227 protein-coding genes, 1 tRNA gene, 1 other RNA gene, 3 pseudogenes and 2 riboswitches (2 of these 234 only partly in view) are annotated in these 230,686 nt (G+C 41.0%); of the genes and pseudogenes, 185 read left to right on the top strand and 47 right to left on the bottom strand.

Features of this window, described 5'->3' with window-relative positions:
- The 4 genes from ACQKFG_RS15675 to ACQKFG_RS15660 form a co-directional block, all read left to right on the top strand.
- A protein-coding gene (locus ACQKFG_RS15675; protein ID WP_427560466.1) for a flagellar hook-basal body protein crosses the window boundary here: on the top strand, nt 1–389 show its 3' portion. Its footprint begins 454 nt before the window's first position; the window shows 389 of its 843 coding nt (coding positions 455–843); its start codon lies off the left edge, out of view; it ends in the stop codon at nt 387–389.
- 163 nt (nt 390–552) lie between these two features.
- Entirely contained in the window at nt 553–807 is a 255-nt protein-coding gene (locus ACQKFG_RS15670) for a DNA-directed RNA polymerase subunit beta (protein WP_137016469.1), read from the top strand.
- A 128-nt stretch (nt 808–935) separates the two neighbouring features.
- Nucleotides 936–1,364, top strand: coding sequence for a 3-hydroxyacyl-ACP dehydratase FabZ (fabZ, locus tag ACQKFG_RS15665; protein ID WP_034315755.1), 429 nt, complete (start codon nt 936–938; stop codon nt 1,362–1,364).
- Between the two features lie 288 nt (nt 1,365–1,652).
- Nucleotides 1,653–1,949 carry a hypothetical protein gene (locus tag ACQKFG_RS15660; protein ID WP_427560462.1) on the top strand — a complete coding sequence of 99 codons (297 nt, stop codon included), beginning with the start codon at nt 1,653–1,655 and terminating at the stop codon, nt 1,947–1,949.
- 116 nt (nt 1,950–2,065) lie between these two features.
- Here ACQKFG_RS15660 and ACQKFG_RS15655 read toward each other — a convergent pair whose 3' ends face one another.
- Nucleotides 2,066–2,500 (bottom strand): YwpF family protein, encoded by a 435-nt coding sequence (locus ACQKFG_RS15655; RefSeq protein WP_192207234.1) that lies wholly within the window; start codon nt 2,498–2,500, stop codon nt 2,066–2,068.
- Nucleotides 2,501–2,860: 360 nt separating this feature from the next.
- Here ACQKFG_RS15655 and ssb point away from each other — a divergent pair, with 360 nt between their 5' ends.
- The 8 genes from ssb (at nt 2,861) to ACQKFG_RS15615 (ending at nt 13,989) form a co-directional block, all read left to right on the top strand.
- The gene (gene ssb, locus ACQKFG_RS15650; RefSeq protein ID WP_349728679.1) at nt 2,861–3,223 is read left to right on the top strand and encodes a single-stranded DNA-binding protein; all 363 of its coding nucleotides are present in this window, start codon (nt 2,861–2,863) and stop codon (nt 3,221–3,223) included.
- Nucleotides 3,224–3,753: 530 nt separating this feature from the next.
- On the top strand, nt 3,754–4,758 hold the full coding sequence (locus tag ACQKFG_RS15645) for an ABC transporter ATP-binding protein (RefSeq protein ID WP_192207232.1): 1,005 nt from the start codon (nt 3,754–3,756) through the stop codon (nt 4,756–4,758).
- Entirely contained in the window at nt 4,739–5,707 is a 969-nt protein-coding gene (locus tag ACQKFG_RS15640; RefSeq protein ID WP_192207231.1) for an ABC transporter ATP-binding protein, read from the top strand. Before ACQKFG_RS15645 ends, ACQKFG_RS15640 begins: the two co-directional genes overlap by 20 nt.
- Nucleotides 5,708–5,749: 42 nt before the next feature.
- Nucleotides 5,750–7,366, top strand: a complete 1,617-nt coding sequence (locus tag ACQKFG_RS15635; RefSeq protein ID WP_427560456.1) for an ABC transporter substrate-binding protein — start codon at nt 5,750–5,752, stop codon at nt 7,364–7,366.
- 115 nt (nt 7,367–7,481) lie between these two features.
- A complete protein-coding gene (locus tag ACQKFG_RS15630) occupies nt 7,482–8,486 on the top strand; it encodes an ABC transporter permease (RefSeq protein WP_192207229.1) in 1,005 nt (334 codons plus the stop codon).
- 12 nt (nt 8,487–8,498) lie between these two features.
- Nucleotides 8,499–9,401: an ABC transporter permease gene (locus tag ACQKFG_RS15625; RefSeq protein ID WP_260286831.1), complete on the top strand. Its 903-nt coding sequence runs from the start codon at nt 8,499–8,501 to the stop codon at nt 9,399–9,401.
- 207 nt (nt 9,402–9,608) lie between these two features.
- Complete coding sequence (locus ACQKFG_RS15620; RefSeq protein WP_427560452.1) at nt 9,609–13,346, top strand: S8 family serine peptidase; 3,738 nt, start codon at nt 9,609–9,611, stop codon at nt 13,344–13,346.
- A 226-nt stretch (nt 13,347–13,572) separates the two neighbouring features.
- Entirely contained in the window at nt 13,573–13,989 is a 417-nt protein-coding gene (locus ACQKFG_RS15615; RefSeq protein WP_427560449.1) for a hypothetical protein, read from the top strand.
- A 108-nt stretch (nt 13,990–14,097) separates the two neighbouring features.
- On the opposite strand, the gene ACQKFG_RS15610 is transcribed toward ACQKFG_RS15615, so the two are convergent.
- Complete coding sequence (locus ACQKFG_RS15610; RefSeq protein WP_427560446.1) at nt 14,098–15,543, bottom strand: PLP-dependent aminotransferase family protein; 1,446 nt, start codon at nt 15,541–15,543, stop codon at nt 14,098–14,100.
- Nucleotides 15,544–15,667: 124 nt separating this feature from the next.
- Between ACQKFG_RS15610 and ACQKFG_RS15605 the strand changes: the two are divergent.
- A pseudogene (locus ACQKFG_RS15605) lies at nt 15,668–16,280 on the top strand (LysE/ArgO family amino acid transporter).
- Between the two features lie 145 nt (nt 16,281–16,425).
- Here the strand turns inward: ACQKFG_RS15605 and ACQKFG_RS15600 are convergent.
- The 3 genes from ACQKFG_RS15600 to ACQKFG_RS15590 form a co-directional block, all read right to left on the bottom strand.
- Entirely contained in the window at nt 16,426–19,398 is a 2,973-nt protein-coding gene (locus ACQKFG_RS15600; RefSeq protein ID WP_427560443.1) for a DEAD/DEAH box helicase, read from the bottom strand.
- Nucleotides 19,391–21,016, bottom strand: a complete 1,626-nt coding sequence (locus ACQKFG_RS15595) for an SWIM zinc finger family protein (protein ID WP_427560441.1) — start codon at nt 21,014–21,016, stop codon at nt 19,391–19,393. The genes ACQKFG_RS15600 and ACQKFG_RS15595 overlap by 8 nt, the downstream gene beginning before the upstream one ends.
- Before the next feature lie 672 nt (nt 21,017–21,688).
- Entirely contained in the window at nt 21,689–22,582 is an 894-nt protein-coding gene (locus ACQKFG_RS15590; protein WP_427560438.1) for a helix-turn-helix domain-containing protein, read from the bottom strand.
- Nucleotides 22,583–23,127: 545 nt separating this feature from the next.
- On the opposite strand from ACQKFG_RS15590, the gene ACQKFG_RS15585 reads away from it, so the two are divergent.
- On the top strand, nt 23,128–23,445 hold the full coding sequence (locus tag ACQKFG_RS15585) for a hypothetical protein (RefSeq protein ID WP_427560435.1): 318 nt from the start codon (nt 23,128–23,130) through the stop codon (nt 23,443–23,445).
- 28 nt (nt 23,446–23,473) lie between these two features.
- Here ACQKFG_RS15585 and ACQKFG_RS15580 read toward each other — a convergent pair whose 3' ends face one another.
- Nucleotides 23,474–23,617 (bottom strand): hypothetical protein, encoded by a 144-nt coding sequence (locus tag ACQKFG_RS15580; protein ID WP_427560432.1) that lies wholly within the window; start codon nt 23,615–23,617, stop codon nt 23,474–23,476.
- Between the two features lie 465 nt (nt 23,618–24,082).
- On the opposite strand from ACQKFG_RS15580, the gene ACQKFG_RS15575 reads away from it, so the two are divergent.
- The 3 genes from ACQKFG_RS15575 (at nt 24,083) to ACQKFG_RS15565 (ending at nt 30,009) form a co-directional block, all read left to right on the top strand.
- On the top strand, nt 24,083–25,519 hold the full coding sequence (locus tag ACQKFG_RS15575; RefSeq protein WP_427560429.1) for a hypothetical protein: 1,437 nt from the start codon (nt 24,083–24,085) through the stop codon (nt 25,517–25,519).
- A 155-nt stretch (nt 25,520–25,674) separates the two neighbouring features.
- Nucleotides 25,675–27,681 carry a penicillin-binding transpeptidase domain-containing protein gene (locus ACQKFG_RS15570; protein WP_192207219.1) on the top strand — a complete coding sequence of 669 codons (2,007 nt, stop codon included), beginning with the start codon at nt 25,675–25,677 and terminating at the stop codon, nt 27,679–27,681.
- Between the two features lie 258 nt (nt 27,682–27,939).
- On the top strand, nt 27,940–30,009 hold the full coding sequence (locus ACQKFG_RS15565; protein WP_427560426.1) for a SpoIID/LytB domain-containing protein: 2,070 nt from the start codon (nt 27,940–27,942) through the stop codon (nt 30,007–30,009).
- A 31-nt stretch (nt 30,010–30,040) separates the two neighbouring features.
- Here ACQKFG_RS15565 and ACQKFG_RS15560 read toward each other — a convergent pair whose 3' ends face one another.
- The 3 genes from ACQKFG_RS15560 to ACQKFG_RS15550 all read right to left on the bottom strand — a co-directional run bounded on the left by ACQKFG_RS15560 (nt 30,041) and on the right by ACQKFG_RS15550 (nt 32,184).
- Nucleotides 30,041–30,241 carry a hypothetical protein gene (locus tag ACQKFG_RS15560; protein ID WP_427560423.1) on the bottom strand — a complete coding sequence of 67 codons (201 nt, stop codon included), beginning with the start codon at nt 30,239–30,241 and terminating at the stop codon, nt 30,041–30,043.
- A 78-nt stretch (nt 30,242–30,319) separates the two neighbouring features.
- The gene (locus ACQKFG_RS15555) at nt 30,320–30,487 is read right to left on the bottom strand and encodes a hypothetical protein (RefSeq protein WP_427560420.1); all 168 of its coding nucleotides are present in this window, start codon (nt 30,485–30,487) and stop codon (nt 30,320–30,322) included.
- A 263-nt stretch (nt 30,488–30,750) separates the two neighbouring features.
- Complete coding sequence (locus tag ACQKFG_RS15550) at nt 30,751–32,184, bottom strand: alkaline phosphatase (protein WP_427560418.1); 1,434 nt, start codon at nt 32,182–32,184, stop codon at nt 30,751–30,753.
- Nucleotides 32,185–32,445: 261 nt separating this feature from the next.
- On the opposite strand from ACQKFG_RS15550, the gene secA (ACQKFG_RS15545) reads away from it, so the two are divergent.
- The 3 genes from secA (ACQKFG_RS15545) to ACQKFG_RS15535 all read left to right on the top strand — a co-directional run bounded on the left by secA (ACQKFG_RS15545) (nt 32,446) and on the right by ACQKFG_RS15535 (nt 37,319).
- Entirely contained in the window at nt 32,446–34,824 is a 2,379-nt protein-coding gene (secA, locus tag ACQKFG_RS15545; protein ID WP_427560415.1) for a preprotein translocase subunit SecA, read from the top strand.
- Nucleotides 34,821–35,282, top strand: coding sequence for an SLAP domain-containing protein (locus ACQKFG_RS15540; RefSeq protein WP_342614815.1), 462 nt, complete (start codon nt 34,821–34,823; stop codon nt 35,280–35,282). The genes secA (ACQKFG_RS15545) and ACQKFG_RS15540 overlap by 4 nt, the downstream gene beginning before the upstream one ends.
- Nucleotides 35,283–35,531: 249 nt before the next feature.
- The gene (locus ACQKFG_RS15535) at nt 35,532–37,319 is read left to right on the top strand and encodes an LTA synthase family protein (RefSeq protein ID WP_427560411.1); all 1,788 of its coding nucleotides are present in this window, start codon (nt 35,532–35,534) and stop codon (nt 37,317–37,319) included.
- Between the two features lie 20 nt (nt 37,320–37,339).
- On the opposite strand, the gene ACQKFG_RS15530 is transcribed toward ACQKFG_RS15535, so the two are convergent.
- The 4 genes from ACQKFG_RS15530 to tagD all read right to left on the bottom strand — a co-directional run bounded on the left by ACQKFG_RS15530 (nt 37,340) and on the right by tagD (nt 41,419).
- Nucleotides 37,340–38,266 (bottom strand): LCP family protein, encoded by a 927-nt coding sequence (locus ACQKFG_RS15530; RefSeq protein ID WP_192207208.1) that lies wholly within the window; start codon nt 38,264–38,266, stop codon nt 37,340–37,342.
- 288 nt (nt 38,267–38,554) lie between these two features.
- Nucleotides 38,555–39,589 (bottom strand): LysM peptidoglycan-binding domain-containing protein, encoded by a 1,035-nt coding sequence (locus tag ACQKFG_RS15525; protein ID WP_192207206.1) that lies wholly within the window; start codon nt 39,587–39,589, stop codon nt 38,555–38,557.
- Between the two features lie 275 nt (nt 39,590–39,864).
- A complete protein-coding gene (locus tag ACQKFG_RS15520) occupies nt 39,865–41,028 on the bottom strand; it encodes a CDP-glycerol glycerophosphotransferase family protein (protein ID WP_349728700.1) in 1,164 nt (387 codons plus the stop codon).
- The gene (gene tagD, locus ACQKFG_RS15515; RefSeq protein WP_057278149.1) at nt 41,021–41,419 is read right to left on the bottom strand and encodes a glycerol-3-phosphate cytidylyltransferase; all 399 of its coding nucleotides are present in this window, start codon (nt 41,417–41,419) and stop codon (nt 41,021–41,023) included. Before tagD ends, ACQKFG_RS15520 begins: the two co-directional genes overlap by 8 nt.
- An 873-nt stretch (nt 41,420–42,292) precedes the next feature.
- Here tagD and ACQKFG_RS15510 point away from each other — a divergent pair.
- From ACQKFG_RS15510 to tagH, 5 genes and pseudogenes are all read left to right on the top strand, one after another.
- Nucleotides 42,293–45,622: a CDP-glycerol glycerophosphotransferase family protein gene (locus ACQKFG_RS15510; RefSeq protein ID WP_427560405.1), complete on the top strand. Its 3,330-nt coding sequence runs from the start codon at nt 42,293–42,295 to the stop codon at nt 45,620–45,622.
- Nucleotides 45,623–45,724: 102 nt separating this feature from the next.
- A complete protein-coding gene (locus ACQKFG_RS15505; RefSeq protein ID WP_427560402.1) occupies nt 45,725–47,263 on the top strand; it encodes a glycosyltransferase family 2 protein in 1,539 nt (512 codons plus the stop codon).
- Nucleotides 47,264–47,402: 139 nt separating this feature from the next.
- A pseudogene (locus tag ACQKFG_RS15500) lies at nt 47,403–48,608 on the top strand (CDP-glycerol glycerophosphotransferase family protein); the annotation flags it as partial.
- A gap of 3 nt (nt 48,609–48,611) precedes the next feature.
- Nucleotides 48,612–49,409 carry an ABC transporter permease gene (locus ACQKFG_RS15495; RefSeq protein WP_260286795.1) on the top strand — a complete coding sequence of 266 codons (798 nt, stop codon included), beginning with the start codon at nt 48,612–48,614 and terminating at the stop codon, nt 49,407–49,409.
- 17 nt (nt 49,410–49,426) lie between these two features.
- Nucleotides 49,427–50,224 carry a teichoic acids export ABC transporter ATP-binding subunit TagH gene (gene tagH, locus ACQKFG_RS15490; RefSeq protein ID WP_192207194.1) on the top strand — a complete coding sequence of 266 codons (798 nt, stop codon included), beginning with the start codon at nt 49,427–49,429 and terminating at the stop codon, nt 50,222–50,224.
- Between the two features lie 37 nt (nt 50,225–50,261).
- Here tagH and ACQKFG_RS15485 read toward each other — a convergent pair whose 3' ends face one another.
- The 3 genes from ACQKFG_RS15485 to ACQKFG_RS15475 are packed head-to-tail and all read right to left on the bottom strand — an operon-like array spanning nt 50,262 to nt 54,414.
- Entirely contained in the window at nt 50,262–51,428 is a 1,167-nt protein-coding gene (locus ACQKFG_RS15485; protein ID WP_427560398.1) for a glycosyltransferase family 4 protein, read from the bottom strand.
- A 24-nt stretch (nt 51,429–51,452) separates the two neighbouring features.
- Complete coding sequence (gene murJ, locus ACQKFG_RS15480; RefSeq protein WP_427560395.1) at nt 51,453–52,979, bottom strand: murein biosynthesis integral membrane protein MurJ; 1,527 nt, start codon at nt 52,977–52,979, stop codon at nt 51,453–51,455.
- Nucleotides 52,980–52,983: 4 nt separating this feature from the next.
- Nucleotides 52,984–54,414 (bottom strand): O-antigen ligase family protein, encoded by a 1,431-nt coding sequence (locus tag ACQKFG_RS15475; RefSeq protein ID WP_427560392.1) that lies wholly within the window; start codon nt 54,412–54,414, stop codon nt 52,984–52,986.
- Between the two features lie 111 nt (nt 54,415–54,525).
- Between ACQKFG_RS15475 and ACQKFG_RS15470 the strand changes: the two genes are divergently transcribed.
- From ACQKFG_RS15470 to ACQKFG_RS15460, 3 genes are all read left to right on the top strand, one after another.
- Nucleotides 54,526–55,269: a WecB/TagA/CpsF family glycosyltransferase gene (locus tag ACQKFG_RS15470; RefSeq protein WP_427560389.1), complete on the top strand. Its 744-nt coding sequence runs from the start codon at nt 54,526–54,528 to the stop codon at nt 55,267–55,269.
- A gap of 18 nt (nt 55,270–55,287) precedes the next feature.
- A complete protein-coding gene (locus ACQKFG_RS15465; protein ID WP_427560386.1) occupies nt 55,288–56,391 on the top strand; it encodes a glycosyltransferase family 4 protein in 1,104 nt (367 codons plus the stop codon).
- Between the two features lie 76 nt (nt 56,392–56,467).
- Nucleotides 56,468–57,526, top strand: a complete 1,059-nt coding sequence (locus ACQKFG_RS15460; protein ID WP_427560384.1) for a glycosyltransferase family 4 protein — start codon at nt 56,468–56,470, stop codon at nt 57,524–57,526.
- A 172-nt stretch (nt 57,527–57,698) separates the two neighbouring features.
- Here ACQKFG_RS15460 and ACQKFG_RS15455 read toward each other — a convergent pair whose 3' ends face one another.
- Both ACQKFG_RS15455 and ACQKFG_RS15450 read right to left on the bottom strand, forming a co-directional pair.
- Nucleotides 57,699–58,721 carry an LCP family protein gene (locus ACQKFG_RS15455; protein WP_192207180.1) on the bottom strand — a complete coding sequence of 341 codons (1,023 nt, stop codon included), beginning with the start codon at nt 58,719–58,721 and terminating at the stop codon, nt 57,699–57,701.
- 178 nt (nt 58,722–58,899) lie between these two features.
- A complete protein-coding gene (locus ACQKFG_RS15450; protein WP_192207178.1) occupies nt 58,900–59,535 on the bottom strand; it encodes a YigZ family protein in 636 nt (211 codons plus the stop codon).
- Nucleotides 59,536–60,151: 616 nt separating this feature from the next.
- Here ACQKFG_RS15450 and ACQKFG_RS15445 point away from each other — a divergent pair.
- The 7 genes and pseudogenes from ACQKFG_RS15445 (at nt 60,152) to ACQKFG_RS15415 (ending at nt 64,741) form a co-directional block, all read left to right on the top strand.
- Nucleotides 60,152–61,300 carry a sensor histidine kinase gene (locus ACQKFG_RS15445; protein WP_192207176.1) on the top strand — a complete coding sequence of 383 codons (1,149 nt, stop codon included), beginning with the start codon at nt 60,152–60,154 and terminating at the stop codon, nt 61,298–61,300.
- A 40-nt stretch (nt 61,301–61,340) separates the two neighbouring features.
- Nucleotides 61,341–62,024 (top strand): response regulator, encoded by a 684-nt coding sequence (locus ACQKFG_RS15440; protein ID WP_076368292.1) that lies wholly within the window; start codon nt 61,341–61,343, stop codon nt 62,022–62,024.
- A gap of 188 nt (nt 62,025–62,212) precedes the next feature.
- Nucleotides 62,213–63,055 carry a DegV family protein gene (locus tag ACQKFG_RS15435; RefSeq protein ID WP_427560378.1) on the top strand — a complete coding sequence of 281 codons (843 nt, stop codon included), beginning with the start codon at nt 62,213–62,215 and terminating at the stop codon, nt 63,053–63,055.
- Nucleotides 63,056–63,361: 306 nt separating this feature from the next.
- On the top strand, nt 63,362–63,613 hold the full coding sequence (locus tag ACQKFG_RS15430; protein WP_427560808.1) for a hypothetical protein: 252 nt from the start codon (nt 63,362–63,364) through the stop codon (nt 63,611–63,613).
- Nucleotides 63,543–63,965, top strand: coding sequence for a DUF4944 domain-containing protein (locus ACQKFG_RS15425; protein ID WP_427560375.1), 423 nt, complete (start codon nt 63,543–63,545; stop codon nt 63,963–63,965). The genes ACQKFG_RS15430 and ACQKFG_RS15425 overlap by 71 nt, the downstream gene beginning before the upstream one ends.
- A 116-nt stretch (nt 63,966–64,081) precedes the next feature.
- A pseudogene (locus ACQKFG_RS15420) lies at nt 64,082–64,177 on the top strand (DegV family protein); the annotation flags it as partial.
- Nucleotides 64,178–64,291: 114 nt separating this feature from the next.
- Complete coding sequence (locus tag ACQKFG_RS15415) at nt 64,292–64,741, top strand: hypothetical protein (RefSeq protein ID WP_427560372.1); 450 nt, start codon at nt 64,292–64,294, stop codon at nt 64,739–64,741.
- 34 nt (nt 64,742–64,775) lie between these two features.
- On the opposite strand, the gene ACQKFG_RS15410 is transcribed toward ACQKFG_RS15415, so the two are convergent.
- Entirely contained in the window at nt 64,776–66,128 is a 1,353-nt protein-coding gene (locus ACQKFG_RS15410) for a recombinase family protein (RefSeq protein ID WP_427560369.1), read from the bottom strand.
- Between the two features lie 17 nt (nt 66,129–66,145).
- Entirely contained in the window at nt 66,146–66,805 is a 660-nt protein-coding gene (locus ACQKFG_RS15405) for a LexA family protein (protein WP_427560366.1), read from the bottom strand.
- A 208-nt stretch (nt 66,806–67,013) separates the two neighbouring features.
- On the opposite strand from ACQKFG_RS15405, the gene ACQKFG_RS15400 reads away from it, so the two are divergent.
- The 17 genes from ACQKFG_RS15400 to ACQKFG_RS15320 all read left to right on the top strand — a co-directional run bounded on the left by ACQKFG_RS15400 (nt 67,014) and on the right by ACQKFG_RS15320 (nt 76,113).
- Nucleotides 67,014–67,223, top strand: coding sequence for a helix-turn-helix transcriptional regulator (locus ACQKFG_RS15400; RefSeq protein WP_427560363.1), 210 nt, complete (start codon nt 67,014–67,016; stop codon nt 67,221–67,223).
- Nucleotides 67,224–67,266: 43 nt separating this feature from the next.
- On the top strand, nt 67,267–67,518 hold the full coding sequence (locus ACQKFG_RS15395) for a hypothetical protein (protein ID WP_427560360.1): 252 nt from the start codon (nt 67,267–67,269) through the stop codon (nt 67,516–67,518).
- A gap of 13 nt (nt 67,519–67,531) precedes the next feature.
- Complete coding sequence (locus ACQKFG_RS15390; protein WP_427560358.1) at nt 67,532–67,675, top strand: hypothetical protein; 144 nt, start codon at nt 67,532–67,534, stop codon at nt 67,673–67,675.
- A gap of 69 nt (nt 67,676–67,744) precedes the next feature.
- Nucleotides 67,745–67,966 (top strand): hypothetical protein, encoded by a 222-nt coding sequence (locus ACQKFG_RS15385; protein WP_427560355.1) that lies wholly within the window; start codon nt 67,745–67,747, stop codon nt 67,964–67,966.
- 12 nt (nt 67,967–67,978) lie between these two features.
- Nucleotides 67,979–68,137, top strand: coding sequence for a DUF6906 family protein (locus ACQKFG_RS15380; RefSeq protein ID WP_427560353.1), 159 nt, complete (start codon nt 67,979–67,981; stop codon nt 68,135–68,137).
- Nucleotides 68,130–68,351, top strand: a complete 222-nt coding sequence (locus ACQKFG_RS15375; protein WP_427560350.1) for a YqaI family protein — start codon at nt 68,130–68,132, stop codon at nt 68,349–68,351. Before ACQKFG_RS15380 ends, ACQKFG_RS15375 begins: the two co-directional genes overlap by 8 nt.
- Nucleotides 68,352–68,446: 95 nt before the next feature.
- Nucleotides 68,447–68,698, top strand: a complete 252-nt coding sequence (locus tag ACQKFG_RS15370) for a hypothetical protein (protein ID WP_427560347.1) — start codon at nt 68,447–68,449, stop codon at nt 68,696–68,698.
- Nucleotides 68,699–68,809: 111 nt separating this feature from the next.
- Nucleotides 68,810–69,226 carry a hypothetical protein gene (locus ACQKFG_RS15365; protein ID WP_427560344.1) on the top strand — a complete coding sequence of 139 codons (417 nt, stop codon included), beginning with the start codon at nt 68,810–68,812 and terminating at the stop codon, nt 69,224–69,226.
- A complete protein-coding gene (locus tag ACQKFG_RS15360) occupies nt 69,227–69,919 on the top strand; it encodes an AAA family ATPase (protein ID WP_427560341.1) in 693 nt (230 codons plus the stop codon).
- Nucleotides 69,919–70,395 (top strand): DUF669 domain-containing protein, encoded by a 477-nt coding sequence (locus ACQKFG_RS15355; RefSeq protein ID WP_427560338.1) that lies wholly within the window; start codon nt 69,919–69,921, stop codon nt 70,393–70,395. The genes ACQKFG_RS15360 and ACQKFG_RS15355 overlap by 1 nt, the downstream gene beginning before the upstream one ends.
- Nucleotides 70,396–70,703: 308 nt before the next feature.
- On the top strand, nt 70,704–73,040 hold the full coding sequence (locus tag ACQKFG_RS15350; protein WP_427560335.1) for a phage/plasmid primase, P4 family: 2,337 nt from the start codon (nt 70,704–70,706) through the stop codon (nt 73,038–73,040).
- A gap of 279 nt (nt 73,041–73,319) precedes the next feature.
- Nucleotides 73,320–73,769: a hypothetical protein gene (locus tag ACQKFG_RS15345; RefSeq protein ID WP_427560332.1), complete on the top strand. Its 450-nt coding sequence runs from the start codon at nt 73,320–73,322 to the stop codon at nt 73,767–73,769.
- 2 nt (nt 73,770–73,771) lie between these two features.
- On the top strand, nt 73,772–74,311 hold the full coding sequence (locus ACQKFG_RS15340) for an ERCC4 domain-containing protein (protein WP_427560329.1): 540 nt from the start codon (nt 73,772–73,774) through the stop codon (nt 74,309–74,311).
- Between the two features lie 158 nt (nt 74,312–74,469).
- On the top strand, nt 74,470–74,637 hold the full coding sequence (locus ACQKFG_RS15335; RefSeq protein ID WP_427560326.1) for a Fur-regulated basic protein FbpA: 168 nt from the start codon (nt 74,470–74,472) through the stop codon (nt 74,635–74,637).
- Nucleotides 74,638–74,870: 233 nt separating this feature from the next.
- A complete protein-coding gene (locus ACQKFG_RS15330; protein ID WP_427560324.1) occupies nt 74,871–75,140 on the top strand; it encodes a hypothetical protein in 270 nt (89 codons plus the stop codon).
- Complete coding sequence (locus ACQKFG_RS15325) at nt 75,140–75,364, top strand: hypothetical protein (RefSeq protein ID WP_427560321.1); 225 nt, start codon at nt 75,140–75,142, stop codon at nt 75,362–75,364. The genes ACQKFG_RS15330 and ACQKFG_RS15325 overlap by 1 nt, the downstream gene beginning before the upstream one ends.
- A gap of 14 nt (nt 75,365–75,378) precedes the next feature.
- Nucleotides 75,379–76,113, top strand: a complete 735-nt coding sequence (locus tag ACQKFG_RS15320; RefSeq protein ID WP_427560318.1) for an NUMOD4 domain-containing protein — start codon at nt 75,379–75,381, stop codon at nt 76,111–76,113.
- A gap of 101 nt (nt 76,114–76,214) precedes the next feature.
- Here ACQKFG_RS15320 and ACQKFG_RS15315 read toward each other — a convergent pair whose 3' ends face one another.
- Nucleotides 76,215–76,373 (bottom strand): Spo0E family sporulation regulatory protein-aspartic acid phosphatase, encoded by a 159-nt coding sequence (locus tag ACQKFG_RS15315; protein ID WP_427560805.1) that lies wholly within the window; start codon nt 76,371–76,373, stop codon nt 76,215–76,217.
- Between the two features lie 267 nt (nt 76,374–76,640).
- Here ACQKFG_RS15315 and ACQKFG_RS15310 point away from each other — a divergent pair, with 267 nt between their 5' ends.
- From ACQKFG_RS15310 to ACQKFG_RS15290, 5 genes are all read left to right on the top strand, one after another.
- Nucleotides 76,641–76,910 (top strand): hypothetical protein, encoded by a 270-nt coding sequence (locus ACQKFG_RS15310; RefSeq protein WP_427560315.1) that lies wholly within the window; start codon nt 76,641–76,643, stop codon nt 76,908–76,910.
- Nucleotides 76,911–77,005: 95 nt separating this feature from the next.
- Nucleotides 77,006–77,350 (top strand): organic solvent tolerance protein OstA, encoded by a 345-nt coding sequence (locus ACQKFG_RS15305; protein ID WP_427560313.1) that lies wholly within the window; start codon nt 77,006–77,008, stop codon nt 77,348–77,350.
- 57 nt (nt 77,351–77,407) lie between these two features.
- Nucleotides 77,408–77,854, top strand: coding sequence for an ArpU family phage packaging/lysis transcriptional regulator (locus tag ACQKFG_RS15300; protein ID WP_427560310.1), 447 nt, complete (start codon nt 77,408–77,410; stop codon nt 77,852–77,854).
- A gap of 221 nt (nt 77,855–78,075) precedes the next feature.
- Complete coding sequence (locus ACQKFG_RS15295; protein ID WP_427560307.1) at nt 78,076–78,717, top strand: hypothetical protein; 642 nt, start codon at nt 78,076–78,078, stop codon at nt 78,715–78,717.
- Nucleotides 78,718–78,815: 98 nt separating this feature from the next.
- A complete protein-coding gene (locus tag ACQKFG_RS15290) occupies nt 78,816–79,022 on the top strand; it encodes a hypothetical protein (RefSeq protein ID WP_427560304.1) in 207 nt (68 codons plus the stop codon).
- A gap of 74 nt (nt 79,023–79,096) precedes the next feature.
- Here the strand turns inward: ACQKFG_RS15290 and ACQKFG_RS15285 are convergent, their stop codons facing one another.
- Nucleotides 79,097–79,273 (bottom strand): hypothetical protein, encoded by a 177-nt coding sequence (locus ACQKFG_RS15285; protein ID WP_427560301.1) that lies wholly within the window; start codon nt 79,271–79,273, stop codon nt 79,097–79,099.
- A gap of 113 nt (nt 79,274–79,386) precedes the next feature.
- Between ACQKFG_RS15285 and ACQKFG_RS15280 the strand changes: the two genes are divergently transcribed.
- The 27 genes from ACQKFG_RS15280 (at nt 79,387) to ACQKFG_RS15150 (ending at nt 104,007) form a co-directional block, all read left to right on the top strand.
- Nucleotides 79,387–80,196 (top strand): hypothetical protein, encoded by an 810-nt coding sequence (locus tag ACQKFG_RS15280; RefSeq protein WP_427560298.1) that lies wholly within the window; start codon nt 79,387–79,389, stop codon nt 80,194–80,196.
- 61 nt (nt 80,197–80,257) lie between these two features.
- Entirely contained in the window at nt 80,258–80,587 is a 330-nt protein-coding gene (locus ACQKFG_RS15275) for an HNH endonuclease (protein WP_427560295.1), read from the top strand.
- Nucleotides 80,588–80,898: 311 nt separating this feature from the next.
- Nucleotides 80,899–81,240 carry a P27 family phage terminase small subunit gene (locus ACQKFG_RS15270; protein ID WP_427560292.1) on the top strand — a complete coding sequence of 114 codons (342 nt, stop codon included), beginning with the start codon at nt 80,899–80,901 and terminating at the stop codon, nt 81,238–81,240.
- A complete protein-coding gene (locus tag ACQKFG_RS15265; protein ID WP_427560289.1) occupies nt 81,237–82,913 on the top strand; it encodes a terminase TerL endonuclease subunit in 1,677 nt (558 codons plus the stop codon). Before ACQKFG_RS15270 ends, ACQKFG_RS15265 begins: the two co-directional genes overlap by 4 nt.
- Before the next feature lie 65 nt (nt 82,914–82,978).
- Nucleotides 82,979–84,085 carry a phage portal protein gene (locus tag ACQKFG_RS15260; protein WP_427560802.1) on the top strand — a complete coding sequence of 369 codons (1,107 nt, stop codon included), beginning with the start codon at nt 82,979–82,981 and terminating at the stop codon, nt 84,083–84,085.
- The gene (locus ACQKFG_RS15255; RefSeq protein WP_427560800.1) at nt 84,069–84,857 is read left to right on the top strand and encodes a head maturation protease, ClpP-related; all 789 of its coding nucleotides are present in this window, start codon (nt 84,069–84,071) and stop codon (nt 84,855–84,857) included. Before ACQKFG_RS15260 ends, ACQKFG_RS15255 begins: the two co-directional genes overlap by 17 nt.
- Before the next feature lie 19 nt (nt 84,858–84,876).
- Complete coding sequence (locus ACQKFG_RS15250) at nt 84,877–86,049, top strand: phage major capsid protein (RefSeq protein ID WP_427560286.1); 1,173 nt, start codon at nt 84,877–84,879, stop codon at nt 86,047–86,049.
- Nucleotides 86,050–86,063: 14 nt separating this feature from the next.
- On the top strand, nt 86,064–86,360 hold the full coding sequence (locus ACQKFG_RS15245) for a phage gp6-like head-tail connector protein (RefSeq protein ID WP_427560283.1): 297 nt from the start codon (nt 86,064–86,066) through the stop codon (nt 86,358–86,360).
- On the top strand, nt 86,347–86,715 hold the full coding sequence (locus tag ACQKFG_RS15240) for a phage head completion protein (protein WP_427560280.1): 369 nt from the start codon (nt 86,347–86,349) through the stop codon (nt 86,713–86,715). Before ACQKFG_RS15245 ends, ACQKFG_RS15240 begins: the two co-directional genes overlap by 14 nt.
- Nucleotides 86,712–87,104 carry an HK97-gp10 family putative phage morphogenesis protein gene (locus tag ACQKFG_RS15235; RefSeq protein ID WP_427560277.1) on the top strand — a complete coding sequence of 131 codons (393 nt, stop codon included), beginning with the start codon at nt 86,712–86,714 and terminating at the stop codon, nt 87,102–87,104. The genes ACQKFG_RS15240 and ACQKFG_RS15235 overlap by 4 nt, the downstream gene beginning before the upstream one ends.
- Nucleotides 87,104–87,493 (top strand): hypothetical protein, encoded by a 390-nt coding sequence (locus ACQKFG_RS15230; RefSeq protein ID WP_427560274.1) that lies wholly within the window; start codon nt 87,104–87,106, stop codon nt 87,491–87,493. The genes ACQKFG_RS15235 and ACQKFG_RS15230 overlap by 1 nt, the downstream gene beginning before the upstream one ends.
- Nucleotides 87,494–87,529: 36 nt before the next feature.
- Nucleotides 87,530–88,141, top strand: a complete 612-nt coding sequence (locus ACQKFG_RS15225; RefSeq protein WP_427560271.1) for a major tail protein — start codon at nt 87,530–87,532, stop codon at nt 88,139–88,141.
- Between the two features lie 3 nt (nt 88,142–88,144).
- Nucleotides 88,145–88,327: a hypothetical protein gene (locus tag ACQKFG_RS15220; protein ID WP_427560269.1), complete on the top strand. Its 183-nt coding sequence runs from the start codon at nt 88,145–88,147 to the stop codon at nt 88,325–88,327.
- A 51-nt stretch (nt 88,328–88,378) separates the two neighbouring features.
- Entirely contained in the window at nt 88,379–88,726 is a 348-nt protein-coding gene (gene gpG, locus ACQKFG_RS15215) for a phage tail assembly chaperone G (RefSeq protein ID WP_353871436.1), read from the top strand.
- Nucleotides 88,727–88,764: 38 nt separating this feature from the next.
- Nucleotides 88,765–88,911: a phage tail assembly chaperone GT gene (gene gpGT, locus ACQKFG_RS15210; RefSeq protein WP_427560265.1), complete on the top strand. Its 147-nt coding sequence runs from the start codon at nt 88,765–88,767 to the stop codon at nt 88,909–88,911.
- Nucleotides 88,912–88,945: 34 nt separating this feature from the next.
- Nucleotides 88,946–93,334, top strand: coding sequence for a phage tail tape measure protein (locus ACQKFG_RS15205; RefSeq protein ID WP_427560262.1), 4,389 nt, complete (start codon nt 88,946–88,948; stop codon nt 93,332–93,334).
- Entirely contained in the window at nt 93,331–95,004 is a 1,674-nt protein-coding gene (locus tag ACQKFG_RS15200; protein ID WP_427560259.1) for a distal tail protein Dit, read from the top strand. Before ACQKFG_RS15205 ends, ACQKFG_RS15200 begins: the two co-directional genes overlap by 4 nt.
- An 11-nt stretch (nt 95,005–95,015) precedes the next feature.
- The gene (locus tag ACQKFG_RS15195) at nt 95,016–97,319 is read left to right on the top strand and encodes a phage tail spike protein (RefSeq protein WP_427560256.1); all 2,304 of its coding nucleotides are present in this window, start codon (nt 95,016–95,018) and stop codon (nt 97,317–97,319) included.
- Entirely contained in the window at nt 97,316–97,726 is a 411-nt protein-coding gene (locus tag ACQKFG_RS15190) for a hypothetical protein (protein ID WP_427560253.1), read from the top strand. The genes ACQKFG_RS15195 and ACQKFG_RS15190 overlap by 4 nt, the downstream gene beginning before the upstream one ends.
- A 135-nt stretch (nt 97,727–97,861) precedes the next feature.
- Nucleotides 97,862–98,848, top strand: coding sequence for a hypothetical protein (locus ACQKFG_RS15185; protein ID WP_427560251.1), 987 nt, complete (start codon nt 97,862–97,864; stop codon nt 98,846–98,848).
- Between the two features lie 17 nt (nt 98,849–98,865).
- Nucleotides 98,866–100,653, top strand: coding sequence for a hypothetical protein (locus ACQKFG_RS15180; protein WP_427560248.1), 1,788 nt, complete (start codon nt 98,866–98,868; stop codon nt 100,651–100,653).
- 29 nt (nt 100,654–100,682) lie between these two features.
- Nucleotides 100,683–101,015 carry a hypothetical protein gene (locus ACQKFG_RS15175; RefSeq protein ID WP_258833390.1) on the top strand — a complete coding sequence of 111 codons (333 nt, stop codon included), beginning with the start codon at nt 100,683–100,685 and terminating at the stop codon, nt 101,013–101,015.
- 13 nt (nt 101,016–101,028) lie between these two features.
- Nucleotides 101,029–101,274 (top strand): phage holin, encoded by a 246-nt coding sequence (locus ACQKFG_RS15170; RefSeq protein ID WP_098175300.1) that lies wholly within the window; start codon nt 101,029–101,031, stop codon nt 101,272–101,274.
- A 56-nt stretch (nt 101,275–101,330) separates the two neighbouring features.
- Nucleotides 101,331–102,305: a peptidoglycan-binding protein gene (locus ACQKFG_RS15165; protein WP_427560243.1), complete on the top strand. Its 975-nt coding sequence runs from the start codon at nt 101,331–101,333 to the stop codon at nt 102,303–102,305.
- Between the two features lie 144 nt (nt 102,306–102,449).
- Nucleotides 102,450–102,794, top strand: a complete 345-nt coding sequence (locus ACQKFG_RS15160; RefSeq protein ID WP_427560240.1) for a YolD-like family protein — start codon at nt 102,450–102,452, stop codon at nt 102,792–102,794.
- Nucleotides 102,795–102,887: 93 nt separating this feature from the next.
- The gene (locus ACQKFG_RS15155; protein WP_427560237.1) at nt 102,888–103,466 is read left to right on the top strand and encodes a DUF6944 family repetitive protein; all 579 of its coding nucleotides are present in this window, start codon (nt 102,888–102,890) and stop codon (nt 103,464–103,466) included.
- A gap of 235 nt (nt 103,467–103,701) precedes the next feature.
- Entirely contained in the window at nt 103,702–104,007 is a 306-nt protein-coding gene (locus ACQKFG_RS15150) for a YolD-like family protein (RefSeq protein ID WP_427560235.1), read from the top strand.
- Between the two features lie 36 nt (nt 104,008–104,043).
- Here ACQKFG_RS15150 and ACQKFG_RS15145 read toward each other — a convergent pair whose 3' ends face one another.
- The 5 genes from ACQKFG_RS15145 to ACQKFG_RS15125 all read right to left on the bottom strand — a co-directional run bounded on the left by ACQKFG_RS15145 (nt 104,044) and on the right by ACQKFG_RS15125 (nt 106,315).
- Nucleotides 104,044–104,481, bottom strand: coding sequence for a hypothetical protein (locus tag ACQKFG_RS15145; RefSeq protein WP_427560232.1), 438 nt, complete (start codon nt 104,479–104,481; stop codon nt 104,044–104,046).
- A gap of 2 nt (nt 104,482–104,483) precedes the next feature.
- Nucleotides 104,484–104,951, bottom strand: coding sequence for a Panacea domain-containing protein (locus ACQKFG_RS15140; protein WP_427560797.1), 468 nt, complete (start codon nt 104,949–104,951; stop codon nt 104,484–104,486).
- A 205-nt stretch (nt 104,952–105,156) separates the two neighbouring features.
- Nucleotides 105,157–105,405: a hypothetical protein gene (locus ACQKFG_RS15135; RefSeq protein WP_427560229.1), complete on the bottom strand. Its 249-nt coding sequence runs from the start codon at nt 105,403–105,405 to the stop codon at nt 105,157–105,159.
- A 5-nt stretch (nt 105,406–105,410) separates the two neighbouring features.
- Nucleotides 105,411–106,115, bottom strand: a complete 705-nt coding sequence (locus tag ACQKFG_RS15130; protein WP_427560226.1) for a hypothetical protein — start codon at nt 106,113–106,115, stop codon at nt 105,411–105,413.
- A complete protein-coding gene (locus ACQKFG_RS15125; RefSeq protein WP_427560223.1) occupies nt 106,112–106,315 on the bottom strand; it encodes a helix-turn-helix transcriptional regulator in 204 nt (67 codons plus the stop codon). Before ACQKFG_RS15125 ends, ACQKFG_RS15130 begins: the two co-directional genes overlap by 4 nt.
- A 264-nt stretch (nt 106,316–106,579) precedes the next feature.
- Between ACQKFG_RS15125 and ACQKFG_RS15120 the strand changes: the two genes are divergently transcribed.
- Genes ACQKFG_RS15120 through ACQKFG_RS15105 form a run of 4 tightly spaced genes read left to right on the top strand, consistent with a single transcriptional unit; the run spans nt 106,580 to nt 108,989 of the window.
- Nucleotides 106,580–107,875 carry an FtsK/SpoIIIE domain-containing protein gene (locus ACQKFG_RS15120; protein ID WP_427560220.1) on the top strand — a complete coding sequence of 432 codons (1,296 nt, stop codon included), beginning with the start codon at nt 106,580–106,582 and terminating at the stop codon, nt 107,873–107,875.
- The gene (locus tag ACQKFG_RS15115) at nt 107,811–108,395 is read left to right on the top strand and encodes a replication-relaxation family protein (RefSeq protein WP_427560218.1); all 585 of its coding nucleotides are present in this window, start codon (nt 107,811–107,813) and stop codon (nt 108,393–108,395) included. The genes ACQKFG_RS15120 and ACQKFG_RS15115 overlap by 65 nt, the downstream gene beginning before the upstream one ends.
- The gene (locus ACQKFG_RS15110; protein ID WP_427560215.1) at nt 108,392–108,541 is read left to right on the top strand and encodes a hypothetical protein; all 150 of its coding nucleotides are present in this window, start codon (nt 108,392–108,394) and stop codon (nt 108,539–108,541) included. The genes ACQKFG_RS15115 and ACQKFG_RS15110 overlap by 4 nt, the downstream gene beginning before the upstream one ends.
- Before the next feature lie 13 nt (nt 108,542–108,554).
- Complete coding sequence (locus ACQKFG_RS15105) at nt 108,555–108,989, top strand: hypothetical protein (RefSeq protein WP_427560212.1); 435 nt, start codon at nt 108,555–108,557, stop codon at nt 108,987–108,989.
- Here ACQKFG_RS15105 and ACQKFG_RS15100 read toward each other — a convergent pair.
- The gene (locus tag ACQKFG_RS15100; RefSeq protein ID WP_427560209.1) at nt 108,986–109,822 is read right to left on the bottom strand and encodes a helix-turn-helix domain-containing protein; all 837 of its coding nucleotides are present in this window, start codon (nt 109,820–109,822) and stop codon (nt 108,986–108,988) included. The two genes, ACQKFG_RS15105 and ACQKFG_RS15100, sit on opposite strands and share 4 nt — an antisense overlap.
- A 222-nt stretch (nt 109,823–110,044) precedes the next feature.
- On the opposite strand from ACQKFG_RS15100, the gene ACQKFG_RS15095 reads away from it, so the two are divergent.
- From ACQKFG_RS15095 to ACQKFG_RS15040, 12 genes are all read left to right on the top strand, one after another.
- Entirely contained in the window at nt 110,045–111,001 is a 957-nt protein-coding gene (locus ACQKFG_RS15095) for a DEAD/DEAH box helicase family protein (protein WP_427560794.1), read from the top strand.
- A complete protein-coding gene (locus tag ACQKFG_RS15090; RefSeq protein ID WP_427560206.1) occupies nt 110,994–111,686 on the top strand; it encodes a ComF family protein in 693 nt (230 codons plus the stop codon). Before ACQKFG_RS15095 ends, ACQKFG_RS15090 begins: the two co-directional genes overlap by 8 nt.
- A gap of 96 nt (nt 111,687–111,782) precedes the next feature.
- On the top strand, nt 111,783–112,202 hold the full coding sequence (locus ACQKFG_RS15085) for a TIGR03826 family flagellar region protein (RefSeq protein WP_192207170.1): 420 nt from the start codon (nt 111,783–111,785) through the stop codon (nt 112,200–112,202).
- 216 nt (nt 112,203–112,418) lie between these two features.
- Entirely contained in the window at nt 112,419–112,682 is a 264-nt protein-coding gene (flgM, locus tag ACQKFG_RS15080; RefSeq protein ID WP_427560202.1) for a flagellar biosynthesis anti-sigma factor FlgM, read from the top strand.
- A 77-nt stretch (nt 112,683–112,759) separates the two neighbouring features.
- Nucleotides 112,760–113,248 (top strand): flagellar protein FlgN, encoded by a 489-nt coding sequence (locus ACQKFG_RS15075; protein ID WP_427560199.1) that lies wholly within the window; start codon nt 112,760–112,762, stop codon nt 113,246–113,248.
- Nucleotides 113,249–113,277: 29 nt separating this feature from the next.
- A complete protein-coding gene (gene flgK / locus ACQKFG_RS15070) occupies nt 113,278–114,837 on the top strand; it encodes a flagellar hook-associated protein FlgK (RefSeq protein ID WP_427560197.1) in 1,560 nt (519 codons plus the stop codon).
- Between the two features lie 16 nt (nt 114,838–114,853).
- On the top strand, nt 114,854–115,732 hold the full coding sequence (gene flgL, locus ACQKFG_RS15065; protein ID WP_427560194.1) for a flagellar hook-associated protein FlgL: 879 nt from the start codon (nt 114,854–114,856) through the stop codon (nt 115,730–115,732).
- 45 nt (nt 115,733–115,777) lie between these two features.
- Nucleotides 115,778–116,356, top strand: a complete 579-nt coding sequence (locus ACQKFG_RS15060) for a DUF6470 family protein (protein WP_427560191.1) — start codon at nt 115,778–115,780, stop codon at nt 116,354–116,356.
- Between the two features lie 7 nt (nt 116,357–116,363).
- Nucleotides 116,364–116,807 carry a flagellar assembly protein FliW gene (gene fliW / locus ACQKFG_RS15055; RefSeq protein ID WP_427560791.1) on the top strand — a complete coding sequence of 148 codons (444 nt, stop codon included), beginning with the start codon at nt 116,364–116,366 and terminating at the stop codon, nt 116,805–116,807.
- Nucleotides 116,807–117,040 (top strand): carbon storage regulator CsrA, encoded by a 234-nt coding sequence (gene csrA, locus ACQKFG_RS15050; RefSeq protein WP_427560188.1) that lies wholly within the window; start codon nt 116,807–116,809, stop codon nt 117,038–117,040. Before fliW ends, csrA begins: the two co-directional genes overlap by 1 nt.
- A 138-nt stretch (nt 117,041–117,178) precedes the next feature.
- Complete coding sequence (locus tag ACQKFG_RS15045; protein WP_427560184.1) at nt 117,179–118,171, top strand: flagellin; 993 nt, start codon at nt 117,179–117,181, stop codon at nt 118,169–118,171.
- 326 nt (nt 118,172–118,497) lie between these two features.
- Nucleotides 118,498–118,632 carry a flagellin gene (locus ACQKFG_RS15040; RefSeq protein WP_427560181.1) on the top strand — a complete coding sequence of 45 codons (135 nt, stop codon included), beginning with the start codon at nt 118,498–118,500 and terminating at the stop codon, nt 118,630–118,632.
- Nucleotides 118,633–119,260: 628 nt separating this feature from the next.
- On the opposite strand, the gene ACQKFG_RS15035 is transcribed toward ACQKFG_RS15040, so the two are convergent.
- Nucleotides 119,261–120,190: an endonuclease gene (locus ACQKFG_RS15035; RefSeq protein ID WP_427560178.1), complete on the bottom strand. Its 930-nt coding sequence runs from the start codon at nt 120,188–120,190 to the stop codon at nt 119,261–119,263.
- 125 nt (nt 120,191–120,315) lie between these two features.
- On the opposite strand from ACQKFG_RS15035, the gene flaG reads away from it, so the two are divergent.
- From flaG to ACQKFG_RS15005, 6 genes are all read left to right on the top strand, one after another.
- On the top strand, nt 120,316–120,675 hold the full coding sequence (gene flaG / locus ACQKFG_RS15030; RefSeq protein ID WP_427560175.1) for a flagellar protein FlaG: 360 nt from the start codon (nt 120,316–120,318) through the stop codon (nt 120,673–120,675).
- 14 nt (nt 120,676–120,689) lie between these two features.
- Nucleotides 120,690–122,201 (top strand): flagellar hook-associated protein 2, encoded by a 1,512-nt coding sequence (locus tag ACQKFG_RS15025; RefSeq protein ID WP_427560172.1) that lies wholly within the window; start codon nt 120,690–120,692, stop codon nt 122,199–122,201.
- A 24-nt stretch (nt 122,202–122,225) separates the two neighbouring features.
- Complete coding sequence (gene fliS, locus ACQKFG_RS15020; protein WP_192207148.1) at nt 122,226–122,627, top strand: flagellar export chaperone FliS; 402 nt, start codon at nt 122,226–122,228, stop codon at nt 122,625–122,627.
- The gene (locus tag ACQKFG_RS15015; protein ID WP_349728722.1) at nt 122,627–122,971 is read left to right on the top strand and encodes a flagellar protein FliT; all 345 of its coding nucleotides are present in this window, start codon (nt 122,627–122,629) and stop codon (nt 122,969–122,971) included. Before fliS ends, ACQKFG_RS15015 begins: the two co-directional genes overlap by 1 nt.
- Nucleotides 122,972–123,223: 252 nt before the next feature.
- Nucleotides 123,224–123,781, top strand: a complete 558-nt coding sequence (hpf, locus tag ACQKFG_RS15010) for a ribosome hibernation-promoting factor, HPF/YfiA family (protein ID WP_098371577.1) — start codon at nt 123,224–123,226, stop codon at nt 123,779–123,781.
- Nucleotides 123,782–124,421: 640 nt separating this feature from the next.
- Nucleotides 124,422–124,507: riboswitch (cyclic di-GMP riboswitch) on the top strand.
- A 30-nt stretch (nt 124,508–124,537) separates the two neighbouring features.
- Nucleotides 124,538–124,678, top strand: a complete 141-nt coding sequence (locus ACQKFG_RS15005) for an anti-repressor SinI family protein (protein WP_228467569.1) — start codon at nt 124,538–124,540, stop codon at nt 124,676–124,678.
- Between the two features lie 149 nt (nt 124,679–124,827).
- Here ACQKFG_RS15005 and ACQKFG_RS15000 read toward each other — a convergent pair whose 3' ends face one another.
- On the bottom strand, nt 124,828–125,151 hold the full coding sequence (locus tag ACQKFG_RS15000) for a helix-turn-helix domain-containing protein (RefSeq protein ID WP_061141195.1): 324 nt from the start codon (nt 125,149–125,151) through the stop codon (nt 124,828–124,830).
- A gap of 419 nt (nt 125,152–125,570) precedes the next feature.
- On the opposite strand from ACQKFG_RS15000, the gene secA (ACQKFG_RS14995) reads away from it, so the two are divergent.
- The 9 genes from secA (ACQKFG_RS14995) (at nt 125,571) to ACQKFG_RS14955 (ending at nt 137,099) form a co-directional block, all read left to right on the top strand.
- Nucleotides 125,571–128,084: a preprotein translocase subunit SecA gene (gene secA, locus ACQKFG_RS14995; RefSeq protein WP_427560166.1), complete on the top strand. Its 2,514-nt coding sequence runs from the start codon at nt 125,571–125,573 to the stop codon at nt 128,082–128,084.
- A 170-nt stretch (nt 128,085–128,254) separates the two neighbouring features.
- A protein-coding gene (gene prfB / locus ACQKFG_RS14990; protein WP_228467568.1) for a peptide chain release factor 2 occupies nt 128,255–129,353 on the top strand; the annotation gives its coding sequence in 2 pieces (ribosomal slippage) (nt 128,255–128,317 and nt 128,319–129,353; 1,098 coding nt in all).
- 203 nt (nt 129,354–129,556) lie between these two features.
- A complete protein-coding gene (locus tag ACQKFG_RS14985) occupies nt 129,557–130,372 on the top strand; it encodes a YitT family protein (RefSeq protein WP_427560788.1) in 816 nt (271 codons plus the stop codon).
- Nucleotides 130,373–130,421: 49 nt separating this feature from the next.
- Complete coding sequence (gene cccB / locus ACQKFG_RS14980; protein WP_192207138.1) at nt 130,422–130,763, top strand: cytochrome c551; 342 nt, start codon at nt 130,422–130,424, stop codon at nt 130,761–130,763.
- Nucleotides 130,764–131,057: 294 nt separating this feature from the next.
- A complete protein-coding gene (gene ftsE / locus ACQKFG_RS14975) occupies nt 131,058–131,744 on the top strand; it encodes a cell division ATP-binding protein FtsE (protein ID WP_089361962.1) in 687 nt (228 codons plus the stop codon).
- Nucleotides 131,734–132,627: a permease-like cell division protein FtsX gene (gene ftsX, locus ACQKFG_RS14970; protein ID WP_192207136.1), complete on the top strand. Its 894-nt coding sequence runs from the start codon at nt 131,734–131,736 to the stop codon at nt 132,625–132,627. Before ftsE ends, ftsX begins: the two co-directional genes overlap by 11 nt.
- A 95-nt stretch (nt 132,628–132,722) precedes the next feature.
- On the top strand, nt 132,723–134,126 hold the full coding sequence (locus ACQKFG_RS14965) for a murein hydrolase activator EnvC family protein (RefSeq protein WP_427560161.1): 1,404 nt from the start codon (nt 132,723–132,725) through the stop codon (nt 134,124–134,126).
- Nucleotides 134,127–134,266: 140 nt separating this feature from the next.
- Nucleotides 134,267–135,691: a S41 family peptidase gene (locus ACQKFG_RS14960; protein WP_369619673.1), complete on the top strand. Its 1,425-nt coding sequence runs from the start codon at nt 134,267–134,269 to the stop codon at nt 135,689–135,691.
- A gap of 184 nt (nt 135,692–135,875) precedes the next feature.
- The gene (locus tag ACQKFG_RS14955; RefSeq protein WP_228467567.1) at nt 135,876–137,099 is read left to right on the top strand and encodes a PDZ domain-containing protein; all 1,224 of its coding nucleotides are present in this window, start codon (nt 135,876–135,878) and stop codon (nt 137,097–137,099) included.
- 66 nt (nt 137,100–137,165) lie between these two features.
- On the opposite strand, the gene ACQKFG_RS14950 is transcribed toward ACQKFG_RS14955, so the two are convergent.
- Nucleotides 137,166–138,155, bottom strand: a complete 990-nt coding sequence (locus ACQKFG_RS14950) for an ABC transporter substrate-binding protein (RefSeq protein ID WP_349728733.1) — start codon at nt 138,153–138,155, stop codon at nt 137,166–137,168.
- A gap of 180 nt (nt 138,156–138,335) precedes the next feature.
- Here ACQKFG_RS14950 and ACQKFG_RS14945 point away from each other — a divergent pair, with 180 nt between their 5' ends.
- The gene (locus ACQKFG_RS14945) at nt 138,336–139,340 is read left to right on the top strand and encodes a FecCD family ABC transporter permease (protein ID WP_427560155.1); all 1,005 of its coding nucleotides are present in this window, start codon (nt 138,336–138,338) and stop codon (nt 139,338–139,340) included.
- Nucleotides 139,337–140,392, top strand: coding sequence for a FecCD family ABC transporter permease (locus ACQKFG_RS14940; protein ID WP_427560152.1), 1,056 nt, complete (start codon nt 139,337–139,339; stop codon nt 140,390–140,392). The genes ACQKFG_RS14945 and ACQKFG_RS14940 overlap by 4 nt, the downstream gene beginning before the upstream one ends.
- 179 nt (nt 140,393–140,571) lie before the next feature.
- On the opposite strand, the gene ACQKFG_RS14935 is transcribed toward ACQKFG_RS14940, so the two are convergent.
- Nucleotides 140,572–141,105 (bottom strand): YceI family protein, encoded by a 534-nt coding sequence (locus ACQKFG_RS14935; RefSeq protein WP_427560150.1) that lies wholly within the window; start codon nt 141,103–141,105, stop codon nt 140,572–140,574.
- Between the two features lie 192 nt (nt 141,106–141,297).
- On the bottom strand, nt 141,298–143,523 hold the full coding sequence (locus ACQKFG_RS14930) for an MMPL family transporter (RefSeq protein WP_427560147.1): 2,226 nt from the start codon (nt 143,521–143,523) through the stop codon (nt 141,298–141,300).
- Nucleotides 143,524–143,780: 257 nt separating this feature from the next.
- Here ACQKFG_RS14930 and ACQKFG_RS14925 point away from each other — a divergent pair, with 257 nt between their 5' ends.
- The 10 genes from ACQKFG_RS14925 to ACQKFG_RS14880 all read left to right on the top strand — a co-directional run bounded on the left by ACQKFG_RS14925 (nt 143,781) and on the right by ACQKFG_RS14880 (nt 156,661).
- Nucleotides 143,781–145,388, top strand: a complete 1,608-nt coding sequence (locus ACQKFG_RS14925) for a catalase (protein WP_427560144.1) — start codon at nt 143,781–143,783, stop codon at nt 145,386–145,388.
- Between the two features lie 188 nt (nt 145,389–145,576).
- Nucleotides 145,577–145,807 carry a CsbA family protein gene (locus ACQKFG_RS14920; RefSeq protein WP_192207123.1) on the top strand — a complete coding sequence of 77 codons (231 nt, stop codon included), beginning with the start codon at nt 145,577–145,579 and terminating at the stop codon, nt 145,805–145,807.
- Between the two features lie 218 nt (nt 145,808–146,025).
- Nucleotides 146,026–148,011, top strand: a complete 1,986-nt coding sequence (gene uvrB / locus ACQKFG_RS14915; protein ID WP_192207121.1) for an excinuclease ABC subunit UvrB — start codon at nt 146,026–146,028, stop codon at nt 148,009–148,011.
- A gap of 6 nt (nt 148,012–148,017) precedes the next feature.
- Nucleotides 148,018–150,897 carry an excinuclease ABC subunit UvrA gene (gene uvrA, locus ACQKFG_RS14910; protein ID WP_141992807.1) on the top strand — a complete coding sequence of 960 codons (2,880 nt, stop codon included), beginning with the start codon at nt 148,018–148,020 and terminating at the stop codon, nt 150,895–150,897.
- Between the two features lie 230 nt (nt 150,898–151,127).
- A complete protein-coding gene (locus tag ACQKFG_RS14905) occupies nt 151,128–152,228 on the top strand; it encodes a DUF4097 family beta strand repeat-containing protein (RefSeq protein ID WP_353872706.1) in 1,101 nt (366 codons plus the stop codon).
- Nucleotides 152,229–152,740: 512 nt separating this feature from the next.
- The gene (gene hprK, locus ACQKFG_RS14900; protein WP_192207115.1) at nt 152,741–153,676 is read left to right on the top strand and encodes an HPr(Ser) kinase/phosphatase; all 936 of its coding nucleotides are present in this window, start codon (nt 152,741–152,743) and stop codon (nt 153,674–153,676) included.
- A gap of 26 nt (nt 153,677–153,702) precedes the next feature.
- On the top strand, nt 153,703–154,515 hold the full coding sequence (lgt, locus tag ACQKFG_RS14895) for a prolipoprotein diacylglyceryl transferase (RefSeq protein ID WP_427560137.1): 813 nt from the start codon (nt 153,703–153,705) through the stop codon (nt 154,513–154,515).
- Nucleotides 154,516–154,542: 27 nt separating this feature from the next.
- A complete protein-coding gene (locus tag ACQKFG_RS14890) occupies nt 154,543–155,481 on the top strand; it encodes a nucleoside recognition domain-containing protein (RefSeq protein WP_427560134.1) in 939 nt (312 codons plus the stop codon).
- On the top strand, nt 155,478–156,146 hold the full coding sequence (gene ppaX, locus ACQKFG_RS14885) for a pyrophosphatase PpaX (RefSeq protein WP_427560131.1): 669 nt from the start codon (nt 155,478–155,480) through the stop codon (nt 156,144–156,146). The genes ACQKFG_RS14890 and ppaX overlap by 4 nt, the downstream gene beginning before the upstream one ends.
- Nucleotides 156,143–156,661 (top strand): acyltransferase, encoded by a 519-nt coding sequence (locus ACQKFG_RS14880; protein ID WP_192207107.1) that lies wholly within the window; start codon nt 156,143–156,145, stop codon nt 156,659–156,661. Before ppaX ends, ACQKFG_RS14880 begins: the two co-directional genes overlap by 4 nt.
- 36 nt (nt 156,662–156,697) lie before the next feature.
- On the opposite strand, the gene ACQKFG_RS14875 is transcribed toward ACQKFG_RS14880, so the two are convergent.
- The 3 genes from ACQKFG_RS14875 to ACQKFG_RS14865 form a co-directional block, all read right to left on the bottom strand.
- Nucleotides 156,698–156,841 carry a hypothetical protein gene (locus ACQKFG_RS14875; protein WP_260286303.1) on the bottom strand — a complete coding sequence of 48 codons (144 nt, stop codon included), beginning with the start codon at nt 156,839–156,841 and terminating at the stop codon, nt 156,698–156,700.
- A gap of 71 nt (nt 156,842–156,912) precedes the next feature.
- Nucleotides 156,913–157,554, bottom strand: a complete 642-nt coding sequence (locus ACQKFG_RS14870; RefSeq protein WP_427560127.1) for a class D sortase — start codon at nt 157,552–157,554, stop codon at nt 156,913–156,915.
- A 1-nt stretch (nt 157,555) separates the two neighbouring features.
- A complete protein-coding gene (locus tag ACQKFG_RS14865) occupies nt 157,556–158,614 on the bottom strand; it encodes a processed acidic surface protein (RefSeq protein ID WP_427560124.1) in 1,059 nt (352 codons plus the stop codon).
- Between the two features lie 492 nt (nt 158,615–159,106).
- Here ACQKFG_RS14865 and ACQKFG_RS14860 point away from each other — a divergent pair, with 492 nt between their 5' ends.
- From ACQKFG_RS14860 to ACQKFG_RS14790, 15 genes are all read left to right on the top strand, one after another.
- Nucleotides 159,107–160,291, top strand: coding sequence for an ATP phosphoribosyltransferase regulatory subunit (locus ACQKFG_RS14860; protein ID WP_192207099.1), 1,185 nt, complete (start codon nt 159,107–159,109; stop codon nt 160,289–160,291).
- Nucleotides 160,284–160,913 carry an ATP phosphoribosyltransferase gene (hisG, locus tag ACQKFG_RS14855; protein ID WP_034311625.1) on the top strand — a complete coding sequence of 210 codons (630 nt, stop codon included), beginning with the start codon at nt 160,284–160,286 and terminating at the stop codon, nt 160,911–160,913. Before ACQKFG_RS14860 ends, hisG begins: the two co-directional genes overlap by 8 nt.
- A gap of 26 nt (nt 160,914–160,939) precedes the next feature.
- Nucleotides 160,940–162,226 (top strand): histidinol dehydrogenase, encoded by a 1,287-nt coding sequence (hisD, locus tag ACQKFG_RS14850; RefSeq protein WP_427560120.1) that lies wholly within the window; start codon nt 160,940–160,942, stop codon nt 162,224–162,226.
- A gap of 94 nt (nt 162,227–162,320) precedes the next feature.
- A complete protein-coding gene (gene hisB, locus ACQKFG_RS14845; RefSeq protein WP_192207095.1) occupies nt 162,321–162,908 on the top strand; it encodes an imidazoleglycerol-phosphate dehydratase HisB in 588 nt (195 codons plus the stop codon).
- Nucleotides 162,909–163,541 carry an imidazole glycerol phosphate synthase subunit HisH gene (gene hisH / locus ACQKFG_RS14840; RefSeq protein WP_427560116.1) on the top strand — a complete coding sequence of 211 codons (633 nt, stop codon included), beginning with the start codon at nt 162,909–162,911 and terminating at the stop codon, nt 163,539–163,541.
- Nucleotides 163,538–164,272 (top strand): 1-(5-phosphoribosyl)-5-[(5-phosphoribosylamino)methylideneamino]imidazole-4-carboxamide isomerase, encoded by a 735-nt coding sequence (gene hisA, locus ACQKFG_RS14835; RefSeq protein WP_427560113.1) that lies wholly within the window; start codon nt 163,538–163,540, stop codon nt 164,270–164,272. Before hisH ends, hisA begins: the two co-directional genes overlap by 4 nt.
- Entirely contained in the window at nt 164,273–165,031 is a 759-nt protein-coding gene (gene hisF, locus ACQKFG_RS14830) for an imidazole glycerol phosphate synthase subunit HisF (RefSeq protein WP_427560110.1), read from the top strand.
- Complete coding sequence (gene hisIE / locus ACQKFG_RS14825; protein WP_427560107.1) at nt 165,028–165,684, top strand: bifunctional phosphoribosyl-AMP cyclohydrolase/phosphoribosyl-ATP diphosphatase HisIE; 657 nt, start codon at nt 165,028–165,030, stop codon at nt 165,682–165,684. Before hisF ends, hisIE begins: the two co-directional genes overlap by 4 nt.
- A gap of 446 nt (nt 165,685–166,130) precedes the next feature.
- Nucleotides 166,131–167,633, top strand: coding sequence for a tetratricopeptide repeat protein (locus tag ACQKFG_RS14820; RefSeq protein ID WP_427560104.1), 1,503 nt, complete (start codon nt 166,131–166,133; stop codon nt 167,631–167,633).
- Nucleotides 167,634–167,737: 104 nt separating this feature from the next.
- The gene (gene trxB, locus ACQKFG_RS14815; protein ID WP_369619665.1) at nt 167,738–168,685 is read left to right on the top strand and encodes a thioredoxin-disulfide reductase; all 948 of its coding nucleotides are present in this window, start codon (nt 167,738–167,740) and stop codon (nt 168,683–168,685) included.
- A 538-nt stretch (nt 168,686–169,223) separates the two neighbouring features.
- On the top strand, nt 169,224–169,682 hold the full coding sequence (locus tag ACQKFG_RS14810) for an NUDIX hydrolase (RefSeq protein WP_063233957.1): 459 nt from the start codon (nt 169,224–169,226) through the stop codon (nt 169,680–169,682).
- Between the two features lie 42 nt (nt 169,683–169,724).
- Nucleotides 169,725–170,624 carry an RNase adapter RapZ gene (gene rapZ, locus ACQKFG_RS14805; protein ID WP_427560099.1) on the top strand — a complete coding sequence of 300 codons (900 nt, stop codon included), beginning with the start codon at nt 169,725–169,727 and terminating at the stop codon, nt 170,622–170,624.
- The gene (locus ACQKFG_RS14800; RefSeq protein ID WP_427560096.1) at nt 170,614–171,600 is read left to right on the top strand and encodes a gluconeogenesis factor YvcK family protein; all 987 of its coding nucleotides are present in this window, start codon (nt 170,614–170,616) and stop codon (nt 171,598–171,600) included. Before rapZ ends, ACQKFG_RS14800 begins: the two co-directional genes overlap by 11 nt.
- A 67-nt stretch (nt 171,601–171,667) precedes the next feature.
- Entirely contained in the window at nt 171,668–172,621 is a 954-nt protein-coding gene (gene whiA / locus ACQKFG_RS14795; protein WP_034309971.1) for a DNA-binding protein WhiA, read from the top strand.
- A 20-nt stretch (nt 172,622–172,641) separates the two neighbouring features.
- A complete protein-coding gene (locus tag ACQKFG_RS14790) occupies nt 172,642–172,899 on the top strand; it encodes an HPr family phosphocarrier protein (protein ID WP_048688029.1) in 258 nt (85 codons plus the stop codon).
- A 97-nt stretch (nt 172,900–172,996) separates the two neighbouring features.
- Here the strand turns inward: ACQKFG_RS14790 and clpP are convergent, their stop codons facing one another.
- Nucleotides 172,997–173,605: an ATP-dependent Clp endopeptidase proteolytic subunit ClpP gene (clpP, locus tag ACQKFG_RS14785; protein ID WP_063233960.1), complete on the bottom strand. Its 609-nt coding sequence runs from the start codon at nt 173,603–173,605 to the stop codon at nt 172,997–172,999.
- Nucleotides 173,606–173,895: 290 nt separating this feature from the next.
- Here clpP and ACQKFG_RS14780 point away from each other — a divergent pair.
- From ACQKFG_RS14780 to eno, 9 genes are all read left to right on the top strand, one after another.
- Nucleotides 173,896–173,967: transfer RNA gene (locus ACQKFG_RS14780), tRNA-Arg, on the top strand.
- Nucleotides 173,968–174,284: 317 nt separating this feature from the next.
- A complete protein-coding gene (gene rpoN / locus ACQKFG_RS14775) occupies nt 174,285–175,622 on the top strand; it encodes an RNA polymerase factor sigma-54 (RefSeq protein ID WP_311202557.1) in 1,338 nt (445 codons plus the stop codon).
- 14 nt (nt 175,623–175,636) lie between these two features.
- Complete coding sequence (locus ACQKFG_RS14770) at nt 175,637–175,879, top strand: glutaredoxin family protein (RefSeq protein WP_427560091.1); 243 nt, start codon at nt 175,637–175,639, stop codon at nt 175,877–175,879.
- Between the two features lie 139 nt (nt 175,880–176,018).
- Complete coding sequence (locus ACQKFG_RS14765) at nt 176,019–177,053, top strand: sugar-binding transcriptional regulator (protein ID WP_427560088.1); 1,035 nt, start codon at nt 176,019–176,021, stop codon at nt 177,051–177,053.
- 32 nt (nt 177,054–177,085) lie between these two features.
- Entirely contained in the window at nt 177,086–178,093 is a 1,008-nt protein-coding gene (gap, locus tag ACQKFG_RS14760; RefSeq protein WP_076368241.1) for a type I glyceraldehyde-3-phosphate dehydrogenase, read from the top strand.
- A 247-nt stretch (nt 178,094–178,340) separates the two neighbouring features.
- A complete protein-coding gene (locus ACQKFG_RS14755; protein ID WP_369619663.1) occupies nt 178,341–179,525 on the top strand; it encodes a phosphoglycerate kinase in 1,185 nt (394 codons plus the stop codon).
- Nucleotides 179,526–179,571: 46 nt separating this feature from the next.
- Complete coding sequence (tpiA, locus tag ACQKFG_RS14750) at nt 179,572–180,333, top strand: triose-phosphate isomerase (RefSeq protein ID WP_106027029.1); 762 nt, start codon at nt 179,572–179,574, stop codon at nt 180,331–180,333.
- Nucleotides 180,326–181,861, top strand: a complete 1,536-nt coding sequence (gene gpmI, locus ACQKFG_RS14745; RefSeq protein ID WP_192207074.1) for a 2,3-bisphosphoglycerate-independent phosphoglycerate mutase — start codon at nt 180,326–180,328, stop codon at nt 181,859–181,861. Before tpiA ends, gpmI begins: the two co-directional genes overlap by 8 nt.
- A 42-nt stretch (nt 181,862–181,903) precedes the next feature.
- Nucleotides 181,904–183,199 (top strand): phosphopyruvate hydratase, encoded by a 1,296-nt coding sequence (gene eno, locus ACQKFG_RS14740; protein WP_063574712.1) that lies wholly within the window; start codon nt 181,904–181,906, stop codon nt 183,197–183,199.
- A gap of 217 nt (nt 183,200–183,416) precedes the next feature.
- Here eno and ACQKFG_RS14735 read toward each other — a convergent pair whose 3' ends face one another.
- Both ACQKFG_RS14735 and ACQKFG_RS14730 read right to left on the bottom strand, forming a co-directional pair.
- The gene (locus ACQKFG_RS14735; RefSeq protein ID WP_349728750.1) at nt 183,417–184,241 is read right to left on the bottom strand and encodes a M15 family metallopeptidase; all 825 of its coding nucleotides are present in this window, start codon (nt 184,239–184,241) and stop codon (nt 183,417–183,419) included.
- 55 nt (nt 184,242–184,296) lie between these two features.
- On the bottom strand, nt 184,297–184,839 hold the full coding sequence (locus ACQKFG_RS14730) for a hypothetical protein (RefSeq protein ID WP_192207070.1): 543 nt from the start codon (nt 184,837–184,839) through the stop codon (nt 184,297–184,299).
- A gap of 175 nt (nt 184,840–185,014) precedes the next feature.
- On the opposite strand from ACQKFG_RS14730, the gene secG reads away from it, so the two are divergent.
- The 5 genes from secG (at nt 185,015) to ssrA (ending at nt 189,550) form a co-directional block, all read left to right on the top strand.
- Nucleotides 185,015–185,248, top strand: a complete 234-nt coding sequence (gene secG / locus ACQKFG_RS14725; RefSeq protein WP_057912046.1) for a preprotein translocase subunit SecG — start codon at nt 185,015–185,017, stop codon at nt 185,246–185,248.
- Nucleotides 185,249–185,392: 144 nt separating this feature from the next.
- Nucleotides 185,393–186,139, top strand: a complete 747-nt coding sequence (locus tag ACQKFG_RS14720; protein ID WP_192207068.1) for an alpha/beta hydrolase — start codon at nt 185,393–185,395, stop codon at nt 186,137–186,139.
- A 33-nt stretch (nt 186,140–186,172) separates the two neighbouring features.
- Nucleotides 186,173–188,530: a ribonuclease R gene (gene rnr / locus ACQKFG_RS14715; RefSeq protein WP_353872691.1), complete on the top strand. Its 2,358-nt coding sequence runs from the start codon at nt 186,173–186,175 to the stop codon at nt 188,528–188,530.
- A gap of 67 nt (nt 188,531–188,597) precedes the next feature.
- Nucleotides 188,598–189,065 carry an SsrA-binding protein SmpB gene (gene smpB / locus ACQKFG_RS14710; RefSeq protein WP_192207064.1) on the top strand — a complete coding sequence of 156 codons (468 nt, stop codon included), beginning with the start codon at nt 188,598–188,600 and terminating at the stop codon, nt 189,063–189,065.
- A gap of 123 nt (nt 189,066–189,188) precedes the next feature.
- Nucleotides 189,189–189,550: a transfer-messenger RNA gene (gene ssrA, locus ACQKFG_RS14705) on the top strand.
- Between the two features lie 422 nt (nt 189,551–189,972).
- Here ssrA and ACQKFG_RS14700 read toward each other — a convergent pair.
- On the bottom strand, nt 189,973–191,103 hold the full coding sequence (locus ACQKFG_RS14700) for a DUF2515 family protein (RefSeq protein ID WP_427560078.1): 1,131 nt from the start codon (nt 191,101–191,103) through the stop codon (nt 189,973–189,975).
- 122 nt (nt 191,104–191,225) lie between these two features.
- On the opposite strand from ACQKFG_RS14700, the gene shc (ACQKFG_RS14695) reads away from it, so the two are divergent.
- The 3 genes from shc (ACQKFG_RS14695) to ACQKFG_RS14685 all read left to right on the top strand — a co-directional run bounded on the left by shc (ACQKFG_RS14695) (nt 191,226) and on the right by ACQKFG_RS14685 (nt 194,676).
- On the top strand, nt 191,226–193,094 hold the full coding sequence (gene shc / locus ACQKFG_RS14695; protein WP_427560075.1) for a squalene--hopene cyclase: 1,869 nt from the start codon (nt 191,226–191,228) through the stop codon (nt 193,092–193,094).
- A gap of 100 nt (nt 193,095–193,194) precedes the next feature.
- Nucleotides 193,195–193,740, top strand: coding sequence for an HXXEE domain-containing protein (locus tag ACQKFG_RS14690; RefSeq protein WP_427560072.1), 546 nt, complete (start codon nt 193,195–193,197; stop codon nt 193,738–193,740).
- Nucleotides 193,741–193,773: 33 nt separating this feature from the next.
- The gene (locus ACQKFG_RS14685) at nt 193,774–194,676 is read left to right on the top strand and encodes a TIGR01777 family oxidoreductase (RefSeq protein ID WP_427560069.1); all 903 of its coding nucleotides are present in this window, start codon (nt 193,774–193,776) and stop codon (nt 194,674–194,676) included.
- Nucleotides 194,677–194,861: 185 nt separating this feature from the next.
- On the opposite strand, the gene ACQKFG_RS14680 is transcribed toward ACQKFG_RS14685, so the two are convergent.
- Together ACQKFG_RS14680 and fdhF are read right to left on the bottom strand one after the other, a co-directional pair.
- Entirely contained in the window at nt 194,862–195,338 is a 477-nt protein-coding gene (locus tag ACQKFG_RS14680) for a DUF1641 domain-containing protein (protein WP_192207054.1), read from the bottom strand.
- Between the two features lie 18 nt (nt 195,339–195,356).
- Nucleotides 195,357–198,296, bottom strand: coding sequence for a formate dehydrogenase subunit alpha (fdhF, locus tag ACQKFG_RS14675; protein ID WP_427560065.1), 2,940 nt, complete (start codon nt 198,294–198,296; stop codon nt 195,357–195,359).
- Between the two features lie 334 nt (nt 198,297–198,630).
- Between fdhF and ACQKFG_RS14670 the strand changes: the two genes are divergently transcribed.
- The 16 genes from ACQKFG_RS14670 (at nt 198,631) to ACQKFG_RS14595 (ending at nt 213,753) form a co-directional block, all read left to right on the top strand.
- A complete protein-coding gene (locus ACQKFG_RS14670; protein WP_076368224.1) occupies nt 198,631–198,993 on the top strand; it encodes a DUF2294 domain-containing protein in 363 nt (120 codons plus the stop codon).
- A 55-nt stretch (nt 198,994–199,048) separates the two neighbouring features.
- Nucleotides 199,049–199,846 carry a formate dehydrogenase accessory sulfurtransferase FdhD gene (fdhD, locus tag ACQKFG_RS14665; RefSeq protein WP_427560061.1) on the top strand — a complete coding sequence of 266 codons (798 nt, stop codon included), beginning with the start codon at nt 199,049–199,051 and terminating at the stop codon, nt 199,844–199,846.
- A gap of 145 nt (nt 199,847–199,991) precedes the next feature.
- Entirely contained in the window at nt 199,992–200,864 is an 873-nt protein-coding gene (locus ACQKFG_RS14660; protein WP_427560058.1) for a LysR family transcriptional regulator, read from the top strand.
- A 155-nt stretch (nt 200,865–201,019) separates the two neighbouring features.
- The gene (locus tag ACQKFG_RS14655) at nt 201,020–201,946 is read left to right on the top strand and encodes an AEC family transporter (protein WP_192208079.1); all 927 of its coding nucleotides are present in this window, start codon (nt 201,020–201,022) and stop codon (nt 201,944–201,946) included.
- A gap of 159 nt (nt 201,947–202,105) precedes the next feature.
- Nucleotides 202,106–203,128, top strand: coding sequence for a Bug family tripartite tricarboxylate transporter substrate binding protein (locus ACQKFG_RS14650; RefSeq protein WP_192207049.1), 1,023 nt, complete (start codon nt 202,106–202,108; stop codon nt 203,126–203,128).
- 57 nt (nt 203,129–203,185) lie between these two features.
- Nucleotides 203,186–203,641, top strand: a complete 456-nt coding sequence (locus ACQKFG_RS14645) for a tripartite tricarboxylate transporter TctB family protein (protein WP_192207047.1) — start codon at nt 203,186–203,188, stop codon at nt 203,639–203,641.
- A gap of 18 nt (nt 203,642–203,659) precedes the next feature.
- Entirely contained in the window at nt 203,660–205,186 is a 1,527-nt protein-coding gene (locus tag ACQKFG_RS14640) for a tripartite tricarboxylate transporter permease (protein ID WP_192207045.1), read from the top strand.
- A gap of 79 nt (nt 205,187–205,265) precedes the next feature.
- The gene (locus ACQKFG_RS14635; protein WP_427560053.1) at nt 205,266–206,855 is read left to right on the top strand and encodes an ATP-binding protein; all 1,590 of its coding nucleotides are present in this window, start codon (nt 205,266–205,268) and stop codon (nt 206,853–206,855) included.
- Between the two features lie 2 nt (nt 206,856–206,857).
- A complete protein-coding gene (locus ACQKFG_RS14630; RefSeq protein ID WP_192207041.1) occupies nt 206,858–207,562 on the top strand; it encodes a response regulator in 705 nt (234 codons plus the stop codon).
- A 261-nt stretch (nt 207,563–207,823) separates the two neighbouring features.
- Nucleotides 207,824–208,945: a sensor histidine kinase gene (locus ACQKFG_RS14625; RefSeq protein ID WP_192207039.1), complete on the top strand. Its 1,122-nt coding sequence runs from the start codon at nt 207,824–207,826 to the stop codon at nt 208,943–208,945.
- Between the two features lie 12 nt (nt 208,946–208,957).
- Nucleotides 208,958–209,566 (top strand): response regulator transcription factor, encoded by a 609-nt coding sequence (locus tag ACQKFG_RS14620; RefSeq protein ID WP_076368214.1) that lies wholly within the window; start codon nt 208,958–208,960, stop codon nt 209,564–209,566.
- Nucleotides 209,567–209,685: 119 nt separating this feature from the next.
- Nucleotides 209,686–210,207, top strand: coding sequence for a peptide-methionine (S)-S-oxide reductase MsrA (gene msrA, locus ACQKFG_RS14615; RefSeq protein ID WP_192207038.1), 522 nt, complete (start codon nt 209,686–209,688; stop codon nt 210,205–210,207).
- Nucleotides 210,208–210,344: 137 nt separating this feature from the next.
- Nucleotides 210,345–211,040, top strand: coding sequence for a response regulator transcription factor (locus ACQKFG_RS14610; protein ID WP_427560047.1), 696 nt, complete (start codon nt 210,345–210,347; stop codon nt 211,038–211,040).
- Complete coding sequence (locus ACQKFG_RS14605) at nt 211,037–212,392, top strand: sensor histidine kinase (protein WP_427560044.1); 1,356 nt, start codon at nt 211,037–211,039, stop codon at nt 212,390–212,392. The genes ACQKFG_RS14610 and ACQKFG_RS14605 overlap by 4 nt, the downstream gene beginning before the upstream one ends.
- Before the next feature lie 65 nt (nt 212,393–212,457).
- A complete protein-coding gene (locus ACQKFG_RS14600; protein WP_427560041.1) occupies nt 212,458–213,006 on the top strand; it encodes a PepSY domain-containing protein in 549 nt (182 codons plus the stop codon).
- Nucleotides 213,007–213,270: 264 nt separating this feature from the next.
- Nucleotides 213,271–213,753 carry a tetratricopeptide repeat protein gene (locus ACQKFG_RS14595; RefSeq protein WP_427560038.1) on the top strand — a complete coding sequence of 161 codons (483 nt, stop codon included), beginning with the start codon at nt 213,271–213,273 and terminating at the stop codon, nt 213,751–213,753.
- 224 nt (nt 213,754–213,977) lie between these two features.
- Here the strand turns inward: ACQKFG_RS14595 and shc (ACQKFG_RS14590) are convergent, their stop codons facing one another.
- The 3 genes from shc (ACQKFG_RS14590) to ACQKFG_RS14580 all read right to left on the bottom strand — a co-directional run bounded on the left by shc (ACQKFG_RS14590) (nt 213,978) and on the right by ACQKFG_RS14580 (nt 218,253).
- Nucleotides 213,978–215,873 carry a squalene--hopene cyclase gene (gene shc / locus ACQKFG_RS14590; RefSeq protein WP_427560035.1) on the bottom strand — a complete coding sequence of 632 codons (1,896 nt, stop codon included), beginning with the start codon at nt 215,871–215,873 and terminating at the stop codon, nt 213,978–213,980.
- Nucleotides 215,874–216,042: 169 nt separating this feature from the next.
- Nucleotides 216,043–217,692 carry a M14 family metallopeptidase gene (locus tag ACQKFG_RS14585; RefSeq protein WP_427560032.1) on the bottom strand — a complete coding sequence of 550 codons (1,650 nt, stop codon included), beginning with the start codon at nt 217,690–217,692 and terminating at the stop codon, nt 216,043–216,045.
- Between the two features lie 219 nt (nt 217,693–217,911).
- A complete protein-coding gene (locus tag ACQKFG_RS14580; RefSeq protein WP_427560029.1) occupies nt 217,912–218,253 on the bottom strand; it encodes a DUF1450 domain-containing protein in 342 nt (113 codons plus the stop codon).
- 265 nt (nt 218,254–218,518) lie between these two features.
- Between ACQKFG_RS14580 and ACQKFG_RS14575 the strand changes: the two genes are divergently transcribed.
- The 5 genes from ACQKFG_RS14575 (at nt 218,519) to ACQKFG_RS14555 (ending at nt 225,347) form a co-directional block, all read left to right on the top strand.
- A complete protein-coding gene (locus ACQKFG_RS14575; protein ID WP_192207023.1) occupies nt 218,519–219,469 on the top strand; it encodes an ABC transporter permease in 951 nt (316 codons plus the stop codon).
- On the top strand, nt 219,462–220,409 hold the full coding sequence (locus ACQKFG_RS14570; protein WP_427560026.1) for an iron chelate uptake ABC transporter family permease subunit: 948 nt from the start codon (nt 219,462–219,464) through the stop codon (nt 220,407–220,409). The genes ACQKFG_RS14575 and ACQKFG_RS14570 overlap by 8 nt, the downstream gene beginning before the upstream one ends.
- The gene (locus tag ACQKFG_RS14565) at nt 220,403–221,161 is read left to right on the top strand and encodes an ABC transporter ATP-binding protein (RefSeq protein ID WP_342614788.1); all 759 of its coding nucleotides are present in this window, start codon (nt 220,403–220,405) and stop codon (nt 221,159–221,161) included. The genes ACQKFG_RS14570 and ACQKFG_RS14565 overlap by 7 nt, the downstream gene beginning before the upstream one ends.
- A gap of 208 nt (nt 221,162–221,369) precedes the next feature.
- A complete protein-coding gene (locus ACQKFG_RS14560; RefSeq protein ID WP_427560785.1) occupies nt 221,370–222,314 on the top strand; it encodes a siderophore ABC transporter substrate-binding protein in 945 nt (314 codons plus the stop codon).
- A 1,065-nt stretch (nt 222,315–223,379) separates the two neighbouring features.
- The gene (locus ACQKFG_RS14555; RefSeq protein ID WP_427560023.1) at nt 223,380–225,347 is read left to right on the top strand and encodes an LTA synthase family protein; all 1,968 of its coding nucleotides are present in this window, start codon (nt 223,380–223,382) and stop codon (nt 225,345–225,347) included.
- 57 nt (nt 225,348–225,404) lie between these two features.
- Here ACQKFG_RS14555 and ACQKFG_RS14550 read toward each other — a convergent pair whose 3' ends face one another.
- Both ACQKFG_RS14550 and ACQKFG_RS14545 read right to left on the bottom strand, forming a co-directional pair.
- Nucleotides 225,405–226,025, bottom strand: a complete 621-nt coding sequence (locus tag ACQKFG_RS14550; RefSeq protein ID WP_427560020.1) for an RraA family protein — start codon at nt 226,023–226,025, stop codon at nt 225,405–225,407.
- A 471-nt stretch (nt 226,026–226,496) separates the two neighbouring features.
- The gene (locus tag ACQKFG_RS14545; protein ID WP_192207014.1) at nt 226,497–226,676 is read right to left on the bottom strand and encodes a hypothetical protein; all 180 of its coding nucleotides are present in this window, start codon (nt 226,674–226,676) and stop codon (nt 226,497–226,499) included.
- Between the two features lie 118 nt (nt 226,677–226,794).
- On the opposite strand from ACQKFG_RS14545, the gene ACQKFG_RS14540 reads away from it, so the two are divergent.
- The 5 genes from ACQKFG_RS14540 to ACQKFG_RS14520 form a co-directional block, all read left to right on the top strand.
- Nucleotides 226,795–227,124: a DUF948 domain-containing protein gene (locus tag ACQKFG_RS14540; protein ID WP_192207012.1), complete on the top strand. Its 330-nt coding sequence runs from the start codon at nt 226,795–226,797 to the stop codon at nt 227,122–227,124.
- 38 nt (nt 227,125–227,162) lie between these two features.
- Nucleotides 227,163–227,261, top strand: a riboswitch (guanidine-I (ykkC/yxkD leader).
- A gap of 48 nt (nt 227,262–227,309) precedes the next feature.
- Nucleotides 227,310–227,630 (top strand): quaternary ammonium compound efflux SMR transporter SugE, encoded by a 321-nt coding sequence (gene sugE / locus ACQKFG_RS14535; RefSeq protein ID WP_192207010.1) that lies wholly within the window; start codon nt 227,310–227,312, stop codon nt 227,628–227,630.
- A 53-nt stretch (nt 227,631–227,683) separates the two neighbouring features.
- Nucleotides 227,684–228,226: a YhcN/YlaJ family sporulation lipoprotein gene (locus ACQKFG_RS14530; protein ID WP_192207008.1), complete on the top strand. Its 543-nt coding sequence runs from the start codon at nt 227,684–227,686 to the stop codon at nt 228,224–228,226.
- 159 nt (nt 228,227–228,385) lie between these two features.
- A complete protein-coding gene (locus tag ACQKFG_RS14525) occupies nt 228,386–229,897 on the top strand; it encodes a spore germination protein (protein WP_342614786.1) in 1,512 nt (503 codons plus the stop codon).
- 23 nt (nt 229,898–229,920) lie between these two features.
- A protein-coding gene (locus tag ACQKFG_RS14520; protein WP_342614785.1) for a GerAB/ArcD/ProY family transporter crosses the window boundary here: on the top strand, nt 229,921–230,686 show its 5' portion. The gene runs 335 nt beyond the window's last position; only the first 766 of its 1,101 coding nucleotides appear in the window; the start codon lies at nt 229,921–229,923; its stop codon lies beyond the right edge, outside the window.

Below are 230,686 nucleotides of genomic sequence, written 5' to 3'. Positions count from 1 at the left end.
CGATCCTCATTGAGGGAAACATTAAGGACATTAAGATTTCGGAAAATGGCTTATTGATAGTGGATACAGAAGAATATGGAAAAAAGAGTTTTGGACTCGGAATCGTCTCGGTAAAGAAACCGCAATTTCTTGACCGGCTAGGCGGAAATTTACTTGGCCTGCCCAAAAACTTCAATGCCTTGGGTGTTAACGAAGACGAGATCATGATTGCATTAACAGGGAATTCCCGCAACAGGGCAGCAGTCCGTCAAGGTTCTCTGGAGTCATCAAATGTCGATCTTTCCAAAGAAATGACGGATTTAATCAATGTTCAACGGTCCTACCAATTTCAATCCCGGGCTGTAACGATGGCTGATCAAATGAGCGGATTGGTCAATGGAATCCGTTAAGGTTTCTGGTAAATAAAATGTCTCCCTGCGGAATTAGAGCAAATCGGTTATAATGAATTCATAACAAAAGGAATCATTCGTGCCGATCATTTTGCATAGCTGCTGAATTTCTGGTGGGAAAATCAGTCGGCGAGTTTTCTTAAAAGGAGCTTTCACATTCTATATGGAACAAAATCGTGTAATGAGACAACAAATTGAAGAAGAGATAAAGGAAGTCGAGGCGAAACCGAATCGTAGGATCAAGGTCCGTCTTTTGCCAATTTGGCTTCGTTTACTCATTGTTATTGGATTGATTTTCATTGCTGTATTATCCGGGGCACTATTAGGATATAGTGTGATTGGTGGAGGACATGCAATGGATGTTTTCCAAAAATCCACATGGACCCATATTATTGATATAGTGAACAAGGGTGCGTAGTTCCATGTTTTTTTAAGTAGTTGCTGTCGTTATCGGAATTTATATTACATGGCAACTACGCCTCTGTCTACATGACAGGGGCGAGTTTATGTAATGTTAGAAATATTTAAGTCATAGGAGGAAGATGTATGCTTGATATCACACAAATAAAGGAAATTATCCCGCATCGTTACCCATTCTTATTAGTCGACCGGATCATAGAAATAGATGAAGGGAAAAGAGCGGTTGGGTTGAAGAATGTCTCAGCAAATGAAGAATTCTTTAATGGCCATTTCCCCGATTATCCAGTTATGCCTGGAGTTTTGATTGTAGAGGCATTAGCGCAAGTCGGTGCTGTAGCCGTTTTGAAACAAGAAGAATACAAAGGGCGGCTTGCCTTTTTCGCTGGGATTGATAATTGCCGCTTTAAGAAGCAAGTTAAACCAGGTGATCAGCTGCGTCTGGAAGTGGAAATAGTGCGTATGAGAGGGTCAATGGGTAAAGGAAAAGCAGTGGCAACGGTAGATGGAGAAACAGCGTGTGAAGCCGATATCATGTTTGCTTTTGGTGACAAATAAGATTCATTTTCCGCGAAAGGGAAATGGAATGTTGAAAATATATTTTTTGGAAAAGGGTTTAAGGAACCGTGAAGCGGTGTATATAAAAAGCACTGCATTGCTTTTTTAAAGCAAGAGCGGTTTCTGAACTTTTTATTCTCCCTTTTAGTGCCGGACATTTTATATGTCCGGCATTTTTTATTGAGTAAGCAAAGCGGATTTTTCTATTTTAATTTAAAATAGGGCGCAAGTTATTTTCACATTCGGGCAAAATAGCTAATGATAAAGACAGAAGGGAGGTTGCCAAAAATGATGAAGAAAATTTTTGCACTACTTGGGGGATCTTTATTATCAATTATGTTTCTTGCTGGATGTGGAACGAATGATAATGACAACAATCCCGCACCAGAAAATGATAACAACATCATAGATGATGATAACAATGGTGTAAATGATAACAACGATAATAACGATAATAACGATATGAATGATAACGATAATGATGGAGTGCTTGATAACGACGATAATAACGTCAATGATAACGTCGATAATGATCCGAATGACTTGATTAAAGACGACGATAAAGATGACGACAAAAATAGGTAATTAGCACAGAATGAGAAAGACTGGCTTAGGTAAGAAGAGGATTGGTATCCTTATTCGTCTAAGTCAGTCTTTTTTATGTGCATTCGATTAGGGATGGGAATTAAGGGAAGGGTTTTTTACTTATTAGTTGCCAATTTAGGCTTTGAGCGGATTTTTTGCTTGAACTCTTTTAGTAATTCATCGCCGGATAGGCCTTTTTGGACCAAATCTTCAAGAAGGAGTTCTGCATATTTGCTCCGTGTTTTTTGGATGTGTCCAACGAATAGAAGGCTATAATGGTTGCCCACTTTTCTTATTGTTCGTAAAACAGTGTGGAACAAAGCCGGTTCATTGTCCTTTTTGGTAATGACTGCCTGGATATACACCTCTCCGTCTATATTGGGAAGTGAGGGCTGAAGCTTATTGAAATGATTTTCTTCTACAAAGGCTTCCAGTAACCATGTTCTGGCGTCGTTTTCTTTATTTATGATCAGTCCATCTGTTAATGCGATATCGATCAAGTTTAAATTTTCAGTAACAATTTGCAACGAGATCAATTTAAATGATTTCATCTAATTCCTCCGTTTCTTGCAAGAAAGAGCGGCAATACCTCTCTTAAACGTAAATTTTTGAAATAGTACATATCGATTTAATCCTTTTAAAGGTAATTATATCATACTAAAAAAAAGTTCCTTAATGAAATGAAAACCCAACATTTGTCTAAATTATGAAGGATAGAATAAAAATTTGCAAAATATTTAATTTTGTTAACTATTCGTTTTTCACCTTGTTTCAATCAATAAAAAATGATTTTGCATCATCCAAACGGTTTTTCATGAAGAAAAATGGTGTAATAAGACCATTTCGTCGATTTTTTAATCGATGGAAGAAAGAGTATGATTAATTCATATTAAAGAGAAAGGAGTGAAAAGATGATTAACCAAGTTACCCTCGTCGGCAGGCTTACGAAGGATCCTGAATTAAGATACACACCCGATGGCAAGGCTGTTTCCAATATCACGTTGGCAGTCAACCGGAACTTCCGTAATACTGTCGGTAACTATGAGGCGGACTTCGTACAGTGTATCATATGGAAAAAGTCGGCTGAAAATACTGCTCAATATTGTAAAAAGGGTGCAACGATCGGCATAACGGGCAGAATACAAACAAGGAGATATGAAAATCAGGAGGGCAAATATGTATATGTAACTGAAGTGGTTGCCGAGAGGGTTCAATTTATTGGATCTAAACAAAATGATAGTAAGCCCAAAGATTTTGAACATATTGGTTTATAGTGTTACGTGAAGGGTGGCATGATGGCTTGCCCCAGCACGGAAGCAAGATTGTTTTCAAGAAAATGTATGGATGGGTTAAATTCGACATGTGGTGAAGGCCTATTTGAAAACTTCTAATAATGAATAGTAGGACAGAGCAATTTGATGCTTAATACATTGGAAATAATAAAAGTATTTATAGGACCATAATGAAAAATACATGCACAGATTCTCAGGGAAATTTAATGAAACTTGACGGTAGTATATAGATTATCTTTCATCCATTCATTCCCCAAAAGCTAATATAGCTTCTTCCCCGCTGGATACCTCGATTTACCCTCAATAAAATCGAATTATATGATTTCCCCATTGCAATGACTGCAAATAAGCAGTCATTTTTTTTGTGCCAAAATGTGTGTAAATGGGGAAAATAAAAAAATAATTCTGTTAAATTAGAATTTTTAGAAAATATATTGTAATATTTTAATTTTGATGCAATAATAAACCCAATAATGTAATTGGAAAAAAAGTTATATATAGGAAGTGATTTGATGGGCGAACCAATTATTAAGGTGAATGGGTTGCGAACCAGTTTTCATACGGACGATGGGGTGATTCCTGTCGTGAATTCAATCGATTTCCATGTCAATCCTGGTGAGGTTTTAGGGATTGTAGGAGAATCGGGATGCGGAAAAAGCGTAACTTCTCTGTCCATCATGGGTCTGGTTCCTTCGCCTGCTGGTAAGGTGGAGGGGGAAATCCTTTTTAAAGGAGAGAACATCGCGAATGCCTCTGAAGCGAAAATGAGAAAAATTCGCGGGAATGATATAGCGATGATATTCCAGGAACCGATGACTAGCTTGAATCCTGTGTTCACTATTGGCGAGCAGTTGGTTGAGACGCTTCGGATACATAAAAAATGGAACAAGAAACAGGCCCGGCATAGGGCGGTGGAAATGCTGAAGCTGGTTGGGCTTGGCCGTGCCGAGGAATTGCTCAAAGAATATCCGCATCAGCTTTCAGGTGGAATGAGACAAAGGGTCATGATAGCAATGGCCATGATTTGCGAACCTAAACTCCTTATAGCCGATGAACCGACAACGGCTTTGGATGTGACGATCCAGGCACAAATCCTGGAGTTAATGAAGAATTTAAATAAAGAAACAGACACGGCAATCATGATGATTACCCATGATCTTGGGGTAGTGGCGCAAATGTGTGAACGTGTCATTGTCATGTATGCCGGCAAGGTGATAGAGGAAGGAAATGTGCAAACGATTTTCCAAGACCCCAAGCATCCTTATACGGTCGGTTTACTTCAGTCGATTCCCGATATGCGAATAAAGAAAGATCGCCTTTATTCGATACCGGGTAATGTGCCAAAACCTGGGACAAGCAACCTCGGGTGCCAGTTTGCCCCCCGGTGCTCCCATGCCATGGAGCAATGTATAAATGAGACCCCGTCTCTATTGAAATTCGATGAGGGTCAGCATGTTCGCTGCTGGCTGTATGAAGATGGGAAAGGAGCCGCCTTGCATGAATCAAACATTGGTTAAGGTAGAAAACCTAAAGAAGCATTTTCCAATCAAAGGAGGGGTTCTCGGAAAGACCATCGGAGAGGTCAAGGCAGTTGATGGTTTGTCTTTTTCCATTTATAAAGGGGAAACCTTAGGACTTGTCGGTGAAAGCGGTTGCGGAAAGTCTACGACGGGAAGATTATTGCTTCGATTGCTTGAGCCGAGTGAGGGTAATGTTTATTTCGAAGGAAAGGACCTGACAGCTTTATCTTCCAGTGAAATGAGAAAGATGCGCCGTGAAATGCAGATGGTCTTCCAGGACCCATTCGCTTCCCTCAATCCCAGGCATACCATTGAAAAAATATTGGAAGAACCGCTCATCGTTCACGGGGTTAAAGATAAAAAGGCGCGAAAGGCACGTGTGCAGGAACTTCTTAAGGTTGTTGGCTTAAGCAGTTACCATGCTAAAAGGTATCCGCATCAATTCAGTGGGGGCCAGCGGCAGCGTATTGGCATAGCGAGGGCACTTGCAGTCAACCCCAAATTGATCATTGCCGATGAGCCGGTATCTGCACTGGATGTGTCGATCCAGGCACAGGTCTTGAATCTGTTGCAGGATTTGCAGGAGGATTTTGATTTGACCTACTTGTTCATTGCCCATGATCTTGGAGTGGTGAGGCATATCTCCGACCGTGTCGGTGTCATGTATCTTGGACATATAGTTGAATTGACGGAAAGTGAAGGACTTTATGAAGATCCGCTTCATCCATATACGCAGGCTTTACTATCAGCCGTGCCCATCCCGGATGTGGGATACAAGGGGGATAGGGTAATCCTGCAGGGAGATGTTCCAAGCCCATCGAACCCGCCCGGCGGCTGTCCGTTCCATACAAGATGTCCAAAGGCGATGGCAGTATGCAGTACGGAAAAGCCAATCCTGAATGAACATAAACCTGGTCACTACGTTGCTTGTCATTTATACAATTGACACGACGTATACATAAATTCGCAAATAATAAGGGGGAAGAATATGAAGAAAACATTGGCATTATTGCTGGTTGGTATCCTGGCTCTTTCGCTAGCGCTTGCGGGATGCTCCTCGTCTACATCAAAAGAGAAAGATGATGGTAAAGGGAGATCGAGTGAAGCGAAGGGCGGCGTATTGATATACGGTAAAGGCGGAGACGCTGTCGGTCTTGACCCGGCTATCGTAACCGATGGGGAATCATTCATCGTCACACAGCAGATTTTTGAAACGCTTGTGAAATATGGGGAAGATGATACGGAAATCAATCCGGGTCTTGCAGAATCATGGGAAGTGTCCGATGACGCAAAAACATACACATTCAAATTGAAAACCGGAATCAAGTTCCATGATGGTACTGATTTCAATGCAGATGCAGTCGTAAAAAACTTTCAACGTTGGGCACAAAGTAAGGATGAGGGTAAATTTGCGTACTATGCCTCCATGTTCGGAGGATTTGAAGGTGATGAAGGCCATGTCATCAAAGAAGTAAAAGCGATCGATGCCAACACGGTGGAATTCACTTTGAACCGTCCGCAGGCGCCGTTCCTGAAAAACCTTGCCATGCCTACATTTGCAATAGCCAGTCCGGCTGGAATTGAAAAAGAGGGTGATGACTTCACTAAAAATCCATCTGGTACAGGTCCTTTCAAATTCAAATCATGGAAACCTGGCGATACGATTGAAGTGGTGAAAAACGATGACTATTGGCAAGAAGGACTGCCGAAACTTGATGGAATCACGTTTAAGGTCATTAAAGATAACTCTGCGCGATTAAATGCTGCAATCAAGGGTGAAATCGACCTGATGGACGGGTTGAACCCAAGTGATATCAGTAAGGTTACAGGAGATGAAAACCTGCAAATATTCGAACGTGCATCCATGAACGTCGGGTACTTTGCTTTCAATGTTGAGAAAGCGCCATTCGACAAGAAAGAAGTGCGTCAGGCCATCTCGCATTTGATCAATAAAAAGGAAATCATTGATAATTTTTATGAAGGCACAGCAGAGCCTGCCAAGAATCCTATGCCGCCATCCGTTTCTGGCTACAATGACAAAGTCGAAGACTATGATTATGATGTAGAAAAAGCGAAAGAACTGCTGAAAAAAGCTGGACTTGAAGACGGATTTAAAATGGACCTATGGGCAATGCCGGTACCGCGCCCATATATGCCAGATGGTCAAAAAGTGGCTGAAGCCATTCAAGCAAGCCTAAAACAAGTCGGCATCGAAGCGAATATCGTTTCGTACGAATGGGCTGCATATTTAGAGAAAGTGCAGGCTGGTGAAGCCCAATCCTTCATGATGGGCTGGACAGGAGATAATGGAGATGCGGATAACTTCCTTTATACATTATTGGATAAAGATAATATCGGCTCCAACAACTATGCCCGTTACGCAAACGATGAGGTCCATAAACTGCTAATTGAAGCTCAGTCCACGGCAGATGAAGCCAAGCGCAATGAGTTGTATGGAAAAGCACAGGAAATCATCCATGATGATGCTCCATGGGTTCCGCTTGTACACTCTTTACCGCAGTTAGCCGGATCTAAGACGGTCAAAGGGTTTGTTCCACATCCAACTGGTTCACAATCCCTTGTTAATGTTTCACTAGAAAATTAACCGTGCGAACCGGGTAGTATGGAGTCTTGCATGCTTCCCGGTTTTGTTATGGAATGTATTTCAAAATGATCAAGGGCGCTTCAAAGGACCCTTATTTAAAAGGCGGGTGATTGTTTTGTTTTCCTATACCGTACGACGTTTAGGATCTCTCATTCCAGTGTTACTCGGAATGGCATTTATTGTATTCATGATGATTCGGGCGATTCCGGGGAATCCAGCACAGGTGATTTTAGGGCAGCAAGCAACGGAAGAGGCAGTCGCTGCAATGACAAAGGAGCTTGGTCTGGATAAACCTTGGTTCATTCAATTTTGGGATTATTTATCAGGTCTGTTAAAGGGAGACCTGGGTGTTTCGTTAAAAACGAATAGTCCGGTTTCCGAGGAAATTGGGCCATACCTAATGGCCACGATAGAACTGGCCTTGATCGCCATGATCATCGCCGTGGTAATAGGCGTGAATGCAGGGATAATATCAGCTTGGTTCCAAAACTCATGGTTTGATTATGCCGCCATGGTGATTGCGTTGATTGGTTTGTCCATGCCTATTTTCTGGCTGGGATTAATGGAGCAATACCTCGTTTCAATTCAATGGGATTTACTTCCGACGACAGGGCGGGATAATATCAGGGATCCCGTTGAAGCCATAACCGGCCTGTATTTGATGGATACACTCATGGCTGGCAGGGTTGACCAGTTTTTCGAGGTGATCAAACATCTCATTTTGCCGGGGATTGCGCTTGCGACCATTCCGATGGCCATTATTGCAAGGATGACACGTTCGTCCATGCTGGAAGTAATGAGATCGGATTTCATTCGTACGGCTCGTGCGAAAGGAATGAGAATGTTTTGGGTTGTTTACAAGCACTCCCTTAAGAATGCCCTGATTCCAGTGGTGACGGTGATCGGCCTGCAGACAGGATTACTTTTAGGCGGCGCCATATTAACGGAAAATATTTTTGGATGGCCGGGTATCGGTACATATATTTATGATGCAATACTATCTCGGGATTATCCGGTGATACAGTCCGGAATTCTCGTCATCGCCTTTTTGTTTGTCATGATCAATCTAGTTGTGGACTTGTTGTATGCAGCGATCGATCCAAGGATTAAGTATAAATAGGGAGGGAAACTCATGCCTGAAATAGCAACGAATACTTCGCCAATCCTTCCTCCAAAAGAGGCAGAGGAAAAGGTCATCTCTCCCTGGAAGGAAGGATGGAGGAGTTTTAGGAAAAATAAGGTAGCTCTTGTGGGTCTAGGGATTGTTGCATTTTTTATCTTAATCGCCATCTTCGCGCCCCTTATTGCACCTTATTCATTTGAGGGGCAAAAGCTAAGTGATAAACATTTGGCCCCGTCTGCGGAGCATTGGTTCGGAACGGATGAATTTGGTCGTGATATTTTGAGCAGGGTCATTTATGGCTCGCGCATATCAATAGGGGTCGGCTTCTTATCTGTTGCCGGATCTGTCGTGGTTGGGTCTTTTTTAGGAATCATTGCCGGTTATTACGGCAAGTGGATAGATACGATCATATCGAGGGTCTTTGACATCATTCTGGCCTTTCCAAGTATCTTGCTAGCCATTGCTGTCGTAGCCGTTTTGGGACCTTCCCTTCGCAACGCACTTATTGCCATTGCCATCGTCAATGTCCCGATATTCGGCCGGCTTTTACGTTCACGGGTCTTAACAGTGAAAGAAGAGGAATATGTAACGGCCGCTAAGGCAATTGGAATGGGGGATGGTCGGATTCTCCTTCACCACATCCTTCCGAATAGTCTTGCACCGATCATCGTTCAAGGTACCTTGGCGATTGCAACTGCCATAATTGAGTGTGCAGCACTGGGCTTTCTCGGTCTCGGAGCTCAGCCGCCAGCGCCAGAGTGGGGAAAAATGCTTGCCGATTCCAGGGCGTTCATCATTCAGGCACCATGGACGGTTCTTTTCCCTGGCCTTGCGATCATGCTTACGGTACTCGGCTTTAACCTAATGGGGGATGGGCTGCGCGATGCATTGGATCCAAGAATGAAAAACTAGAAGTAAAAGGGTGATGTTAGTTTAACATCACCATCTTTTTGTCGTTTATCGTGTAAATCTATTAAAATATGAAAAATAATAACAAAAGCCTAGATCGAAATAGGGAAATAGTGACTATTACCCCTTAAAATCACCCCAAAAGTTGTGATACTTTTATACTCAGTAAGAATATTCCAAAAATTGATTATTTTAGAGGAGGAAAGTTCATTGATTAAACGCAGCTTGTCCATTCTAGCAATCTTTCTATTAGTATTTACTGCAAGCGTTTCCGCAGCCAAGCTACCTGATTCCCCGACAGGCTCGGGCGGTGCAGGTAAGAAGAATCAGGAAAGTATTATAAAGCTGAAGAAAAATGATTTGGGGAAGAAGTACAAAAGCAATGAGAAGGTCAGGGTCATCGTAGAGATGAAGGAAGCCCCGGCAATAGAAATAGCCTCGAAAGAAGGGAAACTTTTTAAACAGTTATCTAAAAGTAAGAAACAACAATTAAAGTCCGAAAAGCTAGCTAATCAGAAGAAATTGAAAAAAAAGGTGAAAGAGAAAAAAATAGCTTTCAAGGAACTTGAAAGTTTTACGACAGTCGTAAATGGTTTCAGTGGTGAACTTCAGTATGGTGAAATCAAAAAGGTGGAAGCCATGCCTGAAGTTGCTGAAGTACATATTGCGAATGAATATGAACGTCCTGTAGAAAAACCCGAGATGCTATATAGTAAAGAACTTGTCCAAGCCCAGGAAGCTTGGCGGGAATATGGATATAAAGGGGAAGGGATGGTCGTCGGGATTATCGATACTGGAATCGACCCATCTCACCGTGATATGGTCCTGAACGACGAGACTAAGGCTGAGCTGACAGAAAGTGAAATAAGCGGGATGAAGAAATCTAGCCATCTATTAGGCAATTATTATACGGCGAAGGTACCTTATGGATACAATTACATGGATGAAAATGAAGAAATCCTTGACCTTGGTGAAGGGGCTTCCATGCATGGAATGCATGTAGCAGGTACGGCTGGTGCCAATGGAGATGAAGAGAATGGCGGCATTAAAGGGGTTGCTCCTGAAGCCCAGCTCCTTGCTTTAAAGGTCTTCGGGAATGATCCCGACATGCAGACAACATGGGGCGATATATACATTAAGGCGATTGACGATGCCATTATCCTTGGGGCGGATGTGCTGAATATGAGCCTTGGCTCCACTGCAGGTTTTGTATCGGCAGAAGATCCGGAGCAGCAGGCGGTATCCAGGGCTGTTAATAATGGGATCCTCATGTCGATTTCAGCAGGAAACTCGGCGCACTTTGGAAATGGTTTTGCAAACCCATCAGCTTCGAACCCGGATATTGGCGTTTCAGGTTCACCAGGGCTTGCTTACGATTCTGTACAAGTGGCATCGGTGGAGAATAACTATATGGATTTAGATGCAGCGACTTATGATATAAACGGACAAGCAGGAAAAGCTCCGTTCATGTCGGCTTCAAGCGTACACCCCAATGCTTTGAAGGATAAAACACATGACTTGGTGGCTGCAGGTCTTGGGACGCAGGAGGAGCTTTCCAAAGTGGATGTTAAAGGCAAGTTCGCCCTCATCGAGCGCGGTACGCTTTCTTTTATAGAAAAGGCGCAAAATGCACAGGCAGCAGGAGCGACAGGAGTCATCATTTACAATAATGCTGACGGATATATTTCCATGGCTACAGATTCAAGCATCACCATTCCTCAGCTGTTTATGTTGAAATCGGATGGTGCAAAGCTGAAATCGGCCTTAACGGATGGCGAAAAGGTGAAGGTTACCTTTAATGGTGATGAAACAAAAGCTGTAAATCCAGAAGCAGGGAAAATGAGCTCATTCAGTTCATGGGGAGTCGCTCCGAACTTGGATTTCAAACCGGAAATCACTGCTCCGGGCGGACAGATTTATTCGACGCTGAACAACGATGAATATGGAATGATGAGCGGTACTTCAATGGCGGCACCACATGTTTCCGGAGGCTCGGCACTGGTTCTTGAAAGAGTGGATAAAGAATTTAAATTAGAAGGATCTGCCCGGGCTAACTTAGCTAAAAATCTGATGATGAATACTTCAAAACCTTTAACGGATCAGGGTGTCGTCAATAAGGCCTTTGACTGGGAAAATCCTTACTCGCCTCGCAGGCAGGGAGCCGGAGTCATGCAGCTGCAATCCGCATTGTCCACACCTGCTGTCGTGACCGAGGCATTCACGAAAGAAGCGAAGGTTGCAATGAAGGAGATCGGCAATAAGTTCGCCTTTACTTTAAAGGTTGAAAACTTCAGCAACAAAGCGATCAAGTATGATGTAAAAGGAAACATCCAAACGGACTATGCAATCCAGGGACAACTGGGTTATTCCGCTAATGTGCTGGAAGCACAGGAAATTAAGAACGCTACGATTAAAATCAATAATAAAAATACAAATAAGATTACCGTTCCTGCAAAAAAATCGGTTACATTCGAAGTGAAAGTGGACATATCCGATGCAAAGGTACTTGGCGATGACCTTCAGACTCTTGTAGACATTGACAAGGTCTTTCCAAACGGATATTTTGTTGAAGGGTTCATTTCATTGAAGGATCCAGCCGATACGAATCCGGAACTGAATGTACCGTATGTAGGGTTTAAAGGAGAGTGGAACAAAGCCCCGATCCTGGATGGCACTAAATATGATAAAGAGTCTTTCTATGGAAGGGCAGGGGGAGTATCGACTGCAGGTGAAGACTTCACTTATCTCGGCTATGACCCTGCGGGAAAAACATTCAATGGCAAAAATATTGCAATTTCCCCAAATGGTGATGGCTCACAGGATGACTTCGTGCCGGTCCTATCATTCTTAAGGAATGCGAAAAAGGTAGAATACAATATATTGAATGGTGAAAACAAGTCAGTCCGGAAACTTCGCACAGAGAATAATGTACGTAAGGATTATTATGATGGCGGAAAAGGGACTGCATACACCCTGGTTCCAGCCCGTAAATGGGACGGTAAAATCAATAATGCACTCGCTAAGGATGGGGTCTATTATTTTGAAATCAAAGCGATGATAGATTACGAGGGTGCTAAATGGCAGACGTTTAAAATGCCCATCAAAATCGATACGGTAAAGCCGACAGTCAAGATTTCGAAAAAAGGCAATGTATTGACCATCCAAGGTAAGGATAACTTGAATGGTTCAGGGCTTGCTTATTACGATGTGCAAGTCGATGGAGCATCCATCATGAAAGAACCGCTCCCGGCGAATGCGAAACAATTCACCCTGCCTGATGTAAAAGGGGAAAAGGTTCAGGTTGTGGCAATTGACTATGCAGGTAATGAAAAAACGGCTGAAACCGAATTAGCAAGCGATTCGGCTCCGATCGATAATCATGCACCAGCTGTAAAGATCAAGAGTCCTGAAGCCTTGAGCGTGAACAATAAAACTAAAATCAAAATAACTGGAGAAATTGAAGAAGCATCGGAAATAACGGAATTTAAAATCGACAATAAAACGGTACCTGTAACGTATAACAAGACGAATAATAAATATCAATTCTCATATGAAAAGAAATTTGTAGATGGTGTCCAAAGCTTCACGGTTAAAGCAACCGATAAATGGGATAACACAGTTTCCTTTAAACGGACGATTATGGTCGATGCAACAAAGCCAGGTTTAAAAGTTAAAGGTGTACCGGAAACTGTGGGAGCCAAAGGAAAGAATCCAAAAGTGGACGTGACGGTAGAGGATAATTTCGATGAAATCCGCCTTTACCTGAATGGAAGCGAAGTATTCTATCATGAATTCAAGGAACCATACAAAATGCGTGCCTATAAGAAGAAGATAGAGGATTTGGAGTTGCCGCTTAAAACAGGCAACAACAAGTTTGAATTCAAGGTGACCGATCTTGCAGGAAATGAATCGAAGAAATCCTTTAATATCAATAAAGCTAAAAAATAATGAGAAACAGCCCTCTTATACAGGAGGGTTGTTTTTGTGTAATCAGATTTCCCGAGTATGGATTTGATGAATGAATTTCTTTAGAAAGGATTATGGAGTAGTTTGCTGCATTTTCACCGTGCAAATATGGAAATCTATTAGTGAGGAAGTAATTTCATTTTCCGGCAGGTATATGGAATGGGATGAAAGAATTAGGTATAAAGAACCTATTAAAAGGAGGGTATCTATGAATTATAAGAAGAAATCCAGCAATAAAGTTAGTAGTCTCGGAATTAAAGTGAAATTCGAAAGGAAAGGAAGCGACAGGCCATATCTTACAAAACCGAGTTTCTTTGATGCACTTCAGCATGTCCATTCTCCCTTTGAAAAGAATCCCCGCTCAGATTCACCCTATCAGGAATTTCCTCTATGTCAGGAGGTAACCCTTTCTTTTATTGAAAGAGGTGCTAAAACCTCTATTAAATATGATCCCCACCAAGAAAAAATCATCATTGAGGAAAGTTCAGAGACATATCAGCCGAATAAGGGTGAGGCGCTTACTGCAATCCTCGATCATATCATGATCAATCATGGCTATCACCATTCTTTTTTCATCATCCAGCAAAAAGGACGGAACGTAAAAATGATAGCTGCCAATCCGTAATATCATCTTCTGGAACTGCAGGACATTAATATGTTACTTTACCCAATAAGAATGGAGCTGCCGCGAACAGCTCCTCGACATGATGAGCGTCTCCTATCCTTCAAAATGTCAAACCATCCGCCGAATGATCTCCGAAAGGGTTTGGATGCCATAAGCCAATTGGTCCTCCGAGGCGTATGAATAGGAAAGCCGTATATGTGTATGGTTATTTGGTTCATATATGTATCCCGGATTAAGAAGTATGTTTTCCTTTATCGCTTGTTTGAAAAGGTTTGGATTCACGATGGGTTTACATAATTTTAACCATATATAAAAACCGCCTTGTGGTATTTGCCATTCAGCCAGTCCCTTAAAGTATTGATCGAGAAGGGTCAATGTGAAATCTCTGCGATCTATCAACTCATGCCTTAGCCTCTCTAAATGCCTTGAATACTGACCGTTTGCTAGCCATTCTGCCACAAGGTGTTGGGAAAGGGCACTGGAACCGTAATCCATTTGCATTTTAATGTCCGCTAAACGTTCAATTACAGTTATCGGGCCAGCAATCCATCCGATACGCAATCCGGGGCTCAATGTTTTGGACATACTGCCAATGTGCAATACAAGGCCATCTGCATCAAGGGATTTTAAAGGCGGCGGCGGTTCCTTTTCAAACCACAAATCACTATATACATCATCTTCAATAATCGGAATCTGTTCTTTTTTGCATAGTGATAGGAGGTTTAGTCTTTCTTCTTTTGTCCATGTAGTATTTGTTGGATTGTTAAACGTTGGAACAGTATAAAATAGTGACGCTTTCTTCCTTCCATTGATGCGCTTTATTTGTGTCGGAATACTTTCCCTGCCTTGTATTGATAAACCTACTAATTGCATGCCCGCAGATTGAAAAGGGTGAACGGAATTTAAATAGGAAGGGGATTCATGTAAAATCAACGATCCCCTTTGAAGTAAACCAACTGAAATCAACTGGAGTGCCTGGAGCCCGCCAGAAACGACCATGAGGGAGCTGGGACTTGCTTTGATCCCTTTTGTTTCTAAATAAACACTTATACATTGACGAAGTCTCTTATCACCCTTTGGTTCGGAATAACCTAATGAGTGGGCATCAAAAGAAGTGGATCGCAACGTCTTTTCTATTTGTTTTGTAGGCAATAGAGCTGGAGATAGTTCGCCCGTGCCCAATCTGATAATGGCGGTATCCGTTTCATACTGATTAATGTCCTGAATCGTTTTTAAATTGGGTTCATGAAGGCCATTCCGGACATAGTTTTTCCAGTCGGGCTGTTTGCTGGAGACGAGCACATTCCAAGTATTATTTGAAACGAAAGTGCCCGATCCAATCTTAGTTTCCAATAATCCGTCTGCAATCAACTCATCTATGGCTGTGATGAGGGTACTTCGGTTTACACCAAAGGAGTCGGCCAATGAGCGTTGTGATGGAAGCTTAGTACCAACCGGCCAATCGCCTCGTGTAATTTGTTGTTTGACCCAATCTGCTATTTGCTGGTGAAGTGATTGGTCGGAAGCACGGTTTGGTCTCCATTCGATGAACATGCGAAAACCACTCCTTTCATGTTCTATATTCATTATAAATTGGTTGGTTTGAAAACCAACCAATTGGATGGTTAATTCCTTTGTTGTTTTCATTATACTGAATATGAGGGGAGGGGGTATTCGTATGGGGCCATTTTTTCATGGATTATTATTGGCATTAGGGCTGATACTTCCGTTGGGAGTGCAAAATATATTCATCTTTAATCAAGGTGCAATCCAACCTACAATAAAAAAGGCATTGCCAGCAACGATTACAGCTGCAATTTGTGATACAGTGCTCATTCTGTTAGCAATTTTAGGTGTTTCGTTGGTTGTGATGCAATATGATTGGTTGCGCCTTACATTAATCATAATCGGAGTTATATTTTTATTGTATATGGGTTTTCAGATTTGGTTTGCCAAACCGAATTCACAGTCAGGTGCCCAATCCATGCAGATGTCGGTCGGCCAAAAAGCAAATTGTGTTTACTTTATCAGTCTCGTTACTGAATCCGCATGCAATCTTGGACACGATAGGTGTCATCGGTTCGAGCTCCCTTGTTTATTCTGGGAAAGATAAAATGATATTCACCATAACGTGCATCTTTGTGTCATGGTGCTGGTTCCATGGATTATGTCTTGCGGGGCGATTGCTGAAAAAGGTTGATACATCCGGGAAATTCCTTGGAATATTAAATAAAATTTCTGCAATCATCATTTGGATCACAGCTCTCTATATGGTGAAATCGCTTTTTTGAATCAGACCAGGTATTCAAGGGTTTAAAAGATACAGGACGCTTATGTATAAAAAAAGGGGAATGCATATCATATATGCATTCTCCCTTTTTTTGTCCTGATAAGCTGACAACCTGCCCTCATTCATCTTCATATCGTGAGAGCGGGTTATTGAAGAGCAACCAAGTCCTTGATTTCCTCTGTGGAAAGTTCGGTGATCCAGTTGTCACTGCTTATGATCTCGTCGTTCAGGGCTTGCTTTTTATCAAGCATCTGGTCGATTTTTTCTTCCAGGGTCCCTGTGCAGATTAGCTTATGAACGTGAACGAAACGCTGTTGCCCTATTCGGTAAGCACGGTCGGTGGCTTGATTCTCAACAGCCGGGTTCCACCAGCGATCATAGTGAATCACGTGATTCGCTTCTGTAAGATTAAGTCCAGTGCCGCCTGCTTTCAACGAGAGTATGAAGATGGGGAATTCCCCATCTTGGAATCGGGTGATCATTTCATCACGCTGTTTCTTGTTCGCACTCCCGTTCAGGAATGGCACTTCAAAGCCATATCGTTTTTCCAGCAATTCTTTAATCATATTGCCCATCCCGATATATTGTGTAAAAATGAGGCAGCTTTCATCCTGTTCGCGGACAGCATCGATAATCTCGGTCAGTTTCTCGAGTTTGCCTGATCGGTTAGGTGCCTTCATGATGTTTTCCTTCTCCGTCTCTTTTAAGTAAAGAGCTGGATGATTGCAAAGCTGCTTGAGCTTATTCAGCATCTGGAGGATGATGCCTTTTCTTTCAAAGGCAGACAGTTGTTCGATATCATTGAATGTATCTTTTATCAGTTGTTCATACAACGATGCTTGCTCGGTGGTAAGCGGAACGAATTCCTTTTGTTCTTGCTTATCCGGAAGATTAAGGGCGACTTCTTTATCGCGTTTTGTACGGCGAAGCAAGAATGGCTGTATCAAACGCTGCAATTCCTTGATTTTATCCTTCTGTTCATCACGCTCAATGGTCGCCACATATTTTTCCTGAAACTGACCTAGCGTTCCGAGATAACCTTTGTTGATGAAGTCAAAAATCGCCCACAGCTCACTTAAACGGTTTTCCATCGGCGTACCCGATAAGGCGATATGATGTCTGCCGTTTAGCTTGCGGACCGCTTTGGATTGCTTTGTTTGGGCATTCTTGATGTTTTGCGCTTCATCAAGGATAACGCTGCTCCAATGGATGGTGGTCAGTTCAGCCACATCTTGGTGGGTCAGTCCATATGATGTTAAGACAATATCATGATCGGCTGCCAGTTTAGTAAATGCTTCACCTTTAGCACGATTCGATCCGTAATGAAGGTGAACTTTAAGTGATGGTGCAAATTTCTCCAATTCCTTTTGCCAGTTGCCCAGGACCGATGTCGGGCAGACGATGAGCGCCGATTGTACAGAGACGGATTCGGGGGCAGTGGCAATGATCTCAGCCTCATCACTGCTCTCTGTGCTGCTATCCTCTTCGACAATGATCGGTTCACTTTTTTGTTTATCCCTAGGGGCAGTGGGGAGCTCTTTACCGGCTCCTTCCTTGCCTTTCACATGAAGTAGGTAGGCTATCATCTGGACGGTTTTTCCAAGTCCCATATCGTCGGCTAGACAAGCACCAAAACCATGCTCCCTTAAAAAAAGGAGCCAGCTCATGCCCAGTTTTTGATAGGGGCGTAAATCACCTTGAAGTGCATGAGGGACGGGCAGGATGGAAATGTTTCTGGTTTCCCGGAGTCTTCCAACCATTTTACGGAGCTCCTGGTTCAATTCAAATTGAATCCTGAGCATCTCGTCGTTTTCAGAATCGTCATCGCCATCTTCATTTATGCCATTCAACAGTTCCTGTTGCAGCAAGTCAGTCAATTGGATGCCTTTTTCATTAGCTGTTTCCATCAGCTCCTGAATTTGTTTAATGAAAGCTGGATCAAGCTTGACCCATTGGCCGCGGATGAAGACAAGCCGCCTTTTTTCATTGACGAGCTCCTCGAACTCCGCCTCGGTGAGCTCTTTGCCATTTAATGAGAACCGCCAATCAAAGTCCATTAAAGCTTTTAACCCGACATAAGACGGGCCGCGGTTCGATTGGCTCTTCACTTTCGCCTTGACCTTCAATGAGGACTCCTTCAAGGCAAGCCACCATGATGGAAGGAGAATTTCGACGCCAAGAAACAGGAGTTTTTCGCTTGCATCGGTCAAGAATTCCCATGCATCCGTTTCTGAAATTTCCCTTTTCAGACGGCCATTCTCCCCAAGCCATGGCACGACGAGCTGCCAGCGTTTCGTAGCACGCACCACTTCACTTGCATACTTATTCCAGCCGCGCGGCAGTTTATTTCCTGTATATGTTTCAATGATATTCTCATCCCTTTTTGAACGAAGGGTAACATCGAGTATCCAAGGCCCATTGCCATCAGGAGGCTCAGTTAACCGGAGACCTATAGTGAATGGCTTGGGGTCAGGAAGGGTTCCGAGCCATTCCTGCCAGCTGTCTTTGTCAAAAAAGGCCTGCAATTCTTCGGGAGAGAGCCGTGTATCCTTTAATGCCCCGACGGCCTCGCTCCATTTATGCTGCATGGGTGAATAGTTTTTTAAATACATATTAGCGGCACCGTTATACCACTTTTCGATAAAAGTACGGTTGGTTTCCAGTTCAGGTGAAGGGAGATCCAAAGATATTTCTTCTTCCCAAAAGGAAGGGACGAATTCCTCCTCCACTTCTTCCGGCAGCTTCCAGCCGATGGAGTCCAACTGAAGATTAGTGAAATCCGGTACGGGGATTCCGGCTTCAATGGATTCATGTAGAACGGGCGCTGCTGAAAGGCAAAGGGAGGATAACTCGGACCATTCCCATTCTATGAAGGAGTTAAAGCTTTCCCTAGCAAAAAAGTTGAGAAGTCCCCAAGCGTCAAGAATGAATACTTGATTTCCATCCACTATATCCGTAGTCATTTTGGTACCATAAAAGCTTGCGTCATCCCAGTTGAATAACAGCCTGCGTATATAATTCGTAGTGAGGAAGGTATTCTCTTCATTGACGACACCAAGGGCGTAAGTTCCGTTTTCGAGAGCCGCTATTTTGATTTTTAATTTCCCTGGATTAAACATCGATAAGCTTACCCCTTTTTAGTTCTTCTTGGAAAGCGCGAAGCCGTTTGGTTGAATCTGCTACATAAAGTATATAACGATCGAATACGTCTTCCTTTTTGCTCTTTTTATAGATGGTGCGCATCCTTTTCAAATAACGGACAGCTTGCTTATAAGCAGGCCGGTTTTTCAAAGAAACCTTTTCCTGGACCGCATGATAATAAAGGGGCAGGATTAGTTCCGGTTCTTTTGAAACCACTTCTTTGATGGATTCACTGCTGATTAAGTCAATGCTGATTTCCGAGTAAATATGCATCTCCACCCATTTTTTATATTGTCCTTGTTCAAAAAGGAAATTTGCATAGTTCCAATAGCTGTGCGGAAGGGTGGCCCTGTAAAATTTCTCAAGCAAATCGGTCCGTTTTAATTTATAACAGCAACTATTAATTAAAGTCGTGAACGTTCGGACGAAATCTACCCGTTTATAATAATCCGATAAACCGGCAAGGAATTCCTGGACATTATGATTGATGAATTCAATGAAAGGGATGGTACGTGACCGGTTGTCAGATTCAGCCAGGAGATTCAGCCAATAAAAAATGTATGGACAGGCTTCCTTCTTCAATCCATGAAGAAGCTCAATCGCTTGTTCATCATGGTTCTCCAAAAGGGATAGGTGAATGGCTGCGAGGGAATAGGACGTCCTCTCTGTAGTGCCCATATACTTGTCGGGAAGTTCCTTATTGATTCGTTCCAGTTCCTCTTTACGCCATGAGGAGTTGGAGAACAAGTAGCTCCATATCTCCCGGTAGAGGTCAATCTTTTCGTATTCCAGGCCTTCTCCTCCATCCAGTAGTTTAGCTACATCTTCCTTGATGCTGAAAACGAAGGGATCAAAGGCGAAGGGCCTCGCTTGCCTGCTAAGCGGCTGTACCGATTCATGCAGCTCTTCTGCCAGGTCGACGGCAAGTGCATAAAAGACCCTGATCGTTTGCGTCTCACTTTTATGCAGCTGAATCACTCTCAGTGTCTGCTGCATCGTGCAAAATTGCGTAACGAAATGATAAAGCAACTTCCATTCCCTTTCCATTGGAGCTTTTGAGCTAAGGCGTTTAAAGTAAGTTTGTATATGATTTTCAATCATATAAGTAGCCTCGCCTATATGAGGCTCGATATGTTCCGCAAAGGCATCATGGACGAATTGCTTCCATGATGGGTAGCTTTTATCTAAGGTGATGGAATTCCCCGCCGCCTGTTTAAGTAATTCACTTGCCCGTTTAACCTGCTGCAGTGCTTGGGCAGTTGAGGTGTTTTTTGGTGCTTTCCATTCACTCAGCCATTCGGAAACACTAGCGTGTTCAGAATATGCAGAAAAGAAAACGGCCAGTTGATGCCGGCATATGAACCTTGAATCACATGTACAGCTTCCATCCTGAGGGAAGAGCAGATTCAGCCTGGCCTTAAAGCGTGTCCCATCCTGTACCTCAGCCGCAATCGTGTCCGCCGCTTCTTCTTTAATATTAACGAGCCCCTGACGGTATAACTGGAGCCCTTGATTCACCACATCCGAATCTTCCGGATCCCCGGCCTCCAAAAATTCCGCCAGCCGCTCCCCAACTAACAACAACTCCCGCTCCATACTCTCCTCCTTCAGGGACAAGCCCTGTTTACCAAAATTTATATTTTTTGTATGATCATGATCATCAGTTATTTAACATATCGTAATCCTGCCCCTGGTTATTCTTGGGCCTTGCATATATTACATCCCGAGAGTGATTGGCGGGCTTTTTCCATGGCCGTTCTCTTTACGTTCTAATCCAGTTAATCGAACAAGGCATCACTGCTTCTAGCCGTATATTCATAAAAACCCTGTAAAAGTCAATATCGTCAAAAATCCCCTTGAATATAAGCGGTTCGGCTATAAACAGGAATAACTGGCATTAACGTTAACCATGCCTGAAATCCTTCATCCTCATCACACTTCACAAAACTAATTGATGAGGGGCGGGAACCTTTTTTAAAGGTGCGTTTTTTGAAGCATCTCTTTATTATACTTCATTTTGGCTTGGAATTTAAAATGTAGAATGGAGGTTTTGAAAATGATGCGTGAGAAATTATACATATTCCTGGTGAATCGCTCAGTTTGCAGGCAAATGGGGTTCTCTATAAAAGTTAATACAAAGTTGACTGGAGAGGGAGCCAGAAGGCAACTTTCAAATTGTACATTCCTAAAAAAATGTAGACAAACTCGATTTTCATCGAGTTTGCCAGTCTGGAGCCATTCCAGTGGGAAATGGCCAAAAATATAGAATTAGTTTATTTTCATTTCGTTCTTCCAACTATCCAACTTTTTGTTGATGAATGTCACAAAGGTATGATTTTTTTGTAAATCGAATAGAAACGCTGACTTTTCCAAGTACTCTTTTGCCTCTTCAAAGTTACCTATAAGTTCAAAATTGTAACCTAAATGGTAGTGTAAATCAGCTAAAGCATATAATTGATCATGTTCGAGGCACCACTTTATGGCATCTTGGCAGCAGGCAATGGACTCTTCGTATCGGACCAGGCGTGTTAACACTCTGCCAAAATTATAGGATAGGCGTGTCTTTAGCGTTTTATCCGTCAAAAAGGGAAGGGCTTTCAAGTGATCCAAAGCTTTCCTTAACAAGGCGAATGCATTTTCGTACTGTTCTTCGGCAACATACATTACACCAAGGCTGCTTAAGATTTCAAGCTCCCGTTCAGAATATATTTTGTCGGTCGTATGAGTAATGGCGATGGCCTGATTAATGAATTCGATGGCTTTATCTAAATCTTTATTTTTTTCATATTCGTATATTCCCTTGTGCCAAAGAATCAATTGAAGATTCTTTTTATTTTGAAGAAAGAGGGGACTGTTTTCCTCAGCCTTTACAATTTGCTGCATTTCCTCGTAATTACGGGTTCTCCTGGCTATTTTTAATTGATAAATCACTTCTTCAACGTAATCCAGCCTAGGGGTCATTCCAATATCGAAAAAATAGTTTACATCAACGCCTAAACGTTGGGAAATTAAGTAGAGGGTGGATGCATATGGATAGACATCGCCTTTTTCAATCTTGCTTATCTGTGCTTGTGTACAAATACCGGATGCCAACTCTTCCTGGGAAAGCCCGATTTGTTTACGTAGCTCTTTGATCTTTTGTCCAACTGCAAAAAAATCCATTTTGATTCTCCTTAAAATATGCCTAGAGTTATATTTTGTCATGAAAAATCGGTGAAAGCGGTATGTACAGGTCCTGAACGGTTTAAATAGAATCTTTAGTCGAAATATATGGTTTTAAGAAGTGTGGTTAAATATAACTATAGAATTAATTTCTATTTTAACCAATATTTTTTTAAAAGAAAAGGAGGAATGACCTATGAAAAAAAGTACTAAAGCATTAGTCGTATCTTTTCTTATCATCGCTGCTTTTGTTATTGTCCCAAGCGAATTACCAGGCCTTTACGCAGAACTTCCAGGTTTATATAAATAAGTAATGGAGCATCCCTATCAATCATTCAAGCATCTTCATTAGAAGATGTTTTTTTTATTATTATTAAATGATTATTCTTTTGCGCATATTCCTGTAGTTATAATTATCTATGAATGGGGGGTGTTAGGTTCATTTGGTAGGTGCGGGAGAAACGTGAGCGTAGTTTGTAACACCTATTTCCCTTTAATGATTTTGTTATAGTGTAAATAACAAAACGGAGAGAGGTGTAAGGTGAATGATGGATATTAATATGAAGGTTCAGCCCTCTTTTTACGATGATGAATGTGCCATTGTGTTTTCTTTTTATTTTGATAAGGCAACCAGGAATATTGGTGAAGCAGTGGTGTACACATGCAAAAAACAAGATCAAAAAGAATACAGCCAAGATCATATAGATACAGATATACAAGAAAAAATCGCCTATATTAAAGAGTTTTCCATTGCAGATGAATATCAGGCAACGTCGATGAAGAAAATCAAACATTTTTTGAATGTAATCGGTATCAAGAAATGTGTAAAGCACAACCTTAAGGGAAATGAAATCGCATTTTAAACGATAAAAACTCATGACATACAACCCGTCATGAGTTTTTACCATTTAAATGAGAGTTTTGAGTATTCATCTTCTTTTTGATGAAATCGCTCATTTGTTTCCGTTCACTTGGTTTAGCGTTATTTGTTCTTTCAAAAAATTTAAAGTATTGTTTATTGCTATCAGATTTCATGATGTCTCTCCTTTGCTTTTTTTTATTTACCCGTTTCTCATTAGTTAAAACATGATTTTCATGATAAAGGGAAAAAATAATGAACAAATAATTTACATAATTATTCCTATAGTTATATTTTCTTCTGCGAATCACTGTATATAAGGATTAATAAGGTAATAATAAGTGGTATTGCCGAAATATGGAGGAAATTCGTGTTTTATCATATGTTAAATAAATGTTAAAATGGTCCGAATATCGGATTTTTCATTAGAAACATCAGTTTCTAGTACCCTAAAGTGAAGAGGGTTGAAGGACTCTTTTCGATGGCCCCCGAGGACTTGCTTGGGGGATTTTTTTATTTGGGCAATTTGTCCACATTATTTCTATAATATGTATCGTTTTGTTTGTCTATACATGGGTAATTATAAGAAATAAGATGAATTAAACCTTTTTTTCAGCAGTTTAATCGGAGGAATATATTATATGTATGTGAAAATGAAAAATGATCCCACTAAGCGAACTTTCCAGCAGTACATTTTTCCATTTGCGCTTGAAGGAAAAATGATTGAAAAGTTTGTGGAAAAGTTGTTTAAGGACAATTTCGTTTTTTTGAATTTGAAAGATATGGAACAAGAAAAACAATTTTACGGTGGCCATAAAGTTTCTCACCGTAAATTGGAAAAGTATTTCATGCCTTACATCGAGCCGATTTTATTTCCAGGCAATGCAAAACAGAAGGAAGGCTTGCGGCGTTTTACGAAAAAACTGGATATTGATTGTACCTTCGAATCACCCTATTTAAATACCCCATTTATTATCAACTCTATAGATATTTTCATATGCCCATTTCATATCGGCATGATGAATCTTCGCATTACTTTGCCTGAGGGGCTTTCTTATGATGATGTGCTCTATTTTGGCGATACATTCAGAATCCTCGAACCGATCGCTGATGATGAAGAAAAAACGAAAGTAGGCTGTCGGGAAAATCAGTATGAACAGGTGAAGGATTTCATTTTCAATGAACTATTGCCGCCAATTGAGGAATATATGGATGAAGAACAAAGTAACCCTACATATTTTGGCAGTTTGCCCTTTTTCATCGATGAAAGAATGTACGTGATCAGTTATACTGCATTCCCTGAGAATCGTAATATTACTAAAAATGATTTATTCCGAATCAGTGAACTGAACGGGTATGACAATGATGGTGAGCCATATATAGGCGCATTAAACCCCGATTATATAGACAAGTATTATCAAGAAAGGGTATATGACAGGTGGGGCAAGGAAACCTATTATATAACTAGCATGTATCATTTTGCGTGTGTCACGAAAGCGAAAGGTAAACTGGAGCAGGAACTGGCAAGCGAAATGTATGGCCAGCATTTTTATACAGTGTTGCTTTTCTTCTATTATAAAATCGTACTGCTTAAATTGTCCCATGAACATTCCAAGATAGATGTGGAAAAAGATCAAGCGGATACGGAACAGCTGATTTTCATGATCACTCAGTTTTCTGCAAAGTACTTATTCACTGAAGTTAATAGTACGTCAATCGGTAAAGAGCTATTCAAAAAAACGGATGAAGCCTTCAGGATTGCCGCTCTCTACAAGGAAGTGAAGGAAACACTTTCCTATCTTTATCAAAATCAGGATAAACTGTCTGGGAAAAGCAGTAATTATCTCTTGCAAATACTAACGATCTATACGGTTGTTTCCGGGATATTCGGAATGAATCTATATATTGAAGATTGGAAAGGGAAATTACCGTGGAAAGCTTATATGAATTACACCCTATACGAATGGGTGGCTGTCATTGTTACGACAAGCGGTCTGGTCATTTCGGCCATCTTGGGCTTTTTCTTCTTGAAAAAATGGCTAAATGAGAAAAAAAGCCGAAAAAAAAGAATGCTTTAATATAAAAGTCCTGTACACCATGTACAGGACTTTTGTTTTAGAAAAAACATGGTCAACTAGAAAAATTAAGAAATTCGGAATGCAAAATCCCCCATTCCCCTAATATTTTGCTAAACTATAGGTATATCATTCTAACTATTCATTAGGAGGAAATCATGAAGAAATTAGCTTTAGTTTCCAGCTTATTGTTGATGAGCGTATTGTTCCTGGCCGGATGCTCGAATGAGCCAAGTCCGGAAGATCGCTTTGCGGCATATACGAAGCTTTGGAATAAACAGGATTTTGCGAAGATGTACGAGTATCTGTCGCCTGAGACAAAGAAAGAAATCAGTGCGGATGAATTTGCGAAGCGTTATGAAAAAATCTATACAGGCATAGAAGCCGACCAATTAAAGGTGGACTATAAACAGCCTAAAGAAGAGAAAAAGCATAAAGATGGAGAAAAGGTAAGCCTTTCATATACCGTTGACATGTCCACTATGGCTGGTGCTGTCAGCTCTGACCATAAAGCGACACTTGTCAAGGAAGGGGAAGGCGAGGAAGAAAATTGGTACATCAAGTGGGATGAAAGCTATATATTCCCTCAATTGGAAGCTGGAGAGAAAGTATCGGTTGAATCGTATCCAGCCATTCGCGGTGAAATTGTCGATAGAAATGAACGCGGCCTTGCCATGAATGGAACGGTAGCAGAAGTGGGGATCGTGCCAGAGAAAATGGCCAACGAATCCGAAACGGTTAAAAAGGTCGCTGGAATCCTCAAAATGTCCACCGACGAAGTGAATCAGAAATTAAAACAATCATGGGTAAAGCCAAGCTATTTCGTGCCCATCAAGAAGATGTCAAATGATAATACGGCAACCTTGGAAAAGCTATTGAACATTGCCGGTGTATCTGTCAATAATACGGAAGAGCGTATATATCCGTATAAAGAGGCTACTGCCCATCTAATTGGATATGTCGGTGAGGCATCTGCGGAAGATCTGGAGAAATTGAAAGGAAAAGGTTATACCGCAAGTGACGTTATTGGCAAGCGAGGTCTTGAGGAAGTGTTGGAAGCGCGGCTTAAAGGTGAACCTGGAGGTAAAATCTTTATTAAAACCGAAGATGGCGAAGAAAAAGTGATTGCTGAAAAGCCTGCTGAAGAGGGAGAAACAATTACCTTGACCATCGACGCCGAGCTTCAAAAAGATATCTTCGAGCAATATAAGAATGAAACTGGATCGGCATCGGCAATTGATCCGAAGACAGGCGAAACGCTTGCACTTGTTTCAAGTCCGTCATTCGATCCTAATAAATATATTTTCGGGATAACAAAGGCGGAACAAAAAGCGCTTGAAGAAGACCCGGACAAACCACTTTTAAACCGCTTCAGTTCGACGTTTGCACCTGGTTCAACCATTAAGGCCATCACTGCGGCAATCGCCCTGAAAAATGGTGTGGATCCGAAAGATTCGATCAATATCCAAGGGAAAACGTGGGCCAAATCAACATGGAAAGATCATTCCATTACAAGGGTGGCGGACCCCGGTGTTCCAATCGATATGGAAAAGGCATTAATTTATTCAGACAATATTTACTTTGCCCAACAAGCTTTGGGGCTTGGAAAGGAAAAATTCACAAATGGACTCAAGGCATTCGGATTTGATGAGTCTTTGAACTACGATTATCCGATCAAAGCATCGAGCATCGGTAAGATCGACAGTGAGGGACGCTTGGCGGATGCCGGATATGGTCAAGCGCAAGTCCAAATGAGCACGCTACATCTTGCCATGACCTATTCAGCCTTCTTGAATGAAGGAAACATCCTGACACCTTCGTTAATAACAGGAGATAAAACAGAAAAGAAAATATGGAAAGAACATGCGATATCAGCAGACCAAGCAAATCAGGTCACCAAGATGCTCACACAAGTGGTGGAACATCCTAAAGGAAGCGGACATGGAATAGATGATCTTGGCATCAAGATCGCTGCCAAAACGGGAACTGCCGAAATCAAGGCATCCAAAAATGCCGACGGAACAGAAAATGGCTGGTTTGTTGCCATGGATACAGAAGACCCGGAACTTCTCATGGCATGGATGATGGAAGATGTAAAAGGACGAGGCGGCAGCCATGTCGTTATCGATCATATGAAACCGGTGTTGAAAAAGTATTTGAAGTAAAGAAGCGGGTGAAAATGCAGCAAGCATTTACCACTAAAAAGCAGGACATGGTTTCATACATGTCCTGCTTTTATATTTTTCACACGTTGAGGATTCCATTTTGTTAAGACAATAAAGCTGGATTTGAAGGATAATGAGTCGGACATACAGAATGTAAAAAGAGTACATGCAAGCGGGATCCGATTTCTGCAGCAGTGACATCTTCCAGGCCATTACCCATGCTAAAGATAAATAGAATAGGGATGAGGATGAAAAGCAATGAGAATTTTAAGGTATTTGTTTATCGCTTTCTTTATCATTTTTTTTACATTTCCTTCTCATGAAGCAACGGCAGCGGAAGAGAACACAACGATGGAAGTGAAACTGAAGAATTATTTGGGGAATAGAACCAGTGTCAAAATAACGGCAACCGGGGACTACCGAACTTCAGGGGGAGAGATATTCATTAGGGCGGGTGAAAATCTGACTTTGAAAGTGGAGTCGGCTAAACTTGCCGTATACAAAGGTTTTAAGAAAACGGGATCTTATGCTTCCTTTAAGGTGATTCCAGTTAAGCCTGATGCTTCATTGTCAATAAACGGCCGTACGTATCTTGGCTCATTTTCATTTACAGCGGAGGACGGTTACATCCGGCCGATCAATCATGTTTATCTGGAAGATTACCTAAAGGGCGTTGTCCCGCTGGAGATGCCCGCACTATGGCATGCCGAAGCCTTAAAAGCACAGGCGATTGCCGCCCGGACTTATGCACTTCGCCATCAATCCACAATAATTGATGATACGGTTTCTTACCAAGTATATGGGGGGGCTGCCGATCACTATCGAACTAATTCAGCCATTGAACAGACAAAGGGCATGGTAATCAAACATGAAGGCGAAATAATCGAAGCGTTCTTTTCCTCAAGCAATGGAGGAATGACCGAATCGAATTCAAATGTTTGGTCAAGTGGCAACCCCCTTGCATATTTATCTATAAAAGAAGATCTCTATGATTCGAAAACCAATTGGGAGATAATGCTGGACAAACAGCAAATCGACCTTTCAAAAATGAATTTATCTAAACCGGAAGAATGGTGGGCAAGTGTAAAGGAAAAAGATAAAATGGTTGTGCCGAAACTGAAGATTTGGCTGAAGAATATTGGATATGCGAATAAAGATATTAAAATAACGGATATTCCCTTGTTAACATTTACAGATGAAAAAGCGGGAGGCCGTGTAACGAAAGGCTCCATCCAACTGAATTTCTATATAAGGGATCTCGTTGATGACAGGGGGAAACTTTTGCAGCAAACGGTTAAGCTTACTAATGTCGCGGCTTCCAAAATCAGGGGCATGGTGGGGCAAGAGGTGATGAAAAGCTATTTGGTTGACCATTCATCTACTGATCCTTCCAAAATTTCCATTAAAGGATCAGGATATGGGCATGGTGTAGGACTAAGTCAGTTTGGAGCGAAAAACAGAGCGGAAGCAGGCCAATCATATCAAGAGATTTTGGCGTTTTATTATCCTGACACAACTATAGAAAAGGAATATGGACCAGGTGCTGGATCTAAAACGGAACTTGTCGTAAAGTCGGAACCGAATTCAGTAAACATGACAGCGGTGACGGATCGCTTAAATGATGAGGTTGGAATCACATACTCCCTAAAAGAAGATGCTGTGGTTACACTCACGATTAAAAATAGTAAAGGGAAAGCCTTAGCTATCCCAGTCCGTGACCAAACAATGAAAAAGGGTACCCATTCGGCAATCTGGAACACAAAAGCGGTAAGTAACGGTACATATGAAGCAGCAATATCAGCAATGGACCGAAGCGGGATTGAAGGTTCGGACACGATGGCGATTAAGATCAGTAAAGATACATCGGCACCGAAAATAACCGATGTCAATACATCGGGTGATTATAGTACCGAGAAAGCGAACATAACCTATACCATTAATGAAAACGCTAATGTAACAGTGGCAATTAAGAACAGTAAAGGAAAGGTTGTTGGCATCCTTTCTGAAAAGCAGTTCAATAAAGGCAGGCAATCGGCAACCTGGGATTTCAAAAATATGTCCAACGGGATGTTTACGGTGACAATCTCCGCTAAGGATAAGAGTGAAAACCAGAAATCCATTTCAACGAAAATCTCCATTAGGAAGACCACGGGAATAGTGACTGCAAGCGAATTATATATTAAAGAAAATAAAAATGCATCCTCTGAAACGGTCGGGAATCTATACAGGGACCAAGCCGTAACGATCCTGTCTCAACAAGATGAATGGTATAAAGTGAAAAAGGGAAGCCAAATTGGGTATGTATTAAAAAAACATGTAAAAAAATGAATGAGGAGGACGTTAATTAGGGCGTCTTTTTTTATAAAGGATATTTAGATTCTTCATCAAATTCACGAGTAAAAGGAGCAAATTCACGAGTAAACGGCCCAAACTCACGAGTAAATGCGCCAAATTCACGAGTAAACGCACCAAATTCACGAGTAAGCGCGCCAAACTCACGAGTAAACGCACCAAACTCACGAGTAAAGCACAAATTCACGAGTAAGCGCGCCAAACTCACGAGTAAAGCACAAACTCACGAGTAAATGCGCCAAACTCACGAGTAAACACGCCAAATTCACGAGTAAACGCACCAAACTCACGAGTAAAGCACAAACTCACGAGTAAACACGCCAAATTCACGAGTAAACGCACCAAATTCACGAGTAAATGCGCCAAACTCACGAGTAAACGCATCAAACTCACGAGTAAACGGCCCAAACTCACGAGTAAAGCACAAACTCACGAGTAAAAGGAGCAAACTCACGAGTAAACGGCCCAAACTCACGAGTAAAGCACAAACTCACGAGTAAACACGCCAAATTCACGAGTAAACGCACCAAACTCACGAGTAAAGCACAAACTCACGAGTAAACGCACCAAACTCACGAGTAAAGCACAAATTCACGAGTAAACGCGCCAAATTCACGAGTATACTCACCAAAACATTGAGTTAACGGACATCAATAAAAATGCGTACTGAAAAAAATGAGTGAATGAGATAGAATTTTAAAAGAGGAATGAATGTATTCATTGCTCTTTTGTTTTATGCTGACCGGGTGTGAACGGAACGCCGGCGGCTTTTGTGATGATTTTCGAAATATCCGTATTTTCTAGGACTCCATCGAAGGCTTCACTGCCTGGACCCGAGGCGAAAATGGGAATCATATTGGCTGTGTGCCCTCCTGTGGAACTGGCCGCCCGTATGCTTCGATCGGCTACACCCGCCTTATGGTACCTGGCGATGGTGCTTCCGATTTCCCAATCGATTTGATGTTGTCGATAGACAAGCGTTCTATTATTTCTTACGTTATCGATGAATTGGTCGACTTCCTGATCCGTAAGGGATATATGTGCATACTTCTTGAATGTGGAAACGACACTTTCTGGATTGATTTCATTATTTTTATCGAATGTAAGCTGTTTGGACATATATTCAGATGAAACCTTGATTTTTTTCAATGCAGTGATATCCATTGTTTCAGAAGCGGAGGTCCCCATTGTTTCGTGGTCTGCAAGTACAACAATCAATGTATCATTTCGATTTTTCGCCCAATTTACTACCTCTTTCACGGTTTGGTCAAATTCGATCGTTTCTTTCCATATTCCAGTGATATCGGCGGCGTGCTCCATATGGTCAATACGGGCACCTTCTGCCATCAAGAAGAATCCTTTATTACCTCTCGATAAAATATCCATCGCTTTGGCTGTCATTTCGGGTAGAGATGGCTCTTGAGAATGTAATACGTCTTTATCCAGTTTAAAATTCATATAGGTTGGGTGAAATAACCCTAAAAGTTTTTCCGGTTTATTAATGGAACTCAGTTCTTCTTTCGTCGTCGTAAACCCATATCCAGCTTGTTTAAATTTAGCGATTAAATCCTCGCCATTTTGCTTATCCGCCTTGAAATAGCTGGCACCTCCGCCGAGAATGACGTCGATTCGGTTATCAAATAGCTGCCTCGCGATATTTGCGCCACCTGTCCAGCGGTTAGGAACACTTGCACCAAAGGCAGCGGGTGTGGCATCGACTACCATATTGGTTGAGATGATCCCCACTTTTTTTCCATCGTTCTGAAACGCATCCAATATACTATCCACCTCGGAACCATTGGCATCGACACCGATTGATTCATTGTTGGTTTTTATACCAGTGGCAATCGCAGACCCTCCGGCAGCTGAGTCAGTGACGAAATTATTGGCGGAATACGTGCGCATCAGGGCAACATGCTCCAGTTGTTCCAAATGTAGAACACCTGTCTTTCCATATTCCAATTGCCGGGCAATCTCTATGGCCCCTACCCCCATGCCGTCGCCAATCAGCAATATGACATTCTTGGGTGTTTTTTTTGTCTCTGCTTGAATAGGGGAGCTCATGTAAATAAAGCAAAATATAAGAACGAATAATCCAAAGTGACGCGGCTGTGCAAGTTTATAAATGAATTTTCTGCTTGTCTTATTCATCTGTAATCCTCCAGTGGTTGAAAGTCTTCCTATTATTTGTTTAAATCGATAAAAAATCCCCTCCCTGATTTTCAGGATGGAGCTAATCTTTTTAGAGCCCTTTATGGAAGGGCATCCAGCCGCTTTTTACGTAATTTATCTTTCAAAAAAATAAAGGATTTCTATATAATTACAATATGAAGGTGATAATTAATAAACAGTAAATATTTAACTGATATAATTTCACTAAAGTTCAATTGAATTAATAGGAGAGAAAACCCTATGCTATCCAGTATGAAAAAGTTCTTCAAAGAAGGTTCTAAAGACTTAAAGAGAATTTATAAGTTGGTAGAAGATGTGAATCGGCTAGAGGGTAAATATGAAAGTTATTCAGATCTGGAATTAAGCGGAATGAAGGATAGATTTAAAAGCGTATTGGATGCTGGTGACAATATATTGGATATACAAGCAGATGCTTTTGCTGTCGTGAGGGAGGCTTCTAAACGAGTATTGAATCTTAGGCACCATGATGTTCAGCTTGCAGGCGGTTTTGTCCTGAGTGAAAGGGGCATCGCACAAATGAATACGGGCGAGGGTAAGACGCTTGTCTCTACTTTGCCTAGCTATTTACATGCACTGTATGGTAATGGTGTCCATATCATTACGGCCAATGAATATTTGGCCAGACGTGATATGGAGTTAATGGGACAAATTCATGAATTTCTAGGGTTGACGGTTGGTTTGAACATTTCCCAAATGGGGCCTTCCGCAAAACGTGAAGCGTATGCCGCAGATATCACGTATGGAACGGCAACAGAGTTCGGGTTTGATTATTTACGTGATAATATGGTTTACCGAAGAGAAGACAAGGTTCAGAGAGGACACCGATTTGCCATCGTCGATGAGATTGACAGCATCTTGATTGATGAAGCGAGGACACCATTAATCATTGCGGGCAGGGCAAGCGACGGAACCGAGCTTCACCAAATCACGGCACAAATCATGAAGACATTTTTAGAAAATGATGATTACGAGATTTTCGGCGAGTCAAGGTCTGCCTATTTTACGGATCAAGGGTCCACCAAGATTGAAGAGGCCTTTGGTATCGACAATCTGTATGGAATGGAACATCAAGAGTTATTACATAATGTTACACAGGCGCTAAAAGCTCATGCAATCATGAAATTGGATGCGGACTACATTGTCATCGATGGAAGAGTTGCAATCATCGATAAATTCACAGGCAGGGTGATGGAAGGGAGAAGCTTCAGTGATGGGCTTCATCAAGCGATTGAGGCAAAAGAGGGACTGGAGATTTCCGAAGAGAATGAAACACAGGCCATGATTACCGTCCAAAATTATTTTCGATTATATCATTCAATGTCTGGGATGACAGGCAGTGCCATGCCATCAAAGTCTGAATTCCAGGAAATATATCAGCTCCCGGTCATTGAAATTCCAACTAATGAGCCCATCATTCGAGTTGATGAGGTTGATTTGATTTATAAAGATGAAACTAGTAAAATCAACAAAATCGTCTCGGAAGTAAAACGGATTCATGATGGAGGCAGACCTATTCTGATCGGGACGACCTCCATTGAGCAATCTGAAAAAATTTCAGTTCAACTAAAGAAGGGCAATATCAAACATCAAATCCTTAATGCGAAGACGGAAGCGGATGAAGCGGAAATCATCGCGAATGCCGGGCAAAAAAATCAAGTGATGCTGGCTACGAACATGGCTGGGAGAGGAACGGATATATTACTTGCGAATGATGTCAAGGAATTGGGCGGCCTTCATATTATCGGTACGGAGCGACACGAAAGCCGCCGGATCGATATGCAGCTAAGAGGGCGTTCCGGCCGGCAGGGTGATCCTGGTTCAACACAATTCATCATTTCTTTGGAAGATGATTTGTTTGATTACTATGATGAAGAAGAAATCGGGCGTTATATCAAGAAAATCAAAACGGATGAAAATGGATTGGTGCTAAGCCCTGCACCTGATAAATTCGTTAAAATGGTTCAGGAAACGGTAGAGCAGATGCATCAATCAAGCCGTTACCATCTATTGAAGTTAGAACATTCATTAAATGAGCAGAGTAAAATCATCTATGCAATGAGAGATCGGATACTTGAAATGGACCTTGGAAGGATGCCGGCCATTTTACTTGAATATATCGAAAAATACATTACTCGGCTCACAGTGAAATATTATCCTGAACATATGGTTGAACCTGTTTCCTCTGCCTATATTGAAGAGCTTTCCCATGTTTTCCTGTCGTTAGGTTGGCAGGCAAGTGATTTTCAGGATCCAGATGGTCAAATTGAAGGAAAAGCGTTGGATGCTTTAGGTGAATTGGAATCGAGGCTGATGGCCTTTCAAAATGATGCAGAATGGGGAAACCAGTTGCGTGCTTTCATGCTGCAGCATATTGATACAAATTGGATGAACCATTTAGATGAAATGAACAGTCTGAAGGAAGGCATTGGTTTAAGCGGATATGGTCAGCAGGACCCATATACACTGTTTGAAAAAGCGGCTCTCAGTCAATTCGACCTTCTATTAAGTAAAATAGAGTCGGAGATAAGCATCCGTTTTATGGAATATATGAAAAGCAATCAGGAAGATGCAGCTGCCTTGGAGGGTGAGGAACGATGAGTTTATTTGGAAAAAGGGATAATGCAGCTTCAGATGTACATGAGTTGTTAAATCAGGATGACACCATTCATACTGCCCTGGTGTTTCACAACGGGTGGGAAATTTCCAAGCAAGAGGAATATGTATATAAATTCCACCATAAAAGGCTGCCTGCATTAAAACCGAACCAAATTTCAATATCAGGCATCAAGCTGACCAGGGTGGAAGATGATGTAATCATAGTGGCTTTTCTGCGAAATTCAATAGAGAAAGCTGTCAGGTTTGATATCGTGGATTTACTGTTAGTTGATGGAGATGGAAAATTCCTCGCAAAAAAGACATTCGATCTTACAGAGCTTGGTGAGATTCCAGCACTCTCAAGCATGCCATGGCGTTTCTTATTCGAGGAAGAAGATATGTTGGCGGAATCGATTCCTGATGAAGGTTGGAAGATTGCTTTTGAATGGAATGGAAAGTAGGAAAACAACAGTATGAATCTAGCGGCAATCTGTAGCTTTTTTGCCGGAGTGCCAAAGCAAAGCCCAGCCCTCATCCTTTTAGTGATGAAGGCCTTTTGTTTATTAGGGAAGTCATTAGTGCCAAATATTTATGCTGTTTTCTGTGTGCAATTTCTCATAAATGGCAACGCTAAGTAATATTTATAAGTAATCTTCCGCAATCAGGCAGTACTAAGGCTTGGAAATAATGAAGAGGAAAGTGGCAGGAGCATGAATAATAACCTGAATCAACGATTGAAGGAGAGGCTATTTGAGATATTGTCATTTTCAATCGTGGCCATACTTTTCACTTATACGAATGATAGGATGGGTAACGATCTTTCTATTGGAATCATTACGATAATCATCGGTGTTGCCGGTTTTATTGTTTATTTGAAGGAATGGATAACGAACCGAATCGTAAAGGGCATCATTTTTTCAGTTTTCCTTCTTTCGATCATGGTCTTTTTCCTTGGGGACATCTGGTTTTATCGTTATTATTCGACACCTTTAACTTCCTATATGTGGATGCAAAAAAGCAATCTGAATGGGCTAGGTGAAAGTATATTCAGTATGATGGAAATGAAGGATGCAATCTTTCTTCTGGTAGGCATCCCAATTGCTGAATCATTTGTAAAGAAAAAATACCCCCTCAAGCATATGGCACTAGTGCCGGCCGTAATATTCCTGATGATAGCAGGATTAAAGCCGGTCAAGAATATCTTTTTCGACAAAGTGGATATAACCCGGCGTTATGAGGCGAATACCTTCTTGCGAAACTGGGGTCCTATCGGTCATCACGCATTAGATACATATGCCTATTTTATTGACTCGGGAAGGCATGGAATGTCCTCGGAAGATAAGAAGGCCGTCTCTGATTACTTCAATCATAAGAAAAGAAAGGAGAATGTCCATTCCGGATCCTTGGAGGGGAAGAATCTGATTATCATCCAGGTGGAATCTTTGCAGTCGTTTCCGCTATTTCAAAGCAGTGCCGGGCAGGAGGTCACGCCATTCATGAATGAACTGGCGAAAGGGGGATTGTACTTCCCGAATGTATATCCACAGACGGTATTTGGAAATTCATCTGACGGAGAACTTATTGTGAATACCGGTCTATTTCCTTTAAAGCAAGGTGCGACCTTTTTTCGATTCCCTTATAATGATTTTCCAGGTCTTGCTAAGGAATTAAAGAAGTCGGATTATCAAAGTTTTGCTTTCCACGGAGATGAAGAAGACTTTTGGAATAGGCAGCATGCATATCCCTCGTTAGGGTTTGATGACTATCTTTCCATAGAGGATATGCAGCAGGATGAGATGATTTCGATGGGCTTGGGAGACCGCAGTTTCTTCAATCAAAGCTATGATTTCTTAAAAGATAAACGAAATCCCTATTACGCCTTTTTCGTTACTTTGACCAGCCATGTACCTTTTTCACTGCCGGAAGAACAGATAACATTGAAGCCTGAAGCAGGAAAAGAGAACAGTTACCTGACCAAATATTTTGAAGCGATTCATTATACAGATTCAGCCATCGGGGATCTCATAAAGAAGTTGAAGGATGACGGGAAAATGAAAGACAGCGTGATTGTCATATACGGAGATCATGATGGCCTATTTTTAAAAGATAAACACGAGGTGGAAGCGTATTACGGCAGTAAAATTAGCGATGAAGAGTGGATTGAAAAATATATGCCCATTCCCGTGATCATTTATCAGGAGGGTATGGAAGGAAGAACGATTGATAAGGTAGCGGGCCAAATCGATATTCTGCCAACTCTATATGATCTGTTCAATATTAAGAGTTCTTCGTACTTTGGAGAGAGCATGCTGAATGGCGATGAAGGCGATGCTTTGATATTGAAAGGGGATTATGGTTCTCAAATGAAAATAAATGGGGAAGGCAAGGCCGATGGTTTTTCATCTGAAGACCAAAAGGAGATCGAACTGAGTGATCAAGTGATACGTTCAGATTACTTTAAAACAATTGGGAAAAAGGTAAAAAAAGAGGATGACTGATAAAAGCCATCCTCCATCCATTATAATCCCAGATGTGCTTTCACACGATTTTGGGCTTCTAGTTTTGTTTCTTCTGGAACGATATTGTACCAAATGCCGTTTACCCGTTGATTGTCACCTTCAAGTGTATATTGTTCAATATTTTTAAGGGATGATTTGTAGTTATTTTGGATACTTAACATTTCATTGAAACTTAAATTAGTTTCCACGTTTTTACCTAGAGCTTCGAATATATCGTCATAATTGGTAAGAGTTGAAAGGCTTGCCCCTTTTTTCATGACAGCTTGGATAACTTGGCGTTGCCGCATTTGCCGTCCATAATCCCCGCGGGGATCTTCTTTACGGATCCGGGAATAAATCAAGGCCTCTTTACCATTTAAGTCGATTGTGCCTTTGTTGAAGGTATATCCTTTATAGGCAAGGTCCATATCATTATCGACTGTGACACCACCAACAGAATTCACAATATCCTGAAAGCCTTCCATATTCATTTTGACGTAATAATCAATCGGAATATCCAAATAGGCTTCCACTGTATTTATAGACATGGCAATTCCGCCATATGCATAGGCATGGTTCATTTTATCGGTTGTACCTTTACCGATGATCTCCGTACGGGTATCTCTCGGTAAACTCAATAACTCAATCGATTCCTTTTTAGGATTAACCGTCATGACAATCATCGTATCTGATCGACCTGAGTCATTCTTTCTTTCATCCACACCAAGAATTAGTAATGAAAATGGATCTTTGTTTTTGAACTTGATGTCCTCTACTCGCTTATCCGTTTTATGGGCTGTACCCTGCATGGTGCTGATTGCACCGGCCAATGATTGATAAACGGAAGCGCCATAAATACCTGCGCCAATGAAAAGGATAAGAAGGGTGAAGCCGATTATTTTAAACGTTTTGCGTTTCTTTTTCTTTTTTTTATGTTCGGATCTCATCTAATATTCCTCCCTTAACCATTCCAAAAATGGAAGGTGTGAAAAAGTACCTAGTCGGTATTTTTAACTATACCTTTTTTTTGTCAAAAATAGAATAGTTTCTTTTTGTACTTAGAGTGCATATTTACCTTTTTTCATCCAAAAAAACGAAGGATTCTAGAGAAACCGAATTCCTTCGTTGGCAAATCGTTCGAATGTTTTGTAAATTCTATAGTCCAGAGATAGATAAACTATGATACTTTTGCATGAAATTGCCAGACTTTAAGAGGAAAGTCTGGCAAGAAAATCTTATAAACTTCTATAACCGATGAATTTACTTTTGAAATAAGAGTTTGAAGTGGCACTGATTGTTACTCCCTTACTTGATGAGGCATGAATGAATTCCCCGCCGCCCAAGTAGATTCCCATATGGTTTACCACTGATTTATTGGAACCAGTTGCAAAGAAGATAAGATCGCCGGCTTTCGGTGAAGTAACTTTTTTACCCATATCATAATATGTGGAAGATGAAAGCCTCGGAATATCATACCCAGCTTTCTTGAACGTATAGTAAATAAATCCGCTGCAATCGAAACCTGATGGGGAGGCACCCGCCCACGAATAAGGTGTACCAATTAACTTCTTTGCTTCGGAAACGAGCTTGGCCACTTTGTTCCCCGAACTTGGTGCTTCCACTTTTCCAACATCGTTATTATCTGCAGTGCTTGCCGATTTACTTAATTTTAGTTTTTGACCCACTCTGATTAGATCGGACTTTAACGAGTTGATTGATTTAAGCTGGGCTACAGACAAGTTAGTTTCCTTGGAAATCTTAGAAAGGGTATCACCTTTTACCACTATGTATATAGACGAATTGGCTGGGGTCTGTGTCACATTGGATGGTTTGGAGCTGCCTGGTAAATCAATGGTGGTGGTGGTGGTTGATTTAGATACGATAAGTTTGGCGCCTGCATAAATTCTATCGGATTTTAAGTTATTCATTTTCATCAATTCAGCAAGTGTAAGGTTATGCTTGTTTGCTATCCTTGTTAAGGTATCACCTGAAACAATGGTATATGTGGTTTTATTTGTTTTTTTCACGGAAACAGAAGAAGCATTTGATGTTGTTGTGGAGTTGGGTGTAATTAATTTCTGATTGATTCTCAAAAAGTCTGATTTTAAGTTATTAAGCTGTTTTAAGTCTTTTACCGTCGTATTATGCTTCTGGGCGATTTTACTTAAGTTATCACCGCTTTTAACTGTATATGTACCGGCAAGGGCAGGAGAAACAAAAGTCGAAGATAAAATGGCTAATGTCGAAAATGCGACAACACTTTTTTTCACGGTTTTCCACCTCAAATATGTCTTTTTCCCTATTCTAACAAATTATTTGGGAATAAACATATTACATTTTTGTTACATGGGGAAAATAGTATTATTTTACTGGTTTATATTGGTGGAGGTTGAGTATTGTAATCTACAATATTTTCTATATTGTGAGTCTTTTTTCACATTTTGGATTTTTGTGTTTTCGTTTGTCATTTGCTGTAAAACTATACCTGTTTTTAAGGTATGCATGAAAAAAATGAAAACCCACTTCGTTTTCGAAGTGGGTGGTTTTATTTAAAAAGGAAATCAACTAAATCCCTGCTTGAATTTCCCGTGGAGTATTCATTCCATTTTTGGTTAAAGGAAGCGATCTTCATTAATGAATGATCGGCGGTACGGATTTCCCTTAAGAGCTCTTCTGTGGTAGATACCACGGGTCCGGGCATGGAAGAAGAGTAGTCCTCCCAGAACCCCCGTTCCTGCACATACTTTTCTAAGTCATATGCAAAGAATATCATGGGTCTTCCCAAAAAAGAGAATTCAAATGGTATCGATGAGTAATCGGTAATTAAAAGATCCGTACTGATCAGCAGTTGATTAACGTGAAATTCACTAATTACAGGGTAAATGAATCCCGGGAATTTCTCTTGTAAATCATGCTCTGCTTTTACAGCTGGATGCAGTTTCAGTAATAACGCATAATTTTCATCCTGAAGTTCCTTGAAGAGCAATTCCAAATCAAGTGCAATCTCTCCGTCGTTCAAGCCGTCATTACGAAATGTAGGGGCATATAACATGATTTTCTTATGCTCAAGTTCCGGATACTTGGCCAGTAAAGCATTACGGGCAGTTCTTTTTGATTCATCATTAAAGAAGAAGTCGGTCCGAGGTATTCCAGTCCTTAGAATATGGGATGCCGGCAGTTGAAAGCTTTCCTGATAAATCCCTGCCATTATTTCTGAACCTGCCGTAACATAATCAAATTTTTTATATACCTCTAAAAATCTTTTCCTTGCACCGGCTGAACGGTTTTGAATGGAAGGGTCCTTAGCCCCGAATTGCTTAACGGCACCTGCCGCATGCCACACTTGAACACATGTCACTTGCTTTTTGAATGCAATGGCTGAAAGAAAGCCAAAATAATTATCGATGATGATCCATTTTGATGTAGCCAGATGATAAATCGACCGGATCATGGCAATGATATTTTTTGATTCAAACGGAAGGACGATGGTTTCCCCATCGTCCCTAACTTGTATAGAACTGCTTGATTTCATTAAAAAAACTTTTTGAACGGAAATGTCCTGCTTGTCCATTTCATCTGCGATATATTGGCAATTGTCCCCGAATGATGTGACAAAGGTCGTTTTGTCATGTAAAGGGAAAAGCTTAAAGATAGAGAATAAAACTTTGAAACAAAAAAGATAAATCCCTATCGCGAATTCTTTAGCCATTAGTAACTTGTAAAAGGTCATCTTTAATTTGGGAAGTCGAAATGCCGATTGTCCTTGGAAGGTAGACCACTTCACAAACTTCGGATAATTCATCGAATTGGCCTTTCCAGTCATCACCCATTACAAAAATATCTACACCTTCACGAACGATGTCTTCCCTCTTTTGTTCCCAATTGTCTTCCGGTATAACTTCATCCACATAACGGATTGATTCAAGGATCATTTTTCTGTTTTCAAAGCTATGATAAGCTTTTTTATCTTTTAAAGCATTGAATTCATCCGTCGAAATGGCAACAATCAGATAATCTCCTAAATCTTTAGCGCGTTTTAATAGATTGATATGGCCCCAATGAAGCAAATCAAAGGTTCCGTAAGTGATTACTTTCTTCATTTGTATTCCTCCTTAAAGACTCTTAAACTGTTATTCAATCAAAATCATATATATATTTGGTCTATTGGAATATGAAATGGAACAATGAAACAGGCAGCTAGCATTTCAATTCTGCTTGTTTTATTCCTATATTTTATTAGGCAATGGCATTCTCTAATTAATTATAACTTAATAGCTTTACAAATAAACCACAATTTTTTTACAAATAAACCACAATTTTTTACATTGATGATTATTGTAAATATTAATTTTTAAGCTAAAATAAAATGTTGACTAATTTGTCTTACTCTGTAGGGCATAATAAAGTATCTATAGAAATGCATGGTTTATACTGAATGGTATTTGTTCTTAAAATGAACGATATGATAAGAAAATTTCATCTTGCTGCAATCAGAATAAGCCATTCACAATTTTAACACGTTTAGGAGAGAACAACTAGTGGAGCATCATAAATCCTTGTTAATGGTGAATGTGAAACGGCGGGAGGGGGCAAGTATAGGCCATCAATCTATCGCTATCGCTTCACATTTAATAGAAGTGCAAGTATAACAGTTGGCTGTTTTGAAAGCGTTCACTTTGATGTTTAGAAGACTTCTTTGCAATTAGAAACATGTTTTTGCTATTCCCTTTCCATTCTGGCAACATGGAAGAACGAGCATAGTTACGAAATGTTTTTAGTTTTAGTATGTTCATTTTCAGTCTCGAACTAACCAATATTGTCTTTTTTGTTTATCTGAGGAATTAGAGGTAATTTATGGACGAACACCTGTCTGTTTAATGATATTGAGGAAAAACCGAAAAAAGTTTATGATTTTAAAGTACAATGAATGATTCATTTTTATTTAAATAATAATTTGTTATAGGTGGTCTAAAATGATTAAAAAGCTTCTTGGAAAAGGGAAAGCAAAAAAAGCTCCTAAAATTAAGCTGAAACAAGTTCTGACCATTGTGCAAGAGGAAAATAAACTGTTGATAAAAGGGCAATTTTCAATAGAATATTATTGCGCAAAAGAACTATGGCTATATTCTAGGGATAATGAAGATCAAAAAATAAAAATAGCTGAATCAGTGAGCACATCTAAATTTGAGTTTAAAGTAGATATGAAAGATTTAATGCGGAAATTAGAAGATGTTGAACCGACTGTTTATGACTGTTACATAAAGGTTTCCGTTCCGGTTGAAAGACTGAGCAAAAAAACGATACTTAGTATCGAACATAAAGCCGAATATGTAGAAGTGAACGAACAGGTTCATATCGAATATCCAATTCGTCTCGGGCGTTTCCAGGAAACGCACGCGAACAATTTGAGTATCTACAAATATGAAGATAAACAAAGTATATTTTCTATAACGAATAAAGGGAATTTATCTCTTTACTTCAATACGGTCCCTAAAATTTCGATTAAGTCTCAAATTGAAAAAATTAAAAATAAGTCGAAAACCATGCAAATTAATGGTCAAATTTTCACCAAGCATTCAAGAATCATAAAAGGTGAGGGCCTTGTAAAAGGAAGGCAAAGTTCTAAAGAATATCACGCAAATATATCTTTTATTCATAATGAGGAAATGAATATTAAGAAATATGGACTTAATCGTTATATATATGATTTGAGATTGGATCTAGAACAATTAGTCAGTGCGGAATTGGAAGATGATGTATATGACATTTACATGAGACTACATTTACATGATCAGGAAGAGCCGAAAATGGTTCGCGTCGGAAGACCAACCACCAGAACTAAATTATTTACTAAAGAGACCGATGTCAGCTCGAATGATGGAGTGGCTATCGTCAATCCTTACTATACCTTTAAAGCATCCAATTTATCTTTGGAAGTGTTTAACTTCACTACAGAAAGTTATCGGTATCTAAAAAGGATGATGGGATGGAGGAGATTCCTGACTTTATTTAAAAAGAAAAAGGATGTCTGGCTAGTTGGGGAAAGAACGTATAAAGCCCAGGATACCGGATATCACTTTTTTAAATATATGAGGGAAAATCATCCGGAAAAAGAAGTGTATTATGTAATAGAGGAAAATTCCGTGGAAGCCAAGAACGTCGAGCCCTTTGGAAATGTACTTTATTTCAAGTCAAAGGATCATATTAAAAAGACGATGGAATCGACACGTATCATTTCATCACATCACCCGGATTATTTATATCCTTTGAGGACATCCGAATTTAAAAATCGTGTCAAGGGAGTTAAGGTTTTTCTTCAACATGGTGTTATGGGCACTAAGAATATGGTGGCAAACTACGGGAAAAATGCAGTCTCCGGTTTTAGTACGGATGTTTTTCTGGTAAGTTCAGACTTTGAAAAGGATATGATTGTAACTGATTTTGGTTACAACGAAAAAGAAGTATTCGCGACGGGACTTTCGAGGTTCGACTCGCTGTTTAAGGATGATGTTTCAACAAAGAGACAATTATTGATCATTCCAACATGGAGAGATTGGATTACTTCTGATGAAATATTTTTGGAAAGCGAGTATTTTGAAAGGTATCAGAAATTAGTGAATCACCCGGTATTACATGATTTATCTAAAAAAGATGGGTTTGAAATCATTTTTTGCCTTCACCCTAATATGCAGAAATTCACATCCTATTTTAAGGATGCCCCAGTTAGGGTAATTAGTCAGGGCGAAGTGGATGTCCAAAGATTAATCAAGGAAAGTGCGATTATGATCACGGACTATTCAAGTGTTGCTTTTGACTTTAGTTTTCTGCATAAACCGGTTATCTACTATCAATTTGATAGAGATCATTTCATAGGGAAAAGACCGTCACATTTGGATTTGGATAACGATCTTCCTGGTGAAATCGTGAATGAATTGGATGAATTATTGGGTGTATTAGCTGAATATGCCAATACTGATTTTGTCATGAAGAAGAAGTATATGGACAAGGCCAACCGTTTTATTAAATATCGCGATGTCCATTCTAATTCAAGGATATTCGAAGTGATTCAAAATGCAGAAAAAGATCAAAATTCACTAACTAAATTATATAACCACCCGATATCCAAACTCATTTTGAATCGGTTTAGGAAAAGTGATAAATATTTCCCTGTCATGAAAAAAGTTTATAAAATCATGTCCAGGGTTATCCCGGTTGACCGGAACCTTATTCTTTTTGAAAGTGGGATAGGGAAGCAATTCGCCGATAGCCCCAAGTATATCTATGAAGAACTGGTCAAAAGGGATAATAAATATAAAAAAGTTTGGGTGTATAATGGTAATTTACCGATAAAAGGAAAGAATACGAAGCTGATAAAACGCTTAAGTCCGGAATACTATTATTATTTAGCCAAAGCAGGCTATTGGATAAATAATCAAAACTTCCCTACCTATTTAAGCAAAAGGAAGGAAACGACTTATATTCAGACTTGGCATGGTACCCCTTTGAAAAAAATGCTATTTGATATAGACAATATTCAAGGAAGAGACGATGGGTACTTAAATCGAGTGCATGGTGCAACGAGAACTTGGGATTATTTAATATCCCCAAGTCCATACGCATCCACGGCCTTCAGAAGTGCTTTCAAATATGAAGGCGAAATATTGGAAACGGGGTATCCAAGAAATGATTTGTTTTACAGGGAAGATTCTTCAATAATCGCCAAGTCGGTGATGGAAAAACTGAAGATACCAAAAGGAAAAAAAGTCATCTTATATGCTCCTACATTCCGGGATAATCAAACATCGAAAAACAATAAATTTATTTTCGAGCTGAAATTTGATTTGGAAAGAATGAAGGAAGAACTAGGGGATGAATATATCCTGTTATTAAGGATGCATGTTGTTATCAGTAATAATCTCAGCATCCCGAGCGAATTTGAGGATTTTGTGATAAACGTATCCAATTATTCAGATATTCAGGAACTTTACCTGATTTCCGATATATTGATTACGGATTATTCTTCAGTAATGTTCGATTTCGCTAATACCGCTCGGCCGATTTTGTATTACACGTATGATCTGGAAGATTATAGAGATAACATCCGTGGATTCTATATGGATTTTGAAAAGGAAGCACCTGGTCCATTTTTAAAAACAACCGAGGATATTATTGAAACTATTACCAATATTGATAAAATAAACATGCAATATAATGAGAGATATGGTTTATTTAGAGAGAAGTATTGTGGAATAGAAGACGGTAAAGCTACACAGAGAATCGTGGATAAATTTTTTAATGATTGATTCCTTTAATAAAGGGTATTGTTGCTTAAGTAACTGGTGAATTTGGCTGCCCAAGTCGAAACGTCTATGTTACCTCTAGACATAAAAGGAGAGAGGAATCGTATGAATTTCTTGGTACGTCAAAAAGCGAGGGAACTTTTAAAGAGCGGTAATATTCAATTTAAAAACAGCCCTGTAAGCTTAAGAAATAAATTTTTAGGAAAAGGAAAAAAAGTCACGGTAGTCACTGCAGCATACAATGCTGAAAAATTCATCAGGAAAACGATCGAATCAGTGATCAATCAAACCATGGGCATAGATCAGATTGAATATATCATCATTGATGATTGTTCGACTGATGGTACCAATAAAATCATTCAAGAGTATACGGCTAAATATAAAAATATCTGTTCCGTTACCCTTCAAGAAAACAATGGGTCACCTGGGACCCCGAGGAACATAGGAATAGAATTGGGGACATCCAAATATATCACATTTTTAGACGCGGATGACTGGCTTGCCCATGATGGACTGGAAAGCCTCTATAACATCCTGGAGGAAACCGGTGATGATTATGTAGTGGGCAAAACGGTAAAAGTCGAATCTGAGTCAGAGAGTGTGATCGGGGAGTTTGCCTCCATTAAAGAAAGAAGAAGCATCACCCCGATGGATGTACCGCACTTTTTTTATCATATGGGTCCAACGGCCAGGATGATGAATCTGCATATGGTTAAAGAAAATGAAATTGGTTTTCCGAATATGAAATTCGGTGAAGATAAATGGTTTTTTACTGATGTTTTCTTTAAAGTTAGAGCTGTATCAACTACTAAAAAACCTATTTATTATGTCAATAGGACTTCGGAGAACTCATCTTCTTTAACACGTGTAACGAATATGTTAGAAAAAAGAAAAGCCGATGTTGACATAATAAAGTATATTCAATCCAAGGATATGGCCGTTGAATTGAAAAAGGTGGCTCTTAACCGGATTTATGAGTACGACATTGTAAAATCGTTCGACAGTCAAACCTTTGTGAAATCCAAGAATAAAGAGGATTTTATTGAACAATTAGGGGAAGCTGTCGAAACTGCGAAAAACTTATCATATGACTTCAAGAATGAATTCAAAGTACCTATTTATAAAGTGGCACTTGAATTATTCATGGAGAATCGTATTGACGATTTCATAAAGTTGTTTGAATGGTTAAAGCGAGATTCCAATAAAAAATATCATATAAAAGATGGTTTACCTTATTATGAACTTCCATTTCTGAAAGACGAATATCGCTTTGTCAGGATACCGATGCTTGCCCGTGCACTGGATTCATATATTATGGATAATGTCTACCACCAAAGTTTTGAGATTTATGGTGATGATATAGACAACATAGATTCTGTATTGATACGTGATAGGACAAGAATTGACAATGAAATCAATTGCGGAGTTCAAATAGAAGGTAATAGAGGCCATTTCACTGTTTCATTAGATGAAATTGATAAAATGGAAAAGTCGTTATTTACGGTGTTCATTCGCTACAATGATTATCAATTGGTGAATATTAAAAGGATCCTGAAAAATAAGATGACGTATAATAAGAAAAATGTGGAGTTTTATACAACAGTGGCAAATAATTTGGGACTGGCAATAAAGTCTTTGGAGTAGCTGTTAGGAGTACACCAAAAATAAGCTCTCCCTTCTATTGGGCGAGCTTATTTTTCATTCGATTTATTAGCATGGTTCCATTATCATTAATCAATAAAAAGGGAGATCGGATATGTCAAATGAAAAAGTACAAACCTCAAAGAGACCTTCCTTTCTATCGCAAGTTAAAAATAAGGCTAAAGCAATTTTTTTAAGAGGATATAAAATGGCTTTTGCAATGGCGGGCACAGTATTGCCGGTGGACCGGAAGCTTGTTATTTTCGAAAGCTTTTTGGGCAAGCAGTATAGCTGCAATCCCCGGGCGATTTATGAATACTTGCAGAGTCACCATCCTGAATATAAAATGTATTGGAGCGTGGATAAAAGATATACAGCTCATTTCGAAGAGGCAGGCATCCCATATCTCAATCGTTTTTCATTTAGTTGGCTGCTCAAAATGACAAGGGCCCATTATTGGGTAACGAACAGCAGGCTCCCGCTTTGGATTCCCAAGCCGAAGCACACGATCTATTTGCAAACGTGGCATGGTACTCCATTAAAGAAACTTGCGGCGGATATGAATGAAGTTCATATGCCTGGAACAACGACGGATAAATATAAAGAAAATTTCCATGCCGAATCAAGTAAATGGGATTATTTAATTTCACCGAATGCTTATTCCAGTGAAATTTTTGCCAGGGCCTTCAATGTCGATACTTCCAAAATTCTGGAAACTGGTTATCCTCGTAATGATATACTTTACAATGGGGATAATCGTGATACAATCGACTCATTGAAACAGAAGTTGGGTATACCAATAGAGAAAAGGATCGTTTTATATGCCCCGACTTGGAGGGACGATGAGTTCTATAGCAAGGGAAAATATAAGTTTGAAATAAAGCTGGATCTGGATCGAATGAAACGGGAATTGGGGGAGGAGTATGTCATTTTGCTCCGTCTTCATTACTTGGTTTCAGAGAATTTGGATTTATCGGCGTATCATGGATTCGCCTATGATTTATCCGGTTACGAGGATATCAGCCATTTGTATCTTATTTCAGATTTATTAATAACTGATTATTCATCCGTATTCTTTGATTACGCAAATTTACAGCGTCCAATGCTTTTCTATGTATATGATATTGAAAATTACAGGGACAAGCTTCGCGGGTTTTACTTTGACTTTGAAAAGAATGCACCTGGTTTGTTAGTCAAAACATCTGATGCGGTCATTGATAGTATCAAGACGGTGAAATACAAAAATACCAATGATATCAATCATTTTCACGAGCGGTTTTGTGCACTCGAGGATGGCCAGGCTTCACGCCGTGTCGTAGAAAAAGTGTTTTTAGGAAGGTCTGTGTAATTTATGAGTTCAGCTTTGACCGTTTTAAAAGAACAAATCAATAGTTTTTATTTGGTAAGGCGTTTATCTGTTTATGAAGTGAAAAGTGCCAACAGCAATAACTACCTGGGAATCCTATGGGAAATCATCAATCCAATGATACAGATTGCGATTTATTGGTTTGTATTCGGATTTATAATCTTAAATCGCGGTGAAAATTTCCTTCCATGGCTTATGGCAGGGATCGTTGTCTGGTTTTTTGTGAATCCTTCAATAACTCAAACGTCCAAATCCGTCTTTTCCCGACTGAATATGGTATCCAAGATGAGCTTTCCGATGAGTGTCATCCCATCGTATGTCATCTTTGCCAAGTTGTATCAGCATTTAATGCTGCTGGGAGTCATCATCATCCTATTAGGTTTTACTGGATACCTCCCAACAGTCTATATCTTGCAGCTGCCGTATTATATTGTTGCGACGGTCTTGCTGTTATTTTCGTTTGGGTTAATCTCTTCAACATTATCAACCATCATTCGTGACGTTCATAATATAATCGTGTCCTTAATGAAAGTCTTGTTTTATTTAACACCAATCCTTTGGGTAATGGATGCTAAGGACCATCCTGTCATAGTCAACATCATGAAGCTGAATCCCCTATATTATATTGTGGAGGGGTATCGAGCATCATTGTTGGGGGAATCATGGTATCTAATAGAGCATTGGGAATATACGCTTTATTTCTGGGCAGTCGTTATCATCTTGTTTTTGATAGGCTCCTCGCTGCATGTCAGGTTTAGAGATCGCTTTGTTGACTTTAAGTAAACTGGAAGTGAGAAAAGTTGGAAAAATCGGTAATAGTCAAAGATATAACGAAAAAATATAAATTATATAATAAAAACTCGGAAAAATTATTGGATCTCCTTTTGCCCAAAAGCTATGGGGAAGAGTATTTTGCTCTGAGGAATGTAAGTTTTGAAGCTGAAAAGGGCGATGTAATAGGATTTGTCGGGGTCAACGGATCAGGGAAATCCACATTGTCCAATATTATTGCAGGCATTATCCCGCCAACGGACGGAAATGTCCAAACTAACGGGAAAACAGCTTTGATTGCCGTTGCATCGGGACTGAATAACCAGTTGACGGGCAGAGAAAATATCGAACTGAAAATGCTGATGCTCGGATTCGACAAAAATCAGATCAAAGAACTTGAGCCCGAGATCATCGAGTTTTCAGAGCTTGGCAAGTTCATTGACCAACCGGTGAAATCCTACTCAAGCGGCATGAAATCCAGGCTTGGTTTTTCCATTTCCGTGCATATCGATCCAGATATCCTGATTATTGATGAAGCCTTATCAGTCGGGGATAAAAACTTTGCTGAAAAGTGTTTGGAGAAAATGAACGAATTTAAGGAAAAAGGCAAAACGATGTTCTTTGTCAGCCATTCAATCGGTCAGATGAAGAAATTTTGCCAAAAGGCTTTATGGCTTGAATATGGAGAGTTAAAGGCATACGGTGCCATGAACGAAGTAATGCCGCAATATGAAGCATTCTTAAAAGAATATAACGCCATGTCTAAACAAGAGCAGAAAAAATACCGTGAAGAACAAATGAAAAGGCGTAGTTCCGCAATGGTATGAAAGTGAAAAGCAGACCCGGGGTTCGGGTCTGCTTTTTTTAGTTGAGCACTTCATCATAAGCTTTCTCAAATCGCTCGGCAGCTGAAAGGTGGGAGTATTCGCTTTCCATTTTATATCTTGCTTTCGCAGCTAACTTTGTTGCATATTCAACGTCTTTAAGCAGAATGGAGATGGCTTGTGCCAGTGCTTCCTTATTTTTTTCCTCCACTAACAGACCATCTTCACCATCAATGAGAATTTCCTTTAAACCTCCGATTGCGCTTGCAATCACGGGTGAGCGGCAACTCATCGCTTCCAATGCAGAAATGGAAGTCGCTTCTTCCACCCCGTGGGAATGAACGCTAGGGATGAGTACGATGTCTGATGTTTCATAGAGATTATGCATTTTCTCGAATGGCACTGAGCCCAGGAAAAGTACGGAATCTGAAATTTTGAGCTTGGCTGCCGTTTCCTCAAGCCGGCTTCGCTGTTCCCCTGTACCTGCATAGACCAATACCGTTTCATGATGATTTTCCAGCACCTCCGGCAGAGCAAGGAGCGGGTAGATGACACCGTTCTTTTCCGTCATTCTTCTCGGAACGAAAATCATCTTTTTATGTAGGGGTATTTGAAAGTCCCGGCGGGTTTGCTCCCGCTTTGCCATTTCCGGTTTGAAAGCAGATACGTCAATGAAGTTCTTGATCGTATCCGCCTCTATATGTGCCAAATGATTTATATAGTCTTTGATCCTTCGATCGACCGTCACCACTTTTGCAGCTGACTGATAAGCTTTCCTTTCCAGCTCCCGAATGATCAAATCTTCTTCACTATCCGGAAGAAGGGCGCCCCTGCTGACTGCCTCGAATGAATAATACCCATGGACGGTTTGCACCGTTGGTATCCCGGATTCGATGGAGGCGAGCGTTGCGAAAATGTCTTGTGCATTAATGACATCATAGTTCTTTTTCAAGGCTTTAATAGATGAAGCCAATAATTTTTGGCGTTGCCGGTCATTGAAAAGCTGGCCGCTCCCCTGTTTTACTTTATTTAATAAAAATCCTGGAGCCTGGGCGAGCATCTTCCTCTTGAAAGGTGGCAATTGAGAGAAAGATAATATGTCCACATCATGGCCCCGCGACATTAAACCCTTTTTTAACGTAGTGATATGGCTCGATAGCCCTCCTTCATGAGGGTAGTTGAAAATGGTCGTGATTAAAATGTTCATAATGGCACTCCTTCTTCTAATGTATTACTTGGATGGCCTGATCCTTTTCACCGCTTGCAGGCTGCTTACTTTAAAAAGAATGGATAATGCGAGATATAATCCGAATACGATCAGCGAGATGATCACTAATTCCATGATGATGGGTAACGTCATGGTTAACGGATGGATCCAGAGAGCGAGTCCGTAAATGATGATTCCGATGATGGCAAGCTTGCTGCTTTCCTGAAAAACATCCGTGAAAGCGGCCTTGTCCGTTCTTTCTGTCTTTAGCCATAGGTAGCCGAAAAGGTAGAGAGATTGCAGGAGCATGGAAATGCCAGATGCTAAAGCGATTCCGCCGACGCCGAGATAACGTGATAGGACCCAGCTGAGCAGGACGTTAAGTAATACGGCAACCAGGCAGGAATACATAGCCACTTTCGTTTTCTTCAAGGCGTAGAAAGCGTTCATCAGATAATCCCGCAGTGCAAAGAACGGGAGGTAAGCTGAATAAAAGATGAATGCCCTATAAGTCACCTCGGTTGCTGAAGCATCGAAGGCCCCGCGCTGGAAAGCCAGAGTGATTAAGCTGTTTCCACTGATTAACATGACGACCATGAAAGGAATCGCCAAAAATAATAGCGACTTCACTCCCTTTAAGGTCAAATTAAGGAAAGATCGATAGCTTATAAGTGCACGCTCGACGATTGAAGGATACAATACGGTAATCAGAGGCGTGAGGACAATGCTTAATGGCAGCCACAGCAGGCGATTCGCATAGTTCAGTGCCGATACGCTCCCTGTTTCGAGCGAAGTCGCAATAATCCGATCGACGACACTATTCAACTGGATCGCCAAAGCGGCGATGATGATTGGATAAAAGGTGTACAGTGTTTGAACGATCTGCCTTTTATGGGGCAGGAAAGCGACGATGGGCCGGATTCCGTATTTCTTCAATGATGGGTATTGAATAAGGAACTGGCTTGCTGCACCGAATAAAAAGCCCCAAGCCAATCCTTCAATCCCAAACGGAGCAGCGAACAATACAGTGGCTGCTATAATGACCGTGTTTTGTGCAGTTGAAGTGAGTGCCGGCAGAATAAAACGCTTATTCGCATTCAGGACTCCCGTCGCCATGTATGAAAGCGTGAAAAATAGTAAACTTGGCAGCATGATCCGGGTAAGTGACTCCGTCAGGGCAAGCTCAGACTCAGAGAAACCCGGGGCTGTCAACATGACGAGCGGCTTTATGAAAATCATGCAGGCAATGGTCAGGACTCCGGCTACCAGCATAAAGAAAGAGCCTAAAACACTGATGAATTCATCAGCTTTCACCGGATTGTCTGCTTTCTTTTCCAAGTAAATCGGGATAACGCCGGCCTGAAGACCGCTGCCGAGAGCCGTAAAAAGAATGGTTGGTATGAGGCTTGCCACGAAAAAAACATCTGCCAATGATGATGCCCCGAAATAGGCGGCTATGATCGATTCCCGACCGAAACCGAGGACTTTTCCAATGGCTGCAATAATGGTGACGAGCCCGACCGATTTAATGACATGTGAAAGAGTAGGCATATTTTCAATCCTTTAAAATGATGTCCTTCTGTAAACAGATTCCCAAACAACTGTAAAATATCAGCGTAAACGTTTTATCTTCGAGAATATTGTAGAAAAGTCCTGCTAATAATGCGGCCAACATCAGGCAGATGGTAAACGCTGCTAAAGTGCCATTTCCCGATTCTAGGATTTTACGGCAGGTGAAAAAGATGAATGCAAGGAATGCAAGAAATCCCAGTACGCCAGTTTGGACCAGAATCTGGATATATTGATTATCGGTATACATCCTTTCACCAATTTGGTAATCCTGATAGATTGGTGAGGAATAGGAAAGTGTGGCAGAATCTCCGAAGGTTCCTAGCCCGGTACCGATTATCGGGTGATCTGTGAAAATTTCAATTCCTTTGATTAGGACATATAACCGGCCCCATTCCGTGCTTTGGTGCAGAGTTTTATCAGAGAACATCTCTGAAAAGCGATTGGAGAGGGCATGTTCGTGTTCAGGAGAGGGGGTGCTGCCAATTACCACATTTTCCATGGGAATCGATGCGGATACCTCCACTTTACTTGATGCAAATAAAACTGGGTAATAAATAAGAAGCAGGCCGAGACAAAGTGCTCCTACAGCATATTTGAGAAATGGTTTATTTCTAGTCCAGATCATAAAGACAAGCGCCGAGAACCCAAATGCTATCATCGTGCCCCGTGAATAGGTAAGCAATAATGTTCCGGAAAACAGGATGGCTGCCAGGAAGACGATCCATTTATATTTTTTCAGCGACTGAAATAGAAAGAAACTAAGGAATAACTGGATGCTTAAGTATAAGGCAAATACATTAGGATTGGCAGGTGCTCCATAAATCCTCATCCTGTTTATAGGAGAAAGATTCCACATTTCCCATGCATGGGGAAGCAGGACCGTACGTGAAAAGATTTTCTCCACGATGCCATGCAGGCAAAGTAAGACTGTAAATATTAGGATTACCTTTAAAAAGCGAAAGATATCCTTTCTTTCTAGATTTAATTCACCGATAATGTAAAGAAGCAAGAATGTAATAAGCAATGCACGGAGTTCAAATAGGATGGGGAGGATTCCCACTCCTGTTATGAGTGCAGCCCCGGCACCAATTAAACAAAACAACCAATATGGCGCAGTAAAATGATATTTCGAAAATTGCCATTCGTTCTTTTTGAATCTTTCAATAAGCAAAGAAATGAATAAGGTGAGAATGATCAGGTCACCTGTATAGGTTAAGCCGCTATTCAGTTCCATCAATAAGGGACGGGCAGGGAAATAAATGAATAGAATTAATAACAGGTTTTTTTTATTTATACCGATAAAAAAGAGCATCAGCGCCGTTGCCATGTAACCGGCGATAGGGTGAGGAACTGCCGATGGGACGAGCAGGCACAGTAATAGAATGGATAACGATTGCTTCTCTATAAACTTCAATTGATTAACCACCTTTGAATCAAAAATCACGTTCTATGATGTGTATGAAAAAATTTCTTGAATAATACCCCACCCTTTAGATGTATAGTACATATGAAAGGCTGAAGTGAAATGACAGAAAAGTTTGTTGAGATACTATCCATACCATTCATTGATAGCAATATGGACGAATTCATGAATGGAATGATCTATCCAAGATTGATGAATCAGGAAAAAACGTTTATCGTTACGGCAAATCCGGAAATAGTTGAGTATGCGAATGAACATCAGGATTATAAAGACATCATTATATCGGCTGATTACATCACTCCGGATGGCGTTGGTATTATTATGGCCTCTAAATGGCTAAATCAACCTTTACAAGAACGGATTACTGGATTCGATTTGATGAATGAATTATTTCGGGTCGCTGATGAAAAAGCGCTGAAGGTATACCTGCTTGGAGCAGAGGAAAGCGTGATTGAAGCGGCGGCCCTGAAAGTAAAAGAATCATATCCGGGTCTCGAGTTGGTGGGATACAACCATGGTTACATTGATATAAAGGATGATGCCCTGCCTAAGTCGATAGCGGATCTTGAACCTGACATCATTTTGACTGCATTAGGATTCCCTAGGCAGGAAAAATGGGTTTCCAAGCACTATGGGCTATTCAATAAGGGGTTATTCATGGGAGTTGGGGGAAGCTTTGATGTCCTTGCGGGAAAGGTGAACCGCGCCCCGGTTATCTGGCAAAAGATGCGTCTTGAATGGTTGTACCGACTGATCCAGCAACCCTCGCGCTGGAAACGGATGCTTGCGCTGCCAAGATTCGTTTTGAAGGTTAAGCGGTTAAGGAGAAGGGTGCAGCGTTCCTGAATATAAGGAGTGGACTGGATGAGAATCTTGCATTTAAACGCTGGTAATGAAACTGGCGGCGGAATGTTTCATATTATGTCCTTACTGAACCAATTGAATAAAGAGGAATGTTTGCTTGGTGTATTTGAAGAAGGTGAACTTTACCGGCGGGCCATGTCTTCCGGGATACAAACCGAACTTTTCAAGCAACAATCCAAATATGACCTTTCAATTTTGAAACCTTTACGGGACTTTATCCGTCTAAATAATATAGACATCATCCATACACATGGTCCGCGGGCGAATATATATGGTGCCTTTATAAAGCGCCTCATCAAATGCCCTTGGCTTCTTACTGTTCACAGTTCACCTCATCATGACTTTTTAGGGCAGGGCGTAAAAGGGAAATTATTTACAGGTCTTCATGTAAGGTCATTTCAATATGCCGATCATATACTGGCAGTTTCCGACCGCTTTAAGCAAGACTTGATTGATCAAGGAATCCATTCTTCAAAAATAACCAAGATCCTAAACGGAATTGACTTTGAAAAGGAGTTGCCTTTCCCGCTTCAAAGAGAAGATTTCGGGTTTGGGAAGGATGATTTCATCGTCATCATGCCTGCAAGGCTTGAACCGGTGAAAGGTCATGAATTTGCTTTAGCGGCATTAAGTGAAGTGGTATCGGAATTCCCGAATGTAAAGCTGTTGCTTGCAGGGGACGGGAGCAGGAGATCTGCTCTGGAAGAGATGGTCTCGGAAAAGGGATTATCCGATCATGTGCACTTTTTAGGGTATCGTGAAGATTTAGAACGAATCTACCCGTTGGGGGACATCACATTATTGACTTCCTTAAGCGAAAGCTTTCCACTCGTTTTACTTGAAGGAGCAAGATCGGGTCTTCCGGCAATCACTAGTGATGTCGGCGGTGTACAGGAATTGATTCCCGATCGGAGCAAGGGCTGGATAACGGATATCGGCAATGTTGAACAGCTGAAATTGGCCATCTGCAATGCCATGGAATTAAAAAAATCCGGAGACCTGACAAAGATAGGGTCGGATTTACAAAAATTTGCAAAAAACAACTTTTCTATAGAGATTTTAGCCAATAACGTATATAATGTTTATTTGAGGATGAAAAATTAAAATAAGCATTTATATATAGGTTTTCTTATAGATCGTAACGGGTATTAGATTTTTAGTTGAATTGAGGTGGTTCTTGATGTTAATAGGGGCCTTGTTGGTAGCCTTTTTATTATCCATTTTTTTGACTCCTTTTGTCGGAAAGCTGGCCTTTAAATTAGGAGCTACCGATAAACCGAATGAGCGAAAAGTGCATAGTAAAATTATGCCGCGCATGGGCGGTTTAGCTATATTTTTGAGTTTTTGCATTACCTTCTTGCTCTTCTTGCCTTTCATGGATGATTTTGGGGAGCAGCTGCCCCTTCTGGTGGGAGCCCTTGTCATCATATTGATCGGGATGGCTGATGATATTTTTGAATTAAGAGCTGCACCCAAATTCCTGGGCCAGGTTTTGGCTGCCCTCATTATCGTATTATGGGGCGGTCTTGAAGTGAAATTCATCAATTTGCCGTTCTTTACCGATACACTTGAATTTGGTGTTTTCAGTATACCGATCACCATTTTGTGGATCGTCAGCATCATTAATGCAATCAACCTAATAGATGGACTGGATGGTCTTGCAGGCGGTGTCTCAACGATCGCATTAGTGACAATCGCAACCATGGCCCTTATTAAAGGGGACCTATTTGTTGCCATGGTCGCATTGATCGTGATTGGAAGCACTCTTGGCTTCTTGAAATATAACTTCCATCCGGCAAAGATTTTCATGGGAGATACAGGTGCCTTATTCTTAGGTTACATTATTGCCGTTCTGTCCCTTCTAGGGTTTAAAAACGTAACGATGATTTCCTTGATCGTACCGATCATCATTTTGGGTGTTCCCATTTCGGATACATTTTTCGCGATTATCCGCAGGGTCGTCAATAAACAGCCGATTTCGGCTGCTGATAAATCACATTTACATCACTGTTTGATAAACTTGGGATTCACCCATAAGCAAACTGTCTTACTCATTTATGCTTTAGCTGCTTGCTTTGGTTTAGCGGCCATAATCTTTTCATTTGCCACGATGTGGGGGGCTTTGATCCTTGTAACGGGACTTCTGCTGATCATAGAGATTTTTGTGGAGAAAATTGGTTTGGTCCATTCAAACTATCAGCCGTTGCTCAAGATGCTCAACTTTAAAAACAAGCCATGACCGTTTTGGAAATAGATTACTAGATTAGCTAATATAAATAAAAGCCACCAATCGTTTAAAGAAACGGTTGGTGGCTTTTTTTGCTGTATTGAAGGCTGTCTGCTAAGCATGTCATTTCATATAAGTTAAGCTAAAAAGGAAACCCCCACTCATGACGAGTGGGGGTCTCACGTTATTCTTGTATTTGTGATTGAACTGCTTCAGTTTGATTGCCTTCATTCGGTCTCAGGTTCAAGTGGGATTGAAGCAACAGCTTAGTGTTCGCTACTGATGTATCGTTCAGCTGATAATAATAGGTTCCGTTAATGGTAGAATCCTGACCTTCGAGTTTGATGGTTTCAAGATTGAGTCCTTTATCGGTAGTTACATATTTTATGAAACCTCTCATTTGTGAGAATTGAAGGTTCGTTGTCATATTGTCACCGACAGCTTCCATTACATCTGTATATTTCGTCAGTGATCCGGCAGAGGTTGCTTTGGCAATGATGGCCCTTAGGACTTCCTGCTGACGTTCACCGCGTTGGATATCACTATCCTTTTTACGTGTCCGTGCAAACGCTAATGCTTCCTCACCATCAACGGTCTGTAATCCTTCTTCAAGATGGATGGCATTCTTTTTGTCATGTGAATCGATTTCATTTATTTCATAAGGTACATCTACTTCGATACCATCCAATGAGTCTACGACATCGATGAAAGCGTTAAAGTTCATGCGAACATAATAATCGACAGGGATATCGAATAACTCCTCTACGGTGTCCATCGTCGCCTTTGGTCCGCCGGCTGCGTGGGCCGCGTTGATTTTCGTGGTTACGCCTTTGGCTGGCACGTACACATAGGAATCACGTGGAATGCTTAATAGTTTTATAGATTTTTGATCTTTATTGAATGTAGCCAGAATTAAAGCATCCGAGCGGGAATTTCCTTTTAAGTCACGGTCCTTACTATCATCGATCCCTATGAAAAGGATAGAGAAATTATCTTCGAGCGGGTCGATCGCTGCATTTCGCTTTGCTGATGCTTCCACAGGGTCATAAGAATCACTGAATACGTTCTGGGCTTTCATATACAGGGTCGCAGCATACGTAGAAGCTCCCAGACCAAGTACCAGCAGGGGAACAAGCAACAACCAAAGCCTCTTTCGCCTTTTTTTCTTAGTTTTTTTAATTTTATAAACACGCCTAGTAGTAGACATCTTTTTCTTCTCCTTTTAAATAACGAATATCAGACATATATCGCTATTTTTCGAATCCTACAGTTTATATTTCGTCATATATCACACCTAATTTTACAATGATTTAATAATTTCGTAAAATAAATATTTCTTTTCAATTATATTACAGCATAAAAAAGGAAAAATATGCAGTAGTTTATCAGGCGAATTCCTCTTCCAGATAAATCATTTCTTCCTCAGTGATATGGCCTTGACCATTTGTCAGCTCTGTAATCCATGCGGTATATGTCTCTTTTTGTGTTTCCTCGACATATACAAGGATATTGACCTGATCAAGGTACTGAATTTCCTTTATTTGATAAATGGAAGATCGCAATTCGTTTTCCAATTTCCCAAGCCAGGTATATTCGACGGTTGTCGAAATGACCCGCATTAGTTTTCTTACGACCACACCAGTGGTATTTATTCCTTCTGAAGTCGCTTTGCTGTAAGCGCGAATGAGACCGCCAGCACCAAGTTTGATGCCGCCAAAATATCGTGTGACAACAACAGCGGTGTCTTTCAGTTCTTTTTTCTTAAGTACTTCCAGGATAGGGACGCCTGCTGTTCCGCTAGGTTCCCCATCGTCGAGGGCTTTTTGGATTTGATTTTGTTCCCCGATCATATAAGCGGAACAATTATGTGTAGCATCTTTGTGCTTTTTCTTGATTTCCTGGATAAAGGCCTGTGCGGCATCTTCGGTTTCAACTCGGGCGATGTGGGAAATAAAACGGGATTTTTCAATGATGATTTCATGTTCGCCGCGACCTGCCACCGTTAAATATTGAGTGAGCATTACTATTCCACCTTCGAACTTCCTATTAGTTGATTTATTATAAGGCTTTGCGGAAAAAGTGGCAATGACGATTCATTTACATACCGCATGTGTAAAGAAACTTTAATATAAGAAAAAGCTGTACGTGTTATAATTAATTTCATTGCCTGTTATTGTTATTAGCTGGTCATATATTCTTAAAAGAATAACATTTTAGGAAAAACATGAGTTCTTTGCCATTATCCTGGCTTTGCTTTAACGCGTCCTCTCATTTCATGGATTTTGCCATTTAATAAATGCATCTATTTCATAAGATAATCAATGGAGCAGAATATCCCATTTGATTGAAAAGGATATTTTGTATTAGGATAATAGAAACAGCTTTCTGCCTTTAATAGGAAGACTTAATGGCCGGGAATATGAGATGTATAGTAAAAAGGTACATTTTAGGAAATCATAAAAGGGAATTAAAGTATTTTTAATCTTTTTTTGGTACAATATGTTCATGAAGGTTACTTCATACAAAAGTTTCCTGAAATTTAGCCATTCATGAAAAAGGAAAAGAACTTTTTTCCATATACATAGTCTTTAAGACAATAAATTGTTTAAGTCTTTTGATTTAAGTGGAGGGATCTTAATGTCCATAAAAAAGGTTGATGCTAAAGCATTGGACAAGATCTTAGAAACAATGGTGAGCACTGTTAGTGAGAGTAAGGATGAGGTCTTTGATATCGGCGAACAATGCCGAAAGGATTTCGAGTCATTATCAAAAGAGCTTGATGATGTGAAAATCAGGGTTGCCATTGTGATAACCGACAGCGATGCATTGGATTCGAAAGCCAGGTTTGCTCGAAAAAGGCTTTCAGAAGTCAGTATGCACTTCAACCATTTTTCTGAAGAACAGGTGCGCGATGCTTATGAAAGGGCACATAAGCTGCAAGTCGATTTACAAATTAACCGGCAATTGGAGAAAGAGCTCCGTAATCGCCGGGATGAGCTTGAGTTAAGGTTAAGGGGTCTTCAGCAGACGATCGATAAAGCGGTGCATCTCGTTTCGCAAATATCGGTAGTGCAGAATTATTTGACACAGGATCTTAAATTTGTGGGGGAAGCCCTTCAAGAAGCGAAACGCAAACAGGACTTCGGCCTGAAAATAATCGAAGCCCAGGAGCAGGAACGTAAAAAGCTCTCACGAGAAATTCATGATGGTCCTGCGCAAATGCTGGCAAACGTCATGATGCGCTCAGACTTGATAGAACGAGTGCAGCGGGAGAGAGGCCCTGATGAAGCGTTAGTGGAAATCCGCAGTTTAAAGGTCATGGTAAGGAATGCTTTATATGAAGTGCGCAGGATCATTTATGACCTTCGCCCTATGGCGCTTGATGATTTAGGCCTTGTACCTACCCTCAGAAAGTACCTGCAAACGACCGAAGACTATAATAATGGCGTGAACCTGAATTTCGTCAACCTTGGACAGGTCAAAAGGCTTCCTTCCGATATGGAGGTCGCATTATTCAGGCTGGTCCAAGAGGCTGTACAAAATTCATTGAAGCATGCGGACCCCAAACAGATTCAAGTTAAACTGTCCATTTCCAAGGAGATGGTAACCGTCGTCGTCAAAGATGATGGAAAGGGGTTTGACTCTTCGATTCAAAAAGAAGGTTCATTTGGCTTGGTAGGAATGAGGGAAAGGGTCGAGCTGCTGGAGGGTGAAATGACGATCGATTCACAACCGGGGGCAGGCACTTTGGTATTTATACAAGTTCCCTACCATGATAAATTATAGAGAATAGACATATTAAATAGAAACTAGGAGGAAGAAGCCGTTGAAGACTAGTATCATCATTATCGATGACCATCAGCTTTTCCGTGAAGGCGTAAAGCGCATATTAGATTTTGAATCATCCTTTGATGTTGTTGCCGAGGGTGATGACGGAAGCGAAGCGATGGACCTCGTTGAAACACATAAACCTGATGTTGTTATCATGGATATCAACATGCCGACCATGAATGGGGTCGAAGCCACAAAAATGCTCGTGAACCGTTACCCTGAAACAAAAGTCATCATCCTTTCCATTCATGATGATGAAAACTACGTGCAGCATGCATTGAAAACAGGAGCACAAGGTTATCTTTTGAAAGAAATGGACGCAGATGCGTTGATTGATGCTGTGCGTGTAGTCGCTGAAGGCGGCTCATACCTTCATCCGAAGGTGACTCATAATTTAGTTAAAGAATATCGCCGCTTAGCAGCTGAAGAGGGTGCTGATCGTGATTCCGTACATACGATAGAAATCAGGAGGCCGCTTCACCTATTGACTCGACGCGAATGTGAAGTGCTTCAACTTTTAGCGGACGGGAAAAGCAACCGGGCTATCGGAGAAACTCTATATATCAGTGAAAAGACAGTCAAGAACCATGTGAGTAACATTCTACAGAAGATGAATGTGAATGACCGTACACAAGCGGTTGTCCTAGCTATTAAAAATGGCTGGGTGGAAGTGAAGTAATTAAAGCGTTCGATAAGTCCGACTCTTCAGATACCGCAATGCGTGCTGAAGGGCCGGATTTTTTTGGGTGGATAACTGATTCATATTCTTGGTTTCATAATGCAGAAAGCTATTAATGCAAATAAAGGTATTTTCAGATAGAATGGTGAATATGATACAGAGTAAATTTTTATAAGGATGGTACTATTATGAAAACCGCAGTCGTAACAGATAGCACTGCATATATACCTAAGGAAATACGTGATCGTTTACATATACATATGATGCCGCTTAATGTCATTTTTTCCAATGAAGCTTACCGGGAGGAAGTTGATATAACTGCGGATGAGTTTTATCAGGAAGTAAAGATGCAGGAGAAATTGCCGACCACTTCACAGCCGCCAATCGGGAAGTTTGTCGAGAAGTTCGAGGAACTGCAAAAAGAATATGATGATGTTATTTCCATTCATTTATCGAGCGGCATCAGCGGAACGTATCAAGGAGCGGTATCTGCAGGTGAAATGGTGGAAGGGATTAGGGTTCATGCCTTTGATTCGGAAATCAGCTGCATGGTACAGGGGTTTTACGTGATCGAGGCGGCAAAGATGGCACTTGATGGTAAAGGTGCAGAAGAAATCATGGCAAGGCTCGAAGAAATGAAACCATCGGTAAGGGCGTACTTCATGGCAGATGACCTATCCCATCTGCAGCGCGGCGGACGCTTAAGCAGTGCCCAAGCATTGATTGGCAGCCTGCTTCAAGTGAAGCCTGTCCTGCATTTTGTTGATAAAGTCATCGTCCCGTTCGAAAAAATCCGTACAAGAAAAAAAGCGATGAAACGGATTGCCGATTTACTTGGGGAAGACGCGGCAATCGGCGAGAGGTATAAAGCCGTCATCATTCATGCAAAAAGGGAAAGTGAAGCTAAAGACTGGAAAGCCGAACTTGAAGCCCGGTTCCCAAATGTCGAGTTCGACATCAGCTACTTCGGTCCGGTAATCGGAACGCATCTGGGAGAAGGTTCAATGGGGATGGGCTGGTATAAAATTTAAGCTGTGACGCCTTTACTAAGTGAAAGGCGTTTTTTCATGGAGTAAAAAGCGACTGATAAGGAGGATTGTAATTTATCCGGAAATGGAGTTGCAATTTGGATTGTGTACAAGCATATCCCGAAAGTATACAGAACTACTAATTATTGGTATAGTGTTTAAGTGCGATGGTGCTTAAGTACTATATTTTAAAAGGTCTTCTTCATGGGTTAACGTAAGTGATTTTTATGCCTTCTGGAGTAAAACTCAGTCTACAAAAAGTAGTACTAGTAAATCTACACTAATTAGTTTGCAGATGAAGGGGATGTAATTCAGTTTAAGAAAAAGCATAAAACAAGATACTCTCACTCTATTTTTGTTTATGAAAAATCTAATAGCACCCTATATTTATCAGGCCACACAGATAATTATCTTAAAAGGAACTTCAAAAACATGAGTCCTGATTGGATTAAGTATCGTGTTATAAAATTTTTAATAGGTGGTGAAATGTTTGAAGAAAAAAAATATCTTAATTGTCGTATTATTATTTTTTATGATATTGGTAGGGCTTTATTGGTATAGTTCTTCAGGAAAAATATCGGGAAAGTCTGAAAATAATATGTGGAAAGCAACATACAAAAAAAATAGAGATCCTAGTGAAGTTTATGGATGGGTAGCTTCTATTAAGCAGAGTAACAAGAATAAAGATGCAGTCGTTAAAAAAATTATTTTTCAGGAAGAGGATAAAGTCTTAGCTGAGGTAACCGACTTTGCTCCTGGTAAAAGCGAGGATGGTGTAGTCCACAAGATTAACCCTTTAGACTACCCTGACTTTTACCAAGCAGATGCTCCTAAAAAGGGATTAACCTATAAAATTTCCGTAACGTGGGAAAAAAATAACAAACAACACACGGATACATTTACTCTCGATTAGTTTTAAAGAAAGTGCAGGCTAATTCCTGCTCTATTTATAGTTTTATTTTCTAAATCATTGACTGTCCACTCACAGCACCCTAATCGGAAAGGAAAAGTAATGGCTTTAAGGGTTGGTTCCCAAATGTCGAGTTCGACATCAGCTACTTCGGTTCAGTAATCGGAACGCATCTGGGAGAAGGTTCAATGGGGATGGGCTGGTATAAAATTTAAGCTGTGACGCCTTTACTAAGTGAAAGGCGTTTTTTCATGGAGCAAAAAGGAATTCGGGAGTAAAAAGCGAATGATAAGGGGGAGTGTAATTTATTAAGAAAAGGAGGTTGCAATTTGGTAAACATGAGCATTTCCCCCCCTTATTCCCTGGAACTTCAGAACCATCTCACCGGAAAACACCTTTTGGCCTTCGAAATCCCCTTCTCCCAAGAAATCCTCGCAGAGCACCTCAAGAATGGGTATGTCTCGGAAACTTGCGGCGTACAATCGGGGAACGGCAGTTATAACTGTGTACGCTGCGGTAACAAAGATCAAACGTTGTTTTATACATTCCCTTGCAAGATTTGCAAGCAAGATTGCACCTACTGCCGCTCATGCGTCATGATGGGACGGGTCAGTGAATGTGCAAAGCTTTATAGGTGGACCGGGCCCTGCATTCAGTTTGCGATTCCTGACAATGTGATGAGGTGGGCAGGCACTTTATCGGCAGGTCAACAGAATGCCTCCGACTGTGTCGTTGAAGCCGTGAACGGAAAAGATGAATTCCTGGTATGGGCCGTATGAATAGCCGGGAATGAATACATAAAAAAATGACTAATTAAAAACGCCAATCAATTATGACGTTGTCACCATCTAAATGAATTTCTTTTATATATGTTTGTACTATTGCTTGTTTATCCTTAAATTCTAAATCCTCAAAATCACTTTGGATATTCTCTAAAATTTCATCAGTGATTATTTGTGTATCCTCGAAAGTGGACCTTTGATTCTGAATTAATTTTTCTTTTTCAGCATTCAACTTGCTCATTTGTTTTTCCAGTAGGTCATTATTGATTAATTCATTTGTGTATAATTCGATTACTCTTTCCATTTTTTTATCTGTATCTTTTATTAGTTTTTCGTAGTTAATCGTTTGCTCTTTCTTTTGAGCCTTCGACTTTTTAATTGAAATATTTTTTAATTCACTAATCACTATTGATTCTAATTTAGATCTATTCCAAATTTTATTTTTACACTTCTCGTCGTACTCGGAAGGAAATCTTCTTGCTTTGCAAATGTAGTAATAATACTTTTGGGGATTTTTCTTCGAAATGCTCGTTGAATACGATACAAAAAGTTCATTACAACATTGACAACGTAATAGCCCGGATAAAAGGCTCATTTTAGCCTTATGAGCGTTGTGCCCTTTATGGCGTTGTAATAGTGCCTGTACGCGTTCAAATTGTTCAGGGTTAATAATGGGTTGGTGTTGACCTTTATAAAGCTTACCAGCGAAGCTAACCATGCCTATGTATAAAGTATTAGCTAAGATGTCTCTATATCTTCTGAATCTCCATACCGCATGACCTTCCTCTTTCAAACTTTGTTGCATCTTTGTGATTGAATGATACTGCTCATATAAATCAAAGGCTCTTTGGATATGCTTGGCCTCTTCATCCTTAATTATCAAGAACCCATTTTCCCTTGAGTATCCTGCTGGGTCATAATCTCCACCCATTGAACCCAATCCATTTTCAGCGCGCTTTATGTGTCCCATCCTCATTCTTTCAGCAATCGTTTCACGTTCTAATTGTGCAAATACAGATAGTATTCCAATCATGGCTTTTCCGAATGGAGTAGAAGTATCTAAAGTTTCTGTTATGGATACAAAATCAACTTTGTTTTTTAGAAAATGTTCTTCAATTAATTCGAGTGTGTTTTTTTGTGATCTAGACAATCGGTCTAATTTATAAACAAGTACTACATCTATGTTTTTTAAATCCTTAATCATTCTCTGTAGGTCGGGACGGTCTAACGTTGAACCTGAATATCCACCATCAATATAGATATTGTAAATATCCCAGCCTTTAGCTTTACAAAATGCCTCTAAACGTTCCTTTTGTACTTCAATGCTGTAATTTTCGACTTGCTCCCGTGTACTAACGCGAATATATAGGGCCGCCTTAGTCATAATAATCACCTTTCAAATTAGAATTTAATATCTAATGGAGCCATGTACCAAACTAACTTTCCTTTGATGTGAATAGGATTAAATTCTTGTTCCTTATGATCGTAATATTGTGTTATGTGTTTTTCATTAAAGCTTTCTGGTTCTAAGGTGATTCCATTTTTAAACTTAAAGAACCTTTTTAAAGTTGCATCATATCCATTAACAGCAACTGCAGCAATATCCCCGTTATTTACTTCTAAGGTAGGATCAATCAAAACTAAAGCATCAGGAGGTACAATTTTATTCATACTATCTCCATTTACCTTTACTAAGAAAGCGTGAGGATATTTATCAGCAACTTCTGAAGGAACATTAACCCATTCTTGAACTTGAATCATTTCAAGTGGAAGACCAGCTGCAATAGAACCTAATAATGGCATTGGTTTTGAAAAGCCTTCAACTTTAGGTTGTTTTAAAGGATTAATTGGATTAACTTTCGTTTCCTTATCTTCAATAATATCGCTTTTCAAAATACCAAAGTGATCAGCTATTTTTTGAATAGCACCCATTCGAGGGTCTTTTATTCCATTCTCCCAAGTAGATACAGCTTTATCCGATACCCCAGCAATTTCAGCTAGATCTTTTTGGGAAAGATTATGTATTTCTCTTAGCTTTTTTATGTTTTTACCAATACTCAATTTATTTCCCTCCGGTCGGTCTCTTTATAAAATTAATATTACCCCAAAAGTAGAATTAATTCAATATAATAACGAAAAAAATCTACTTTTAGTATAGTTAGTGAAAAATAAGTAGATTATATAGATAAAAATTACTAGAATAGCGTTGACAATCTACTAAAAGTAGAATAACATGTGATTGTGAAGGTTAAAAAGCGAGGTGATAACCATGATTCTCACACTGAAACAAGCCAGATTAATAAAAGGTTTTACACAACGCGAAATAGCTAAAAAGCTTGGTGTTCATGTTCAAACTTACAGTAAAATGGAAAAAAATCCTGATGAAGTTACAATCAAGGAAGCAAAGAAGATTTGTGACATTTTAGATTTAAGTTATGATTTTATTTTTTTTAATGTAGATTCTACTTTAAGTAGATAAATCAAGGTAGGTTCTACCTATTAAAGTAGAGGGAGGTGGTCAGATGAGGATTAAGGAGGATTTAATTGTGACTAGTATATCTCTAGGGGGATATGAAGTTCCTGTTCCTATAGGGCTGTCTGAACTACTTAATAGAGCCGGTGCGTGGAAGTATATAGCACCTGGCTCAACCCAAAAAGAAAACCCTTTAGAAAATTATGATCGAACTGTTGTTAAGGAAAATGGACATTACCGAACATATTTGACCTACAAAAAGCCATTAGAAAAAAGTGAAGAAAATAAGAAGGTTTCTTAAGGGGGATATCTCATTGGGCGAATTCATGGTTTACGGTTTGATAGCTTTACTCATGTTTTTAGGCGGCTGTATGTGTGGAAGTTCATTGACTTCAGGGCGATTGAAGGGAGGTGAGAAAGTTGAAAATCAGATCCAAGGAATGGTTAGCAATGACTGAAGCAGACCGTTACATGGAAATTTATCGGGCATATGTAAAAAGCCAAAAATAATAAGGGAGGTGAAGCAAATGGGAAGAACGATCAAGTCTTTTGAAGTAATCGCTGAAGCAACTACTCCTTTTATTTATACCTTTGAGGTTGGTAAGGAATTCGGTGGACAAGCTGTGGATGACATTATCGAACATGATGGAGTGTTCAAATTGTTTAATCGCCATGATGAACTTATCACTGAAATTAATTTGCCTGTAGTTAGTGTGAATTACGAATATCCATTCGCAGCAGTCAATTAAGGAGGTGATTTCTTGAAAAGTGGAAAAAGGCCAACAAGTCGTCAACGTAAAGCCATGGAGTGGGCAGGCATACGAGATTCAAAGGATTGGTTAGTCATCAAAAGCTTGCCTTATGAATTGCATATCGTCCACAAGATGACTGGCCAAACCAAGGAGGTGCCAAATGGCTGATTTAGAACATCCGGATATTACCCAAGCTCTTAAAACAGGTTATCCGAATTTAGTTGCACAACCTGAACATGCTGGAACTGATTATTTTGGAAATGAAATTCTTATCGGTGACTCTATCATTATTGATCACAAAAATGGTGAAACGATTTTAGAAGATAGTTTGGAAGATTACTTGATGGAAGTACTAGGTTTTCAATTTAGAACTGCAGAATAAAAGACTCCTGTTGGAGCAGGAGTCCTAAAAAAGGTAAATCGCTTAATAATATTTTATACACTTTTGTATCAAATATGCAACAGGAGGAAGAGAAAATGTATTTCGATTCTAAAGGACGCACAGTATTCAGTCCAGAAACCGACTTATTACAACCTCTGTATAAGTTACTAGAACAATATGAACCTTCCATAGGTGGTAGTCATCTATTTGAAGATTTAATAGAAAACTATGAATACCTTGATTCGATGTTAAAGGAAGGTGAAAAACTAAATGGATGCATTGAAGCGAATCAAGAAAGACCGCGATCATCTTCTTCGGGAAATATCGGAAGCGAAGATGAAAATTGAAGTTAATACTCAGTCCAATGAATCCCTTTCACAGTCGATTGAGCGTCATGAGAAATTGGTGAAGGAATATAACGAAATCATTGAGATTGTGGAAGGGGGGGGATGAAAGTAATGGGGGCCTATGATACTCCAACTAAAGATTGTCCTTATTGCAAATCGGAAATGGAAGCTGATTATGTAGATGTAGGCGTAGGAATGGTGCAATGCGGTCCTTATCATTGTTATGAATGTGGAGCAAGTGAAATAGGACCAGAACTATGGGATTGGTACTACCAAGATAGGAATGGCAACACCATATTCTTAACAGGAAAAAGAAAATATTATGGTTGGGCAAAGAAGAAATATAAATGGAGTGGTCAACCTGTTTTAAAGCCAGGACACCCATTTTCAAATACTGAATTAGAAACTGGTTATTACCAAGGTGAAATATCTCCTTATGCAAATACAGTAGGTGGTCAGCTTGTTGATCACATAAAAGCTAAACAAGCTTATAACATTGGTTTGTTGGATGAAAAGGAAGTGAACTAATTGGAAACTACAAACGGCGCTGAAATTAAAAAAAGCGAAAAGGCGAAAGTCATTATCTACTCAAAGCCCGGTGACGGTAAAACAACAGTTTCTGGATTGCTACCTGGGAAAACGTTGGTGCTTGATATTGATGGAACAAGCCAAGTATTACAAGGATACTCAAATGTGGATGTCGCAAAGATTGATTCAAGCGATCCTCACCAAAGCATTTTAGATTTTTATGCACATGCAAAAGCGGATATCGCTAATTACGATAACATTTTTGTGGACAATCTTACTCATTATCAAAAACTTTGGTTGATGAGTAAGGGAGAAAAAACTAAAAGTGGAATGCCGGAGTTAAAAGATTATGCATTATTTGATAACCACTTACTGAAAGTTATTGAAACATTCAATGGTTTAGATGCCAATGTCATCTACACTGCTTGGGAAACTACACGCAGCATTATCCATGATGACGGGCAGCAATATAACCAATTCATTCCGGATATTCGTGACAAAATCGTTAATCACGTTATGGGAATCGTGCATGTTGTAGCTCGATTGATTAGAAAAGCAGATGGGACCCGCGGATTTATTTTGGAAGGTAACCAGAGCATTTTTGCCAAGAATCATCTTGATAATCGTAAAGGCTGTGTTCAAGAAGAAATATTAGTATCAACCACAAATGAAAATACAGGGGGAAATAAATAATGTCATTCTTTAAATTTGATGAAGAAAATGCAAGTACAGGATTTGAATTAGTAGCAGAAGGTAAATATGAGGCAGTAATTGTTAATGCTGAAGCTGGTCTAACACAAGCTAAAAAACCTAAATTATCAGTTGACTTTGAGATTCGTAGTGATGTGCCGCAAAATCATCAAGGTGCAAAAGTGCTTTACAATACATTCACCTTTGAACATGAGGTTTCTGTACGGATAGTCAACTCATTATTAAAAGCATGTGGTTTTTCTAACAATCATGCATTCAGTTCAGCTGAAGATATGGCAAAGCAGTTGATCAATAAAAACTTAAAAATCACTGTTAAGCATGAGGATTATGAAAAATTGGTTGATGGTGTGAAACAGAAACGCACTGCTGCTAAAGCAAAATATTATGATGTGTCCGATGTGAATCCAATTTCCCAAGGTGGAGGAATAACCATCAGTGACGATGATATCCCATTCTAAATAAAACTAAATAGAGAAGTTGGTATTATACTAGCTTCTCTTTTTTATACCCAAAAACAGTGGAAAGAGGTGAAAAACGGTGGCGAAGAGTCCAAAAACAGGTATGTACGGCATCTGGAGTAGTGTTAGCAAACAGTTTGTATTCGGTATTCAAGAGCCGACTAAATCTAAAGCAATCCGGAAAATTAAAACGAAAATAGGTCACGATTGGGCGAAATGGCGTTTTAGTACAAAGGCAATTCACATAAGTCACGCCCATATGTTTCGTCAGGGACTGATTTACAAAGACCGAGAGTAGGAGGGGCACCATGAAGGAAAATCCATACAATTTCAACGAAATCCCTGCCGAATTAAAAGCCCTTCCTCAATGGATTTTGTGGAGATCGGAAAAGCGAAATAACAAACCAACAAAGGTTCCATATCAAGTAAATGGAGATATGGCTCAGGCGAATAATAGACGTACTTGGTCGACATTTGCAACAGCAGTCAAATTCTACTTAGAAGGCGACTATGACGGCATAGGGTTTGTATTTAGCCGGCAGGACAATTACATCGGGATCGATATAGACAAATGCGTTGTAGATGGAAAGACTAATACTCTTTCAACAGAAATTATCGACACTTTAGATAGTTATACGGAGTTTTCTCCTTCTGGGACCGGAGTCCACATCATCATTAAGGGGAACCTTCCACAAACTGTTCTAGGGACTGGCCGAAAGAACACTAAGCATGGCTTAGAAATTTATTCATATGGACGTTACTTCAGTTTCACTGGTAATCGTGAAAATTCTAATGACGTATATGAGCGTACAGATGAAATTGCTGAAGTATTTGAGCAATATTTCGATGACAGTGATATTCAAGGTCGTGTCAACTTAGCTGAATTTGAGAAAGACGAAATCACTATAACAAACGATGCTTTATGGGAGAGAATTTTCCGAAGCAAAAACGGTGATGAAATACGGTCGTTATTCAATGGGAATCTGATAAATGATGATCATTCAGCGAGTGATTTGGCTCTATGCAATCACCTTGCATTTTGGACAGGTAAATCTTCAACACGAATGGATACTATGTTTCGTGAATCAGCTCTTATGCGTGATAAATGGGATGTTATCCATTTTAGAGATACAAATGAAACGTATGGCGAACGAACGATAGCAACAGCCATTTCTGCCACCTCTACAACAATATTAGATAACAAGGAACAATTCGCAGAATTCTCTTTTGACTTCCACAATGTTGAGAAAGAAGTTGTGGAGGAAAAGCCGAAAAAGAAATTCCGATTGAATGAATTAGGTAATGCAGAACGGATTGCATATGAATATGGCCATGTTATCAAATATGTATCCGATATGGGTTGGTTAATCTGGGACGGTAAACGTTGGAAATTTGATAATAAGAAACAAATCGAACGTATCGCTAACAAAGTAATTAGGGGGTTAGAGAAATCAGATGATGAACTTGAAGTGAAATGGGCGCGTATGTGTGGCAAACGTAATATACGGATTAACTCCATTAAAGACTTAATGCCTTTGGTGCCAGCTGAAAGAGAAGATTTCGATAAACACAAATACTTATTTAATGTTGAAAACGGGATTATCGATTTGAAGACCGGTAAGTTGCAGCCTTATGATCGTGAATTAGGATTAACGAAAATCACCAATGTTGAATTTGATGAAAATGCAAAATGTCCAGAGTGGCTTAAATTCCTTGAACAGATTTTCTTAGGAGACAAAGAATTAATCGAATACATGCAGCGATTAATTGGTTACTCCCTTACTGGAGAAATCACTGAACAAATAATGGTTTTCCTAATCGGTGGTGGATCCAATGGAAAATCAACTTTCATTAACACCATTAAGGACCTCATGGGCGAATATGGGAAGCAAGCTAAATCAGATACTTTCATCAAGAAAAAAGAAACTGGCGCCAATAACGATATTGCACGATTAGTAGGATCTCGTTTTGTTTCTGCAATCGAAAGTGAAGATGGTGAGCAGTTATCTGAAGCATTCGTTAAACAGATTACAGGTGGCGAACCCGTACTTGCTCGCTTCCTTCGCCAAGAATATTTTGAGTTTACACCAGAATTTAAGGTTTTCTTCACTACAAATCACAAGCCAGTCATAAAGGGAGTAGACGAAGGTATTTGGAGACGTGTTAAATTAGTTCCTTTTAACCTCCAATTACCAAAAGAAAAACGTGATCTTAAACTTCCAGAAAAACTATCGCTTGAAATGCCTGGAATATTAAACTGGGCCATTGAAGGTTGCTTGAAGTGGCAGCAGTCGGGGCTGAAAGAACCAGCAATAGTAAAGAAAGCAACCGGCGACTATAAAGAAGATATGGATATCCTCGGGCCATTCCTTTATGAGTGCTGCTACATTCCAATGATCGATGAAGTAAAAATTGAAGCAAAAGAACTTTATGAAGTTTATTCGAATTGGTGCTTTAAAACCGGTGAGCACGCATTAAAAAATCGGTCATTTTATCGAATGCTTGAAACGAAGGGTTTTAAAAAGAAAAAAGGCAATCAGAATAAAACATTTATTCATGGAGTTACTTTAAAGGAGCGAAAAGGTAGCCATTTTCAGCAAAAGTTAACCGAAAATGACGGTAATGGCAGTTTCAAGTTAGTTTAGTAACTCCTTCAAATTGTGGCTTGAGGCCAATAGTATCAAGGGTTTGAGTAATTATTAATCTATTAAAGTTACCTTTTGTTATTTGTTTTGTATATAAATAAAAAAATAAAAAAATATAAATATATATATATAGAGCATTTAACTCCAAAACAGGTAACACTTAATAACGAATTCCTTCAAACCCTTACGGCTCTAAGGATTGCGTGGTTACATTTTAATAACTTTTCGTAAAAATTGGTTAATTATTAGTAACGTAATTTAATAGTTTTCGATATAGAGGTGATAGATTTGCAAGTTTTATTGATCCTTAGTCAAATTTGGAAATCGGGTGCAAACATCTATTTTGATGAAACGGATGACCGGATAGCGATAAAAAATCAAAATTTAATTCCGCCAGAAGTGATGGAAGTTGCAGAACGGGATTACGTAGCAATTGATGAATGGTTTAATTCATGGAATAACGCTAGTGCTGAGAAAATCACTCTTATGAAAATGGTTCATCAAATCTGTGGATGGCAGCATAACGAAAAATTGAATGCCTGGTTATGCAATGAAGAGGGCACATTCGCTTTGTTTGATGAATGGATGTGCTCACTTGCTAGGAATGGATGGAACGACATTTATGAAGATTTTCGGCAATTTGAAAATGATGAATCTAATAAATTGGCAAAAGAATTATACATACGTGCAGTCAACTATGCCAAAAAGCAAAATAAAGCAGGTGAATGAAATTGATTTCCTACCATTACTCAGATACGGAATTAAATAAAATACTAAAAACATTAACGATAGTTGTTGATACTCGTGAAAATGTAAACGGCCATATACTTGATTATTTACGGCAAAAAGATATTCCAGTGAAAATTCAAAAACTGGACACAGGCGATTATGGCTGCATGATACCGAAAAATGAAGAATTGGGAATAAGTCGAGATATTTATTTAAGCAGCAGAGTGGAACGTAAAGCTCATATGGATGAAATTACAGGAAATCTTCAAAAGGATACACAAACAGCATTTGAAAATGAATTAATTCGCTCTAAAGACATTCCCTTCACTTTGATTGTAGAAGACTTACACGGTTATGAAAAAATGCTAAAAGGAAAGTATCGTTCCAAGTACAATCCATTAGCGTTGCTCGGAAGACTTAATACATTCAAAGCAAAATACAATTTTGAAATCGTATATTTAGATCAAAAATTCAGTGGGAACTGGATATATCACCATTTTTATTATCAGGCAAAACATTATCTTAGGACTGGTGTTTTTTAATGAAGGCTATGAGTGGACAAAGATACAAAGCTTTCTGTCCAGCCTGTAAATTTACTGTTTATTCGGGGAAACACATACGCCTGAATAGTTATAAATTCAAATGTACATGCGGGTGTCATTTTGTCTTAGATATTAACTTTGCTAGAAAGGATTGAACTATGTTCTTACGTCAAAGAGTCGAACTTGAAAAAGACTTTTATAAAAATGAATTGTTGAAAATGGGATATTTCAAAACGCCAGAGGGATTGCAGCTGTATGAATTAACGTTGAGCGAATTGGAGGATATCTACAAAACTGAAAAAGCGAGGGGAAAACATGACGAATAAGGGTAAACGTCGTTTGAAGAAGTCTCTGGCCAAAAGAAAAAAGGATCGTGTAAAGCGTGCATTTAGAAACATCTTTGTTAAGTCCGGTTTTCTTGAAGGAAGAAATAGATAAGGGGTTGGACGGATGTTCATTATCGTAGCTTTCATCATTGGATCTTGGGTCGGAATGTTCTTCATGTCATTGTTTTCAGTGGGTGCTTATGAAAAAGGATTTAAGGATGGAGGTAAATACATTGGGAAATAAACATTCTCTTAGAAATATGGTTTTGGAAGATATCAATCAGGAAAGAAATCGTCAAGATGAAAAATGGGGAATTCAACGGCACGATTTGGGGACCTGGCTCACTATTTTAGTTGAGGAAGTGGGGGAGGTTGCCCAAGCAATGCAAATAAACAAAGGATGGGGCAAGGAAACTGATGCATCCAACTTATATAAAGAATTGATTCATGTATCAGCTGTATCGGGAGCAATTGCTGAACAATTATTGGAGGAACAGAAATAATGGCCAGGCAAATACAGCCGGTTATTATCCGTCGCCAAAGGAAGCATGAAGCTGAGCAGGCTATCAAGGATTTATTAGCGAGGGGATTTGAGGTTGTTTCCCCTCTTAAACAAGAAAAACCTCAATCTGAAATACTTCATAATTTCACATTCGAGCAAAGGCGATTTCCGGTAGAAGATTTTTCGTCTCCTTGGATTGCTAAGTTGAGAAGAATTGTTGAATAAAAGGAGGGATTCCATTGCTGTACTTGTACGATCCGAGAACCAATATTTTAACAGAAACAACGTATAAGGAATTGGAATTGTTAACGGGAAAATCGTTTTCAAGCCTAGCTACTCATAAATCAAGAAAGATGAAGTTATCAAATATAAATTGCTATTTAGCAGACCATAAGACCACAGTGCAGCAGCGTAAAGATTGGTATGTGAAGGAGAAATACCATAATGAAGTGTGGAAGACCATAGAAGGTTCAGACGGAAAATTCCTAGTTTCTAATTATGGTCGTTTCAAGCGATTATACAAAAGGTCAGAAATGTTTTTGCTTCCTTATCTCCATAAGCGTAGTGGGAACTTAATGGTAAAGTTGCAATTTAAAAACAAGGTTAAGAAATACAACGCTTCTCATTTGGTTGCTTTTCACTTTGTAGGTAATCCCAAGCCAGGGGAAGTGTTGTATCATAAAAATTTAATAAAGACTGATAATTATTTTGTAAATCTTGAGTACATTACCAAAGGGAAACTTGGTAAAAAGACGGGATTCAAGTCTAAAAGTAAACCAGTAGTAAGGCTTGATAAAGATACTATGGAAGTTTTGGAGGAATATAGGTCAGTACGTGAAGCCGGTAGGAAATGCTTCTTCTCATATCAAACCGTTTTGGATCGCTGTAATAATAAGACTCAAAAAAGTGATGGAAATGTGTTTATGTTCGCTGAAGAATATGAATCGCTGCGTTTACAGAATGCAAAACTGTAGACAAAAAATGTTAGGAATCTTCGGACTAAAAAAAGACCACGACATGTGATCCTTTAATCTGAAGATAGAATGAAGCCTAAGGAATTTCTCGGGATATAGGATTATTTTAAAATGTTTCTTTGAAATTGGTACAACAACTTATCTAACTCTTGACTAGATTTAACGGTTTCGGGGTGAGAAAGGCCTTGTAACATACCAATTTCAATTAAATGGGTTCTCAAGTAATCAATCTTACAATTCAATTCGTTAAGGGATAACACTAATAACCATAACCTTTCTCTAGGTAATATATAATAACTAATCAAAAATTTGTCTAAAAAGTAATTATATACAAAAAATAACGATGAGAAAAGAACTAAAAATTTAATAAATATTACCAAAATAATTTTTGACAACTTGAACGTACAGTACGAATAAACTGCGACACAAAAAAAGTAACCATCAAGGCCAAAGATAGTTACTAGTCCGAAAGGGTTTAATGAATGACAGACTATATTATATGTTTGCAAAGGACAGGAGGTTCCAATATGGGATATTCCCGAGAAGAACAAGAAACTTCATTAGTTTTCGATAACAGTACAGGCGAGTGGACCGTTTACTCTACTGTGCCGAAACACATTCGAAAACTCACTAACTTAACAGAGTTATTCGTCTTAGAATCCGAGGATGATAGACCGATAGCTGTTAGGGGAACATTGACTGAAAAACAGGTCACCATGAAAAAAGAACGTGTCTATACAGATGAGCAAAGGGAAAGAGCTGCTGAAAGACTTTCTAAAGCTAGAAATGCTTTATAAATAAAGGAAAACTTTCATCAACTATCTATATTGAAGCAATTAGTCTACTTATACATTCAAATAAAAATAACAGCTATTAATAGGAGGAATATTCAATGTCAAAAGTACAACTTAGTCAAAAGGAACAACATTATGCAGATACACGGGAGCAAGCAGAGGAAATTGTTTCAGCTGCTAAAGAAAACGACAACCTTCAAATGCACAAGATCACTGAGAAATATAACAAGTACGGTCAGTATTTCTTAATCGATTTAACATTCGCTTATCAAACTCCTAAAGAAGTAATGGAGAATCCGCAAAAAGAAAATGCACCGGAAGGACAAATGAGCACAGATGATTTAGAAGAGCCGCATGAAGGTGTGGAATACACGATTGAGAAAGATGGTTCAGCAAGTGTTAGCCCTGACCAACTAAAAATGGATGAAGAATTAATCAATTGATTGAATAAAAATCCCTGAGCTTTAGGCTTGGGGTGTTTTTGAGAAATGGGGGATACAATGAGCTTTAAATTACCTGAATTAGATCGGAATGCTACACAGTCAGCTGTGGAGTCTCATTTGGAAATATATCGCCTATATAAATACTTAATCTTTGAGGAACGTGAAGCATCGGTGACAGCAAGCTCAGAAGTACGTTATCATGGCCCAACAAATCAGACTAGTGATCAAACAGGAGATATTGCCATCTATAATGCGGATCAACAAAGATACCAAAAAGATTACTGTGAACGTACCGAATGGGCTGTTCGAAGATTACCTAAAATGGAGCGATTTTTAATTGAAGAACGTTACATGTCCCAAGACAGTGATTATATAAATGATTTTCAAGTGTATTGTTATAAATTCCAACCTCCAATTAGTCATGTGACTTATGGAAAGATTAGATGGAAAGCCTTCTATCGCTTGGCTTTAACTCTTAATCTTGCTGTAACTGTAGGTAATTAGTTTCAAAAATGTTTCAAAAAACTTTCAAAATAATTTAGAAATATTTTCATATAACTTTCATTCATTTGGATTTGGGTGTGGTAAATTTATAGCATAGAGAATAAAGAAAAGAGGCGGGCGGCACTTAAATAGTGTCGTCTTTTTATGTCATTATTTGACGAACGATAGTGTTTGTCCAAATGGTTCTTTTTACTCATAATTGTGGGTAGGAGGGGATCAAAATGAAAATAAATTTGACAATCGAACAGGAACAGATGAAAGAGATAGTAAAAGTATGTGTAAAAAAATTGCAGGATCATTACTCTGATATAGAACGGTTAAATAGTAGCGAAGTTGATAAAACCTATAGAGAAATGGCAGATGCTGCTCATGAATTGCATATGCAATTAGAACCTAAGCCAAAACTTACAAAGGCGGTTATTAAAAATAGTGATATGAGTCCAGAGGATCCAGAGTTTTACTATCACTTACATCCGTCAGAAGATTTATTAGCTTATCTTGAAGATTCTACAGCAAATGATGACAATCCTGATATATCAATGGGGAATACATTTAAGTTTAAGGTTTTCTCCAATAGATGGGGACATCATGACGATTATTCTATAGTTAGAAATGAAGAAGGTTGGAAAATATCTTTTAATGCATATGATATTCAAGGAGACACAGAAGCAACTCCTGCATTAAAAACAGTTTTAGGGCATGACTTTATAAGTTATCCTGAAGATATCGGCAGTTATTTCCATTCGGTTTGGGTAAAGGCTGAGGAAGGACTTTCTGTAGAAGAAGTACAGCAAATGTTGAATGAAATAGCTGAATGGATTTCTGAAACGGAGAAAAATTCTCCCAAGCACTTATTAATTTAAAAATACTTAACTAAAGCATCCTTTCAAGGGTGCTTTTTATTTTGAAGGAATTTATCTGATTTTGTCGAATGAATAGGGCTGAAGGGAGATGTTTTGAAATGGATATAGAAGTGGAGTATTTATGGTTTGAAATTTTCAGAGGTAATTTAATACCGAATAATTCATTTAGTTACAAGTTAATTACTGTTAGTGAAGGATTAGATATTGATACACCTGAGGGGTTAGAAGAAGTTAATAATAAATTATCTTTGGCAATCAATAAGCCTATAACAGAATTTAAAGTTATAGGTGTAACAACAGTTTAGGGATCCATTAATTTGGGTGCTTTTTTCTATGGGGAAAGAAGGGGGGAGGAAATAAAAAACGACCCATCAAAGGGTCAGATGCTTTTCTTCATGCCACAATTGCGACACTCGCGAATATAGACATAGTCCTTAACGGAACTTTTAAACTGGGCTTTACCACAATTATCACATTTACCACTATTAATATCAGGGTGGTCTTTATAGTCGTAAACAATAGATGTATCATAGCCGTTGTATTTTTCTTCAGTCAATACTGATCACCTTCAATAATGGATTCAACTTTATATATGATATCAGATTGTATAATAAGTTGCTGGTAATAATGAAGTGGAGGTAAAATAATCCAAGGGAGGAGTTGGCTTATTTGAGTGAACATTCTTGGTTAATGATGATTTATGAAAATCCAGGCTTTGCATCTTGGAATATTGGGCGACATATATATTTGTGGAATGGTGACGATGATATGGCAGACTTAACTCCAAGAATTTCTTCACCTCATGTTGATGTTCTTGGAGAAGATGAAGGTAATAGGGCTTATTATAGATTGAGTTCAATGATTCGTTTATTAAGCGCTATTAGAGTATTGAATGGTCACGATAAGATTCATTCTTTTGGAGATTTAGGGTTATATTTTTATAACCAAAATAGATACAAAAGACCTTCGTATTATAGTAAGGATGTAGATATTGAGTTTGAAGAATTAATGAATCCTTTCGATGATACAATTGCTAAGCAAGTAGAAGAGCAAGCTGTTGGCCAACCTTCAAATAGAAGTGAAGATATTGTTAGATTAGCTGTATTGGATCCTTTAGTAAGAGAAAATCTTTTACTTCTTTCTTTAGGTGAAGAACAGATTCTTTATCTGCTGATTAATACTTATAAAATTTTCGAAAATATTCTTAATGAATTAGACCTTGGTAAGAGTCAAGGTAAAATTGTCAAAAGGAATGGACCTGAAATATCCGAAGAGCTTCATTCTGCACTTGTCTCTTTGCTGAAACATACCGGATTTATTAATACCAAAAAAGGAGGGGCAGGATTTTTATCAAGACATGGACAAACTAAGGATCGGGCTCCTAAAGAAATACCAACAATCCAGGATGTAAGACATTCTTTAATTGATGTAATGAATAATTGGCTTGATTTTAAACGTAATGAATATTTTGGGAAATAAATTATCAAGCACCTTAAAGGTGCTTTTTATTGTGGAAAAGAAAGGTGAGGGTTGAGTATGGATGGGTGAATACAAGACTGAGGAACAGAAGAAGAAGTTCTATAGGACAGGTGACTGGAACAGGTTAAGGCAGCAGGCGTTAGAGAGGGACAACAATGAGTGCCAACAGTGTAAGCGTGAAGGAAAAGTGCATGTGGACTCAATCAAGGTACAAGGTGAACGTAAGAGTGTAGAGCTCAACGTCCATCATAAGTATGGGATAGAACACTATCCAAAGTTAGCATTGGTATTAGATAACCTTGAAACCTTATGCCTGCAATGTCATAACAAGATGCATGATCGTGTGTTTGGAGCGACAAAGGAGAAGAAGTGGGATGATGAAAGGTGGTAATGACATGAATAACAATGCTGCAGTAGAAGCTTTGATATAAGCTAAAGATAAGTTAATTCAACAAAATGTTTCCATTAGTGAATCAGTGTCTTTATAGACAGGCAGACCAATTAAATGCCGATTTTGATATGAATAATAAAAAAATTGAAGATATAAATGCAGCGATCATTAAATTAGGAAATGAATAACACCCCCCGGTCAAAAGTTTCACCATTTTTTTGAAACCCGGGGACCGGGGAGGGGGCCTAACTCGCAAATGTTTTTTTAAAATTCACGCACGTAAGGGGTATGGATAGAGGGGAGGGGGTAGCATGAGCGATATATTAGAGCAGCTGAAAGAACAGCTCTTGCTGCGGATTGACACTGATGACTTGCTGGAAGTCGATAAAGTGATTCGGTACATTAAATTGCGGGAACTGGATTCAGCATGCAATGAGGCCATTGAACGCGATGGAGCAACTATCGTCATAGAAAATGGATCACAGAAATTTATCAAAGCTCATCCAGCAATGAACGAAAAGAATAAATTGAATTCACAAATGATTGCACTTGAAAAAAGTATAAATTTCTCTAACGGGAATCTTGTCCCTTCCTCTTCATCATCAACTGTGGAAGAAAAAAAGAGTGATTATGAATCAAGTGATTTATTATGAGTATTCAAAAATATGTTGATGATTATATTCACCTGTATGAAACAGGACAAATAAAACTAAACGAAGAGCGGATACTGTTAATCCAATTTATACAAAGAAACATTACTAATAATGATCAAGTTTATTTTAATGACGAATTGATTGAGAATTGCATTGCATTTGGTGAGAAGTGGTACTTCCCATTAACTGCATTTCAAAAGTTCTTAATAGCATTCGTCTTTTTATTTTGGAAAAAGAACAATCGAGTGGTCTTCCGTAAATTCCTTTTGATGCTTGGCCGTGGTGGTGGGAAGAATGGTTTGATTACCGTAATTTCAAATTTTCTTATTAGCGAGCTTCATGGAATTGAAGACTATAACATTTCAATTGTGGCCAATAGTGAAGAACAGGCCAAAACATCCGTTGATGAAGCTTATAAATGTGTGAAAAAACATGAAGTGCTACAGCGTGCTTTTAAAGCAACGTTAACTAAAGTTGTATCAAAGAAGACCAATTCTATCTTTACATTTAGAACATCAAATGGTGGTACGAAGGATGGATTGCGGGACGGTGCTGTTATCTTCGATGAAATCCATCAATATGAGGATAACAAGGATGTACGTGTTCATATTTCTGGTCTTGGTAAAAAACCAAACCCGAGGGAGTTCTATATTGGTACCGATGGTTATGTTCGTGAGGGCTTCTTAGACAAACAAAAGGAAAAGGCCCTGAAAGTTTTAAAGGGAGAGGCCCGTTGGAATTCTCTCTTTCCGTTTATTTGTAAGTTAGATGATGAATCAGAGGCAGACAATCCCGATCTATGGGAAAAAGCAAATCCAATGTTATGTGAGCCCCGGAGTGATTATGCCCAGGGTCTTTTCGATACAATCCATGAAGAGTACGAAGAACTGGAAGACGATCCTTCGAACTTTGAAGAATTCATGACGAAACGGATGAACCTTCCTAAGGTCGATTTAGAAAAATCAGTAGCAACTTGGGAAGAAATCGAAGCAACTAATCGAGAAATGCCTGAACTTCAAAATAAAGAATGTATTGGGTGTTTAGACTTTGCATCCATTCGTGACTTTGCAGCATGCGGTCTTTTATTTAGAGATGAAGCGGAAAATTATATTTTTAAATCTCACTCATTCGTGCGTAAGGAATTCGTCGATAAACATTATGCTTATTCTAAAATGACAAGTGATAATGTGAAAAATCAAAAGAAAGTAGCTCCTATTCGTGAGTGGGAAGAGCAAGGTTTATTGTCTGTTATTGACTCACCAACAATAGATCCTCGTACTATTGTTCAATGGTTTGTAGAAATGCGTGAGCATTATTTGATTAAAAAAATTGTTGCAGATAATTTTCGTATGGAAGTTTTAAGGCCGGTTTTTGAAGAAGAAGGATTTGAAGTAGAGATTATTAAAAATCCACGAGCTATCCATAGTTTATTAGCGCCTCGGATAGAAACGGCCTTCGCAAATCATCAAATTATATTTGGTTCTAATCCAATGATGCGTTGGTACACAAATAACGTACTTGTCGTTATTGATAAACGTGGGAATAAGGAATATCAGAAAAAAGAACCAGTTAAACGTAAAACCGATGGTTTCCAGGCATTTGTTCATGGCATGTATCGAGCAGATGAAATTTCAGTGGGTGTGGAGTTCTTCTTAGCAGACATTAAATTTTAGAAGGGGGGTGAGAACAATTGGGTTTTTTAGAAGCGATATTCAAAAAGAATAGTGAACTTGGTTTTATGTTCGATGTGGAATTAATACCAGACATTTCGAAGCGTATACACATGAAAAAGCTTGCCATTGATACCTGTGTTTCCTTCCTTGGAAGAACCATAAGCCAAACAGAATTCAGAGTGAAAAAGGGTAAAGAATTTGTGAAGGATGAAATTTATTACCATTTGAATGTAAGGCCAAACAAAAACATGACGGCAACAACATTTTGGGAAACCTTTGTTCACAAATTGGTGTATGACAATGAATGTCTTATCATTCAATCTGATGATGGCGACTTACTAATTGCAGATAGTTTTGAACATAAGCAATTCGCCGTGTATGAAGACATATTTACCAAGGTTAAAGTTAAAGATTATGAGTTTGCTCGTTCCTTTTCTCAAGGAGAAGTAATTCATATGAGGTACAAAAACGAAAATTTAACTCCGTTAATAGACGGGTTATTTACTGATTACGGTGAATTGTTCGGCCGTATTCTAAATGCACAAAAACGAAAAAATCAAATTCGTGGGACTGTGGACATGGATATGATTGCTGCTAAAACTGAAGAGCAGCAGGCTCAGTTACAGTCCTTCATCGACAATATGTATAAAGCAGTCGCAGAGAAAGATGTTGCCATAATCCCTCAACAGAAGGGGATAAAGTATTCTGAACTGACGAACGGTGGCGGTTCGGTAAATGGTCAAAGTGTGGATGAAATTAATAAAGTAACGAATGGGTTTTTAGACCAAGTAGCCCTTGCAATGGGAATACCACTCGGATTATTGCATGGGGAAATGGCCGATGTTGAAAAGCAGACAAAGAACTATATGTTATTTACTGCAAGTCCTTTATTAAAAAAAATAAAGGATGAAGCGGATGTCAAGTTCTTTACCAAAGAAGAATTTCTAAATGGTGATTGTATTGATATTAGGAAGGTTTCATATCAAAGCATATTCGACTTAGCTACTTCGATAGACAAAATAAGAGCTTCTGGAATTATGAATGGAAATGAACTAAGAAGCGAGCTTGGTCTTGAAAGGGTGGACGATCCAATGATGGAGAAGTATGTGATGACCAAGAATTATTCCGAAGTACTTGAAGGAGGTGAGAATGAAAATGGCAATGACGATTGATATTAAAGGGCCTATTATTTCAAATGATGAAGCTTGGATTTATGAGTGGTTTGAAATGGAAGCAACAAGTCCAAATATGGTATCGAAAGCCCTGGCTGATGCAAATGGGGATGATGTGATTGTCTCGATTAATAGCCCAGGCGGATATGTGTGGGATGGTTCAGAGATATATACAGCTTTAAAAAATTATTCTGGTAATGTTGAAGCCCAAATAGTAGGACTAGCTGCTAGTGCTGCTTCAGTTATTGCTTTAGGAGCAGATAAGGTCCGTATCTCACCAACCGCACAAATAATGATTCACAATGCCTCATCGGGTGGATATGGTGATCATCGAGATATGAATAAGACTGCTGAATGGCTAAGAGTCATAGATAAATCTATTGTAAATGCCTATGTGATTAAAAGTGGAAAGTCAGAAGAAGAATTGCTGGATATGATGGCAAATGAGACGTGGATGGGTCCTCAAGAAGCTTTAGAAAATGGCTTAGTAGATGAAATTATGTTCATGGATAATACTATTAAATTTACAGCTTCCTCGACAGGACCAAGTATGATTCCACAACAAGTGATTAATGGAATTAGAAATAAAATCATGAATGAAAAATCAACAAAACCTGATGATCCATCGAATTTTGTGACAGAAGGTTCTTTAAAGAAAATGTTTGCTGATTTAAAAAATGAACTCACAAATGAATTAACACCTAAACCAAAAGAGCCTGAACAAGTACCAGCTGCAAAGCGAAACTTGAGCAAGCTCTTTTTAAAATTATAAAAAATGGAGGAAACAAATAATGACTATTAAATTCAACAAATCAGAAACGTTCAACGAGGCAAAATCAAAATTAACGGCCGTGTTAGCAAATGAGGAGGCGACCGAAGCGGATCAAACAAAAGCCTTTCAAAACTTCTTTGATGCCTTGCAATCCGAAGTAGTAAATACAGTCCGTACACAGGTGAATGATGAAATGCTTGATCGTTCCATTCTTCAACAGCGCGGACAGAACGTACTAACTTCTGAAGAAACAAAATTCTTTAATGCTGTGGTTAAAGATGGTGGTTTTAATGATGAAGATACTCTTCCGGTCACTACACAAGAAAGGGTATTTGAGGACTTAGTATCAGAGCACCCTTTACTTGAAGCAATTGGCTTACAAGATCTTGGAGCGGTCACTAAATTTATTTATTCTGATGCAACTAAGGCATACGCATGGGGTCCGTTGTTTGGTGAAATCAAAGGACAGGTCAATGCAGCATTTAGAGAAGAACAAATCGGTCAATTGAAATTAACAGCTTTCGCGGCTATACCAAACGATATGCTTGATCTTGGACCTGAATGGGTTGAACGTTATGTTCGTACTCTATTGGTAGAAAGCTATTCTGTTGGTTTAGAATTTGGATATGTTAATGGCGGTGGTCCTTCTGTTAATCAACCTGTCGGATTGATGAAAAACGTTGCTACAAATGGAGCAGTATCCGACAAAACTTCTTCTGGAACATTAACATTTGCTCCTTCTCAATACGGAGAAGTGATTGCTGGCGAACTCTACAATGTTGTAAAAGCTCTTTCTGTTTCTGCGCCAACGGAAGCAGATCCTGAAGGCAAATCTCGCAAAGTATTAAATAAAATCGTAATGGTTGTAAATCCAATTGATGCCATTGGTGTACAAGCAAGGAACACCATTCAGACTGCGAATGGCCAATGGGTAATGGCATTACCTTATAACATTCAAACTGTTGAATCGGAAGAGGTGCCTGTTGGAAAAGCACTTTTCTTTGTAAAAGGCCAATACCTGGCAGCCATTGCCGGAGGTTACAAGCTGAAGAAGTTTGATCAGACACTTGCTATTGAAGATGCAACACTTTATACAATCAAACAATTTGCGAATGGTAAACCAAAGGATAATAAAGCTGCATTGGTCTATGATCTGGATATTACGTTTGCGCCTGCACCAGAAGGTGTTTGATTGGAGTGAGGTAAATGGAGGATGTATCATCCGACCTATTGGAAGAATTTAAGGAACGCATGCATATTTCCCATTCGATTGAGGACGACAATTTAAAACGATTGTTGTCCTTTTCTATTGTGGACTTGCGGGAAAAATGCGGTCAGTTTGATGTTGAAAAAGACTTGAGGGCCAAGGAGCTTGTTTTTGAACGTACTCGATACAGTTATAACGATGCCCTTGAATACTTTAATGACAACTTTTTAAGCCAGATTAATAGTTTAGGTTTATCGATTGCACTGAAAGAGAGTGATTCAGATGCAGCCATTTAAATATAAGCCACCAAGGGTTAATACAGGGGATTTACGTACTCCTATTACTTTTTATGAGTATGGAACAAATGAGGGGCCGGAACCAGGCGAATCTGAAAAAAATGTTCTATATCAGACTTGGGCCGCAATTGATAATGTTTGGTTGAAAGATTTGGAGATAGCTAAAGCAAATGGGACCTTATCTGATATCACCATTAAGATACGAGATCCACAAGCTGATTATATCCCTAATAATAAGCATTATCTTTCTATCGATGCTCCTGAATACCGTGACAAGCGATTTAACGTTAAACACGTTCAACCTGACTTGCAGAACAAGAAATTCATCACTATTGTGGCAGGTCTAACCGAATGAGTGTTAAATTGACAGGTGCAAAGAAATTGATTGTGGATATAGAAAAACACATCGGCAAATTGAAGATGCAGCAATTAAGTGATAGGGCCTTGAAAAAGGGTGCAGAGGTATTTGTCAGGGAATTAAAAAGCCAGTTTGAATCCTTTAAGGATACAGGTGCTACAATCGATGAAATGACTATTTCCGAACCAATGTGGGAGAATGGTTTCCGTACCATTAAGATTCATTGGAAAGGTCCTAAAGACCGTTACAGGATTATCCACTTGAACGAATTTGGTACAGTTAAAAACCCAAACCCAAAAGGTAAGGGAGCCATTGCAAAGGCTATGAGAAGCGCCGAGAAGGAATATCGAAACACCATAAAAAGGGTGATAAAGGAGGGGATTTGATGGATGTATTAGGGATTGTATATAACGAACTGATTGCTGACCCGATTATTAAGGAGAAGGCTGCAGGAAGGTTTAAATTTTATGAGTTTCCTGAAACAAGTAGCGTAACAACGGCTCCTAATATCATCATAGATCCATTGGATGTTCCTCTGCCTAAAGATTTTGCTGATGATACTTGGCTAACATATGACTGCCTTTATCAAATTGAAGTGTGGTCAAAGAATAGAACCGCGACAAGAGAATTATCTGAACAGATTGGTAAAGTCATGTGGAATTTTGGATTTCATCAAAGGCCTGGTGTGGATGAATGGGATGAGGATACAGGTATTTATCGGGACGCCAGAAGGTATCGAGGAAAGTTATACAGAGATGATCTAGACACTTTATAAGTGTCTTTTTTTATTAATTATAAGGAGTGATTGTGAATGGCAGGCGAAAAGACGTATAAATCCACTACAGGGGTACAAGAATTTTATTATGCAACATTAGCTGAATCGGGAGTTGAGGTTACCTCAATGGAACCTGAACGTGTGAGATTCCTACAGGAAATCACAGTGGAGATGCCGCAAGAAGCAGTTAGGGCATATGGTGACAATACAACAGCTGAAATTGCCGTATCAAACGGAAATATCAGTGTTACATCAGCCTTCCACAAGTTACCTGCGGAGGATAAACAAATATTGTTTGGATTGGAATCTAACGAAGGACTATATTCATTTGGCCCTGACGATTTCCCTCCATATGTGGCTTGTGTATTTGCTAAAACCTCACAAGATGGAACAAAGGAATGGGTAGGCTTACCAAAAGGAATATTCATGCGTCCTAACATTTCCAGTAAGACCAAAGAAGATAGTGTGGAATTTCAAAACGAGGAAACTTCTGCAGAATTTATGGATCGTGATGTAGATGGATTTGATAAGCCTAAATCTGTACTTTTCGGTATAGACAAAAAAGGCGAAACTACTAGCCGTGATGCACTCTTCCAAGCTATTTTTGGAAAAGCCTATCCTGGTACTGGCGCACCGGCGGGGGTGTAATAAATGAGTGAGAAAAAGAAATATCAAGCCATTGCTGATTTTAAAGACCTTCAGGACAAGGGTAAGATATATCGTAAAGGTGATTCATTTCCTAAACCGGGTAATAAAAAGGTTGAGGAAGAGCGATTAGAGGAATTGTTGTCCTCTGATAATAAGATGGGAAAACCAGTCATTAAAGAAATCTAAGAGTGGGCTAATGCCTGCTCTTTTTTTCATTAGAAAAGGAGACGTGTTGAAATGGCTAACTTAAAACGCAATATGATCAAATTGGTGAAAGAAGTAAAAGAAGAGGAAGTCATTACCGAAACATATTTAACTCCCGTTTTTATTCCATTTTCAGTAGTATACGAGGCTATTGATATAGAAGATGAGATGAATAAGGATAATCTAACTGATAAAGAATTTTTCGATAAGATGATAGATATTGTAGCCAATAAAATTTACAACAAGCAATTTACACCACAAGACTTAATTAACGGCCTGCATGCACCTGATGCTCTTGAGACCCTTCAAGAACAAATTATTTTTGTGTCCAGAGGGTATCAAAGCGATGAAACAAAAAAGTTTATGGAGAAGAAAGGTTAACGGATGAGGACTTTTCTCCTGCTAAACAAAAGGAATATATGGATAAACTCATCCTTAAGTATGTGAAAAACGGGAAGGACATCAATGAAGTTTTAAACATGCCCTTTCACTTTCTAATTGAAATCCTCAGCGAAGAAAATAAGCCAAGACATGAAAAGTCCCTAATTACCGCATTCGGAGGATAGGGGCTTTTTTTGGCATGTGAAGGGAGGGTAATTGATGGAGAAAATTGAAGGATTATCTATAGGGCTCGGTTTGGATACGTTAAAACTTGATAGCGGATTAACTGATTTGAAAGGAAAATTAAAATTAGTTAATAGCGAAATGAAAGCTAATCTTTCTGCATTTGATCGTAGTGATAAATCAGTAGGAAAATATGAAACTCGATTACAAGGCCTAAATAAGAAATTGGAAGTCCAAAAGGCCATCACTGATAAAGCAATGAAAAGCTATGAAAAAATGCGAAAAGAGCATGGTGAGGGTTCCAAACAAGCAGAAAATGCAGCTAAAAGCTATAACGATGAAGTAGCTTCTTTAAAAAATTTAGAACGGTATGTTGGTAGAGTTGGTGATGAATTAAAAAATCTCCAAAAGAAGCAAAAACTTGCAGAATCCGGTTGGGGCAGAATGAGCAAGCGATTAACTGTCTTTTCGGGTAAGTTGAATAGTACAGGGCAAGAAATGAATGAAGTTGGGCAAGGGATGACTAGCTCATTTGGTGTGGCAACAGCAGCTGTCGGAGGAGGTCTAGCCTTCGCAACAAAAAAGGCAATGGACTTTGAATCTCAGATTTCATCTATGAAGTCTGTTATGTCCCCCGAAGAAGCTGAAACGTTTGGTAAAGAGCTTGAAACCTTAGCCATAACCATGGGTGAGAAAACAAAGTATTCAGCTACCGAAGCAGCCCAAGGAATCGAAGAACTAGTCAAAGCCGGTGTATCTGTGAAAGATATATTAGACGGCGGCCTAAGTGGAGCCTTAAACCTTGCAACGGCTGGTGAATTAGAGCTTGCCGATGCTGCGGAAATTGCATCCACTGCATTAAATGCTTTTAAAGATGATAATATTTCCGTCACCCGGGCGGCTGATATTCTTGCAGGTACGGCCAATGCTTCAGCTACTGCGGTAGGTGAAATGAATTACGGATTGGCTGCCGTTTCAGCAGTTGCAAGTGGTGTGGGGCTCAACTTTGAAGAAACAAGCGCAACTCTTGGTGTATTTGCTCAAAACGGATTAAAGGGTAGCGACGCGGGAACGTCCATGAAAACCATGTTGCTAAACCTTTCCCCCCATACAAAGGCGGCACGGGAGCAGTTCGACGAATTAGGATTATCAGCTTATAACGTATCAGCTGGTTATAAGTACTTAGTTGATAAGGGAATCACCCCTACTGAGAGAAGTGTGGAAGGTATTCAAGAGGGCTTGAAATTATTAGCCAAACAAGAAGCCGGAGCAGCTGCATCAAAAGCGGACCTGAAAAAGGCCTATGACAGAGTGACGGAAGCATCAGGTTTGAATTCCAGCGCCTTCTACAATGAACAGGGCGAAATTAGATCCATGTCTGAAATTGCGGGTTTATTAAAGAAATCGATGTCAGGATTGAATGACGAACAACGACAAAATGCTTTAAATACCATGTTTGGTTCGGATGCTATCCGAGCAGGTAACATTCTCTACAAAGAAGGCGCTAAAGGCATAGACGGTATGACGACAGCCTTAAATAAGATAAAGGCATCAGATGTTGCCAAACAGAAGCTTGATAACCTAAAAGGTACCATAGAAGAATTAAAAGGTGCGTTAGAAACTGCTGGAATAAGCATTGGAACAGAACTCCTTCCACCACTGAGAGTGCTTGCTGAACATATTCAATCTAGTGTGGAGTGGTTCAACAATTTATCACCATCCATGAAACATACCGTTGCCATAGGTGGAGCGTTATCAGTTGTTGTCCTAGGTCTGGGAACTGCAGTTGGTGTTCTTCTATCTTTATTAGGTAGCGCGGCAACAGGAGTAAGTGTATTAACTGCAGGACTTGGAAAAGGTATTGGTATGTTCGGTAAATACCGCCTTCAAACAGCGCTGACTAGTACCTCTGTGACTAAGCTTGGTAATTCTGCATTAGTTGCTTCCACAAAAATGAATACAGCGAATGTTGCAATGGCAAAGTCCACAAAAGGAATGGGAGCTCTACGAGGTGGCGCTACAGCCGCAGGCGGGGCCATGACGATGTTTGGTGGTAAATGGGGATTGGTTGCAGGGGTTGCGACTACGTTTTTACCGGAAATATTAAAAGGAGGAAAAGCCGTTTTTGGATTTGGGAAGACCGCCCTTGCATCTGCTGGTGGAATAGGAACTCTTACAAAAGGGCTAGGTGCAGCACGTCTTGGTGCAGGAGCTTTGGGAGGACCAATCGGATTATTAGCTTCCGTAGCTATCCCTGAACTTATTACTGGTGGGGTAAAGCTATATAAACACCTTAAAGAAGAGCAGATCCCTGCATTAAATGATTTTGGCAATAAGGTTTCTGATTCAACAACAAAAGCTGTTTTAGGATACAAAAAGTTGAATGACGATGCTACTGTGCAATTAAACCTCATGTCTTCTTCAGGAAAAGCCGTTTCTCAAGATATGGCTGATAATTTGGTAGATACATTCAGTAAAATGGGTGGAACTATTAAAAATAGTTTGAAGAAGGACTTTGAAGATAGTAAGAAAAATATAGAAAGTGTATTTTCAGGCAGTGTTCTCACAGACAACTACCAAAAAGAATTGCTCGGAAAAATGGAAACAGCTAACAAGGAGAAACTTGCTAAAATTCAGCAGTACGAAGATAGAGTTAAAGAAATCACCGATCGAGCCGTTGAACAGAAAAGGGAAACTTCCCAATTTGAAAAAGCCGAAATTGCCGCCATAAATCAACAAATGAGGGATATGGCTGTAAAAACCTTGTCAAAAGGTCAAGTAGAACAACAAGCGATCATGGAGAAATTAAGAATTAACGCTAGTTCAATTACTGCAAGACAAGCTGCAAAAACTGTTGCTGACAGTAAGAAGGCTAAAGACGGGACCATTAAAGAAGCCAACGAAAAATATAATAAAGCAATTGCAGCCATTATTCGTGAACGTGACGAGACAGGCAGTATCAGTGCTGAAGAAGCTGATACATTAATCCGTGAGGCAAAACGTCAAAAGGAAGGTTCTATTAAGAAGGCTAATGAAATGCATAAAGGTGTTGTCAAAGCTTCTAAAAAACAAGCTAAAGAACACATCAGTGATGTGAACTGGGAAACGGGTGAGGTCCTTACTGGTTGGGATAAGATGGTTGGAGGAATTAAAAATTTCGTCGACTGGGTCAGGGATATATTCGGACAAAGTAAAACAAAAGATAAACCGTCATTAAAAAAGCCTAATAAAAGTGTCGCTAAAGATCCAGTACCCATGATGGCAAAAGGAACACCAAATGGCAGCCATCGTGGAGGCCTCGCTATTGTATCTGAAAAGGGTCGAGAATTAATACATGAACCGGGTAAAGGAACATATTTATCCGGAAGTAAAGGCGCTGAGCTTCGAAATTTAGCTCCTGGAACCACTGTTTTACCAAATCACCATACAGAAAAAGTTTTAAAACGTTATGGAATGCCTGGTTACGAAAAAGGAACCGGCAATTATTTTGATTGGATGTTCAAAGGGCCAAAATACCTTTTAGGTAAAGGATTTGAAAAATTCAATTTGAAAGACTCATTGATACCTAGTTGGATGAACAAATTAACAGGTAGTCCAATTAAATCATTTATAAATATGGGAACTGACTGGATTAAAGGATTAATGGAAAAGTTCCCATTAGGTGGCGGCGGGGAAGCTCCTAACATTACAGGCGGTGCTTCAGCTTGGCGAGGCCAAATTTTAAAGGCTGCTATGGCTATGAAAGAAAGCATAACCAGCTCTGAATTAAATGGTATTATCGCACAAATCCAAAGAGAATCAGGTGGGAATCAAAGTATAGTTCAAAGCCCATTAGTACGAGATATTAATACTTTATCAGGAAACCCCGCACGTGGATTGCTTCAGTACATCCCGCAAACGTTCAGGTCTTATGCAGTGAAAGGTCATAATAATATTTATTCTGGTTACGACCAACTATTAGCTTTCTTCAACAACAAAACATGGCGCAGAGACTTACCTTACGGAAAACGAGGCTGGGGTCCAAGAGGTGGTAGGAAATTTGAAACAGGGGGATTCGTCAAGAATGAGGGTCTCTATAATTTGGCTGAAGGTGGATGGCCTGAATGGGTTATTCCCACTGATCCAAGCCGGAGATCAGACGCGATGAAGCTTCTTGCTTTAGCTGGTAAAGACATACAAGGCAATAAACGACCAAACCAGCTGCCTAATATAAAGGGTGGAAGTAGCAACGATTACTCTGCCATTATCAATAAGCAAGATGAACAAATCAACCTAATGACACAACAAATCAAGCTATTAACACAGCTTGTCTTAAAGGATAACAATATCTATATTGGTTCCAAACAAATATTTGATGCAAACAAGAAAGAAAATGATAAGCAAGTTCGCGTTAGGAATATTTTCAAGGGGGTAGCAACCATATGACTTCAGTCATCTTCTGCGGAATTGACCTAGAAAAAGAAATAGGTTTAATAATTAATGAAATCAAGAGACCTGTTACCCCTGAAATCACCGAGACAACTCAAGACGTTCCTGGTATGGTTGGCAGCTTGTTTTTAGGCAATAACTACGGGCAGAGAGTTTTCGATATTGAAATAACCATCAAAGCTCAATCTGAATCGGAAAGAGTACAAAAAATTCATCGATTGGCCGAATTGGCAATGACGTTTGGTGATGGTGAATTCCCTATGAACTTCGGTGACGAATCAGATATAACTTTTTATGGGCATTTTACAAACGTAACCATCCCGGAACGGATTGAACGTACGCATTGGGCACAATGTACTTTAACTTTTGCTTGTAGTGATCCAAAGGGTTACGGGGAATATGAAAATCATGATATGCTTTCAAATCCAACAACAATTTCTCCGAATGGGACAGCAGAGTGCTATCCCATTTTTACTTGTTTGCCTAAAAAGGACGTTACTAAAATAGCCATTACTGATGAGGAAGGAAACTATGTGTATTTAGGGGCAGAGGTGGATCCTGACACAGGAGATTCACCAATAAACAAGGAACCACTTGTACTTCATGACCCTTGTAATACTTTGGCTACCTGGACTGAAATAACGAAAAGCAACTTAACCTTTGCCCTTGAAAATGGTATTCCGAGTGGTCAAATGAGGAGCACAGCGAATGCAATCAAGGTGGCCGTTGACGCTAATGGAGTTTCAAACTTTGGACCATCCACAAACGATTATAAATGGCATGGACCTGTACGACAACAATGGCTGCCAAATGCATACGGAGATTTTAGGTTACTCGTTAGAATGCACAATTATCAATATTATCCTCGCGCACGTGGAAAATGCGAGGTGTATCTATTGGATGAAAATGGGGCCAGAATGGGAAAAATCATGCTGAAAGACGTTGGCAATAGTGAAGAGGTCGAAGTCCATTTCCGGTTAGGAACGGCTAGTAATTTCAAAGACATTTATGCAGGCAAAGGGAAAGTGACCAAAGGGAAGAAAAGAACCAAAACTATAAAATTGGGTGCAGGAACAAAGAAAGTAACATCAAAAGGAAAAACAAAAACAGTTCAGCAATGGAAAACAGTGAAGCTTGACGAAGATTCATCAACAAGTACATTTACCGATTTCTATGGATATTTAAGACTACAGAAAATCGGAAACAAGTATCAAGTTTATATTCTAAAGCTTGATTCCGACTCTAATCCTCTATGGAATAAGCCAATCATTGTAAATTGGACGGATACAAAAAATCAATTTTCAAATAAGAAACTAGCTGGAATTGCTTTTTATACTGCAAAGATGGATATTACAGAGGATGCGGCAAATCCACCAAAAGCCTACAAGCGTAACAATATGGCCCTAACTGACGTGAAAGTTTGGAACATAATTGATGGCGGTAATAATTCTACAGAAGCACCGACCGTCATCGCCCATAAAGGTGATGAAATCAAGATTAATGCAGAAGATCGTACAGTTTACAAAAATGGTGCACCGTTTATGGAGAAATTTTATATCGGTTCTGATTTCCCGATTATGCAAGGTGGAATTCAAAAAGCATTTGCTTTTGAACCGGACCTTGACGAAGCAGATTGGTACTATGAGTATAGGCCGACCAAGAATTAGGAGGTGATAGCTTGTATACGATTTTAGATCCTGATTTAAATGTGTGTGGGGTCCTTGATTTAAACGGGAAAGGCTGCAAGTTTTATGATGATTTACGATCCGTGAAAATTGCTGATGACCAGGGGAAAATATGGTCAGATACCTTGCAAATCAGTGTCCCATACGGATATAGGGAAACGGAATTCATGACACAAGGCTATCACCTTCTAAAACAGGGCGATGATGGCTTTTTTTATTGCTATCGAATTATTGAATGGGAAGATGATGTAATTGGCCCAACTCACGTAAAGGCTGTTTATGCCATCAATCTGGTGGCCTGGAAACTTGTGCATAAGATTGTTCCGGCAAAGAAATTCAGTGCTGCAAGTAGCCAAACTGCATTTGAATATACTTTGCAAGGTACTGGAGTAGACATTGGTAATATGGACTTTTTTGGTGGAACGAAATCCCTTGAATTCTCTGCGGGCAATAATGCCCAATATTGGCTGGATCAGCTTACTAGCCAGTTAAGTGTTGAGATTCGTGGTTATGTCCAAGTGTATAACGGGAAAATTGTCCGGATTTTAATGGACATTGTGGAGGAGTTAGGGGAATCAACGGGAAATCGTCTGGAATATAGTCATGATCTGGTAGGGTTGAAACGTACAGGCAGTGACAATGAAATGTATACTAAATTATTTGTTTACGGCGGTACTAATAGCAAGAATGAACTCGTTACTATTGCAAGTGTCAATAATGGTCGTGAGTACATTGTGGATGAAGATGCTAATGACGTATTTAACAATGGCGGACCTTATTTGGAAGGATACATTGTTAATTATCAAATTCTCAATCCAAGTGGTTTAATGGACTGGGCAGAAGAACAAATGAAGAAATGGAATCACCCTAAATACAATTACGCTGTTGATGTTGCTCACCTCAGGGGAAAACCGAATTTGGGTGACCATATCCAAGTAGTGGATTTCTCTATGCAACCAGAACTGACGATTTCAGCCAGGACCATTCAATTAGATGAATCCGAGGCTAATCCACCAAACAATAAAGTCATCTTGGGAGAATTCATTGAAATTCTGGCTGTCACTCCACAGGTTATATGGGAATTACGAGCAAAAGCTTCGCAGGCAGAACAAGCTGCAGAGCAGGCTAAATCTTATAAGATTGAATATTTCACCCCAGATGGGACGGACTTTGCAGATGATAGTGAAAAACGAATTATTATCCGTGTTTACTATGGAATTGAGGAAATCACATCAAAAATCACAAAAGAAAAATTTATATGGGTAAAAATCAATTCTGATGGAAGTCACGACACCGTTTGGGAAAATGCACATAAAGGGATAGGGAATGTTCTTACTGTTGGGGCTGAGGTAGTTGGCAGCACTATCCGTTGTCAGGTCGACGATGGATTAAGTGATCCAATCCTTTTTGCTTCAGAAGAAGACGCAGCCTATTTCTGTACATTGCAAATGAATGCTCCATCTGGCTGGGACGATTTCACCAAAACCGTTGCTCAGTATGCACAGGTTGATAATGATCGTGGAGATATCTATTGGTCCCAGACATACACAGGTTCAAAAAATGGCACGGCTATTTCAAGTTATGTCGTAACCCGTACCGATTTAACCGGAGCAATCAAAGACCGAATGTGGGCAATCAATGGGGGGCATGGCTCTCACTTTGGAATTGAATATATAAATGGTCAGATGTGGATATGGTCTTATTATCGGGACAACAATAATAAATGGCATATTGTGAAATATAAATATCAGGCTAACAAAGTATTGAAATGGGGAGACAGCAGCATTGTCGATTTATTGAGTGTGCCTAGCGATTATAGAACAAACTTGGACGTGCGTAATGGGTACGTTCTTTTTGTCGCGGGAAAAGCCGATCCAATATTTTATGTTTGTAAAAAAAGTGATGTCCTAAATCATCAGTTCAAACCTATTTATACAGCCAAAGGCAGTGATATTAACTATTTTGGAACGGAGCAAACCTACCAATCAGCCTGTTTAGATTATCCTTATGTTTATTTTACAAGTGGGGGTTCAACAGGTGTTGACCAACGTTGTTTATATTGCTTTGACATTCGCTCAAAATCGCTGGTTTATCGAATCGTATACACGTTGGATAAAGGAACCATCAAGGAAATTAATGATCATAACGAACCAGAAACCATCAGCTATTACTATGATTCAAACAGCAAAAAGTGGCTTATTCAGGGATTTGCTTTTGGAAATGAAGATATTGAGTTAAACCAACGAACAAATCAACTATTTCGTATCAATGAGCATACGAGAGGTGAACCATCATGACAATTATGGGCAGTGTAGATATACCATTTACGAATTCGACAAAGGTTGCTAATGACGCAGTTGAGACTGCTGAGAATTCTAAAATTATAGCAAACGAAGCTAAAGCAGCAGCAACCACTGCACTGACATCAGCCAATGGTAAAAATACAAATTACTATGATGCGACGGAACCAGTAAACCCGAAAGGTGGTGATTTATGGTTTAAACCTAATGACGATGGTTCAGTTACGCCTTTACAATTTAACGGCACGACGTGGTTAAGTGTTACTGATGCAATTGCACAAGCAGCAAAGGATATAGTCGATAGTTGGACGGCACCAGATGGGACTAGCATGAATGGACAGAAAATTGATGGAGCCTCCATTAGTGAAGAAAAGATGAAATGGTCAACACATTTAATTTTCTAATTTGGGGAGGAAATGAGTATGTTAAAAAAATATATTAAAAATATAGTTGCTGGTGTTATCCTTAATGAATTTAAAGGTATCAGAGAAGACATGCATAGAGAATTTGCTAGTATTCAACATGATGTAACTTATCGAATGACTCAATTGAGAGAACTAGGTTCAGGAATCGGCGAAAGAAGAATTCAAACATCAGATTTGAATCTGGCATCGCATATGATTGATGGTTACACTGTTACGGATAACACTCCGTCAGCTGGTTTTGTAGCATGGGCGGATATAAATATTGTGTACAAAGGCGTCACTTATACCTTGGCAAATGGGAATACAAATAAGAAATACTTATGGTGGAAGTTCTCAGCATCTCCTAATACTGTGTTACAGGTGTCCGATACAAAACCAGTTTTAACGAATGATGATGTCCTAGTTGGTATCAATGAAGGTGGTAAATTTACAAGCACAATGACTGCCGGTAAGTTAACACCTGGTGGCGCTTTAATGGATGGGTCTGTCGGATCAAATGAATTAGGCTCAGGTGCGGTTATAACTTCTAAGATCGCAAATGGAGCAATTGGATCTACTCAAATGGGAGACGGAGCAATAACCGAGGTCAAATTAGGAGCCGGCGCGGTTACTCAAACAAAGATCGGTTCGGGTGCTGTAGGTAGTGCGCAAATCGGATCAGGGGCTGTCGTATCAGGTAAGATCGGTGCGAATGCAGTTGGAACAACTGAGATTGCAACCAATGCAGTTACTACCACTCAAATAGCTCCTAATGCAGTAACAGGGACTGAGATAGCTACAGGTGGAGTCACAGCAGGTAAGATTGCGGCGAATGCAGTAAACGATACGGCTATCGCTTCTGGAGCTGTAACCTCTGGTAAGATTGGAACTGGTGCGGTTGGAAGTACAGCTTTAGCATCAGGTGCAGTAACGTCAGGTAAGATTGCTAGTGGAGTTGTTGGATCAACCGAATTGGCAAACGGGGCTGTAACATCAGGTAAACTCGGAGCTGGTGCAGTTGGTTCTGGTAATATTGCCAATGGAGCAGTCGGAGGAGCACAACTAGGGGCAGGATCTATCGGTGAGGACAAGTTGAACTTGGCTACTCATTTTCTCTTCTAAAAAAGGAGTGATACATCATGAACGTACTTGACAATAGCCCGTCTACTGGTTACATATCGTGGACGGGTGTCAACATTAGTTATAAAGGTAAATCGTATAAAATAGCCGATGCGAATACTAATTTAGCTTACGTCTACTGGAAATTCAGCGATCCTCTTAGTTTTTACGGTTCGAATATATTTCCAACACTCGGTGCTGATGATTTACTTGTATTTGTTAATAAAAGTGGTACCCATTTAGTAGTCCCTAATACAACAATTTTAGATGGGTCTTTATTTGTACCAGGTAGTATACTCGCTAATGCATTAGCTGTAAACTCAGTAACCTCCGATAAAATATTAGCAGGCGCCATTTCAGCAGCAAAACTTGCAGTTGGAGCCGTCGGAGCTGACAAAATAGCCGCTGGTGCTGTTATTGCAGATAAGATAGCAGCAGGAGCCGTAGATGTTGGTAAACTGTCAGTAAAAGAATTATCAGCTATATCGTCAGACCTAGGTAATATCAAGGCTGGGGATATTCAAGGTGTTAATATCTCTGGTTCTACCCTAAAAGTAGCAAATGCTCCTATATGGGGTGATGGTACCACTTTTGTACAAATGAAGAATGGAGAAATATTCGTAACCGATAAAAATCCTGATATTGTATCACGAGCGAATGCTGACGATCTTCATATTACTGATGGGGCTATATGGATGGTCGGTTATGACGCTAATGATATTGGAAAATATGAATTAGATCTTGCACCAAAGTATATTCTGTTAACTGAGCTCAATAAAGATGGTAGCATCAGTCGTCAAACTAATATTAGGGCAGAGTTCTTTGAAAATCCTAAAATAACTACTAATGATTTAAACGTAAATGGTACTTCAAGACTTAATGGAATGGTAAATGTGGGCGGTTCTCTTATTGTTGACGGTCCAATACAGATGTTGAATAGTTATAGTAATGTCGACTTGAATAATAACCAACTTATTAATGTAGATCGACTAACTTTTGCTGATCCTGGTGGTAATGAGGGTATAGAATGGTTAGGCGGAAACGGTTGGAAGATATTTGAGTCTCCTGACGATGCTTCTAATGCTAAAGGAGCCTTGCAATTCTTCACAGGTAGTACGAGAAGATTTACAGTAGGTACCACAGGTAATATATATTTAACAGGTACCCGATGCATTATTCAAGGGACTGGTGGTAGTTTTGAAGCCGAAGGAAAACTGGTGTTACAGAATACAACAGCGGGAACAATATTAACCTTAGGTTCTGATGCCGCAGCTTCTCCCAATTATGTTCAATCAATAGACGTTTACAATCGTACTTATTCTCCTGCAGCCAATATGTATGTAACGTCGTCTGGGGTAATTGGTCGGACAACATCGGCTACTAAATATAAGTTAGAAATTGATGATTCGAAAGTGGACCCGTACAAGATATTAGACCTTAATCCTAAAACATGGTATGACAAAGCAGCTACGGAAGCATATGCCGATGCACTTACAAGGGAGCATGCTGGTGAGGTTGTTGATTGGACAGAACTTGATATTCCCCAATTAGAACGAGTTTCAGGCTTAATCGCTGAAGATGTTATAGCGGCAGGACTTCCGGAATATGCGACATACGAATTTAATGAAGATGGAACTCGCGAAGTAGAGGGGCTAATGTATGACCGCCTTTGGACTTTGCTTATTCCTGTTGTACGTGATCAGAAAAAGGAAATCACTTTACTAAAAGAACAAGTCAAGTTTCAAGATGAGAAGATATCCAACCTAGAATCACGACTAGCAGCTTTAGAAGCAAAAATAAATATATAGAGAGAATTTATTAAAGGGGGTCATGGACATTGGAGGAGATGGACATGCCACAAAGATTAGAAAATCACGAACAAAGGATCACTCAATTAGAATCTAATTACGGTATTGTCACTGAAAAAATTTCTAATATGGAGAAAATGCAGTTATCTACTCAAAACGTGGTACTTAAGGAATTTAGTTCAACTAAAGATATGCTTACAGAACAGAATAAACTTAATGCGACTTTACTTGAACAAATGTATGGCATTAAAACTGCGAAACTTACATCTAGAGCAGATGTGCTTAAAGCTGCCTTTGGAGCAGGCGGGATTGTTGGTGTAGTTTTAGGGACAGCATGGGGAGCAATTACTTATTTTATTTAGGAGGAAATCACTCATGGATAAAACAAAACAATATGTAGCAATGATAGGCGGTGCACTTGGTGCACTGCTTTTATTTTTTCAATCGCTAGGTTATCAGGTTGAATGGTTCAATGAGAACACAATCAACTCATTTATTAACTTCCTTACTGCTGCAGTGCCTCTTGGATTTGCGTTATATGGAGTATATAAGAATCAATATTTAGTGACTAAAAAAGCTCAAAAACAAGAAGAAGTCTTAAAAAAGAATGGATTAAAGTAAGCTGCCCATCGGGTGGCTTTTTATTATGAATTTAAATTAAAAGGAGACGATGGAAAATGACAGTAGCATTGCAAACGTTATTGGATCGTTCAGTGAAAAACATGGGTTCTGGTATGAATTCAGTGGTTAAAGCCTCAGCTTTAGAAATGATTAAGCGTGCCTATAAAGAAGGGATTTACGCACAAATCTGTGCAGGTTTTCGTTCAATGGAAGAACAGGCGGCTCTATACGGTCAAGGTCGTTTTTATAGCTACAAAGGTAAAAATTATAGCAGTCTGTCCAAGCCAAAAGTGACAAAGGCATTGCCAGGGCAATCTTTCCATAACTATGGTGTAGCAATTGACTATTTCCTTGTAAGTGATGACGGTAAAACTGCCTTGTGGACAATTAATGCTAAATGGAGACGGGTAGCTACTATTGGTAAAGAATTAGGATTTAAGTGGGGTGGAGATTGGTCAGGCTTTAAAGATTATCCTCACTTGGAAATGACGGGAGGGCTATCCTATTCACAGATGATGGCTGGTAAAAAACCAAGCCTTTCTTTGAAATTTAAGAATGACAATGAAACCATTGTTACAGTTCCTCCAAAGTCTGAGGTTGCCTCAGAGATTACTAAAGAGCCATCCAAGAACAAAGGGGACGAAACAATCAGGTCCATTCAAAAAACACTAAACAGCCGTTATGATGCTAATCTTGTTGTGGACGGAATTAATGGCCCTAAAACTCAATCTGCACTAATCAAAGCATTACAAACTGAGCTTAATAAGCAGTTTAATAAAAAACTAGTTGTGGACGGTAAATGGGGAGCTAAGACAAAGGCTGCCATTGTCACTGTCCAAAAAGGTGCAAAAGGCAATCTTACTTGGATCCTGCAGGCAACGCTTTATTTGGAAGGATATAGCCCTGGATCACTTGATTCTATATTCGGAAAAGGTACTGAAACAGCATTATTAAAATTCCAGAAAGCTAAAAAGATTACAGCAGATAAGAAGGCAGGCAAAGCTACTTTCACTGAATTGTTTGCTTCATAAGCATAAAAAAAAGTATTATGGATATAATCTGATATGTAACCCTCGTATTCCAGCTATGTCCTTCTTCTTAATCGGAGAAGGTATTTTTTTTACCTTCAATAAGAACACTAGTTCGTATATAATGATTTAAAAGGAGGTTTTCTGATGGGTACAATTCGTGATAGAGGGCTCGTTAAATGGCAAGCAGCATTAATTATGCCAGAACATAAAGCTGTAAATAAAAAAATAGGCGAGGTTGATTATTTCTTAAATAAAAAACCTATCCTTGATGAATACCTGGTTGAAGAGTTTGAAAACAATATTCACTATGCGATGGAATTCCATTTAACTATAAGATTTACATTACATAACGAGGGTAATCCACAAGAACTGCGAGGGTATTGTGTATACATACATCCCTTCACGAAAGAGTTACGTATTCAGAAGAAAGATAGTTCCTTTGTGAAAATTCGGTTTGACGAGGTTATTAGTGTAATAGTTGAGGATTAAAAAACCCTTCTATTTTGAGAATTTATTCATTGTTTATAAACGTATTTTTAAACAATGAATAATATAATGATAACAATTACTGGGAGGAGCGAGATGGGAAGCCATTTTAAAGAGGTCTTTGGTTCTGTGTTATCTACAATAGGGACCATTGAGTCGGCTATTGGAAGTACTCCATTTAAAAATTTGAGCAAAACACTAAGCTTTAATCTAAGGCTTCAAGGAAACGTCTTGCAAGCCACAGGAAATGGATTATCAGCTGATGGACAAGGAAATATTCTTTCGTTAGAATATATTGGTGATGTGATACAGGCCGTTGGTAATTCCACTGTAATTGAAGGTTTACTAATAAAATTTAAAGATCAGATTGATGAAAAGCTAATTATTACAGGCAATTGGTTGCAGGCATTAGGGAGTTTTGTAGGATTAACCGATGAATTTGAGGATAATACACCTTCTGGACGTTCGTATAATATTATTGGTGGATTTTTGCAAGGTATTGGAAACTCATTACAGGCTTTGGGCGGAACTTATCAGTTATCTAACGAAAATGATTCTGAAGCCCAATTTCTTGGTGTACTTGGCAGTTGGATTCAAGCTGTAGGTTCAGTGCTTTCATTAATTGGACAGATTAAGGAAGAAACACAAGAAATTCAGTTAGGCATAGATGAATAAATTAGACCACCCTCCACTGAGAGGTCTTTAGGTATAGTGATTATTCATTAGACAATCGAAAGTGATAATTATGTCCAATTGTGAACCATACGATAAAGTAAATTCTCAATGCCATTCTATTCCCTTCTCTAATAAGAGGGGGGATTTTTCATGTTTTGAAAGAACACCTGTTCATGTATAATGATGAAAAAGGAGGCTCTATGTATGGTTATAAAAAGATCGGGGGATGTTCAAATTGCAGCCCGCCATGGTATTACCGGAGCTGGCAGCATTGTGGAAAGAAGATGCAGATTATTATCGACAATCTAAGATGGTAATGGATGAATACCAAGTTGAAGAGTTTGAAAACAACATTCATTATGCAATGGAATATCATTTACCGATAAGATTTAGATTACATAAAGAGGGAAATTCACAAGAATTGCATGGTTATTGTGTGTACATTCATCCATTCACGAAAGAGTTACGTATTCAGAAGAAAGATAGCTCCTTTGAGAAGATACAATTCAATGAAATCATTGGTGTGATTGTAGAGGATTAAAAAAAGCCCTTCTCTTATGAGAAGGATTTTAATTTTTTATGCTGTATCTGATGTACCAATATTTACTACATTCCCGATTGTGCGTGCGTCAACCCACTTCCGATTCAGAGAGAGAAATTCATTATATAATGAAGGATAAGTTAATTTTAAATCTCCAATCGGCTCTTCTAGTTTCATATTTTTTACATTGCTCCAAGAAGTTTTATGAGTTCTTACATAGCTTGTCCTATCTAAACCTAAATTAAATATTTGTTCTGATTCAAGCATCTTGTCAAAGTCCGGATCAGGTGTAACGTTGTTCATTGTGGAGATTGGTAGAACCTCATAATCAATTTTAAAAGGGGAGTCATATGTATTTTCAAATCCAATTACAAGGACTGGACGGCTTTTAACCTCCATCCTTCCAGTCCTTGCATTAAAATATTTTTCCAGGCATTTGCAAATTTTACCTAAATTATCTCTTGGATCGACCAACCTTAATGCACCTCACACTCATTCGAATAATCAACACCAAGTGTGGTGCTGTCTTTGACTATATCCTCTTTTTTAATAATTCGATTGCCACGATCATATTCTCCAAGTCTATGTCTAGAAATCTTATAAGCTTCTTCATCATGGCTCATATTGCTTAATACTTCTGCTGGGTATACTCCATACTCAAATATGGTTTCCCTAATTGAATATTCTTCTTCCAGTGAAAGCTCAACTTCTTCCGGCAAATGAGCAAAAGAAGACCTAACCTTTCTATTGACCGGTCCATGTCTCCAACCTTCAAAATCATCGTTGAAAAGCCATGTTCCGAAATTCTCAAAGTGTTTCTTTTGAGAATAATATAGTAATTTGTGCATTTTCATTTCTGTTAAATCATCCATTTGGAGAATTTTTGTATATAAGCTTTTAATTGAGGCTGCGATATCTAAAATATCTTTAACCAACAAAAGCACCTCCGTTCTATTTATCATCATCATATTACTAATATTTGCCACATGCAACATATTTAAACTAAATTCTTAATCATTTCCTCTTTTATTAACTTATAACGCTAAAGTCATCACTAGAACTTTTTTCGTCCTTATAAGTGAAACTCCCTCCATAATTAAAAGCCCTTCTCCAAATTGAGAGGGGCTTATTGTTGTTTACAAAGCTAATTCAAAATGTAGATCTAACCTTCTTAACTAACTCCGTAATATCAATATCCTCGTTATAAATTACCTCATCTATTCTGAAATCATCACTGGCAGCAAACTTTATTTTAATCTGCTGAATCCATTCGTAGGCCGTAATAGCTGCCGTCCAGTCAGGATCCTTTTTAAAATCTGAATTACTAACAGGGAAGCTTCCACTTTGTAAGAACTTTGTTCCTTTTGAATGTAAGTAAACTTTGATATTTATGTTCATTCTTACTACCTCAAAGAAGGATCATACCAACGTTCACCAATGATCATATTCTCACCTTTTTTTGTATAAGTGAATTTTGCTACGTTTTTACCCTCTAAATGATAAGGTACTTCCCAGAACACAACTAATTCACTAATGTCGCCTTCTTTAGCGAGATTAGCTGCTAAATCATCACTATACATTTCAAGTAAAGTTTTAGTCCTCTTTGCATTGTTCTTAGCATCCCATTTCAGATGTGGTAAAACTATATAACTCCCGTCATTAAGTCCTAAGTTCTCATTAACGTCTAATTCTTTAACCTTGGTAAAGTTATAATTTATAATCCCTTTTGCCTTTTCTTCAATTTCTTCTTCCCGAGTTAATTCCACATTCTTCTCATTTACCTCTGAAGTTTCTACTGTTGTTTCTTGAGTATCATTTGAAGATAATAATCCAATTTCAATTTTAGTGTCTAATACTTCTTCCTCATTAAACATTAAGGTAACAGTAGCGTCACTTTCAACCCCGCCTTCTCCATCAAACTCATATTCAATAAAAGTTCCATCATCATTAGAGCTTTTTTCTTTACCGCCAACTATTTTTTTGACCTCATCAAGAGTCATTCCACTTTCGATTTTGTTATATTCCACCTTATTAATTGTTGCCGTTTCTTCGCTCCCACAGGCTGTGAGGAGCATTGCTGCAAATCCAACACAAAGTACCTTTTTCATTCTTCATCCTCCTCATACAAATCATCGACCTTTACACCTAATAATTTAGCCAACTTAAATAAATCTGGTGCTTTAGGATATGCCTTTCCAGTGCACCAATTGGATAGGGTATTATCTGAGATGTCACCCATGTAACTTCTTATATATCTCCGGTTGTAGGGAGATTTCTTTATTACATCGCCAATCCTACTTTTAATCATTTTTATCACCTAATGTATATCATTCTACAACAGTCATTATGAATCCTTTACAAATAAAAGTAATGGAAATTTACAAATAATATTTGTGAGACAAGCATTATTGGGCGGAGGTCGGAATATTCTAAAGTATATTCTTCCACAGACAGAGAAACGGAACATTAAAAACGATGGTTCAAGATGCACCAGAGCTTAATTTCATCAACTTCACATTAATTCCAAACAACTACAACTATTTACTCCGTAAATAATAAGGATGGTGACGAAATGATTCTAGAAATCGCAAGCACTTTGGCGTTCGGTGGTCTGGCTGGTTATTCTTACGTAAAATCAAACGGCAACAAACCTGTAAAAAGTGACTCAGATAAGATTTTAAAAATATTCAATAATGCTGGATTAAACAAAGGTGGCGAAACAATCCGGATCATCAGAAAAGAAGAAATTGATAACGGCATGATGTATGTATTCCAAATTCCATTAGGTTTAGGGTCAGAGGATATTTTTAGAAAAAAAAGCATAATCGAGGATGGATTGAACACTAGGAGTCGAGACTCGGAAATTCACTTCAAGGATATTAAAAAACTTAGAGATTTGAAATGGGATACAACGATTATTAAGCAGATGAAAAAGATATTCACTAAAACCAAAATGATAAATAAAGAGATCGAAATCAAATATGACGGTATGTTAAAGGTAAAGGTGTTTGAAGGCCCAATGGATGAAAAGATTCCCTGGAATAAAGAAATGTTGGAGCCTGGGACTTGGAAAGTACTTATAGGAAAGAAACGTACCGATTTAATTTATCACGACTTCGATAAAACAAAGCATTTAATTATAGCTGGCGTTCCTGGGTCTGGGAAAAGTGTAGTCATGAAATTGATCATAACCAGCTTGATATTGTCACAACCTAATAACGTTACATTTTCATTGATTGATTTAAAAGGTGGGCCGGCTTTCGCCAGGTTCAAAGATTGCAAGCAAGTTGAAAACTTTGCAATCGATAATGAAGGAGCTATGGAGGTATTAAAGAAGGTTGAAGAAGATATGGAAAGAGTTTACCGGGATGTATTAGTCGCTAAAGGTTACGAAGATATAACCGAAGCAGGGATAAAAGAAAGGCACTTTCTGGTTATAGACGAGGCAGCGGACCTGGCCGGTGATGGAAAGGCCGTGGAGATATTAACAAATATCGTTCGCAAAGGCAGGGGGTCCGGTCATTACGTGGTTTATGCAACGCAATATCCAACGGTCCAAACGGTTGCTAGTCAGATAAAAAGAAACATACCGGCTCGCTTAACTTACGTCTTGGACAGTACCATTGCTTCGAATGCGGTTCTAGATACCAATGGAGCTGAAGATTTGCCGGACGACATACCTGGAAGAGGGATTTACAAAGTAGCTAAAATGAATCATTTCCAAACGATTTTGATTAAAAACACTGAAATAGATAAACAGATTGCGCCTTATATAAATATCAGACCAAGGAAGGAAGAGGAATATGCAAAAACGGATATTGAAGGAACAAAGAACGGAAAGCATTCTTTGGAGTTTAAAACGCTTTGATTATTTAACGCAAGCTCAAATTCAAGTCATTCACGACTTGAAAGGTGAAAGAAACGCAAATCGAATACTGAATGGAATGTCCGCCTATATATGTTCTTTTCGAAATGGGTTGGAAAAAGTTTATTACTTGAATAAAAATGGCCGGGAATATATGGATCATAATATAATCCGTAAGAAAACAGCAAATGCAGATCACTTTATAACACGTAATCAATTATGGATATATCTTAGACGTCCGAAGGAATGGCAAAATGAAGTTCAAATAAAGGCAGGGGATATTTCCATTGTGTGCGATGCTAAAACGTCACAGAATGGAATTCCTGTATTTATCGAAGTCGACATATCACAACCAATGCAAGTTAATAAGGCAAAGATACAAAAATACAAAAAGCTTCAACAGATATCTAAGGATCCCTTTTATGTAGTATGGGTGACGAAATTCCCGGGTCGAAAGAAAAAATTAATGGAATTATCAGCTGGGTTGAAAGGTCATGTCTATACTGTGGAGGAAATCATATGACATTCCTATTCGGAACATTATTCAGAATCAGTGTAATTGCACCGGTTACTTTGCTATCTGTCATTTTCCTTTTCAGCATTATGATCATTTTCAAACCCACCCGTTGGTATTGTGTAGGCACATTGTTTGCTTTCTTATTCGTATAAAGGGGGAGTTATTATGAAGAAGTTTGAAGCAATCAAATATAGTGATTATAATGCTGGCCAGAGATTCAAAGAACGTAAGACAATGAAAGATATAGGCAGCGTGTTAAAGAAGGCAAGTGCAGCCACTGTTGGTGCCATAATGTTAGCAAAATCCCCTTTAGCTTTGGCTGCCGTAGAAGCACCACAAGGTTTATCGGTCCCAGCATCAGCGGTAAGTGGAGCAGTTAAACAACAAGTCATTCACGCATTTGATCCACTGGTTGATTTGATGATGTCCCTTAGTTTACCTATAGCATCCGTAATAATCACAGGGGCCTCGTTAATGATCTTAATGGGATTCAAAGAAAGAGGTTATCCAATGATGTTTAGTGCTTCAATTGGCTATTGTTTAGTGCAATTAACACCTATGTTCATAAAAATCTTGGCTGGTGTTGGTGGAGCTATTTAGGCCATGAATTCAGCATCAAAATATAAATCGTTCATAAGCTTGTTCACAATCCCGTTGAAATAAGCAAATTGTCCTTTATGCATCTTTACTCCACTCTTAACCTTCATGGCAAATTCCTTGAACGCTTTGGTGCCGATTGCTATTTCTTGTTCTCTTGTGAATGCCCTTTTGTTAGCAGAATAATCAACCACTCTATTACACTGCTTAATAACCTTCCAGAATTCCTGTATAGTTTCAGCTTTTTCGTAGAATGAACCTACTAGATTACTAAATACACCTGGAACCCAATGTGCTACAAAATTGGCTTTTTTTAAGGAGTTATCTAGAGAACTATCCACATTAGAGAATTGAGCAACAGCTTTACGTTTATTGTTTTTAATATTTTGTTTTAAGAAAGAAGTAGTTGTTTTAATGGCCGGACACTTCTTGGACCTTTTCACAGGGGGCTTGCCGGTCATTTCATCTTTCATAGGTTGAATAATGATGGCATTAGCTGTTTGCATCATATCTTTTTTTCTCTTCATAGGTACCTGGCGGATCATGCCGAGGTCTTCAAGTTTTTTCATTAAACGTTGGACGGTTTTATAAGAAATTTCAAGCTTTGCTGCAATGGTGTTTTTACACATATAGCTCACACCTATTTGCTTGCAGCTGTGACGTTTCAATAGCTCCAGTAAAACAATGAGTCGTGATTGAACATCAGAACGCTTAACATCCACACGAATAACGTCTTTGTATACTCGTATCGTTTTATTTAATTCTTCAATATCTGTGAACGATGATAAATTGTTATATGCTTCTTCATTAGCTATTACATCAATACGTTTCTTCATACTAAAACTGCTCCCTTTTAAATAAGAAAAGCAACGGTTCGCTCGAATCAAGACAAACCATTGCTAAGCTTCTGCATCTGTAATAAAATGCAAATGAAGGGTACAGCAGGAGTTTGCCTAGTCTAGTTAGGCGAATGGTTCAGAGAGTGTTACCAGCACTTTCTGAACACGTTGTGCTCTTCTTTTTTTTGGTTTGCATTTTTTTAGTATTCAGGACGGGCTATCTGCGGGGCAGGAAAGACGGAGGTCTTATTTCCAGCGATTGAGGCAGCGTTGCATGCCGGGAAACGGATTTGTTTGGCAACACCGCGGACCGATGTCGTTCTCGAACTTTCCCCAAGGTTAAAAAAAGCATTTCCTGCCATTGACGTCACGACCCTCTATGCCGGCAGTGCAGATAGACATGGCTTTTCGCCGCTGACCGTTGCCACGACACATCAGCTTTTCCGTTTTATTGAAGCTTTCGATGTCATCATCGTTGATGAAGTCGACGCGTTTCCCTACTCCATTGACGATTCTCTGCATTATGCGGTTAATAAATCGAAAAAGGATTCTGCGGCAACCATCTACTTGACCGCCACACCCTCGAAACGAATGAAGCGATTATACCGAAGCGGTAAATTGAAAGCCGTCATAATCCCGGCCCGTTATCATCGTCAGCCAATTCCTGTCCCTGGAATGAAGTGGAGCGGCAATTGGCAAAAACTATTCCTTCAACAAAAGATTCCCCCCGCAATCACCGGATGGGTAAGTGAACGCCTTAAGCAGCATATCCCCTTCCTATTGTTTTTTCCAAGCATTCAAGTGATGGAGCAGGCCATTCCGCTGTTCCAAAGACTGTCACCAAAATTATCGATTGTCCACTCCCGGCACCCTGATCGAAAGGAAAGGGTAATGGCACTAAGGAATGGAATGATTCCAGGATTACTGACAACGACCATCCTGGAACGCGGCGTGACAATTGATCGGTTGGAAGTAGCCGTGATCGGTGCTGAACATGAAGTGTTTTCTGAAAGTGCTCTCGTCCAGATTGCCGGCAGGGTAGGGAGGAGCTTTGCTAACCCTGCCGGGACGATCACCTTTTTTCATTACGGTAAAAGTAAAGCGATGGTCGAGGCGGTTCACCATATACAAATGATGAATAAAGATGCCATGAAAAGGGGGCTGCTCGATGAATAGATGTCTTGTTTGTGATGAGGGAATGAAGCAGGCATTCACATGGAGGAGCTTGCTTAAGCGGGCCGAGGCAGGGGCAATCTGCGAAGGATGTGAGGGGAAACTTAATAGGATCACCGGAGACACATGTACAATGTGCTCAAGGGAGTTGGACAGGGAATATAGGACCGGTGACCTTTGTCTGGATTGTTCAAGATGGGAAAGGGATGTGGAATGGGGAGGCTATTTGTCGAAGAACATATCGCTATTTCATTATAATGAATGCTTAAAAGATATTATTGCTAAATATAAGTACCGGGGGGATTATGCATTAGCTGAGGTTTTCGCCCCTTTTTTGAAAGAAAGGTTAAAGGAAATGGAATTTGACCTGGTAACGGCCATCCCGCTTAGTCATGAACGGCTTAAGGAACGGGGATTCAACCAAGGGCAGGCTTTGGCAGATCTCATTGGACTTCAAACCGTTGAGACCTTGACGAGAATCCATACGGAAAAACAATCAAAGAAATCACGGCAAGAGAGAATCTCACTACCGCAGGTTTTTCAGGTCATGCAATCTGATTTGCTGGAGCGTAAATCTATATTGATCATCGATGACATTTACACGACAGGCACAACGCTCAGGCATGCAGCGAAAGCATTGATCACGGCTGGGGCCAAAGAAGTATCATCCATCACCCTGGCTAGGTGAAACAGCTTATTTTAATGAACATCCCTAAAGTATCGCCGGGATTATTCGATATATACACTAAAGAATAATCGCTGTGATGGTGAAGGAGGGGCCTCGATGGAAGTATTCAACTGTCCAAGCTGTAATTCGTTATTCGTTATGACGAAATTCCGGGATGTATGCGATGCCTGTTATAAAGAAGAAGAAGCCCAATATGATAAAGTATATGCATATATTCGCAAGAAAATAAATAGAACGGCGTCCATGATGCAGGTGGTCAAGGACACCGGCGTTGAAGAAACGTTAATAATCAAATTTGTAAGAATTGGAAAGCTGAGGGTTTCGCAGTTTCCCAATCTGGGAATTCCATGTGAAAGGTGCGGCGCTAACATCAAGAGCGGAAGGTTATGCGGCAAATGCGGCGATTCACTGCGATCGGATTTGCAGGCATTTGAAAATGAGGAAAAGCGCCTGACTGAAATTCAAGGAAATGATAAAAAAAACACGTACTACATGAAGGATGATCAAAAAGGATAAATCATGGAAACGTAATGAGGTATTTGTTAAAATATTCGATATTGAGAACAATATTCGACAATGGGTGTCGAAGGAAAGATACAGGAAACAATTAAAGAAATCCAATCCTTGTCGATAATAAAGATAGGGAGAACAACACAGTCCAGAGCCATTTTCATGTGTTAGGAATCAGCATAATGGGATTTATAAAATCGACCGAAGGAGAGGATCTGGAATATGAAAATCAATAACGTCGGTATGACAGGTGTTAACCCTTATAAACTACAAGCCAATAAAACGGGGAATATCCAAGAATCCAAGGCCAAATCCTCGGATAAAGTTGAAATTTCTTCAGCGGCAAAAGAAATGCAGCAATCATCCCCGATTCTTGCTGCAAGGCAAGCAAAAGTGGAAGAATTGAAAATCCAAGTTGAAAAAGGAAATTATAAATTGAATGCAAAGGCAACGGCTAAGGGTCTCATCGACTTTTACCGGAAATGAATTTTCAATGAAAAAGCTTGAATGAAGTGGACGGAGCCATTTTCCGTCCTTCATTTATGAGCGGAGGAGGCAGGAAAATGTCTGCACGGAACATCATCGGATCGCTTGAAAAATTGATCAAGCTTCATAAAAGCTTCAATCAATTGGCGATAAAGAAAACGGCCATTTTGAAAGCAAATGATACCGAGGCGATTACTGCCCTGCTGATTTCGGAACAAAAGCATATTAAAGCCATCAGTCAAACGGATAAGGAAAGGGAAAGGGCAGTCGAGGAATTCATTGCAGCCAATGGAACGGTGGGACAGCCTGCCTCCATCCATACCGTGACGGAGCTGACAGGACCTGAAGAAACGGAAGTCCTTGAAATGCTAAAAGCGGAATTGATTGGTGAAGTGGCAAAGCTGAAGGAGAGGAACGGTTTAAATCAGCAATTGATCTATCAGTCCCTTCAATTCATCAATGTCTCTTTGGATATTCTGAGGCCGCGGAACCAGAATCTGAATTACGGGGATTCGGTTAGGAAAACGGCGAAAACCGGCATGGGAATGTTTGATTCCAAAGCATAAGAAGCAGAAAAAGATGGAGGTGCGAGCAAATGATTTCAACCTTTATGGGTCTTGAGACCGCCAAGCGCGGATTATCCACCTCTCAAGGAGCCTTATATACAACAGGAAATAATGTGGCCAATGCCAATACATTAGGATATTCAAGGCAGCGGGTCAACTTGGTCCAGACGTCGGGCTTTCCTACTGTCGGTTTGAACAGCCCGCGTGTTGCCGGCCAAATCGGGACAGGGGTGGCAGCTGAAACGGTTCAGCGGATCCGCGACAGTTTCCTGGATGCACAATACAGGACACAAAGTAATAAAATTGGTTATTACGGGGCCATGAGTGAATCCCTGACGAAAATGGAAGGGATCATGAACGAACCGACCGACAGCGGATTAGCCGCCACGATGGAGAAGTTCTGGAATTCGCTGCAGGGGCTGACGGCCAATACGGAAAATTCCGGGGCCCGTGAAGTCGTTGCCTCGACGGGGGTCATGGTCGCGGATACCCTGAACTACTACTACAACTCGCTAACGAGTGTTCAAACGGATATCGGCAATCAGATAAACGTCAAAGCGAACGAAATCAATACGCTCATCAGCAGTATTGATCAGCTTAACCAACAGATCAGTAAAGTGGAGCCGCATGGTTATATCCCCAATGACCTTTATGATAAACGTGATGTACTCGTGGACAATCTCTCGCAGCTTGTCAGCATTAAAGTGAATAACGTCATTCCGACGGATTACGGCAGGGCCAGCGATGTGGCTACAGGGCTATACAACATCGAATTGATGCAAGAAGACGGTTCATCTTTCGTACCGCCCATCAATCTTGTCAGTGTTAACCAAACCGGTATGGTGGGAACTTCGAAAGTTGAAGTTAGCCATGATAAAAAGACAGGTATGGTAGACGGATTGAAGTTTGGTTCGAAAACACTGACGGATTACAAATTCTCGGGAGAACTATCCGGTTTGATCAAAAGCTTCGGCTATAAGAAGGCTGATGGAACGATCGGCGGCGCTTATCCTGATATGCTGAAAAAGCTCGATAATATGACGACGGCTTTTGTGAACGAGTTCAATGCCATCCATAAACAAGGGTATGCCTTAGGTGATGACAGCACTTCAACATTGAACTTCTTTGAACTTGAACCTGGTAAGAGTGCCGCCCAAAGCATCAAGGTGAATGGTGAAATCGTTAAGGATCCCACAAAAATAGCCGCAGGCGGAAAAAGCGGAGGGGCATCCGGTGATAATGAAAATGCCAAACTCCTGGCTGACCTTAAAAAGAAGGCGTTCAGTGAGTACTCGACTAAAGACCAAAACTCTGACGAATTGACGGGAAGCTTCGATACCTATTATTCCGGTATCATCGGAAAGCTTGGCGTGGATTCCCAAAGCGCCAAAAAGAACCTTTCCAATTCTGTCGTGCTTGCTGCATCGGTCAATCAAAATAGGGAGTCCGTCAGTTCCGTATCACTTGATGAAGAAATGACGGACATGATCAAATTCCAGCAGGCATACAACGCATCTGCAAGAATGATGACGATGATGGATGAGATGCTCGATAAAATCATAAACGGAATGGGTACCGTAGGCCGATAAATAGGAGGGGATGAACATGCGGGTAACGCAATCGATGCTAACCAATAATATGTTAAGAAATTTAAGCGGCAGCTATGAAAAGATGGCCAAGCTGCAAGAACAGGTTTCCTCTCAAAAGAAATTCTCAAAACCATCAGATAACCCTGTTGCGGCCATGATGGGAATGGGGTACCGGACAAACCTCAATCAAATAGGGCAGTATCAAAGTAACATTGCCGAGGCGACCAATTGGATCGACAGCACGGATGATGCCATTACGGAAGCGGTTTCCGCCATGCAGCGGATTCGTGAGTTGACGGTTCAAGGAAGCAATGGCACGTATGAAGGGGAACAACTTAAAACGATTACTGAAGAAATTAAACAATTAAAAGAACATCTCATAACACTTGGCGACACACAGATTGGCGGGAAGTATATTTTCAACGGCCAGGATACGAATGTGCGGCCATCGTCCGTTAAAGATGCGAATGGAAATACGGTGTATGGCACAGGGGACATAAACCTTGAAGTGTTTTCTGGGATTTCCCTTAAAATCAATACGGACGGTTCGAAGACTTTTGGAGAGGCACTTGCTTCAGGCGGAAGCATCGACCATACAATCGATGCACTTGAAAATGACGGTGACGTGAGTGGCACACTGGCAGGACTTGACGCAACTATAGATACTTTCTTAAGCATGCAAGCACAGGTTGGCGCAAGGCAGAATCGGGTTGAGCTGATGACGGATCGTCTTAAGCAGCAGGAGGTTTTTGCCACTGATATTCTTTCGAAAAATGAGGATGTCGATATCGAAAAAGCGATCATGGATTTGACGACTCAAGAAAGTGTCCATAGTGCTGCATTAAGTATCGGAGCAAGAATCATGCAACCGAGTTTATTGGATTTTCTTCGTTAAGCTATTCTTAAATGGATAGCTTTTTTCTCTTAAGGAGTGTTGATGATGCAGATTCCACAAATTAGATTGCAATCCACCTCAATGAAGATTGGATTGAATCTAGAGCAGCCTGTACAGCAAATCGAACAGAAGGCAGCGGACCAATCAATCGAACAGCCGCAAGCAATCCTGGAAATCCGAACGGCCCCAGGTAAGCTGACGATCGACCAGTCACAAGCCAGGGAAGATATGGATTTGAAAAGCCTTTCCAAGCGAGTGGAGGAATTTGCCCAGCAGGGATATCAAGATTGGCTGGCGGGTATGGCAAGACGTGCCCAGCAGGGGACGGAGCTGAGGCATATTGAAAAGGGCGGTAATGCACTCGCTGAACAGGCCAGGCAAAACAGCAAAGGGCCGGAGAAGCAATTCAAACTAGGGTGGATTCCCTCTCATTTCAGCGTGAAGCTTGACTACCAGCCTGCCCAGGTGGAGATTGAAGCAACCGCTCAAAAACCAATCATTGATGCCCAAATCAATAGACCGAACCATACATACACACCAGGAAGTGTAGAAGTGGAAATTCTACAAAAAAATGCGCTGGATATAGATTTCATCAATTTATTTCCGGATGAGATAGGTGAGTGAAACAAAGATGATTCTACAAACAAAATTTCATGGCGAAATCGAATTATCGGAAGAAGAGATTTATCGATTTGATAACGGGATACCAGGGTTTTTAGAAGAAAAACAGTTTTGCTTGCTAACTTTGGATGAAACGCCCTTTTTCGTCCTGCAATCCATCGAAACAAAACAGGTAGCTTTCATTATGACGAATCCATTTGATGTATTTCGTGATTACGAAGTGAAGCTTACGGATGAAGTATTATCTTCTTTACAAATAGAAACGGAACAGGAAGTCGTTACTTTCGTTATATTAACGATTCAAGACCCTTTCAATGAAACGACGGCAAATCTCCAGGCTCCCATCATCATCAATCGCTCTAAAAAAACGGGCAAGCAATTTATCATGAGCGGCAGTGAATACGGCACAAAGCACAGGCTAATTGAACCTCTAGTAGAACAGGGGGGGAAATGATGCTCGTATTGTCGAGAAAACTAAATGAAGCGATCATGATTGGCGATGATATCGAAATAACGATCCTGTCCATCGAGGGCGAACAGATCAAGCTCGGCATCAATGCTCCCAAAAACGTCGATATCCATAGGAAGGAAATTTATCTGTCCATCCAACAGGAAAATAGCGAAGCCACGAAAACGGAACCCAATCTCCTGGAAAACATAAATGAGTATTTCAAGAAAAAATCGTAAAACCCCCTAAATATGTTTCCAAGCAGGTCGATATTACATATACAACGATGAGCAGTGAAATAGGCGGCCGACTTATTCACTGCCCATCGTAAACAACCACATGGACGTGGGAACTTAAAACTCAAGGAGGAAACAAAAATGATTATCAATCACAATATTGCTGCTCTTAACACGCATCGTCAGTTAGGTAGTGCAACAGCAGCACAATCTAAATCAATGGAGAAGTTAGCTTCAGGTATGCGTATCAACCGTGCTGGTGATGATGCAGCTGGACTTGCAATCTCTGAAAAAATGCGTGGACAAATCCGTGGACTAGATCAAGCTTCTCGTAACGCTCAAGATGGAATTTCAATGATTCAAACAGCTGAAGGTGCCCTTAACGAAACTCACGACATTCTTCAACGTATGCGTGAACTTGCTGTACAATCTTCAAATGATACGAATAATGATAATGATAGAACAGAAATACAAAAAGAGATTTCTCAATTAAAGGCTGAAGTTACCCGTATCTCAACTGATACAGAGTTTAATACTAAAAAACTTTTAAATGGTAACCTTGGTGGTAAAGTAGACCAAGACGCTACGACTTCAACTATTTTATCAGTAACAGGGGTTGCTTCTGCTAGCACTACTGGCGCTAAGGCAGATACTTATACTATTACTAGTGACGCTGCAGGTAAGTTAACAATGACAAATGGTGATGGAAGTAAAACTCAAACTATTGATAACGTAGATGGAGAACAAGAACTTAATTTCTCTGATTTTGGAATTACTATAAAAACAAATGCTGGTTACACTGCGGATGATGCTGTTGGTGATGTAGAGGTAACTGCTGGTTCCGTTAATTTCCATATTGGAGCAAATAAAGACCAAAATATTCAACTTTCCATTGGAGATATGTCTGCAACTGGTTTAGGTATTAATGCTGTAGACGTTAGTACTAAAGATGGTGCTAATGATGCAATTTCTACTATTCAAGCTGCGATTGATTCAGTATCTTCAGAGCGCTCTAAATTAGGTGCAAACCAAAACCGTCTTGAACACACAATAAACAACCTAGGTACATCTTCTGAAAACCTAACTGCTGCGGAATCTCGTATCCGTGACGTAGATTATGCTTTAGCTGCTTAAGAACAGTGACAAGCACAGTCGTCCTAGCTGGTAACGGCTAGAGATAATTATCGGGTGAATTGCTGGAAACCCCTTATAGCTTTTCTTGCCACAACGTAGTTGGAAACGACAAGCGTGATGGTTTGAAAAAAGAAAAGATTGGGCAATCAGCAGCCAAGCTCCTGTCTCGAAAGAGTGGAGAAGGTTCAACGACTAGGATAGACCATCTAAGGCGAAAGCTATGGTGATGAAATCCATAGGTGAAACAATGTACATCAGCATTGTGAATCCGAAGTGCCCGACCCCTAACAAATTATTTTGAGGGTGAAGATATAGTCTAGTCATTTATGAAAGTAAATGTTCGCACGATGGCGAAAGAAATGATGAACCAAACTAAGAACTCTATTCTTAGTCAAGCAGCACAAGCAATGTTGGCTCAATCAAATTCAATGCCTCAAGGAGTTTTACAACTCTTGAGATAATGATTTAAGGGCGTCTTATCTGGTAACGGGTAAGAGTATAACTGGGTGAATTGCTGGAACTTCCTAAAGCTTCATCAACCACAACGTAACTGGAAACGGTAAGCTTGAAGGTTTGAAAATGATGAAGATGATCCAATGGATAATCAGCAGCCAAGCTCCTGTCTCGAAAGAGTGGAGAAGGTTCAACGACTAGAGAATACGGTCTAAGGCAAACGCTATGGCTATGAATCTCGTAGGGCAGCACAAGCTGTTCGAAGTGCCCAGCTCCATGAAATACATGGATGAAGATATAGTCTATTCTGTAATCGAAAGATACAGTCGCAAAGCAAGCGAACCAACAACCACAAGGAGTTCTACAACTTCTTCGTTAATTTTAGATTATTTGAAAGAGACTCTAGTTTTACTAGGGTCTCTTTTGTATCTGTGGAAAGAAGGGACCATGGGTGAAAAGTAGAATTAAGGATGAATGAAAATGAAAATATCAAAATAAATGAAGTTGCATTGTTGATGGTAATGATATCTACAGAGTTAGATCATGAACAGCTAAAAGTTACTAGGGAATCAGGAGATAAAACCCACCAGAACTAATCATGGAGGGGGAATTTGTGTAGTATATATAGCCTGTATTCTATTTTCTTGAGTTAAGGGAAAATAAAAAACACCACTCCACAATGATACTTATTTGTAAGCCAGTAATAGCCTGAATAGAATTAATCTGTGTTAATTGTTCATTGGAAATAGTCACTTGGTAGCTTTTACGCAATTTCTTTTGTGCTAGGCTTAGATAATTTTGAAAGTATGGAAAGTAGGTTTCATTTGTTCTCGCAATTTGATTGATAACGGGGAGATTTTCTAGAGCCTGGTTAATTTCCTTTGTAGGCTTTTCTATAGATAATTTTGATGTAAGGTATATCGTGGTTCTTTTGCTTTTGTTTATTTCCTTTGGCACAACAGAGAAGAGTTTTCTAAACATTGATGGATGTATATGTGCTTTTATTAACCTTAGAAAATAGAATATTTGTGGTTGATCATATAGTATTAAGCGATTTTGTCCATCAAGTGTAAAGTTTAAACTATATTTATTTCTTAATAGTAGAATAAGTTGGTAGTTTTCATTTTTAATCTTTTGTGGTTTATCCTTGCTCTTTTTTAGATGACCATCATCCTGATACCACCATGCCAAACATTCAGGCGTAAATGTGTGTTCCAATAGATCAAAAGGAATCTTTTTTTCTTTTTTTGTGTACCAAAGTTGTTGAAGTATGTCATTTAGTTCGGAAGTCAACGACTGAACATAGTAACTTTCAGTATAGCCTAGTTTCAGTCTGGTATCAGGGGTTCTTCTATACCTTGGTTCGGGTAGGGGCAGTATGTTATTTAATTGGCTATAACAGTAAAAGCACCATTCTTTATCTACAGCACAATGCATGAACCGAAAACGCCCTCTTCGTTTTTCTTGAATACAAACTCCGCCGTCTCCGAGCATTTTTCCCGTGATCATTGATATTTCTCTAATTGGGTAGCTAGAAAGTAAAACATTTATTGCTTCATTCCTCAACAAGTTAACCCTCCAATATGGAATATACGTTCTAATTTTTATTATAATTCCTTAATACTATCACTGTAAAGTTCCATTTCAGAACCGATATAAAAAGTAAAGAGATCATATTGGGGGCTTTTTAGATGCTGGAGAGTTTGTCCACGAATATTCTTTCCTCACAACTTAGAACAGCCATCTCAGATGGAATTAGTTCCTACTATCAAAGAGAAATCAATACAGTTGCCTATTCTGAACAAAGTGTGGAATCCAATCAGCCTTCAAAAGAAAAGGTTCAGGAAGTGATTGAAAGTTTGAACACCTTCCTGAATCCAACTCATACGGCCGTTCGTTTTGAATATCATGAGAAGCTGGATGAGTATTATGTCAAGGTAGTGGATGATATAACGGATGAGACAATCAGGGAAATTCCTCCAAAGAAGTTATTGGATTTCTATGCGGCAATGACAGAGTTTGTCGGGATTATGGTGGATGAAAAAATATAGGCGGGTGATTAATTGTGGTACGAATCAGTGGATTAGCAAGTGGAATGGACATTGATGAATTAGTTAAGAGTATGATGCAGGCAGAACGGGTGCCATTGGATAAATTAACACAGAAAAAGCAGTATTCCGAGTGGCAGCGGGATGATTACCGCTCGATCAATACAGCTTTATCAGAATTGGATACGCTCATTCGTGATGGAGTCGGGAAGCAGTCTTCCTTTATTAAAAAGAAGGTGTCGGTATCGAATCCAGATGCAGTATCAGTGAAAAATGTGAATTCGACCAGTGATTTTTCCGGGAATATACAAGTGAATGGACTTGCCAAAGCAGCAACCATGACTAGTACGGAGAAATCAGCTGTTACTGACCCCAAAAAGAAACTATCGGAATTGGGTTTCACGACACCACAAGATATTACGATCCTGGCCATCAATAAAGATGGTGGTTTTGATACGGAAGTAAAAGATGGGGAAACAGTGGAAAAACCGTACACACTTACCCTTAATGCGGACGATACGTTAGAGAGTGTGATAAATAAAATTAATGCAAACTCGGGAGTGACTCTATTTTTCGATGAAACGTCCCAGAAGTTTTCCATCACTGCTAAAAATACTGGTGATGTTAAAGATCGGCCTGAAATTTACTTAGGGGGTACCGGAGATTTTTTCAATACGTTAAAAATGGGCAGTAACAATGAAGGGAATGGTGGCTCAAAAGGGGAAAATGCGTCCATTGTTTATAATGGACTGGAAATTTCCCGGCCTTCGAATACGTTTCAGATTAATGGAGCGGAAATAACGGTAAAGCAAAAAACAACCGATACTGTTACATTCTCTTCAACAGCTGATGTCGATGCCATCTTGGATACAATCACACAGTTTGTGAATAAATACAATGAAGTCATTAAAAAGGTTCAAGATAAAACGGGTGAAGCGAAGTATCGCTCCTTTACCCCGCTTACCACGGAGCAAAAGAAGGCAATGACAGAGGATGAAGTGAAGCTGTGGGAAGAAAAAGCGAAGAGCGGAACGTTAAAAAGCGATTCGACATTAAAAAGTCTCCTGACCACAATGAGGTCATCACTATATACCTCGGTGGATGGGATCACAGGAAAAAACAGTCTCAGCAGTTTGGGAATCACCACGACCAAGAATTATTTGGAGGGCGGTAAATTAACGATTGATGAGGACAAGCTCCGGGCAGCCATTTCTGAAGATCCCAATGCGATTTATGATATGTTCATGGCGGATGGAACGGAAAAAGGCGAAAAGGGACTGGCGCGCCGTTTGCGGGATGATATACAGTCCTCAATGAAAACGATAACCGAAAAAGCCGGGAAGGCCGGATTTGTTAATAACTCGTTTACAATCGGGAAATTGGTCAATGGGTTGGATACCCGGATTTCAGCATTTGAAGCAAAGTTAACGAAATTGGAATCGCGCTATTACAACCAGTTCACGGCTATGGAAAAAGCGATTCAAAAGGCAAACAGCCAAAGTGCATCGTTAGCTTCTTATTTTAGTTAAGGTAAGTCGGAAAGGAAGTTAAGTATGGCGATAAATAATCCATATCAATCGTACCAGCAAAATTCAGTTAATACAGCATCCCCGGGAGAGCTTACATTAATGCTTTATAATGGCTGTTTGAAGTTCATCATGCTTGGGAAGAAAGCCGTTGAAGCGGGAAATATCGAAGTGAAGAATACGAACATCATCAAGGCGCAAAATATTATCCGCGAATTGATGGTGACGCTGAATATGGACGCGGATGTATCCAAAGATATGATGAGTCTGTATGATTTCATGAACCGGCGTCTGATTGAAGCGAATATGAAAAATGATGTTGCTGCCTTGGAAGAAGTGGAGGGGCTTGTTACTGAGTTCCGGAATACTTGGAAGGAAGTAATTCAGATCAATCGAAAAAAACAATTTACCCAAAGCGGTCAAGTATAATGGTGATTAGAACCTTTCATGATTTGACTGCTGAATTGCTTGCCGTTCTGGAAGATCGCACGATCACAGAACGTGATGATAAAATAGAAAGGGTCACAAAGCTGATCGATCAGCGGGATGGGCTTCTTTCTCAAATCAACCCGCCGTTTACTGGTGAAGAGCAACAATTGGGCCGTGCGGTACTGTTGCTCAACCAGCAGGTCGATCACTTGCTGAAGCTCCAAAAGCAGGAGATACAGCGGGATATCCAGGAAATAAATAAGAAGAAACGATCATCCAATAAATACATGAACCCGTATGAAAGTCTATCAGTGGATGGCATGTTTTATGATAAAAGAAATTGATTACCCTGCCGTTTGGATGCCAAACGGTTTTTATGTTAAGTTTTTTTAAATTTTCTGTAAATAAAATAGGCTTAATTTTTTCTTTATAGCATAGCATTTGATATAATGAAGCTAGGGCAGACATCAACCCTTTTCAAACCTTCCGACAATTGTTTCATGATTTCGACATATTTCATGATGTGTTTCTAAAGGGAACCGGAGGGGTATTGTAGAATCTAACTGTATAGTCTTAATTTAAGGAGGACTCACTTTATGAATTACAACGTACGCGGTGAAAACATTGAGGTAACTCCAGCAATTCGAGAATACGTCGAAAAGAAAATTGGCAAGTTAGAACGATATTTTAACAATACACCAGATGCAAATGTGTTAGTGAATTTAAAAGTGAACAATAATACATCTAAAGTCGAAGTGACGATTCCCATGCAGAATTTGGTTCTTCGCGCTGAAGAGGAAAATGCGGATATGTATGCTGCCATTGACTTGATCAATGATAAGCTTGAACGCCAAATTCGTAAACATAAAACGAAGGTCAATCGTAAGTTCCGCAACAATCTATCTACGACACCCGATGCATTCGCCTTCAATACGGATGTTGATGAAGTGGTGGATGAATTCGAAGACGATAATGATATTGAAGTGGTCCGCAATAAGCGCTTTGATTTAAAGCCAATGGACAGTGAAGAGGCGATTTTACAAATGAATATGCTTGGTCACAGTTTCTTCGTTTACACGAATGCGGATACTAATACAACAAACGTAGTGTACCGCCGAAAAGATGGACGCTATGGATTGATTGAACCTAGTTAACTATTAATCTTAGATCAAAAGCACAACCCAGCCTCTGGGTTGTGCTTTTTTGATAGAATGCGTTGGCTGTTGGGTTTGCTATAAAAAGCCTTGTTCTCTAAAAAATCCAAAAGTTCATTTAAAAGAACGAATGATGTTCTTTATTAAGATAAATGATTAGTTTTACCTATTTAAATACCCCTAACTTTTGCACTATACTCAAATTGTTAGTTCTTTAAAAAGAACAATTGGTTATTTATAAAAAAACAATTTGAATTAGGTGCAGAGGGGTTGGAAAACTTGTATCGAAAGAATTGCCATACATGCCATAGGGCTTCTTTTAGCAGTGCGGAATATGGAAAGTGGCTTTGCCCGACCTGCGGTGAGGATTTAACTGCGCAAAAAGCCCTTGATGCACTTATAATTGAGAGAATCAATACACCTCAATGGAATAGTAAGAAGAGCAATATTCACTATTATTCAAATAAAAGAAATTGAATTAGCCTATGTTAAATTGCCTAAACTGTGAATTTTCTCAATATTGTAATATTTTGTCGGATGAAAGTTTTTGCATTTATATGGATTACCGACATAAAATAGCAATATATGGAGTGCGTTTCCGTTATAATATGATTATAAGCACTGTATTTGGTGATAAATACCACGACAAAGGCAAACTGATTGAAAGATTAGGGCGCAAAGGCACAGGTCTAAGGTCCTTGTGACTATGATGGCTGGTCTGCCTGAAATACAAGAGTATTTTAGGAGGTAGAAGAGGTGGCTAATGTGGCAATGGATCAAGAATGGGTGAAGTTGATTTCAGAAGCAAGGCGTTTGGGTTTCAAAAAAGAGGAAATCAGTGCTTTTTTGAAAAGGGAAAGCGTTGAGGTAACTTTTGAGGAGAACGATGGAAAATAGATTCCGAACAAGATTGAGAACATCCCTATAAACAGTGGTTCGATTCATTAGCTGTTTATAGGGTGAATGTCTCCTTGAGATCCTGGTGAGTCTAGCTTATTCAAACTATATTCTATTGGATTATGTAGGTAAACTAGTGCACTACCACTCTACTCTTCTTTATCTTTTCTCCATTTATTAAACTCGATGAATTCCCTGAATTGTTGTTTTGAAACACCTGAATTCATGGCTTCCTCAACGATTTTCATCCAGTCATTGTCCAAGGTTTCCTTATTTGGAGCATCATATAGCAGGGCATCGACAGGAATGTTAAGTACGGCGGAGATTTTTTCAAGAAATTGAATAGAAGGATTCGTTTGTAAGTTCCGCTCGAGCGAACTTAAATAAGACTTTGCCACACCCGCTTTATCGGCAAGTTCAGTCATTGACATTTTCTTTTCTTCTCGCAGTTTTTTTACACGTTCACCAATCATCAATACCACCTCGAAACATGTTCTATTTATCTTCCGCTATTAAGTTTCAGTAGCCCACCTTATCATTCAAAACATGACGCCTGTAAGGATGGATTACCTTGACATGCTATCGCTAGAGAGGACATAGCATCTAGTGATGGAAGGTTATGGATAATTCTCATTTGCATATGGAATAGTGGGGAGTTTGCAACATATTTTTTATACTTCCTCTTATTTTAACAGTTTTACTCCTCATTTATCCATTGTTTTTCGCAAGAATTGAATTCAGGTCTATACCAGGGAAGTGACATGAAGTTGTACCTCTAGAATAGAAGTGGTAAAATTAAGCGTGCATTAGTAATAATAGAAGATGTGTTTCTTCTTACTTATATGAATTTAGTCATTGAACGATCATTACCATAATAGAGGAGCGTTATTGAATGCTTAATATATTAAATAAAGTTTTTGATCCGAATAAGCGAGAAATCAAACGATTAGAAAAAATCGCCGATCAGGTCGAAGCACTGGCTGATGAGACGGCTGCACTATCGGATGAACAGTTGCGTGCCAAAACGGGCGAGTTTAAAGAGCGTTATCAAAATGGGGAGACCGTTGATGATTTGCTTGTCGAGGCTTTTGCGGTTGCGCGTGAAGGTGCAAAGCGTGCTCTGGGCTTATATCCTTACCGTGTTCAAATCATGGGTGGGGCATCCCTTCATGATGGAAATATCTCCGAGATGAAAACTGGGGAAGGTAAAACCTTAACATCCACCATGCCTGTTTATTTAAACGCGCTTACCGGTAAAGGTGTACATGTGGTTACTGTCAATGAATACCTGGCACACCGTGATGCCACCGAGATGGGTGTATTGTATGATTTCCTTGGTTTGACCGTCGGATTGAATTTGAACAGTCATTCTAAAGAAGAAAAGCAGGCGGCGTACAATGCGGATATTACGTACAGTACAAATAATGAGTTAGGTTTTGATTACCTTCGTGACAACATGGTGTTATATAAAGAACAAATGGTACAGCGCCCGCTGCACTTTGCTGTCATTGATGAGGTCGATTCGATTTTGATCGATGAGGCGAGAACGCCATTGATCATTTCCGGTTCCGCACAAAAGTCGGCTCAGCTTTATATCCAGGCCAATGCGTTTGTAAGAACCTTAAAAAAAGAAACGGACTACACATATGATGAAAAGACAAAAGGTGTTCAGCTGACGGAAGATGGGATGAATCGAGCTGAAAAAGCGTTTAATATCGATAATTTGTTCGATATTAATCACGTTACTTTGAATCATCATATCAATCAGGCGTTAAAGGCGCATGTTTCCATGCATTTGGATGTGGATTATGTAGTCCAGGAAGGCGAGATAGTCATCGTTGACCAATTCACTGGCCGTTTGATGAAAGGCCGCCGTTACAGTGAAGGTCTCCATCAGGCGATCGAAGCGAAAGAAGGACTTGAAATTCAAAATGAAAGCATGACTCTTGCGACGATTACATTCCAGAACTATTTCAGGATGTATGAAAAACTTTCAGGTATGACCGGGACAGCCAAAACGGAAGAAGAGGAATTCCGCAATATTTATAATATGAATGTCATTGCGATCCCGACAAACAGGAATATCATCAGGGATGACAGGGCGGATCTTATATACGCGACAACTGATGGGAAGTTCAAGGCTGTTGTGGAAGACATCGCCGAGCGTTATAAAAAGGGTCAGCCTGTGCTTGTCGGTACGGTTGCCATCGAAACATCTGAAGTCATATCCGCCTATTTATCAAAAAAAGGAATCCCTCACGATGTTTTGAATGCCAAGAACCATGAGCGTGAAGCGGAAATCATTGCGAATGCAGGTAATCAAGGCTCAGTTACGATTGCTACGAACATGGCGGGACGCGGTACGGATATCAAGCTTGGTGAAGGTGTCAAGGAGCTTGGAGGCCTTGCTGTCATCGGCACGGAACGTCATGAAAGCAGGCGTATAGATAACCAGCTTCGTGGTCGGTCAGGCCGTCAGGGAGACCCAGGGGTCACTCAATTCTATTTATCAATGGAAGATGAATTGATGCGCCGCTTCGGTTCGGATAACATGAAAAACATGATGGCACGCCTTGGAATGGATGATTCCCAGCCAATTCAAAGTAAAATGGTGACAAGGGCCGTTGAATCCGCACAGAAACGGGTCGAAGGCAATAACTTCGATTCACGGAAGCAATTACTGCAGTATGATGATGTTCTCCGTCAACAACGGGAAATTATATATAAACAGCGTTTCGATGTCATGGAAAGTGAAAACTTACGTGAAATTGTCGAAACGATGATTACGGGATCCGTTGAGCGGAATGTTGTCGCGTTTGCACCAATGGGTGATGAGGAAGGCTGGAATTTACAAGGCCTTGTGGATTACCTGAATGGTAACCTATTTAATGAAGGTTCAATCACTGTAGCTGATTTGGATGGGAAAAATGAATCGGAATTGGTTGAGTACATTTTAGCAAAAGTGAAAGAAGGCTATGACCAAAAAGAAGAAGAGCTATCTGAAGAACAAATGCGTGAGTTCGAAAAAGTAATCGTTCTTCGTGCAGTCGATAGTAAGTGGATGGACCATATTGATGCAATGGAGCAATTGCGCCAAGGGATCCACCTTCGTGCTTATGGCCAGATCGATCCGTTACGTGAATATCAATCTGAAGGTTTCGCAATGTTTGAAGCCATGATTGCTTCAATGGAGGATGAAGTCGCCAAATACATCATGAAGGCTGAAATCCGCAACAATTTGGAGCGTAAGGAAGTCATAAAAGGACAAGCGGTCAATCCGAAGGAAGAAGATGGGGGCAAAGTGAAAAAAGCCCCTGCCCGTAAAAAGGAAGACGTTGGCCGAAACGCGTTATGCCCATGCGGCAGCGGTAAAAAATATAAGAATTGCCATGGCAATTTAGGCTAAAGTTAGGTGTATAATGAATATGGGACGGTTAAGTGTAAGGCTTGCCGCCTCTTTTCATGTTTAGTTTGCATAAAGCAATATACTTGCATATAGTTTGAAGAGGTTTATTTGTAATGAAGCGAATCCCTCTTCTGGGATTTTTTTTAACATACTTAATGAGGTGAAGAGAAATGGAATTAGCAGAAATAAGAAATGAACTTGAACGGACAGCGCAACGATTAACGGACTTTAGGGGGTCTCTTTGACTTAGATGAAAAAGAGGCACGAATCGCACAGCTTGAAAATGAGATGACACATCCCGATTTTTGGAATGATCAGCAAAAAGCACAAATTGTCATCAATGAAACGAATGCTTTGAAAGAACAGGTCAATCAATTGTCCGAACTGAATGAATCATATGAAAATCTGGATTTGACATATGAATTAGTGAAAGAGGAGAATGATCAAGAACTTTTGGCTGAGCTGGAAGAAGAAATCACGATACTTTCACAAAAGATGAATGACTTCGAACTTCAACTTTTACTAAGTGAAGAATATGACTCGAAAAATGCCATCCTTGAACTGCATCCTGGTGCGGGCGGAACGGAGTCCCAGGATTGGGGTTCCATGCTGCTTCGTATGTATACAAGATGGGGTGAAAAAAGAGGCTTTAAAGTGGAAACCCTTGATTACCTTCCAGGTGATGAAGCTGGAATCAAGAGTGTCACTTTAATTTTCAAAGGCCATAACGCCTATGGTTATTTAAAAGCGGAAAAAGGGGTCCACCGTCTTGTCCGGATTTCCCCTTTCGATTCCTCAGGGAGACGCCATACTTCATTCGTTTCATGTGAAGTCATGCCGGAATTCGATGAGACGATCAATATAGAAGTACGTACGGAAGATTTGAAAATCGATACGTATCGGGCAAGTGGTGCAGGTGGTCAGCATATCAATACAACGGACTCCGCAGTCCGGATCACACATATACCTACGAACACCGTGGTAACGTGCCAAAACGAGAGATCTCAAATCAAAAACAAGGCCCAGGCCATGAATATGCTGAAAGCCAAATTGTATCAACGAGAAATTGAACAGCAACAAGCGGAATTGGATGAAATCCGTGGTGAGCAAAAGGAAATTGGCTGGGGCAGCCAAATTCGTTCATATGTTTTCCACCCATATTCCATGGTTAAAGATCACCGTACCAGTGCGGAGACCGGAAACTTGGGAGCAGTCATGGATGGGGATATCGATATGTTCATTGATGCGTACTTGCGTTCAAAATTATAAGATCAGCCAGTCGGACCGCTTTCCCCGGTCCGGCTTTTTTTATGATTTCCTTTATAACGAATCTTCTGGCTGACATTTACAGGATTGAAAAGGGATGCCCTACCTCGTTCGGCCAATACTAGATAATAATGATGGTTCGAGGAGACTTATGCAGAATGAAGAAAAGGTACCGGGAGAAGAAGCACCCTTTAATTCAAAAGTTAATGGAGTATGGATTGGTGATTGTCGGTTCGGCCATAATTGCCATTGGTTTTAATGTATTCTTACTGCCTAACCAGGTGGCATCCGGCGGAGTCAGCGGGATTAGCACGATTCTCGATTCAACTCTCGGTTGGGAACCGGCTTATGTACTTTGGGGTTTTAATATCCCTTTGTTCATTTCGGGGCTTATTATCCTTGGAAGACATTTCGGAGCCAAAAGCCTGATTGGAACCTTGTTTCTGCCTTTAGTGGTATTTCTGACAAAGGATTGGGATGCATGGACGAACGATGCATTGCTTGGTTCGATTTGCGGGGGGATGATGGTCGGACTTGGCCTGGGGATCGTCTTTCGCGGAAAGGGCTCCACAGGGGGGACCGATTTGGCGGCACAGATTTTCCATAAATATACCCATCTGTCATTGGGGACCTGTGTCGCTGTCATTGATGGAATCATCGTTTTAAGTGCTGCCATCGTTTTTGATATTGAAAAAGGGCTGTATGCATTAATAGGTTTATATGTGACAAGCAAGACGATCGACCTTGTCCAGATTGGATTGAACCATTCGAAGATGTCATTAATTATCACGAATAAAGAAACGGAAGTAAGGGATGCTATCATACATGAGCTGGACCGGGGTGTAACAGGCATTTCCGGGTATGGCGGCTATACGGATGATACTCGTCCAATTTTGATGTGCGTAATAGACCAGACGGAATTCACCAAATTGAAACAATTGGTGAAACTCGTTGACCCTAAAGCGTTTGTAATTGTCATGGACGCATCGGAGGTACTCGGGGAGGGTTTTAAACTGGATTGAAATTGGTATAATGTTCTTGTGCTGGTATAAATAAGAGGGGGTAAATTCGATGAAAGTGAAATGGTTAGCCTTAGTTTTGGGTACATCTTTGGCCTTGGCTGCATGCGGCGGGAATGATGATTCTGCAGATAAAGAGCCTGCAAATGAAAATAATGAAACGACTACGGCAGGTGCAGGTGATGCCGCTAAAATTTATGAAAACAAATGTTCAAGTTGTCATGCGGTGAATCTTGAAGGCGGCGTGGGACCGAATTTAACGAAGGTCGGTTCTAAGCTTTCGAAAGAAGACATCGAAAAAGTCATTGCGAATGGGCAAGGTGGAATGCCAAAAGGTATAATCCAGGGCAAGGAAGCGAGCATGGTCGCTGAATGGCTTGCTGGACATAAATAATGATCGACGAAACGTCCTGCTTTAGCAGGACGTTTCATTTAGCCTCCTTTAAAACCTCGAAACAACTCACATTTAATCCCTTATCAAGTAACCAAATCCTGGAATTATTACATAGATGTTGATATATGACTAACTGAAATGAAACTGTAATATTTTTTATGCTTAATTTGACAAAATATGATGTTATAATGTTTCTGTGCTCAAGTAAGAGAGATTCCTGTCAGATTTCAGTGAAAATTGTCGAAAAAGCTGTTGGTACATAGTGATAATCCAAGCAAATTAGGTGGTTTTAGAATGATAGAAATGATAGATGTGAAAAAGACATATCCAAATGGCGTAATTGCCATTAATGGAATCAATGTGAAAATAAAGCCAGGCGAGTTCGTTTATGTAGTGGGTCCGAGCGGTGCCGGAAAATCAACCTTCATCAAAATGATGTATAGGGAAGAAAAGCCTACAAGCGGTAATATTTTGGTCAATGGCATTAGCCTGCCAAGTATCCGCAATTCGAAAGTTCCTCTATTCCGCCGTAATATCGGTATGGTATTCCAAGATTTTAAACTCCTTCAAACATTCACTGCATATGAAAATGTTGCTTTTGCCATGGAAGTTATTGAAAAGGAACCAGAAGAAATCAAAAAGAGAGTCATGGAAGTCCTCGATCTGGTTGGCATTAAACATAAAGCGAGGATGCTGCCTTCCGAGTTATCCGGTGGGGAGCAGCAAAGGGTTGCAATAGCCCGTTCGATCGTCAATGATCCTAAGGTAGTCATAGCCGACGAGCCTACAGGTAATCTTGATCCCGAAACATCATGGGAAATCATGAACATATTTGAAGAAATTAATAAACGCGGAACTACGCTTGTCATGGCCACCCATAATAGGGACATCGTCAACAATATTAAACGACGTGTCATTGCCATTGAAAGTGGAAAAATAGTACGCGATGAACATCGAGGTGATTACGGATATGAAATTTAGAACATTGCTCCGTCACTTCCGTGAAAGTTTTAAAAATATTGGCCGTAATGGATGGATGACGTTTGCTTCAGTCAGTGCAGTAACGGTCACTCTAACATTGGTTGGCGTCTTTTTAGTGCTCATGATGAATTTAAATCATATCGCGGGAAATGTGGAGAAAGATGTCGAAGTTCGGGCACATATTGATAATGCAGCGAATGATGACGATATAAAAGCTATCGGTAAGCAAATTACGGAGATGAACGGCATTGAATCAGTGATTTTCTCTCCAAAAGATGAAGAGCTTACTAATTTAATAGATGATTTAGGAGATAATGGTGATGCTTTTAAACCATTTGAACAAGATAACCCATTAAGGGACGTTTATGTTATCAAAACGAAATCCCCGCAAGATGTCATCAAGGTGGCAAAACAGATCGAAGGTCTGGAGTATATCCAAAGCGTTAAATATGGACAAGGCTATGTCGAGAAACTATTCAGCTTTGTTAATATTGCTAGAAACATAGGAATCGTTCTTATTGTAGGCTTACTATTTACTGCAATGTTCCTGATTTCGAATACGATTAAAATTACCATTGTAGCCAGAAGAAAAGAAATTGAGATCATGAGGTTGGTAGGGGCGACGAATACGTTCATCCGTTGGCCATTCTTCTTGGAGGGTCTCTGGTTGGGAGTGCTCGGTTCCATCATTCCGATAGGTCTGATCTCCGTACTCTACTACAATCTATATAAATATGCAGCACCGCAGATCACGTTCAAATTCATAGATTTCCTGCCTGCAAATCCATTTATTTATCAAGTCTCGGCCATCCTCATCGTAATTGGTGCCGTTATCGGGATATGGGGCAGCTTGATGTCCGTCAGGAAGTTCTTGAAAGTATAAAAGTGAATCTTTACTCGAAAGCCAAAAGAAGCCAGACATAAATAGAGAGACGTTACAAGGCAAGGATGTAACGGGTTGAAAGGGGAAATGAAACGTTGAAAAAAAATATCATTGCCATGAATGCCTCCATCATGATCGGGTTGGGAAGCATTCTAGCGGCACCTTCAGTTTATGCGGAGTCGATTTCGAATTTAGAAAAACAGAAAGAATCCATCCAGGAAAAACGTTCGGGTGTTGAATCGAATATTTCCGATACGGAAAAGAAAATCGATAACCTGCAGGATAAGCAAATGACAGCAGAAGACCAAATCGCTGCCCTTGAAGCAAAAATTGCCGAGTCCGCAAAAAAGATCGATGCCAAAAATGCTGAAATTACTCAAACGAAAAAAGAAATTGAGGCATTGAAAGAAGAGATTAAAGTATTAAAAGAGCGGATTGCCAAACGTAATGAAGTATTGAAGGAAAGGGCCCTTTCTTTCCAGGAGACTGGCGGGGACGTGAACTACCTTGAAGTATTATTCGGATCATCCAGTTTTGGGGATTTAGTTGACCGTGTCGGAGCTGTAGCGACAATCGCTGAAGCCGACCGCGATATTTTAAAGCAGCATGAGCTGGATAAAAAGGATCTGGAAGAAAAGCAAAAAGCCGTAGAAACGAAGCTAGCCAGTTTAGAAGTGGCAAAAGCTGAACTATTGGAAATTCAAAAGCAGCAAAAACAGCAGAAGCAAGAAAAGGATGCTTTGGTTAAGAAATTAAAGCAACAAACTAAAAAGCATGAAGATGAGAAGATGGGTCTAGAGGAAGAGAAAGCGAATCTTGCCGCTCAAGAAAAAGCGATCAAATCTGCCATCAGCTTAGAACATCAACGTCTTGCTGAATTGGAAGCAGCCCGTAAAAAAGCGGCAGCCGAAGCGAAAAAACGTGCAGAGCAAGAAGCTGCGCAAGCGGCAGCACAAGCGGCTTCTCAAGCATCACAAGCATCCGAAACTAAAAAACAATCCACTTCTTCAGGATATAGTGCAAAAAGCAACAGCTCATCATCATCATCTTCACAATCTTCACAATCTTCGTCTAATGTAAGTCAAGCGCCGGCTGTATCATCTGGTACTTTCACTAGACCTAGTGCAGGATATGTATCTTCAACAATGGGTGAACGCTGGAATAAACAGCATGCCGGCATCGATATCGCTGCTAGCGGAACGGTTCCAGTTGTAGCGGCAGCCGACGGAGTCGTAAGCCGTTCTTACTTCTCAAGTACATATGGTAACGTCGTCTTCGTTACACATTCAATCGGCGGTCAGCAATGGACTACTGTGTACGCACACTTAAGTTCTAGACAAGTAGGCGAAGGTGCTGTAGTTGCCAAAGGTCAACAAGTTGGCATCATGGGTAACACAGGACATTCCTTCGGTCAGCATTTACACTTTGAACTACATAAAGGCCCATGGAATTATAGCAAGTCAAATGCTGTTAATCCATTAAACTATATACCTAATTAATACCCAATATATCAACGAAAAAACAGACCAGGTAAATTCCTTGTCTGTTTTTTTGTGTGGTTTCACTTTTATCTATAAGCATATTCTCTCCATTCCCCTCATATAGTGAAATACATATCAGGTCAGAAATGGGGATAAATATGGTCAAAAAATGGGTACTTCCTCTAGCAATCATCATGTCACTAGCCATTGGAGCAGTGGGGGGCATATATTGGACAAGCTTCTCGGCCAAGAATGAAGTAAAGGATGAAAGCCAAGCGATATCGAAGGATAAGGAATGGGCAAAAGTTGAACAAGCTTACGGTTTGATCGTAAGTCAGTATGTAGAACAGGTGGACGGTTCCAAACTGGTCGCGGGTGCCATACAAGGGATGCTGTCAGCGTTGAAGGATCCTTATTCCGTATATATGGACAAGGAGACCGCCAAACAATTCAATGAAACCCTGGACTCCTCTTTTGAAGGGATTGGGACTGAAATCGGAATGGAAGATGGTAAGGTCATCATTGTTTCTCCTTACAAAGATTCACCTGCTGAAAAAGCGGGATTAAAGCCGAAAGATCAAATCCTTAAGGTGAATGGCGAGAGTGTAGAAGGTTTGGATCTGTATGAGACACGCCTGAAAATCCGTGGCGAAAAAGGATCACCCGTCAAAATGGAAATAAAGCGGGCAGGGGTGGACAATCCTCTAGAATTCAATATGGTGCGTGCCGAAATCCCATTGGATACCGTATTTTCATCAATTAAGGAAGTCGCGGGAGAACAAATCGGTTATATCGAGTTGACCTCATTCTCGGAAAATACTGCGACTGATTTCAAAAAGCAGTTAAAGGGGCTGGAAAAGAAGGGAATCAAGGGCTTGGTCATAGATGTACGCGGCAATCCAGGCGGCCTTCTTTCCAGTGTGGAAACGATTCTTGGCGAGTTTATCACAAAAGACAAACCCTATTTGCAAATTGCGGAAAGAACGGGAGAAACACAATCGTTTTTTACAAGCCTTAAGAAAGCAAAAGCTTATCCCGTTGCTGTCTTGACGGATAAAGGCAGCGCCTCAGCCTCGGAAATCCTGGCTGGCGCGATGCAAGAGGCGGGGGGCTATCCATTGGTCGGTGAGAAGACCTTCGGGAAAGGCACTGTACAGCAAGCTGTACCAATGGGTGATGGCAGTAAGATTAAACTTACGTTATATAAGTGGCTGACGCCATCAGGGAAATGGATCCATAAAAAGGGGATCGAACCGGCAATCAAAGTGAAACAACCGGAGTATTTTGATGCACATCAGCTGGCTATTGAGAAGGTGTTGCAGCGGGATATGAATGATGAACAAATCCAGTATGCGCAAAGCATTCTGAAAGGGTTAGGATTTGAACCGGGTCGTGAGGATGGATATTATGATTGGAGTACAGAAATTGCAGTGAAGGCATTCCAAAAACAATTTGGACTGGAAGTGACCGGTAAGTTGGACTCTAAAACCGCAGCACATCTGGAATCCGCCATTCTGGATAAAATCCGGGATGAAGATAATGATATTCAGTTACGCACGGCTTTGAATTATTTAGTGAAATAAATTGATGGCACCGTTCCCCTTGGAACGGTGCCTCTTTCGCATTTGATCGAGCCCCGCCTGCGAACATGAAGGCAGTTTAGGGGAAACTTAAGATAAAGCTACTTTTTCTGCATCTTAATAGGCATGAAGGTTACATATTTGATAGAATAGGAGGTAACTGACCAGAACGAAGTTTGACAAAATTTTGATTACTGTTGAGGATGGTGCAAAGAAATTGACAACGGATTGGCTGATTGCATGCTTAATGGGATTAGGAAAACTCTTCCTTCATCCTTTGCTTTATGTTTCGATTGCCTATTGTTTATTCATCGGCTATCTTCGCGTTAAACGGGAACGCCATGATTTCAATACGAAGATTTACAGTTTTTCCATGGAGCTGCGTTCCATGTTACCTCAAGGATTGATATGGGGATTGATCCTTTCCTTCCTCACGCTGGCTACTGGACTAGCCATTCCTTTGGCGGCTCTGTTCATCATGGCAGTGGTTACGGTTTTATCCATGCTATCCATGAAAAAGAGGTTTGTTTCCCCCGTTTATACTGTGGGACTCACCTTCTTTATCCTTTTCTTTTTATATGATAGTGATATCCAGCTGACTTTATTTCAGGATGCTTTTAATCAGCTGGATCGGTCCGTATATCCGACACTTGTTATTTTGATAGGATTATTACTGATTGCTGAAGGGTTTTTGATTGCTGGCAATGGAAGTGAAAAGGTCTCTCCTCAGTTGGAAGTATCCAAGAGGGGGCAGCCGATAGGTGTGTATGTTTCACAGCGAATCTGGCTAATTCCCATGTTCGTCATGATTCCTGGAGGACAACTTCCAGTGCCTTTCGAATGGTATCCAGTTTTTTCAATCGGCGACATGTCCCTATCTCCGATCGTATTGCCCATTTTAATCGGCTTTAAGCAAAAAGTTCATGGGACGCTTCCGGAACTGGCCATTAGGGCGCAAGGCAAAAAGGTAGGGGCATTGGGAATTGTGATTACCATATTGGCTGCAGTTGGTTACTGGTACCCCCCATTGGCAATCATAACGGCTGTTTTAGCAATCCTTGGTCGTGAAATTCTGCACCATACCCAAAAGGCAATGGATCAAAAGCTTCCTTTTTATTTTTCGAAAAGTAAGCTGGGTGTCCAGATCTTAGGCGTTATCCCTCAATCTCCGGCAGATAAAATGGGGTTGCAAAAAGGCGAGGTCATTTCGAAAATAAATGGGGTCGTCGTCAGGGAAGAAGAAGAGTTATACAGGGCGCTCCAAATAAACCGGGCACATTGCAAGCTTGAGGTCATAGATAACAATGAACAGATCCGTTTTGTACAAAGGGCTCTTTTTGACGGGGAGCATTACGAATTGGGCATCTTGTTCGTAGATGATCAATTAAAGGAAAGCGGACAAGTGGGTTAATGACACATTAATATAAAATAAAAAGGCCTTTCTCGATTTGTATCGAGAAAGGCCTTTTTTAAACTATTACTTTTCAAGCATAATCTTTTCTATATCGTCCAGCATTTTATTAGCTGCAATTACTCCGCCAGCTGTATTCCATGTTGCGTCGCTAACCTCATGGGCATTTCCATTTTTGACTGCATCAAGGTTTTTCCAAAGCGGATCATTCGTCCATTCTTTTGCTGTGCTTAGGGCCTGTTTGTCCCCTTCAGGAGCGTAAGTGAAGTAGAAGAGAATATCTCCATCCATTTTAGGGATGACTTCTTTCCCAACCTCAATGGCAAGGTTACCTAATTTATTATCTGCAGTGAAAAGTTCCTTCTGTTGTTCTGCACGTTTAAATCCTAATTGATCGAAAATCACTCCAGAGAATGAATCAGTGTAATAAATACGAGTAGTTCCAGCCATGAAACGAACAATGGATACTTCTTGATTTACTTTATCACCCAATTTAGCTTTAAGATCTTCTGTGTTTTTATCGAACTCCGCAATTACATCGTTACCTTTTTCTTCAAGGTTCAAGGCTTTTGCATAAAGTTTAAAGTTTTCTTTCCAATCTCCTCTTAGCGTTTCCGAGAAAACGGTAGGGGCGATCGCATTTAATTTATCATAAACAGCCTCTTGGCGTATCTTGCTTCCGATAATCAAGTCAGGCTTCAGTGATGCGATTTTTTCTAAGTTAACTTCATGTTCAACACCAACAACTTCGACCCCATCCATATCATCTTTAATATGGTCGTACCAAGGGTCGCCAAGCCATGATTGAACGGCACCAACAGGTTTAATTCCTAAAGCAAGCAATGCCTCAGTACCTTCATTTGTTAAAACGACCACCCTTTTAGGCGTTTCTTTCAACTTGGCAGTGCCCATGGCATGCTCAATTGTGTAGCTTTTATCCTCTTTCTTGTCGTCAGCTTTATTTCCATCGGCTTTTTCATCCGAATTCCCGCAAGCTGCTAGAAGAAAGACTGCAAATATTGTAAAAATCGTTAATAATGACTTGAATCTAAACATTTATGTATCCCTCCCAATTATTAAGCGAATGATAATCATTCGCACTTAACAGCATCATCATAAAATGAATATACTTTTCTGTCAATATATAAATGAAAATGATTCTCAAATTCGTTGACATAATCCCATTACGACCAGTAAAATATTACTATACAAACGTGATTGGAAAGGTAACTGGATATGTTATTAAAATATACATGGCAGAAATGGATGGGGCTGTTCATTACCATTCTTTTGCTGCTGTTTTTACTGTGCTCAAGCATTGTATACGGTTATACTGATACAACATGGAAAATGGCCATCGATGCTTTTACCCATTTCAATGGGACGAATGAACACATTGTCATTCAATCAGTAAGACTTCCGCGTGCCCTGATTGCTTCGGCAATTGGTGCAAGTTTAGCCATCTCGGGGGTTTTGATGCAAACGCTAACTAAAAACCCCCTGGCCTCTCCGGATATCTTCGGGGTCAACGCCGGGGCAGGATTGGCTGTTGTCACTGGGGTCACGGTGTTTGGGATAAGTAATCTTCAAGTATTCACATGGCTCTCATTCATAGGGGCGGCCATAGCCACGATAAGCATATTTATGATTGGTAGCATGGGACGCGGCGGCTTGACACCGATGAAGCTGACATTGGCTGGTGCAGCCATGACGGCCATGGTAGCTTCACTTACCCAAGGTCTTCTTGTTTCTAATGAGGCTCTTTTAGATCAAGTCCTATTCTGGCTTGCCGGATCCGTTTCCGGTAGAAGTCTAGACAATTTAGTTGCCGTCCTGCCTTATCTTGTCGTAGGATGGGGCCTTGCCTTGATCATGTCCGGTAAAATGAATGTGTTATCAATGGGTGAAGATGTTGCGAAAGGCCTTGGACTGAATATAGTTTTCCTTAAACTGGTCCTGGGACTGGCAATCATCCTGCTCGCTGGCGGATCAGTGGCGGTTGCGGGTCCGATTGGCTTTATAGGTATCGTCGTTCCGCATCTTACCCGCTCTATAGTAGGTATTGATCATCGGTGGGTGATTCCCTTCTCTGGACTTTTCGGGGCGGTGCTTTTGATTGCGGCCGATGTCATATCAAGGTATATCCTGATGCCTCGAGAAGTTCCGGTTGGAGTCATGACAGCCATAATCGGGACCCCATTCTTTATTTATATTGCTAGAAAGGGGTTCAGCGGCCGATGAAGTCATATAAGAGCTTTCGTTTATTTAATGAAAAAATATCATTCTTGATGGATAGAAAAGCTATGATCGTGATTTTTATATTATTTTTAGTCACTTCACTAGTGTTTGTAATCAGTACTGGAGTGGGTGAAATGAATATAAATCCGTTAAGTGTCCTCCAGGTTTTTATCGGAGGGGGGACGGAGAGCGATCGGCTTATTATCCAATCTTTCCGCCTGCCTAGAATAATTGTTGCCTTGCTGGTAGGGATGGGCCTTGCTGTAGCTGGAGGGATCCTTCAAGGGATGATTCGAAATCCACTTGCTTCGCCGGATATCTTGGGGATAACAGGAGGAGCGACAGTAGCGGTCGTTGGATTCCTGGCCATTTTTAGCGATAAGAATCATTCTTTGACGGTGAGCATCAATTGGCTGCCGTTAGCTGCATTCATTGGGGCGACGGTCGTGGCCTTTCTTGTTTATTCATTAGCCTGGAAAAATGGAGTTCCCCCGATAAGGCTTGTGTTGATCGGGATTGGGGTGATGGCTTTAATGAAGGCACTCACTACGATGATGATGATTCTTGGCCCAGTCTATCAAGCGAGCCAGGCCAATCTTTGGATCACGGGGTCAGTGTCTAACTCCACCTGGAATAATATCGCTGTACTGGCACCATGGACGATACTATTCCTGTTAATCGCCTTCCTGTATGCCAGGAATATTAATTTACAGGAGCTAGGCGATGACCTTGCAACGGGGCTTGGGGGCCATGTCCAAAAACAGCGGTTTGCATTATTGATGATCAGTACGGCCTTGATTGGCGGTTCCACGGCATTTGCCGGAGGAATAGGATTTGTGGGATTAATGGCACCCCACATGGCCAGAAGGCTGGTTGGTTCGAGTTTTGGAGTGTTACTGCCCACTTCAGCTTTGCTTGGTGGCATCCTGGTTATGGTGGCGGATTTAATTGGACGGACCTTATTCTCACCTTTGGAAATACCGGCTGGTGTCTTCACAGCGAGCATCGGGGCACCATACTTCATTTATTTACTATATAAAACGAGGAATTCGTAAATCCGGTAAATGTAGAAAGCAGCAGTCATCCTAGGGATGGCTGCTGCTTCTGTTTGTAGACAAAAGAGGTTTGGCGCAAAGGTGCCGAGGCTCCCGAACCGCCTGCGGAAAGCGAGTGCCTGAAGTGGAAATCAACGTCTAACTTAAAAGAACTGCAGGCAAGCTCGCTTTCTTTTTCATTAAGCTTCTTTAGCTGCTTCGATTTCGATGGTAAGCGTGATTTGATCGCCGATCAGTACTCCGCCTGTTTCTAACGCCGCGTTATAGGTTAGACCATAATCACTGCGTTTGACTTTCCCTTTTCCGCTAAATCCTGCTTTTTCATTTCCCCATGGATCTTTCCCTTGGCCTTCGAAGGTGATGCTGAAAGTTTCTTCTTGTGTGATTCCATTAAGAGTCACATTTCCAGTTACATCATATTCATCTACATCCGTTTTCACGATCTTTGTTGATTTGAATGTTAAAGTAGGATTGTTTTCTACATCAAAGAAGTCAGCGGAACGCAAGTGATTATCCCGGTCTGCATTGCGTGTGTCGATACTGGCCACATCAACGGTAAAATCGATTTCTGCAGTTGTTAGATCCAATGGGTTTGCTAGGATGCTTGCTTCAAACTTATTAAAACTACCTTTTACTTTAGCGATCATCATATGTTTTACGGAAAATTCAATAGCACTATGAGTCGGATCGATGGTCCATTTTGTATTTGTCATGTTTATTCCTCCTGATTATTAATCTTGAATTTATATATCTTTAATTTGAGATATCTTAACTTAATGTAATTATAAGAGGTGAAATCAATAGTGTCAACTGAAAGTTTTCCTTAATTTTGAAAACATGAAAAACCCTGTGCATTTATCGTGCACAGGGTTTTTGCTTATCCAAGGAGAGTAAAGCTGGCACCTTTAGTGATTGGCATGTTCTTTCTCTTCTTGAGTGGTCACTTTACTCGGCCAAAAAGCAAGTCGGCCAAGTAGGGCGGTGATTGCAGGAACAAGGAACGGGCGCACAATGAATGTGTCCATTAACACACCAAGTGCAGTAATGAGACCGAATTGAACCAATACTTGAATAGGAAGTGTGGCTAGAACGGAAAAAGTGGCTGCCAAGATTATTCCGGCGGAAGTGATGACACCACTAGTTTCGGCAACGCCTTTTCGAATGGCCTGCTTGATTGGCATTGTTTCTTTCTTACGCCAAATGCTTGAAACCATGAAAATGTTATAATCCTCGCCAAGTGCAACCAGGAATACGAAAGAATAGAGCGGAATGGTACCCTCTATGGCATCGACACCCATGAAATGGTGCAGGATTATCCAACCTAAGCCCATTGCTGCAAAGAATGAGAGAATGACTGTTCCCATTAAATACACCATGGCTGTCACAGATCGCAAGTAGACTAAGAGGAGCAAGGAAATCAGGACGATGATGATCGGGATGATCATGAATTCATCGGATTTTACAGTATCCCTTTTATCGAATTGAGTCGCAGTTTGCCCGCCAATCCAAACCTTTTCATCAACGGAAGATATATTGGCGGCCTTCAATTCTCGCTCCGCCATTTTGCGGATTTCAGGAATGGAATCAATGGCCTCGATAGCATATGGGTTCAAGTTGAATGTGACCTCATAGGATTGCAGATCTTTATTGGATTTACTTGTGACTGGATCGGCAACACTTTCAACGATATTCATCTCTTCTAATGCCGGCGCTAAATCGACATCTTCACCATCCGTATCGATAACCACTGTGGCTGGTGCCAGTTCGCCCGGTGAATACGAGTCGGAAATGACAGAATAGCCTTCACGGGAGTTCATATCTTCAGGGAAGGAAGAGAGAATATCATATGAATATTTTATTTGTGAAGAATATCCAGCTAAAACACTGAAGACGATCAGGCATGTAAGAATGACAGTCCATGGCCTGGTCGTGACGATATGACCAATCCATTTACCTATGCGGCCTTCTTTATGCTTTTTGACGGCTTTTCCCTTTTTCTTAGCCCGTGCTTCTTCCATTTCAGGTGTACGCGGAACGATCGGGAAGAAGGAAGCCCTTCCGAATACAGAAAGCAATGCCGGTACAAGTGTTAAAGCTGCCAGCATCATGATAAAAATGGACAAGCTGAATGGTACAGCGAAACGGTGGTAGGCTCCGTATTTGGCTACAAGCAATGTTAGCAGGGAGATGACGATCGTAAGGCCGCTCATCGCAATGGCGCCTGATGAATCTTTAAATGCGGCGATCATGGCTTTCCGTTTGCTTTCATGATTCCTTAATTCACTTCTGTAGTGAGAAATTAAAAATAGACAATAATCCGTTCCGGCACCGAATAATAATACGGTCATGATTGAAATTGCCTGTGAATCGACTGTAATCCAACCATGATCTGCCATGAATCCTAGAATCGGGCTCGTGACGATATAGGCGAAGCCCACTCCGATTAGAGGAATGATGGCTAAAAGAGGAGAGCGGTAAATGAGTAATAACACGACAAGTACAAGTATTACTGTCGCTAACAGCAATTTGAAATCAGCACCTGAAAATAAACCCGTTGCATCGACGGATATCCCTACAGGGCCTGTTACTCGAAGGGATAGTTCACCTGAATCTGTCGGGACCTTGAATGGGTCCGATCCAATGCGTTCCGATACAGCTTCATTAATGCTTTCAAGATTTTTTTCGAGAATTTCTGTCTCGGTCTTTTCTTTAAAGAAAAGTGGCTGTACAAAAGTCGTTCCATCTTCCGAAACCGATCCTTGAAGAGCAGGCAACGGAGTTTCATGAAGCGGCGGTAAAAAGGATTGCTGTGTCAATGGGTTATCTGTCAGTTCTTTGGAAAGGTACTGGATTTCAGCCAAGTCGGCCTCCGTCAGTCCACTTTCCCGATGCCATGTAAGGAGGGCAGGTAATCCAGAGGATGTTGGAAACTCTTCTTTAATAAGTTCATCGGCCACGACAGAAGGTGAGTCTTCGGGCAAGTCTGCGGTATTATTTGCTGTTCGATCATTAACGGCAGGCAATGTGAAGGTTAATGCGATTGCTGCAATTATCCATACAGCAATGACAACCCAACGACCGGTTTTTCCAGTCATCGTCCTGCCAAGTCTTCCTAATATTGATTCGTCCAATGAAGGCACCCCGTTTTTTAAGATTTTTTATCCTTAGTTCATTATAATGGAGCGCTGCTGTCATATACAAAAATGGGTATGCTACCTCCATGTTTCTACTAAATGCATCAAAGCTTTCATATCATTATATGATTTACACCAGTTGTTTAATGCATAAACATATGGTCAGCGATATATAGGGGAAATTGAAATAACTTCAATTAAATTTGAAGATTGAAGAGTGAAATATAGGGAATAGGGGAAAGTATGTTAGTATTATGGCTTTTATTAACAGAGGAGGGATATTTTTGTCCGATAAATCCAAAAAAACAAATGATGAATCGAAAGAAACATTAACGAACAGGCAAGGGCACCCGGTAACGAATAACCAGAGTCTTAGAACTGTGGGAAACAGAGGACCTAGTACACTTGAGAACTATGATTTCCTGGAAAAGATCAGCCACTTCGATAGGGAGCGTATCCCTGAACGGGTGGTGCACGCCCGTGGTGCAGGTGCACATGGTTATTTCGTTCCGACCGGTAAAGCGGGGGACGAGCCTATTTCAAAATATACGAGAGCGAAGGTTTTTCAGGAAGAAGGTAAAAAAACCCCGGTATTCGTGAGATTCTCATCTGTTATTCATGGAGGGACGTCCCCGGAAACGTTACGTGATCCCAGGGGATTTGCCGTTAAATTTTATACGGAGGATGGAAACTGGGATCTTGTAGGCAATAACCTGAAAATTTTCTTTATCCGTGATGCCATGAAATTCCCGGATTTGATTCATGCCTTCAAACCCGATCCGGTCACGAACATTCAGGACGGCAGGAGGATTTTCGATTTTTGCTCGAGCTCACCTGAAACATTCCATATGATTACCTTTGTGTTCTCCCCATGGGGCATTCCAGCTAACTACCGCATGATGCAAGGGTCAGGGGTCAATACTTATAAATGGGTGGATGAGGAAGGGAAAGCGGTGCTTGTCAAGTATCATTGGGAACCGAAACAAGGGATCAAGAACCTGACACAGCAAGAGGCAAATGAAATTCAAGCTACGAATTTCAATCATGCCACACAGGATCTATATGAAGCGATTGAACGCGGGGACTATCCTGAATGGGATCTCAACGTACAGATCATGAGTGATGATGATCATCCTGAGTTGGATTTTGATCCGCTGGATGATACGAAAATCTGGCCGAAAGATGAGTTCCCATGGCTCCATGTCGGTACGATGGTTTTGAATAAAAACCCTGAAGACTATTTCACTGAGGTCGAACAGGCTGCTTTCGGCACCGGTGTCCTAGTGGATGGACTGGACTTTTCTGATGACAAGATGTTACAGGGCCGTACATTCTCTTATTCCGATACACAGCGTCACCGTGTTGGTGCTAATTATCTGCAATTGCCGATTAATGCGCCAAAGAAACCAACTGCCACGAATCAGACTGGCGGACAGATGCAATTTGAAGTTGGCAGAGGCAGCCAAAGCCCCCACATCAACTACGAACCATCAACTGTCGGCGGCTTGAAGGAAGCCAAGCAGACGGGCAAGGAGTATACACCTATGGTGGAAGGGAAACTTGTTCGTGAGACAATCGATCGCCAAAACAATACGAAACAGGCTGGTGAAACATTCCGTGAATTCGAGGATTGGGAAAAAGACGATTTAATTTCCAATTTAGTGGCGGCATTGGCTCCTGCCGACAAGCGCATTCAGGAAAAAATGATAGCTCTTGCCGAAGAGGCCGATGAGGAGTATGGCCGCAGATTGAAAGAGGGACTGGCCGCGGCTTCTGAACATACAAACTCTTCAAAACCTCTGGGCGGGACGGATAACCCTGAGGACGCCGTTAGAAAAGGACATGAAGCGGATCCATATTGATTGTGCTGAAAAGAAGCAAACTTCCCTTTAAAGGGGTTTGCCTCTTTTTTTTATGGGCATAATTGGAGGATGTATGGAATGCTCTTCTGATGATGCTTGAAAATCAAGTAGGAAATTGATTGGCAAAAAACTTGATAATCATTTAAACTGAAACTACTCTATTTTTCTCTTATAAAGGAGATGAAAAAATGATTAAACTTCTTTCTGCCCTTTTCCTTCCTTGTCTACTTGTCATGCTATTTTCAAGAGTCACCTATAACAATGTTGTGGGTCTTGTTTTAACTGTTGCCTTGATTACAGCTTCCGCATATAAAGGTTATACGCATACAAACTTATTGATCATCGTGGATGCCTTATCCCTGACAGTGGGATTTTGGTTATCAAAAAGAATGATGAAACGTACATCCAAGAGCGCCTGACACTAAAGGTGCTTTTTTTGTACTCAAACATGTCATTCCCCTCAACACATCATGAAGTCCATAAAACAAAAATAGAATGGATGTTCGCTTATTGCTGGTTTGTTTTAAGGCTAATGTGGTAGAATGTGTATATATGCTTTATTAAACCGGAATAAATAGAAGGGATATAGGCATGTCCCGTTTTCATATAAAAATATTTCAATAGGAGGCTATGCTTGGTGAAGGATAAGTTTGAGTTAGTCTCAAAATACTCTCCTCAAGGAGATCAACCGGCAGCGATTGAAATGCTGGTCGAAGGGATTAAGGAAGGCAAGGAAATGCAGACGTTATTGGGGGCGACGGGGACAGGGAAAACGTTCACCGTTTCCAATGTGATTCAAAAAATCAATAAACCGACTCTTGTCATTGCCCACAATAAAACGTTGGCAGGGCAGCTTTACAGTGAGTTCAAAGAGTTCTTCCCTAATAATGCCGTTGAATACTTCGTTAGCTATTATGATTACTACCAGCCAGAGGCTTATGTTCCATCCACGGATACATTCATCGAAAAAGATGCAAGCATCAATGATGAAATCGATAAACTGCGTCACTCGGCAACCTCATCTTTGTTCGAAAGGAAAGATGTCATCATCATTGCCAGCGTTTCGTGCATATATGGACTCGGTTCCCCTGAAGAGTACCGGGAGATGGTCGTTTCCCTCCGGACAGGCATGGAGATAGACCGGAATGCCTTGCTGCACAGACTCGTGGATATTCAATATGAGAGGAATGATATTGCTTTCCAACGGGGGACCTTCCGCGTTCGCGGCGACGTGGTCGAAATTTTCCCGGCTTCACGTGATGAACATTGCGTACGGGTCGAGTTTTTCGGAGATGAGATTGACCGCATCCGTGAAGTTGATGCCCTGACTGGTGAAATTACTGGTGAACGGGAACATATCGCCATTTTCCCGGCTTCCCACTTCGTAACCCGCGAAGAGAAAATGCGGATAGCCATTCAAAATATCGAAACGGAACTGGAAGAGCGATTGAAGGAATTAAGGGAAGATGAAAAACTCCTTGAAGCACAGCGCTTGGAGCAGCGGACCCGTTATGATTTGGAAATGATGCGGGAAATGGGCTTTTGTTCAGGGATCGAGAACTATTCCCGCCATTTAACCCTTCGTCCCCCAGGTGCGACACCATACACTTTAATGGATTACTTTCCAGAGGACTTCCTATTGGTCGTGGATGAATCACACGTAACCCTTTCGCAAGTCCGCGGAATGTTCAATGGAGATCAGGCGCGGAAGCAAGTGCTCGTCGATCATGGCTTCCGTCTGCCTTCTGCAAAAGATAACCGCCCGCTAAGATTTGAGGAATTTGAAAAAAAGGTACATCAATCCATATTCGTTTCGGCAACTCCGGGACCATATGAACTCGAACATACGCCAGAAATGGTTCAGCAGATCATCCGTCCTACCGGATTGCTGGATCCGACGGTGGAAGTGCGGCCGATTGAAGGGCAGATAGATGACTTGATCGGTGAAATACAGGAGCGCGTCAAAAAGAACGAGCGTGTGCTCATTACGACCTTGACGAAAAAGATGTCTGAGGATTTAACTGATTATTTAAAGGAAATCGGCATCAAGGTCCAATATCTTCATTCGGAAGTTAAGACCTTGGAAAGGATAGAAATCATCCGGGAACTTCGAATGGGCAAATATGATGTACTCGTTGGAATCAACCTTTTAAGGGAAGGCCTGGATATACCAGAAGTGTCGTTGGTGACCATTCTGGATGCCGATAAGGAAGGGTTCCTTCGCTCGGAACGTTCGCTTATTCAAACGATGGGCCGTGCAGCCCGTAATGCCAACGGTCACGTCATCATGTATGCAGACCGCATCACGAATTCGATGGAACTTGCCATCAATGAAACGAGGCGGCGCCGTGAAATCCAGGAAGATTATAATAAAGAGCATGGAATAATGCCTCAAACCATTCAAAAGGATATCCGTGACTCCATAAGGGCGACACATGTAGCCGAAGAAGGCGAAGAGTATAAAGAAGACCTTGCGCCAAGCCTCGCGAAGCTCCCTAAAAAAGAGCGTTTAAAAGTGATGGAGAGCATGGAAAAAGAAATGAAGGAAGCGGCAAAGGCACTGGATTTCGAGCGAGCTGCCGAGCTGCGTGATTTATTACTAGAGTTGAAAGCGGAAGGGTGACGAAACATGGCAATGGATAAAATTGTGATAAAAGGCGCCAGGGCCAACAATTTAAAGAATATTGATATCACGATACCGAGAGACAAACTTGTCGTACTGACCGGATTATCCGGATCTGGGAAGTCTTCCTTGGCTTTTGATACGATTTATGCAGAAGGGCAAAGACGTTATGTAGAATCACTGTCCGCTTATGCTCGTCAATTTTTAGGCCAAGTGGATAAACCGGATGTCGATGCGATCGAAGGTTTGTCACCAGCCATTTCCATAGACCAGAAAACGACCAGTCGAAATCCTCGTTCAACCGTAGGGACTGTTACGGAGATCTATGATTATTTAAGGCTGTTATTTGCACGGGTCGGCAGGCCGACCTGTCCGATCCATAATATTGAAATCACCTCACAAACGATTGAGCAAATGGTGGACCGCATTCTTGATTACCCTGAGCGAACCAAGCTTCAGGTATTGGCACCGCTTGTCTCGGGCAGAAAAGGGACACATGCAAAAGTCTTGGAGGAAGTTAAGAAACAAGGATATGTCCGCATTCGTGTGAATGGGGAAATGCATGATCTCAGCGAGGAGATCACTCTCGAAAAAAATAAAAAGCATTCAATTGAAGTCATCATAGACCGGATCGTCATTAAAGAGGGTATCATGGCGCGGCTCGCGGATTCATTGGAAAGTGCTTTGCAGCTTGGCGAAGGCAAAGTCATCATTGACGTCATGGGTGAGGAAGAGCTGCTGTTCAGTGAGCATCATGCTTGTCCATACTGCGGATTTTCGATTGAAGAGTTAGAGCCGAGAATGTTCTCCTTCAATAGCCCGTTTGGAGCATGCCCGGATTGTGATGGCTTGGGGGCGAGGCTTGAGGTGGACCGTGATCTGGTCATCCCGAATAACGAATTAAGCCTCCGCCAACATGCGATTGCGCCATGGGAGCCGACGAGTTCTCAATATTATCCGCAGCTGCTTGAAGCGGTAGCCAACCATTATGGGATAGATATGGATGTGCCCGTTAAAGATTTACCGGAAGAGAAGATGGATAAGGTCTTGCTTGGTTCAGGTAAAGATAAGATATATTTCCGTTATAAAAATGATTTTGGAAGAGTGCAAGAAGGATATATTCCTTTTGAAGGAGTTTTAAGAAACATCGAAAGGCGCTTCAAGGAGACGAGTTCAGACTATATTCGTGAGCAAATGCAGAAATATATGTCAGAACATCACTGTCCGACCTGTAAGGGTCATCGATTAAAAAAAGAGAGTCTTTCCGTCCTCATTCAAGGGGTCCATATAAGTGAAACGACAGCTTTATCAGTGGAAGATGCGTTAGTATTTTTCGATGAGCTTGATTTGACTGAAAAGGAAGCGGCAATTGCGAGATTGATTCTACGTGAAATTCGAGAGCGGCTCGGTTTCCTGGCTAATGTAGGTTTGGAATATTTGACGTTGAGCAGGGCAGCGGGAACATTATCAGGCGGTGAGGCGCAGCGTATACGATTGGCTACGCAGATCGGTTCCCGATTGACGGGAGTACTCTATATTTTGGATGAACCTTCAATAGGGCTGCATCAGAGGGATAACGATCGATTGATCGAAACATTGAAGAATATGCGCGAAATCGGGAACACCCTGATTGTTGTCGAGCATGATGAAGATACGATGATTGCTGCGGACTATTTGATCGATGTTGGTCCTGGAGCAGGAGCGCATGGAGGGGAAATAGTGGCCGCTGGTACTCCGGAAGAGGTCATGAATAACCCTAAATCCTTAACGGGCCAATATTTAGCAGGGAAGAAATTCATTCCACTGCCATTGGAACGCCGGAAAAATGATGGCCGTGTCATTGAGATAAAAGGTGCCAAGGAAAATAATTTGAAAAACGTTAATGTGAAATTCCCGCTTGGGGTCTTTACAGCCGTTACAGGAGTCTCTGGATCAGGGAAAAGTACATTAGTGAATGAGATCCTCCATAAATCGTTGGCTCAGAAGCTGAATCGGGCAAAAGCCAGACCAGGAGATTTCCGTGAGATCAAGGGAATTGAGCATTTAGATAAAGTCATTGATATCGATCAATCACCGATCGGCAGAACCCCACGATCGAATCCGGCTACCTATACGGGTGTATTCGATGATGTTCGTGACGTATTTGCCTCGACTAATGAAGCGAAGATCCGCGGTTATAAAAAAGGAAGGTTCAGTTTCAATGTGAAGGGCGGACGCTGTGAAGCATGCCGTGGTGATGGCATTATCAAGATTGAAATGCATTTTCTTCCAGATGTCTATGTCCCATGTGAAATCTGTCATGGGAAACGTTATAATCGGGAAACCCTTGAAGTGAAATATAAAGGGAAAAACATTTCCGACATCCTCGATATGACAGTTGAGGAAGGCGTTAGCTTCTTTGAAAATATCCCAAAAATCAAACGGAAGCTACAAACGATTTATGATGTTGGTTTGGGTTATATCAAGCTAGGGCAGCCTGCTACCACTTTATCAGGCGGTGAAGCGCAAAGGGTGAAACTTGCTTCAGAATTGCATCGCCGTTCCACTGGTCGCTCCTTTTATATCTTGGATGAACCAACTACCGGACTTCATGTCCACGATATAGCAAGGCTGCTCCAGGTTCTGCAGCGGCTGGTTGACAATGGGGATACAGTTTTGGTGATCGAGCATAATCTGGATGTCATCAAGACGGCGGACCATATTATTGACCTGGGTCCGGAAGGCGGAGATAAGGGCGGTACGATCGTCACTTATGGAACTCCTGAAAAAATATGTGAGGTTTCCGAATCATATACGGGAAAATACTTAAAACCTGTACTTACCCGTGATCAAATTCGCATGGAAAATTGGATAGAAGAAAAAGAAACTCAGCATGAACATGCATAAAAGAACAAGCCAACCGGCTTGTTTTTTTGTAGAAAAATGACGGTGTGCATTTAATCAATCATTTGATTAAAGAATAGGAAAACAAGATATTTCCGGGGAAATCACACATCATCCTTTTAGGAAATTGTCATTTCCCTTTGTCGAATGATGGGAAAAATGGTATTTATGAAACTTTTTAGATATCTGGGCGTATGTATGAATAAAATGAAAGAAGAAAGCGAGGAATGTTCATGCAGGAGGAAAGAAAAAAAATATTGGAAATGATTCAGGATGGAAAGTTATCAGCGGAAGAAGCCATGGGCTTATTGGAAGAATTAGATAAAGCCAGTCAGGAAAGTGAAGCTAAAGAGCAGAAATTGCAAAATGAATTATCGACGGTAGTCGTGGATAAGAAAAGCGAGGGAAGCACTCAGGATACGTTTAAGAAGAATATCCAGTCATCGAAAGAAAAGATTATTGATTTCGTTGAAAGTGCTTTTAAGAAAATCAAAGAAACGGACCTTGATTTCAATTTTGGAAAATCTGTGGAGGTCAGTCATATTTTCCAGCATGACCATGATTTCCTGAATGAAGTTGATGTGGATATAGCAAATGGAAAAATAAAAATCGCCGCATGGGACCATAATGATGTCCGGGTTGAATGCGAAGCTAAGGTATATCGTGTGGAAGATATAGAAGAAGCCAGGAAGAACTTTTTGGAAGAAGTCGATTTCACGATTGAAAATGGAAAATTGAGGTTCAAGGTTCGTGAAAAATCCATAAAGGTTGATACGATCATGTACATTCCAAGGAAGGAATATGAGGATATCCATATAAGGATGTTCAATGGCGCAATCACGACTGAATCATTGAAATCAGAGAACCTTAAAGCGAAGACGGCGAATGGTGCCATTCATATCATGCAGGGTACGGGTGATTCGTGTGAGCTTGAAACAGCTAACGGGATGATCACCATTGCGGATACCAACTTTAATGATTTGGAAGCCGAGACCTTGAATGGAGCGATTAATGCCGATGGATACTTCAAGAAATTGGATGTCCAAACTTTCAATGGGGAAATCATCTGTACGAATTCAGGGATGGATTGCGATTCGATCCATGCTAAGTCAATCACTGGAAAAGTCCAGCTGACCCTGCCGCCAGGGAAGGCGATCGAAGGAGAGTTGAAATCAAATTTAGGAAGCTTTAATGTAACTTTGGAAGGGATGACCATCATCGAAGAGAAAAGTGATGTGGTTCAGAAGGTCCTTAAGTTTAAGACCGTTAAGGAAGAAGTTCCTGTGCTTCATGTTTTTGCAGAAACCAAGACTGCAGCGATAACGGTCTCCTGAAGAAAAAGAAAGCCCGCGGATATAACTGGCGGGCCCAGAATGTAGCCAAACTCGGTGAAAATCGAGCTTGGCTACATTTTTTTATGGCTTGTACAATTTGGATGTTGATTTCCACTCCCGGCACTCGCTTTCCGCCTGCGGGGAGCTCTTCTGGATGCGCTTTTCCCGCAGGAGCCTCGCACACCTGCTTCAATCAACTTTGTTGTTAAATTTTGATAGAAACCATGTGTTGCTTGGAGGAGGTTCGGGAACAACATTTGATGAAAGATATGTTTTCTGAACCATTTTTCTACAAAGTGAGCCCGCCAATTTAAACAGGCGGGCTTTCTTAGTATTCTGCAGTTTCATCTCATCTCTTTCCTGTTCACGGGGACCTGCCCGCTTTCATCATCCGGGTGCAGTGAATAAAAAAACCATAAATCGATAATGCTTTGTTTGGTTATTAACAGAAAAATGCTAAAATAGAAAAAGTATCTCGAAAAATAGCAACGCTCCAAAAGGAGGAAAGATATATGGCAAAAGTCCGTACAAAGGATATAGTAGACGCGTTCGGTCTAGAACTTATCAGTGGGGAAGAAGGAATTAACCGACCAATAGTCACGAGTGATTTATCTCGTCCCGGACTTGAAATAGCCGGTTTTTTTGATTATTATCCCGCGGATCGAGTACAGCTTTTAGGTATGACGGAGATGTCCTTTTTTAATCGGTTGAATGAACCGGAGCGAATACAGAGGATGGAAGAGTTGTGCAGGGACTTTACTCCAGGCATCATCATTACGCGTGGTCAGGAAGTGCCGATAGAATTGATCGAAGCTTCTGAGCGGGAATCCGTTCCTGTGATGAGATCTAATATGAAGACAACAAGGTTATACAGCCGTCTGACCAATTTCCTTGAAAGCAGGTTGGCACCAACTACTGCTGTTCATGGTGTATTGGTGGATATCTATGGGTTAGGGGTGTTGATCACCGGGAAAAGCGGAGTCGGTAAAAGTGAGACAGCCCTGGAATTGGTGAAACGGGGCCATCGTCTCGTAGCCGATGACTGCGTCGAAATCAGGCAGGAAGACCAAGATACGCTAGTAGGGAATGCCCCGGATTTAATCGAGCATCTTCTTGAAATAAGAGGGTTGGGAATCATTAATGTAATGACACTTTTTGGAGCTGGTGCAGTCCGGAGCAACAAAAAGATCTCAATCGTCATCAATCTGGAACTATGGGAAAAAAACAAGCAGTATGACCGGGTTGGTCTTGATGAAGAAAAAATGAAAATCATCGATACGGAAGTGACGAAAATTACCGTACCTGTCCGACCAGGGCGAAATTTAGCTGTTATCATTGAAGTGGCAGCCATGAATTACCGCCTGAAACGAATGGGAGTAAATGCTGCGGAACAGTTTTCAGATCGCTTGAACCATGCCATTGCAGATCCGGAACATGATGAATTTTAAAAGCTTATAGGAAAAGAGGGGACAAAATGGAACAAGGAATACAGCCGCTGAATCCAATCGCGATAGATCTAGGCCCCATCCAGGTACATTGGTATGGACTGATCATCGGTTTCGGTGTGTTATTGGGTCTTATTATCGCTTTGAGGGAATCTGAGCGGAGAGGTCTTGATAAGGAAATATTTACGGATATGATTTTGTTTGCTGTCCCGATCGCGATCATTAGTGCCCGTATATATTATGTGATCTTCCAATGGGAGTACTATTCACAAAACCCGGGGGATATCATAAAAATATGGAATGGCGGAATTGCCATACATGGTGCTTTGATTGGATCTGTGCTGACTGCGGTAGTCTTTGCCAAGGTCAAGAAAGTCTCATTCTGGAAGCTGGCTGATATTGCTGCACCGAGCTTATTGTTGGGGCAGGCGATTGGCCGTTGGGGTAATTTCATGAATCAGGAAGCACATGGTGGAGAAATAACAAGATCATTCCTGGAAAATATGCATTTGCCTGAATTCATCATCAATCAAATGTACATAAACGGTGCGTATTATCACCCGACCTTTTTGTATGAATCGATTTGGAATATCGCCGGTGTCATTATCCTCTTAAGTTTACGGAAAGTGAACTTGCGCAGGGGGGAACTATTTTTAACCTATGTAATATGGTATTCCATCGGCCGTTTTTACATTGAAGGATTGCGGACGGATAGTTTGATGCTGACGGAATCGCTGCGTATCGCACAAGTGATCTCGATTGTGTTGGTGGTTGTAGCCATTGCTTTAGTTGTCTATAGAAGGGTCCGCGGGCATGCAAACAAACGATATTTAGATGCATAGGGAATTTGTGTAAAGGGAGAGGGCATAGTGATAGTAAATTCGATTAAAAAGGGACTTCTTTCAGGCTTGAATACTACTTGGTCTTTGGGGAAAGTGATATTTCCAGTCACTTTGATCGTCACTGTGCTTCAATATACGCCTGTATTGCCATTCATCATTAACTTGATAGCGCCTTTGATGAATCTCATCGGTCTTCCCGGGGATGCGGCAATTCCGCTTGTGTTAGGGAATTTCCTGAATTTATACGCGGCAATCGCTGGCATATTAACACTTGATTTGACTGTGAAAGAAGTTTTTATTATTGCTATAATGCTATCTTTTTCACATAATTTGTTGATCGAGTCAGGTGTGGCGATGAAAACCGGTGTCAAGCTGTGGATCATCTTAACAGTACGGATCGGGCTTGCCCTATTATCAGCGATCATCATCAATCTTGTCTGGCAGGGCGGATCTGAAATGGCCCAAGGAGTGGCTATCGGGGAGGCTGCAGAGTTTAACGGAGCAGGTGCAATCCTCTTACATGGGGTTCTCCAGGCCCTTTCAGGAATCGGTCAGCTGGCGGTCATCGTTATTCCGCTCATGGTGGCGGTTCAAATCATGAAAGATTTAAAATGGCTGGAAGCCTTCTCGAAAGCCCTTGCTCCCTCCATGAAGGTCCTGGGGATGAAGCCGAATGCTTCCATGCCTTTCGTTACAGGCCTGACTCTCGGTTTGGCATATGGGGCGGGCGTAATGATTCAAGCCGCTAAAGAAGATAATGTTTCGAAGAAGGATATGACGATTGCGTTCATCTTTTTAGTTGCCTGCCATGCTGTTGTAGAAGACACACTGATTTTTATTCCGCTGGGGATTCCGGTCTTGCCGTTGTTGCTTATTCGGCTGCTCACTGCCATTGTTTTAACGATGGCCGTTGCGTATATATGGAATCGGACTGACAGGGTACAGAGAAAGGAAGCTGTAATATGAACAGTAACATAACTACATTATTATTCGATCTAGATGGGACGTTGATCAATACAAATGAATTGATCATCGCCTCTTTTACGGAAACTTTAAACCACTTTTGTCCTGGAAAGTTCAATCGGGAAGATATCATTCCATTTATCGGACCGACTTTGGTCGATACTTTCTCTTCCATTGATCCAAAACGAGTGGATGAAATGATCGCTTACTATCGGGAGCATAATTGGAGGAACCATGATTTGCTTGTCACACAATTTGACGGGGTGTTCGAAACCGTTCAAACGTTGAAGCAGAGCGGTTATAAATTGGCAGTCGTTACGACAAAGAAGCGTGATGTCGTCGAAAAGGGCCTGCGTTTAAGCAAACTGGATCAATTCTTTGAAGTGGTGGTCACACTGGATGAAGTGGAAAAGGCAAAGCCCGACCCAGAGCCTTTGGTAAAAGCTTTAAATCAACTAGGTTCGGTTCCTGAAGAAGCGATCATGATTGGCGACAATTATCATGATATTATGGGCGGTAAAAATGCAGGTACAAAAACGGCGGGGGTCTCATGGTCCATTAAAGGCCGTGAATTCTTGGAAAGTTATCACCCTGATTATATGCTTGAGCAGATGGCGGATTTATTGAATATCGTTGAGGTTGAAAAACTCACGGAGGCTAGAAAATGAGACGCACGTCCCGCTATCCAGTTGAAGGGGCTAATTCACTATGGCATGTATATAAGACCGTTCCATTCTGGAAAGTCGTAAAGAATTTTGTGGTGATACAGCTAGCGCGTTATACCCCTTTTCTGGGCATGAAGAATTGGCTATACAGGACTTTTTTACATATGAAAGTAGGAAAGCATACTTCGTTTGCCTTGATGGTCATGCCGGATGTGATGTTTCCGGAAAAAATATCGGTTGGGATGAATACTGTCATTGGCTATAATACGACGATTCTTGCTCATGAATATTTGATTCATGAATATCGTTTAGGAGATGTAGTCATTGGTGATGAAGTATTGATTGGAGCCAATTCGACCATTCTTCCAGGACTTTCAATTGGTAATGGGGCGATTGTCTCTGCGGGGACGCTTGTCCATAAGGATGTTCCGGAGGGAGCTTTCGTCGGGGGAAATCCAATGAAAATCATATATACCAAAGAGGAAATGCTTGAGAGAGAGCAGCAAACTTCCTTATGAGAAAAAGGACTTGCCCATATATGTGGCAAGTCCTTTTTAATGGCATTTTGGGTATAACGGAGTCAGTTCATTCTTTAGATGCTCTATCACTTCGTTGATTGATACATTTTCCTGGTCCACCGTTGCTTCATACGTTTCTTTTAAAATTTGAAAAAACCTTTGCTGTGCCTGTTCATCCATGTTGAGCTTGTCCTCCTATCATCTATTAAAGATTTATGAAGAGGGGGGCAGAACAACTTCAGCCCCGAATCTCATTTACCTATCTCCGATTTCAATAAATCGGCAACCAATACGTAACGTTCCGGTGCACTACCAATATATGAAAAAGGATAGCAGGTTGTTACTGTAAGTGTGGCTTTAGGCTTGGGAACGATCACGGTACGGTCATCTGCATCAACGATACGAACCTTCCTAACTTTATATGTAAACGTACCGGCTTCTGTCTTGGCAATCAGCAAGTCACCCTCGCCGACATTACCTAGATCCCTGAAAATTGTATCCCGGTGACCGGATAAAACGGAATTATCCTTTTCGCCGGGGAGGACGGATCCCGCATAATGGCCGACGCCCTTTTCGAGTTCATCTTCGTCCGTTCCGTGATAAATTGGAAGTGTTGCCTCGATTTTTGGAATATAAAGCTCACCCATCAAATCACCTGTCTCCGGTCGTTCCTCATATAGTTCAAGCCCATCGGGAATATCAGATTCCGACTTCGGTTCGGGTAGCTTAGCCGTCGCTTCCGTTGTATCAGATTTATTCCATCTATATAGGGCATAGCCTTTTATCAGCGTATAGGCATTTGTCGTTGTAAAATAAAAACCTAAGGTTAAAATGCAAACAGCAGTGATAAGTAACGTTTTTTTCTTATGCCTGGATTGCCTATTTTTGCTCATCTTAATTAGTGAGTCTCGCTTTTCTGATTAATCCGAAAGCGATACCCATCAACACTAAACCGATTAAAGCGCCGAATAAGTAATTACCAGCCGTTTTAGGTAGGACTCCGCCTTTTTCCGTTTTATGATCAGGTTTTGTGGATTTTTGCTTTTCCTTTTTTACCTCAGCCACTTTAGAAATGACCTCAGTGGATTGTTTAATGTCATTACCGGTTTCTTTCACTAAATCGGAACCGATCATTTCACCTGTCAATGTAAAATCCAGCAAAAAATTGCCGTTTAAATCATAAATGGAAACTAGTAAACTAGCATTCGTCAATTCCCTAAGTTGGAATAAAGCCTCAAGGGATAGGTTTTTCGTGACACCATCCTGAATTAAGGCGAATTTGAATTGAATTTGCAGCAAGCTTTGAAGATCATTATATATGGAAAGCAATTCTGCCACTTGTTCAGCAGATAATTCATCAATTGTTTCAAAATACTCGAGTTGATCCATCCTATCGGAGATCGCCATTAAACGAGCTTCAAAAGAAGGGTCTTCGACGATAGGCAAAAGGTGGTTCATGAACCTGTCGAGCTCTTCGTCTGTAAGGCCGATCTCAGTAAATAGACCATCCATTAAATCGATGATCTCTTCATCATCATATTCCATCTCTTCCTCATCGTAATCCATTTCTAAATCGATGATATCCTCAATGTCGTAAATGAAATGGAAGGTATCGATGATTGAATCCCCCTCTTCCAGTTCGCCGTATTCTATTAATAATTCCGTAAGTTCCGCTTCTGTCATTTCATATTTTTTTAGTAGATTCTTTATGGTCTTAGGAGTGACGGTCGGTCCTAATGTATCTCGCAACTCTTCTACTGATTTCAGTTCATTCAATGATAAGTCGTAATAGGATAAATACTCTTCCAATTCTTCTTGCGTCATTCTAACTTCGGAAAGGTATGCATTAAGTTCATCCTGGTTGATCTTAGTTGCCGCAAAACTCTTCGTTTCGCTTAAACCCAGTGAAAAAAGAACGATAACTGCCACAATAAACGAAAAATACTTCTTCATTCCCATATCCCCCTAAAAATATATAATATTACCAAACTCCTAAACATTATAAAACAGCTAAACCAAAAGGTATACATTAATAACAGTGAAAGGTTAAAAATAGGAAGAAATATTCGGGTGAAAAGGTACAACTCCTTCCGTTTGGACCTAAACCGATCATGAAGAATATCCAAGACTGCAAAGGTAGTTGAAGTAATGAGATTAGGCATATTTTCCTTGACGTAAGGTGGGGGCAGGGGTAAACTATTAATAACTTCAACCTGCTACCATATTAGCGAACTAAAGTGTATTGATCGATTATTGTGATTATTTATATTATTATGTCAGTTAATTTGATACTATTTTTATATGTTATCCGAAATGTGGATTTAAGTGTGAAACCTTGGAAAGATAAAGGGATAAGCAAAATTAGGAATGGGCACATCGGTTTTTGCCTATAGGCGGACCGATTGGATATAGATAGTAATCAAAATTTCAAAAGGATGTGCAGTCGTGACAAAGCCATTTATGTTTGAAAAACCGTTAGGCATGAGAGATACATTGCCGGTGCTGTATGAAACGAAAGTGTCGGCAAGAAATAAAATGAGTGATGAAATCAAGAAGTGGGGCTATCAATTTATTGAAACGCCTGCTTTGGAATATTATGAAACAATTGGCGATGCTTCGGCAATCTTGGATCAACAGTTGTTTAAACTTCTTGATTCCCAGGGGCATACACTCGTACTCCGTCCCGAGATGACAGCTCCCATTGCACGGGTGGCAGCATCCAAACTGTTAAAACAGCAAATCCCGCTTCGTCTGGCCTATTCCGCGAATGTATATCGCGCACAGCAGCGTGAAGGAGGCAGGCCGGCAGAATTCGAACAGATTGGCATTGAATGTATCGGAAATAAGTCTATAAGTGCCGATGCTGAAATGATTGCCCTGCTTGCGGATGCTTTAAAGGCTGCAGGGCTTCAGGAATTTAAGATTTCCATTGGACATATCGGATTTCTGCAAGAATTTTTCTTAAGCATTCTAGGTACGGAGGAAAGAGCCTCTATATTAAGGAAGTTTTTGTATGAAAAAAATTATGTCGGTTATCGCGAGCATGTTAAATCACTGCCGCTTTCATCCATTGATAAACAACGGCTTATCGAATTTACCTCATTAAGGGGCAGTGAAGGAACCCTGATCAAGGCGCTAGGGTTGGTTGAAAATAATAAAGGGCAAGATTCTTTGACTGAACTGAAGGAATTGTCTGCGCAGCTGAAAGAATTTGACGTTGAACAATATGTTAGCTTCGACTTAACATTGGTCAGTCATATGAGTTATTACACGGGAACTTTATTTGAAGTGTATGCCGGACAAGTGGGTTCGCCAATCGGCAATGGTGGCCGGTATGATAATCTGCTTGCGAAATTCGGCTGGAATGCTTCGGCCACAGGTTTTGCAATCCGGGTGGATCGCCTTGCAGAAGCTCTTGGGGAGCCGATCCAGCCTGTCGCGCCAGAATGTATTTTATTCAGTCCCGAACGGAGATCGGAAGCAATACAATTTGCAAGAAAAAAACGCTCCGAAGGGAAATTGGTAACGATTCAAGATATTACGGTCGTCCAAAATGTCGATGCTTTTACACGGACATTTTCTGAAGTTCATTTATTCGTAGGGAATGGGGGGAATGGAAAAGATGAATAATAGCTTTTTAACGATTGCCATGCCGAAAGGGAGAATATTTGAAGAAGCGGCAGAGCTGTTAAGAAGAGCCGGTTTTCGTCTCCCTCCCGAGTTTGATGATTCCCGGAAATTGATCCTTGAAGTGGAAGAGGAGAATCTGCGGTTCATTTTAGCAAAACCGATGGATGTCGTAACATATGTGGAACACGGCGTCGCTGACATTGGAATTGCAGGGAAGGATGTCATGTTGGAAGAAGAACGTGATGTTTATGAGTTACTTGATTTGAAAATCAGTGCCTGCTACTTGGCAGTAGCTGGATTGCCTGGTACAAAAATAAGTGACATTGCCCCCAAAATAGCGAGTAAATACCCGAACGTTGCTTCCAGTTATTTTCGCGAGCAGGGGGAGCAAGTCGAGATTATAAAGTTGAATGGGTCTATTGAGTTAGCACCGTTAATCGGTTTAGCTGAACGAATCGTGGATATCGTTTCAACGGGACGGACATTGAAGGAAAACGGTCTTGTGGAGTATGCAAAAATCGCCAATGTGACTTCGAGGCTGGTAGCAAACCCTGTCAGCTATCGAATTAAAGAAGCAAGGATTACCGAAATTGTGGAACGGCTAGCAGAAATTATTGAATAGTAAAGAATCGCTAATGAGGTGAAGGTATGAAAATAGAACGGTTTGCTGAAGGGATTTCACTGAAACGCTCGGTTGAGGCAGGTACTGCCGATCAAAGAAAAGCGGTTCAGGATATTATTTATGATGTCAGAAAAAGCGGAAACACCGCTTTACATACCTATACCGAACGTTTCGATGGTGTCAGTCCAGGGGAATTACTTGTATCGCAACAGGAATTGGAAGAAGCGACGGCGACCTTGACTGCTGAGCAGCTTGATATTATTCAAGAAGCTGCAAAGAACATTCGAATGTTTCACGAGAAACAAATTCGAAATTCATGGTTTACGACTGATGATACAGGAACGATGCTAGGACAAAAATTGACACCGCTTGATGCTGTAGGTGTTTATGTACCTGGAGGCACAGCGGCATATCCTTCGTCAGTATTGATGAATGTGTTGCCTGCGAAGGCCGCGGGGGTGGAACGGATCGTCATGGTTTCCCCTCCAGGAAAAGACGGGAAATTATCGCCAGCGGTTTTGGCAGCTGCCAAAATTGCCGGGGTTAAGGAAATCTATAAAGTTGGCGGGGCCCAGGCCATAGCTGCTCTCGCTTATGGGACGGAAACAATGAAGAAAGTGGATAAAATAGTGGGTCCGGGAAATATTTATGTGGCGTTAGCGAAGCGCGAAGTATTCGGGGATGTTGCCATTGATATGATAGCAGGTCCAAGTGAAATAGCGATATTGGCGGATGAATCGGCCATTGCTGCAGAAGTTGCGGCAGACTTGCTATCACAGGCGGAGCATGATGCCCGGGCATGCAGTGTTTTGGTGACGACGTCAACGTCTCTTGCGGAAGAAGTGGCAGCTGAAGTGACCAAGCAGGTGGCGTTACTTCCACGCCATGATATTGCTGCAGCATCCGTAAGGGATTACGGACGGATCGTTGTATGCGGGAATATGGAAGAAGCGGTTGAAGCGATTAATGAACTTGCACCGGAACATTTGGAAATTGTGGCCAAAGATGCACTTGAAATTATGGCTAAAATCCGCCATGCCGGGGCAATCTTCATTGGCCGCTTTAGTTCGGAGCCCGTCGGGGATTACTTTGCAGGTCCCAATCATGTGTTGCCTACCAATGGAACCGCCCGTTTTTCCAGCCCGTTGAATGTGGATGATTTTCAAAAGAAATCGAGCATCATCATGTATAGTGAAACGGCCTTCCGCAAAAATGCAGAAAAAATCGCTGCATTTGCCCGGATGGAAGGACTCGAGGCTCACGCACGTGCCATTGAATCACGTGGTGTGAATGAAACCGGGAAAAAGTCCTGAATTATTAAAATAAGTGAAATCACTGATATAAAGACTTTTGACATGCTTTTACATCTTGGGAAAAGGGGTCATACCCCGTTTAGGAGGAGTTGTAATGGAACGTTTTGCTAGTGTGGAGCGAAAGACGAATGAAACGGAAATAAGCTTGAAGTTTGGTGTGGATGGGGAAGGTAATTCCTCCATTAAGACGGGCGTTCCGTTCATGACGCATATGCTGGATTTGTTCACCAAACACGGGAAGTTTGATTTGACTGTAGATGCAAACGGAGATACAGACGTGGATGATCATCATACAACTGAAGATATTGGCATTTGCTTAGGGCAGACGTTATTGGAGGCCCTGGGAGACAAGCGCGGGATAAAGCGTTACGGAAATGCCTTCGTACCTATGGATGAAGCACTCGCCCAGGTTGTCATCGACTTAAGCAATCGTCCGCATCTGGAGTTCCGGGCTGAATTTCCTTCGCAAAAGGTCGGTACTTTCGATACTGAACTGGTGCACGAGTTTCTTTGGAAATTCGCTCTTGAAGCCAGAATGAATCTGCATGTAGTCGTTCATTACGGACACAACACACACCATATCATCGAAGCGATATTCAAAGCGCTTGGACGTGCATTGGATGAAGCTACGACCATCGATCCGCGAGTCAAAGGCATCCCATCGACGAAAGGAATGTTGTAAATGATCGGGATCGTCGATTATGGCATGGGGAATTTATTTTCCGTAAGTAAAGGGCTGGAGCGCCTTGGTGCCGATTCTTTCATTTCCGATGACCCAAAAGAACTTTCAAAGTCGAATGGGATCATTCTTCCCGGCGTGGGCTCTTTCAGGGATGCCATGAGTCTCTTGGAAAAACAAAAGCTTGATGAATTCCTGAAGGAATATGTAGCCGATGGAGGTTATCTTTTAGGCATCTGCCTTGGTATGCAGCTTCTCTTTGATGAAAGTGAGGAAAATGGACCTGCAAAAGGATTATCCCTCATCCCAGGTAAAGTCGTTCGTTTCAAAGGTGTGGATGTGGATGACCAGGTTTATAAAGTGCCGCACATGGGCTGGAATCGTCTTGAATTTAAACAGGCGTCACCAGTGTATGAGGGACTGGAAGAGGAACATGTTTATTTCGTCCATTCTTACTACGTCGATACGGATGAATCATTCGTTACCGCTTCGGCGACGTATGATGTGGAAGTGCCGGCGATCGTCGGTAAAGGGAATGTTTTCGGCATGCAGTTCCATCCGGAAAAAAGCGGGAAGATGGGCATGTCACTCTTGAAAAATTATCTGTCACTAGTAGAAGGGAAGGAAGAAGCATGAGCAACTTTACTATTTACCCGGCGATTGATATGCGCGGAGGCAAGTGCGTCCGCTTAATCCAGGGAGATTACAATCAGGAAACCGTTTATGGCGATTCCCCCTTCGATATGGCTAAAAGCTTTGCGGATCAAGGAGCCGATTGGATACATATGGTCGACCTTGACGGAGCCAAAGAGGGAGTGCGCATCAATGATTCATACGTAATAAAGGCTGCAAGTGAGTTAGGGGCCCGCATTCAAATCGGCGGCGGTATCCGTACGGAACGGGATATAGCCCATTACTTGGATAATGGAGTGGAACGGGTCATTTTAGGGAGCGCGGCCGTTTCAGACCCTGATTTCACTAAAGATATGATCAGAAAATATGGAAGCCACATCGCAATCGGGATCGATGCGAAGGATGGCAAGGTCGCCACTCATGGTTGGCTTCAAACTTCTGGCACCCTTGCGATAAATCTTGGCAAATTACTGGCCGATGCTGGAGCAGAGACCTTTATCGTGACCGATATTGCGACGGATGGGATGCTTTCAGGTCCGAATGTGAAAGGCATATTGGCCATGGCGGAGGCAACTGGTAAAAACGTGATCGCTTCGGGAGGCATTAGTTCACTCGAAGACCTTGTCACCCTCAAAGAGTATGAAGCCCAAGGCATTGCAGGGGCAATCATTGGCAAGGCACTTTATACCAATCGCTTTACTGTAGAAGAAGCACTAGAAAAGGTGCGTGGTTAAATGCTCACTAAACGAATTATTCCATGTCTCGATGTAAAGGATGGGCGCGTAGTCAAAGGTATACAATTTGTGTCCCTTAGGGATGCTGGAGATCCGGTCGAACTTGCATCCTTTTACGACCAGGAAGGTGCCGATGAGCTTGTCTTCCTGGATATTTCCGCATCACATGAAGGCAGGGAAACGATCGTCGACGTCGTTCAAGCGGTAGCGGGCAGCTTGGCAATCCCGTTCACGGTGGGCGGCGGCATTAATTCATTGGCGGATATGAAGAAAATCTTACGAGCAGGTGCCGATAAGGTATCCTTGAATACAGCAGCCATCCTGCGCCCCGATTTAATAAATGAAGGTGCTGATTATTTTGGTTCCCAATGTATCGTTGTCGCCATGGACGCCCGATATGACGAAGAGCTTGGGTCATGGCGCGTATATACCCACGGCGGTCGGAAACCGACTGAATGGGAAGTGGTCGAGTGGGCAAAAGAGGTCGTAACCCGCGGTGCAGGTGAAATTTTATTGACAAGCATGGATTGTGACGGTGAGAAAAAAGGGTTTAATATCGCTTTGACAAAAGCGGTATCTGAAGCCGTTTCAGTGCCGGTCATCGCCTCAGGCGGGGCTGGTAACGCCGAGCATTTCGAGGAAGCCTTCCAAGAAGGTAAAGCCGACGCAGCATTAGCCGCATCGATTTTTCATTATAAGGAAACATCCGTCAAAGAAGTCAAAGCGTTTCTCAAACAACAAGGAGTGGTTGTACGATGAATCTTGAAACTATTAAATACGACGAAAAAGGCCTGGTACCGGCAATTATTCAAGATGCAGGAACAGGCGAAGTGCTGACACTTGCTTACATGAACCAAGAATCACTGCAATTGTCGATTGAAAAAGGTGAAACGGTCTTCTTCAGCCGTTCGCGCAATGAATTATGGCATAAAGGGGCGACCAGCGGCAATACCCAGAAAATCATCGAGATGAAGTATGACTGTGATCAGGATGCATTGGTGGTTCGGGTCGTTCCTGCAGGTCCTGCATGCCATACAGGGGCAACAAGCTGTTTTAGTGAAACGGTTTACCAAAACAGTGAAGCTGGACAAGACGTGAAGGCGAATGTGACTTTCTTGTCGGAATTGGAAAGATTGATTGGAAAAAGAAAATCGGAAAGGCCTGAAGGTTCATATACTACCTACTTATTCGATAAGGGCGTTGATAAGATCCTGAAAAAAGTCGGTGAAGAAGCGGCAGAAGTGATCATTGCAGCTAAGAACCGGGATGCAGAGGAACTTTCAATGGAAAGTGCCGATCTCCTCTATCACTTATTCGTTCTTCTTCGGGAGCAGGAGTTGCCTTTCCAAGCAGTGCTTGATGTATTGAAAGCTAGACATGCCGATAAGGACGAACCGAAAGAAACCGAATGAATGGTGATCGCGCCCTCCGTGAATTGAAGGGCTCAGACTGAAGACAAACTCGATGAAAATCAAGTTTGTCTTCAGTTTTTTTATGGCTTATACATTTGGACGTTGATTTCCGCTCAAGAAACTCGCTTTCCGCGGGCGGTCCGGGAGCCTCCTCGGTTTGTGCCTGCGGGGTCTCCCCTAGACGCACTTTTCTAAGCAGGAGTCTCGCACCTTCCTCTCCAATCAACTTGTGCTACTAATGAAAACCATACCTGAGGTTTGAAGGTGTTGCTATGTTAGGGACTATTATTGATGAAAGAGAATCCCCATTTGGCTAGGGATATAATTCCGATTTTTTCTTAAAGAAAGCATGGTAATTAACGTTTTCCATTTTCTTGAATTGTTCGGCAAATTTTCTCCAATATGTTATAATACTATGGTTAATCAACTTGTAGATGGAGGATTACATGAGTAAAGACTCTAAATTTGGCCAACAGGCACAAATTCTAACTTTTCACCCAACAGGTGAGTATTATTTCACTAAGGGTTTAAAAGCTTATCATAGACGAGAATTACCTAAATCAAAAAAATACCTGGAACGTGCGCTGGAACTTGAACCTGCTGAACCGATGATAGCTTGTCAATTGGCAATCACCTGCTCGGAAATCGGTGAATATAATTATTCAAACAACCTATTGGAGAACATCTTGGATGTGATGGATCCCTATATGTCGGAATGTCATTACTTCCTGGCGAATAATTATGCCCACTTAGGCATGTTCAAGGAGGCTTATCGTCACGCCAGTGCTTATCTTGATAAAGAAGAAGACGGGGAGTTCAGCGATGACGCAGAGGATCTGCTTGAACTGATAACTTTTGAGTCGGATGAATCAGAAGAAAACCCCTTTGAGCATGATGGGCTCATTACCAAACAGGAACAAGCCCGCGAGTACCTGGAATCAGGCAATTTCCCGAAGGCAATCGAAGTACTGAAAGAAACGATTGCAGAGTACAAGGATTACTGGTCCGCTTATAATAACCTAGCACTTGCCTATTTCTATCTTGGTCAAGTAAATGAAGCGTTTGAAACACTTGATGAGGTATTGGAAAAAAGTCCGGGAAACCTGCATGCTCTTTGTAACCTTGTCGTTTTTCATCATTATCAACAGGATGAAGCAAAGGTTGAAGAGCTCATACAGATGCTGGAGAAAATTCGGCCGATGCTATCCGAACATCGTTTCAAACTTGGAGCGACCTTCGCTTTGATCGGAAACTATGCTTCTGCATATAAATGGCTGAAAGGACTTCAAAAGCAAGGGTTCGAGGGAGATGGAACCTTTTACTATTGGCTTACCATTTCCGCTTACCACTTAGGCCATGAACAGTCTGCCAAAAAGGCATGGAAAAAGGTCGTGGAAATGAACCCGGAAAAGGAAGGCATGGAGCCTTGGGGAGATATGAATGCAACTTCAGATGGTTTTGAACATCATTTTCCTTCTATTACAAAAAGGCTGGAAAGTGAATTCATCGAGGAAAGGCTGTTTGCCATTTTCCTTCTGAAACATTCGGTTCATAAACAGAAGCTATTGAAAAACCAGGTCCTTAACCTAAATCAGAATTTCACTGATTTGGAACGTGATTATGCCGAACTTGTTCAAGTTCCTGCTAAAGATCGCCAATTAACACCGATTGATTTTGCCGATCGTACAGCCGAGTTATTATATCGGCATTTCCAACCGATACAATTAAATGAAGCCGGGCTCTATTTAATGTGGTTTTCCGTCTTCATCGAAGCGGTGAAATCCGAGCAGAAGTTAAATAATCCAGCAGGCTGGGCATCTGCTGTGGAGTACGTGTGGAATCAGCTTAAAAATGAGAAGGTAAGCAAACAGGCAATCGCAGACAAACATTTCATATCGGTGTCCACCTTATCGAAGTACGTAAAGTTGGTTGAAAACTTACTGGGATGAGCAAATATTTGGACGAAAAATTATTTGTTATATAGGATAATAGGTAGGGAACACTAACTCGTAGTGAAGGTTCCATTTGTAATGGAATATGGAGGAGTGAAAACATGTCTGAAAAAATTTATGACGTTGTTATTATTGGAGCTGGTCCTGCAGGGATGACGGCGGCTGTCTATACATCACGTGCGAACCTCTCAACATTGATGTTGGAACGCGGAGTACCGGGCGGGCAAATGGCAAATACTGAGGAAGTGGAAAATTATCCTGGATTCGACACGATACTCGGACCTGAACTTTCAACGAAAATGTTTGACCATGCAAAGAAATTCGGTGCGGAGTATGCCTATGGTGATGTTAAAGAAATCATTGACGGTGAAGAGTATAAAACGATCAAATCCGGTTCCAAGGAATTCAAAGCACGTTCAATCATCATTTCATCTGGTGCCGAATACAAGAAAATCGGCGTTCCAGGCGAAAAAGAATTGGGCGGCCGCGGTGTATCGTATTGTGCCGTTTGTGATGGTGCTTTCTTCAAGCAAAAAGAACTGTTCGTTATCGGCGGCGGAGACTCTGCTGTTGAAGAGGGTGTGTACTTAACCCGTTTCGCCTCAAAAGTGACGATCGTACACAGACGTGACGAACTTCGTGCTCAAAAGATTCTTCAAGATCGTGCATTTGCCAATGAAAAAATTGACTTCATCTGGAATCATACTTTGAAGGAAATCAATGAAAAAGGCGGCAAAGTCGGCGGTGTCACTCTAGTTTCCACTGAAAACGGAGAAGAGACAGTGATGGACGCAGACGGTGTATTCATTTATATCGGAATGCTTCCGCTAACTAAACCATTTGAGGGCTTGGGCATCTTGAATTCCACAGGCTATATTGAAACGAATGATCGGATGGAAACACGCGTCCCTGGTATTTTTGCTGCTGGTGACGTTCGTGAAAAAACATTGCGCCAGATCGTTACAGCTACAGGCGATGGAAGCATTGCCGCTCAATCCGCTCAGCATTTTGTTGAGGAACTTCAAGAAAAATTGCAGCCAAAGGCTTGATTTTCAAGAATATAAAATCGTAATTCCGTTTTAACGACGTTGTAACACGCGTGAAATAATTATTGGGTATAGTATGGGTAGAAGTTGACCCCCTTTAATTATAAACGTTTAAGGACACAGATTAAGTTTCTGTGTCTTTTTTTTGTTTTCCTGCTTTGAGACTATATCTTTGGTTCCAATTTTTAGGGGTTTTTAATGCGAAATCAGCTAGCCCTTTGCATTTAGGCAGCGAAAGTGGAGAAGAATAGGAGTTAAGCAGGATAAAGGCTTACCTATGTGATTTTTTGCGAATGAATATTCCCCCAATGCAGGAAGTTTACTTTATTGTTAGCTCATTTCAAAAATAGTATAATGATAAGATATACTAAACATAATCTTTCATAATGGTAAGAAGATGAAAAATACAACTTGTTTGAACTATTAGCATTTGTAAATCGCCAAATGGATATCTAGCGGCGGTTTAAGAATATAAACTGAATCTCTTCAACATGGAGGGGAAGGTTTCTATAGTCGAGCAGAGCCAATTGAGGTGAAGAACGTGCAACGTGTCACAAACTGTGTATTGATAAAAGATAATCAAATCCTCTTATTGAAAAAGCCTAGACGCGGATGGTGGGTAGCTCCAGGCGGCAAGATGGAACCTGGTGAATCTGTACGCGATGCCTGCATTAGGGAATATCGTGAAGAAACGGGTGTTTATTTAAAAAACCCTTCCATCAAAGGTATTTTCACCTTCATTATGAAGGACGGAGATAAAGTTTTGTCAGAATGGATGATGTTCACTTTCTTTGCAACGGATTCCGATGGTGTAAATGTGGATGTCTGTGAAGAAGGGGAGCTTAGCTGGCATCCGGTTGAAGATGTTAAAAAGCTGATGATGGCTGAAGGTGATTTTCACATCCTGGACTATATGGTTCATGGAAGTGGGATCATCTATGGAACATTTACCTATACGCCTGAATTTAAGCTGCTTTCTTACCGATTGGATCCAGGTTAATTTTTAAATATAAAAAAAGATATACATGGGGGCGGAGAAACTATGAGTACAGGGCAGATGAGTGAAACGCAATTGGTCATCATTACCGGAATGTCCGGAGCGGGTAAGACAGTGGCGGTTCAAAGTTTTGAAGACCTAGGATTTTTTTGCGTCGATAATTTGCCGCCCACGTTATTGCCAAAGTTTTTGGAGTTAATGAAGGACTCCGGGAATAAGATGAATAAAGTGGCCCTTGTCATGGATTTAAGGGGGAGGGAGTTTTTTGATTCCTTATTTCTTGCACTGGATAATTTAACGGATACAGCTGCAGTATCACCAAGAATCCTTTTTCTTGAAGCTGATGATGATTCCTTGGTACGCAGATATAAGGAAACGAGAAGGACCCACCCACTTGCTCCATTAGGACGGCCATTGGAAGGCATTAAAATGGAACGGGAACTTTTGGACGAATTGAAGGGAAGGGCTCAATTGATCTTTAATACTTCCCAACTGAAACCGCGCGAATTGAGGGAGAAAATCGCTTCGGAATTTTCTGCCGATAAAAGTGTCGGCTTTACAGTCAATGTCATGTCGTTCGGGTTCAAGCATGGTCTGCCCATAGATGCCGACCTAGTGTTTGATGTACGTTTCCTGCCAAATCCATATTATATTGACCATATGAGACCAAGGACTGGCTTGGAACAGGAAGTGTCGAGTTACGTTTTAAAATGGAGCGAGACGCAAAAATTCTTGGAAAAAGTGACCGATCTGCTTGCATTCATGCTTCCATATTATAAACGTGAAGGGAAGGCACAGCTTGTTGTTGCGATTGGTTGTACAGGCGGTCAGCACCGTTCGGTAGCGTTGACGGAGTATATTTCAAACCACTTCAAAAAGGATTACAGGGTTGAAGTATCACATCGCGATATCGAGAAAAGTAAGGGGAAAGCAGATGTTAATTAATAAGAAACAACCTAAGGTTGTGATCATTGGAGGGGGAACCGGCCTGCCCGTTTTACTGAGAGGGTTAAAGAAGCATCCAGTGGATATTACGGCAATCGTTACGGTAGCTGATGATGGTGGCAGTTCAGGCCGCCTTCGCGAGGATATGGATATCCCCGCTCCGGGTGATATTCGTAACGTGCTGGCTGCATTATCGGATGTAGAGCCCCTTGTTGAACAAATGTTTCAACATCGCTTTCAGAGTAAAAATGAGTTGTCCGGGCATTCGCTGGGGAATTTGATACTGGCGGCAATGACTTCGTTGACAGGCGATTTCGTCCATGCGATCCAGGAAATGAGCAAATTCCTTAATGTCCGCGGTAAAGTGCTTCCGGCTGCCAACCAAAGTGTGGTTCTCCATGCGGAGATGGATGACGGAACGATTGTTACAGGAGAATCCAAGATCCCCTTCTCAGGAAAGAAAATAAAAAAAGTTTTTCTGTCTCCTCATCATATAAAGCCGCTCAGTGAAACTCTCCAGGAAATCAAGCAGGCAGATCTTATTGTCATAGGTCCAGGAAGTCTATATACTAGCATTCTGCCTAACTTACTTGTCCCTGGCCTAGGAGAAGAGGTTGCCCGTTCCAAGGCTAAAAAGGTGTACATTTGCAATTTGATGACACAAGCCGGCGAGACGCTGGATTATAGTGCGAGCGATCATATAAAAGCGATATATGACCATATGGGGAATGCATATATTGACAGGATACTTGTTAACAATGAAGAAATACCAACCGAGATTCAGCAACGCTATCAAGCTGAATATGCCAAACCGGTCATGTATGATGTGGAAAGTTTAAAACGGATGGGTCTTGAAATCATACAAGAACGCATTTTCAGCTATGAGGGGAATGTAATACGCCATGACACGAAAAAAGTGGCGGATTTGCTTTATAACATGCTTATAAATGAAACTAAAAGCCCCATAATACCGTAGATATAAGCGGGGCCGGTTTTTTGATTGATAAAAATAGATTACCTGCGTTCGATTGGGGGTGAAATGGATGTCTTTTGCTTCAGAAACGAAAAAAGAGCTTACTACATTAGAGGGAAAGGATTGCTGCGGTAAGGCGGAATTGTGTGCGCTTATCCGGATGAACGGATCCCTTTCATTTTCTAATCGGAAGCTTGTTGTGGATATTCAAACTGAAAATGCTGCGATTGCCAGAAGGATTTATACGCTGCTGAAAAAAAGTTATGAGGTCCAGGTCGAGCTGTTGGTCCGTAAAAAGATGAAGCTTAAAAAGAATAATGTATATATTGTAAGGATGTCATCCGGAGGGCAGCGGGTTTTAACCGATTTGGAAATTTTAGGCGATGGCTTTGAAATTCTCCATGATATATCCGATACTATTGTTGGGAAGAAATGCTGTAAGCGTTCTTATCTGAGAGGTGCATTTCTTGCGGGGGGTTCGGTAAATAATCCGGAAACGTCTTCCTATCACCTCGAGATTTTCTCACTTTATAAAGAGCACAATGATGCCCTATGTGAGCTAATGAATAAGTTTGGCTTGAAAGCCAAGACACTTGAACGCAAGAAAGGGTACATCATTTATTTGAAAGAAGCCGAAAAAATTGCCGAGTTTTTAAGCATAGTTGGCGCCCATTCAGCTTTATTAAGGTTCGAGGATGTACGGATTGTCCGTGATATGCGTAATTCAGTGAATCGGCTTGTGAATTGTGAAACAGCCAATTTGAACAAAACGATCGGGGCCTCATTGCGCCAGGTCGAAAATATCCATTATATTGAGGATACGGTAGGGCTAAGCATATTACCGGATAAGCTTCGGGAAATTGCGGAGCTTAGGATAGCGTTTCAGGATATAACCTTAAAGGAACTTGGGGAAATGGTATCCGGGGGAACCATCAGTAAGTCCGGGATTAATCACCGATTACGAAAGATTGATGAAATAGCTGACAGACTCCGTGGGGGAGAGGCTATTGCTGCGAAAAAATAAAGCTAACAGGGGAGATCAAGATGGTGGAAAAACAAGTTGAGGTAAAATTGAAGACGGGTTTGCAAGCGCGGCCGGCGGCTCTTTTTGTACAAGAAGCTAACCGCTTTCATTCAGATGTTTTTCTTGAAAAAGAAGGAAAGAAAGTGAATGCAAAAAGTATAATGGGGTTAATGAGCCTTGCCATCAGTTCTGGCGTGTCCGTGAAGTTGATCGTCGAAGGACGCGATGAAAAAGAAGCGTTAGAGGCATTGGAAGAGTTCGTTCAGCAAGAAGGTTAAAAGAAAAGGATGCCTAAAAGTGCATCCTTTTCTTTTATCATGTAAAAAAGGCTCCGGAAGTCGCTTGAGGCGATCTCCGGAGCCTTTTGTTGCATAATCATTTAGAGTCTTTTTTGTCATCAAGGATGCTGCGCGTGATGACTTTGTCAATCAAGCCATATTCAAGAGCTCTTTCGGAAGTCATGAAGTTATCACGCTCCGTATCTCTTTGAAGGACTTCAATAGGTTGACCAGTGCGTTCTGCCAGGATTTGGTTCAGTTTATCTTTCAAGTGAAGGATACGGCGGGCAGCAATTTCAATTTCCGTAGCTTGACCTTGAGCTCCTCCAAGCGGTTGGTGAATCATGACTTCACTGTTTGGCAACGCATAACGTTTGCCTTTTTCGCCAGCAGCCAATAGGAAAGCGCCCATGGAAGCGGCCATACCGATGCATACTGTGGATACATTTGGTTTGATATATTGCATAGTATCGTAAATGGCCATACCGGAAGTGATGCTTCCACCAGGGCTGTTGATGTATAGAGTGATATCTTTTTCAGGATTTTCCGCTTCTAAAAATAGTAATTGAGCAACAATAGAGTTGGAAACATTATCGTCAATTGCACTTCCTAGCATAATGATCCGGTCTTTTAATAAACGGGAGTAAATATCGTAGGCGCGCTCCCCACGACTTGTTTGTTCGATAACTGTAGGAATTAAATTCATGTTCATTTCCTCCTTCGATTAAGAGAATCATTTAAATTCTTTATGTATGTATGATACACTTTTTGGTCAATTTAGGTCAAACAAAACAAATCCTATAATGAATAAATTTGTTCGACAATTTTCTGGCTAAGGCTCCTTCCCGATAGATTACTTTATCTATTATGCCGTACAGGGATGAATTTCCATATTACCCATAATACCCAAAAGTCAAAGTTTTAAACCTGATAACCCTTGCAAAGAAGGGGATTCTATCATATAATGAAGTCTGTTGAAAAAATATTTTCTATTACGCCCTCGTAGTGCAACGGATAGAACGCAAGCCTCCGAAGCTTGAAATGCAGGTTCGATTCCTGCCGAGGGCATTACCAATCTTCTGCTTAATAAAGTGGGGGATTTTTTATTGGGCATTTTTAAGCGGTTCCCCGAGATATTTGGCGAATTCACTCGTTTTCCGTAATATTCCATCGAATCCTGTAATGTCATTCCCGTCTTGAAAATATTCGCCCGCACTATTGAAAAATGGTGATTTTTCAATAAAAGTAGTTGTTAAATTTGCATTTCTAACATATAGTATTTAAAACAAATAAACTATTCAGAAAAAAATCGTAAGCGTTTTCATGGGTTTTTGTGTAGAATTTTCTCCTGATAATGTAAAATGGAGTGGGGGAGGGATGAATCGATGAGTATGAATATGAAAGCAGGACTTTTTCAACAGCAAACATTAAAGATGGCAATGACCCAGGAGCTTATGCAAGCTATTACATTGCTGCAATACTCCTCGCAGGAGCTATCGGCTTTTTTAGAAAATAAAATGGTGGAGAATCCATTACTGTCCATAGATCAGCCAACAGCTTCTTTATTTCAGCCAACTTTTGACCGGAAAAAGGGTAAACGGACTCTTAAAAATACGTATGATGCCAACTATTGGATTGAACAGATCAGTGAAGATACTTTATCGCTTGAACAGCATATCATGTCCCAGGTGAATCACCAGCAGTTTTCAGGTGAGCAGCAGAAGGCAATGCTGCTATTAATTCATAACCTTGATGAAAACGGTTACTTAAGGACACAGCTGGATGATATATGCGTCCCAGGCATATCTCCGGCCGCTTTGGAAGAGAGTCTCTCGTTCTTACAGGAACTCGAGCCGCATGGCATTGGGGCGAGAAACCTTCAAGAATGCCTTTTGCTTCAGGTGAAAGCGGAAGGGGAGAACCTGCTGGCGGAATCGATCATAGAAAATCATTTCCTCGATTTTGCTGAAAAGCGCTGGAAAGATCTAAGTAAGAAAATCGGTGTTACAATGAAGGAGATTCAAGAAGTCTTTGATTATGTCCAGACGTTGAACCCGCGTCCGGCTTCACTCTTTTTTCAGGAAAAGCCTTCTTATATAGTGCCGGATGTTGTCGTGGAAGTTCGGGACGGCATGCTGCTTGTCGGGAATTATGATGGTAACACACCCAATCTTAATGTGGATAAAGGGTATTTAAACCGAATGAAGAGCCATAAGGATCAGGGAGTCCAACGGTTTATCCAGGATAAGTGGCAGGAATACCAATGGATCTCCAGAGGGATCCAACAAAGAAAGGAAACTATATTGAAGGTCATTCAGTGCATCGTCGAAAAACAGCCGGCGTGCTTTCATCATGGCCTGAACTATTTGAAGCCGATGACGATGAAAGAAATAGCTGATGAACTTGGTATACATGAGTCCACAGTAAGCCGGGCGGTTAAAGGGAAATACGTGCAGACACCATTTGGCACGATAGAGATGCGGATATTTTTCACCACTTCTTTACAATCAGTCGGCCTTGATGAGGATATGTCGGGCATGCAAGCAAAAAAGAGCCTGCAGGCAGCCATCAATGGGGAAAATAAACAAAAGCCGCTTTCGGATCAAGATCTGGCAGAACGGTTGAAAGAAGAGCATGGAATTATCCTGGCACGCCGAACCGTTGCCAAATACCGGGAACAATTAGGGATCCCTTCTTCATCTAAACGAAAAAGATATGATTGAAAAGGATGAGTGGTTTGGAGTCAAATGCGTTTGTTTTATATAGTAGGGATAAATGCCCGTTATGTGATAAAGCCAAGCAGGTACTTGAAGAAGTGAAGGCAGAGTCGGGCATAGGCTATAAGGAAATCGATATCCATACCGATGATGATTTGCTAGAGAAATTCGGGCTGATGATTCCTGTCGTAGAATGGAAAGATGATATCATTCAATTTGGAAGTGTTGATAAATCAGCTCTAAATAGGCTTTTGGAAAAATAATATTTCAAATCATTTGAAGAAACATTCCGTTCCTGCTAGAATAAAATATGTAGCAGGAATATTTTTTTGTTTTAAGTGGGACAAAAAATGACTACGCGGGACATTAAATGTCCAACTTAACTTTTTAGGAGTTTTAAATATGCGTACATTACTCGAGGTACAAAGAAAATTATTACCGGATTTCCTTCTGGTTATGCAAAAAAGATATGATATCCTGCGTTATATCAAAATGATGCAGCCGGTTGGAAGGCGCAGTCTGTCCGTGAGCCTTAATTTGACAGAACGGACCCTTAGAGGCGAGGTTGATTTTCTGAAAAGTCAGAACCTGGTTAACATATTCAGCTCTGGCATGACGCTGACTGATGAAGGGATTGAAATCCTGGATAAGTTAGAAGGAATAATGCGTGAAGTAATGGGTATAGACATAATGGAACGGCAATTGCAGGACTTGTTACAAGTGGATGAGGTCATTATCGTCTCAGGAAATTGTGATGAGACCCCATGGGTAAAAAAAGAATTGGGTAAAGCTTGTGCAAACCGTATGAAACGGGAATGGAACTCAAAGAATATCATTGCGGTTACTGGCGGATCGACAATGGCCGAAGTGGCCAATTCGTTGTCACCTGATGAAGCGTCGAAGAAATTGATGTTTGTCCCTGCCCGCGGTGGAATCGGTGAAGCAGTGCAGAATCAGGCCAATACGATTGTCGAAAAAATGGCACAGAAGGCACAGGCCTCATACAGAGTGTTATATGTACCCGATCAATTAAGCGGTGAGGTTTATGCTTCGTTTCAGAAGGAACCTGCAATTAAAGAAGTGATTTCCCAAATTAAGTCTGCCGATATGATCATTCATGGAATAGGTGATGCCATGGCGATGGCAGAGAGAAGAAATTCTTCGCCAGAAATGTTAAAGAAGCTGTTAGATGGAAATGCTGTAGGAGAGGCATTCGGTTATTACTACGATGAAAACGGCAAAGTTGTTCATAAAGTTTTGACAGTCGGCATTCAGTTAGATGACCTTAGCCCTGAAAAGCGAGTGATAACTGTGGCAGGTGGCAAAACTAAAGCAAAGGCTATCCGTTCCTACATGAAAGGCGCACCTTCATCAACCGTTTTGATCACGGATGAAGCGGCGGCACAAGAGTTAATTCAGGGGAATTACACCCCTTAATATATTTGCGAACTTAAAAGGAGGAATTTTTCATGGCAGTAAAAGTTGGTATTAATGGTTTTGGACGTATTGGACGTAATGTATTTCGTGCAGCATTGAGTAATCCAGGGGTAGAGATTGTTGCTATTAACGACTTAACGGATGCTAATATGTTAGCGCACCTTCTTCAATACGATACAATTCATGGATCTCTTAATGAAAAAGTAACAGTTGATGGGGATTACCTTGTTGTTGATGGTCACAAAGTAAAAGTATTGGCTGAACGTGATCCTGCACAATTAGCATGGGGTGAACTAGGAGTAGAAGTAGTTGTAGAATCTACGGGACGTTTCACAAAACGTGCAGATGCAGCTAAGCATTTAGAAGCGGGCGCGAAAAAAGTAATCATTTCTGCTCCTGCATCTGATGAAGATATCACGATTGTCATGGGTGTAAATGAAGATAAATATGATGCAGCAAACCACCATGTAATCTCTAATGCTTCTTGTACAACGAACTGCTTGGCTCCATTTGCTAAAGTGCTTCATGAACAATTCGGAATCAAACGCGGTATGATGACTACAGTTCACTCATATACAAATGATCAGCAAATCCTTGATTTGCCTCATAAAGATTACCGCCGTGCACGTGCAGCTGCCGAGAATATCATTCCTACAACAACTGGGGCAGCGAAAGCTGTTGCACTTGTCCTTCCTGAACTTAAAGGGAAGTTGAATGGTATGGCAATGCGTGTACCTACTCCAAACGTGTCTGTTGTCGACCTTGTTGCAGAGCTTGAAAAAGACACAACAGTTGAAGAAGTTAATGCAGCATTCAAAAAGGCTTCTGAAGGCGAATTAAAAGGAATCCTTGAGTACAGCGAACTTCCGCTAGTATCAACTGACTATAACGGTAACCCATCATCATCTACAATTGATGCCCTTTCCACAATGGTAATGGAAGGAAACATGGTTAAAGTATTATCTTGGTATGATAATGAAACAGGATATTCTAGCCGTGTTGTTGATTTGATCGACTATTTGGCTAAAAAAGGATTGTAATTAGAATAATAAAAAAACCTCACCAAGGTGAGGTTTTTTTTATCACACCTCTAAAAAAACTTGGCAGAAGATGATATTATTAGTAAGTCATTAATCAGTCAAGCGTTTACATTTCTTGTTTTTGGATAATTTCCTGGAAACCGACTATAATGAAAAAGAGAAAAGGGGAGTTGGGAAATTTGCCCTCTCCCTTTTTGACTAAAAGAATCAAAAATATGTTAACAATATCTAAGGAGGTTCTTGGATTATGAATAAAAAGTCGATTAAAGATATTGAATTAAAGGGGAAACGCGTATTTTGCCGTGTTGATTTCAATGTTCCGATGCAGGACGGGGAGATTTCGGACGATACTAGAATCAAAGCAGCACTGCCGACGATTTCCTATCTGACGGAACAGGGGGCTAAAGTCATTCTAGCCAGCCACCTTGGCCGTCCTAAAGGACAAGTCGTTGAAGAATTGCGTCTGGCACCTGTTGCAAAAAGACTAAGCGAACTTAGTGGCAAAGACGTGCAAAAGGCAGAAGAAGCATATGGAGAGAACGTGCAATCAATCATTGCTAACATGCAAAATGGCGAGATCCTGTTGTTGGAAAACGTTCGTTTCTATCCAGGAGAAGAGAAGAACGATCAAGAATTGGCGAAGTCATTTGCTGCACTGGCCGATGTTTATGTTAACGATGCATTCGGAGCTGCGCATCGTGCACATGCTTCAACTGAAGGAATAGCGCACCATCTCCCATCTGTTGCCGGATTGCTGATGGAAAAAGAGCTTTCTGTACTAGGAAAAGCCCTATCGAACCCGGAACGTCCTTTTACAGCTATAATTGGCGGAGCAAAAGTAAAGGATAAGATAGGCGTTATCGAAAACCTTTTGGAAAAAGTCGATCACTTGATCATTGGTGGTGGTCTGGGTTATACATTCATTAAAGCGCAAGGTCATGAAATCGGTAATTCTTTATTGGAAGAAGACAAAATAGAATTGGCCAAATCTTTCATCGAAAGTGCAAAAGAAAAAGGCGTAAAACTTCATTTGCCTATCGATGCAGTCGTAACGGCTGAATTTTCACCTGATGCAGAGGCAGAGAATGTCGATATCGATGCTATTCCAAATGATAAAATGGCTCTTGATATCGGTCCAAAAACAAGTGATTTATTTGCGGATGTGATCAAAAGTTCTAAGCTTGTCATTTGGAATGGGCCAATGGGTGTATTCGAGTTCGATAAATTTGCGAATGGAACGAGAACGGTTGCTGAAGCATTGGCGGAAGCGAAAGATACGTACAGCATTGTAGGCGGAGGGGATTCAGCCGCAGCTGCAGAAAAGTTTGGCTTGGCAGAAAAGATGTCCCATATTTCAACTGGAGGCGGTGCATCTCTTGAGTTCATGGAAGGCAAAGAGTTGCCTGGCGTTGTGGCCTTGAACGATAAATAAGATCAATCCGTTACATATTTCAACTTTAGAAGGGATGAGGAACCAAATGCGTAAACCGATTATTGCAGGAAACTGGAAAATGAATAAAACACTATCTGAAGCGACTGCCTTTTTAGAAGAAGTGAGCAATTTGATTCCGAAGCAAGATGTAATCGATACGGTTGTATGTGCTCCAGCTTTATTTTTGGATCAGCTGGTTCAAGCAGCAAAAGGAACCGATGTGAAAATTGGGGCGCAGAACATGCACTTTGAAGAAAGCGGTGCTTTCACAGGAGAAATCAGCCCAATCGCATTGGCTGATCTTGGTGTATCCTACGTCATACTTGGTCATTCCGAGCGCCGGGAAATGTTCAACGAAACGGATGAAGCCGTTAATAAAAAAGCTCATGCCGCTTTTGCCCACAAGTTGACACCGATCGTATGCTGCGGTGAAACACTTGAGCAAAGGGAAGCTGGCGAAACGAATGATTTCGTAGGCAGCCAAATTGAAAAAGGCTTGGCAGGATTATCTGACGATCAATTGAAACAAGCCGTTATTGCTTATGAGCCGATTTGGGCGATTGGAACAGGAAAATCGTCATCTGCTCAAGATGCAAATGAAGTTTGTGCACATATCCGTTCAGTTGTTGCCGACAAATTTTCAAATGAAGCAGCTGCAGCCATCCGCATTCAGTACGGTGGCAGTGTAAAACCTGAGAATATTAAAGAGTACATGGCACAACCTGATATAGATGGTGCATTGGTTGGCGGTGCAAGTTTGAAATCCGATTCATTTTTACAATTGCTGGAGGCTGGTCACTATGAGTAAGTCGCCTGTGGCACTTATTATCTTAGACGGTTTTGGCTGCCGTAACGAAGAAAAGGGAAATGCTGTTTATCATGCGAAAAAACCGAACTTTGACCGTTATTGGGAACAGTATCCGCATTCCCATTTAACGGCAAGCGGGGAAGCGGTCGGCTTGCCTGCCGGTCAAATGGGGAACTCGGAAGTGGGGCATTTGAATATCGGGGCAGGACGGATCGTTTATCAAAGTCTGACACGTGTGAACCTGGCCATCCGTGAAGGCGAGTTTGCACAAAATCCAACTTTGGTCGATGCCATGAGCTATACTAAGGAAAAAGGCACGGACCTTCATCTTTTCGGTCTTCTTTCAGATGGCGGCGTGCACAGTCATATTGATCATATGTATGCCCTCCTGAAATTGGCCGCAAAAGAAGGAGTTAAAAATGTATATGTACATGCATTTTTAGATGGCCGTGATGTGGGACCGAAAACGGCGCAGGGTTATATTAAGGAAGCGGAAGCGAAAATGAAGGAAATCGGTGTTGGTCAGTTTGCGACCATATCCGGAAGATATTATTCGATGGACCGTGATAAGCGCTGGGAACGTGTGGAAAAATCCTACCGTTCGATGGTGTATGGTGATGGCCCTGCTTACTCTTCTGCGATGGAATGTGTTGAGGATTCCTACGAACACGGCATTTTTGACGAGTTCGTGATACCTTCGGTCATAACGGCGGAAGACGGTAAACCGGTGGCAACGATTAAAAATGATGATGCCGTAATCTTTTATAACTTCCGTCCAGATCGGGCGATCCAGATTTCCAATACGTTCACGAATGAGGATTTTCGCTCATTTGACCGCGGTCCTGGACATCCGAAGCATCTCCATTTTGTCTGTTTGACACATTTTTCAGAAACAGTTGACGGATATGTTGCATTTAATCCGACAAATCTTGATAATACATTAGGGGAAGTACTTTCCCAAAACCAGCTTACCCAGCTTCGTATCGCTGAAACTGAAAAATATCCGCATGTGACGTTTTTCATGAGCGGCGGACGTGAAGAGAAGTTTCCTGGTGAAGAGAGGATTTTAATAAATTCTCCGAAAGTCGCTACATATGATTTAAAACCGGAAATGAGTGCTTATGAAGTGACGGATGCATTGGTGGAACAGATTGAGGCTGACCGTTTTGATGCCATTCTCTTGAATTTTGCCAACCCGGACATGGTTGGTCATTCAGGAATGCTTGAGCCTACCATTAAAGCGATTGAAACAGTGGATGAATGTCTAGGCAGGATTGTCGATTTAATCGTCTCAAAAGGCGGTACAGCAATCATTACCGCTGACCATGGGAATGCAGATGAAGTCGTAACGCTTGAAGGCGACCCCATGACAGCCCATACTACGAATCCCGTGCCTGTCATTATCACAAAAAATCAGGTAACATTAAGAACAGGTGGTATCTTAGGCGATTTAGCTCCAACGATGCTTGATTTGCTTGGAGTCGAAAAACCTGTTGAAATGACAGGGAAATCCCTATTATCTAAATAATTATCTAAATAAAATTGTGAATAGGAAAAGGAGAGATTTATAATGCCGTACATTGAACATGTATATGCACGCGAAGTGCTAGATTCCCGTGGTAACCCAACAATAGAAGTAGAAATCCAAACAGAGTCCGGATACTTCGGACGTGCGATCGTACCATCAGGTGCTTCAACAGGGGAACATGAAGCGGTTGAGCTTCGTGACGGAGATAAATCTCGTTACCTGGGTAAAGGGGTACAAAAAGCAGTCGATAATGTGAATGATATCATTGCTGAAGCTGTCATCGGTTTGGATGTAACGAACCAAGCAGGCCTTGACCTTACTATGATTGAATTGGATGGCACTGAAAACAAAGGAAACCTGGGAGCTAATGCAATCCTTGGCGTGTCAATGGCTGCTGCCCATGCAGCTGCGGAATTTTCAGGTTTACCATTGTACCGTTACCTTGGTGGGTTCAATGCGAAACAACTTCCAACTCCAATGATGAACATCATTAACGGAGGATCACATGCCGATAACAACGTTGACTTCCAGGAATTCATGATCCTTCCTGTAGGCGCTCCTAGCTTCAAAGAAGCGGTTCGTATGGGTGCTGAAGTATTCCATGCGTTGAAATCTGTCCTTTCTGCCAAAGGCTTGAATACGGCAGTCGGCGATGAGGGCGGCTTTGCGCCAAACCTTGGTTCAAACCGTGAAGCGTTGCAAGTCATCATCGAAGCGATCGAAAAAGCTGGCTACAAAGCAGGCGAAGATATCTACCTTGGCATGGACGTAGCTTCATCTGAATTCTATAACAAAGAAACAGGCAAATATGATCTTGCAGGCGAAGGCCGCAATGGCGTTACATCCGAAGAAATGGTTGCTTTCTATGAAGAGCTAGTGAATGAGTTCCCTATTCTTTCCATCGAAGACGGCTTGGATGAAAATGACTGGGATGGCCATAAGCTTTTAACGGAGCGCATTGGTTCTAAAGTTCAATTAGTGGGTGACGATCTTTTCGTAACGAACACGAAAAAATTGGCTGAAGGCATCGAAAAAGGCATCGGTAACTCCATCCTGATCAAAGTAAATCAAATTGGTACACTGACTGAAACGTTTGATGCAATCGAAATGGCTAAACGCGCAGGCTACACTGCAGTCGTTTCCCACCGTTCCGGTGAAACGGAAGATGCAACGATCGCTGACATCGCCGTTGCAACAAACGCTGGCCAAATCAAAACGGGTTCCATGTCCCGTACAGACCGTATCGCTAAATACAACCAACTACTTCGCATCGAAGACCAGCTTGGTGACTTGGCTGTATATGGCGGGTTGAAATCTTTCTATAACTTGAAGAAGTAATTATTTTGGGATTCCGCTTCTGACAAGAAGATGGGTCCTGCATAGTGATTTCTTTTCACCTCCCATTCAATGTTAGAATGCACATTGAATGGGAGGTTTTTTTGCCTATAACGTTAGCCGTCCAGTCACTGATTCCGGCTTGGTTCAGGGCTGATAAAAGGAGTTAATCAAACGTTTGATTAATAAAAAAAAGGTGCCGCATCCGGGCACCTTTTTTTTATTTATTCGATACAGCTTCCACTGGTACGGCATTATAGTATTCTTCCAATGTGCTCTTCGTTTGGAAAATTTCAGTGGCGGCATCGACACCTACATAGCGGATGTGCCATGGTTCGTATTTATACCCTGTGATGTTTTCCTTGCCTTCCGGATAGCGGATGATAAATCCATATTCATGGGCATGCTCGGCAAGCCAGGTCGCTTCATTCGTGTCACCGAAGCAGTCTTGGGCAGCACATGCACCGTCGTGGGTCGTAACATCAATCGCGAGACCCGTTTCATGCTCGCTTGTCCCAGGCATTGCACTGTAGGTTTTCGCTTTTTCTTCCCCGTCCTTAGCCACATAGTTATTAAAGACCGTGATTTGTGTTTGATGTGAACGGTACGCGGAAACACCAGCAAAGTGCATGTTTTCTTTTTCGGCAGCCTGGAACATTTTTTCAAGAGCCTTTCCCGCTTCTTCGCGCATCATTCTTTTTTCAATTTTATCTTGAAAGATGAAATCCACTTTTGGGTAGATAAGGTCATCGGGTTTGTAATCTTCCGGCAGGCTGTATTGTTTATTGACAAGTACAGGTATGCTTTCCGGGTTGGCTAATGTCTGAAGGCCAGCCTGTGCGGGTTTAACCGTTTCATCAACTTCCACCTGACGTTGGGCCGATTCATTTGAATCATGATTCTTATCAGTTTCTGTCTCCTTATCCTGGGAGCTCGGTTGTTCTTCTTTTGGCTCTTTTTTATCATCGCTGGTCAGGTCGGATGAACAGCCAGCCATCAGAATGAAAGATGATAGAGCAGTTGCTGCAAATATAGGTTTTAACATATGAAAGGCCCCTTGCTTTTAATATAAGATTTCCAATAAAAATAGTTTTGAAAGATTATCGTGATAAGTAATCCCTTGTTAATTCACTTTGATATTTATCAAGAAATAAGCCAATCCAGACCACCATCAACAAAAAAGGATAATCATTACGGATTGCGGTTTGCACGACTGGATCAGACCAAAAGTGCGAAAGGAAACCAGATGACATCCTGATTGTCTCGAATGTGACAAGGCCGTGCAGCGATAACCAAAGGATCGTAAGGGTATTGGTCCCAAACCCGATGACCGCTGCTATGATGCTCAGCAAGACGGCTGCTGCCCCGATCAGGAGGACATGGAAGCTTGATTGGAAAAAGTCGATACTGCTATTGGAAAGTCCATTATAAATAATAGCAGTAAAATAAACGGTTGTCGTGATATATGCAGCAAATAATAAGTATCGATTTCCGTGATACTTTGCCAGCAGCAATAAAAGCGGTGATAGGATGATTAATAGGACACTGATAAGATTGCTTCCGCCTGTCCATAAAGAATAGCCGGCAACCGCCGAGAATAGGATGGTCAGGAGATCAAGAATCCGAAGTATGGACTTAAACATGTTGACACCTCTTTCTCTATTTATGCAAATTATCTCAAACTTTGTTTCAAAAAGAAATAAATGACTATGGGTTTTAGGAATTCTTACCATCATAGTATAACAAAGATTGTGGATATTTATTGGGTGTGGTAAAGTTAAAGTAATTGTTTATTGGTTCTTCAGGAGGTGTAATTGCATGCATGCATTTCTCATAACGCTTTTAGTGATTGTCAGTATCGCCCTCATTGTGACGGTATTGCTTCAATCAGGTAAGAGTGCAGGTTTATCTGGTGCGATTGCCGGCGGTGCCGAGCAGCTATTCGGAAAGCAAAAGGCACGCGGTTTGGACCTGATTTTACATCGTGCAACGATAGTATTGGCGATTTTATTTTTTGCTTTAACTTTACTTGTTGCTTTCTTTGATGTGTAATGGATCAAAAATGAGTCTAGCTAATTAGCTAGACTTTTTTCTTTGCACAATAGTTGCATGAATAGATATAGTGATTTTAGTACTTAATTATAGGATAGGGATATTTTTCATTCTATCTATTTACTGATAAAGGAGTTTGAAGTCATGAAAATCAAGCTGCAGCAGCCCTTTACTTTTGAAGCCGGAAAAAGGGCTGTCTTACTATTACATGGATTTACGGGGAATTCGGCGGATGTACGGATGCTGGGCCGTTACTTGGAGAAACAGGGGTACACCTGCCATGCCCCGCACTATAAAGGACATGGCGTCCCGCCAGAGGAGCTGGTGAAAACGGGCCCGGAGGATTGGTGGAAAGATGTCATGATGGCCTATGATTTTCTGAAAAGCAAAGGCCATGAAGAAATTGCTGTTGCCGGACTCTCATTAGGAGGCGTATTTTCTCTTAAATTAGGTTACACTGTACCTATAAAGGGTATCGTATCGATGTGTGCGCCTATGCATATTAAAAGTGAAGAAATGATGTTTAAAGGAGTATTGGAGTACGCCAGAGAATTTAAGAAGTACGAAGGAAAAACTCAAGAGCAAATAGAGCTTGAAATGGACCTCCTTGCCGATAAACCGATGAGTACATTGAAGGCCCTTCAGGAATTGATAACGGATGTAAGAGAGCACGTCGACCTTATTTACGCTCCGACATTTGTCGTGCAAGGCCGGCATGATGATGTTATCAATCCGAAAAGTGCCGATATTATTATTGATTCCATTGAATCACCGGTCAAACGAATCAAGTGGTATGAAGAATCCGGCCATGTCATAACTCTTGATAAAGAAAAAGACCAGTTGCATGAAGATGTATTGGAATTTTTAGAAAGTCTGGATTGGTCCGAATAACAAATTTATTATACCCTGAATAGGAGGGTTTTCATGGAAGATAACATTCAAGAACATATTAATAAGCTTCTGACATACATGACGGATGAAGCGTATAAGCCGTTAACGGTACAAGAGCTGGAAGAGGCTTTGAAAATCGAAGACTCGGCAGATTTCAAGAATTTCGTTAAGGCTTTAGTAAAAATGGAAGAAAAGGGATTGGTGGTCAGAACAAGAAGCAATCGTTACGGCCTGCCGCAAAAAATGAATTTGTTCCGCGGTAAATTAACGGGGCATGCAAAGGGATTCGCCTTTGTGACACCTGAGGATAACCCAGGAATGGATGATATTTTCATTCCGCCAAATGAAACGGGCACAGCGATGCATGGAGATGTCGTAATGGTACGAGTATCTTCGGAAACATCCGGCTCAAGGCAAGAAGGCACGGTCATCAGAATACTTGAACGCGGAATTACACAAGTGGTCGGTACATACTCCGAAAGTAAAAGTTTTGGTTTCGTCATCCCTGATGATAAAAAGATCGCAAACGATATCTTCATCCCACAGCACGCTTCCCATGGAGCGGTAGAGGGTCATAAGGTTGTCGTCAAACTTACTTCCTATCCTGAAGGACGCATAAGTGCCGAAGGCGAAGTCATTGAGATTCTGGGGCATAAAAATGACCCTGGCGTGGATATTCTTTCCGTCATCCATAAATATGGTTTGCCGATGGAGTTCCCGGAAGACGTAATGGAGCAAGCCAATGCCGTTTCGGATACCATTCAAGAAAGTGAAATAGGCAACCGCAGGGATTTGCGCAATGATGTTTTGGTCACGATTGATGGAGCGGATGCAAAGGACCTGGATGACGCTGTTACTGTTTCTAAACTTGAAAATGGCAATTACAAGCTGGGTGTTCACATTGCTGATGTCAGCCATTATGTGAAGGAAGGATCTCCAATCGATAAGGAAGCTTTGGAAAGAGGGACGAGCGTTTATTTGGTGGACAGGGTCATTCCGATGATCCCGCATCGTTTATCGAATGGCATTTGCTCCTTGAATCCACAAGTCGATCGTTTTACACTCTCTTGTGAAATGGAAATCACGCCAGATGGCAAAGTCGTCAATCATGACATTTTTGAAAGTGTCATTAAGACGACGGAACGTATGACATATGGCAATGTGAACAAAATCCTTGTGGATAAAGATGAAGAACAGCTCGAACGATATGAAGCGTTGGTGCCAATGTTCCAGGACATGGAGAAGTTAGCGGCCATCCTTCGTAAAAACCGGATGAACCGCGGTGCGATCGACTTTGATTTCAATGAAGCGAGAGTCATCGTTGATGAAGAGGGCCATCCGACTGATGTGGTTTTACGTGAAAGGTCGGTTGCGGAAAAGCTGATTGAAGAGTTCATGCTTGCGGCAAATGAAACCGTTGCAGAGCATTTCCACCGTCTTGACGTTCCGTTCATATACCGTATTCATGAAGATCCAAAGCCGGAAAAACTGCAGCGTTTCTTCGAATTCATTACGAATTTCGGATATATTGTACGGGGATCGGCCAATGACGTCCATCCTAAGGCGTTACAGGAAATCATTGAGGCAGTTGCCGGTAAACCGGAAGAAACGGTCATTTCAACCGTCATGCTTCGTTCCATGCAACAGGCGAAATATGATCCGGAGAGCTTAGGTCACTTTGGTTTATCAGCTGAGTTTTATACACATTTCACATCGCCGATTCGCCGTTACCCGGATTTGATCGTGCACAGGTTGATCAGGACCTACTTGGTGGAAGGTAAAATGGATGAAGCCACGAAGGAGAAATGGAATGCTGAATTACCTGAGATTGCCGATCACACATCGAAACGTGAACGTCGCTCAGTAGATGCTGAACGGGAAACGGATGATCTGAAGAAAGCGGAATATATGCTGGATAAGATCGGCGAAGAATATACCGGGATCATTGGTTCGGTTACGAATTTCGGGATGTTCGTCGAGTTGCCGAACACCATTGAAGGACTTGTCCATGTCAGCTTCATGACGGATGATTATTACCGCTTCGATGAGCGCCAGCTTGCAATGATCGGGGAACGTACCGGTAATGTGTTCCGGATTGGCGATGAGATCGACGTACGTGTTTCCAATGTCAATAAAGAGGAACGCGCCATCGATTTTGAAATCATCGGCATGAAGGTAAGCCGTCCGCGTCCATCTGGCGAGAAGAAAATATTCAAAGCCAATTCAGGTGAACGCAAACGCGGCCGAGGCGGCAATGGGGGACGTAAGGAAGGAAAAGGCGGCGGCCGTAATGGAGATTCGACTTCCTCTGGAAGAAAATCGAAAAACAAGAAAAAATTCTTTGAAAATGCGCCAGCTGCCAAACGCAAGAGAAAACCAAAAAAGAGATAAAGATTGAGGCGTGGGGATGATCATTTCTTCCTCTCGCCGCGATTGGATGTTAAAAGGGGAGAGTTAGATGCCAAAAGGCTCAGGTAAACAACTAGCACAAAATAAAAAAGCATATCATGATTTCTTTATTGAACAAACGTTTGAAGCGGGTATCGTTTTGAAAGGGACCGAAATCAAAGCAATCCGTGCGGCCCGAGTGAATTTGAAAGATGCCTTTGCTAAAATAGAAAATGGTGAAATTTATCTTCATAATATGCATGTCAGCCCTTATGAGCAGGGAAACCAGTTTAACCATGACCCTTTACGGACACGTAAACTCCTTCTGCATAAAAAGGAAATCAATAAGCTGATTGGCGAAACAAAGGAAACAGGTTACACCATCGTCCCGTTGAAAATGTATTTAAAGAATGGCTTTGCCAAAGTTTTAATCGGACTCGGAAAAGGGAAGAAACAATATGACAAGCGTGATGACCTGAAGAAGAAGGAAGCGAAGCGTGATATTGAACGTGCTTTCCGTGAGCGGCAGAAGATGTAGAACTGCCAAGACCTTACAATTGATTTTTTGAACCAATCTGTTATAATTAATCCTGTACCGATGACAATTGAATATCAGCCAACTTGCTGACTATTCTTCTCTCGTACGCTCCATTTCTATCATGGGGACGTTACGGATTCGACAGGGATAGTTCGAGCTTAAGTTGCGAGTCGAGGGGATCGGCCTCGTTAAAACGTCAACGCCTATAACTGGCAAACAAAACAACAACCTAGCTTTCGCTGCTTAATAACAGTCGATAGCTGTTCCTCCCTCCATGGCCCACGTGGTAGGGTAAGGGACTCACTCTAAGTGGGATACGCCGGAATCCACCGTCTGAGGATGAAGGAAGAGACCAATCAGACTAGCTGCTCTGCCGCCTGTCGATAGGCTAATGAGTTCGCGAAATGCGAATATATCGACTACACTCGTAGAAGCTTAAGTGCCGTTATGTCTGGACGTGGGTTCGACTCCCACCGTCTCCACCAATACATATATTGGTGGTTTTTTATTTGTGTGACTTGAAGCATAAAATTGTCATCATAACATCTTTATGCTTTATAAATTTGTTTATAAGTTAAAAAATGTAGATCTAGTCCAATATTACACAGAGCCCCCGACAACTTCTATTGGAGTTGTCGGGGGCTCTTAAGTCTACAAGAATCTTAATTTGAACTGCTGTATAACGGAAGCGATCACTTAAATCGAAGTAACCGAGATTATGCAAACATAGTCTCCTTTTTCAACGATTTCAAGACAAATGGTACCGTATGTTTTATCATTGTTCTTTCCTGACACTCTCCCCTTTCTGTTATGACACAATCAACAATTCGAGGAATAAAAGTCAAAATGAAAGGAGCGACCAATGCAAATATATAGAACAGCCGTCAAAATCACCGCACGTTGATGGTTATTCCTCTTCCCTTAACAGAAGGGCTTCCTTTCCCATGACCGCAAGCTCAATTATTTCAAGCGTTTTGCAATAATTCCCGAATATATCCCCATTCACATCGACTTCCTTATGAATATAGTCCAGAACATGCCAATCCTCAAACCAGTCGCCGCTTTCCGCATCTTCATGAGAAGTATTCGGCCAGGCGTATTTTAACAGTGGACTGTAAAACCGGTCGGCGGCGCCTTTTCTCAACTTACAATTCTTGACCCGAGGTTTATAAAGGGAACGGGGGAAAAATTCGTTTACATCATTAAATAAATCAGGCCAATAATCTTTTCGTGAACCCGTATGGGGATGATCGTTTGCCCATTTCAAAATGCCCGCTGAAATATTTGTACGCTGAAAAAGAAGGGCATACAATCTTTTTCCGAATAAAATTCGTTCGTGAAGCGAAGTGAAATGGCGCGAGGTAGCGCCGGCAAGTAAGGCTCGTTGCCTATTTCCCTCTGCACTGTATGGAAAAAGAATGTGATTGAAACGCAAAAAATCATACAACTTGAAGCTGGCCGTACCGGTTACGGTTTTTTTAAAATGATCATTTTGGATCACTCTTTTTTCCAAATAACTTTGTTCATTTATTACAGTCGCAATCGCAAGAGTGTAGGAATCCCCGCTGTTCCAAAAATAACGCCACATCGTTTCCATAAAGGTGGAAATGTGAAAAAAGTGTAAAAGGTGGAACATTTCCTGGTTGGCTTTCACACTTAGGTCATAAATCAAACACTGGGGATACACATCCTGAAAAATCAACCAGCTGCCGCGTTCCAAAAAAGAATAAATCGCCTTCTGATCTCTTTCTGGCAGAAGTTTTGTCAGCAAATCCCCTTTTAAATCGGTCATGTTCCAGCCAACGTTCCTCGATACCATATGTCCAAGGAAGGCCCAATGGATTTCTGGATGCTCAAGATAAAAATTATAATAAGCGCGAGTCCGTGTAACATTGTTTTGATTATGTTGTTTTGTCTGTTCTCTTATATAGTGAATGCGTTGTTTATCGTTTTCGGATAAAAAGGGCAGGAGGCCGGAAGATTTACTTTTTAATTTTTTTTTCAAATCCTTCTTTACATCCGAATAGGAATCAAACAAAAATCATCATCCCTTATCAACATTTCATTTTAACTGCGTTCGATTCTCCCATTAAAGAAATGCATATTCATATTGCCAGAGGAATATGAATACAACGTGAGTATTCGAAAGAGGGGGGTAACATGGGACATCGGGTAAATGAGGAAATGAACCGAATCGTCGATCAGTTCATTAGGGACCAATCAGATGACGGGTCCTGGCAATATCCTTTTGAGACCGGCATCGGAACAGACTGTCACATGATTATCTTATTGCGGACATTGGAGATAAATGATGAGGCGTTCATAAAAGAACTGGTGGAACGTATTGCAGGGAAACAGCAGAAAGATGGTTCATGGGGTTTGTTTTATGATGAAGGAAAAGGGAACCTTACGTCTACTGTGGAAGCTTATTATGCCCTTCTTTACTCCGGTTACCGGGATCGGGATGACCCGGATATCCAGGCAGCCAGGCGGTTTATCCTTGCCAACGGAGGGGCTACAGAAGTCCATATGCTTTTTAAAGTCCTGTTGGCTTTAACCGGACAGTGCGAGTGGCCGCCTTTCCCCATTAAGATTGAAGTGCTGCTTATACCGGACTCCTTTCCAATTAATCTTTTTGACTTCTCCATGTTTGGCAGAACGAACATCATCCCGTTACTGATTCTGGCCAATTTGGGTTTTAGCAGGAGAACACTGCGGTCTCCTGATCTCTCTGATTTGTATCTCAAAAAAGAAAATCGTTTTTTTACAGAAGATCCGGAATTCCGCTCGGTTTTCGATTCGATTCAAAAAGGGATAAAAGGCCTGAAAGACTACCCCGGAAATCTTCGCGAGTTAGCTTTAAATCGCGCCGAACAATATATGCTGGATAGAATAGAACCAGATGGCACCTTATGTAATTATTTCGGTTCAACTTCTATGATGATTTTTGCCTTATTGGCGAGGGGATATTCGAATACACATCCGGTGATTACCCGTGCCTTGCAAGGCTTAAATGAGATGACCTGCCGGATTGATGGAGAACTCCACTGCCAATATGCGACGGCTACGGTCTGGAACACGACGTTAATCAGTTATGCTCTGCAAGAATCCGGAGTCCCTTATTCATCGAATACCGTCCAGAAGGCAAACCGATATATCCTCTCCCGGCAACATATCAAATACGGGGATTGGGTCATTCATGAACCAGACCTGTTGCCGGGAGGCTGGGGCTTTGAGGACATGAATACAATCCATCCGGATATTGACGACACAACGGCAGCACTAAGAGCGATTCGAACGTTAGCCATCGAAAGGGTGGATTGTCGACAGGCATGGGATCGGGGAATCAAATGGCTCATTTCCATGCAAAACAATGACGGTGGATGGGCAGCTTTCGAAAAGAATGTAAATAAGAAAATATTGAACCTGTTACCGATCGAGGGCGGAAAAGATTTGTTGACTGATCCGTCGACGGTTGATTTAACGGGAAGGACATTAGAGTTTTTCGGGAACTATACTCATTTGGATTTTCATCATCCTATGGTGAAACGCGGGATTAGTTGGCTGTTAAAGAATCAAGAGTCGGATGGTTCTTGGGTAGGGCGCTGGGGCGTCTATATATATGGCACATGGGCGGCTGTAACGGGAATGGTTACGGTTGGGATTTCCCCGAAACATCCTGCCATTCAGAAGGCTGTAAACTGGTTAAAAGCCATTCAAAATCAAGACGGAGGGTGGGGAGAATCCTGTAAAAGTGATATCGAAAATTGTTATGTGCCGTTGGGTGAAAGTACCCGCACCCATACAGCATGGGCCCTTGATACACTTATTTCAGCCGCGGCTGAAGTCACACCTGACATTAAACGCGGCGCAGCTTTTTTAGTAGATGGAAAAGAAAAAGATTGGGCAAAGGCCTACCCGAAAGGAAGGGGAATGGCGGGAGCCTTTTATATCAATTATCATTGTTACGAATACGTTTTTCCGTTATTGGCCTTGGCCCATTATCAAAAATTAGCTGAAGGGAGCTAAACAGGGATTTGTGGATTCAAATAGCTTTCAAGTGACTTTTTGCATTTTTTAAAGTTTGTCCCATTCAATGAACAAAACTACAACAAGCAGGAGGCAAAAGATGCTTGAAACTTTCCGCCAATTTTTCGATCTTCATACAATTATTTGGTTGTGCCCAATCATTTTTATTTTCCATGACTTAGAAGAGATCATAACCATTGAATCTTCCATGAAGGCAAGTGAAAATAGGTTTCAAAAATCTTCTTTCGTCCAACTAATATTAAATATGAGGGAAAAACTAGGTTCGACCGCTGCCCAGCTTTCTGTTTCGGCTACTTGGATTTTGTTGATTATTTCATTCACTACAGTGGTGACTGCCCATCTCACATTAAACGGAGGGGGCTTTCTTTTATATACAGCTATTCTCAACTTATTTATTCTGCAAGCGATCATGCATATTGTTCAGTCCATCTGTTTCAAAGGCTACACGCCTGGCATCATAACGGCGCTATTCCTTCTCATCCCTTATTGTCTTATTGCCTATGACAGTTTGTTCGAACACGGCCTGATAGACGGGCAATTACTTTTTGCAAGTCTCCCCGTCAGCCTGCTCATGATCCCGATTTTTCTTGTTGGCAATCTTTTAGGCCGTTATTTTATTCACTAATTTATAAGAAAGCAGTTGCAGGAGGTGAGTAAATTGCATGTTGTTATAACGGGAGGAAGCGGGTTTGTAGGTCAAGCCCTGACTCACCTGTTGACTCAAAAAGGCCATCGAGTAACCATATTAACGCGTCTTCCTGATCATAAAAGAACAAGTGAATTCGTTCATTATGTCAATTGGCTTTCTGCAGATCATCAACCTGAAAACGAACTTAAGGATGTCGATGCGGTGGTCAATTTAGCCGGGGAATCAATTAATAGCGGACGGTGGATCCAAAGTAAAAAAGAGGTTATTTTGAATAGCCGTCTTACAGCCACAAAAGAGGTCATTCGAATTTTGAGACATCTTCACCCAAAGCCAAAAGTTCTTGTTAACGCTTCAGGTGTAAGTTACTACGGGATGTCAGACTTCAAAACGTTTAATGAGTCCTCCAAAAGTGATGCAAACGATTTTTTGGCCATTGTTGTAAAGCGTTGGGAGAAAGAAGGGGCAATGGCGGAAGAATTAGGCGTTCGAACGGTCTTCGCGCGTTTCGGCATCATTCTGGGTCAAGAGGGTGCCTTTCCGCGAACGGTGCTACCGTATAAATTAGGTATTGGGGGGACAATCGGCAGTGGGATGCAATGGATTTCCTGGGTGCACATTCAAGATGCGGTTGAGATGGTGTACTTCGCCATAATTAATTCTGAAGTAGAAGGACCTTTGAATGTGACCTCGCCTCATCCAATACGCATGTCATCATTCGGACAGTCCATTGCAGACGTCCTTCACCGCCCATATTGGCTTCATGTTCCTGGGGTTGTAGTAAAAGTAGTACTTGGTGAAATGAGTCAGTTGGTATTAAAAGGGCAGCGGGTACTCCCTCAAAAAGCACTTTACCACAATTACTCCTTTCAATTTCCATACGTACAAAGTGCACTTTCTGATATTCTAGGTTAAAGATACATTTATTATTGAGCTTTAGTCATGACATTACGGTTGATGAGTGATTTGGGCCCTCATCTAAATCATCCAGAATAATATCTATTACTGGAGCTTGATAAGCTAATAAGATTAGCATTTCATCCAGTATAGAACAAAGACTCAAAAGAAGCATGAGCTTCTCTTGAGTCTTTGTTCCGATTCTATTCTTTTAATTCCTTGCCCATTCCCTTTAGGAAGTGTACGCCAAAGCCGATCGCCCGGTTTATGTCTGGATCATTCAATGTTTTCATTAAATCCAAAACTCCGATCTTCTTATCTGCCTGAAGGAATTTGTTTCCTTCATCGATTCCTGCAAGTGCACTGTTAAGCAGTTTCGTGGATTGTGCGGCATCGGCGTTCATCAAGGCTCCGGTTGCCCCCATTAGGGTATTGATCAGGTTTGTGACAGGCTGCCTTGTGATTTGTTGAAGAGCGATTTTAGCGATTTGTTCTTTTCCTTGAAGCATGGAGGTCGCGGCTTCGAATACTCCCGAGTCATTCAGTTCATTGACGATTTTAAACATATTGTTCAATGCCTCTTCATTATCGGTGATCAGCGTTTTCAGTTCTTCGAGTTTTTGTAGCTTAATTTCTTCCTCAGTAATGGGATTATGGATTTCCGTAATAGGAGCTGCCATGATCTTCACCCTCCCTGTTTATTTATCCGTTAAGTGAACATACCCTGGACGGGCCCACTTACGTTCAACCTCGACACCATTTTGAGGATGACGTTTTTTGTTCCGTGGATTGGTACCCGGTAATGGGATGTCTCCGCTTGCGCTTAATACTTCCATGCGGACCATCGTCTGTTTGTAAGCAGGCGTGCTTGTGCGTTGATCATAGATGGGACCGGTCAGGAAGTTGATGGCAGAGTCTTTATCGACTGAGTTCATCGGTAAAAATAGCTCATTATTTTTTACACGGTCTGTGATCAGGGCTTTTAATTTAACGGCCCCGAATGGAGACACTAAGCGAACGAGTCCGCCATCGCCGACTTTACGTTCTTTGGCAAGTTCTGGTGATACCTCAACGAAAATATCAGGTACTTTCGATTGGATTCCATTGGATTTGTTCGTCATATTGCCTTCATGGAAATGCTCCAGCATACGTCCGTTATTGATATGAAGGTCATATTCTTCCGGGAATTTATGAGGTTCCACCCAGTCAGCCAGTGCAAAGCGCGCTTTCTTATCAGGGAAGTTGAAGCCATCCACATAAAGAAGCGGTGTGTTTGATCCATCATGGCTTCCCCAGAGGAAGCTGTTCCATCCTTCCAGCACCTCGTAATTCGCTTGGCTGAATATCGGTGACAGGCTTGCCATTTCTTCATAGATTTCACTAGGGTGAGTGTAGTTCCAATTTGCACCTAAGCGGTTGGCGATCTCTTGAGTGATTTCCCAGTCCGCTTTAGAATCCCCCATTGTGGGAAGGGCTTTATATAAACGCTGTACACGGCGCTCCGTATTGGTGAACGTTCCGTCTTTTTCAAGAGATGGGGCTCCTGGCAATACCACGTCGGCATATTGGGCTGTCCTTGAAAGGAAAATATCCTGGACAACAAAGAAATCCAATCCGGATAACACTTTATCAACATGGTTTGCATCCGCATCGACAAGTGCCATATCTTCTCCGACGAGATACATGGCCTTCATGTCGCCTTTTTCTATCGCTTTGAGCATTTCAATATTGTTCAAGCCTGGTTTGCCATCGATTTTCACTCCATAAGCTTTTTCGAATTTAGCACGTGCCACGTCATCGGTAACATGCTGATATCCTGGAAGCCATGTTGGCAAGGTACCCATATCGCAAGCGCCCTGTACATTGTTATGGCCGCGAAGCGGATAAGCTCCCGCTCCTGGACGACGGTAGTTACCCGTAGCCAATAGCAAGTTGGAAATTGCCGCTGAAGTATCGGAAGCACCGGTGTTTTGGGTAACGCCCATTCCCCAGAGGATGCATGTTCCGTCTGCATCGCGAATGGTCTCAGCTATTTGGATCAATGTTTCTCTTGAAATGCCTGTGTGTGTTTCGGCATATTCCAGGGTGTATTTTTCAAGTACTTCTTTGTAATCGTCGAAGAAGTTAACATTTTCATTGATGAATTCTTGATCATGCCAGTCTTGATCGATTATATATTTTGTAACCGCCATCAACCAAACCTGGTCTGTTCCTTGTTTTGGACTGATATGGATGTCGGAGCGTTCGGCCATTTCGTTTTTGCGGATGTCAGCTACGATCAGTTTTTGTCCGTGAAGCTTGTGTGCCCGTTTTACGCGTGTCGCCAATACGGGATGGCCTTCTGCAGGGTTAGCGCCAACGATGATGACAAGACCTGCTGCGGCGATATCTTTAATCGTACCAGCATCTCCTCCCATGCCGACCGTACGGAACAGTCCGTCTGTTGCCGGGGATTGACAGTAACGCGAGCAATTGTCGACGTTATTCGTTTCGAACATTTGACGTGCCAGTTTTTGAATCACATAGTTTTCTTCATTCGTGATCTTTGATGAGGAAATGAAGCCTACTGAATTTCCGCCGTATTGCTGTTTGATCGAACCAAGTCTGGATGCAACCAAATCAAGTGCTTCATCCCAGCTTGATTCAACGAATCTCCCATTTTTCCGAATCAGGGGCTTGGTTAAACGTTTTTCCGAGTTTACGAAGTCCCAGCCGAATTTCCCTTTGACACATGTGGATATCGCATTGACGGGTGCTTCATGGGTAGGTTGGACTTTAAGGATTTTACGGCCTTTTGTCCAGACTTCGAATGTGCATCCTACCCCACAGAACGTACAGACCGTTTTTGTCTTCTTCGTCCGTGTATCACGCATTGCCGCTTCAATCTCTGAAATGGCAAAAATCCCGCTGTATCCAGGTTCCACTTCTTTGACAAGGTCAATCATTGGTTCAAGCATATCGTTTTTCAAACCTGACATGAAGCCAGCCTCACCCAGCATCGATTTTTCCATTAATGCATTACATGGACAAATGGTTACACACTGTCCGCAGCCTACACAAGATGAGTTATTGATTTCCGTTCCTTCATCCCAGATTACCCGGGGGCGTTCCGCTTCCCAGTCGATGGACAGCGTCTCGTTGACCTGAAGGTTCTGGCAGACTTCGACACATTGGCCGCATGCGATGCATTGATTGGCATCATAGCGGTAAAATGGATGGGACATATCGACGGCACCCAATTCCACTTTCGGTGTGTAAGGATATTTTTGGTGTTCGATTTCCATTAATTCCGCTGTGTTATGCAGTTTGCAATTTCCGTTATTATTATCACATACAGTACAGTATAAAGAATGGTTTTCCAGGATCCGGTCCATGGCTTCGGTTTGGGCTTCTTTTGCCTTGCTTGAATCCAAGGCTATATCCATGCCGCCCGCTGCTTTTGTCGAACATGATCGGACGAGTTCCCCATTAACTTCGACGATGCATGTGTCGCATGTTTGGATCGGATCCACTTCAGGAACATAACAAATCTGTGGATGAGCTATCTCATTTTGGTTGATGACCTCCAGAATTGTCGCTCCTTCATTAGCGGTATAATCCTTCCCATTTATTTTGATGGTGATGTTTGAATCGCTCATTATATTTCCCCCTTTTATAGCCAAAAACACGAAAAAAAACCACCATGATCACACCTCCGGCTCTGAACGGAAATGTAGGTCATGGTGGAATAGTTTAATAGCAAAGCTTGCCAATATACCAATCCATACCATAATGGATGATTTTTAAAAAAGATAGGACACAACAGTACACTATTATGCTCCCAACTTTCCTCTTAGATATTATACCTTTAATTTTAGCAAGAAACAATCCTGGAAAGAGGCTATCATTCCCAAATTCCTTTCGTTTTTCTTCGCGTTGATTTATGATTAGAAAATTGAGAACTTAATTTTCTTGAATTGGAGTGACGTAACGGTGTCAAAGGTTATCCATGAATTCAATGATATGATTCGTAAGCTGCGCAAGGAACTATTCGGTAAAGGACCAGAACGCATACACACGGTTTTCGTGGAGAATATGGCCGTTTCTACGTTATATGGGAATTTGACTCCTACGGAAATGTTCATATCAAGATCGGAGGAAGGAAGGGACATGGTCCATTCTGCACGTACCAAAATGGTACAGGATGTGTATTCGGAGAGTCCTCCAGATGGAATGGAAGAACTGGTTGGGGCTAAACTGGTCCATTTGTTTTCAGATATCAAAATCAAGGAGAACATAGCGATTTCCGTATTCGTATTTGATAAGGATATAGCGGACAAACTCAACGGGCATTGACCATCTTCCTTGAATAGTGGTCAATTGGCTCCTGGATAGTAAAAGGAGTGGGAACATGAAAGCGATTGAAAGCAAGAGGGACATCATCCGGATAACCAAAGGTAACATCGGGCGGACGGAAGATACGATCGTAACGGAGTATCCCGTTACTGTCAAAATAAATGGCCAGGAATTCGTCACGATGGTGTGTACACCTGAATGCATCGAGGATATGGTGATTGGCTATTTGGCTTCGGAAGGCATCATCAAAAAATATGATGAGATAAAAGAAATCTGGGTCCAGGAAAAAGAAGGCTTTGTTCATGTGAAGACAGATAAAGTGAATCCCTACTTCCAGGAATTTCAAAATAAGCGGTATATTACATCATGCTGCGGAATGAGCCGACAAGGGTTCGTCTTTGTGAATGATGCTTTGACGGCCAAGAAAATGGATAATGTTTCGGTGAAACTGACTCCAGATGACTGCTTCCGCTTGATGAAGGATTTACAAAATTCCGCTGTCACCTTCCAGAACACAGGAGGCGTACACAATGCCGCATTATGTGATGTTGATGGCCTCGTATTAAGCAGGATGGACATCGGCCGGCATAATGCATTGGACAAAATATACGGCCATTGCTTGAAAAATGGTATTTCGATAGAAGGGAAAGCTATCGTGTTCAGCGGCCGGATCTCATCGGAAATTCTCTTGAAGGTGGCGAAAATCGGCTGTGAACTGATTCTCTCGAAATCCGCTCCAACCGAATTGGCTTTGGAGTTGGCTGAAGGATTGGGAATCACCACAGTCGGGTTCATTCGTAATGATTCACTGAATATCTATACATGCCCTGAAAGAATACAATTGAATGACTGAGCGTGAAAGATGCCGCTCCTAAGACGGGCTGGAGAATGCGCTTTGGGAAAGTCCTTGCCGGCATTGCTTGGATATATCCAACAAGCCTTGTATGATACAGTTTCGATAGGACACTCAAGGAAAAAGCGGTATCGGGGGAAGGGTTATGAATGAAAGGGATTGGCATATTTTAAAGGTGTTGCATGAGCATAAGAATATTACTAAAACGGCGCAAAGTTTATATATATCGCAACCTTCTTTAACGAAACGAATTCAGCAAATAGAGAAGGAATTCAATCTAAAGATTGTGGAGCGCGGAACAAGGGGAGTGCAGTTCACCCCTCAAGGGGAATATTTGGCCAACTGTGCAGATGAAATGCTGATCAGGCTCCGGCAGATAAAAGAGACAGCGTTCAATATGGGTCAGGAGATCAGTGGGACATTACGGCTGGGTGTTTCCAATTATATCACGCTGCATAAATTGCCTGGCCTGTTGAGATTATTTCGTGAGCGATATCCTAAAGTGGATTTCCATGTGACGACTGGTTGGAGTAAAGAAGTGCTGAACCTCATTTACAAGGAAGAAGTGCATGTAGGGATCGTTCGGGGGGACTATCAATGGGCAGGGTCAAGGCACCATCTTTTTGAGGAAACGATTTGCATTGCTTCCAAGGAAGAAATCGAAGTCCGGGACCTGCCTTTCTTGCCGAGGATCGATTATGGGACGGACGCCCTTTTAAAAACAATGATCGATAATTGGTGGAGAGACAATTTTTCAGGACCGCCTTTGGTTGGGATGGAAGTGGACAAAGGTGATACATGCAAAGAAATGGTCAGGAATGGCCTGGGATATGGCATCCTTCCCAGTGTTTTATTGGAGAAGGACCAAAGTCTCCGTCAGATGGACCTTAGGGATAAGCATGGTAATCCCCTTATCAGGAATACGTGGATGTTATATCATGAAAAGTCACTGGAATTAAAACTGGTCAAAGCGTTTGTCGAATTTGTCAAAGAAGTCGATTTCATGAGTGATATTTAACTGGAAGCGCAGAAATCTCTGTGCTTTTTTTGTCATTCCTTTTATGAATGGATAACGATAATTTATTGGTATTTTAACTATGGTTATCCCAGGATTATGATAGAAGGGAGATGTAAATCATCATGAATTTGCCTAAGGAATGGAGAGGAAGTCAAGTGAGTGTCCTGTTTCTGATCGTACTGAATGTCATTGTGCCGGTCTTTTTCCTAATAGGGGCTGGGGCCATCCTGCATCGTAAATTCAAGTTGGATATGAATACGCTGTCTAAATTGAATCACTTCCTGCTCATGCCAGCCATTAGCTTTGTCAATATCTATCAAAGTAAAATGGGCGGGGGGATGATCGTCCAGATATTCAGCTTCCTTGCCCTTCAAGCAGTAAGCCTCATCATCGTAAGTACAGTGATTGCCAAACTTGCCAGGTTTGATCAAAGTCTTTCTGCCACGTTTAAAAATAGTGTAGTCCTGAATAATTCAGCCAATTTCGGGTTACCCGTAAGCCAGATGGTTTTTAATGGGAATCCCCTTGGCCTGTCGATCCAAGTCATCGTGATCATTTTTCAAAACCTGTTGACCTATACCTATGGATTGATGAATTCCGTTTCCGTCCATACAAAAAGTGCGAAGGGCGCCATTCGCGAGTTCTTGAAGAACCCCGTCATTTATGCTTTATTACTCGGTCTTCTATTACATTCCGCTTCTTTCGACATTCCGTTGTTCTTATGGACCCCGATTGAAAATATCGCGAGTGCTTTCATAGCCATTGCCTTGATCACATTGGGTGCACAGAGTGCCTATTTGAAAATGACGCAATTCCCGCTTCCGCTTATCCTTAGCTTGATTGGCCGGTTAATACTCTCGCCGTCCATCGCATTCCTTATCATCCTCCTGCTGGGCTTGGAAGGGACTGTCGCTCAGGGTTTATTTATCGCAAGTTCATTTCCAACATCGAGAAACAGCGCATTATTCGCTTTGGAATATGACAACCATCCGGAGTATGCGGCACAAGCAGTCTTGATGTCGACTTTATTCAGCAGTATAACGGTAACGATGGTCGTCTATCTATCAAAAATACTATTCTAGCAGGGCTGCTCTTAATGGGCGGGCCTTTTTCCCATGTCTCCCGATAAAACTTTATGAACAATATAGAGGTTATGGAATTTATGCATCTTAGGTTAATAATCAAAGAAAAGGAAGATATTTTTGTAGAATCAAGAAAACGCTTTCAAAAGGAGGATTATTATGTTTTCACGTAAAAAGATTTCAGCGGTCATTTTGGCAGGTTCGTTAGCTTTAAGTTTAGGTGCATGCAGCAGTTCGGATACATCCGGAGAAAAGAAAGAAAGTACAGGCTATCCGAAAAAATCCATAACGGTCGTTGCTCCATCGGGCGCAGGCGGGGGATGGGATTTAACCGCCCGTTCATTTACAAAGGTCTTGAGTGAGACCAAACTGGTGAACCAGCCATTGACCGTCGAAAACAAACCCGGTGGCGGGGGCGCTGTATTCATGGCGGATTATGCAACACAACAAGCGGATAATAATGACATGCTGTTCGTGAATTCACCGCCTGTCATCATCAATAACCTTAAAAAAGAAGGCAACAGTCCTTATGGGTATAAAAATACGACCCCTTTGGCGCAGCTGACAAAGGATTATGGGGCGATAGTGGTAAAGGCGGATTCCGAATTCAAGGATTTGAAATCAGTGCTGGAAGCGGTGAAGAAAGATCCGCGTAAGCTGACGTTTGCAGGAGGATCGGCTCCGGGATCCATGGATCATTTGATTTCCATTCTTCCAGCCTATGAATATGGCTTGAATCCAACAGAACTTAAATACGTTTCGTATGACGGTGGCGGGGAAGCGATTACGGCCTTGCTTGGCGGTAATGCGGATGTGATTGGAACGGATGCATCCAGTGTCAGGGAATTTTTAAAAGCAGGGAAGATTAGAGTGTTGGCCGTAACCTCGACTGAACGTTTGGGTGGCGATCTTAAAGACATACCAACGGCAAAGGAACAGGGTGTTGATGCTGAATTCACGATTTGGAGAGGGGTTTTTGGACCTCAGAATATGTCTGATGAAGCGAAAACCTTTTGGGAAGGAACCATTGCAAAGCTAGTTGAAACTTCTGAATGGAAGAAGGAAGTGGAAGTTCAAGGATGGGAACAAGAATATAAAAATAGTGAAGAATTCAGCAAGTTTTTAGAAGAACAGGAAAAACAGGTGCAGCAATTATTAGAAGCTTTAGGCATGGAAAAATAATCGGGGAGAAGGAGGTGCTTTCACCTTCTTCTTGTTTTCTGAAATGGAGGGATTAGGATGGACGTGAAATTTGATCGCTTTGCATCTGTAGCCTTTCTGGCTGTCGGGGTGCTGTTCATGATAGGAAGCAGGAAACTGGCCAGTTCTTCTTATGGAAGTTCGGTAGGACCGGATATTTTCCCTTTTGTATTGGGGCTCGTTCTCGCTGTTTTAAGTATTCGCCTGTTCTATGAGGCATTTCGGGGCAAGGTGCAGGAATCGGGTAAGGGAAAGCTGGAATATAAACCCTTTATCATCATTCTGCTCTCCACCCTGATTTATATTTTGACATTGGAAACGATAGGATATGTCATTACGACCTTCCTCTTTTTGTTTGTTTGCTTTCAAACGATGGAACGGAATAAGTGGATGACATCGCTCATCATTTCCGCAGGATTTTCCGGAATCATCTATTATTTATTCGTGAATGTTTTAAAGGGGACACTGCCGGGTTGGCCAATCTGGTTTTCATAAAAGGAAGGGGGATGTGAAGTGGGCACTTTTGATTATTTATTGCATGGTTTTGAAACGGCACTAACTTGGTATAACATCCTTTTTGCATTTGTCGGAGTATTGATCGGTACGGCTGTCGGCGTTTTGCCGGGGATCGGGCCGATGAGCGGAGTGGCTCTTTTGATTCCGGTAACCGCTTCGATTACAGGGGGACTTCCACCAGAGCAAGCGGCAACAAGCGCCATCATTTTACTTGCAGGTGTTTATTATGGAGCGATGTATGGAGGGTCGACAACTTCAATCCTATTGAATACACCTGGCGAATCCTCTTCTGTCGTCACCACATTGGACGGTTACCAAATGGCGAAAAAGGGAAGGGCCGGGAGTGCCTTATCCATTTCGGCAATCGGTTCCTTCGTCGGAGGGATAGTCACCCTTATCGCCATGATTGCCTTGGCACAACCATTATCGACGATTGCCATTAAATTCGGTCCGGCGGAATATTTTTCGCTCATGCTTCTAGGGTTGGCGGCCGTCAGCGGCCTCGCGGGAAAATCGGTAACCAAGGCATTGATCATGACGGTTTGCGGCTTGCTGATCGGGACGATAGGCATTGATAATGTATCAGGAATAGCTCGTTTTACATTCGACATTCCCTGGCTATATCAAGGAATCGAATTCTTGACGATCGCAGTGGGGCTATTCGCCCTTGGAGAAGTATTCAAGACAATCTTAGAAAAAGAAGAGGATGACGGGGATATCGCGAAGATTAGTAATTTGCTTCCTTCCAGAGAAGAATTCAAGGAATCTGCGGGTCCCATTGCCCGAGGATCGCTCTTGGGTTTCTTTGTAGGAATCCTGCCGGGTGCAGGGGCTACTCTTGCTTCGTTCTTCTCATATCTTATGGAAAAAAGGATTTCAAAAAAACCCTGGAGATTTGGTACAGGCGCGATAGCTGGGGTGGCTGGACCTGAAACGGCCAATAATGCGGCATCTGGCGGAGCGATGATTCCATTATTGACGCTGGGAATTCCGGGTTCCGGTACAACAGCGATTTTAATGGGTGCGCTCATGATGTACAATGTTCAGCCAGGTCCATTATTATTCGAGGACCATCCTCAGGTAGCTTGGGGGCTTATCGCCAGTATGTTCATCGGGAATCTGATGCTGCTGATCCTTAATCTCCCGCTCGTTAAGGTTTTTGCGAAAATCATTGAAACGCCAAAGAAATATTTGATTCCGCTCATTATCGCGATTTCCATTTTTGGCGTTTATGCGGTACAAGTATCGACTTATGATTTATTGCTATTATTAGGGTGCGGGGTCTTGGGATATTTCTTAAGTAAAAATGATTATCCAATCGCTCCATTGGTATTAGGGCTGGTTTTAGGACCGATGATAGAAAATAATATGCGCAGGGCCCTGACGATATCCGATGGGGATTACAGTTTGTTTTTTACCAGGCCGCTTTCCCTGACATTCCTGATCATAACGGCATTATGGCTGCTCATTCCGGTTTTGCTTAAAAAGAGAGGGAAGGATGTTGTCATCAATATTGAAGGTTAACGCACATTTTCTGAATGTTGTGAAAAAACTCCTTTTTTAAAGGGGTTTTTTTTTATATGATGTAAGTAGAGGTGATTGAATGCGTTTACACACCAAGTTGATGCTGGGCATCTGTACGTTAATCATCTTAATGGGTGGAATCTTTGAAGTTATTTTTATAAATATCCTGGAAAATAACCTGAAGCAGGAAACAGGGGAAAAAGCATTGTCGGTTGCCCAGACCATTTCTTTGCTGCCTGAAATTAAACAAGCTTTTCGAACGGATAATCCCTCTGTAATCATCCAGCCCATCGCGGAAATGGTTCGCAGGCAAATCGATGCGGAATTCATAGTAATCGGCGATAAGAATGAAACACGACTGTCCCATCCAAATCCCGACATGATCGGGAAGAAAATGGTAGGGGGAGATAACGGCGAGGTGTGGGATGGGAAATCCATCATCACGGAGTCCACTGGGACATTGGGTCCTTCCATAAGGGGGAAATCCCCAATAATCGCAAATGGAAAAGTCATTGGAGTCGTCTCGGTTGGCTACCTTCAGGATGATATTGAAAAAGAAGTGTCCAGTATACAAAGAAAGATCGTCTGGATCATCTCTTTTATATTAATCGGCGGTTTATTGATCGCCTTTTTCATTTCATTCAATATAAAAAAGGCGATATTGGGTCTGGAGCCGAAAGAGATTGCCTGGATGTTCCAAGAGAAGCATGCCATTTTGGAATCCATTCATGAGGGCATCATTGCCATTGATGTTCATGGGAAAATCACGGTCGTCAATGAAACGGCGCATAAAATCCTTCATATCCCTAAAGACGTCATGCTTCGCGGGCAAAAAATCGAAGAAGTCATAACGCATACACATTTGCTGGATGTAGTCAGCACGGCACGGGCCGAGTATGATCAGGAATTCATGATTGACGGTGAAGTTTTCTTGGCAAGCCGGATTCCCATTATGAATGGACAGGGTGAAATCATCGGTGCCGTTGCAAGTTTAAGAAATAAATCGGAACTATCCAATCTCCTTCAGGAACTGTCACATGTAAAGGCATATGCAGAAGGACTGAGGGCCCAGACACATGAATATTCGAATCGGCTCTATACTTTGCTAGGCCTGATTCAACTTGGTTCATATAAAGAAGCGATGGATTTCATATCGAAGGAAGTCGATGTTACCCAAGGCTTCATTCACTTTCTAATGAAGGAAATACCTGATCCGATTATTGCTGGGTTCATCTTAGGGAAGGTGAGTTTGGCGAGCGAGCTGAAAATTGATTTTACAATTGATAGAGAGAGCAGTTTTAAAGATATTCCGTCCGAAATAGATCGGGATTTATTGGTGACGATCATCGGCAACCTCATCAATAATGCCTTTGAGGCCGTACGGGAAAACGATAGGGAGGAAAAAAGGGTATCGTTGTTCGTCACGGACTTGGGTAAAGAGTTGATCATAGAGGTTGAAGATAATGGAAAAGGGATGAATTCAGATGTTACCGAAATGATTTTCCAGAACGGTTTTACGACGAAAAGCCATCAAACCAATTCAGGTATAGGTTTGGGACTTGTTCAGGAAGCGATAGATGGATTAGGGGGGTATATCACTTTTTCGACAAAAGAAGGGGAATATACGATTTTTACTGTAGCACTGCCAAAAAACAGAGGGGTGATTTGACGATGGCCAATCGCGATATAGAAGTTTTAATCGTAGAAGATGACCTGCGGATTGCCGAGATACAAAAGCTATTCATCGAAAAGCTTGAGGGTTTTCAAACGATAGGGATCGCCTCAAGCTATGACGAAGCTAAAAGCTTCATTGAAATCATGCAGCCGGATCTATTGCTGCTCGACATGTATTTTCCGGATATGAATGGGCTCGATATCCTGAAAGAAATCAAGCAGCAAAGCAAACAAATGGATGTCATTATGATAACGGCGGCTAAAGAAATAGAAAAAGTCCAGGAAGCCATCAAAATCGGCATATTTGATTATATTATCAAGCCTGTCGCATTTGAACGTTTCAAGCAGTCTTTACACAGATATCAAGAGTATCACATTAAGCTGTCAGAATTGGAAAAGGGCAATTTTCCAGTAACACAGCAACAGGTTGATAAGCTTTTGCGAAAAGAAGTGAAAGAAAATGAGAGGGAACAGTCTTCGCTGCCAAAAGGGATCGATCGGATGACTTTGGAGAAGGTGATGGCTGTGTTGGGGAAATCCTCCCCTGGCTTAACGGCCGAAATAGTGGCAAAGGAAATCGGGGTGAGCAGGACAACGGCAAGGCGTTATCTGGAGCACTTGATGTCAGAGGAAAAAATTGATGCCGATTTAACATATGGTACGGTAGGACGTCCTGAACGGGTATATGCCATCAAGTTATAAATGGGTTCGCCAGGCGGCGGATCTTTTTTTGGCTATATGATGGTTTTCACCACGTACAATCTTAGTCCGGGTGTACCAAAATGTTACGGAAGGCTTAATGGCAAAAACAAGACGCCTGTCGTTTTAAAGAAAACAAAATCAATAATGAACGTCCAGGTTTCAATAAACTGTTCATCAAAAAAACCATCCAATTCCCATTGGATGGTTTTTTGATGAAACTCCTTAGTATATACTAGGATAAAAAGAAATAGAGGCGGCGCCATGCAAAGTTGGTATCATATCTTTCCGAAAAACACAGGGCTGAGCCCTTATGTCTGGATCATTTTTTGTATCCTTCCTTTTTATTTCATCTTCAAATCCTCTTCGATGTTGGAGATAGTCTTTGGAATCGTCATGATCATTTTGTTTTTCATATCATATGGTCTCTCATTCGTTTCGAAGGGATGGCCCGTATACGTATGGACGGCGATACAAATAGTCATATCCATATCCATGACCATATTTTTCAGCTATATTTACTTTTCGCTTTTTTTAGCATTCTTTATTGGGAATGTTCAAAATAAGGTTGGTTTTTTCGTATTATATTCGATCCAGCTATTGGCTACCATCGTGTCTGTCAATATTGGATTCATCATGAAGGACCCTACATTCTTTTCGCAATTTCCCTTTATGCTCATTTGTGTGGTAGGCGTGATCCTGCTCCCGTTCAACACATATAATCGAAATAAACGGGGCAGGCTGGAAGAACAATTGGAGGACGCACATAAAAGAATATCAGAGCTTGGCAAAATGGAAGAACGCCAGCGGATTGCCCGTGACTTACATGATACACTTGGACAAAAGCTGTCTTTGATTGGCTTGAAAAGTGACCTTGCAGGGAAATTGATCGATTTGAATCCGGAGTCGGCCAAGAAGGAAATCAAGGATATCCGTCAAACGGCGAGGACGGCACTCAAGGAAGTCCGTGAAATGGTGTCGGAAATGCGTGGGGCCAAGCTTAGCGATGAAATCATCCGGGTCAAGCAAATATTGAAAGCGGCAGGGATAGAATTCAATTTGGAAGGCACCACTGAATTGAAAGATACCCCACTGCTTGTTGAAACGGTTTTAAGCATGTGCTTGAAAGAAGCTGTGACCAATATCGTCAAACATAGCGGAGCCGACTGCTGTCATATCGTCATTGAAGAATTACAAACAGGGGTAACGATCACAGTACAGGATAATGGAGTGGGGCTTTCACATAGATCAGAGTTTTTTAAAGGAAATGGGCTTCATGGAATGAAAGAAAGGCTCGAATTCGTTAATGGCAGCCTGGATATTCAAACGACAGATGGAACGACACTTTATATAAGGGTTCCGAATGCGATAAAAAATAATGGATAGGAGAGATTGACATTGATTCGAATCGTAATTGCCGAAGATCAGCGGATGCTGCTTGGCGCGCTAGGTTCCATCCTTGATTTGGAAAGTGACATGGAAGTTGTAGGAAAAGCGAGCAATGGGGAAGAAGCAATGAATCTCGTCAATCAATTAAAGCCGGATATCTGTATAACCGATATTGAAATGCCAGTTAAAACCGGGCTCGATGTAGCCGAGGAGATCAAGGATCAGGGCCATCAATGCAAGGTCATCATTTTGACCACTTTTGCACGTCCTGGATATTTTGAAAGAGCCAGAAAGGCAGAAGTAGGTGGATACCTGCTGAAGGATAGCCCAAGTGATGAGCTGGCAAATTCGATCCGTGTCATCATGGATGGGAGGCGCGTTTATGCCCCTGAGCTGGTGGATATGGCTTTCGAAGAAGAAAACCCTTTGACTGAACGGGAGTGCCAAGTGCTCAAATTGATCGCGGATGGTAAGACAACAAAAGAAATCGCAAGCCAGCTTTATTTGACTAATGGAACGGTTCGTAATTATATATCGGTCATCCTTGATAAATTGGATGTAAGCAACCGTGTTGAAGCGATTGTAAGATTCAAGGAAAAGGGCTGGTCAAAAGATTGATCAAAGGTAAATCAGTTTTGGCGCATTTAATGGCGGCTTCTCAAAGCAAAAAAGCTCAGTGTCAGGATTGGAATATGGTATATTAATTTTTATTACATACAGGAAAGGGGCTGGCCATTATGCAAAAGGCTACATTTGCCGGAGGCTGTTTTTGGTGCATGGTGACACCATTTGAAGAACTACCGGGGATTGGGGGAATCGTATCCGGTTATTCGGGAGGGCATATTGAAAACCCGACTTACGAGGAATTGAAAACGGGCACTACGGGACATTATGAAGTCGTGGAAATCACTTTCGATCCTCAGTTATTTCCTTATGAAAGATTGCTGGAACTATATTGGCAGCAAATTGATCCTACCGACGATGGCGGTCAATTCCATGACAGAGGAAGCCAATATCGGACGGCCATCTTCTATCATGATGAAGCTCAAGAGAAACTGGCTCTTGAATCGAAAGAAAAGGTAGCAGCCAGCGGGAAGTTCCAGAAACCCATCGTAACGGAAATCCTTCCGGCCCAACCCTTTTATCCTGCCGAAGAATACCATCAAGGCTATCATAAAAAAAACAAAGATGACTATAAAGCGGACCGTGCGAAATCGGGCCGCGATGAATTCATTGACCAGCATTGGAACGGTGAATGAAATGGATCGGGTGTGTTTTCACACCCGGTTCTTTTTTTGACCTTTTTTAAAGGAGAAAAAATTATAAGTCGAAGGGTTCAATTTCTCATGATATTTTCATATTTCTTCAGTACACTAAGGGGTAGGTGGTGATGATCATGAATAAAAGAATTTTAATTATAGAAGATGAAGAAAAAATTGCGAGGGTTCTCCAGCTGGAACTTGACCATGAGGGTTATCAAACAGAATCGGCATTTACCGGAAAGTCGGGTCTGGAAAGGGCAGAAGCCGAGGAGTGGGATTTAATCTTATTGGATGTGATGCTGCCCGAGCTGAATGGCATAGAAGTACTTAGGCGTTACCGGAAGAAGAATGGATCAACACCGGTCATCCTTCTAACCGCAAGGGATGCTGTGCCAGACAAGGTGAATGGCCTTGACCATGGTGCAAATGATTATGTAACGAAACCGTTTGAAATCGAAGAGCTGCTCGCACGGATCCGTGCTTGTTTCCGTACCAATGTACGGGAGCGCCAACCAGAAGTGGAAGTGGATGAACTAAAGATTCATGATCTGAAGTTGAACCTTGGTACAAGGGACATTCACAGGCAAGGCAAAAGGATTGAGCTGACTTCCCGCGAGTTCGATTTGCTGGTTTATCTTTTGCAAAATAAAAATCAAGTACTTTCTAGAGAGCAAATCCTGACACATGTATGGGGATATGATTTTGCAGGGGATACGAATGTGGTCGATGTGTATATCCGTTATTTACGCAAAAAAATAGATTATCCCTTTGAGCTGCAGCTCATACATACTTACCGCGGTGTAGGTTACAGCTTGAAGGAGCCAGTATGAAGATCCGGACGAAAATCCAAACGTATTCCAGTCTTTTTTTAAGTGTCATGCTTATATTGTTGAGTATCATCGTTTTAATCGCCTTCCTTTGGATATCAGTAGAGAGGGAACGGGATCTGCTTGAAGATCAAGCTTCATTAATTGAAGAAAATATCTTGGCGAAAGATTTGATTTCCGGTGATCCCGCTTTAATGGAGCCGTATATCCCTGACGATGGAATGGTGCGGATATTCGATACTGATGGAAGGTTGATAAAATCATTTACCGATGAAGAGGACCTTGAGGGGCTTGCGGTTAAAGCCATTAACGAGAAAGGTTATGATTTTACCAAAGCTGACGGGGAATATGTCATGACCTATCGTTATCCTTATCCTGATGAAGGGAAGAAGCTAGGGATGATAGAGGTCACACAGCCGCAAGATACCCTCCTTGATAATTTATCGGTGCTTGCCCTTGTTTTAGGCGGTGCATCGCTTTTTGTCATTCTTTTATCCATTCTTGCAGGTAAGTGGCTGGCCAACCTGATCCTCAAACCGATATCGATCATGAGCGGAACGATGAAGGATATTGAGAAAAGCGGGGAATTCAAACGGATACCGCTATCGGACCAATCAAAGGATGAGCTGCAGGTGATGGGAGTGGCATTCAACAGGATGATGGAAAGGCTGGAGCGGAATTATGACCAACAGCAGCAATTCCTTTCAGATGCTTCACATGAATTGAAAACACCGATTACGGTCATAGAAAGCTACTCTTCCTTATTGAAACGCTGGGGAATGAAGGATGAGGCGATTCAGGAAGAGGCGGTGGAGGCAATCCATCATGAAGCCGTCCGGATGAAAAAGCTGACGGAACATCTTCTGCAGTCTGCCTCCCAAACGGAACCTTCAGCAGATGTGGAAGGGAAAATAGAACTTATTTCGTTTTGTGAAGGGATTGCCCAAACATTCAGAAGGACGGGGAATCGTGAAATAACGATAGAATCAGAGTTTAAGGAAATATATGCAATGACCATTTCCAGTAAGCTTGAACAGGCGATTGTCATCCTATTGGACAATGCTATGAAATACAGTGACTCAAGTATACAGGTCATGATAAAACGGCAGGCCGATGAAATTATCATCGGTGTGAAAGATCGCGGCGCAGGGATATCACCAGAACATCTCCCGCATGTATTTGAACGTTTTTATCGCGTGGATTCATCGAGGGCAAGGAAAACGGGAGGCAATGGACTCGGGCTTTCCATCGCCCGGTCGCTTGTCGAGTCATTCAAAGGTAAATTGGAGATCCAAAGCGAAGTGGGAAAGGGAACGTTGGTGACGATTGCTCTTTCTCATCAAATTCTAATCTAACGCTCATGTTCATTTCATGAAGGATGCTTATTATTAAGGTAACAACTTAAAGGAGGAATTCATTCATGAAAAAACAGTGGAGTACGATTAAAGAAGGTATCATTCAAAGGAAAAAGGTGATCATGACGGTGTCCATGGCCTCCGTTTTACTTTTCGGCGGTGCTGCTGGAACGGCGGTATTTGCAGTCAATAAGGGTAACCTATCCGAGGATGAGGCTGTCAAAATGATTTCAGAAAAACTAGGCGGGGAAGTTACTCAATTTGAAAAGGATTGGGACCAGCCGATGACCTATGAGATGACCGTTAAAACGAAAGAAGGCTATCAAGAAGTTGACGTTGATGCTGAAAAAGGAGAGATACTTTCTCAGGAAATGGAAGACGGTGACGATGACGATCTGAGCACACAACAAGCGGCGGAAACTGTAAAAATCAGCAGTGATCAAGCCGAAAAGATTGCCTTGGAAGCGGTGGATGGTCAAATAACGGACATGGAGCTTGATTCGGAGAATGGCACCCTTGTGTACGAGCTGGAAATAAAACAAGGACAAAAGGAATATGATGTAGTGGTGGATGCCACTACGGGAAAAGTATTGAAAAACCAATTGGATGATTAATCGAGGGTAATCTGTGATTTATGAATGATCATGAACTAAAAGTGCATGAAAGGATTTGCCGAATGGCAGATCCTTTTTTTATGCCATTACGGTTCTCAAGCGAAATTAGGGGAGAAGAAGAAACCTTCCTTAGATGAAGAGGCGGATGGGGAGAGAAACCACCGTATAGCTGATGACCTCTGAAAATATTCGTGGTCATGAAGGAGTTAAAAAAGGAATCGCGAATAGGGGGAATAAGGAATCTTATACAATGGAGGAATATAAATGGGGAATTTGGAAATGGCACTGTCATTACGAGGAAAGAAAGAGTTCAAAAAATCCAATCGATTATTGATGGATCTGGCAAAGCAAAATCCCGGCGATGCAGTCATACAGTATCAGTGTGCCTGGAGTTTGGATATTCTCGGACTTGAGGTAAAGGCGGTGCCCTATTATGAAGAGGCACTTAAATTAGGTTTGCCGGATGAGGATGCAAAAGGGGCCTACCTAGGATTGGGAAGCACATATCGCACCATAGGGGAATATGAAAAATCAAAACTGACATTGGAATCGGGGGTGGCGAAGTTCCCTGAGCATAAGGCTTTATTGGTATTCAGGGCCATGGCTTTTTATAATTTGGGCCAACACGATCTTGCAATGGAGTCTTTATTAAAGATAATTGCCGAAACCTCTAAGGATCGAGACATACAATCTTATGCTAAGGCCATAGAATTTTATAGTGATAAACTGGATAAAGTTTTCGCATAATAGTGATCATCCCCAAACTATCCACAAAGCATGGATAAAACAAGTCATTCTTACATATCTGAAATGAACTAATCAACAAATATGACGGAAAATTTCTTGCTTTTAGCACATTTACGGATAAATGAATGTGGATAACCTCGGATTGTGGATAACTCTCCGGTGTTATTCACTACTTTTCCACAGGTAATCCACATATTCACCTTTATATGATAAAAAAACTGGAATTAAGTCTTCAGGTATTTTTTATTGTAATGACTTAAGGCTAAAAGGGGATAAATATAGCGATAGCTATGATAATGCATATACAAAAAATTGGCCATTCCCTGGCCTGCAGGATAATCATTGGTCCAGCTGTCCTGTTGACCTGCACGGATGAGATAGGCAATGCCTTTTTCCATTTCGGCTGTCGGCTTTTCGGATGCCGATATTAACGCATCCACAGCCCAAGCTGTATGTGTCAGTGTACTTTCTCCGAGGGGGATGTATCGTTGCTTAATATCACTGTAACAAGATTCACCCCAGCCACCATCTTCATTTTGAATTTTCTTCAACCAAGTTAAGGCTTTTTGGATGGATGGATGTCCAGTGGCTTGCCCTGCTGCCTTCATTCCGGTCAGTGCAGACCATGTGCCATATAGATAGCAGATGCCCCAGCGCCCATACCAGGAGCCGTCACGCTTCTGGTCTTCCAATAGCCAATCCACCGCTCTTTTACTGAGCTCTTCCGGCTTCTTCATATTTATATAGTTCCCCAGAAATTCGAGCGTTCTTCCTGTCAAATCAGCGGTAGAAGGGTCAGTCAGGAGATATTTCGAACCCTCAATAGGAAGAAGATGCAACCATTTATGATCGTTATTCCTTTCGAAGGCTGGAAATCCGCCATCATCATTTTGCATGGATATCGTGAAGGAGACACCGCGCTCCCAACTGTCCCGATTATCAGGTTTTTCTTGAAGTTGCTTAGCCAGCGCCCGCAGTGAGGCGGTCGTATCATCGACATCCGGATTCATGGTATTGAAATCCGAGAACCCCCAGCCGCCTGGAATCGCGTTAGGATTATGGATCAGCCAATCGCCATACATATAATGCTGGCGTGACAGTAAGTACTGATTGGCGGCCTTGACCGTTGGGTCTTTGGAAGGTATGCCAGCTTCTTGAAGGGCGTAGCTTATTAAGGAGGTATTCCAAACTTGGGGCGTCGTGAGCTGGATATGTGTGTGTCCCTCAATGGAGCAGGCCATCCCCTTCAGACCGGCAATGGCCTTTAGAATCACTGGATCCTTTTTTGAATATCCAATTGAAAGGAGGGCAAAGATCATGAAAAAGGTTGAACCGAAATAATTGTACAGTGTCCCGTCTGGTTCCAGCCTATCGAGCATGAACCTTTTCGTTGAATCCAAGGCTAGGGAATGTAAATAATCGGGATAGCCAATCAAAGTTTTGACGCCATTTTGAAGTTTGGAGAAGAAGGAACGATATTCTTCGGTACGATACTCTTCCCACACATGCTCTTCGGAAAGGTCCTCCCTTGTTTGAAATAATTCTTTTAAACTTGGCGTGTCCGGGGTTTTGATCTGAAACTTTTTATGGCCTAGCAATAGCAATGGAATCATGTTGACCCGCCCATATACGGAAAGATCATAAATGCTGACGAAAAAGGTGGGAGGAAGCAAGACCACTTCGAGAGGAATGGGGAACAGGCGCGGCCATGGATATTGTCCGGTGACAGTAAGCATCATTTTCGTTAACATTTTGGCCTGTTTGATGCCACCCTTGGAAAGAATGAATTGTTGGGCTTTCCTCATATGGGGATCGTTCTTATTGCGGAGTCCGCTATAAAGAAGGCCATAATAAGCCTCGATCGTAACCGTAACATTGCCGTCCTTCTCATCATGGAAAAGTTTCCATGAACCGTTCTCCGTTTGCTTGCTTTCAATTCTTTTTACTAAAGCATCTATAAGAGCAGCATCTTCCATATCTAAAATTTTCAATAATATGATCATATAGGCATCTGCCGTTATCCCGGTGTCAAAGGGATAATTCCACGAACCATCAGCGGATTGGTCTTGTTTCAGGCGATGAACAAGGCGATTGATTTCCAATTGTACATGTTGGTTCAATGATTTTCCTCCTCTAAAAACACATTTTCCGTTTATATGTATATTCAAAACTTGTCGTCGCATTCAAGAAATCATGTCAGGCGCATCGCCCCACATGAACAAAGGAGGGTGAAAACTAAAAAACGCATTGGCAATGAAAGCTGCCAAAGCGCCATTTAGATACTATGCATCATTTAATTGGTAAGGAAGACGGCTGCATATAGCGGTAAATCGGCAGTTCTTTTCCTTTTTCAGCCGGGATGAAATTAAATGTCACATAGCTGTCAATGCCTTCAGGTTCGAGGGCAAGGGGGATGAAGTTGGCATCAGGCTGGGCCATGTCGAAAACATAGCTTCCTTTTGGGAAGTCCCGGGTTGTTGAAGTAACGGTGGTCGTGATTTCCCTTGTGGAATGTCCGCTTTCCAGTTCAGCGGAAACGTTTAAATCCTTGACACTATAGCTTTCAACAGCTATTTTCATAGGTTTTTTTAATTGTTTAACTTCTACTCCTAATAGCTGAAGTTTCTTGGCGATATTTTTATATACGGGTGGAAGGATATAGGCTGTAGGACGATCCCTAACAAGGGTAGGGTAGGCATCGGTAGAATCCAGCCAATCGATGGAGGCATCGGCCATTTTAGCTGTCGCTAAATCGACTACTGTCAATTTTTGATCCTTAACCAATTTATTTTCACTTGTGATGACAATTTTATCATGATCATTTGCTTTTCGCCCTTTTTGGACGACTTCAGTTTCGGCCTGTTTAACGGCCTTTTTAACTTTACCGGCCTGTTCGGCTGTCGTTTTGATGAAGGCTGCCTGAGCAGTAGCTTGAGCAAAAACACGTCGTTTAAAATCCGTACGGCCGATATTGATTCCCCTCGTTTCAATTAAATAGGTCATTGTATTTTTCAAACCGAGGGCATTTCGGCCAATCCGGGCTTCTGTGCTTCCTTCCGTGGCGGTAAGGACTCCATCATCAGAAGTGGCCAGTGTATAGTAATCGTGGTACGAAAGCTTTTCTTTTTCCAATGCTTTAAAAACATTAGGTAAAAGCAGTTCATCGGAAGCTTTTCGAAGCTGTTTGGGAATATTTAAATTCTTGGCTGAGGAGATGAGTAAATCATAGGAAGCGATCGATCCTTTTGCTCCCACTTTTTTCAGGGGGGCGGGATTCACTGTATATTCATGTACATCCAGAATGACTTCCGGTTCATAATCATCGATTGACTGATGAATCGTCTGTACTTCTGGATATTCCACTTTTAAGTAGTCCCTATTCGCATCCATGTCATTTGCGGTATATCGTTTGAAATAATAAGAGCCATCAGGATTGACGCGTGGAACGATGGCAACATTCACTTTATCGAGAACATCACCAAGCTTGCCTTCAGCCAGCCATTGTGCAAGGACTAATGTTGATTCACCTGAAGCGGGTTCATTGCCATGGATCTGACCTTGAATCCAAACCAATGGCTTATGGGAATCCTTATTCGGTCTTTTTGAATCCTTACTGAAAAGAAGCATCGGGATGTCGCGTCCTTCTGTGGATTTGCCTATCGTCTTGAACTGGATGTACTTGTTTTTATGGGAAAGGGACTTGATATGATCCAACATTTCTTCCTGGCTCGTAAAGGCGATTTTGTTTTGTTTAAAGGCAGGGGTGTTAAAAGACACATTAGGTTCAGGGAAAAGGTGGGAGAGGTTATCTGGTTGAATGTAGCTTGGACCATTTCCATAATAAGGGGTGAATTCTTCTGCTTCGGCTATGGGGCCAGGCAAACCAGTGACAAGACTTAGTGTTACGGCTGAAACGATGGTAGGAATGATTTTTTTCATGGACGTCCTCCTGTCTATCTTTTTCCATAAATTATCATATATTAAGCAATTTATACAGTGAAAACGTAGGAAATAGTGAAAAACAGGAAGTAACGACTAGATGAATGATTCCATGGCATGATTCGCAATTCCTTTTAATAGATGTTCATCACCTGTATTCTGCATAATTACAGGTGGAAAGTCAAAATGATACGGATCAAGCAATTTGCTTGGCCCGTATCATTTCAATTCATCATGTAGCTTATTTAAAAGATCCTGTGAATCTTCGCCATTCATTACGTGGCCGTTCACTTTCGCATAGGGGGTTTTCTTACAAAGTTTACACTCACTCAAACATTCATACTCCTTATATTGAATCATTGGATTCGCCAAGAACTTACCATAATCAGCAACTGTTTTTTCATTAAGGAAGCGGTCAAGATTATTTTGGCAAAATTCAATCTGGATTTTCGCCTTTTTTGAGAACACTTTGGATAGCAAGTTTTTCATCATATCGCTTCTTTCATTGGAAGAGTAAATATTTGTTATTTTGATTTTATCACTTCCTGTAACGAAATGCATGATTGGTTCATCCAAATTCATTACAATATGACTATTGTGAGAATATCAAAGTAATTCCCTTGTATATATTGACACATGTCCGAGAAATGATAGAATAAGAGTTAATGATAATGAATCTCATTATCACGATTGGGAAGACCTTGTAACTATTGCAACTTCATGATTTCCATTTTAATAGGTGACTTTGTGATAGTCTTCATTCAAATATATTTAATTGAAAATATTATCGCTGTATTAAATGAGATAGGAAGAGTAGGAAATGTAGATGAAGATAAGATATCTAGTCATGGCGTTAATTGTTTTATCATTTACGTCATTATTCATTGGTGTAAAAGATATTACTCCCCTGGATTTATTGGATTTAAGTGATGATAAAGTGCAAATCATGCTGCAAAGCCGTTTCCCTAGAATGGTGACCATAGTCATTGCCGGTATCGTGATGAGCATAAGCGGTCTGATCATGCAGCAATTGAGCCGCAATAAATTTGTTTCCCCGACGACTGCCGGAACCATGGATTCTGCACGGCTTGGACTTCTTCTTGCCATTATCATTTTTCCATCGGCAGCACTTATTGAGAAAATGGCATTCGCTTTCATATTCGCTTTGGCAGGTACATTCTTGTTCATGAAAATTCTTGATCAAGTGAAATATAAGGATACGATTTTCATTCCATTGGTTGGTTTGATGTTTGGGAATATCGTCGGATCCATCTCGACTTTCTTTGCCTATAAATATGATTTGATTCAAAGCCTCAACACATGGATGAATGGAGATTTCTCGATGATCATGTCGGGAAGGTACGAACTTATATATGTAAGTATCCCTCTAGTCATTCTCGCATACTTCTTTGCCAATAAATTCACTGTGGCAGGGATGGGTGAAGAGTTTGCCATCAATCTAGGAATCAATTATAAGTTTATAGTCAATTTTGGGTTGATCATCGTGGCATTATCCTCCACTGTCGTTTTGTTAACGGTGGGAACGATTCCTTTCATAGGATTGATCGTACCGAATATTGTATCCCTTTACCTTGGTGACAATTTGAAAAAGAGTCTTTCTCATACAGCATTGCTAGGGGCCGTATTCCTATTGTTCTGCGATATTCTGGGCAGGATCCTCATATATCCATTTGAAATCCCGATTGGACTCGTGGTTGGTGTGATAGGAAGCGCCATATTTATCTATCTGATACTGAGGAGAAAGGCATATGAATAATAAAAGTAGGATCATTATATTGGCTGTTCTTGCAGCAGTTTTAACGGCAGGTTATATCTTTTGGGACCTTGGCCCGAATTGGGATTATGCACTGCCGAGAAGGGTTATTAAAATCATCGCGATCATCGTGGTTGGTTGTGCAATAGCTTTTTCAACGGTGATTTTCCAGACGGTCACGAATAATAAAATCCTGACACCGAGCATTTTAGGGTTGGACTCCATGTATATGCTGATCCAAACGGGAGTGATTTTCATCTTCGGTTCAACGCATATCATGATCATGAATAAAAATCTCAATTTCCTGATTACACTTGCGGCCATGCTTATTTTTTCCAGCCTGCTGTTCAAGTTCATGTTCAAAAAAAACCGCAATATTTACTTCCTATTGCTGATCGGTATCATCTTCGGAACCTTATTCGGCAGCATGTCTTCATTCATGCAGGTATTGATTGACCCGAATGAGTTTCAAATCATTCAAAATAAAATGTTCGCCAGCTTCAATAATGTCAACACGGACCTGTTAACGTTAGCTATTATCCTCATGATAGCGGCAATGATATATTTCATGAGATTTTTGAAATATTTAGATGTCATGTCCCTCGGGAGGGACCAAGCCATAAACTTGGGTGTGGATTATGATTTTGTCACCAAGCGGGTTTTAATCGTCGTTACTGTTTTAATCTCCATTTCGACTGCCCTGATCGGTCCGATCACGTTCCTCGGATTACTAGTTGCAAATGTGGCCTATGAATTCATTAAGTCCTATCAGCATAAACATATCATCCCGGGTGCCATGCTAATCAGTGTGATTGCCCTGGTCGGCGGCCAATTCATTGTGGAGAGGGTCTTTACGTTCTCCACCACTCTAAGTGTCATCATCAACTTTGTCGGCGGTGTCTATTTCATCTATCTTCTATTAAAGGAGAATAAATCATGGTAGAAGTGAAAAAGTTATTCAAAAAATATAATAGTAAAACGGTTGTCGAGGATGTTTCCATTGAAATAGTGAAAGGGAAAATCACATCCTTCATCGGTCCCAATGGAGCGGGGAAAAGTACAGTCCTTTCGATGATCAGCCGTCTCATTACCCGGGATTCGGGAGAAGTCCTGATCGATGGTAAGGATATGGGGGAATTCAATAGCAATGAACTTGCTAAAAAGATTGCCATCTTAAAGCAGGCTAACCACATCAATATTCGTTTAACGATTCGCGAACTTGTCGCCTTTGGCCGTTTTCCTTATTCACAAGGAAAGCTGACCAAAGAGGATTGGAAACACGTCGATGAAGCGATTGAATATATGGAACTTGCCGACATGCAGGATAAGTTTCTTGACCAGCTTAGCGGCGGGCAGCAACAGCGGGCCTTCATTGCCATGGTTATTGCTCAGGACACGGAGTATGTACTACTTGATGAACCTCTGAACAATCTTGATATGAAGCATTCGGTCCAAATCATGAAAGTATTGAGGAGATTGGCAGATGAATTAGGGAAAACGGTCATCATCGTCATTCATGACATTAATTTTGCATCCTGCTATTCCGACTATATTGTTGCATTGAAGGATGGCAAGGTTGTTCATAATGGACCTACCGAGCAAGTCATCAATTCCAAAGTATTAAAGGAAATCTATGATATGGATATTGAAATCCAAAGCATCAATGACAATAAGATCTGTGTGTACTTCACGTAACACCATGCCATTTGGTTTTAAATTACTTCAGTATTCGCAGCCTTCCCGGAATCACCTCATACACTTCTTAGGCAGTTAAGTTGGCGGGCGCCCAAGACTTTAGCCGCCTCCTGTTCATATGGCAGGGAAAGTGATGAAGGTGAACTCTGTGAAGGTGAGGATTCAACATGTAATTCTAAATAAAAAATTTTTCGAGGTGACCATAATGATTAAGAAATTATCCTTACTGCTTTTGATTGCAATGCTGGCTGTAGTGGCTGTAGCTTGTGGATCAGATAAGGAAAAAGAAGAATCAAGTGTGAAAAAAGAAAGTGCTAAAAGCGAAGAAATCACGGTTAAGCACCAACTAGGCGAAACGAAAGTGAAAACAAACCCTGAAAAAGTCGTTGTATTCGATATGGGTACTCTTGATACTCTTGATAAACTGGGTGTGGACGTAGCAGCTGTTCCTCATGATGGCCTTCCAGAATACCTTTCTAAATATGAAGGTACAACTGAAAATGCCGGCGGATTAAAAGAGCCTGACTTCGAAAAAATCAACGAAATTGCTCCTGACTTAATCCTTATTTCTGGCCGTCAATCTGAAGCATATGAAGAATTAAGCAAAATTGCTCCTACTGTTTTTGTGGGTGTGGATACAACAAAGTATATGGAATCCTTTGAAGAAAACGTAACACTTTTAGGTAAAATCTTCGATAAAAAAGACGAAGCAGCTAAAGAATTGGCAAGTGTTGAAGAAAACATTAATGCTTTGAAAGAAAAAGCCCCAACTGACAAAACTGGTTTAATCGTTCTTTCAAGCGGTGGAAAAGTAAGTGCTTACGGACCGGATTCAAGATTTGGTATCATCCATGATGTATTCGGAGTGCCTGCAGTAGATGATAAATTGGAAGTATCGACACATGGTCAAAGTATTTCTTTCGAATACATCGCTGAAAAGAATCCTGACTACCTATTCGTTGTGGATAGGGATGCGGTTGCCGGTGATGGAGCTGCAGCAAAAGAAACTATTGAAAATGACATTGTGAAAAATACAAAAGCATTTAAAGAAGGTAACATCATTTATCTAGACCCTAACTATTGGTACCTATCAGGCGGCGGTTTAGAATCTGTTGACGCTATGGTTAAAGAAATTTCTGAAGGCATCAAGTAATAGGAATAAGGAATCCTGTCCTCGATCGAGGACAGGATTTTTATTTTTTATAATAAAGCTGGATGAAACAAATATACTAACAGAGGGACGAAAAGATTTCCTGCAAACAGGTAGGCTTATAAGCCGCCACAACCACCCTTAAGGGGAATGGAAAAGACAAGGCCTATAATTCAGCCTGTTACCGCTCAGCTATGGTCATATGGCTGCTATCGAAAGAAAATGACCCTTCAGCCGATATGGGAAAATTCGGTTTCTTCCTATTATAATGTCATTTGCAGCCTTTCCGTTTCCAGGAGGGATTTTAAAATTGTAATTTAAGCGAAATTTGGTAAATTGAATCTTTTATGGATGATAAATTATCCTGGAAAGTAAAAATATAAACACAATATAATCATCACTTTCAGGAAAAATTATTTGAAAAAGCTAATTAAATTTCCCGAAGGGGAATGATGTCGATATTACGCGAAACTAATTTGTTGTTTTATGGGATTCAAAGGGGGGCAGGACCCAATAATAAGCTAGTCAAACTTTTGAAGGAGTGGATTTTGGATGGGATATCAAAAGTGCGGAGGAGAGCTGCATCCATGTAACCGGCCAACCATTTTTAACTGTCGAATCATCGGGAAAGAAATCCTGGATCCATCCATGGCTTTAAACAATTGAAGCTTTATATCTTTACATATTTTGTAATGTACTGGTTTTTTTATAAAGAGTCGTTTATAATGGTAAAAGCCTGAAGGACGTGAAACTAATTAGCGACTGTCATCCGCATTCTTCACAAAAAGTTACGGTGATATTTATTGGATTAAGACATGGAGTTCCTATATATTTGTTATAGGTGCGCTGAACATTCGAGACGGGCGAAGCTCTGTTATTTTTTCAAAGGCTTGTTCATAAGCTAAAGAAGCGTTCTGGATAGAAGAGTTATGGATGTGACAAAAGGTGGTTATCACAATCTTGACTATCCAAGTGAAAGAATGCTATTATAGGGTTTCCGATTTTCCGTCTTTTGTAAGTTTGTAAAAATTTATATAAATAAACCACTAGATTAATAGAGGTGAAAGCATGAATAATTTTCTAAAAAAAAGCCGGCATTTATTTGCAGATAACATACTAGGCTTTTTCTTTATTGCGGTAGTCTTGTTTTGGATAAAAACTTATATTGGATATCGAGTTGAATTTAACTTAGGTATTGAAAATGGCCTGCAACAGTTCTTACTGTTCATAAACCCAATTAGTTCAGCCATTTTATTCTTTGGATTGGCGCTATTGGCTAGAGGCAAAAAATCGTTTAAATGGATCATCAGGTTGAACCTATTGATGTCCTTATGGTTATTTTTCAATATTGTATACTATCGGTCATTTACCGATTTCATTACATTGCCAACCTTGACGCAAGTGCAAAATGCCGGGGATTTGGGGCCGAGTATTTTAGAATTATTTAAAGGCCATGATGTATTTTATTTCCTTGATACGGTTCTTTTGATCGTGTTGTACAGATTCAAAGACTTTAAAGTGGAAGACTTCAAAGTCAAACGCCGTACAGTTGGATTGGTTTACCTAGCGGGACTTGCAATTTTCGCAATCAATTTGGGACTTGCTGAAAAGGATCGCCCGCAATTATTATCAAGAACATTCGACCGGAATTATATCGTCAAATATTTGGGCATGTTCAACTATACGGTTTATGATGCCGTTCAGAATACTAAAACATACGCTCAGCGTGCGACTGCAAACAGCACGGATATCGCAGAAGTCGTCAACTATACGAAGGCAACTAGCGCTGAACCGAACCCTAAATATTTTGGTGCAGCCAAAGGGAAGAATGTTATCTACCTGCATTTGGAATCGATGCAGAATTTCCTGATCGATTATAAGTTGAATGGGGAGGAAGTAACTCCATTCTTGAACTCACTTGCACATGATAAGTCGGATTTCATGCGCTTTGATAATTTCTTCCATCAAGTGGGCCAAGGTAAAACAGCGGATGCCGAATTCATGCTTGAAAATTCCCTGTTCGGTTTACCACAGGGGGCAGCATTCACAAACCGTGCCCAAAATACGTATCAAGCAGCACCAGCGATTTTAGGACAACAAGGATACACATCTGCTGTGTTCCATGGTAATTACAAATCTTTCTGGAACCGGGATAAAATGTATAAGTCTCTTGGATTTAATCAGTTCTTTGATGCTAACCATTATAATATGGAAAATAAAGAGGAAGTACTGAGTTATGGGTTAATGGATAAGCCTTTCTTCAAGGAATCGATTCCAATGTTAGAAACGCTTAAACAGCCTTTCTATACAAAATTCATAACGGTATCTCATCATTTCCCATATGCGATGGACCAGGAAAAAGCAACAATCGGTAAGCAAACGACAGGCGATGCTTCCGTAGATAATTACTTCCAGACTGCACGCTATGCCGATGAGGCGCTTAAAGAGTTTTTCGTTTATCTGAAGGAATCCGGTCTATATGATAACTCGGTAATCGTTATGTATGGTGATCACTATGGTATTTCAGAAAACCATAAAGAAGCCATGTCAAAAGTGCTTGGCAAGGATGTTGGCGCATTTGAGAATGCCCAATTGCAACGTGTACCATTATTGATTCATGTTCCGGGTGTTGAAGGCGGGGAAATGCACCAATACGGAGGACAGATCGACCTTCTCCCTACTTTATTGCATCTGTTAGGTATCGAATCTAAAGATTATGTACAATTCGGTTCCGATTTATTGTCAAAAGATCATAATGAAGTGGTACCTTTTAGGAATGGTGATTTTGTTACACCGGATGTCACTGCCATTAAAGGGAAATACTACGATACTAAAACAGGGGAATTGGTCGAGGAAAATGATGACATCCTCAATTATAAAAAGAGAGCTGAAACGATGCTCAATTTATCCGACCAAGTAGTGAACGGTGACTTACTCCGTTTCTATACTCCAAACGGCTTTAAACCGATTGATCCTACTGATTATGATTACACTTATGATGAAGAGGCTTCAAAGGAAGATAAGACCGCTAAATAAGGCTAATGAAAAGAACAGGCAGGAAGCCATCGCTTCCTGCCTGTTTTTTTATATGCGTCATCCTTTATTGGTCATCATGGCAATATACTTTCTAATTTCATCAGGCTTCCCTGCGTATTTTTCTGCACGCTGTTCGTCTTTCATGATTTTATCCTTTGCTTTGACCAGGATTTCTTCACCCTTGGCTTGCGGCACGACCACGACTCCATCTATGTCCCCAATGATGATGTCCCCTGGAAATACGGTGACACCTCCACAGGAAATGGGGACATTGGTTTCGCCTACACCTGCCTTGCCGCTAGAGGCAACCGTCGTCCCTTTGCTGAAAACAGGGAAATTCAGTTCTTTAATTGCTTCTAGATCGCGAATGACTCCATCAACAACGAGGCCGCCAATTTCCATGGTCTGCATCATGCCGACTACGAAGTCTCCTGCTATAGCCCGGTATGTATCACCTTTGCTGTCAACGACTATTATATCCCCAGGCTTGGCTTCGCCGATCGCTTTTAACACGGCTGAATTATCACCAACGGGCATCTGTACAGTCAAAGCTCGTCCGGCCATATGAAATTCTTCCTTTAAGGGTTTAATCGCTGATTCCAGATTGCTCAGCCCTTCCATTGCATCGGAAATCGCCGTGGTGGGCAAATTCCTGAACTGTTGAATGAGAGTATCCATGACTATGATTCCTCCTTAAGAGTTAATGAATATAACCTAATTATACACAAATTTTCTAATTTTCTAATAGTTTTCCATTTGATAAAATGGTGAATGTAGTGTATTCAATAGATAAGTGGGAGGGAAGTGCTGATGTCACAAGGGGGTTCCTTTTTAATCAATCGATTGATTAAACTTAATAGTCCATCATTATGAAGAGTTTGAAATTTAAGTGTGCAGATTTTCAATTCAATGCCGAAATTTCAGAAGAGCGGAAATAGTGTTTTCCACTGTATATACTTCCATATGATAGTATGAATAGAAGCAGTTCTACTTTTCGAATCTCCATGGCAGCTTGATTCGTGCAGGAACGTTCTTCTAAGATCAAGAGAGGAATGTAGTTGCATATCCTCGGTGTTCTCCTGATCTGGATGGGGATGTTAGCGAAGAACTCGATAACTCAACCAGTGTGCGGGAGGTCACTAATATTCTTCAAAGCAGGAGCAGAATCAAGACGGAGGTTGCCAATGTAAGCCAAATCGGGCTGAAAACTTCTGGATGAATGATTAAAAAAATGATTCCTGCAATAGTGGCAGCCTGCTGTATGGTCAGATGTCTAATGTAGTGCATTCCAGCTTTAAAACAGGCTTTAAGCAGAGGCATTTGATTCATTTTCATTCCTCCTTTTTCTATCAATAATATGAGCAGGGATAAGAGAAAATACATGGGGATTCGTTTTCTGCCCAATTATTACGGGTATAGTAAAGGTAAAATAAAAGGAGGAATCTAGGTGATCATTGTATATATTAGTCTTGCCCTCTTTATCGGCTCGATTATCTATTTAGCGTTTTTTGCTTTTAAAACATTTAAGGATTCCAAACCGACAATTGAAAATGTGACTGAAACCGTTACGCGTATCCAGGCCAAAACGGACCAAATTAAATCGGAGACGGACCAACTCGCCATGACACAGCAAGAAATCACTGAAGATGTTCAATATAAAAAAGAGGCCGTTCAATATACGGTTGATGCGGCTAAAGAAATACCTGAACCCTTTAAAAATATTTGGTTTTCAATAAAAGGTGACAAGTGGAAGTCTAGAAACAGAAGCAATGCATAAATGTTTGACCGATTTGAAATGTACATGATAGTATGGGAATAATGAGTTTCTAGGGTTCCTCGGTTGAATTTTACCGGAATGGTCCAAGAGAAACGCGCAGGAATCTGCGTACACGGAGGGAAAAAAGCCCGGGAGGTTATGAATTATGACCTTTCGGGCTTTTTCTGTAATTGGAGGGAAAAAAGGTGGCTTGGATTCAATTGGTGATTGCCGGATTATTTGAAGTGGTATGGGCGACAAGTTTAAAGTATACTGAGGGTTTTACGAAATTATTGCCTTCTATCATAACGATTGCCGGTATGGTCATTAGTTTTTATTTTTTATCATCGGCGATAAAAACCCTGCCTATGGGAACAGCGTATGCAATTTGGACCGGAATAGGGGCTCTTGGGGCTGTTCTGGTTGGCATCATCGTATTTAACGAGCCTAAGGATGCGATGCGTTTGGTATTCGTCGGATTAATTTTAGTGGGGATTATCGGCTTGAAAATCACTTCTTCTGAATAATCTATCCTCTCCTCGTAAATAGTAATGTTAAACGATTTAGAGGAGTGAAGATTATGAATTATAAAGCGATAGTATCAAGTGTGATGATGGCTTTAGTGATTACAGGTTGTTCATATAATAATAAAGAAGGTGCCAGTGAAAATCTTGGCCTGAATCGTACCCATCAAGATAATTTGGATAATCCGATGAATGTAAGCGATACAAGGCAAAACGTTAATGATAACGTTAATGATAATAATGACAACAATGATAATGGCATAAACGATATGAGGGTCTCCGAGGATATCTCAAACCGGGTCGAAGCCTTGAAGGAAGTAAGTAACGCAAGTGTCATCGTTACTGATAATAATGCCTATGTAGGGGCAGTATTGAAAGACGGCGGGGATAAGGATATCTCAAATGACCTTAAAGATAGGATTGCTGATGCAGTAAGGGGAGCCGATCCTTCGGTGGACCAAGTTTATGTGTCGACAAACCCGGACTTTGTTCAAAGGATGAAAGGGTATGCCAATGATATTCAGAATGGAAAACCTGTTGCAGGATTCGCTGATGAGTTCCGTGATTTAGTAACACGCATTTTTCCAAGTCCAAGGTAATTGGTATTCATTAAAGAATTAAAACGTAAAGGCTTATCCGGTGGTTTCCGGATAGGTCTTTTCCTATTTTAAAGATATAGGTGGATCATGACTAACTTTAAATAGGGTGGTTACAATAATCGAATGAACGAAAAACTTTAAGAAGGAAATGGGGGTGGGATGGTGAGATTTTTTAAGGGCGGGAGGAAAATGGATGCAGCATCCTTTCAGGTCACTTCCAAGGATTTTCAGGAACTCCTTAAAAAGTTTAAAGCATCTAATGATTTTCTTACCTTCCAATTCCCGAATGATGATGGCTACACTATTTCCTACTTCAATTCACTGGTTAGTGTACAACAGCTTCATGAACAAGTATTGGCTGTCATGTCGAATCAACCAAAGAAGGATCTTAAGCAATTAAAAGGCGATATTCCAATTGAAGATATGAAATTGACAGCTGATCTAAAAGACATCCAAAGGTTGGTTTTGGCAGGAACAATCATGGTTCAATACAAGCAAGATGATGAAATGTGTTTGTTGATTCCATGTGTTCATAGTGTGAAAAGGCAAGTTTCCACACCCGAGTCGGAGTATACGGTCGTTGGGTCCAAGGAGGCATTTGTTGAATCGCTTGATTCGAATTTGAATCTGATCCGTAACCGGTTGCCCACCCCTGAATTGCAGTCCAAGGAATTAAGGGTCGGCAGCATCTCGCAAACAAGGTTAGCGGTACTCTATATAGATGGGATAGTAAATCAACAGATCGTTAATACAGTCATGCAGAGGATAGAAGATATAGATTATGATACGATCGTCGATATTTCGTTTGTAAGCCAGATGATCACGGATAATCGAAATTCGATGTTTCCGCAACTGATTGATACGGAGCGGCCTGATCATCTGGCCAGTGTATTATCGGAAGGGAAAATTGGGATCATGCTGGACGGATCTCCACATGCATTAGTTGGTCCAAACACCATCATTTCGTTCTTTTCGTCATTTGAAGATTATTTTCAAATTTGGAATCTCGGCACCTCATTCCGTTTGATTCGGCTTTTCGCAGTGCTGTTTTCCGTTTTATCTTCACCTCTGTATGTTGCCGTTTTAACCTATCATTATCAAGTGATTCCAACGGATTTGCTGCCAATCTTAATTTCATCAAGGGGAGTGATTCCTTTTCCGCCGATCTTGGAGGCTATCTTGCTGGAAGGGACAATTGAATTGCTGAGGGAAGCAGCGGTCAGGCTGCCTGCTAAGGTTGGTTCCACCATTGGTATTGTTGGCGGTATAGTCATCGGTACAGCCGCTGTGGAAGCTGGATTTGTCAGTAATGTCTTACTGATGCTTGTCGCTTTGGCTGCCTTGGCTTCATTTACGGTGCCGATTTACCAAATCAGTAATACCATTCGCCTTATCCGCTTCCCTTTTCTAATTGCTGCCCAGTTATACGGTCTGTTTGGAATAGCTTTATGTAGTGCATTCATTTTAAGTCATTTATTGAAATTGACTTCGCTTGGCAGTCCTTATTTAGATCCGCTTTACCCATTAAGAATTCATGACTTTAAAGATAGTCTCATTCGCCTCCCTTTTTCAAAGCAGAAAAAACGCCCGCAATTTCTGCGGACGGAAAATCCACTAAGGATAAGGAAGGAGGCGGAAGAGCGAAACTCCCATGGTGATATTGATGAATAAGGTGTAGAAAGCGGTGAGAAGGTATGGAAGTCAAACCAAATGAAACTAAACTAATATCTCCATTTTTTGTTTTTTTTCTCATGCCCGGCATGCAGATTGGGGTAGGGATATTGGGGTTTGAACGGGTCATAGCGAAAGAGGCTGGTCAAGATGCATGGTTATCTGTACTCATATCAGGGTTAATCATAAATGTTCTGCTTTGGATGTGTTTCAAGCTTTTAGGCAGGGGTCCCCAAACCCTTGATTTAGTCGCCATCCACAAGGATTTGTTCGGTAATTGGGTCGGAAATGCTTTCAATGTTTTATTCATCCTCTACTTTATAATGATTTCCGTCATTCTTATCAGGACTTATTTAGAAGTCATTCAGGTTTGGATGTTCCCTGGTGTCAATATCCTGATGCTAATAACCATCATTCTTATTCTCGTCTATAGCTTTGTGGAGGGAGGGTTCAGGGTCATCACCGGTTTTTGCATAATCGGACTTATTATCGGATCGCCATTATTCCTTTTGAATTATTTCCCATTGAAATACGCCCACTTTGAAAATTTGGGTCCTTTTCTTGATCATTCCTTTTTGGAAATCATGAAGGCCTGTAAGAAAATGACCCTGAATTACCTTGGTTTTGAATTACTCCTCATTTATTACCCTTTCATTAAAAACCGTGAAAAATCTCAAAAGTGGGCCCATTTAGGGGCGGTGTTTACTATGACGATATATTTAGTATCCATCATTGTTTCATTAGCCTACTATCATCAAGATCAACTGAAAGATGTTATATGGGCAACTT

Source organism: Peribacillus sp. NPDC076916 (assembly GCF_050269675.1).
Classification (GTDB): Bacteria; Bacillota; Bacilli; order Bacillales; family DSM-1321; genus Peribacillus; species Peribacillus aracenensis.
Note: the sequence above shows the minus strand (reverse complement) of the source record. Positions and strands in the feature narration are given on the sequence as shown.

Coding starts and splice junctions, on each gene's coding strand:
- ACQKFG_RS14985 (WP_427560788.1), top strand. CDS start 129,557: ATGGAGTATGGATTGGTGATTGTCGGTTCGGCCATAATTGCCATTGGT.
- ACQKFG_RS15625 (WP_260286831.1), top strand. CDS start 8,499: ATGCCTGAAATAGCAACGAATACTTCGCCAATCCTTCCTCCAAAAGAG.
- hisIE (WP_427560107.1), top strand. CDS start 165,028: ATGAATCTTGAAACTATTAAATACGACGAAAAAGGCCTGGTACCGGCA.
- ACQKFG_RS14525 (WP_342614786.1), top strand. CDS start 228,386: ATGGTGAGATTTTTTAAGGGCGGGAGGAAAATGGATGCAGCATCCTTT.
- ACQKFG_RS15130 (WP_427560226.1), bottom strand. CDS start 106,115: ATGAAAAAGGTACTTTGTGTTGGATTTGCAGCAATGCTCCTCACAGCC.
- ACQKFG_RS14905 (WP_353872706.1), top strand. CDS start 151,128: ATGCAGGAGGAAAGAAAAAAAATATTGGAAATGATTCAGGATGGAAAG.
- ACQKFG_RS14765 (WP_427560088.1), top strand. CDS start 176,019: ATGCGTACATTACTCGAGGTACAAAGAAAATTATTACCGGATTTCCTT.
- ACQKFG_RS15250 (WP_427560286.1), top strand. CDS start 84,877: ATGACTATTAAATTCAACAAATCAGAAACGTTCAACGAGGCAAAATCA.
- ACQKFG_RS15265 (WP_427560289.1), top strand. CDS start 81,237: ATGAGTATTCAAAAATATGTTGATGATTATATTCACCTGTATGAAACA.
- ACQKFG_RS15170 (WP_098175300.1), top strand. CDS start 101,029: ATGGATAAAACAAAACAATATGTAGCAATGATAGGCGGTGCACTTGGT.
- ACQKFG_RS15240 (WP_427560280.1), top strand. CDS start 86,347: ATGCAGCCATTTAAATATAAGCCACCAAGGGTTAATACAGGGGATTTA.
- ACQKFG_RS15595 (WP_427560441.1), bottom strand. CDS start 21,016: ATGGAGCGGGAGTTGTTGTTAGTTGGGGAGCGGCTGGCGGAATTTTTG.
- ACQKFG_RS15165 (WP_427560243.1), top strand. CDS start 101,331: ATGACAGTAGCATTGCAAACGTTATTGGATCGTTCAGTGAAAAACATG.
- flgK (WP_427560197.1), top strand. CDS start 113,278: ATGATTTCAACCTTTATGGGTCTTGAGACCGCCAAGCGCGGATTATCC.
- hisF (WP_427560110.1), top strand. CDS start 164,273: ATGCTCACTAAACGAATTATTCCATGTCTCGATGTAAAGGATGGGCGC.
- gpmI (WP_192207074.1), top strand. CDS start 180,326: ATGAGTAAGTCGCCTGTGGCACTTATTATCTTAGACGGTTTTGGCTGC.
- flaG (WP_427560175.1), top strand. CDS start 120,316: ATGCTGGAGAGTTTGTCCACGAATATTCTTTCCTCACAACTTAGAACA.
- ACQKFG_RS15235 (WP_427560277.1), top strand. CDS start 86,712: ATGAGTGTTAAATTGACAGGTGCAAAGAAATTGATTGTGGATATAGAA.
- ACQKFG_RS14550 (WP_427560020.1), bottom strand. CDS start 226,025: ATGGATACTCTCATTCAACAGTTCAGGAATTTGCCCACCACGGCGATT.
- ACQKFG_RS15535 (WP_427560411.1), top strand. CDS start 35,532: ATGAATAATAACCTGAATCAACGATTGAAGGAGAGGCTATTTGAGATA.
- ACQKFG_RS15260 (WP_427560802.1), top strand. CDS start 82,979: ATGTTCGATGTGGAATTAATACCAGACATTTCGAAGCGTATACACATG.
- ACQKFG_RS15000 (WP_061141195.1), bottom strand. CDS start 125,151: ATGATTGGTGAACGTGTAAAAAAACTGCGAGAAGAAAAGAAAATGTCA.
- ACQKFG_RS15310 (WP_427560315.1), top strand. CDS start 76,641: ATGGGATATTCCCGAGAAGAACAAGAAACTTCATTAGTTTTCGATAAC.
- ACQKFG_RS14790 (WP_048688029.1), top strand. CDS start 172,642: ATGGTGGAAAAACAAGTTGAGGTAAAATTGAAGACGGGTTTGCAAGCG.
- hisH (WP_427560116.1), top strand. CDS start 162,909: ATGATCGGGATCGTCGATTATGGCATGGGGAATTTATTTTCCGTAAGT.
- hisA (WP_427560113.1), top strand. CDS start 163,538: ATGAGCAACTTTACTATTTACCCGGCGATTGATATGCGCGGAGGCAAG.
- ACQKFG_RS15435 (WP_427560378.1), top strand. CDS start 62,213: ATGAAAACCGCAGTCGTAACAGATAGCACTGCATATATACCTAAGGAA.
- ACQKFG_RS15520 (WP_349728700.1), bottom strand. CDS start 41,028: ATGGCTAAAGAATTCGCGATAGGGATTTATCTTTTTTGTTTCAAAGTT.
- ACQKFG_RS14940 (WP_427560152.1), top strand. CDS start 139,337: ATGAAGTCATATAAGAGCTTTCGTTTATTTAATGAAAAAATATCATTC.
- ACQKFG_RS15600 (WP_427560443.1), bottom strand. CDS start 19,398: ATGTTTAATCCAGGGAAATTAAAAATCAAAATAGCGGCTCTCGAAAAC.
- rapZ (WP_427560099.1), top strand. CDS start 169,725: ATGAGTACAGGGCAGATGAGTGAAACGCAATTGGTCATCATTACCGGA.
- murJ (WP_427560395.1), bottom strand. CDS start 52,979: ATGCCTACTCTTTCACATGTCATTAAATCGGTCGGGCTCGTCACCATT.
- ACQKFG_RS15410 (WP_427560369.1), bottom strand. CDS start 66,128: ATGACTAAGGCGGCCCTATATATTCGCGTTAGTACACGGGAGCAAGTC.
- hisG (WP_034311625.1), top strand. CDS start 160,284: ATGAATAATAGCTTTTTAACGATTGCCATGCCGAAAGGGAGAATATTT.
- ppaX (WP_427560131.1), top strand. CDS start 155,478: ATGAACAGTAACATAACTACATTATTATTCGATCTAGATGGGACGTTG.
- ACQKFG_RS14660 (WP_427560058.1), top strand. CDS start 199,992: ATGAATGAAAGGGATTGGCATATTTTAAAGGTGTTGCATGAGCATAAG.
- ACQKFG_RS14625 (WP_192207039.1), top strand. CDS start 207,824: ATGCAAAGTTGGTATCATATCTTTCCGAAAAACACAGGGCTGAGCCCT.
- ACQKFG_RS15450 (WP_192207178.1), bottom strand. CDS start 59,535: ATGCTCACTCAATATTTAACGGTGGCAGGTCGCGGCGAACATGAAATC.
- ACQKFG_RS14610 (WP_427560047.1), top strand. CDS start 210,345: ATGAATAAAAGAATTTTAATTATAGAAGATGAAGAAAAAATTGCGAGG.
- trxB (WP_369619665.1), top strand. CDS start 167,738: ATGTCTGAAAAAATTTATGACGTTGTTATTATTGGAGCTGGTCCTGCA.
- secA (WP_427560415.1), top strand. CDS start 32,446: ATGCTATCCAGTATGAAAAAGTTCTTCAAAGAAGGTTCTAAAGACTTA.
- ACQKFG_RS15190 (WP_427560253.1), top strand. CDS start 97,316: ATGACAATTATGGGCAGTGTAGATATACCATTTACGAATTCGACAAAG.
- ACQKFG_RS15015 (WP_349728722.1), top strand. CDS start 122,627: ATGGTGATTAGAACCTTTCATGATTTGACTGCTGAATTGCTTGCCGTT.
- ACQKFG_RS15395 (WP_427560360.1), top strand. CDS start 67,267: ATGAGGATTAAGGAGGATTTAATTGTGACTAGTATATCTCTAGGGGGA.
- ACQKFG_RS15185 (WP_427560251.1), top strand. CDS start 97,862: ATGACTCAATTGAGAGAACTAGGTTCAGGAATCGGCGAAAGAAGAATT.
- ACQKFG_RS14755 (WP_369619663.1), top strand. CDS start 178,341: ATGAATAAAAAGTCGATTAAAGATATTGAATTAAAGGGGAAACGCGTA.
- eno (WP_063574712.1), top strand. CDS start 181,904: ATGCCGTACATTGAACATGTATATGCACGCGAAGTGCTAGATTCCCGT.
- ACQKFG_RS15540 (WP_342614815.1), top strand. CDS start 34,821: ATGAGTTTATTTGGAAAAAGGGATAATGCAGCTTCAGATGTACATGAG.
- ACQKFG_RS14595 (WP_427560038.1), top strand. CDS start 213,271: ATGGGGAATTTGGAAATGGCACTGTCATTACGAGGAAAGAAAGAGTTC.
- hpf (WP_098371577.1), top strand. CDS start 123,224: ATGAATTACAACGTACGCGGTGAAAACATTGAGGTAACTCCAGCAATT.
- ACQKFG_RS15645 (WP_192207232.1), top strand. CDS start 3,754: ATGGGCGAACCAATTATTAAGGTGAATGGGTTGCGAACCAGTTTTCAT.
- ACQKFG_RS15465 (WP_427560386.1), top strand. CDS start 55,288: ATGAGAATCTTGCATTTAAACGCTGGTAATGAAACTGGCGGCGGAATG.
- ACQKFG_RS14565 (WP_342614788.1), top strand. CDS start 220,403: ATGGTAGAAGTGAAAAAGTTATTCAAAAAATATAATAGTAAAACGGTT.
- ACQKFG_RS15670 (WP_137016469.1), top strand. CDS start 553: ATGGAACAAAATCGTGTAATGAGACAACAAATTGAAGAAGAGATAAAG.
- ACQKFG_RS15135 (WP_427560229.1), bottom strand. CDS start 105,405: ATGAACATAAATATCAAAGTTTACTTACATTCAAAAGGAACAAAGTTC.
- ACQKFG_RS15510 (WP_427560405.1), top strand. CDS start 42,293: ATGATTAAAAAGCTTCTTGGAAAAGGGAAAGCAAAAAAAGCTCCTAAA.
- ACQKFG_RS15245 (WP_427560283.1), top strand. CDS start 86,064: ATGGAGGATGTATCATCCGACCTATTGGAAGAATTTAAGGAACGCATG.
- ACQKFG_RS15530 (WP_192207208.1), bottom strand. CDS start 38,266: ATGAGATCCGAACATAAAAAAAAGAAAAAGAAACGCAAAACGTTTAAA.
- ACQKFG_RS14950 (WP_349728733.1), bottom strand. CDS start 138,155: ATGTTTAGATTCAAGTCATTATTAACGATTTTTACAATATTTGCAGTC.
- ACQKFG_RS15355 (WP_427560338.1), top strand. CDS start 69,919: ATGTCATTCTTTAAATTTGATGAAGAAAATGCAAGTACAGGATTTGAA.
- ACQKFG_RS14735 (WP_349728750.1), bottom strand. CDS start 184,241: ATGTTAAAACCTATATTTGCAGCAACTGCTCTATCATCTTTCATTCTG.
- rnr (WP_353872691.1), top strand. CDS start 186,173: ATGGAAGATAACATTCAAGAACATATTAATAAGCTTCTGACATACATG.
- ACQKFG_RS14605 (WP_427560044.1), top strand. CDS start 211,037: ATGAAGATCCGGACGAAAATCCAAACGTATTCCAGTCTTTTTTTAAGT.
- fdhD (WP_427560061.1), top strand. CDS start 199,049: ATGAAAGCGATTGAAAGCAAGAGGGACATCATCCGGATAACCAAAGGT.
- ACQKFG_RS15085 (WP_192207170.1), top strand. CDS start 111,783: ATGGAAGTATTCAACTGTCCAAGCTGTAATTCGTTATTCGTTATGACG.
- fliS (WP_192207148.1), top strand. CDS start 122,226: ATGGCGATAAATAATCCATATCAATCGTACCAGCAAAATTCAGTTAAT.
- flgM (WP_427560202.1), top strand. CDS start 112,419: ATGAAAATCAATAACGTCGGTATGACAGGTGTTAACCCTTATAAACTA.
- hprK (WP_192207115.1), top strand. CDS start 152,741: ATGGCAAAAGTCCGTACAAAGGATATAGTAGACGCGTTCGGTCTAGAA.
- ACQKFG_RS15485 (WP_427560398.1), bottom strand. CDS start 51,428: ATGAACATTTTAATCACGACCATTTTCAACTACCCTCATGAAGGAGGG.
- ACQKFG_RS15460 (WP_427560384.1), top strand. CDS start 56,468: ATGTTAATAGGGGCCTTGTTGGTAGCCTTTTTATTATCCATTTTTTTG.
- ACQKFG_RS15585 (WP_427560435.1), top strand. CDS start 23,128: ATGATGGATATTAATATGAAGGTTCAGCCCTCTTTTTACGATGATGAA.
- gpGT (WP_427560265.1), top strand. CDS start 88,765: ATGGATAAACTCATCCTTAAGTATGTGAAAAACGGGAAGGACATCAAT.
- secG (WP_057912046.1), top strand. CDS start 185,015: ATGCATGCATTTCTCATAACGCTTTTAGTGATTGTCAGTATCGCCCTC.
- ACQKFG_RS15225 (WP_427560271.1), top strand. CDS start 87,530: ATGGCAGGCGAAAAGACGTATAAATCCACTACAGGGGTACAAGAATTT.
- ACQKFG_RS15550 (WP_427560418.1), bottom strand. CDS start 32,184: ATGAATAAGACAAGCAGAAAATTCATTTATAAACTTGCACAGCCGCGT.
- rpoN (WP_311202557.1), top strand. CDS start 174,285: ATGAGTATGAATATGAAAGCAGGACTTTTTCAACAGCAAACATTAAAG.
- cccB (WP_192207138.1), top strand. CDS start 130,422: ATGAAAGTGAAATGGTTAGCCTTAGTTTTGGGTACATCTTTGGCCTTG.
- ACQKFG_RS15105 (WP_427560212.1), top strand. CDS start 108,555: ATGAAGAAGTTTGAAGCAATCAAATATAGTGATTATAATGCTGGCCAG.
- gpG (WP_353871436.1), top strand. CDS start 88,379: ATGGCTAACTTAAAACGCAATATGATCAAATTGGTGAAAGAAGTAAAA.
- ACQKFG_RS14720 (WP_192207068.1), top strand. CDS start 185,393: ATGAAAATCAAGCTGCAGCAGCCCTTTACTTTTGAAGCCGGAAAAAGG.
- ACQKFG_RS15205 (WP_427560262.1), top strand. CDS start 88,946: ATGGAGAAAATTGAAGGATTATCTATAGGGCTCGGTTTGGATACGTTA.
- ACQKFG_RS15580 (WP_427560432.1), bottom strand. CDS start 23,617: ATGAAATCTGATAGCAATAAACAATACTTTAAATTTTTTGAAAGAACA.
- shc (WP_427560075.1), top strand. CDS start 191,226: ATGGGACATCGGGTAAATGAGGAAATGAACCGAATCGTCGATCAGTTC.
- ACQKFG_RS15160 (WP_427560240.1), top strand. CDS start 102,450: ATGGGTACAATTCGTGATAGAGGGCTCGTTAAATGGCAAGCAGCATTA.
- ACQKFG_RS15655 (WP_192207234.1), bottom strand. CDS start 2,500: ATGAAATCATTTAAATTGATCTCGTTGCAAATTGTTACTGAAAATTTA.
- ACQKFG_RS14960 (WP_369619673.1), top strand. CDS start 134,267: ATGGTCAAAAAATGGGTACTTCCTCTAGCAATCATCATGTCACTAGCC.
- ACQKFG_RS14880 (WP_192207107.1), top strand. CDS start 156,143: ATGAGACGCACGTCCCGCTATCCAGTTGAAGGGGCTAATTCACTATGG.
- ACQKFG_RS15060 (WP_427560191.1), top strand. CDS start 115,778: ATGCAGATTCCACAAATTAGATTGCAATCCACCTCAATGAAGATTGGA.
- ACQKFG_RS15255 (WP_427560800.1), top strand. CDS start 84,069: ATGGCAATGACGATTGATATTAAAGGGCCTATTATTTCAAATGATGAA.
- ACQKFG_RS15230 (WP_427560274.1), top strand. CDS start 87,104: ATGGATGTATTAGGGATTGTATATAACGAACTGATTGCTGACCCGATT.
- ACQKFG_RS15455 (WP_192207180.1), bottom strand. CDS start 58,721: ATGTCTACTACTAGGCGTGTTTATAAAATTAAAAAAACTAAGAAAAAA.
- ACQKFG_RS14945 (WP_427560155.1), top strand. CDS start 138,336: ATGTTATTAAAATATACATGGCAGAAATGGATGGGGCTGTTCATTACC.
- hisD (WP_427560120.1), top strand. CDS start 160,940: ATGAAAATAGAACGGTTTGCTGAAGGGATTTCACTGAAACGCTCGGTT.
- ACQKFG_RS15375 (WP_427560350.1), top strand. CDS start 68,130: ATGGCTGATTTAGAACATCCGGATATTACCCAAGCTCTTAAAACAGGT.
- ACQKFG_RS15660 (WP_427560462.1), top strand. CDS start 1,653: ATGATGAAGAAAATTTTTGCACTACTTGGGGGATCTTTATTATCAATT.
- ACQKFG_RS15350 (WP_427560335.1), top strand. CDS start 70,704: ATGAAGGAAAATCCATACAATTTCAACGAAATCCCTGCCGAATTAAAA.
- ACQKFG_RS15575 (WP_427560429.1), top strand. CDS start 24,083: ATGTATGTGAAAATGAAAAATGATCCCACTAAGCGAACTTTCCAGCAG.
- ACQKFG_RS14585 (WP_427560032.1), bottom strand. CDS start 217,692: ATGAAAAAAATCATTCCTACCATCGTTTCAGCCGTAACACTAAGTCTT.
- ACQKFG_RS14630 (WP_192207041.1), top strand. CDS start 206,858: ATGGCCAATCGCGATATAGAAGTTTTAATCGTAGAAGATGACCTGCGG.
- ACQKFG_RS15325 (WP_427560321.1), top strand. CDS start 75,140: ATGGCCAGGCAAATACAGCCGGTTATTATCCGTCGCCAAAGGAAGCAT.
- ACQKFG_RS14580 (WP_427560029.1), bottom strand. CDS start 218,253: ATGCATTTCGTTACAGGAAGTGATAAAATCAAAATAACAAATATTTAC.
- ACQKFG_RS15220 (WP_427560269.1), top strand. CDS start 88,145: ATGAGTGAGAAAAAGAAATATCAAGCCATTGCTGATTTTAAAGACCTT.
- ACQKFG_RS14680 (WP_192207054.1), bottom strand. CDS start 195,338: ATGGCAGCTCCTATTACGGAAATCCATAATCCCATTACTGAGGAAGAA.
- ACQKFG_RS15635 (WP_427560456.1), top strand. CDS start 5,750: ATGAAGAAAACATTGGCATTATTGCTGGTTGGTATCCTGGCTCTTTCG.
- ACQKFG_RS14865 (WP_427560124.1), bottom strand. CDS start 158,614: ATGAAGAAGTATTTTTCGTTTATTGTGGCAGTTATCGTTCTTTTTTCA.
- ACQKFG_RS15045 (WP_427560184.1), top strand. CDS start 117,179: ATGATTATCAATCACAATATTGCTGCTCTTAACACGCATCGTCAGTTA.
- ACQKFG_RS15300 (WP_427560310.1), top strand. CDS start 77,408: ATGAGCTTTAAATTACCTGAATTAGATCGGAATGCTACACAGTCAGCT.
- ACQKFG_RS14730 (WP_192207070.1), bottom strand. CDS start 184,839: ATGTTTAAGTCCATACTTCGGATTCTTGATCTCCTGACCATCCTATTC.
- ftsE (WP_089361962.1), top strand. CDS start 131,058: ATGATAGAAATGATAGATGTGAAAAAGACATATCCAAATGGCGTAATT.
- ACQKFG_RS15275 (WP_427560295.1), top strand. CDS start 80,258: ATGGGTGAATACAAGACTGAGGAACAGAAGAAGAAGTTCTATAGGACA.
- ACQKFG_RS15370 (WP_427560347.1), top strand. CDS start 68,447: ATGTATTTCGATTCTAAAGGACGCACAGTATTCAGTCCAGAAACCGAC.
- ACQKFG_RS14635 (WP_427560053.1), top strand. CDS start 205,266: ATGCGTTTACACACCAAGTTGATGCTGGGCATCTGTACGTTAATCATC.
- ACQKFG_RS15090 (WP_427560206.1), top strand. CDS start 110,994: ATGAATAGATGTCTTGTTTGTGATGAGGGAATGAAGCAGGCATTCACA.
- tagD (WP_057278149.1), bottom strand. CDS start 41,419: ATGAAGAAAGTAATCACTTACGGAACCTTTGATTTGCTTCATTGGGGC.
- ACQKFG_RS14545 (WP_192207014.1), bottom strand. CDS start 226,676: ATGAATCAAATGCCTCTGCTTAAAGCCTGTTTTAAAGCTGGAATGCAC.
- tpiA (WP_106027029.1), top strand. CDS start 179,572: ATGCGTAAACCGATTATTGCAGGAAACTGGAAAATGAATAAAACACTA.
- ACQKFG_RS15100 (WP_427560209.1), bottom strand. CDS start 109,822: ATGAAGAAACGTATTGATGTAATAGCTAATGAAGAAGCATATAACAAT.
- ACQKFG_RS14600 (WP_427560041.1), top strand. CDS start 212,458: ATGAAAAAACAGTGGAGTACGATTAAAGAAGGTATCATTCAAAGGAAA.
- smpB (WP_192207064.1), top strand. CDS start 188,598: ATGCCAAAAGGCTCAGGTAAACAACTAGCACAAAATAAAAAAGCATAT.
- fliW (WP_427560791.1), top strand. CDS start 116,364: ATGATTCTACAAACAAAATTTCATGGCGAAATCGAATTATCGGAAGAA.
- ACQKFG_RS15610 (WP_427560446.1), bottom strand. CDS start 15,543: ATGTTCATCGAATGGAGACCAAACCGTGCTTCCGACCAATCACTTCAC.
- ACQKFG_RS15565 (WP_427560426.1), top strand. CDS start 27,940: ATGAGAATTTTAAGGTATTTGTTTATCGCTTTCTTTATCATTTTTTTT.
- ACQKFG_RS15115 (WP_427560218.1), top strand. CDS start 107,811: ATGCAAAAACGGATATTGAAGGAACAAAGAACGGAAAGCATTCTTTGG.
- ACQKFG_RS15295 (WP_427560307.1), top strand. CDS start 78,076: ATGAAAATAAATTTGACAATCGAACAGGAACAGATGAAAGAGATAGTA.
- ACQKFG_RS15120 (WP_427560220.1), top strand. CDS start 106,580: ATGATTCTAGAAATCGCAAGCACTTTGGCGTTCGGTGGTCTGGCTGGT.
- ACQKFG_RS14645 (WP_192207047.1), top strand. CDS start 203,186: ATGGACGTGAAATTTGATCGCTTTGCATCTGTAGCCTTTCTGGCTGTC.
- ACQKFG_RS14925 (WP_427560144.1), top strand. CDS start 143,781: ATGGCTTTTATTAACAGAGGAGGGATATTTTTGTCCGATAAATCCAAA.
- ACQKFG_RS15505 (WP_427560402.1), top strand. CDS start 45,725: ATGAATTTCTTGGTACGTCAAAAAGCGAGGGAACTTTTAAAGAGCGGT.
- ACQKFG_RS14935 (WP_427560150.1), bottom strand. CDS start 141,105: ATGACAAATACAAAATGGACCATCGATCCGACTCATAGTGCTATTGAA.
- ACQKFG_RS14555 (WP_427560023.1), top strand. CDS start 223,380: ATGAATAATTTTCTAAAAAAAAGCCGGCATTTATTTGCAGATAACATA.
- ACQKFG_RS15125 (WP_427560223.1), bottom strand. CDS start 106,315: ATGATTAAAAGTAGGATTGGCGATGTAATAAAGAAATCTCCCTACAAC.
- ACQKFG_RS15640 (WP_192207231.1), top strand. CDS start 4,739: ATGAATCAAACATTGGTTAAGGTAGAAAACCTAAAGAAGCATTTTCCA.
- ACQKFG_RS14575 (WP_192207023.1), top strand. CDS start 218,519: ATGAAGATAAGATATCTAGTCATGGCGTTAATTGTTTTATCATTTACG.
- ssb (WP_349728679.1), top strand. CDS start 2,861: ATGATTAACCAAGTTACCCTCGTCGGCAGGCTTACGAAGGATCCTGAA.
- ACQKFG_RS15445 (WP_192207176.1), top strand. CDS start 60,152: ATGTCCATAAAAAAGGTTGATGCTAAAGCATTGGACAAGATCTTAGAA.
- ACQKFG_RS15400 (WP_427560363.1), top strand. CDS start 67,014: ATGATTCTCACACTGAAACAAGCCAGATTAATAAAAGGTTTTACACAA.
- ACQKFG_RS15615 (WP_427560449.1), top strand. CDS start 13,573: ATGAATTATAAGAAGAAATCCAGCAATAAAGTTAGTAGTCTCGGAATT.
- fabZ (WP_034315755.1), top strand. CDS start 936: ATGCTTGATATCACACAAATAAAGGAAATTATCCCGCATCGTTACCCA.
- lgt (WP_427560137.1), top strand. CDS start 153,703: ATGGAACAAGGAATACAGCCGCTGAATCCAATCGCGATAGATCTAGGC.
- ACQKFG_RS15075 (WP_427560199.1), top strand. CDS start 112,760: ATGTCTGCACGGAACATCATCGGATCGCTTGAAAAATTGATCAAGCTT.
- ACQKFG_RS14920 (WP_192207123.1), top strand. CDS start 145,577: ATGATTAAACTTCTTTCTGCCCTTTTCCTTCCTTGTCTACTTGTCATG.
- ACQKFG_RS15270 (WP_427560292.1), top strand. CDS start 80,899: ATGAGCGATATATTAGAGCAGCTGAAAGAACAGCTCTTGCTGCGGATT.
- ACQKFG_RS15335 (WP_427560326.1), top strand. CDS start 74,470: ATGTTCTTACGTCAAAGAGTCGAACTTGAAAAAGACTTTTATAAAAAT.
- ACQKFG_RS14875 (WP_260286303.1), bottom strand. CDS start 156,841: ATGGATGAACAGGCACAGCAAAGGTTTTTTCAAATTTTAAAAGAAACG.
- fdhF (WP_427560065.1), bottom strand. CDS start 198,296: ATGAGCGATTCAAACATCACCATCAAAATAAATGGGAAGGATTATACC.
- ACQKFG_RS15040 (WP_427560181.1), top strand. CDS start 118,498: ATGAAAGTAAATGTTCGCACGATGGCGAAAGAAATGATGAACCAAACT.
- ACQKFG_RS15385 (WP_427560355.1), top strand. CDS start 67,745: ATGGGAAGAACGATCAAGTCTTTTGAAGTAATCGCTGAAGCAACTACT.
- secA (WP_427560166.1), top strand. CDS start 125,571: ATGCTTAATATATTAAATAAAGTTTTTGATCCGAATAAGCGAGAAATC.
- flgL (WP_427560194.1), top strand. CDS start 114,854: ATGCGGGTAACGCAATCGATGCTAACCAATAATATGTTAAGAAATTTA.
- hisB (WP_192207095.1), top strand. CDS start 162,321: ATGGAACGTTTTGCTAGTGTGGAGCGAAAGACGAATGAAACGGAAATA.
- csrA (WP_427560188.1), top strand. CDS start 116,807: ATGCTCGTATTGTCGAGAAAACTAAATGAAGCGATCATGATTGGCGAT.
- clpP (WP_063233960.1), bottom strand. CDS start 173,605: ATGAATTTAATTCCTACAGTTATCGAACAAACAAGTCGTGGGGAGCGC.
- ACQKFG_RS14650 (WP_192207049.1), top strand. CDS start 202,106: ATGTTTTCACGTAAAAAGATTTCAGCGGTCATTTTGGCAGGTTCGTTA.
- msrA (WP_192207038.1), top strand. CDS start 209,686: ATGCAAAAGGCTACATTTGCCGGAGGCTGTTTTTGGTGCATGGTGACA.
- ACQKFG_RS15305 (WP_427560313.1), top strand. CDS start 77,006: ATGTCAAAAGTACAACTTAGTCAAAAGGAACAACATTATGCAGATACA.
- ftsX (WP_192207136.1), top strand. CDS start 131,734: ATGAAATTTAGAACATTGCTCCGTCACTTCCGTGAAAGTTTTAAAAAT.
- ACQKFG_RS14690 (WP_427560072.1), top strand. CDS start 193,195: ATGCTTGAAACTTTCCGCCAATTTTTCGATCTTCATACAATTATTTGG.
- ACQKFG_RS15495 (WP_260286795.1), top strand. CDS start 48,612: ATGAGTTCAGCTTTGACCGTTTTAAAAGAACAAATCAATAGTTTTTAT.
- ACQKFG_RS14820 (WP_427560104.1), top strand. CDS start 166,131: ATGAGTAAAGACTCTAAATTTGGCCAACAGGCACAAATTCTAACTTTT.
- uvrA (WP_141992807.1), top strand. CDS start 148,018: ATGGCAATGGATAAAATTGTGATAAAAGGCGCCAGGGCCAACAATTTA.
- ACQKFG_RS15155 (WP_427560237.1), top strand. CDS start 102,888: ATGGGAAGCCATTTTAAAGAGGTCTTTGGTTCTGTGTTATCTACAATA.
- gap (WP_076368241.1), top strand. CDS start 177,086: ATGGCAGTAAAAGTTGGTATTAATGGTTTTGGACGTATTGGACGTAAT.
- ACQKFG_RS15365 (WP_427560344.1), top strand. CDS start 68,810: ATGGGGGCCTATGATACTCCAACTAAAGATTGTCCTTATTGCAAATCG.
- ACQKFG_RS15110 (WP_427560215.1), top strand. CDS start 108,392: ATGACATTCCTATTCGGAACATTATTCAGAATCAGTGTAATTGCACCG.
- ACQKFG_RS14570 (WP_427560026.1), top strand. CDS start 219,462: ATGAATAATAAAAGTAGGATCATTATATTGGCTGTTCTTGCAGCAGTT.
- ACQKFG_RS14870 (WP_427560127.1), bottom strand. CDS start 157,554: ATGAGCAAAAATAGGCAATCCAGGCATAAGAAAAAAACGTTACTTATC.
- ACQKFG_RS15590 (WP_427560438.1), bottom strand. CDS start 22,582: ATGGATTTTTTTGCAGTTGGACAAAAGATCAAAGAGCTACGTAAACAA.
- ACQKFG_RS15180 (WP_427560248.1), top strand. CDS start 98,866: ATGAACGTACTTGACAATAGCCCGTCTACTGGTTACATATCGTGGACG.
- ACQKFG_RS14530 (WP_192207008.1), top strand. CDS start 227,684: ATGAATTATAAAGCGATAGTATCAAGTGTGATGATGGCTTTAGTGATT.
- whiA (WP_034309971.1), top strand. CDS start 171,668: ATGTCTTTTGCTTCAGAAACGAAAAAAGAGCTTACTACATTAGAGGGA.
- ACQKFG_RS15570 (WP_192207219.1), top strand. CDS start 25,675: ATGAAGAAATTAGCTTTAGTTTCCAGCTTATTGTTGATGAGCGTATTG.
- ACQKFG_RS15290 (WP_427560304.1), top strand. CDS start 78,816: ATGGATATAGAAGTGGAGTATTTATGGTTTGAAATTTTCAGAGGTAAT.
- ACQKFG_RS15470 (WP_427560389.1), top strand. CDS start 54,526: ATGACAGAAAAGTTTGTTGAGATACTATCCATACCATTCATTGATAGC.
- ACQKFG_RS15200 (WP_427560259.1), top strand. CDS start 93,331: ATGACTTCAGTCATCTTCTGCGGAATTGACCTAGAAAAAGAAATAGGT.
- ACQKFG_RS14800 (WP_427560096.1), top strand. CDS start 170,614: ATGTTAATTAATAAGAAACAACCTAAGGTTGTGATCATTGGAGGGGGA.